Here is a 230,686-nt window from a genome sequence, read left to right as displayed (position 1 = left end):
CACCGGCGTCTTGGTCACCTTGGTGTCGGTGAAGTTGCCGGCCAGCGTGAAGTCGAAGTTGCCGGCGCCCGCCGTCTTCAGCGGCCAGTTCACCACCACGTCCACGCCCTGGGTGCGGGTATCGACGCCGTTGATGAAGAAGCGGCCGCCGCCGACGCCGGTGATGCCCTGCGAGATGATGTAGTTGCGGACGTTCGCCTGGGTCAGGTTCTCGGACAGGATGATGCGGTCCTCGATGTCGATGCGGTAGGCGTCGACCGTGATGCTGAAGGGGTCGAAGCGCATCACCGCGCCCAGCGAGGCATTCACCGACTTCTCCGCTTCCAGCGGCTTGGCGCCGAGCGCCACCGCCACGCGGTCGGTCGGACGGAAGGTGGTGATCTCGAAGGGCACGCCGTTGATGAAGTTGGTCGAGGTGGCGGTGAAGTTCTGCTGCTGCGGCGAGGGCGCGCGGAAGCCGTTCTGGATCGCGCCGCGCAGGGCGAAGGCCTTGCTGAAGTCGTAGCGGCCCGAGAGCTTGCCGGCCAGGCTGTTGCCGAAGTCCGTATAGTGCTCGCCGCGCACCGCGACCGAGGCCAGCAACTGGGGCGTGATGTTCGCTTCCAGGTCGACGAAGGCGCCGATCGCGCTGCGGTGGGCGTCGACCTCGTTGGTCGGACGGAAGCCCGGGAAGACCTGGGCGCCCGGCGCCGCCGGGACGCCGCTCGGCAGGATCTCGGGGCCGGCGCGCCAGGAGTCCGGCTCGCCCGCGAACAGCTGGTAGCCTTCGCGGCGTGCTTCCATGCCTACCGCGAGGTTCAGCGGCGAGGACAGGTTCGCCATGTCCAGCGAGCGCACGCCGGTCACGTTGAACACCAGCTGGTCATACGAATAGCCGCCGGCATAGAACTCACGCTTGCTGCTCGCGCCGATCGAGCGGTTCAGGGTGTTCTCGATGTCGTAGGCCATGCGGTTCACGCCGTAGCCGAGCGAAGCATCCATGTCCCAGCTGCCCGCGGTCCAGGTGACGCCGCCGGTGGCCGAGAAGTCGTTGACGCTCGGCGCGATGATCGGCAGGAAACCGTCCGGGTAGATCGACAGGATGTTGCGTGCATCCTGGGCCGGACGGAAGAAGCCGCCCGAGCGCGCGAAGCGGTTCTGGCCGCTTGCCCAGCCGTACAGCTTGACGCCGCCGCCGAGGTCGTAGCCGGCATTCGCGAACAGGGTGACCTGTTCCATCTCCGGCTCGCCGTACCAGGCGTTGAAGCGGTCGATGCTCAGCTCGCGCGGATCGAAGGCGCCGCCGGCCAGGCGCGGGTACTGCTGGCGCATGTCGTAGCCGCTGCGCTCGGTGCGCTCCTGCTTCTTGTATTCGGCGGCGACGGTGAGGTAGCCGGCTTCGCCCAGGGCCAGGCCCTTCCACAGGCTGACGGTGCCGGTCTGGCCGTCGGTGCGCTTGCGCGAGCCTGGTGCGGTCCAGGTGGCGCCGGCGGGGGCGACGTCGTTCCACAGATCGTATTCGGTCTTGCGCGCGCCGTAGGTGACGCTGGCCTCGCCGCCCGTGCGGTCGGTCCGCAGGCGCAGGTTGACCACGCCCGAGATGGCGTCCGACCCGTACTGGGCGGCGGCGCCGTCGCGCAGCACCTCGACGCTTTTGACGATCGCGGTCGGGATGGTGTTCATGTCCACCGCCGCCGAGCCGCGGCCGATCGAGCCGTTGACGTTGACCAGCGAGGACGCATGGCGGCGCTTGGAATTCACCAGCACCAGGGTCTGGTCAGGCGCCATGCCGCGCAGGGTGGCGGGACGGATGGTATCGGTGCCGTCGGTGATGGCCGGACGCGGGAAGTTCAGCGAGGGCAGCGCGATCGACAGCGCCTGGTTCATCTCGGTGCTGCCGGTGTTCTTGATGGTCTCGGCCGAGATGATGTCGACCGGTGCGGCGGTGTCGAGCGCGGTGCGGTTGGCCACGCGGGTGCCGGTGACCACGACCGTGGCGGAAGCTGCCGGGTCGGTCGACACGGTGTCCTGCGCATGCGCGCCGGAGAACAGCGAGGCGATGGCCAGGGCAAGGACCGTCTTTTCCGTAACATGTTTCTGCATCTGTGAATTCCTCTTGTTGTTGTTCCGCGCCGGGGCTGGTGCGGGCGCCAATCGATACTGCTGGGCACGATAGAAGATGTCAATTCGTAAAACTTGCATTTGAGCATATTTACAACAGTCTGATCCGCGTCAGGCTGGCGTAAGGCATGCACGGCGCGGGCTGTTACACTTTTGGACTCGATCGTCCTGGACCCCACCTATGCAAGAGAAGCTCTTTCCCGGTTTCCAAGCTGTACGCGCCGCGGGCGCCGACGGCGTCACCATTGCCGGCGTGATGGGCGGCGCCGGCCCGCCGCTGCTGCTGCTGCACGGCCACCCGCAGACCCACGCGATCTGGCATAAGGTGACGCCCACCTTGCAGCGGCATTTCACCGTGGTCGCGCTCGACCTGCGCGGCTACGGCGATTCGTCCAAGCCGCCGGGCGCGCCGGACCATGCCAACTACAGCAAACGGACCATGGCCGCCGACATGCTGGCGGCCATGCACAGCCTGGGCTTCGCGCGTTTCCGCGTGATGGCGCACGACCGCGGCGCGCGCGTGGCGCACCGCCTGCTGGCCGACCACCCGCAGGCGGTCGAGCGCGCGGTGCTGCTCGACATCGCACCGACGCTGGCCATGTACGAAGGCACGACCGAGGTCTTTGCGCGCGCCTACTGGCACTGGTTCTTCCTGATCCAGCCGGCGCCGCTGCCGGAACGCCTGATCGAGGCCGATCCCGCCGCCTACCTGCGCGACGTGATGGGACGCCGCAGCGCCGGCCTGGCGCCCTTCGACCCGCGTGCGCTGGCCGAGTACGCGCGCTGCCTCGCCCTGCCCGGCACCGCCCATGGGATCTGCGAGGATTACCGCGCCTCCGCCGGGATCGACCTGGAGCACGACCGTCTGGAGCGCGATGCCGGCCGCCTGGTCGACACGCCCCTGCTGGCGCTGTGGGGCGCACAGGGCGTGGTGCAGCGCTGCTTCGATCCGCTGCGTGAATGGCGCAAGGTGGCGGCGCGGGTCGAGGGCGAGTCCCTGCCCTGCGGCCACTACATCCCGGAGGAAGCGCCGGAAGCGCTGCTGGCACGCGCGCTGCCTTTCCTGCAGGGGTGAGAAACCGAGGATTTCTGCTCTCTGAAAGCTGCTATCTTTCCCGGCTGGGAAAACCTGAAAGAGAGAACAATGAAAAAACTCGTCATCGCCATCGCCATGGCAGCCGCCGTCGGCGTCCTTGCCAGCGGCTGCACCATCGTCGATACCGGCGAAGTGGGCCTGCGCGTCAACTTCGACAAGACCATCGAGCCGGAAGAGCGCGTCGCTGGCAGCTTCAACCAGACCCTGGTGGGCAAGATCCTCACCTTCCCGGTGAAGGACGTCAGCGTCGACGTGCAGAACCTGACCCCGCTCGCCGCCGACAACTCGACGATGAAGGAATTCGACATCAGCGTGATCTACAACATCACGCCCTCGTCGGTATCCGACCTGTACATCAACAAAAGCCGTTCCTTCCACAACGTGGACGACAGCGGCGACATCTACCTGATGCACTCCTACATCTACCAGACCGCGCGCAATGCCGTGTACAAGACCGCGCGCAAGTACGAGGCGCTGAACATGAACGACAACCGCGCCCAGATCGAGCAGGAGATCCAGCAGATCATGGCCGCGACCCTGAACGAGGAAAAGCTCAACGGCATCGTGATCTCGCAGGTACGCGTCGGCAGCATGGTGCCGAGCGACGCGGTCAAGGCCAGCGCCGACAACCTGGTGCGCGCCAAGAACGAAGAGAAGACCAAGGAAGTCGAGGTGCAGATCGCCAAGAAGGAAGCGGAGCGCATCGCGGCGCTGAATGCGAATGCGGGCGCGATCAGCTACATGCAGGCCCAGGCCCAGATGAAGATCGCGGAAGGCATTGCCGAAGGCAAGGTGCAAACGGTCGTGATTCCGTATGACTTCAAGGGCATGGTGAACGTCAGCGCCAAATAAACGACGATGTGGCGCGCGTTTCAGCCGCGCGCCACCCGCCACATCCCTTCCCTATAATTCCCGCCGCAGGCCCTGCCGCTATGCGGCGCGGCCCTGTTATCGATGCGCCACGGGCCGGCGTTCTCTTCGCCGGCAAAGTTTCCTCCATCACGTTGATCGGCACCATATGGACCGTAGCGATGAGGACTTGCCCGCGTCAACCGGCGACGGCACCGAGCCGCGCCGGCTGCTCGGCCTGCGCGAGGCCATCGCCCTCATCGTCGGCGTCGTGATCGGCGCCGGCATCTTCAAATCGCCCTCCATCGTCGCCGGACTCAGCGGCAGTGCCGACTGGATGTTTGCCATGTGGATCCTGGGCGGCGTGATTTCCCTGGTCGGCGCACTGTGCTATTCGGAACTGACGACCGCCTATCCCCATCCCGGCGGCGACTACCACTTCCTGCACCGCGCCTACGGCCGCGCTACCGCCTTCCTGTTCGGCTGGGCCCGCTTTGCGGTGATCACCACCGGTTCGATCGCCCTGCTGGCCTTCGTGTTCGGCGACTACATGCAGCAGGCGGTGCCGCTCAGCATGCTGCCCGAGGGCTGGGGCGCCGCCGCCTATGCCTGCGCCGTGATCCTGGTGCTGTCGGCCGTCAACCTGCAGGGCTTGCGCGCCGGCGCCGGGACGCAGATGTGGCTGACCCTGCTCGAGATCGGCGGCCTGGTCCTGCTGGCCGTCACGGCCGCGTTCTTCGCCGACGCGGCCCCGAGCGCCGCACCGGTCCAGGCCGCGGCGCCGCTGTCCTTCGGCATGGCCATGGTGTTCGTGCTGCTCACCTACGGCGGCTGGAACGAAGCCGCCTACATCAGTGCCGAGATCCGCGGCGGCGCCGCCAGCATGGTGCGGGCGCTGACCCTGTCGATCCTCATCATCACCGTGCTCTACCTGATGGTGACCTGGGCCTGCCTGCAGACCCTGGGCATGGCCGGCATGGCGCAGTCCGAGGCGCTGGCCGCGGACGTCATGGGACGCGCCTTCGGCCCTTCGGGCGAACGGGTCATTTCCGTGCTGGTGGCCGTCGCGGCCCTGACCTCGATCAATGCGACCATGATCGTCGGCGCCCGCACCGGCTTCGCCATGGGCCGCGACTGGCGTTCGCTGGGCAGGCTGGGCCAGTGGAACGGTGCCAGCAGCACCCCCGCCGTGGCCATGTCGGTCCAGTGCATCGCCGCCCTGCTGCTGGTCGGCATCGGGACCGCGTTCGGCAGCGGCTTCAAGGCCATGGTCGAGTTCACGGCGCCGGTGTTCTGGCTGTTCTTCCTGCTCAGCGGGGTGTCGCTGTTCGTGCTGCGCCGGCGCGAACCCGAGCAGCCGCGCCCCTTCCGCGTACCCCTGTATCCCCTGCTGCCGCTGCTGTTCTGCGCCAGCTGCGCCTATATGCTCTGGTCCAGCCTGTCTTACGTGTACAGCCAGTCGCTCGGCGGGCTGAACGCGGCCTGGATCGGGGTCGCCGTCCTCGCCAGCGGATCGCTGCTGCTGCTCTTCCTCGACCGGGAAGATGGCGACGTGCACGAATCCCTCCCGTAACCCACTCAAGGAGCGACCATGAATACTGACGAACGCCGCCGTACCCTGCTGCTGTCCGCCGCCGCCGTGGCGGGCGCGAGCCTGTTGCCCGCCGGCGCGCTGCTGGCCCAGGAAGTGGAGCCATCGCGCCTGGACGTCCCCTACGTGCCGACGCCGCAGGAAGTCGTGGAGCGGATGCTGGCGATGGCCCGGGTCGGCAAGAACGACGTGCTGTACGACCTCGGCTGCGGCGACGGCCGCATCGTGGTCACCGCCGCCAAGTCGCGCGGCGCGCGCGGCACCGGCATCGACCTGAATCCGGTGCGCATCGCCGAAGCGAAGGAAAACGCCAAGGCCGCCGGCGTGGCCGACCGCGTCAACTTCAAGGTGGGCGACCTGTTCGAGGCCGACGTCTCGCCGGCCACCGTGGTGACGCTCTACCTGCTGCCTTCGGTGAACGTGAAGCTGCGGCCACGGCTGTGGCAGCAGCTGAAGGTCGGCACCCGGGTGGTCTCCCACGCCTTCGACATGGGACCGGAATGGCCGCCCGAGAAGAAGGAAGACGTCGACGGCCGCACCATCTACTACTGGACCATTACCGAGGCCAACAAGCGGGCGCTGAAGGCCTGAAGCCTCAGGGTGCTGCCGGCGCCGCTTCGCGCGGCTGTGCGGTGCAGATGGAACAGAAAGTATCAAGGATCTGCACCGAAGATTTGCATAAACCTTCATTTGTGCAAATAGTATTTGCCTGGATCGAAATTCGTGCAAATTCTAGCCACCTTCCAATCAAGCCGCCCGCTTTCGCTCAACGCATTTTGTCATTTCCTAATTGTTGCCCAGGTTGTAAGCTAGCGGTCCCGGCGCAAGCGCCGGCGATGCCCGCGGCCCATCCGCGCCCGGGCGCTCCCGTCTGGCCACAAGCAGGACGTCTCGTGCGCATCCGCTGTCATTCTGCTACCGTATCGGGGTGGCGGCAGCGACACTTTCATTCATTCGGCCATTCATTTGGCGACTATTTGGCTAGACATATGACCCCTTCGACAGACACTGACACCGGTTTGCCCCTCGACATGATCATCTTCGGCGGCATGGGCGACCTGGCGATGCGCAAGCTCCTGCCGGCGCTCTACATGGCCTACCTGCACGGCAACCTGCCGGCGCAGACCCGCATCATCTCGACCGGGCGCCAGGAGTTCGACCGCGAAGCCTATCTCGCCCACGTCGAAGCGAACTCGCGCTCCTTCATCGCAAGCAACAACTTCAACGACAAGACCTGGGACGGCTTCCTGCAGCTGCTCGAGTACGTCAGGCTCGACGTCCAGGCCGCCGCCGACTTCGGCGCCCTGGCCCGCGCCGCCCATCCGGGCGCCCAGCGCGTGTTCTACCTGTCCACCGCGCCGGCCCTGTTCACCACCATCTGCGACAAGCTGGCCCAGGCCGGCCTGGTCGACGGCAAGGCCCGGGTCGTGCTGGAAAAGCCGCTCGGCAACGACCTCGAATCGGCCATCGAGATCAACGAAGCGGTCGGCAAGCACTTCGCCGAATCGCAGATCTACCGCATCGACCATTACCTCGGCAAGGAAACCGTGCAGAACCTGATGGTGCTGCGCTTCGGTAACTCGATCCTGGAACCGCTGTGGCGCGCCCCGAACATCTCGAGCGTGCAGATCACGGTGGCAGAGGAAGTCGGGGTCGGCAGCCGCGCCGGCTTCTACGACAGCACCGGCGCCATGCGCGACATGGTGCAGAACCACCTGCTGCAGCTGCTGTGCATCGTCGCCATGGAGCCGCCGACTTCGCTGTCGCCGGACGCGGTGCGCGACGAGAAGCTGAAAGTGATCCGCTCGCTGCGCCGCTTCGGCCTGGCCGACATCGCGCGCGACACCGTGCGCGGCCAGTACGTCCATGGCGTCAGCGGCAACCAGGAAGTCAACGGCTACCTCGAAGAGAAAAACGTCCCGCCCGAGAGCAAGACCGAGACCTTCGTCGCCCTGCGCGCCCACATCGACACCTGGCGCTGGTCGAAGGTCCCGTTCTACCTGCGCACCGGCAAGCGCATGGCGCGCCGTTCCTCGAAGATCGTGGTCGAGTTCGCCAACCCGCCCTTCCCGCTCTTCCCCGAGACGCCGGGCGGGGTCGCCAACCGCCTCGTGATCGAACTGCAGCCGGAAGAAGCGATCAAGCTGCAGATCATGGCCAAGCAGCCGGGCAGCGGCATGCAGATGCAGCAGGTCGCCCTGAACCTCGACCTGCAGTCGGCCTTCCAGCAGCGCCGCGCCGAAGCCTACGAGCGCCTGCTGATCGACGTCGTGCGCGGCCGCCTGACCCACTTCATGCGCCGCGACGAACTCGAGGCCGCCTGGGAATGGGCCGACCCGATCATCGAAGGCTGGAGCACGCTGGGCGAGAAGCCGCATCCCTACGCGGCCGGCTCCTGGGGACCGGCGGAAGCCTTCGCACTGCTGGCGCGCGACGGCTTCGCCTGGGTCGAGTGAGCCATAGGCTGGCCGGCCGTGCCGGCCACCCTCCGGCGGCGGACAATCCAGACATACAAGCCGGCATTGATGAGCAGCACCCCGGCCGCCAGCGCGATCTGCAGGCTGCGCGTCATCGCACCCGGATACACCAGCGGCAGCAGGTAGTGGTCGATGAAGCCGCCGCTGTAACCCGCGTCGCCCGCAAGCAGGCGCATGCGGTTCTCCACATGGGTGAGCGGGCAGATCGCCCCCAGCACTTCGATCGCGAAGCCCCAGGCCGCAGCGGCCAGGTGCAGGGGCAGCAGGCGGGGACGGCGCGCCACCAGCAGCGCGCCGAACACGACGAACAGGATGAAGCCGAGGTGCAGCAGCAGCACGGCGTCCGCAAGGAAACGATAGATCATGCAGGAAACGCTTGGCGAATTGGCTGATTCGCCAGTTTAATACGCCGCAAACGCTGCCGCCACGCGCGGCGTACAGTGGCTGGCTCACGAACCTGAAGAGAACACCATGCACGCATCGAACTCATCTTCATTTGTCATGCCTTCCTTCGCCGCCCTCGGCGCCATCGCACTCAAGAACATGGACCGCAGCCGCCAGGCGCGCGGCCAGCTGCTGGACCGGGCCGGCTACGGCCCGCAGGAAACACCTTTCAGCATACTCCACAGCGAACCGGGCCTGAGCCTGCGCCGCTTTGGCGAAGAACAGCCCGACGGCCCGGCCGTGTTGCTGGTGCCGGCACCCATCAAGCGCTCCTACATCTGGGACCTGGCGCCCGACACCAGCGTCGTGCGGCGCTGGATGGAACAGGGCTACCGCGTCTACCTGGCCGAGTGGACGCCCCTGCCCGACGACACCACCGAGGACTTCGGTCTCGACGATTACGGCGAGCGCCTGCTGTCCGCCTGCCAACGGGCCATCGAGGCCGACAGCGGCAGGACGAAACTCAGCATCGCCGGCCACTCGCTGGGCGGCATCCTGGCGGCGATGTACAGCTGCCTGCACCCGGACCGGGTCGAAGCGACCGTCCTGCTGGAATCGCCCCTGCACTTCGAAAAAGGCTCGTGCTGCTTCCGGCCCCTGGTCGATTCCACGCCGCACGCGCGCCAGATCGCGGACAACTTCCGCCAGGTCCCGGGCGTCTTCCTCAACCTGATGAGCGCCATCGCCGAGCCGCATGCCTTCCAGTATGAGCGCATGATGGACCGCTGGCTGTCCTTCGCCAACCCGCGCCTGCTCACCACCCACATGCGGGTCGAACGCTGGACCCATGACGAGTTCCCGCTGCCTGGCCGGCTGTTCACCGAGCTGGTCGAGCAGCTCTACCGCAACGACGAGTTCACGCGCGGCGAGCTGGCGGTCGGCAAGCGCCGCATCGGCCCGCAAGACTTGCGCGCGCCCCTGGTGAGTGTGCTCGACCCGCGCAGCAAGCTGATCCCGGAAGCCGCCAATTTGCCCTTCCACGACGCCGCCGCGAGCGAACGCAAGTGCCTGCTGCACTACGAAGGCGACGTCGGCGTCAACCTGCAGCATGTAGGTATCCTGGTCGGAACCAGCGCCCATGCGCGCATCTGGCCGGCGATCTTCGGCTGGCTCGCAGAAAACCGGGGCGAGTAAAAGCGCCTAACAAAACCCCGAGGGCAAGGCGCATCGTCGAAGACAGTACGCTAGTACGGCGAGACGATGCAACGCAGCCATCGGGGGGATTGTTAGACGCTCAAAGGCCTGCTCAGTGCTTGCTCAGGGGCTGCTCGGCCGCCGCCGCAAGGGATGCGTCCTGCTCCGGCGCCCGGAAGCAGGTGGACGGCCGGCCATCCGCGTTGTGCTGCATGATGCGCACTGGCCGCCCTTGCGCATCGAGCCACACCTGGCCGATGCCGGCGCCGTTCCAGACCCGCTCGCCCTGCTGGCGCCAGTCCGGCAGATAGGGCGTGAGCGCGAGATCGCGGCGCTGGGTGAACCAGTTCAGCGGCGAGCGCGGTGAATACAGCCAGCGATTCAGGCGATCGAGCCAGTCGAGCAGGCGGCGCGGGAATTCGTTCTTGATGCCGCTGCTGGTGATCTGCCAGATATGCTGCGGGCGCTCGGAGTCGCGCACCTCGACATCGTAGGCGAACGAATAGTGCACATCGCCCGACAGGACCACGTAATTACCCGGGGTGCGCGTATGGCGGAAGATATTGAGCATGCTGCTGGCCGCGCCGCGATGCGCCATCCAGTTCTCGGCGTCGACGGTCAAGGCCAGGCCGGCGAAGGTCGCGACCCTTTGCACCACCTCGATCAGCTTGACGCCGAACATGGGCGTCGGCGAGACGATGACGGCAGCCGTTTCGTCCAGCAGCTCGTGCTGCAGCTCGGTCAGCGATTCCCAATCCATCAGGCCCGAGGGATGGCCGGGGCGGCGCCGGTTGCGCCAGCGCCGGGTGCGGGTATCGAGCACGATGATCGTGGGCTTGGTGCGCACGACGAAATCCCACTGTCGGAACGACAGCAGCCGCCTGATCAGCGCGTCCTGCACCGGCGCATCCAGGCGGTCGTCGGCGGCGGCCGTGGCGGCCAGCCCCCCCAGTTCAACCAGCGCCGTCACGAACACATCCGGGCGGTTGCCCCAGCCCTGACACAGCATATAGGCGATCAGCGCATTGCCCACGATGCGGCGTGCGAACGGGTGCTCGTAGACCGTGGTTTCCCACTTGGCCGACAGGTTCCAGTCGTCGGTGATGTCGTGGTCATCGAAGATCATCAGGCTCTGCACGTGCGCCAGCAGGCGTGCAGCCTGCGGCAGGTCGCGGCGAAAGCCCGCCAGCGCCTTCGACTCGCGCCGCCAGCGCTCCGCATGCCTGGGTTTTAGCGCGGGCACCGGCGCATCCGCCACCAGCTGCCATGGCACGGGCGACCAGACCAGCAGGTACATGGCCATCACCTCGGCCAGGGTGACCAGGTGGTTGTGCGCATTGGCCGTCGTAAAGATCGGCTTCTCGCTGCCGCCGAAGAAGCGGTCGCGCAGCGCATCATTGGACCTGAACGCGGGCAGCAGCTCTTCGCGCCGGTAGTAGCTGGCCGGATGGCGGTACAGGGCCTCGCTGTCGGCCACCACCGCGCCAGTCAGGCATTCGGCATACAGGCCCAGGCGCCGGATCAGGGCGTGGATCGCCGCCAGCATCGGGCCCGCCACATCGTCGGCATACACCTGGTCGCCGCACAGCATGAGCATGGCGGGCCGCTCCTCGGCCTGCTCGAGGTGTTCGGCCAACAAGGCGTCGGCGCGCGCCAGGCCATCGCGCGCGGGATGGTGCGGCTTGCGGCAGGAGCCGTACAGGATATTGTCGCTGCGGCTGCGCAGCACCATGTTCGGCCGCGCCGCCCCGGCATGCAGCAGGTGCGGCGCCCAATGCGCGATGCCGGCCTCATTACCATCGTCGAGCGTGACGAGCAGGTCGTACTCAATGAGCGTGTCTTGCGGCAGCGGCTCGGGCAGCGCGACATCGATCAGGTGCACGCAGGCGTGGCGGCCGATGCGGATTACACGACAGTGGCGCGCATCCAGGGGCAGGCGCCGGGACGCGCCGGCCTTGGGTACCAGCACCAGGGTCAGGTCGAGCGCTGCGCTGCCGACCAGCCAGAGCACCAGGCGGCCCGGCTCGAGGCGGCGCAGGATTGGACCGGCAAGCACGGGCGGCAGGACATCGGTGACGGGAGTCTGGATCAATCGGGTGCACTTGCTGTTTCAATGAACGAAGCAGTGTAGCACCACGGACGACTCGGGCACCCGGACCGCGTGATCGATCCAGCGATTACGCGGCTGCTTTCAGCGCGTCATCCAACTCACCTGGATGGCAAGCCCGCTTTTTTTTCACGCAGCTCAGAACATCGAGTATCTGATCATACTGGACAGGTTTGAGCAGGAACCTGTCGAAGCCGGCGGTCCACGCATCTCGTGCGATGCCGTGATAGTAGTGGCCGGTCAGCGCAACAAGCAAGGCGTCTTTGGCGCCGGGCACCGCGCGGATTCGCTTGCCGAAATCGAGACCTGTCCCATCGTCCAGGAAGAGCTCAGTGAAAATCACGTCAGGTGGGCTTGCCTGTATCGAGGCAAGTGCTTCGTAGCAGTTTTTTGCAGTGTCGACCCGGCAACCAGTCAGCTCGAGCAAAGCCTTCAGGAGAAACCGCAAATCATCGTCAGGGTCTACCAGCATCAGCCGCAAACCGATTTTCGTGGACATAGTATTTGGACTCCGTAAGTTTTCATTCTTCGGAAGACAAAGCGACAGTCTTGGGCTGTCGTACTTTCACGCGACACTACTATTGCATATACGACAACCCCGATCTCTACCTATTAAGATGGATTGCGCGTTGACCAGTCCTGGGCATGTCATCCAACCCGGGGCCACAAACGCTGACTGTCGCCGGTGCTCAGCGGCATGTCCCCATCTGCGGTACCATGCCGGGCAAGCTCTCGCCCCCATCCCCCGATTCAAGGATTCACGTGTTCGCCGTACTCGCTCTCGACATGGGAGCCGCCATGAAAACCCTCGTGCTGACGCTCGACCTAGTCGGCACCTTCGTCTTCGCCCTCAGCGGCGCCACTGCCGGCGCCCGCCGCCGTCTCGACATCTTCGGCGTGCTGGTACTGTCCTTCGTCGCTGCCAACTCGGGCGGCATCGTCCGTGACGTCCTGATCGGCGCCACCCCGCCGGCGGCGATCAGCGACTGGCGCTACCTTGCCGTGTCGATCCTTGCCGGTCTGCTGATCTTCTTCTGGTATCCGCTCATCAACCGGCTGCGCAATGCGGTCGCGATCTTTGACGGCGCCGGTCTGGCCCTGTTCTGCGTGGCCGGCGCACAGAAGGCGCTGGTATTCGGACTGGAGCCCTGGGCGGCCGCCCTGCTCGGCATGCTGACCGGGATCGGCGGCGGCATCGCGCGCGACGTCCTGCTGAACGAAGTTCCCGCCGTATTCCGCTCGGACATCTATGCCGTCGCCGCCCTCGCGGGGGCCGCCATCGTGGTAGCCGGCGACGCCCTGCAACTGCCCACCACGGCCACCGCCTGCGCCGGCGCGGCCGTCTGCTTCGGGCTGCGCCTGGCCGCCATCCGCTATGGCTGGCACCTGCCCACCGCGCGCACGCCCGAGCACCTGGACGCCGCCGGCGACGACCAGAGCGGAAGAAACCAAGGACGCTAAGCCCTACTCCAGTGCGCGCCGGCGCGACTCCACGTCCACACACCCGATCGCGAACGCAGCGATCAGCAGGAAGCCCGCCAGCATCGCCAGCGCCAGCGTGAAGTGCGTCGCCATCACTGGCGCCACGATCGCCGGCGCGAACAGGCCGCCGAAACGTGCGACCGCACCGGCCATGCCCATGCCGCTGGCGCGCAGGTCGGTCGGGTAGACCTCGGGCGTGAAGGCATACAGCGCGCCCCAGGTGCCCAGCAGCGCAAAGCTCATCAGCAAGGTCGATCCCACCACCAGCCAGGTGGCATTCCCCAGGCTGTAGGCCATGCAGCCCACTGCGCTCAGCAGCAGGAAGCCGACCAGGGTCGGCTTGCGCCCCCAGCGCTCGACCCCGTAGGCCGACAGGGCGAAGCCCGGCAACTGCACCAGCGCCAGCACGATCAGGAACTCCTGGCCGCGCATGAAGCCGAAGCCCTCGGCACTCAGCTTCACGGGCAGGTAGACGAACACGCCGTAGTAGGCCACCGAGATCAGCATCCAGGCCACCAGCAGCGCGATGCTGCGCCGGCGCAACCGGCCGGCGAACAGCGACAGCAGCCCATGCCGCGGTGCGCTGTCCGGCTGCAGGGCCGGGATCGCGACCTGGCGGCCATTCGCCGCGGCCACCCGTTCCAGGACGGCGCGCGCCTGCTCGCCCTTGCCGCTGCGGTTCAGGTACATCGGCGACTCGGGCACGTACAGGCGCAACACCACGCCGATCAGGGCCGGCAGCCCGGTCACCAGGAAGATCACGCGCCAGGCATCGTCGCCCCAGCGCAGCGCCAGCAAGGCCAGTACCGCCAGCAGGATGGTGCCGACGGCCCAGAAGGATTCGAGCAGCACCAGCCAGCGCCCGCGGCGGTCGCTGGGCAGGAATTCGGCCATCATGGTGTAGTCGACCGGCAGGGTGCCGCCCACGCCGATGCCGGTCAGGAAACGCAGCGCCAGCAGCCAGGTCAAGTCCGGCGCGAAGGCGGAGGCCACCCCGAAGCAGGCGTCCAGCACAACTGCCGCCATCAGCACCGGCCGGCGCCCGATGCGGTCGGCCAGACGGCCGAAGACGAAGGCCCCGACCAGCATCCCGCTGAAGAAGAAGGTGCCGGTCTGGAGCGCCTGCGGCATGCCGACGCCGAAGGTCCTGGCGATGGAGGGCGCGCTGAAGCCGATCGACAGCACCTGCATGGCATCGGCCATCCAGACCAGGCCGAAGATGACGAACAGACGGTACTGGAACCTGCCGACGCCGGCCGCCTGGATGCCCTGTTCTACGGTCGCGCTCATGATGGACATCGGTGCTTCCTCCGTATTTCGCTCGGTATGAGGGCCAGTGTTCACCAGACAGCCGCAGCGGACGGTGCAATGGAAAACAGAGGCGCAAAAAAAGCCCGCCGAAGCGGGCTGATCTGAGCCGATACCCGGCTTACACACCGACCATCGAGACGGCCTTGGTGTTCAGGTAGGCTTCCAGCGCTTCCGGACCGCCTTCCGAACCGTAGCCGGAATCCTTGATGCCGCCGAAAGGCAGCTCGGCGCTCGGGGTGGCCGGCTGATTCAGCCACAGCATGCCGACTTCCATGCGGTTCATCAGCAGCTGGGCGTTCTTGATCGAACGGGTGAACGCGTAGCCGGCCAGGCCGTACGGCAGGCGATTGGCTTCGGCGATCGCCTCTTCCAGGCTGTCGAAACCGCGGATCGCCGCGACCGGACCGAAGGGCTCGTCATTGAAGACGCTGGCTTCCAGCGGCACGTCGGCCAGGATGGTCGGCGCGAAGAAGTTGCCGGCATCGCCGACGCGCTGGCCACCGAAGGCGACGGTGGCGCCCTTGGCCTGCGCATCCTCGACCACCTGCGCCATCGCCGTCAGGCGGCGCGCGTTGGCCAGGGGACCAAGGGTCGTGCCTTCCGCCAGGCCGTCGCCCAGCTTCAGCCCTTCGGCATGCTTGACGAAGGCGCGCGTGAATTCGTCCTTGATCGCGTTGTGCACCAGGAAGCGGGTCGGCGAGATGCAGACCTGGCCGGCATTGCGGAACTTGGCGGCGCCCGCGGCCTTGACTGCCAGCATCACGTCGGCGTCCTCGGCGATGATCACCGGCGCATGGCCTCCCAGTTCCATGGTGGCGCGCTTCATGTGGGCGCCGGCCAGGGCGGCCAGCTGCTTGCCGACCGGGGTCGAACCGGTGAAGGTGACCTTGCGGATGACCGGGTGTGGAATCAGGTAGGCGGAAATCTCGGCCGGGTCGCCGAACACCAGGCCGACCACGCCCGGCGGCACGCCGGCGTCGACGAAGCACTGGAACAGCGCCGCCGGCGAGGCCGGGGTCTCTTCGGGCGCCTTGCACAGGAAGGAGCAGCCGGTGGCCAGCGCCGCGGCCAGCTTGCGCACCACCTGGTTGATCGGGAAGTTCCAGGGCGTGAAGGCGGCGACCGGGCCGACCGGCTCCTTCAGCACCAGCTGCTGGGCCGCCGGATTGCGCGACGGGACGATGCGGCCGTAGACGCGCATGCCTTCGGCGGCGAACCAGTCGATGATTTCGGCGCCGGCCATGGCTTCCATCTTCGCTTCGGCCAGCGGCTTGCCCTGCTCCTGGGTCAGCAGGCGGGCGATGTCGCCGGCGCGCTCGCGCAGCAGGTTGGCGGCGCGGCGCATGGTGGCGGCGCGCTCGGCGGCGGTGACGGCGCGCCAGGTCTCGAAGCCCTTCTGGGCTGCGGCCAGGGCGCGGTCGAGGTCGGCGGTGGTGGCGTGGGCCACGGTGCCGATGGTCTGGCCGGTGGCCGGGTTCACAACCGGGATCGTCTTGCCGCCGGTCGCGTCCTGCCATTCGTTGGCGATGAGAAGTCGGGTGTCGGGATAGCTGGAAGTCGTCATGGGGCGTCGGTTCCTGTGTTGAATGAATCGTAAAGCGTGATGATAACCCGTGCGCGGGCAGCTTGCAGGGCACCGGCGCGCTTGCGCTTGCTGCCTGGAATCATCGATCCGCCCTAGCCCGGCCCGTCGCGGTCGCCGAAGCAGATCCCCAGTTCACGCGCCGTCCGCACCGTATCGCCATCGACCGGCACCCGCTTGCTGCGCCCGGCCACCTGCCCCAGCGGCACGCTGCCGATATCCTGGCCGCCGAGCGCCATCATCACGCCCGACTCCCCGCGTGCCAGCGCGCGCACCGCGGCTGCCCCGAAGCGCGCAGCCACTACGCGGTCGAAGGCGGACGGCGCCCCGCCGCGCAGCAGGTGGCCCAGCACCACGCTGCGGCACTCCTTGCCGGTGCGTTCGGCCAGCCTGGCCTCGACCCAGGCGCCGATGCCGCCCAGGCGCTCGGCATGGCCAGCGCCGGCGGCGGCCTGCACGGCGCGCTCGCGGCCGAGCGGCTGCGCCCCTTCGGCCGCCACCACGATCGTGTGGCCATGGCCGGCCGCATCGCGCCTGGCGACGGCATCGGCGACGACATCGACGTCGAAGGGAATTTCGGGGAGGAGGATCGCGTGGGCGCCGCCGGCCATGCCGGCATGCAGCGCGATCCAACCGGCGTAGCGTCCCATCACCTCGACCACCATGACGCGATGTTGGCTGTCCGCCGTGGTGTGCAGGCGGTCGATGCACTCGGTGGCGAAGCCGACCGCGGTATCGAAGCCGAAGGTCTGGAAGGTGCCGTCGAGGTCGTTGTCGATGGTCTTGGGCACGCCGATCACGCGCAGCCCCTTGCGGAACAAGGCCTCGGCGATCTCCATCGAACTGTCGCCGCCGACCATGACCAGGGCATCCAGGCCGCGCTGGCGGAACAGCTTGATCAGCTCATCGCTGCGGTCCTGTTCCGCAGGCCCGGGGCCGCCATGGCGGACCGGATAGCGCAGTGGATTGCCGCGGTTGGTGCTGCCGAGGATGGTGCCGCCCAGGTGAGCGATGCCGTGCACGCGCTCAGGCGTCAGGTGCAGGACCGGCTCGCCGCTGCAGGCGCCCGGTGCCAGCAGGCCGTTGAAGCCGTCGCGGATGCCGTGGCATTCCCAACCCTGCCCGGCGCCGGCGAGTACGACGGCGCGGATCACGGCGTTCAGGCCGGGGGCGTCGCCGCCGCCGGTGACGATGGCGATGCGTTGGATGTCGGTGTCCATGGGCCGCTCCTGTGCAGACTATAGCGCGAATACCGTGTGCGGCAAACCCGGCGTCTCGACCCTGAATGAGAACAGGCCGCCGGCCAGCGGCTGTTCCGCGCGCTGCGCCGAAGACAGGCCTTTCCACGCCGTGGTGACGTAGGCGGTGCGCAGGTCTTCGCCGCCAAAGGCGATCTTGGTGATGTTCGAGCAGGGAAAGCGCACACAGCCCGCCGGCTGCCCGGCCGCCGTAAAGCGTTCGATGCGGCCGCCGCCGAACAGGGCGATCCACAGCTGGCCCGCGCTGTCGACCGCCATGCCGTCCGGGCGGCTGCCTTCCGGCAGCTGGAGGAAGATCCGCTTGTTGGCCAGGCCACCGTCGGGGCGCAGGTCGAAGGCATACACGCGGCGCAGCGGCGTATCGGTGTGGTACAGGGTGCTGCCGTCGGGGCTGATGGCCGGACCGTTGGTGATGATGTAGCCGTCGTCGGCACGCGCCAGAATGCCGTCCCGGCCGAGCCGGTACAGGGCGCCGGTCGGCTCGGCCTGGGCATCGTCCATCGAGCCGAACCAGAGGTTGCCGCCGGCGTCCACGTAGCCGTCGTTGAAGCGGTTGCCCGGCAGCCCGTCCTCGATCTTGCGCAGTGGCGCGAAGGCGCCGCTCGCCTCGTCGAAGCGGTACAGGCCGTCCTCCATCGCGCACACCAGCCCGCCGCTTGAGGCGGGAACCACGAAACCGGGCTGGCCCGGCGCTTCCCAGGTGCTGCGCCCGCTGCCGTCCGCGGCGCAGCGGTGGATGCGGCGGCCTTTGATGTCGACGAAGTAGACCGAGCGCGTGGCAGCATGCCAGAGCGCGCCTTCGCCCAGGTGGGCGCCCGCATCCCAGATGCATTCGGGGTTCATGAGGATTCCGTTGTCGATAGCCATGTTCTCATTGTACGGTCGAACATGGCGACCGGCCGACTCAGTCGAGCGTCACCCCCATTAGCCCGATCACCACGTCATTTGCCAGGGTCCGCAATTCCAGGCTCTTCAGGGACTTGCTGCGGTCCAGCGTCATCTCGAGCACGGTGGCGGAACCGCCATCGATCTGCGCGCGCAGCTCCTGCGGCAGCGTTGCCGGATCCAGCACCCGCACCCGCGCCGTTTTCAGGTCCACCCGCACCGGCAGGCGCCCGCAATAAGGGAACTGGTAGTCGTCGATGAGGTAATCCTGCTCGATCGGCCACCAGCTGTCGGGATTGCGCAGGGCCAGCCGGGTGCGGCTGCCATCGGCGTAGCTGACGATCACCTCGCCGTTCTCGATCCGGCTCTGCATCGCGTTGCTCGAGCCTGCCATCAGCAGGAACATGCGCCCGGCCCTGCCCTGCAGCGGCACGGCGGCGCCCTTCGGATAGTTGTCCCACTGCGAGGTGAACAGGACGTTGGCCGCGCCCGCGGCCGCCGGAGTGGCGAAGCTCAGGCCGTTCGGCAGGCGCAGGCTGCCGCCCTGGGCGCGCAGGCCGGCATCGTCGATGACGGCCATGGCATTCACGTGCCCGGCCCAGGCGCCGATGCCTTGCGACGGCAGGGACAGGGACACGTAGGGCGAGCGCGGCGACAGGTATTTACCCGGCGTGAACAGCGCGCCGACGCGGTCGTTGAACCACGGGCCCAGGTCGACGTGGCGCGGCTTCACGGGCGCTCCCTTCAGCCAGGGCGCCGCTTCAGGCCCGCATGCCGCCGTGGCCCGCGGCGCAGGCGCCGCTTGCCACCAGCTGAAGGCTCCCTGACGCACACGCTGCAAGCCTCCCGCATCCGCCGGGCCGGCAAGCGCCGCCTCGTCACCGATCGGCTGCCCGCGCCAGCGGATCACGAGCTCGATCTTGCGGCCGAAGGGCAGCTCGACGCGCAGGCGCGGTGCGAAGGCTTCGTCGGTGCCCGCCTTCCAGCGCACCGGCTTGCCGTCGGCCAGCACCTCCGCCACCCCGTCGCTGGCGGCGGGCAGCTCGAGCACCAGGCGCTGGAAGGTGCTTGCGGGCTGCTCGACCGTCCAGCGCTCGATCCCGCCTTCGCGCCGGAACGCCAGCGTCACCCCCGGGTGCTTCAGGCGCGCATGCGCCCAGTCGCGCGGGAAGCCGGGACGCAGCAGCAGGGTTCCCGCCAGGGCGTCCGGCCGCACGCCGAACAGCCCTTCCACCAGGGTGCGCGCCATCACCCCCGAGCCGTCGGCGAAGTCGCGCTGGGCTTCCCGGCGGTAGACGTCGAGGTAATTCATGCTGCCGATGTTCCCCGGCGAGATGCCCATGTACAGGCTGGCCAGCAGCGCGCCCTTGGCCAGTTCGAAGGCGCTCTCATTGTGGCCCGCCTGCCAGGAAGCGAGGGCCGTATGCAGCACTTCGCCCATCACCACATTGTTGATGGACCAGGAGTACGGCATCCAGTCGGTGGTCGGCAACACCCGGTACCGACGGTCGGCCGGCACGCCCGGTCCCTCGATCGGGATCGCCCGGCGCCCGCGTTCGACGTCGAGCGCCATGCGTGCGGCGTCCAGGCGGCCGGGTACTTGCGAGTCGACCGCGTGGTAGTAGCTCCACAGGCCGTAGCTCGGGTGCAGGGCCTGCTTCCCCAGCAGGTCGCGGTATTCGCCGAAGGCGCCGCGCTCCGGCATCCACAGGTAGCTGCGCATGGCGCGCCGGATGCGGTCGGCCTCGAGCCGGTAGGGTGCCGGATCCTTCCCGAGCAGCGCCGCGATGCGCGCCGCCATCCCGTTGTGCCAGGCGTTGTAGGCCGAGGTGTGGGTGGCGCCGCCGCCGTTGTAGTACAGGTCGTCGCTGGCCCAGATCGCGGCATAGCCTTCGTACAGCGGCAGCCTGTCCGGACCGACTTCGCGCCGGAACAGGCGCCGCTCCCAGGCCAGGTGGCGCTCCAGCACCGGCCACACGGCTTTCGCGTAGGCGAGGTCGCCGGTCCATAACAGGTGGCGCAGCATCACGTCGATGAAGCCGATGTTCATGTCGTAGTGCGACTTGCTCATGTCGCCATTGCTGTGCAGCCCGGCCTCGTTGCGGGCCAGGTTCGTCGCCAGGTCGGCGGACGGCAGGCGGGCCGGCACCGGTGTGGTGTTCTGGCGTGCCGTCCAGACGTCGAGGTTGCGGCGTGCGCGCCCGTGCCAGCCCAGCGCGTCGAGCGCATACGGCCCGCGCCAGCCCAGCAGCTTGGTGCGCCAGGCGATCGCGCCATGCATGATGGCGCCCTGCTCCTCGTCCCAGACCGCATCGGCGGCGACGTTGAGCGCGCCCATGGCGGCATTCAGGTAGGGGTCGGGCGTGTCGATGCGCACCTGCCCGCGCAAAGCGGCGTAGTGGCCCAGGGCCTCGTCGAAGCGCTGCGCGAGTTCGGCCGGCTGGAAGGCGGGTGCGCGTGCGCTGCCGGATGCCGGGCGGGCGTCCAGGGTGCTGCCGGCCTCGCGGTACACGGCCAGTTCCGCTGCCCTTCTGCTGCTGGTGACCTGGAAGGCCAGGTCGACGGTCCGGTCATTCAGCGGCAGGCGCCCCACCGCGAGCTGGCCCGCGCCGCCGGCATCGGCTGCCAGCAGGCCCGCCAGGTCGTCCCAGCGAGCGGCATCGGCGCGGCCCAGGTTCAAGGCTTGCGCCACGGTGCCCGTGATGACCGCCCGCTCGTTCGCGACCCTGAAAGCCTGCGCCTGAAGATCGACGCTGCTGCCGCGCGCATGGGCCGGCGCGAACTGGAAATACTGGCTGATCGGCACCGACTCGGTCCCGATGTCGCCGCCGCGGCGTCCCTGGGCCCCATTGCCGGGGGCGAAGGCCACTACCAGCTCGCTCGCCGCCGGCAGCCCCACGCCGCGCACCTGGAGTCCGAGTCCCTCGACTGCCGCATAAGCCACCGCGGCCAGGTGAATGCGGCCGCCCTCGAACAGCGGGTCGGCGATCTCGTAGTGCAGCTCGCCCGGACGGTAGCGCGTGAGGATGCTGCGCGCCTGGTGCAGCCACAGGACGCCGGCCCGGGTCTTCAGGCCGAGCCGGACGTTGCCGCCGCGCCCGGGCAGGTACAGCGAGAACTCCGGACGGTCGCCGCCATCGACGCGAAAGCCGGTATTCCCTCCGTAGAGGGGCCGGTTGAAGAACTCGCCGCCGTTCTCGATCACGAAGTCCTCGCCCTCGGGACGATAGCGCAGCGGCCGCGCCACCTCCCCGGCCAGGTTCGGGCGCGCCACGTCGACGCCCGGTTTGTAGCTCTCGGCGCCGGCAGCCGCTGGCGGTAATCCGGGCGCCAGCAGCGCAACGGCGATCAGGTGAGACAGGTGGCGCTGACGCATATCCTTGTTCCTCAAGCGTTGTTGTGCCGGGTAATATAGATAAGACCCGCTCGCTGGGCGCGCCAAACGGGGAAATTCTCAGCTGCTTGAGTGAGTGAAAAATAATGCGCCGAATCTTGAGGAAAAATTTTTCGTGCTCGTCTTACCAAAGGGGGAAGCACGAACGGGCGAGGTATGGACACTGAAGTAGTTGACTGGCTGACAATTAATTTTCTGCCGCACGAGGCGGAATTGCGCAGGATGCTGCGCCGTGTCTGCAGCGGCCCGGCCGAAATCGACGACGTCGTGCAGGAGACCTGTTACCGGATCCTGTCGATGGCCAGCCTGGACGGGATACGCGATCCCAAGCCCTTTGTCTTCCGCACGGCCAAGAACCTGGTCCTCGACCGCATCAAGCGCGACGCGGTGGTCCGGATCGAAACCATGGCCAACCTCGAAGACCTGGACATCGCGGATGCGGCGCCCTCGCCCGAGCGCGTGGTCTTCGCGCGCTCCGAACTGAAATGGGTGATCGGCCTCGTATCCCAGCTGCCCGACCGCTGCAAGGCAGTGTTCCGGGCGCGCAGGATCCACGGCCTGTCGCAGCAGGAAACCGCGCAAAGCCTGGGCCTGACCGACGGCGTCGTCGAACACGAAATGATGAAAGGGATGCGCTTGATGTCGGAGATGATTGCCAGGCATGGCATGAACCAGGAAACCGGCGCCACCCCATCCACCGCAAGAAAACGCATAAGCAAGAAAAACAATGTCAACGATCGATAACGAAGCCTTCGAGTGGGTGGCGCGAAAGTACGCGCGCGGTTTGAGCGCCCCCGAGAGCGCCCAGTTCGACGCATGGTACGCCGCCGACCTGCGGCACCAGGGTGCCTATGCGCGCGCCATGGCGATCTACAATGCGATCAATCTGGCGACCGCCCCGCAATCGCTGTCGCCCGAACTCTCCATGCGGCGCGAACGGCGCAGCACGCGGCGCGGATGGTTCAAATACGGCGCCATGGCGGCCTGCCTGCTGGCCGCGGTGGGCACGGCGAGCCTGACGGCCCTGCGCGACGAGCAGGTCCTGACCACGGCCAAGGGCGAGTTCCGCAAGGTGCCCCTGCAGGACAAGTCGATCGCCACGATCAACAGCGGCAGCCAGATCGAAGTCGCCTTCACCGAGAAGCAGCGTACCGTCAACCTGCGCAAGGGCGAAGCCTGGTTCGAAGTGGCCAAGGATAAAGCCAAGCCTTTCGTGGTCGAAGCCGGCGACGCGCGCATCCGCGCGGTCGGCACCGCCTTCTCGGTGCGGCGTTTCACGAACGGCACCGAGGTGCTGGTCACCGAAGGCAAGGTCGAGGTTTGGGGCCAGGGACGTTCCGCCCAGCGGCGCCTGCTGCTCGAGGGCGACCGCGCCTTCCTGGCGCAGGACGCGGGCGCGATCAGCGTCAGCCGCCAGCCTGTCGAAGTCAACCGCAAACTGGCATGGAGAGAAGGCAAAGTGATCCTCAAGAACCAAACCCTGGACGACGCGGTGGCGGACTTCAACCGCTACAGCCCGAAGACGATCGTCATCGTCGACGCGGCGCTCCGGGAAAAGCGCCTGTTCGGCCAGTACAAGCTGGACGCGCCCGAATTGTTCGCCCGGGACGTCAGCACGGTGCTGGACGTGCCGGTCAACATTACCGCGGACACGATCTTCATCGGCCGCAAGGAAGTCGACGTCCCGGACGGAAGCTGAGTCCCATGCACGACCAGGGATCCGGACCCGCTCTCCACGAGCCTGTCCGGATTTTTTTTGGCGTTTCAGTCAGCTTGCTGAGTATTTCCACGACCGGACGCCGTCACTTGATTTTTCAGGGAGGATGCCGGTTCAGTCATATTTTTGAGTGATTGGTCAAACAAGGACCGCAGCATGAGGAAGACGCCTTCGCCGGCAGTCTTTACATACACGGAGCAGCATAGTTCCGACATAAACAGATTAAGGAGACGTGCATGAACCCCATGCACCCATACGCCAGCGCGGCCGGCATCATCCTGGCCGTCAGCATGGCTGCGCACGCGGGCACTTCGGTAGCCCAGGAATTGCCGCGGCCCTTCAATATTCCTGCAGGCCCTGCGACGGACTCGATTCCCGAGTTCGCGCGCCAGGCCGGCATCAACATATTGACGTCGGCGGACATCCTGGATGGCGTGAACACCGAGGAACTCAGTGGGAGCTTCGCCATCTCCGAGGCGGTAGATCGACTTCTCGCCTGCACTAATCTGGTCGGACGGGTCAGCTCCGGCGGCACCGTGGTGATCCTGGCGCGACCGCCAGGCTCACCCGGGAAAACCAATGACTCGAAAATATCGGACGATACGATGACCAAAAATACCCTCCCTGGCCGGCGCAAGGCGACTTGCGTCGCCGTCTCGGCTGCCGTGCTCATGATGGGCGCACCGCTGGCGAATGCGCAGGAGCAAGCGGCCGGTGCGCCGGTGCAGATCCCGGAGACGAAGGCCCAGCCATCCGGACAGGCGGCGACGGCCTCGACCCAGAAAGCCGACGACGGCGTGCAGCAAGTGAAGGTGGTCGCCACCCGCGCATCGCAGCAGTCGAGCATCGACCGCAAGAAGAATGCCGCCACCGCGATCGATTCGATCGTCGCCGAGGATGTCGGCAGCCTGCCGGACCGCAATGTGGGCGAGGCGATCTCGCGCATCGCCGGCATTGCACTCGACCGCGGCGACTTCGGCGAGGGCGTCACCGTCTCCGTGCGCGGCAACGGCCCGGACCTGACCCGCGTCGAACTGGACGGCCAGGCCGTGCAGTCCGCGGGCGGCAGCGACATGGCCGGCGGCGGCGACGGCCGTGCCGTCGAATTCCGCCAGCTGTCGGCGGACCTGATCAAGAGCGTCGACGTGGTGAAGGGGTCGACCGCCGACATGACCGAGGGTTCGCTGGGCGGCGGAATCCAGATCAAGACCCGTACCGGGCTCGATTTCAAGAAGCCCTTCGCTTCCCTGCGCGTAGCCGGCAGCCAGAACAGCCTGAACAAGAAGTGGCAGCCGGACGCCAACCTGATCCTGGCGAACAAGTACATGAAGGGGCGCCTGGGCCTGCTGCTGAATGCGTCCACCACCACGCTGGACAACGAAGGCCACAAGACCGAGGTGTCGGGCGGCGGCAACAATGGCTGGCAGGGTTACTACCGCCTGTACGACTTCGACAACTCGCCGGAGAAGACCTTCAGCTTCCAGCCGGGCACCGTCAACACGGCCGATGCCACCAGCACCACACCGCTGGCGCGCTCCGCATTGATCGGAGGCGGCTTCTTCGACGCGGCCACGCCGCTGGAACTGGTCACCCGTTCGGCCGGTGCAAAGAGCAAGGACGAATGCCGCGCGATCTTCGCGCCGATTCCGGCGGCCCAGCTGAACCAGATTTCGTCGTCGGCGCGTACCGGCGCGCAGAACCAGCGCACCAATGAGCTGAACACCTGCCTGAACCAGTGGAACGACTACAGCCCGTCCGGGCCCCGCTACGTGGTGCGGCGCGAGATCGACCGCCGCAAGAACCTCGACCTGCGCGCCGACTTCAAGGTGACCGACGAACTGACGGTCTACTCGAAAGGCAGCTACAACAAGCGCCACAACGACATCAATACCCTGGCCTACTCGCTGGGGAATTTCTCCGTGCAGAACGGCGTAGCCAACGTGCAGCCCGGTTCCGCCGTGGTCGACGCCAACCACCACCTGCTGTCCTACACCTTCAACAACACCAACAGCAATGGCGTGGCCAAGACCAACCAGAGCCACGGCATCGGCGAGACCACTGCCCGCTACCTGCAACTGGGCGGCAACTTCAAGCGCGGCGGCTTCAACGTCGACTTCTTCGTGGGCGATGCCCAGTCCGATTTCAGGAAGGGCGTCAAGGATCTGACGCTGAACGACTACTACGGCACCGGTTCGATGAGCGTTATGCCGAACGGCCTGTGGACCTACAGCTTCCCGAACGTCAATCCGATCACCGCCGCAGATTCCTCGCGCTTCGCCGCGCTGTTCCCGCGCGGCGCCAGCGGCGCCGTGGTGCCGTCGGTGTACACGACCAACTCCGCACCCGCCTACACGGCCGCCCAGCAGAATGCCGGCACCTCGTCGCCGAACCTGACCTGGGTGCCGACCGAGTTCCACACTTCCGAGCGCACCGCCAAGGTGGACGCGACCTGGAACACGCCGGACGCCATCCCCTTCTTCAAGCGCTTCAAGGGCGGCTACAACATGCGCGACACGCGCAACGACAACTGGAACCTGAACAACGGCGGCTACAACCTGCGCGACCCGCAAGGGACCTTCGGCACGGCGAGTTTCGTGGCGCCGATCGTGATGCCCTCGCCGACCCTGCGCAGCACCATGTATGGCTGCGCCGATACGCCGGGCTCACTGGCACCTGGCGGCAACAAGTGCGTGTATGGCTGGATCCCGAAGGGCGACATCCGCCAGTCGCTGGACGGCGCGATGGTCTACACGATCCCCCAGTTCGTCGACATGCTCAACCAGGTCATGACCCTGAAAGCCACGCCGACCCAGTTCTTCCACGGCGCCAAAGACCGTCCCGCCGGCCTGATCGACAACTGGACCCAGATCGACGTGGAAAAACTGTTCGCCATCTCCCAGGTCGGCAACACCAACTTCGATTGCGTGAAATTCTGCACGGCCAACGACGGCAAGGTCTACGCACAGCCGGCCAACCACCTGAAAGAGCGCACCGACGCCTTCTACCTGATGGGCGACTTCGGCCTCGACCACCTGCCGTTCACCAACCGTTCGCTGCCCTTCGGCCTGGAACTCGAGGGCAATGTGGGCGTCCGCTACGTGCGCACCAAGGTGCACGGCACCGGCATGATGAGCTTCACGGCCATCACCAAGACGCCCAGCTTCGACCCGAACTTCCCGGACGCGGTGGGCGGCACGAGCAGGATGAAGGTCCAGCAAGCCACGGCCATCAGTGCGAAGACGGACGATATCCTGCCGAGCCTGAACCTGGCGACCTGGCTGGTGCCGGACAAGCTGGTGTTGCGCTACAGCGCCGCCAAGACGGTGGCCCGGCCGCCGGTGTCGCGTCTGCTGGCGTCGGGTTCGTGCACCTATGACCAGGTGGCGGCCGAGCTGGGCGAAGATGGTCAATCGTGCTCGGGCACGGTCGGCAATCCGGAACTGGCCGCGCAGAAGAACTTCAACCAGAACCTGTCGATCGAGTGGTATCCGAACCGCGACACGATGCTGACGGCGACCGGCTTCCGCCAGGACGGCAAGATCGGCGGCGCGATCGCCCAAGGTGTGTCGCAGTCGCCGCTGTTCGCCAACTCGGACATGGTCAATCCTGCTACCGGTGAAACGCTGTCCAATGAGTTGTTCGACTACTCGACCTGGATGAACGGCGCCACGACCGGCCGCCGCGGCGTCGAGTTCAGCGGCAAGACGGCGTTCACCTTCCTGCCCTGGCTGCTCCGCTACACCGGTTTCGACGCCAACTTCTCCAGGATGCATTCGTCCACCTCGAAGGCGAACATCGTCGACCTGCTGACCGGCCAGCCGCTGCCGCCGCAGAACGAACCGGAGTACACCTACAACGCGGCCCTGTGGTACGACGACGGCAGGCTGTCGGCCCGTATCGCCCTGCAGGCCGTGGGCTCGTACTTCAACTGCATCGCGGCCTGCGGCAAGACCACCAGCATGTACAACTACCCGAACGTGGGCGGCGGCCGTACCAACACCACCTACAACCCGGGTTCGCCGAACTTCACGGACGCCACCCGCTTCATCGACGCCAAGATCTCGTACAAGTACTCGCCGATGATCGAGGTGTTCGTCGAAGGGCGCAATCTCGGCAACGCGACCGTCTCGCATAGCCAGGGCCCGTACGCGCCGTTCGCCGACGGCACGCCGAACATCCTGGACTTTGCGTATTCGGGACGCCGAATCATGTTCGGCGTGAACTTCCGTACCATGTAAGCGCCGGCAAGTAAAAACCGCCATGCCCGCTTCAGCGGGGATGGCGGTTTTTTTCATTGTAGGGTGGGCGGCTACACCCTGGAATGGGAATATACGCGGCTTGAACGCCGCCCGCGCGTTCAACTCCCTCTAGCGCAGATGGGACGGCTGTTCACAGTCTGTTTGAACGCGCGGACGGCACCGGCGCTGCTAGCTGATCGCATCGCCGGGTGGAGCCGTCCACCCTACGGGTCAGAGCGAGGGCAGGATGCCTTCGCTGCGGACCTTCCAGCCGGTTTTCGGGAAGCCGCGCGCCGCCCCCTTTTGCCCTTCCCACCCACCCGCCATCAGCGCGACCGCCAGCAGCAGGCCGCCGTTCGAAGGGAAATAGGTCTCGGCCGCACGCTGGTAGCCGGGGCCGTCGGGGCCGGCGCCTTGCTGGGCGCCCGCGCCAGTGGCGGTCGGGACGAAGTGGGCGGCATGGGCGTCCAGGTGCACGCGCGGTGTCATGCCGGTCTTGCCGAACTGGTTGTTCCTGGCATCGAAGAACAGCCAGTCCACCGCTTCCTCCGCTGCCCCCAGGCGCGCGGCGGTCATGGCCGCCATCGGGTAGTCCCAGCCCCAGGTCTGGCGCAGGTCCCAGTCGCGCTTCATGCGGTCGAGGGTGCGGCGCATGGTGGCGCGGTCGACGTCGCGGCCGGGCAGCCAGCCGAGCGGCATCAGGAAGGACATGTGGTCGCGGTTCTGGCAGCTGTCCTCGATCGCGTTGGCACGGCAGCTGGCGGCCGCCTTGTCCCAGAAATCCGGCACCGAGCGCACCGGCAGGTACAAGCCATCCTTCTGCGGCAGGTCCGGCCATTGCGCGAGTACGGCGTCCCAGTCGGCGCGGCGGCCCTTGCCCTCACGTTCGCGCCAGGCCTGGGCCGTCTCGATGCCCCAGCGGTAGTAGGCGACCTCGAACGCGGGATCGAAAGTACTCAGGGGCGCGAAATTCTCCTGGACCGGAATGATCGGCGGGCCGAGGCGCATCTTGCCGCTGGCCTCGTCGAAGCGCGGGAAGGAGGCCAGCAGCTCGGCGGTTTCTTCGACCAGTTCGCCGTAGGCCTGGAGGACGCGCTGGTTGCCACCCGCCCGGTACAGCAGCTCGCTCATGTAGATCGGATGCGGCTGCTGCCACATGATGAAGGGCGAGACCTTGGACGGGCTGTCGACGCCGTCCGGCCCGATCATCTTGGGCCACCAGGCGCCCTTGATCCCCTGCTCCGCCGCCCGTGCCTTCGCCTTCGGGAGGAAGCCGACGTACCAGCCGAGGCTGCGCTCGAGCAGTTGGGGACGACCCCAGAGGGCGAAGTGGGCCGCATGCCAGGGGTGCATCTCGAGGTGCGACTTGCCGTTCCAGCTGTTCGAGAACAGGCCCTCTTCCTGCGGCGCGAAGCTGCCGGCGGCGTTGACCGCCATCAGGTACTGCGACAGGATGACCCGGCGCTCCAGCTCCGGCGCGCGCGGGTCGGTCGAGCCGGAGAAGTCGACCATCCCGCCCTTGCTCCAGTAGTCGCGCCAGTGACGGGCCGTAAGCGACGCCCCGCTCGCAGGGCTCGGCAGCGGTGCACCCGCCTGCGGCGAGAACTGCAGCATGACGTTCAGCGTGCCGGCCTTGGTAGTTACCCGGTAGGCATGCGCGTCCGCCTGTTCGATGTTCGCGCCGGGCGCGCCAATGGCGGCGTGCACGGTCGTGCCGTCGATCTGGCGCTTCAGCCGCAGTTCCCCGCGCTTGCGCGACAGTTCGGCCGTGCTGTGCGCGCCGGGATTGCTCCAGTCCGAAGGGTCGGGATTCAGGGTTTTCGACACGCCCGGGAAGCGCACGGCGACAGCCAGGCGGCCCTGCGCCAGCAGCCTGGAACTGAGCTCGACCATGATGGTATCCTGGTCCGGCAGCACGCGCGTGATCACCTCTACCGGTTCGCCGTCGTAGACGAAGCGGCTGCTCAGGGTGCCGGTCCAGAGGTCGAGCGTCTGGCGGGTGTCGCGGACGTCCTCGAAACGCGCGGGCGTGCCGTCCCTGGCGCGCAGGTCGAGCGCCAGGCGGCCGAGGGAAAAGCGGTGGGGATTCTCGCGGATCCAGGCCACCGCGGGCTTCTTCGCCGCGTCGGCCCAGTCCTGGATGTAGCCGTAGCGGCGGGTATGGCCGCCCACCGCGATCTCGACCTGGGTGTCGCGCACCGTATGGCCATCGGGATTCGGGAAGCTGTGCCAGGCCCACTGCGCCTCGGTAAGGAGCGGTGCGATCTTGCTGTACGGTTCCGTGAACGTCTGCAGGCCGGTGATGTCGGCCGTGAAGCCGATGTTTCCGTTACCCAGCATGAGCGGTGCGTGCGGATCAATCCTGTTCAGCTGCGGGTTGTGGCGCGTGACCAGCGCCTTGCGGTCGATGCGGCCGGCCACGGATGCCGTGCCGGCGGCGGCGAGACCGGCCTGCGGCAAGGCCAGCGCCAGGCCGCCTGCGGCGCTGCCGAGCATCATCCGGCGGCGGGAAATGCGATGTAAACCCATGTCGGCCTTCCTTCCTTTTCGCGTATTTTGACGGGCAATTCAATCATGGGACAGCCGGACAGGTGAAGGTTTATCGGCCGCCGCCGCGGATTTAATCATCTGTTTGCGCATTTGCTTTTTTTCGCGCTTTTTTATGAGGAAAGCGCGCCGCCGGCAGTCTTATTCGGGAGGGGGAGCACGCAATCCCCACCATAACCAGATAACGGAGACAAGATGATGATTTCCAGAGGGATGGCCCTGATCGGCGCCGTATGTTTCGCGCTCGCCGCACCGGCCGACAGCGCCGTCATCGGCACCAATACCCCCGCGCTCGACGTGAGCATCGCGCGCCTGGCCGAACTGCCGGCCGCGCAGCGCGCGCTGTGGGCCGACTACATCGCACGCTCGCAGAAGCAGCACCAGTTCGACCGCGACACCCTGGCCGCCGAACTCAAGCCCGGCGAGACCGCGCCACCCGCTCCGGTGGCAGGCAGCGGCAAGATGCCGCTCGACAAACCGGCTGCCTGGTACGGCACGCCCGAGGCCCGCGCCATCGCCGATACCATCGTCAGCTTCCAGACCCCGTCCGGCGGCTGGAGCAAGAACCAGGACCGCACGAAGCCGCCACGCCTGCGCGGCCAGCACTATGCCAACAATGCCGAGACCATGGTGGTCGATCCCACCAATTTCGACGTCCCCAGGGACCGCTTCTGGACTTTCGTGGGCTCCCTCGACAACGGCGCGACCACCACCGAGATGCGCTTCCTCGGCCGCGTCCAGGCCCAGCTGCCCGGCAAGGAGGGCGAGCCTTACCGCGCCAGCATCGCCAAGGGCATCCGCTACCTCTTGATGGCGCAATACCCGAATGGCGGCTGGCCGCAGAACTACCCGCTCGAAGGCGGCTTCCACGACGGCATCACCTTCAACGACAACGCCGTGGCCGAAGCGGCCATGATCCTCGAGGACATCGCCGAAGGCCATGCGGACTTCGCCTTCGTGCCCAAGGACCTGCGCCAGCAGGCCGGCACCGCCAGCGCCCGCGCGGTCAAGCCCATCCTCGACGCCCAGGTCGTCGTCAATGGCAAAAAGACCGTGTGGCCGCAGCAGGCCGACGCCCTGACCCTGCAGCCGATCTCGGCGCGCAACTACGAGATGCGCTCGCTGGCCAGCGCCGAGAGCGCGGAAGTGTTGATGTTCCTGATGCGCCAGCCGGAGCAGACCCCGGAAATCCGCGCCGCCATCGAGGCCGGCATCGCCTGGCTCAAAGCCCACGCGATCTACGACAAGGCCTTCACCAAGGTCAATGAGGAAGAAGGCCGCAAGCTGGTCGACCGGCCGGGCGCGGGCCCGATCTGGTCGCGCAACTACGACATCCAGACCGGCAAGCCGATCTTCGGCGACCGCGACAAGTCGATCCACGACGACGTCAACTTCATCTCGAAGGGGCGCCGCAACGGCTATTCCTGGTATTCCAACGCACCACAGAAGGCGCTCAACGCCTATGTGGAGTATTCCCGCAAGGCTGGAACCCAGCAATGACTTTGCCCGTCCTACGCAACATCGCCCTGCTCGGGGCGCTCGCGACCCTGTCCGCCACGGCCGCCGAGGCGCCGGCCGGTCCGCACACCCAGGTGGCGGGCATCGAGGCCAGCTGGCTCACCCCGCCGGCCCGGCCGAACCTGGACTTTGCCGCCGACGGGCTGCCGGCGCGTGCCGCCGTGCTGCCGGCACTCGACTACGTCGCCGCCGCGCAGATTGCCGACATGAGCCGGCGCCCGATCCAGATGGCCACCGGCTCGAACCTGTCCGAGATCTCGTCCAACTGGGTGGCGGCGACCTTCTACGTCGGCGCCGCCCGGCTGGCGCGGGTGACGCAGAACCGCGACGTACTGCGCTTCCTCACCGCCACCGCCGAGCACTACAACTATTCCCTGCGCGGCGCGCGGGCCGAGCGCACGCTGTTGAACGCCGACGAAGTGGCGATCGGCGACCTCTACCAGGAACTCTACGCCAGGCGCGGCCAGCGCGGGGCGATCATGCCGCTGCAGCAGCGCCTCGACTTCATGCTGCCGCACCTGGAGCGTGAACAGGACACCGCGAGCCTGGTCTGGTGGTGGTGCGACGCGCTCTTCATGGCCCCGCCCGTGCTCGCCCGCCACACCAGCCTCACCGGCGATCCGCGCTACCTGCGGGCCATGGACCGGGAATGGCGGCGCACCGCCGCCCGCCTGTGGGTCGAGCAGGACCGCCTGTTCCTGCGCGACGAACGCTTCAAGGACAAGGACCACCTGGGCGCCGGCGGCAAGCCGGTCTACTGGGCGCGCGGCAATGGCTGGGTGATGGGCGGCCTGGCGCGCACGCTGGAATCCATGCCCGCCAGCTTCGAGGGCCGAGCCTTTTATACGGACATCTTCCGCAAGATGGCCAGCCGCGTGATCGAGCTGCAGCAGCACGATGGGCTGTGGCGCAGCGACCTGAACGACCCGAAAAACTTCCCGGAAGCAGAAACCTCGGGCTCGGGCTTCTTCGTCTACGCACTGGCCTGGGGCATCAACCATGGCCTGCTGGACCGCGCGACCTATCTGCCGGCCGTCACGCGCGGCTGGGCGGCGCTGAACCGCCACATCCTGCCGAACGGCTTGGTCGGCGCGGCCCAGAAGACCGGCGATCGTCCGGTGCCGACCCGGCCCGACGATGTCGGCCCCTATGCTACCGGCGCCTACCTGCTGGCCGGCCTGGAAGTGATGGACCTGCACGGGCCGGTGCAGGCCCTGCCGGAACCCGCGATCGCCCGCGACGACGATGCCACCATCCTCGCCACCACGCCGCAGCCGCCGCCACCGAAGACCGTGGTCGGCGAGGCCGAGAAGGCGCGCCGCGAACAGGAAATGCGCGCGACCCGGGCACTGGCCTACGATCCGGCCCAGCTCAACACCCCTGCAAGGAACAAGCAATGACGCAGAAGACTTCCCGCCGTACGGTACTGAAGGGGCTGTGGAGCGCCTCCGCCCTGCTCCCGCTGGCCATGTCGCAAGCCCAGGCGCAGGGCGCCGCCCCGGTCCACACCGGCCCGATTCCGAAAGACTGGATCGATCCGAAGACCGGCCGCCGCATCATCCGGGTGTCCGAGGAAGCCGGGTCGGGCGTGCTGTATTTCTACCGCCACGCGTATACCCCCGAGGGCGACCTGATGGTCATCAAGTCGCCCTCGGGCATCATGGGCGTGCGCCTGAAGGACTGGAAGACCGAGCTGCTGGTGCCGGGCAAGCAGAACGACCTGCTGTTCATGATGCGGACCACGCGCGAAGCGGTCTACTCCGTCACCGACCCGGGCCAGGGCGAAGCCGCCGACCGCCCGAAAACCATCTACGCCGTCAACGTCGATACGAAGAAAGTGCGCAAGCTGGCGCGCATCGCCGCCGGCGGGGTCACTGCCTCGAATGCCGACGACAGCCTGCTGCTGGGCCAGGTCGCCTACGGCGCCAAGCCGCTCCAGCCCAAGGACCCCGCCAGCCTCGCCAAGTTCGGCAACACCGAGTATGCGGCCCTCGGCCCGGACGGCAAGCCGCTCAACTTCGCCAAGGCCAAGGGCGTGCGCATGCTGGAGCGCTGGGCCGCGCGCGTCCCGGCCGAGCTGTTCACGATCGACCTCCGGACCGGCGCACGCAAGGTGCTCTACAAGACCGAGGAATGGATCGGCCACGCCCAGTTCTCTCCGACCGATCCGAACCTGATCCGCTTTTGCATGGAAGGGCCCTGGCACCGCGTCGACCGCATCAAGCTGATCCAGGCCGACGGCAGCGGTCTGCGCAGCGTGCATACCCGGACCATGAATTTCGAGATCTGGGGCCACGAGTTCTTCAGCCATGACGGAAAATGGCTGTGGTACGACCTGCAGACCCCGCGCGGCCAGGTCTATTGGGTGGCCGGACTGGAACTGGCCACCGGCCGGCGCGTCTGGAAGCGCCTCGAGGCGAACGAATGGGGTGTCCACTTCAACATCGCCCCGGACAACAAGACTTTCGCCAGCGACGGCGGCGACGCCGACATGGTGGCCCATGCGCCGGACGGCAAGTGGATCTCGCTGCTGCAGGCGGAAACCATCGTCGACGCCGACGTGGCGTCCTACGACGACAGCTTGACCACGATTGAAAAATTCAAGTCGACCCGGCTGGTCGACCTGTCGGCCCACGATTACCGGCTCGAGCCGAACCTGCGCTTCACGCCGGACGGCAAGTGGCTGATGTTCGCGTCCAATATGCACGGTGCCCAGCACGTGTATGCGGTCGACGCCGGCCTGCCCCGAAGCTGACGAACTGCGCCGAAGCGCGGTCTCCTTTGTGCGCCCCGCGGGGCGCACTTTTTTTGGAACAGCTCAGGCGCGCCAGCGCAGCTGCAGGTTGACGGCGTCTTCCGACTCCGGCACGAAGCCCAGTGCTGCGTACAGCCGGCGGGCGCCGGCCCTGTCCCTGCGCACCGCCAGTGTCAGGTCGCGCCCTTGCTGCGCTGCCTGGCGCTGGAGGCGGCGCAGCGCCTCGCCCGCCACCCCGCGCCCACGCATCGCGGGCAGGACGGCGATATCGACCACCCGCAGGGCGCCGGCCACGCTGGCCGTCACCAGGCGGCCGGCCGCGATGCCGTCGAGTTCCAACACCTGATAGAGGGCGTCGGGATAGCTGTCGCGGTAAGCGGCCACCTGCGCCTGCTGCTGCATGGCGATGATCCCGTCGATGTAGCGCGGATCGGCGAGCAGCGCCAGCAGGTCGTCGCGGGTGGAGCGGTACAGTTCGGCGAAAAAGGCCTGGTCGGCCGGCTCGGCTGGTCGAATATGGAGCGGGACAGTGGTCAAGGCAGGCGTGGCAGCTTCGTTGTACATCCCGGCAGTATAGCCGCGCGATCAGGCGGCACGGCGCGGGGGATGCTTGCGCGCGAAGTCCCGCAGCACCTCGCGCGCCGCGTTGTGGCCGGGCGCTCCGGTCACGCCGCCGCCGGGATGGGTGCCGGCGCCGCAGGTGTACAGGCCGGGGATGGGGCCGCGGTAATCCGCGTGGCCCAGCATGGGGCGGGCCGCGAACAACTGGTCGAGCCCGAGCGCGCCATGGAAGATGTCGCCCCCGACCAGGCCGAAGGTGCGCTCCAGGTCCAGCGGACTCATGATCTGCCTGCCCAGCACGGAACGCTTGAAATTCGGCGCATGGCGATTGACGGTATCGATCATCAGGTCGGCCACGTGCTCGCGGTGGCTGTCCCAGCTCGACCCGTCCGGCAGCTGCGGGGCCACGTGCTGGCAGAACAGGCTGGCCACGTGCTGGCCGGCGGGTGCAAGCGTCGGATCCAGGGTGGATGGAATCAGGAGCTCGACGATCGGCTCGCGCGACCAGCCATGGGTGCGCGCATCCATGTAGGCGCGCTCCATGTACTGCAGGCTGGGGGCGATGATGATGCCGCTGCCGTGGTGCTCGGCCGCCTCGGTGCCCGGAAGGCAGGTGAAGCTGGGCAGTTCCGACAGCGCCACGTTCATGCGGAAGGTGCCGGAGCCGCAGCGCCAGGCCTCGATCCGGCGCAGGAATTCGCCGGGAAGCGCGGCGGGATCGACCAGCCTGGTGTACAGCAGGCGCGGATTCAGGTTCGATACGAGCACGCGGGCATCGAGGCGTTCTCCCCTTGCGGTGACGACGCCGCTGGCGCGCCCTTTGTCCAGCAGAACCTCGTCCACCGCGCAGGCGGTGCGGATCTCCACGCCTTCGGCCTGGGCCGCCTTCGCCATCGCCTGGGTGATGGCGCCCATGCCGCCGATGGCGTGGCCCCAGGCGCCCTTCTTGCCGTTGACTTCGCCGAACACGTGATGCAGCAGTACGTAGGCCGACCCGGGCGTATAGGGGCTCGCATAATTCCCCACCACGCTGTCGAAGCCATAGGCCGCCTTGATCGGCGCGCTCTCGAACCAGCCGTCCAGGTAGTCGCCCGCCGACTTGGTGAACAAATCAAGCAGGTCGCGCTGCGCCGCCAGGGACAGGCTGCGCATCCGGTTGCCGAGCTTGCCGGCCTTGATGAGCTCCGGCAGCGCGGTGAGCCAGCTGCCCTGCACCAGGTTCGGCGGAGTCTGCAGCACCAGCTCGCGCAGCAGGTCGGCGGCGGCATCGAGCTGGCTGGCGTAAGCGTCGAGCCGGTCGGCGTCGCGCGGGGAGAACTTCGCCACCTCGGCCCGGGTCGTGCCGGCGCCGAGCTTCAGGTAACGGCTCTCGTCCAGCGGCAGGAAGTTGGACAGCGGCCGCTCGACCACGCGCAGGCCATGGCCGGCCAGGTTCATGTCCTGGATCACCTTGGGATTGAGGAGGGAAACCGTGTACGCGGCCACCGAGTTGCGAAAGCCGGGGTGGAATTCCTCGGTGACCGCCGCGCCGCCGACCACGCCGCGCTGCTCCAGGACCGTTACCTTCAATCCGGCGCGGGCCAGGTAAAAGGCGCATACCAGGCCGTTATGGCCGCCTCCGATGATGATTGCGTCGCGCATCCGGCTTCTCCTCGCTTGTCCTCAGATCACAGCAGCATTATGGCCCAAGCGGCGGCGGCGGCGCACCTGCCAGAACCGTGGGGATGCGCAGCTTTGGCGGGTATCTGTTGCGCGGATGCCGAATGATACAAATGCACACAAATCCGAGCGCTTAGCGCTTGCGCCGGCCCCGGTTTGGCAGGATGATGAATTGGCCGGCAACGCAGTTAACAAGCCGGCGTAAGGGAGCACACCATGCAAAGCTTCTTGTTCGCGACCGGGATCGAAGGCAGCTACCCGGTGGTCGCCGGACGTGACGGCGGCAGCCTGCGCGTCGACGAAATGGAAAAGACGGGTCACTACCGGCACTGGAAGGAAGACCTGGCCCTGGTCAGCGACCTCGGAATCGACGCCCTGCGCTACGGCCCTCCCTACTACCGGGTGCACCTGGGACCGGGGCGCTACGACTGGGACTTCACCGATGAGGTCTTCGCCGAGATCCGCCGCCGCGGCATCAAGCCGATCGTCGACCTGTGCCACTTCGGTGTTCCCGACTGGCTGGGCGATTTCCAGAACCCGGAGTTCGCGATCCACTTCACCGAGTACGCCGAGGCTTTCGCGCGCCGCTATCCCTGGGTCGACCTGTACACGCCGATCAACGAGATCTACATCACCGCCAAGTTCTCGGCCCATGAAGGAATCTGGAACGAGCGCCTGCGCTCGGACCGCGCCTTCGTCACCGCTATCCGCAACCTGGCGCGCGCCAACATCCTGGCCACGGAAGCGATCATGATGGTCAGGCCGAACGCCAAGTTCGTCCAGAGCGAATCCTCGGAGTACTTCCACCCCTCCGGTCCCGAAGCCACCGAAATCGCGCGGCACATGAACGAACTGCGTTTCCTGGCCCTCGACCTGACCTACGGCCACGATGTCAGCGGCAGGATGTACGAGTACCTGTTCGACCACGGCATGACGCGCAAGGATTACCACTTCTTCCTCAACCGCAGCGTCAAGCCGGTCTGCATCATGGGCAACGACTACTACGCCACCAACGAGCACGTGATCCATCCGGACGGCAGCTCCTCTTCCTGCGAGCTGTTCGGCTATTACGTGATCACCCAGCAGTACTACCACCGCTACCGCATTCCGGTGATGCACACCGAAACCAATAACCGCGACGCCGGCAACGGCGAAAAGGATGCCCGCGCCTGGCTCGAGAAGCAGTGGTCGAACCTGGTGCGCCTGAAGACCGACGGGGTCCCCATCATCGGCTTCACCTGGTACAGCCTGGTGGACCAGGTCGACTGGGACAGCGCGCTCACCGGCGATGCCGGCACGGTCAACCAGTACGGCCTGTGCGACCTTCAACGGCGCGTGCGGCCGGTCGGCGAAGCCTATCGCGACCTGATCCGGAGCTGGCGCCACCGGGTCGGCAATGAACACATCTGCCTGCACTAGCGAAGGACTGCCAACAGGGCCGGGAAAACACGTGGCATGCCCCGGCTGCAGCAGCCATGGCACCGCCGGTACGGAACAGCTGGCCCGTGCTACCATCGTGTGTACATACGATCATTCCAGTTCCAGCTGCGATCATGATTTCCAGCTCTGCCGCGGATCTTCAGCGCCGGCTCGACGACTTGCTCGATCATTTGCCGGCGGGTGTCGTCGTGCACGACGTCGACGGCCGCATCCTGCACGCCAACCGCCTCGCCTGCGAACTGATCGGCCGTAGCCTCGAGCAGCTACGCGGCAGTAAAGCGAGTGGCGGCGTGTGGTATCTGGTGGGCGCCGACGGCTCGCCCCTGCCAGAGAGGGAATTCCCGGTCAACGCGGTCATCCGCAGCGGCTGCAAGCTGACCCAGCTCGTCCTTGGGGTCTCGAACGGCGAGCCGGACGGGCTGCGCTGGGTGATCTGCAATGCCTACCCGGAATTCGACGACGGCGGCCGCCTGTGCCGCGTCGTCGTCTGCTTCACCGACTGCACGGCGCTGAAACAGGCCGAGCAAGACCTGCAAAAGTCGGAGGAGCGGATGCGCCTCGTCCTGCAGGGCTCGACCGATGCCCCCTGGGACTACGATCTCGTGAAGAACGAGGTCTATTATTCCGAGCGCTGGGGCGGAATGCTCGGCTACCAGCCCGGAGAGCTGCACTATGACAATGGCCTGTGGCTGGCGCTGATGCACCCGGAGGACAAGCCGCGCCTGACAGCCTATTGGAGCGATCTGCTTGCCGGCCGGGGCGAGACCTACAGCGTCGAGTGGCGCCTGCGCCATCGCGACGGGCATTACGTGCCGGTCCTGTCGCGCGGCTTCGTCACCCGCGACGCCGACGGCAGCGCCTTGCGCGTCTCGGGAACCAATACCGACCTTACCGAACGCAAGCTGACGGAGCAGCGCATCTACGAGCTGGCCAATTTCGACCACCTCACCGGCCTTCCGAACCGCCGCCTTCTGATCGAGGAGCTGGACAAGGCGCTGGCGCGCAGCCAGCGTTCGGGGCGCCACGGCGCCGTGGTCTTCCTCGACCTGGACAACTTCAAGCTGCTGAACGACACGATGGGCCATGACTTCGGCGACATGCTGTTGCGCCAGGTGGCCGGGCGCCTGCAGCATACGCTGCGCCACTGCGACCAGTTGGCGCGCCTGGGCGGCGACGAATTCGTGGCGGTGCTGGAAGACCTGGGCGACGATGTGCATGAAGCGGTGACCGAAGCCCAGCACGTGCTGGAAAAGCTGCAATCGGCCCTGGGGCAGCCCTATTACCTGGACGAGCGGCTGTTCCTGAGCACGCCGAGCATGGGGGTGGCGCTGTTCGACGGCGTGGTGACCGACATCGAGAGCCTCCTCAAGCAGGCCGATCTTGCCATGTACCGGGCCAAGTCGGAGGGACGCAACACCGCGCGCTTCTTCGACCCCGGCATGCAGGCCGAGGCCGAGCAGCAGGCGGCGCTCGAGCGCGCCCTGCGCGAGGGCGTGGCCGAGCACCAGTTCGTGCTGTTCTGCCAGCCGCAATTCTGCAGCGAGGGCCGCCTGGTCGGCGCCGAGGTCCTGGTGCGCTGGCGCCGCCCCGGCGGGGAACTGCTCGGCCCGGACGAGTTCATCGGCCTGGCGGAATCCTCGGGCCTGATCGTGCCGCTCGGCCAATACGTGCTCGAGGAGAGCTGCCGCGCACTGGCCCGCTGGCGCGGCGACCGCACGCTCGGAGAACTCGAGCTGGCGGTCAACATCAGCGCGCACCAGCTGCGTAGCGCCGACTTTGCCGCGACGCTTACCGATATTCTCCGCTACACGGGCGCGCCAGCGGCCAAGCTGTGTCTGGAGCTGACCGAAAGCGTGTTCGCCGAGAATGCCGCGGACGTGATCGGCGACATGCGCGTCCTGTGCGACCAGGGCGTGCATTTCTCGCTGGACGACTTCGGCACCGGTTACTCCTCCCTCTCTTACCTGCGGCGCCTGCCGCTGACGGCGCTGAAAATCGACCGCTCCTTCGTGCACGACGTGCACCTCGATCCGGATGCCGCCCCGGTCGTGGAAGCGATCATCGCGCTGGCGCGCAAGCTCAAGCTCGACATCGTCGCCGAAGGGGTCGAGCACGAGGCCCAGCGCAGCTTCCTGGTGGCCGGGGGCTGCGGCACGCTGCAGGGCTATTTGCTGGGGCGGCCCATGCCTATCTGGGAATTCGAGCAGGTGTACAGCAGCGCCGGAATCGGACATGCCTGAGCGGGGCCAGCAGGAGAATCGGCTGGAATTGCGGAGTTATAAGATCAGCGCATGACGGAGATCACGAACGACAATTGGATTTATGGATGGCGGCCCGGCATACTGCATCTGTCTCCACTATTCTCCTCCAAGAAAATAGTCTTCAAGCCCGCTCAAGCGGGCTTTTTTTTTTGCGGCGAGCGGCATGAAAAAGCCCCTGAGACAGGGGCTTCGCCATCTGCTACCGCATCACTTCCCCGATGCGGCCGCCCTGGCCCGCGCCGCATGCAGCTTCTTGTAGCTGTCGATCAGGCGGTGGTGCCTGTCGAGCCCTTCCAGTTTCATGCTGGTCGGCGTCAGGCCGTGGAAGCGCACACTGCCGTCCACCGAGCCCAGCGCCGCATCCATGCGCGCGTCGCCGTACATACGGCGGAAGTTGTGCACGTAATCGTCCAGTTCCAGCTCATCGTCGAGCACCACTTCGAGCACCACGTTCAGCGCCTGGTAGAACAGGCGGCGCTCGACGGTATTGTCGTTGTACTGCAGGAAGGCGCCCACCAGCTCGTGGGCTTCTTCGAATTGCTGCAGGGCGAGGTTGATGAGCAGGCGCAGCTCGAGGACCGTCAGCTGGCCCCAGTCCGTGTTCTCGTCGAACTCGATACCGATCAGGCTGGCGATGTCGGAATATTCGTCCAGCTCGTTGTTCTCCAGGCGGTCGAGCAGCGCGGCCAGGCTGTCATCGTCCAGGCGATGCAGGTTCAGGATGTCGGCGCGGAACAGCAGCGCCTTGTTGGTGTTGTCCCACACCAGGTCTTCGACCGGATAGATCTCGGAATAGCCGGGCACCAGGATGCGGCAGGCGATGGCGCCCAGCTGGTCGTATACCGCCGTGTAGACCTCCTTGCCCATCTCTTCGAGAATACCGAGCAGGGTCCCGGCTTCGTCGGCATTCGAGTTCTTGCCCTGGCCGGAAAAGTCCCATTCGACGAAATCGAAATCGGCCTTGGCGCTGAAGAAGCGCCAGGACACCACGCCGCTGGAATCGATGAAGTGCTCGACGAAGTTGTAGGGCTCGGTCACGGCGTTGCTGGCGAACGTGGGCTGGGGCAGATCGTTCAGGCCTTCGAAACTACGACCCTGCAGCAGTTCCGTCAGGCTGCGTTCCAGTGCCACCTCGAAGCTCGGGTGTGCGCCGAAGGAGGCAAACACGCCGCCGGTGCGCGGGTTCATCAGGGTGACGCACATGACCGGGTAGGTCCCGCCCAGCGAGGCATCCTTGACCAGCACCGGGAAACCCTGCTCTTCCAGGCCCTGGATCCCCGCCAGGATGGCCGGGTATTTCGCCAGCACCTCCGAAGGCACGTCGGGCAAGGCCAGTTCACCTTCCAGGATTTCGCGCTTGACGGCGCGCTCGAAAATCTCGGACAGGCATTGCACCTGCGCTTCGGCCAGCGTATTACCGGCGCTCATGCCGTTGCTGGCGTAGAGGTTTTCAACCAGGTTGGACGGGAAATAGACCACTTCGCCATCCGAATGCCGGGTGAACGGCAGGGAAACGATGCCGCGCTCCGCATTGCCGGAATTGGTGTCGACCAGGTGCGAGCCACGCAGCTCGCCGTCGGGATCGTAGATGCCCAGGCAGTACTCGTCGAGAATCCCGGCCGGCAGCGCGTCCTTGCGGCCGGGCTGGAACCAGCGCTCGTTCGGGTAATGCACGAACGGGGCATTGGCGATGTCCTCGCCCCAGAACACGCCGGCATAGAAGTGATTGTTGTTGAGGCGCTCGATGTACTCGCCCAGGGCCGACGCCAGGGCGCTTTCCTTGGTCGCTCCCTTGCCGTTGGTGAAACACATCGGCGAATGCGCATCGCGGATATGCAGCGACCAGACATTCGGCACGATATTGCGCCAGGACGCGATTTCGATCTTGATGCCCCAGGACGCCAGCATCCCGGACATGTTCGCGATCGTTTGCTCCAGGGGCAGGTCCTTGCCCGGAATATAGGTACGTGCTCCGGCATCGGGCTGCAGGGTCAGCAGGGCCTGGGCATCGGCATCCAGGTTGGCGACCTCTTCGATCACGAATTCCGGGCCGGCCTGCACCACTTTCTTGACGGTGCAACGGTCGATCGAGCGCAGGATACCCTGGCGGTCCTTCTCGGAGATGTCCGGCGGCAGCTCGACCTGGATCTTGAAGATCTGCTGGTAACGGTTTTCCGGGTCGACAATATTATTCTGGGACAGGCGAATATTCTCGGTTGGAATATTGCGGGTGTTGCAGTACAACTTCACGAAGTACGCGGCACACAAGGCCGACGAGGCCAGGAAGTAGTCGAAAGGACCAGGCGCGGAGCCGTCGCCCTTGTAGCGGATAGGCTGGTCGGCAATAACCGTGAAGTCGTCGAACTTGGCTTCCAGACGCAGTTTGTCGAGAAAGTTGACCTTAATTTCCATGGAGAATTCCAAATCTGAACTAAAAGTGGCATACCCGAATCTGCCATTGTTTCAGGCTTCGGGTAAGCCGTGCAAAATATAAAAGCCCTGTCAGGACAGGGCTTACAGGATCGGTTGACGATGTCGGTGGGGCAGATACGCACTAGTATAGCTCAGAGGCGGCGAGGCGCGCCTGCTGCGGCGGCAGGCACCGATTGACGCCGCGTCCCGGAAACCTCAGCGCGACTGCTGGTGTATCGCCGTATCCGCAACCGGAACGCCGAAGTCAGGCGTCCCATCGGCGCGCCACTGGATGCGCTGCGCACGCGTATGGCGGTTCGGGTCAAACAGGGAGTCCCCCTTGATCTCCTCATAGTTGCGCGCGTGGTAGACCAGGATATCCAGCTTGCCGTCCGGGCTTGTCGTGAAGGAATTGTGACCCGGGCCGTACTGGCTGGTCGCGGCGCTGCTGCGGAATACCGGTAGCGCCGACTTGGTCCAGGATGCCGCATCGAGCAGGTTGGCCGACGCCGGAGCGCTCAGCAAGCCCAGGCTGTAGCTGGCGTCGGTCGCGCTGGCGGAATAGGTCATGAACACCCGGCCATTCTTGACGAGGACCGCCGGTGCCTCGTTGACGTCGTGCTTCACTTTCTCCCACGGGTATTCGGGTGCGGTCAGCATCGTCGCGGGGCCGGTGATGGAGAGCGGCGTGTCCATTCTGGCGATGTAGACCGCCGTCATGTGCTTGGTCGCGGTGGGCGGGCGCTGGGTCCAGGCCAGGTAGCGCTGCCCGTTCAGTGCAAAGCTCGTCGCATCGAGGGCGAAGGATTCCCAGCCCGTCTTCAGCTGTCCGCGCTCAATCCACTGCCCTTCGAGCGGATTCGCGGATGCGTTCTCGAGCACGTAGAGGCGGATGTCGAAGGGGGCATCGTCCCGCCCCGCGGTGAAGTACAGGTACCACTTGCCATCGATGTGATGCAGTTCCGGCGCCCAGATGTGGCGGCTCATCGGTCCGCGGGCGTGCTTGCGCCAGACGACTTTGGCCTCGGCCTTGCCCAGCTCGTTCAGGGAACGGGTGCGGCGCAGTTCGATCCGGTCATACTCGGGAACCGTGGCCGTGTAGTAGTAATAGCCGTCCGCATGCAGGCTGACATGCGGGTCGGCGCGCTGCAGCACCAGGGGATTGGCGAATTCGGCGGCGGCCGCGAAGGCCGGCGCGCACAGCAGGGCGAGGGTGAAACGTGCGACTGTCAGCATGGGCGGACTCCTTTGATGTCAAAGGGCCGCGCATGCCGCCCTAGTAGATTTCGGACGCTGCCAGCCTCACCTGCCGCAGGAGCAGCTCGGCGCCCGGCGCCAGCAAATGATCCTGCTGGCGGATGATGCCGAAGGCATCCATCTTGCAGGGCAGCTCGATCGGCAGGATGCGCATGACGTTCAGCGACGCGTAGTACTGCGCCACCTCCAAGGGCATCACGTGCAGCGAATCGGTCTGCTGCAGCAGCGTGGTGATCAGCAGCAGCGCCGTGGTGTCGACCACGTTGCTTGGAGGCTGCAGGCCGGCGCGGCGGAACATCATGTCGAAGCGGTGGCGCAGGATGCTGCCGGGCGGCGGCAAGATCCAGGGCCGGTCGGCGATGTCTTCCAGGCGCAGGTCCTTCGCATCGAGCAGTGCATGGCCCGGGCGCACCACGGCGCAGGCGGGTTCCTCGGTCAGCTCCTCGTAGACCAGGCCGCCCGAGCCTTCCTTCTCCAGGATGCGGCCGATCATGAAGTCGAGCGTGCCGCGCTGCAGCTTGTCGAGCAAGACGTTGCTGGGCTCTAGGTGCACGCCGATCCGCAGCAGCGGCGCCTGTTCCTTGATGCGCGCGATCGCCCGCGGCAGCAGCGCCATCGCGGGCGACATGATGACGCCCACTTCGACCTGCCCCGACAGGCCGGCCTTCAGCGCCAGCAGGTCGTCGTGGGCCAGCGCCAGGCTGGTGAGGGCCATGCGCGCGTGGCGGATCATCGTCTCGCCGTAAATGGTCGGCTCCATCCCGCGCGGCAGGCGCTCGAACAGGCGCACGTCCAGCATCTCTTCGAGGTCCTTGATCTGCTTGGACGCCGCCGGCTGCGTCATGTGCAGCTCCTCGGCCGCACGGTGGATGTTGCGGTAGTCGTCCAGCGCGATCAGGAGCAGCAGCTGGCGCGTCTTGAGGCGCGCCTTCAAAAACCAGTTCGGGTTCGTTGTATCCATCAGAAAATAATATCATTTTGGATATCGAACCGGAAGAAATACTGCTGAGTCGTTATCACTTGCAAGCGGGCGACGGGTTGGCGGCCGGTCCCTCGGCAGTCTGCGCCACCGGCAGGATCTTCCCGTCCGGGGCGTAGCGCAGCTCCTCGACGGCCACGGAACGGCGGAATTCGCCACCGGTCGGCAGCTTGCCGTTGTGGTAGAAGATGTAGGACTTGCCGTTGAACTCGACGATGGCCTGGTGGATGGTGTTGACGTTGCTGTTCTTCTCCATGATCACGCCGCCGAAGGACCAGGGACCGGTGGCCGTGGGGCCGCTCATGACCACGGTCTCTTCCGGGAACTTGCGCGAGTACGAGAGGTAATAAGTGCCCTTGTGCTTGTGCAGGTAGGCCGCTTCGGTGAAGGAATCCAGGCCCACGGTGTGGATCGGGCCGTCGAGCTCGGTCATGTTCGGTTTGAGCTTCGCATACTTCATGACCGTGTTGCCCCAGTAGAGATAGGCCTGGCCGTCGTCGTCGATGAAGACGGCCGGGTCGATGTCGTCCCACAGGATGTCGGTTTCCTTCGTCATGTCGTTGGTGACGAGGGCCGTGCCGCGCGCGTCCACGAAGGGACCGGTCGGGCTATCCGAGACCGCGACGCCGATGGCCTTGCCCTTGATGGTGGCGTGGTCCACGGTCGAATAGAAGTAGTACTTGCCGTTGCGCTTGACGATATCCGACGCCCAGGCGTCGCGGCCGGCCCACTTGAAGGTGCTGACGCGCAGCGGAGAACCATGGTCGGTCCACTTCTTCATGTCGCAGCTCGAGTACACGCGCCACTCGTTCATGACGTAGTCCTTGCCGCCCACCGGCGCCTCGTCCTTGCCGACATAGAGATAGACGCGCCCCTTGTCCACCAGCGCGGCCGGGTCGGCCGTGAAGATGTCGGTGACGATCGGGTTGGCCGCCTGGGCCAGTGCCGACGCGGCGAGGCCCAGCGCGAGTACGGAAGCTTTAATCATGAGGTCTCCTTATATATCTTCTAGTATTTATTAGCTGTGCTTCTGGCGGAAGCCCATCAGGCGCTGCACCACGCAGAACACGAACAGCAAGGCCCCGATGACGATCTTGGTCCACCAGGAGCTGAGGGTGCCGTCGAAGGCGATCAGGGTCTGGATGGTGCCGAGCACCAGCACGCCCGACAGCGCCCCAAGCACGTAGCCGTAGCCGCCGGTGAGCAGGGTGCCGCCGATGACGACCGCCGCAATGGCATCCAGTTCGGTGCCCTGGGCGTGCAGGCCATACCCGGACAGCATGTAGAACGAGAACAGCAGGCCGCCCAGGGCCGCGCAGAAGCCGCTGAAGGCGTAGACCAGGACCTTGGTGCGACCCACGGCCAGGCCCATCATCGCGGCCGACTGCTCGTTGCCGCCCACGGCGTAGACGGCACGGCCGAAGGACGAGTAATGCGCCATCCACACGGCGAGCGCCAGCATGCCGATCGCCACCAGCGCGCCGGGCGACAGGAAGCCGCCGAGGAAGGGCAGCTGCGTCTGCGACATCGCGACGAACAGCGGGTCTTCGATGGTGATCGACTCGATGCTGATCAGGTAGCACAGGCCGCGCGCCAGGAACATGCCGGCCAGGGTCACGATGAAGGGCTGCAGGCGGAAGAAGTGGATGATCGCGCCCATCGCGCCGCCGAACAGCGCGCCGCCCAGCAGCACGGCGACGATGACCACCACGGGCGGCCACCCGGCGACCTGCAGCAGCCAGGCCGCGACCATGGTCGCCAATGCCAGCACCGCGCCCACCGACAGGTCGATGCCGCCGGAAAGGATCACGAAACCCATGCCGATGGCCAGCACCAGCAGGAAGGCATTGTCGATCAGGAGGTTGAGCATCACCTGCAGCGACAGGAAGCCGTCGTAGGCCTGGCCGCCGGCCAGCAGCATGGCCAGCAGCAGGACCACGGTTGCCGCCGAGGTGAACCAAGGCGCACTGGTCAGATTCTTCATGCCGCCCTCCTCTTCCACAGCGACTTGAACTGGTCGGATTGCGAGATGCAGACCAGGAAGACCACGACCGACTTGACGACCATGTTGACCTCGGGCGGGACGCCCAGCGAATAGATGGTATAGGTGAGCGTCTGGATGATCAGCGCCCCGATGATGCTCCCGACCAGCGAGAACTTGCCTCCCGCGAGCGAGGTGCCGCCCAGGGTCACCGCCAGGATGGCATCCAGTTCCAGCAGCAGGCCGGCGTTGTTCGCGTCGGCGCTTTTCACGTTGGAGCTGATCATCAGCCCGGCCATGCCGGCGCAGGCCGCACTGAACACGTAGACGAAGACGACCAGGGCCGCGGTGCGGATGCCGGCCAGGCGCGCCGCCACTGGATTGATGCCGACCGCCTGGATGAACAGGCCGAGGGCCGTGTGCCGCAGCAGCAGGCTGGTGACCGCGAACACGGCCACCACGACGAACAGCGCGAACGGCAGTCCCAATAGATAGCCGCTCCCCAGGAAGAAGAAGGGCTGGTAGTAGACGGTGACGATCTGGCCGTCGGTCAGCAGCTGGGCCAGGCCGCGCCCGGCGACCATCAGGATCAGGGTCGCGACGATCGGCTGCAGGCCGAGGCCCGCGACCAGGGCACCGTTCCACAGCCCGCACAGCAGGGCCGCGCCCATGGCGGCCAGCAGCGCCAGCGCCATCGGCGTCTGGGCCACGTACTCGGGCACGCCGTTGTTGATCACCATGGTGCCGCCGATGAGCATCGAGGCGACCGTGCCGGACAGCGCCACCACCGCGCCGACCGAGATGTCGATGCCGCGGGTGGCGATCACCAGGGTCATGCCGATCGCCGCCAGCATCAGGGGCGCGGCGCGGTTGACGATGTCGACCAGGCTGCCGTAAAGGTGGCCGTCCTTGATCTCGAGGCGGAAGAAGCCGGGGATGAGGGCGAAGTCGATCAGCAGCAGCAGGACCAGCGCGGCGATCGGCCGGAACAGCGCGTGCTGGAACACCGAGGGCCGGGCCGGTTGCGCGGGCTGGAGCACCGCTTCCTTCACTGCGGCGTTCATGCGCAGCCCTCCCCGGCGATCACGTGCAGCACCGAGCTGTCGTCCAGCTCACCGCGGCGGTATTCGCCGCAGGCCTTCCGGTCGCGCATGACCACGATGCGGTCGCTCACGCGCAGCACCTCGGGCAGTTCGGACGAGATGAACAGAATCGACATGCCCTTGCGGCACAAGGTGGTAACGTAATCCATGATTTCCTGCTTGGCGCGCACGTCGATGCCGCGCGTCGGTTCGTCGAGGATCATCAGCTTCGGCTCGGTGGCCAGCCAGCGCGCCAGCAAGACCTTCTGCTGGTTGCCGCCCGAGAGCGTGCCGATCGGCGTCTCGATGCTGGCGGTCTTGATCCCCAGTTGTTTTACGTAGTAAGCGGCGAGTTCCTGCTGGCGCCGCATCGGGATCGCACGCAACAGCCCCTGGCGCGCCTGCAGCGCCAGGATCAGGTTTTCACGCACGGACAGGGCCAGGATGGCGCCTTCGTGCTTGCGGTCTTCCGAGCAGAAGCCGATGCCCTCGGCGATCGCGTCGCGCGGGGTCGAGAAGCTGCGGCTGCGGCCGCCGATCTCGATGGCGCCGCTGTCGGCCTTGTCGGCGCCGAACAGCAGGCGGGCAGTCTCGGTGCGGCCGGAGCCAAGCAGGCCGGCCAGGCCGAGCAGTTCTCCCTTGCGGATCTCGAGGTCGACCGGGTTCAGGACGCCCTTGCGCGCCAATGCCTTCGTGCGCAAAAAGGTTTCATTCTGCTCAGCGGCTTGTGCGCACGCACTGCCGCTTTCTTCCTGGGCCTCCGCAGGCGCACCGATCATCTTGTTGACCAGGGCAAGGCGCGACAGCTCGCTGCACAGGTACTCGCCTTCGCGCTCGCCGTTGCGCATCACCGTGATGCGGTCCGAGATCGCGTAAGTCTGGTCAAGGAAGTGGGTGACGAACAGGATCGCCATGCCCTGCTCGCGCAGCGAACGCAGCACCGAGAACAGCAGCTGGACTTCGTTCTCGTCGAGGCTGGAGGTCGGCTCGTCGAGGATCAGGACCTTGGCCGAGATGTTCAGTGCGCGCGCGATCGCCACCATCTGCTGAATGGCGAGCGGATAGCTTGACAAGGGCTGGCTGACGTCGATATCGATCTGCAGGCGCTTCAGCAGTTCGGCGGCCTGGCGGCGCATGCCCCGCCAGTCGATCATGCCGAAGCGGCGCGGATAGCGTCCAATAAAGATGTTCTCGGCGACCGACAGGTTCGGGCACAGGTTCACTTCCTGGTACACCGTGCTGATGCCGAGTTCCTGTGCATCCTGGGTCGACGTTGGCGCGATGGCCCGGCCGTCCAGCATAATGCTGCCGCGCTCCGGGTGGTAGACGCCGGTCAGGACCTTGATCAGGGTCGACTTGCCGGCGCCGTTCTGGCCCATCAGCGTGTGGACTTCGCCGGGGAACAGGCGCAGACCCGCTTCCGACAGCGCCTTCACGCCCGGGAATTGCTTGTGGATGCCGGTCACTTCAAGGACCGGGGCCACCGTGGTCGAGGCGAGCATGGTCGCCTCAGTATTTACGGTTCGGGAATTCCTTGGCCGCGACTTCAGCTGGGAACACACCCTCGTTCACGGTAATCCGCTTCGGCACCGGCTTGCCTGCCTTGACCAGCTGCGCGGTCTGGATCAGCTGCGGCCCGAGCAGCGGGTTGCATTCGACCGTCACGTTGAGCTTACCCTGCAACATGGCCTCGAAAGCCCCGCGCACACCGTCGATCGACACCACCAGGATATCCTTGCCCGGCTTCAGGCCCGCTTCCTCGATGGCCTGGATCGCGCCTATGGCCATGTCGTCGTTGTGCGCATAGAGCACGTTGATGTTCTTGCCTTCGGATTTCAGGAAGGCTTCCATCACCTCTTTACCCTTGGCGCGGGTGAAGTCGCCGGTCTGGGAGCGGATGATCTTCAGCTTCGGGTTGTCCTTGATGACTTCCGCGAAGCCCGCCTTGCGGTCGATGGCCGGCGCCGATCCGACGGTGCCCTGCAGCTCGACGATGTTGTAACTGCGGTTCGGGTTCTTCTTCTGGTGCTCGACCAGCCAGCGCGCGGCGCGGCGGCCCTCTTCCACGAAATCGGAACCGATGAAGCTCACGTACAGCGAAGGATCGCTGACCTTGACGGCGCGGTCGGTTAGGATGACCGGGATCTTGGCGGCTTTCGCCTCGCGCAGCACGGTGTCCCAGCCGGATTCCACGACCGGCGAGAACGCGATCACATCGACACGCTGGGCGATGAAGGAACGGATGGCCTTGACCTGGTTTTCCTGGCGCTGCTGGGCGTCGGCGAACTTCAGGTTGACGCCGGCCTGCCTGGCGGCGCTCTTGATCGAGGCGGTGTTGGCGGTGCGCCATTCACTTTCGGCGCCGACCTGGGAGAAGCCGATGGTGAGCGGTTTGGCGGCGTGGGCGGGGATGGCGGCAGCCAGCGTCAGTGCGGCGGCCGTGCCCAGGAGGGTCCTGCGAGCGATGTTCATCACTATGTCTCCGGTATTGTTGTTTCACAATCGTAAGACAAAGCGAGATACTCAGCCAATCAATTTTTCGCCGATATCGATACCAAATTAGATATCACGACGATATGATTTTGACGTTGCGCGCTCGATGCGCTTTGTCCGGATCCAGATCAAAACTCACAGGCGTTCCTGCGGCGACTGCTGCTCCTTGATACTTGGATTCAACATCAGTCCAGTGGAAAAATAGTTCTTTGCCTTTAACTGGGGTTATAAAGCCGTAGCCTTTTAGTATGTCAAATGTCTTGACTTTCCCGTCATTCATAATAGCTCGCTAGTAGCCTTGTTGGTCGATACAAATCCATTTGCTCAGCAAGTTTTCTCGCCAATCCCCGGTGCGTGCGTCGGATGATATTAATTTTATGTTTGTACCGATAAAACTTCCGAGCATATCCCTCTTCAGATACCTTGTGCGGATGAGCCTTCGCATAATTTGCAAAGTTGCGACAGAGCCAACTAATTTTCTTCACTTTAGCTGGAGCATATATAGGCATCATTGTACGGAGCGCCGTTCTGTACACCAACGACTTAGCAGGATCTAACCTAGAATAGAGTGCCACTTGCCCCGAAGCTTTTCCAAAAGAAGCATGAAATTTTGGGTCAGTTCGATCTACCTCAGCATGCTTTGCTAACGAATATACCAATCCGCCGATTGCCTTGACCTTATTCTTGGGCAGCTTTACCTTTTTGTCCTCCACAAGCAGACCAGTAACAATCGTTTTTTCCCCATGTAACGCGGTGCTAGTAATCTTATACTTCCGCTTAGAGATCTTCAGCTTTTTCTCCGCCAAAAGGGCGGCAATACTATTAAAGACGAAGGTTCTGGTCGAGCCAGCGATATGCGTAAAAGAACTAACGGAGATATCGTCTACAAGTCGTGTGTACCTTAGACCTTTAGCCTCAAGCGTTTTGACTAACTTATACTCGCAGTCGTAAAAAACCAAATTCGCTAAATATGAACTTGTAGGAGCGCCCTGCGGGAGTCCGTCATTCAGCGTAGTAAGTCCAACGAGAATACGACAAACCTCCTCAGGGAAATTGAAGAGATATTTATAAATAGCCTTGATGAAATTAGGCCGAACAGAAGGAAAAAAAGAATCGATATCAAAGGCGATTACTTCTGCTGCATCAACATGATACTGAGCGTTGCGCACAAAATCCCTAGGGTTATGCTCGTCTTTGACTGAACCAAAAAGGTATGAGGGAAAACTACAATTACTAAAGATCCGGCGCACAATCCGCCGCTGTACTATTTTAAGGTCTTTGGCAGGGTCAGAAATTATTCTATTTCCACCGGACTTCTTCGGTATCTCTGTTAGGGAATAGTAGTCCGACGGATTAGCCGCGATGTTACGCAACAGCTTCTCGTCTACATTTAAGGCGTGAGCGAGCTTGGCAACAGAGCCAATCGGAGCACTGCAATACTTAATTTTCATAGAAAAGGTGACGAAGTGTTATGCAGTGAAAATGGTCAGAAGGGTATCCAGGACATCCCTGATCGCATCATTCAAGGCCCAACGAAAAAGCAGTTTAATCAGGCTTTCGCCTACTGCATTTTTAAGCCCCAACATAGCCTGCCACGCGACTTGTTTCGCTTCCGGCGAAACAGCGCGGTTAATACGATTACGTGCAAAGCGGATTACAAGAAACAGATTCATTGGACATTGTCCTTTCAGGTTAATGCCTGCCACAATTAGCAGGCCGTCTGGCCTAAAGTGAATCTATTTGACTATTGGTGAGTAGCAACTATGTTGGGGCTAACTCCGTCACTTTTATCGTCTTACTACAGTCGCAATAAGGGCCGGGCGTGTTTTGATCCGATGGGGCGCGAGCGATTCGCGGCCATTGGATCAAGGCACCCGGTAGAGATATCAAGTGATATCGTCGACCTGTTAAGTCGACGTGGACACCTAGTCATCTCGCACGAAACGTATGCTTTTAAAGAGCGAAAACACGGCAGCAAAGCTTTTTGCTTTGTATTCGAAACATTAATTTAATCAACCTTAGTTGTCAATGCGAAAATACCGATTATGTGGCTTGGATAGATTGGGGCACTTGAGTGATCACTCAGTCAGCGCAACAGGCGAAGCCCGTAGAGCCCACCGGCGACCGAGCCCGGCTTGGCCACGAAGCGCACCGAGACGATTGGCGGCTTCGCTTGCGCAACGGACGCCGGTAGCGGGTAATCGACCGTGTAGAACTCCTGAGCGGCATCGCCAGTGAGTGCCACTTCCGCGAGCAGCACGCCGTTCGCCTCGATATCGAAGCGGCGTCCGGCATCCGACTTGGCAAACGTCAGACGCAACAGCTTCGCCTCCCCTTTCGGGTCCTTCAACTCATAGCTGAACCATTTGCTCGCATGGCGCCAGTGCCGTCCGTCATTCACACCGGCGGCGATGCCCTCGCCCTTGAAGAAGTGGTCCGATTCCGGCTGCTGCTCGCCCGGCGCCACCTGGTCGATGGTGCGGGCGTCCAGCGCCAGCCGGTCCGCTTCACGCGCCGCGTTCTCGGCCTGCATGCGTTCCAGGTTGGCCGGCGTCGAATGCTGCCAGTACATCGTGTAGCGCGAGTCGTGCAGGCGGAAGAAGGGAATGAATTCGGTCGCGCTGCCGGCGGCGCCGTGCACGAGCCCCGGCGCGGTAAAGGTCAGCGCCTTGCCTTTCACTGGCCGGAAGCGGCGCAGGAAGTCCTTCGAATCGCTGACCAGCATCGGTGCCGCCTCCAGCGGACACACCGGCCCACCCGCGATATGTCCCATGCGCGAATCGTCGGCCAGGAAATTCAGCTTCTCGTCACCGAGCATACGGGTCTTCGCGGCCAGCACGACGGGACCATGCAGGACGGCGTAGTAGTTCGACTTGTCCGGCATCTGTTCCAGGCGCGTCGTCATCGGCAGCTGCACGTCGACCCGGTCGCCCTTGCGCCAGGCACGGGCCAGGCTCACATAGCCGCCCGGGGTAGCGTCATGCTTCACCGCCCTGCCATTCACCTTCACCACCATCTTCCCGGCCGCGACCCAGCCCGGATAGCGGATCTTCATCGAAAAGCTGCCGGGAGCGTCAACGGTCAGGCGCGTGCTGCCCTGATCCGGGAAGCGCGTCGCCTGCGTGATCCTCACGCCCTTCTCACGCCAGTGCAGCGTCGAGGGAATGAACAAGTTCACGAACAGCGCATCGCCCTCGTGCGCGTAGATGAATTCGCCGTACTTCGCGTGGCTCTCGATCCCCGAGCCCACGCAGCACCACATGCCCTTGTCGACCTGCGAATACACGCGGTAGTGATTCGGCCGCATCGGCGTGAAGTACACGAAGCCGCCGCCCGGGCGCTGCGAGGACAGGATGTGGTTGTAGAGCGCGCGCTCGTAATAGTCGCCGTAGCTGCCCTTCTGCTCGGACTGGAACAACATGCCGGTCAGCTTCAGCATATTGTAGGTGTTGCAAGTCTCCGGCCCTTCGACCTCGCCGATCATGGAGCCGAAGTTGTTCTCGTCATGGAAGTGCTCCTTGACGCTGTTGCCGCCGATCGCCACCGAGCGGCGGTCGACCACGGTCTGCCAGAAGAAGCGCGCTGCCTCGTCGAGGTCCTGCCTGCCCGTCATGTCGGCGATGCGCTTGAAACCGATCACCTTCGGGATCTGCGTATTCGCGTGCAGGCCGGTCAGCTTGTCCTGCCCTTGCGTCAGTGGCTGCAGCACGGCCTGGTGCGAGAAGCGCAGTGCCAGCTCGAGGTATTTGCGTTCGCCCGTCATCTGCGCCACGTCGGCGAAGATCTCGTTCATGCCGCCATGCTCGCTGCGCAGCATCTGCTGCATCTGCTCTTCGCTCAGGCGCGCCGTCAGGCCCTGCGCCCAATCGGACAAGGCGATCAGCATGCCGCGTGCATCCTCGTTGCCGGCATAGCGGTAGGCATCGCGCAGGCCCGCGTACACCTTGTGCAGGTTATACCAGGGCACCCACTTGCCGTTGACCGAGAAGTTGTCGGCCTCCAGCTTGCCGGCCGCGATGTCGCGCCAAGCCTGGCGTCCGCCGGGGATGCCGCCCAGGTAACCGTCGCCGTTGGCTGCCTGCGCCCGCTTGAGCTCCGCCACGAAATGGTTCAGGCGGCGCAGCACCTCGGCATCGCCGGTCGCGGCGTACATCAGCGCCAGCGCTGACAGGTAATGGCCGCCCATGTGGCCGTCCAGTCCCGTCGACTCCCAGTTGCCGTAGCCCGGCCGGCGCGGTTCCAATCCGGCTTCGCGCAGGAAGGGCGCCAGCAGCCGGTCCGGCTCCATCGCCATCATGTAATTCAGGTCGGTGGTCTGGGCGTCGAGGAAGGGGCCGGGCTTGAGGCGTACGTCGGCCAGCGGAAAGAGCTCGGCCGCCTGTGCCCAGGCACTCAGCACCAGCAGCGTCAGCGCGGCGAGCCGAGGCTTCATGGCAGCCGCACGCTCTGGTAGCGGTTCAGCTCCGCGGAATCGACCGTGGGCCAGCCCTCGCCGTCCCAGGCCATGGGCAGCACCTTCAGCTTCTGCTTGTACTTGTCGGCGGTCTCGTAGGCGTGCAGCACCATGTAGTCCTTGCCGTCGAAGGTGTAGGCGCTGTTGTGGCCCAGTCCGACCCAGTCGCGGTCGCCCTGGATGACGAGCGAGCCGCCGCCCTTGGCCATGTCCACGCCCTTGCGGTCGAGGTAAGGACCGGTCACAAGCTTCGCGCGCCCGACCACCACCTTGTAGGTGCTGTCCTTGCCCTTGCAGCACAGGTCCCAGGAGGCGAACAGGTAGTACCAGCCATTTTTCTTCATGATGAAGGGCGCTTCGATGGCGGCAGGGCCGCCGTGCAGGTCCGGCGTAAAGGCCGGGCGCTCGCGGCGCGCGATGGTGTGCCATTCCTGCGGTTCGGCCAGTTTCGTGCGGCTGGCATCCAGCTTGACCAGCTTGAGACCACTCCAGAAGGAACCGAAGGACATCCATGGCGTACCCTGCTCGTCGTCGATCACGTGCGAGTCGATCGCGTTCCACAGGTCGCGGCCGGGCACCGACTGCAGCACCATGCCCTGGTCTTCCCATTTGTAGTTGGGTGAACGCGGGTCGAGCGTGGTGTTGGTCGTGACGCCGATGCCGGAGGTGTTCAGGCCGAAACCGGATACGGAGTAGTACAGGTAGTACTTGCCCTTGTGCTGGTAAATGTCCGGCGCCCAGATGTGGTCATTGAAGGTCGGCGCCGCCTTTTTGGCCCATGCCGGCTCGCCGGGGAAGACGCGGCCCTCCGGCTTCCACGACTTCATGTCGCTCGAACTGTAGAAGGTGATGCCGGGGCCGGTGCTGAAGAGGTAATACTTGCTGCCCTCTTTCGCCATGACCGGGTCATGGACGTCGACCGGCGCGGCGCAGGCCGGCAGTGTGGTGGCGAGCGCCAGGACGCAGCCGGTGAAACGGGAGACTAAAGACATTGCGAACTCCTGAACAATCGTGATCCCAAGGGTGGGCGGCGGCGCCGCCCACCCTGCGCATTATGCGTCTACCGAGACCACCACGACCGACTTGGCCGGCACCTTGAGCGTCAGCTTGCCGTTGACCGCCTTGGCGCTGTATGGCGCCGGCTTGATCGCCTGCGGCTTGTCGAAGGTGTTGTGCGCGTCCATCGCCTCGGCGGTCAGGACCTGGCCGGTGGCGCCGGAGGCCGCCTGGCCCTTCAGGTCGACGGTCACGTCGCTGGCCTGGCGCGGGTTGGTGTTCACCAGGGCCACGTAGACCTTGCCGTCCTTGCCGCGCGCGCTCGATGCGCTGATGCCCGGGATGCTCTTGTTGTCCACCGAGTAGGCGACGTCGTTGTTGACGGCCGTCGGCAGCGAGGTCGCATCCTGGAACGGGATGTACATCTTGTAGGCGTGGTAGGTCGGCGTCAGCAGCATCTTGTCCTTGTCGGTGATGATCATGGCTTGCAGCACGTTGACCATCTGCGCGATGTTGGTCATGCGGACGCGCTCTGCGTGGGCATGGAAGATGTTGAAGTTCAGGGCCGCCACGACCGCGTCGCGCAGGGTGTTACGCTGGAACAGGAAGCCCGGGTTGGTGCCCGGCTCGACGTCGTACCAGGTGCCCCATTCGTCGACGTAGAAACCGATCTTCTTCTGCGGGTCGTTCTTGTCGAGGATGGCGACGTTGCGGCGGATGTGGCCATCCATGCGCAGGGTTTGCTGCATGGTCGAGAACCATTCCGCTTCCGGGAAGCCGGTCGCGGCGCCCTTTTTCTCCCAGACGCCGGTCGGCAGCGTGTAGAAGTGGAAGCTGATGCCGTCGGTGCCCTTGGCGACTTCCTTGCTCAGCACTTCCGTCCATTTGGTGTCGTCGTCGTTGCCGCCGCTGGCGACCATCTTCGGGCGCGCGTTCGGCGGGGTCTTGAGGAAGGTGGCGTAGTGGTTGTACAGCTGCGCGTAGTATTCCGGCTTCATGTTGCCGCCGCAGCCCCAGGCTTCGTTGCCGATGCCGAAATAGGCCACCTTGAACGGTTCCTTGCGGCCGTTCTTGCGGCGCTGCTCGGCCAGCGTCGACTTGGTGTCCGAGGTCATGTACTCGAGCCACTCGGCCATCTCCTGCGGGGTGCCGGAGCCGAGGTTGCCGTTGACGTAGGCTTCGGTGTCCAGGATGTCGACCAGGTCGAAGAATTCGTGGGTGCCGACCGCGTTGTCCTCGGCCACGCCGCCCCAGTGGGTATTGACCTTCACCGGGCGCTTGTTACGGTCGCCGATGCCGTCGCGCCAGTGGTATTCGTCGGCGAAGCAGCCGCCCGGCCAGCGCACCAGCGGCACCTTCAGCTCCTTCAGGGCGCCGACCACGTCGTTGCGCCAGCCGCGGGTGTTCGGGATCTTCGATTTCGGGCCGACCCACAGGCCTTCGTAGATGCCGGTGCCGAGGTGTTCGGCGAACTGGCCGTAGACGTTCTTGTTGATGACCGGACCGGGCTTGGTGGCGTCGATGGTGACGTTCACCTGGGCGAAGGCCGGGGCGGCAAGGATGCTGAGCGCGAGGATGGTCGGCTTGAATACGTTCACTGCTGTCTCCTGGTTGGATGGATTCTTATTTGAATACGGCGACGAAGCCGCCGTGTGCTTTGATACTGATCTGGTGCTTGCCGCCCTTGAATGAGGACTGGCTGAATTCGCGCTCGCCCTTGCCGTCGGTGATGAGCGTGCCCTCGCCTTGACCGATGAAGGACAGGTCGAGTTCGAGCGGCTTGTCGGCATCGTCGGCGTTCAGGCCGGCGACGTACCACGCCTTGCCGGCCCTGCGCGCGATCACGACGTGGCGTCCGGGATAGCCGTCGACGAAGCGGGTCTCGTCCCAGCTGCGCGGCAGCTCCTGCAGGAAGCCCTTCACGTAGGCGGGCGCGGTGGCCATGCCTTCCGGCGTCTCGGCGAAGTGCTGGATTCCGGAAAGGAACAGCACCGACTCGGCCAGCTCGAAGCCATTACGGGTCTTGCGCTGGATCTTGGGGATGTCGCCGAACACGGTGGGCGTGAAATCCATCGGGTCGAACAGGTTGCGGGTGAAGGGCAGCATGGCTGCGTGGCGTGGCACCGCATCCTGGTCGGCCTGGAAAAAGGTCGTGAACTCGAAGCCGCGCACCGCCTCGGCGCTCATCAGGTTGGGATAGGTGCGCGACCAGCCGCGCGGCAGCGTGGCGCCGTGGAAGTTCACCAGCAGGCCGGCCTTGGCGGCATCGTTCAGGATGTCGACGTAATAGGCGATCATCGACTGGCCATCACCGGCAAAGAAGTCGATCTTGACGCCCTTGATGCCCATCTCGCGCAGTTTCGCAAATTCCCGGACGCGCGCGTCGCGGGTCAGGAGCGCGCCTTTCGGGCTGTATTCGGTCTTGTTCCAGGCGCCGGATGAGTTGTACCAGACCAGGATGCCGACGTTCTTCCTGGCGCCGTACGCGACCAGCTCGCGCATTTTCGCGTCGCCGATCTTGCGGTCCCAGTCGGCGTCCACCAGCGTATAGTCCCAGCGCATGTCGGCGGCGTGGTCGACGAACTTCTTCTGCACGTCGAAGACCGTACCGTCGTCCTTCAGCAGCGCCCAGCTCCACGATGCGTGGCCGGGCTGCAGGCGCGTCTTGTCGAAGGCGATCGCCGGTGCGGCCAGGTCGGTGCCCAGGGTCGATTCGACGATGGTGCGCAGCGATCCCAGGGCAATGATGCGCCAGGGCGTCACCAGTTCTCCCTTCGCCTCGGCCAGCAGCGCGCCGCCGGTGAAGACTTCCGCTGCGGCCGGCGGGGCCAGGCGGTAGCGGCCGTCCGGTGACGCGGCGTCGAGGCGGGAGGCGTGGAAGCTGCCGTCCATGTTCGCCTCGGTCAGCGCGACCCAGGTGTCGCCGCTGCGGAACAGCGCCGGGAAGACCCAGCCCGCGGGTGTCGGTGCTTTCGTACCGACGGCGATTTCGCGCTGATAGTGCTCTTCGTAGGCCGGATTGGTATTCATCCAGCCGGTCTGGGCGACCGACATCGGCTGCAGCCAGGCCCTGGCGGATTTGTCGAAATTAAAACCAGTCAGCTCGGCGACGAAGCGCTTGCGCGGCAGCGAAGGCTCGCGGACCAGGTAACGGAAGGCGACACCGTCGTTCGATACCCGGAAAGCGATATCCATGGCCTGGCCCTGGGCGTTGCGGACGGTGTAAACCTGCTCGTTGGCGGCGTAGCTGATGTGGCGCTTCTTGCCGGCGGCGAGTTCGTAGCTGTCGCGAACAGGTCTTACCGGCGAGGTGCTTGCGATCGCAAGCTTGGTCACCAGGTCGGAGCCCTGCAGTTTCAGGCCAAGCGGGGACGGGAGGATGACGGGTGTGCCGTCGCGTGCGACGGAATAGCTGAGCGCACCGGATGGGGCGGCGGTGACGGTCACCGAAATGTGGCCGTCGGGGCTGGTCAGCGCGGCAGCATGCACCTGGGTGCTGAAGATGGCGGCGAGCGCCAGAGTCGTGCGAGTCAAGGCGGTCATAACAAATCCTGTTAGCTGTCGTAGCCGCCACTGGCGGCTACGACTTCCGGCGCAGGCCGGAACCCAAGTTCGTGGCGGACCAACGGACTTGGATCCCGGCCTGCGCCGGGATGACGTGCTCAAGTTGGAGGTGAAAAGAAACGTGGCGGCGTTCAGGAGCCGATGATCACGTCCAACCCGCGTCAACCACGAAATCCTGCGCCGTGCACATCTTGCTGTCCTCGGCGCCGAGGAACAGCACCATGGCCGCGATATCGTCCGGCATGAGCTTGCCCGGCAGGCACTGGGCCTTCTTGATCTCCGCTTCGGCCGCCTCGTCGACCCACAGGTCGATCTGGCGCTGGGTCATGACCCAGCCCGGGGTAACGGTGTTCACGCGCACGCCGAAGGGGCCGAGGTCGCGCGCCAGGCTGCGGGTCAGGCCGATCACGGCTGCCTTGGTGGTGGCATAGACCGGATAGCCGGCGCCCTTGGCATGCCAGGACATCGACGAGAAGTTGATGATGGAGCCGCCACCCTTCTTCTTCATGCCCGGCAGGACTGCCTGCGCGGTGAAGAACATCGGGCGCTGGTTGATGGCGATGCGTTCGTCCCAGTAGTCGAGCGAAACCTTCTCGATGTCGTGGCGCTGGTCGTTGGCCGCGTTATTGACCAGCACCTCGAAGTCGCCCAGCTGTTCCGCCAGCTCGGCCATCGTGCGCTGCAGCGCGGGGATGTCGGTGATGTCGCAGTAGCGGAACACCGGCGCCGCGTGCCCGGCATTGGCCAGGCTGGCGCACAGCGTCTCGCTGGCTTCCCTTGCAATATCGACAAAGGCCACCACCGCGCCCTGCTCCACGAATGCGCGCACGATCGCTTCACCGATGCCGGTGCCGCCGCCCGTCACGAATACCCGCCTGCCCTGCAGGCTGGGATACCTTGCCAACTTGTTCATACCTGTCTCCATCCGTTCTTATTGTGATGCCCGCTTATTCTTTGGTCAATGCACCGTCTTTGCGGCGCCAGATCCCAAGCGGATTCCCGTCGCGCAGGGCCGCGGGCAGGAGGCGCTGCGGCAGATTCTGGTAGCAGACCGGACGCAGGAAGCGTTCGATCGCAGCGGTGCCGACCGAAGTGCTGCGCCCGTCCGCCGTGGCCGGGAACGGGCCGCCGTGCACCATCGCACTCGACACCTCGACACCGGTCGGGAAGCCATTGGCCAGGATGCGGCCGACCTTGCGCTCCAGCGCCGGCAGCAGCAGCTCGGCCGCATCGTAGTCGGCCGGATCGATCTGCAGCGTGGCGGTGAGCTGTCCTTCCAGCAGTTCGGTCACCTGACGCAGCTCGCCCACGTCCTTGCACACCACCAGCACCGATGCGGGACCGAAGACCTCGGCATGCAGCTCATGGCGCGTCAGGAAGTGCTCGGCGCTGGTGCGGAACAAGGCCGCGCCGCCCTTGCCTTCCTCGTGCTCGATGCGGGCCAGGGTAGTGACCGTCTCGTGCCCGTGCAGGGTGTCGACGCTCTTGCGGTAGCTTTCCGCGATACCCTGGGTCAGCATGACGCCCGCCTGCGTTTCCGCCAGCGCCTGGCTGGCGGCCGCGCAGAATTGCTCCAGTCCCGGACCGTCCACCGCGAGCACCAGGCCGGGGTTGGTGCAGAACTGCCCCACGCCCATGGTCAGCGAGGCGGCAAAGCCCTTACCGATTTCAGTGGCGCGGGTGGCCAGGGCCTGCGGCATGATGAACAGCGGGTTAATGCTGCTCATTTCCGCATACACGGGAATCGGCTGCTTGCGCGCCGCGGCCACCGCCATCAGGGCGGTGCCGCCCGAACGCGAACCGGTGAAGCCGACCGCCTGGATGGCGGGATGCCCGACCAGGGCCTGGCCGATGCCGTTGCCGGTGCCGGTCAGCAGCGCGAACACGCCTGCCGGCAGGCCGCACAGCTGCACGGCCTTGACGACCGCGCGCGCCACCAGTTCCGAGGTGCCGGGATGCGCCGAGTGGGCTTTCAAGACCACCGGGCAGCCGGCTGCAAAGGCGGAGGCCGTGTCGCCACCCGCCACCGAGAAGGCCAGCGGGAAGTTCGAGGCGGCGAACACGGCCACCGGGCCGACGCCGATCAGCTTGTAGCGCAGGTCGGGACGCGGCGGGGTGCGTTCCGGCAGCGGCGTGTCCATGCGGGCGTCAACCCACGATCCTTCGCGCAGCAGCTCGGCGAACATGCGCAGCTGGCCGCAGGTGCGTCCGCGTTCGCCTTCCAGGCGTGCGCGCGGCAGGCCGGATTCGGCCATCGCGCGCTCGATCAGTTCATCGCCCAGCGCCAGGATCTGCTCGGCCACCGTGTCCAGGAACTGCGCGCGCTGCTGGTCGCTGGTCTTGCGGAAGATGTCGAAGGCTTCGCCCGCCAAGGTGCAGGCGCGGTCGATCTGGTCCGGGCTGACCATGTGGAAGCTGGGCTCCAGGTAGTCGCGCCGGGTCGGATCCCAGGCCTTGAAGGAGCCTGCGGCGCCGCGCTCGTGGACGCCGCCGATGATGGCTTCGCCGCTGATGTTCATAGTGCCTTCACCTGTGCGAACGGTGCGGCGTGAACGGCCAGGCGGTTGCGCAGGGCCGGACCGAACTGCGGCGACTCGACCTCGAAGGTCTCGCCGGCCTGGACCGATACGTTATCGGCAAAGCTCAGCGTGGCGGTGCCGAAGAAGTGGATGTGCACGTCGCCCGGGCGGTTGAACAGGCCGTACTTGAAGTGGTGGTATTCGAGGTTGCCGATGGTGTGCGACATGTTCTGCTCGCCGCTCACGAAGGCCTTCTCCCAGCGCACTTTGCCGTCCTGGTCGAGGATGCGCGAGACGCCGGCCACGTGGCTCGGCAGCTCGCCCACCAGCAGCGCCGGGCCGAGGCCGCAGTTGCGCAGCTTCGAGTGGGCCAGGTAGAGGTAGTTCTGGCGTTCGGTAACGTGGTCCGAGAACTCGTTGCCGATGGCGAAACCGAGGCGATAAGGCTGGCCGTCGTTGCCGATCACGTAGAGGCCGGCGATCTCCGGCTCTTCCCCGCCGTCGAGCGAGAATTCAGGCATGTCGATGTCCTGGCCGGTGGCGCGCACGGTCGAGCCGTCGCCCTTGTAGAACCATTCCGGCTGCACGCCGGCGGTTCCCGGAGCAGGCTTGCCGCCTTCGACGCCCATGCGGAACATCTTCATCGAGTCGCTCAAGGAGTCCACGTCGCCGCCGATCTTCTTGTGCATGGCATCGCGGGTGTCGGCGCTGCCCAGGTGGGTCAGGCCGGTGCCGGTGACGTAGCAGTGGGCGGCGTCCGGGTGGTCGAGCGGCGGCAGGATGCGGTCGGCCGCGGCGACGTCGTCATAGTTGTACTGTTCCTGGCTGGCGGCGCTGTCCGCCAGCTGGGCCAGGCCGGTGCCGGCAGCGATGGCGGCGCGGGCCAGGTCGAGCGTCGTGGCATAGCCGTTGACGACGCGGATGATGTTGTCGTGCAGGATGCCGATGCGGCGTTCCTGCGATTCGGTGATGAATTGTACGAGCAGCATGGCCCGGTCTCCCAATATTGGTGTTGTTGACGATGCAAGTGTTCGAGTAGTGGTTGAACGCGCGGACGGCAAAGCCGTCCACCCTACGTAGGGTGGGCGGGGGAAAACAGTCCAGTGGACTGTTTTCCCGCCCGCGCGTTCAACTCACAGCAGATCAGTGAGAATGCTTGGGAACGGCCGACCCACGGCAACCGACCAGGAAGTCGAAATCGCAGCCTTCGTCGGCCTGCAGCACGTGGTCCAGATAGAGGCGCTGGTAGCCGCTGTGCTGTACCGGCTTGCTCTTTTCGGCGCGGTCGGCCAGGCGCTTGCGGATCTCTTCGTCCGACAGCTCGAGGTTCAGGCCACCGCCAGCGCAGTCCAGCTGGATCCAGTCGCCATCCTGCACGATGCCGAGCGGGCCGCCGGCCATCGCTTCCGGCGCCACGTGCAGCACGACGGTGCCGTAGGCCGTGCCGCTCATGCGGGCGTCCGAGATGCGCACCATGTCGGTGATACCCTGGGCCAGCAGCTTGGGCGGCAGGCCCATGTTGCCGACTTCGGCCATGCCCGGGTAGCCCTTGGGGCCGCAGTTCTTCATCACCAGGATGGAATTCGCGTCCACGTCCAGGTCCGGATCGACGATGCGCTGCTTGTAGTGGTCGAAGTCTTCGAACACGACGGCGCGGCCGCGGTGCTGCATCAGGTGCGGAGAAGCCGCCGAGGGCTTGAGCACGGCGCCGCGCGGCGCCAGGTTGCCGCGCAGGATGCGGATGCCGCCGTCAGCGATCAGCGGGGTATCCAGCTGGCGGATCACTTCGTCGTTGTAGATCGGCGCGTCCTGGCAGTTCTCCCACAGGGTCTTGCCGTTGACGGTGAGCGCGTCCTTGTGCTTCAGCAGGCCGCCCTCGCCCAGGCGGCGGATCACGCCCGGCAGGCCGCCGGCATAGTAGAACTCCTCCATCAGGTATTTACCGGATGGGAGCAGGTCGACGATGGTCGGGGTGCCCTTGCCGATCGAGGTCCAGTCTTCCAGCTCGAGCGGCACGCCCATGCGCCCGGCGATCGCCTTCAGGTGGATCACGGCATTGGTCGAACCACCGATGGCGGCGTTCACGCGGATGGCGTTCTCGAAGTTCTCGCGCTTGAGGATTTTCGACAGCTTCAGGTCTTCATGCACCATCTCGACGATGCGGATGCCGGACATATGGGCCAGCACGTAGCGGCGCGCATCCACGGCCGGAATCGCCGCATTGTGCGGCAGCGAGGTGCCCAGCGACTCGGCCATGCAGGCCATCGTGGATGCAGTACCCATGGTGTTGCAGGTGCCGGCCGAGCGCGAGTGGCCGGCTTCGGCGGCCAAGAAATCGTGCATGGTGATCTGGCCACCCTTGGCCTGCTCGTGCAACTGCCAGACGGCGGTGCCGGAGCCGATGTCCTTGCCGTTCAGCTTACCGTTCAGCATCGGGCCGCCGGTGACGACGATGGTCGGCAGGTCGACGCTGGCCGCGCCCATCAAGAGGGCCGGGGTGGTCTTGTCGCAGCCCACCAGCAGGACCACCGCGTCCATCGGATTGCCGCGGATGGATTCTTCGACGTCCATGCTGGCCAGGTTACGGGTCAGCATCGCGGTCGGGCGCAGGTTCGATTCGCCGTTCGAGAACACCGGGAACTCGACCGGGAAGCCGCCGGCTTCCAGGATACCGCGCTTGACGTGTTCGGCCAGCTTGCGGAAGTGGGCGTTGCAGGGGGTCAGTTCGGACCAGGTGTTGCAGATGCCAATGATCGGCTTGCCCTGGAATTCATGGTCTGGGATACCCTGGTTCTTCATCCAGCTCCGGTACATGAAGCCGTTCTTGTCCTGGGTCCCGAACCACGCCGCAGAGCGCAGCGTGGTCTTTTTCTTCGTCTCGGACATCCAATCCTCCTCGTTATTTCCGCCACGGGGAGCTGTGCGCTCCCTCTCATGTCGTGTTGTTCAGCGATGAGGAAGTCTAGAATGCCGCCAGATATCTTTCCAATCAAATATTTCGCGATATCGATATCGAAAATGTTATCTGAGCACGCCCAGAAACCGGGATTCCGGCAGCCCGCGCACGTCGAGCGCCTGCTTGAACAGCGCGCCCGACAGCGGCGCCGCAGCGCGGTCGCCAGCCGTCATGCCGAGCCAGGCACTGGTCACATACAGAGTGGACAGGTCGGGCCCGGCGAACGCGGGGCAGCTCGGTTGCGGCGCAGCGAGCGCCAGTACCCGGTCCAGGCTTCCGTCCGGGGCGAAGCGCATCACCTGCCCTGCTCCCCAGCGCGTCGTCCACAGGTAGCCATCGGCGTCGCTGCAGGATCCATCCGGTTCGCCCGGCGCGGCATCGGCCGGCACGAACAGGTGCGAAGCCCCGACCGTGCCGCTGCAGGGGTTGTAGTCGCAATAGCGGATCTCGCGCGTGGCCGAATCGGCATAGTACATCCGGCGGCCGTCGGGACTGAAGCAGATGCTGTTGGCGATCGCCGCGTTCCCGATCGGCAGGCGCTCGAGCGTGAGGTCGAGGTTCAGGCGGTAGAAGCCGCCCAGGGCGCGTTTCGGGCTCTCTTCCTGGTTGAACATGCCGAATACGAAGCGCCCCTGGCGGTCGCAGCGTCCGTCGTTCAAACGGGTGGCCGGAATATCGGATTCGACCTCAAGGATGCGCTTCACCACCCCGGTCGAGAAGCTGAAGTAGGCCAGGCCGCTCGCAAGCCCCAGCAGCAGGCGATCGTCGCTGCCCGTCAGTGCGAAGGAACACAGGCGTTCGGGCATGCGCCAGCTCATGCTGCGGCCGCTGGACGGCGAATACGACCACAATTCCGCTGCCGGGATGTCGGTCCACAGCAGGCGGCCGGTGCGTTCGCACCACAGCACGCATTCGCCCAGCTCGTGCCGGTTGTCGAGTAAATGTTCCATCAGGCCTCCTGGACCGACAGGCGGAAACGCGATTCGGTCTCGTATACCTGTCCCGGACGCAGGATCACGTTCGGGAAGCGCGGCCGGTTCGGCGAATCCGGGAAGTGCTGCGGTTCCAGGCAGAAGCCGCTGCGGTGTCCGTAGCTCCGGCCTTTTCCCGAGAGCGAGCCGTCGAGGAAGTTCCCGCTGTAGAACTGCAGGCCGGGCTCCTCGGTGAACAGTTCCAGCACCCTGCCCGAGCCGGGGTCGACGACGTGGGCCGCGCGCGTCATCTCCTTGCCGTTCGGCTTGTTGAGGACGAAGTTGTGGTCGTAGCCGCGGCCGTGGCGCAGCTGCTTGTCCGGCTGGCCGACCCGCTCGCCGATGGGGCGCGGGGTGCGGAAATCAAAAGGCGTGCCGGTGACCGGCGACAGCGTCCCCAAGGGGATCGAGGCGGCATCGATGCCGACGAAGGTGTCGGCATCGATCGTCAGCTGATGGTTCAGGATGTCGCCCTCGCCCGCCAAATTGAAGTAGCTGTGCTGGGTCAGGTTGACCGGGGTCGGCTGGTCGGTCACGGCATGGAAGCGCAGCACCAGTTCATTCTCGTCATTCAGCAGGTAGCTCACGGTGACGTCGAGGTTGCCGGGATAGCCCTCTTCGCCGTCCACGCTGCGGTAAACCAGCTGCAGGCTGTCGCCTGCCACGCTGGCCTGCCACTTGCGCTTGTGGAAGCCGCCCGGCCCGCCGTGCAGGTGCTTGTCGCCGTCGTTCGCCGGCAGGACGTACTCACGGCCGTCCAGGGTGAAGCGGGCATTGGCGATGCGGTTGCCGTAGCGGCCGATCAGGGCGCCGAAATAAGGGTGATCGCCCTCATACGGTGCGAGCGTGTCGAAGCCCAGTACCACGTCGGCCAGGCGGCCGTCGCGGTCGGGCGCGTGCAGCTCGGTGATGATGCCGCCGAAATCGATGATCTTCGCCACCAGGCCGTTCGCATTGCTCAGCGTGAACTGGGTGATGGCGTCGCCGTTCGCCAGCTGGCCGAAGGGCGCTTGCGTGATGGGGTTTGGCACCGTGCTTCCTCAGTTGGTGGATGGCCGTCCGAACACCGGCATGCCCTTGTCGTCCCAGCGCAGCGTCTTCACGAAGGTGTGACGGTCCGGATTCCACAGTGGGTCGCCGACGATCTCGGTATAGGTGCGCGCGTGGTAGACCAGCATGACCGTGTCGCCGTCCTCGGCATAGGTGAAGCTGTTGTGGCCGGGACCGTAGATGCCGTGGTCGTAGCAGGTACGGAATACCGGCTCGGGCGACTTGGTCCAGGAGGCCGGGTCGAGCAGGTCGGCATCCTCGTCCGCCCACAGCAGGCCCATGGCGTAGTTCTCGTCGGTGGCGCTGGCCGAGTAGCTGATGAAGATGCGGCCGTTGCGACGCACCACCGAGGGGCCTTCGTTGACCCAGAAGCCGCGCGTCTCCCAGTCGAACTCCGGCTTGCTCAGCATGATCGGCTTGCCCTCGATCTGCCACGGGGTCTTCATCGGGGCGATGTAGAGGTTCGAATTGCCTTCGATCTCGTGGTCTTTCTGCGCCCACAGGTAGTAGAGCTGTCCCTTGTGGGTGAAGGTGGTGGCGTCCAGGCAGAAGCTGTCGATGCCGGTGTCGACCTGGCCCATGAACTCCCACTCGCCTTCGAGCGGATTGGCGTTCTGGTTGCGGATCGCGTACATGCGGTGCTGGAACAGCTTGTACTTGATCTCGCGGCTCGGGGCCGCGGCGAAATAGACGTACCAGGCGCCCTGGTTGAAATGGATTTCCGGCGCCCACACCAGTTCGCAGTAAGGGCCGGTGTCGGGCTTGGTCCACACGTCCACGGTTTCCGCCGTGGCCAGGCCGGCGATGGTGTTGGCGCGGCGCAGTTCGATGCGGTCGTATTGCGGCACCGAAGCCGTGAAGTAGTAATAGCCGTCGGTGTGCTTGTAGATGTAGGGGTCGGCGCGCTGTTCGATCAGGGGCTTGAGGACGGTGTCTATCATGGCTGGTTCTCGTTGGTTCATGGTGTACTCGCTTAGCTGGCCACGTAGCCTGCGGTGCGCATGTCGGCCTTGACGCTGTCGTAGTACTTGTCGCTGATGCGGTACTTGAACATCAACAGGCCCATCAGGAAGTGGAAGAAGCCCGGGATCACCGACAGCATCAGGGCGATGCCCTGCAGCGCCAGCGCCGACTGTTCCTGGTTCGGCTGGTACTGGAAGTAGTCGAGCAGGATGCCGACCATGCCGCCGGCGATCGCCATGCCGGCCTTCTGGCACACCGAGATGCCGCCGAAGGCGAAGCCCGAGACCCGCTTGCCGGTCTTGACCTGGCCGTAGTCGATGGTCTCGGCGATGGCCGACCAGAATACCGGCGCGTGCAGGTCCACCACCAGCGACAGGATGAAGTACAGGACGAAGGCCAGCAGGATGTCGCCCGGCTGCACCAGGAAGTAGATCAGCAGGCTGATGACGGCCACCATGATCTGGGTGTTGCGGAACAGCTTGACCTTGCAATAGAACTTGGTGGTCCAGGTGGACACCACCATCGCCAGGATCGCGGCCGCCACGCCCGTCGACAGGAAGGCAGACACGGTGGCGGTGTCGCCGCCCAGGTAGTACTTGGCGTAATAGATCGCCACCGAACCGCGAATCACATAGCCCACGGTGCCGGTCACGCACACGGCGCACAGGATCAGCCACTGGTCGTTCTGCAGCAGCACGCGCACCTGGTCCATCAGCGGCTGTTTTTCCACTTTGTGGATCACGCGCTCGGTGGTGGTGAAGAAGCACAGCAGGAACAGCAGCACGCCCATCGCGGCCATCACGGCCATCGCGGCCTGGTAGCCGGTGGCCGGGTTGCCGGCATCCCACCAGCTGGCCAGCATCGGCACGATGATGGTCACCATGAAGGCGCCGATCTTGGCGAAGAACAGGCGGTAGCCGTTGGCCGACAGCCGATCCTGGGGGTCGGAGGTCAGGCCGCTGATCAGGGAGATGTAGGGGATGCCGACGCCCGCCGTCATCACGGTCATCAGGATGTAGGTCGAGTAGGCCCAGATCAGCTTCGCGTCATAGGTCCAGTCGGGCGTGGTGAAGACCAGGAACACGCTGAGGCCATAGGGCACGGCCAGCAGCAGCAGCCAGGGCCGGTAGCGCCCCCAGCGCGTCAGGACGCCGTCGGTCACCTGCCCCATCACCAGGTCGGCGACCGCGCCGACCACCTTCACGGCCACGAACAGCATGGCCAGGTCGCTGGTCTTCAGTCCGTAGATGTCGGTATAGAAGAAGGTGATGATCAGCATCATCGACGAGATCACCACGTTGAGCGCCATGTCACCCGCGCCGAAACCCGCTTTTTCGAGGGTGGAGAGTTTTTGAGTGTGTTGTGTGTCCATAATGCCTTCCCATCAGAACGACCCGGGGGCACTGCCGGATACCTCCGTGCAGTGCCCCTGTTTTGCTGCGCTGCTGTCCCGTGCCGGGCTTACATCTTCCAGCGCAAGGCGACCGAGGCCGAACGTCCGACCTGGACCGTACCGAAATTGGTCAACTGCTGGTTACCCGCGTTACCGAAGTGGTAGTACTGTCGCTGCATTTCGTTGGTCAGGTTGATGGCGGCGATATCGACCGACATCCTGTCGTTGACCTTGTAGGAGATTTGCATGTCCACACTCTTCTCCGGATGACGCCAGATACCGATCGGATTTGCGAACAAGGCGGCTTCGTTGGCGGCCAGGAAGCCGGAACGCCAGACATAGGACAGGCGCGCGCTGACCGGGCCCTTTTCGTAAGCCAGGGTGGCGTTGTACGAGCGGTCGGACACCCCGAAGAACGGTGTCTCGAGCTGCGCGATGATCTCGCCGGCACTATTGGCCTCGGGAACGTTCTGCGACGAGCTGAGTCGGGTATAACTACCCTGGAAGCCCAGACCTTCCAGCGGGCCCGGCAGCCACTTCGGGAAGTAGATCAAGCCGAGCTCGACGCCTTTGATCGTGCCGTCGGAAGCGTTGACCGGTGAGTTGATGACGTAGTCATAGCCGTTCGTATGGTCGCCGCCCGAGGTCGAGTTGCGGAACGGGTCCTCCGCCGGATCGACGTGAATCTTGCGACGCAGGGGCACGACCAGGCCGTCGATCTTGCGCTTGAACACCGTGCCGTAGAGTGCGCTGTCTTTCTGGAAATACCACTCCCCCGTCAGATCGAAGTTCGTCGACTGCGTCGGTTTCAGGTCCGGATTGCCACCGGTGCCCGAGCCATAACCCACCCGCGACACGTCGTCACCGAGTTGCAGGACAGGATTCAGGTCACCGAAGTTCGGGCGGCGCAGGGTTTTACCGAAGTTGAAGCGCGTAACGACGTCCTTGGTCGGGTCGTAGGTCAGGGTCAGGCTCGGCAGGAACTTGCTGGTCGACTTGCTGGCGCCAGACGGCGTGACCGCCTTGGTGCTGGCATCGACCTTGTAGAAGGTCATGTCGGTATCGACCTTGGTGTAGCGCACGCCGACATTGGCGCGCAGGCGATTGCCGAACAGCTCGCTTTGGAAATTCCCCATCAGGTAGAGATTGCTCGTCTTTTCCTCGATCTCGAAGGTCTTCTGCAGGCGCAGTTTGTCCGTGGTCAGGAAGTTGCTGTTGACCGAGTTATAGAGCTTGCGCCACTCGTCGACATGGTCGCGGATGTAGTAGGCGTTCGGCTCCACCCACGAGCGCGGAACGTCCGAGATGTCCGTGCCGAAGTTCGAGTTGGTAATGGAATACTGCGGACCCAGCGAGGCAAGGTTGCGGCCCAGGAAGGCCGATTGCGTCCGGTTAGCCTCCGAGGCCTTGCGTACGTCGTGGCGCAGGCCGAATTGGAGGGTCTGCAGCGCACCCCAGTCGGCATCGAAGACGCCCGCCAGCGTGCCCGTCGCGGCGCTGCCCTTGTTGCGGTTGGCGTTATCGTAGAACTCCGCCACATTCCACTTGCTCGGGTCGGCCAGGTCGGCATTATTATTGAAACGGAAGGCCGTATCGCCGCCGGCATTGAAGTCGACGTCGATGGAAGGTGCAACGCGATCAATCCGGGTGGCTGTGAATTGCGTGTCGAATTCGCTGGTCTGGAAGGACAGATCACCGTCCAGCTTCAGGCGGTCGCCGAGATCCCATTTGCCGTTCAGGGCATAGACGTAGGAATCGGTTTTCGACGTGGTGTAGTCGCCGCTGTTGAAGCTGTAGACGTTATTGACTTTGCGGGACTTGATGACGTTCGTTCCCGGGAAGGTCGTAATCGTCCCCGCAGGGTTGCTGCCGAGATCGCCCCACCAGTCGGCGAAGCTGAACAGCAGCTGATTGAAGGCCTTGTCGCGATAACCGTTGTACATCGCCTCGAAGGTGTAGACCGAAGCGCTGTTCGGTTTCCATTGCAAGGCGAGATTGGCGGCAGGACGCTTCCGTTCACCCTGAACGTCGCTCTGGAAAACGGCGTCGCGCGCCAGGTAATAAGGATAGGCCTTGCCGTTGAAATTCAGCGTCGAACCCGCTGCCATCGGCAAGCCGGTACGGGTGCCGGGCGCCCAGATAGCGTTGTCGAAGATGCGCTGCAAAGGCGTGTAACCTGCCGGCACTTCGGCGGCATTGGGGCTGGTGAACGGCACCATGGCACCCGGCGTCACGCTTTCATTACGGTATTTCGTCTGGGTAGCCGCCAGATTGACCAGGGCACCGACTTCGCCGATACCGGTTTCCCAGCGGTTGCTGACCATGGCGCTGAGCTGCGGGTTCCACTTTTTCGCAGGATCCAGATAGGTCTCACGCGCCGTCAGCGACACTTGCGGACCCTTGAAATCGAAGGGTCGCAGCGACTTGACGTCGATTTGGCCTGCAATTCCGGTTTCCAACTGGCTGGCGTCGCGCGTCTTGTACACGTCGATCTGGCGGACCAGGGTCGAGGGGATGTCCTGAAGCGCGACCTGCGTGCCCGACGCGGTAAAGATATTGCGGCCGTTCCAGGTGGTCTGGACGTCGGGCAGACCACGGATGGACAAGGCGCCGACTTCGCCACCGGCGCGGTTGGTGACCTGGATGCCCGTCACGCGCTGCAGCGCTTCGACGACATTGTTATCGGGGAGCTTGCCGATGTCTTCGGCAACGACCGATTCCACGACCTGGTCGCTGATGCGCTTGATCGCCAGGCTCTTGATGAGCGATGCCTTGACGCCCGTGACGACCACGGTCTGCGCTTCACCCGGCTCCGTCTTTTCGGCGGCCGCGACGGGGGCGATTTCCTGGGCGCCGACCGTGGCGCTGCTGATCAGGCCCGCGCCGGCGAGCGCGGCGACCATGGCGTGGAGGGCGAAGGCGTGACGGGTGCTGGCCGTGGCGCGGCCGAATGAGGTGCGTTTCATACGTCTCCTGTGTCGTTTTCGTTATGGCCGCTGTATCGCGGCTTTGCTGTTATTACATGCTCGACATTGATGGTAGGCGTGGAGGTGAGATCATTCCAATCAATTTTTTGGCCATTCCGATATCAATTTGTGTATCGGGAATATTGTACTGCTGCACTGGATTGATGTGAAACGGGTAAAAACAACAAAAAAAGGCCACTGAAACATCAGTGGCCCGCATAAAGTAATTTTTTACTATCAACCGCCGATGTTCCTGAACGGGTCCAGCGCCAAGTCGATAAGGCGCCGCTCGCGCACGACGATCTCCGCCACGGCGGTCATCCCGTAGCGCAGTGGATACCGGGTCTCGCCTACCTGGTAATGGCTCTGTTCCAGCGACACCCTCCCCTCGTACACCGGCAGCTTGGACTGCAGCGAAGGTTTGGTTGCCGGCGAAATGTACTGCAGCGTGCCTCGTATCAGCCCATAGCGCTGGTAGGGAAAGGCATTGAATTTCAGCTGCACCGGCAAGCCCTCGCGCAGGAAGCCCCTGTCGTGCTCGGCGATCTCGATCTTGAGGATCATCTTGGCATTCCTGGGCGCGATGCCGCCCAGCGGCGCATTGGCCTGGATCTTGTCGCCCGGCTGGGTCGAGGTGACGTCGGTGATCACGCCATCCACCGGCGCGACGATGCGCAGGAAGTTTTCCTTGTCGATGTTCTCGAAGCGGATGCGCGCCGCAGCTTCGGCCACCAGGCGCGCGGTCTGCACCTGCAGGCGCAGCTTGTCCTCGGCATTCGCCACTTCCCTGGCCGCCGCTTCCGCCTGCAGCCGGAGCCGCTCCAGGTCCTGGCCGCTGGTTTCCAGTTCCGACCGGGCCTGGGTCGACTCCATGCCCTGCCGTGCCGCCAGTTCGGTGATCCGCGCCTGCGCCACCCGCATGGCGTTCTCCGCCGCCGCCAGCGCGTTCTTCTTGCTTTCGACCTGGAGCTGGGACACCCCGCCGCCGCCGGGCAAGGCGAACAGCCGCTCATATTTTTCGGCTTCCATCCTGGCGGCGTCGCGCGCGCGCCTGGCGTCCTCGAGGTTGGTGCGCGCTTCCTGCTGCTGCGCACCCTGGCCCTGCGCCAGCCGGCTGGTGCCCTCGAGCAGGCGCCGGCGGTGCTGGAGCTCTTCCACTGCGGTCGCTTCCTTCAGCGCGGCGGCATTACGTTCCATCAGCGCCTTCTTTTCGGGGAATTCCTTCCACTCGCGCTCGGCATCGTCGAGCTTCAGGCGCGCCTCCAGGGCGTTGCGGGCCGCCTCGATCGCACCGCGCGCATAGAGCCGGGCCACGACGTCGCCCTGCTTTACCGGCTGCCCCTCGGCGATGTAAATATTGCTTAATTCACCATCGATCGGGGCGTACAGCCGCCGCACATCGGACGCCGGCACCAAGTTCCCGCCCGCCGTCACCAGCACGTCGGCGTGGCCGAAGAAGGACCAGACCAGGGCCGCGACGACCAGCCCGACCATCGCGTACACCAAGGCCTGGGTGAAGCGCCAGGGATCCGCGGTGAGGATCGAGATCCCTTCCGCGCTATGCTCTTCGAGCGCCTCGCTGAGGGGCGTCAGCGAGGGCGGCTTGAGGAAGTCGCGCTTCATTGGCTGCTCCTTGCCAGCGCCAGCTTGCGCACGTCGCTGAGCGCATTGGCATAGGTGTCGCGGAAGGCGGGCACGTGGGCGGACATGGTCTCGAAGCCGCGCTGGTAGGCGTCGTCCCGCTCCTCCCACTGCTGGAGGAAGCCTGCGATGGTGGCGGCGTCCTGGGCGTCGCGGCTGGCTGCCTGGGCGCCGCCCCGGCTGGCCGCGAAGCGTTCCAGCGCGACCATCCAGTCGAGCTGGTCGAGCAGGGGCGCGAGCTCGGGGTTGTGGCGGGTGTACTGGCGCATGGCGGCCACCTCGCTTGCGGCGCGCCCGAACTGGCGCGCCTCGAGCGCGGCGATCCAGGCCGGCAGCCTGGCCTTGAGCAGCGCCTCCGTGCCCAGCGCCCTCAGGCGGCTGTTGTCGGGATCGTCCGCCAGCGCGTCAGCGGCCGTCACGGCCGCCTGCGCGTAGGCGCCCCGCGCCAGCAAGTCCTCGACCTCGCCCTCGGCGCCGCCGAAACGCGGCCATGCCAGTACCAGCAGGACGAGCAGGGCCAGCGCGGCCAAGCCCCACTGGCGCATGCGCCGGACCGCCAGCGTGCCCCGGCCGCCCAGCGCGGCGTACAGCCCCGACAGCATGGCAGCGGAGCGGCCCTGGGGCGGCCCTTCCCCCTTGTCCTGTGGATTCTGCCCGTCGCCATCGCCCAGGGCGGCATCCGGCGTATCGTCGCGGGCCGGATCGACACAGAAGATGTCCAGGAAAGAGTTGGCGGCCGCGACGAAGGTGGTCTTGTCGGCATCCGGCTCTGCCGGAGCCGGCGCTCCACCGACTGCGCCGATCCGTGTCAGGGTCGGGTCGCGTGCGGAGGCATCCCATTGCAGGCCGAGCCGGTAGACGAAATAGCGTCCGCCGAAGGCGAGCAGGTCACCCTCGTGCAGCGCCACGGCATGCTCGTCCAGGCGGACGCCGTTGACGAAGCTGCCGTTGGTGCTGCCCAGGTCTTCGAGCCAGGCCGCGCCGTTCTTGAGGAAGATATGTGCGTGGCGGCGCGACAGGTAGTTCACCTGGGCCGGCTCGCTGTCCTTGTAGCGCGCGAAGCTGTCGTCGGCCTTGCTGACCATGAAGGGGAACTCGCTGACCACGATCGGCTGCAGGCCGGCGCCGCCACCTTCCGGGCTCAGGCTCAGGCTCGCCAGCCTGGCATGTGGAGGCTGGCTCGCGGCGTGTTCCAGGTGTACGCGGTAGGTCAGCGCCTTGCCGATACCGAGCACGTCGCCGCTGTGCAGCGTGGTGATCGCCTGCTTCACCGGCACACCGTTGACGGTGCTGCCGTTCTTGCTGCCCAGCTCGGCGAAATAGACGGCGCCGTGTTCGCAGAAGATGCGCGCGTGGCGGCGCGACAGGTCGGCGGCCAGGCCGGCCGGATAAGCGTCGAAGGGTGCTTCCGTGCGGCCGATCGCAAACAGGTTCTCGTGAATGTGGATGGGCTGCAGTTCAGGGTGCGAAACCGGTTCGAGCACGATCAACAGCCGGCCTGCCGACGCGGGGCGCGGAGGAGCGAGCATCGCGTCGGCGGTCATCACGTGGCACCCGGTTCACTGTTGGGCCGCATTGCGCACCTCCACTGCCGGCCAGCCGCCGCCCAGCGCCTTGTAGAGCGTCACGGTATCGGACAGGATCTGCTGGTGGTTGGCCAGCAGCGCCAGTTGCGAGGCCAGCAGCGTGCGTTCGGCCTCGAACACCTCGAGCTGGGACACCATGCCCTCCTTCAGCTGGGCCTGCACCTGGGCCGCGACGATGCCAAGGCGCTCGGCTTGCTCCTGCAGTTCGACCCGCTGGCGCCGGTGGGCGTCGAGGTTGACCAGGGCGTTCTCCACTTCTTCGAAGGCCGCCATGACCACGCGCCGGTACTCCTGTTCGACCAGCTCGGTGCGCGCCTCGCTGGTTTTCAGGCGCGCCTTGACGCTCGGGTCGAAGATCGGGAAGTTGATGCTCGGGAGCAGGCCGAAGGTAAAGGACTTCAGCAGCGAGCCGAGGGCGAAACTGGAGCTGCCGCCGCGCCCTGTCAGGCTGATCGACGGCAGCTGGGCCAGCTTGGCCTGTCCCACCAGGTCGTAGGCCACCAGTACCCGGTATTCGGCGGCCACGACGTCGGGCCGGCGCTTGAGCAGCTGCGCCGGCAGGCCCTCGGGCACGGTGGGCAGTTGCACCCGTCCCTGCAGCTCGCCGGCGGGCACGGTGAACTCGCCTGCCGGGGTGCCGAGCAGGGTCGCCAGCGCATTGCCGGCCAGCGCACGCAGGCGCCCGAGCTCGATCAGGTCGCGGCTCAGCTGGTTGATCTCGGCGCGCTGCTGCAGCACCCGGGTCTGCGGTACCAGGCCCTGCCCCATCATCGCTTCCAGGCTGGCCAGGATCTCGCGGTTCTTCGCCAGGGTCTGCTGTTGCTGGCGCATCTGCTCGTCGAACTGCAGGATCTGGAAATAGGTCGTCGAAACGTCCGACACCAGGCTCAGGTAGCCGGCGCGCCAGTCGGCCTCGGTGGCATTGAACTCGGCGGTCTGGGCCTCGACGCCCTTGGCCACCTTGCCCCAGACGTCGATTTCCCAGTTGACCTGGGTGCCGAGGTTGAACTGCTTGCTGAACTTCTGCCCGGTGCTCTTTTCGAAACTCGCCCCGGCGCCCGCATCGAGGGTCGGCAAGGCGCCGGCGCGCGCTTCGCCGATTTCGGCGCCGGCCACCCGGATCCGCGCCGCCAGGGCCTTCAGGTCGAAGTTGGCGCCCAGGGCGCGCTCGACCAGCCCGTCCAGGTAGGGGTCGCGGAACTGCTTCCACCAGTCGGGCGCGATCATTTCGCTGGGTGTGACCGGCAAGCCCTTCTGGCTCGACCAGGCGCTCTTGACGGGGCTGTCGGGACGTGCGTAGGGTTTCATGCTGACGTCGGCGCAGGCGCCCAGCAGCGCGAGCGCCATGACGGCCGCGCCGGACCGGGTGTACTGTGGTCTCAGTGTCATGTGCATGCCTCCCCGGTGCCCGCCCTCATGCGCGGGCATGCGTCTCCCAGCTCTTTGAATCGACGAATACATTGAACAAGCTCGCGTCGAGGTGGCCCGCGCGACATTCCTCGGCGATCAGGTCGAGCGCGTGCTCGACCGGTACCGCCTGCTTGTAGGGACGGTCGCGCGCCGTCAGCGCATCGTAGATGTCGCTGATCGTCAGGATCCTGGTCTGCAGGCTGATCTGCCCTCCCCGCAGGCCCATCGGATAGCCCGATCCGTCCAGCTTCTCGTGGTGGCCATGGGCGATCGCCGGCACCCCGGCCAGTTCGCGGGTCCAGGGAATCAGGATCAGGAAGGAATAGGAATCGGCCACGTGGGCTTCGATCTGGCGCCGCTCGTCCGGCGTCAGGCAACCCTTACCGATGTTGAGTGCGGTGAACTCGTCTTCGCTGAGCAGGCGGAATGCCGGATCATCGGTGCCCGGGCAGTCGTGGCAGCGGATCGCGTCGAGCCCGGCCACCGGGCCGGTGGTGGAGATCGATGGTTCGTTGGCGCGCACGATGGTCTCGAGGAAGGCATCGAGCCGTGCGCCCTCCTCCTCCAGTTGCGCTTCGACGCGCTCGCATTCGCGGCGGAAGGCCGTCATGCCGAGCTCACCGGCCAGGTGTTGCTGCGTCAGCGTGCGCCAGGCCTGCCGTTCGAGGCAGGCGCGCGCGTAGCGGAAGCGCTGCTCGAGCAGGCGCATGTCGGCATGGTGCAGCTTCTTCTCCTTGCGCAGCACGTGTTCGCGCACGCCGACCTTGCCGAAATCGTGGAGCAGCGCCGCGTAGCGGATCTCGCGCATCTGGGCCGGGGTGAAGGCGGCCCGGCGCAGCACGGCATCGTCGGCGTGCTCGAGCGCCATGGCGAGGTTCTCGGCGTAGCCGGCGACGCGGAACGAGTGCCCCGCCGTGACCGGGTCGCGCTCTTCGATCGCCTGCACCGAGGCGCACACGAAGCCGTCGAGCAGGCCCTTGATGTCGGAATACAGCTGGAAGTTCTTCAGCGCCACCGCGGTCTCGGCGCAGACGCCGCTGAGGATTTCCAGGTCGGCTTCCTGGAAAGCGTAGGGGTCGGAAGACGTGTCCACCTGGATCAGGCCAAGTACATCGTCACCCAGGATCAGCGGCACGCACATGACGCTGAGGATGGCCTGGGCGACGATCGACTCGTGCCCGGCATAGTTGCGGTCGGCCAGGGTGTCGACCGACAACACCGCGCGCTTGTGCACCAGCACCTGGTCGACGATGGTGTGGGAGATCCGCACCTGCGACGGATCTTCCTCCGCCCCGCCGCGGCGCCGCGCGGCGACCGGGCGCGGCGGGTCCTGCTCGCTGCCGCGCAACATGATGAAGGCGCGCTCGGCCAGCGGAAACAGGTCAAAGATGAAGTTCATGATCTTTTCGATCAGCGTGGCCTGGTCGGTGACCGCGCCCAGGGCGATGCTGACCTGGGCCATCGCGTGCAGGCGGTGCACGGTCTTCTCGAGGTCGCTGCGACCGGCCTTGCTGGTGTCGACCGCAGGCGCGAAGCATGTGGCGTCGACCGAGCGCTTGATCACGGTGGCCGTGCTGCCGCGCTCGGGCAGCATCAGCGAATGGAACAGCAGCTGGGCCGAGGCCAGCGCCAGTTCGTCACCGTCGCGCAGCAGATGCCAGGCGCCGGGCGCGAGTCGCTCGCCGCACACGAAGGTGCCGTTGCGCGAATGGAGGTCTTCGACGAAGTAGTTGGCGCCGCGGCGCCGGATGCGGGCGTGGCGGCGGCTGATCGTCTGTTCCGGGATGCAAATGTATTTATCGGAGGCGAGCGCATCCTGGCGGTCGCGCCCCAGCACCACTTCGTCGTGCAGCGGGAACACCGCCGGCTTGGCCGACTCGGCCCCCATCCACTCGATATAGGCCCGGACCGGATCGATGGAAGCGGGAAATGCGGGCGAAAATGCCGGGTTCGGTTCCATGCTGGGTGTCCCTCGGGTGCACGGCTCACCTGACCGTGATCGTGATCCGCTTCGAGGTCACGGGCGGCACATGGGGGACGTGCTTGTCATCGCCCATGAGGAGCTGCAGCGTGTGTTTCCCGGGCGGCAGTTCGAGCATGGTCTCGGTCTCGCCGGCGCCGAAATGCAGGTGGTTGCGGTCGGACGGGATCACCTGTCCGGCGGGCGGCAGGCCGGTGTCGATCAGCAGGTGGTGGTGGCCGGTGTTCTTGAACACCACGCCCTTCGGCGCCACGCCCATGTTGCGCAGCCCGAACCACACGCGGAAGGGCTTGCCTGCCGCGACCACTGCGCCATCCGAGGGCCAGCCGATGTAGCAGTAGGCATTGGCGGGCGCTTCGGTGGGAACGGCCACCCCACTTGTTAGCGCAAGCAGCAGGGCGAGTGAGGCGAACTGTGTGCGCATGGTGTTCTCCGTTCAGCGCAGCGTTGGGATACTCAGCGGACCGTGATGGTGATTTTCTTCGAAACGACAGGCGGCTTGTGCGGCACGTGGTCCAGGTCCCCCAGCAGCAGTTGCAAGGTATGCTTGCCGGGCGGGAGTTCGATGCGGGCTTCGGTTTCGCCCGCCCCGAAATGCAGGTGGTTGCGGTCGTTCGGAATCGCCTCGGTCATCGACGGCAACTCGGTATCGACCAGGAGGTGATGGTGGCCGGTGTTGGCGACCGCGGTGCCCTTGGGCGCGACGCCCATGTTGCGCAGCCCCATCCGCACCCAGAACTTGCCGCCGGCAATCACTGCGCCCTCATGCGGCCAGATGAAATAAACCTGTGCGTTGGTGGGATTGGCGGCGGGGTTGGCGGCGGTCGATGGTACCGGCGTTGGCGGCTTCGGCGCCTGCGTCGTGGCGGGCTCGGCCGCAGTCTGGGGCGCCGTACCGGCGCTTGCCGCAGGAGTTTGCAACACTGCCACCAACAGAACAGCAAGGACCGTGGTATGGCGCATAATGGACACTCCTGGCGAGGTCGTACGGATGCGTGTGCCGAGGCCTTAAATCTGTCACACTCTCGGTCAGATCGCAAGTCAATTCCTATCAAACGCTGAATAAACGAGGAGCCGCTCATGTGGCACAAGCTCTTGATGGTTGGCGTACTGGCGAGCTCTGCCGGCGCGTGCTGCGCCCAGGCCCAAACCCGCATGCCCGACATGCAACTGGCGGGCGTTGTTCCGCGCAACAGTGCGGAACAGTTCGAACTGGCGTTCTGGGAATCGATCAAGGACAGCACCCACGTCAGCGATTACGAGGCTTACCTGAAGGCCTATCCGAAGGGCCGCTTCGCGGCGCTCGCGCAGGCCAGGATCGCCCGCCTGCGCGCCGCAGCCCCAGGCGCGGTCGCGGCACCTCCCAGGGTGAAGGAAGCGCCCGCGCGGCCGGCGCCCACGACGGCGACGGCCGCCGCACCCGCCGCCGTGCCGGCCCGGACAGCCCCGGCGAAAGCCGGCGCCGAGATCAAGGATTGCCCGGCCTGCCCGCTGCTGGTCTCGCTGCCAGCAGGCTCGTTCACCATGGGGAACAATGCCAGCGATCCCAGCGAGACGCCGGCGCACCCGGTCACGATCGGCGCACCCTTTGCGATCGGCAAGACCGAAGTCACCGTGCAACAATGGAACGCCTGTGTGACGGCGCGCGCCTGCCCGGCGGTCGCGCAGCCCGCCGGCACCACCGCCACCGCGCCGGTGCGCGACGTCAGCTGGGACGACGCGCAGCAGTACGTGAAATGGCTGGCCACGGCCAGCGGCAAGCCCTACCGCCTGCCCACCGAAGCGGAATGGGAATTCGCGGCACGGGGCGGCACCGCGACGGCCTATTGGTGGGGCGCACAGATGCAGACCGGGAAGGCCAACTGCAAGGAATGCGGCCAGCCCTGGTCCGACGCCGCACCGGCCAGCGTGGGAAGCTATCCCGCCAACCCCTACGGACTGCATGACACCAGCGGCAGCGTCTGGGAATGGGTCAGCGACTGCTGGCACAACAACTACAAGGACGCGCCCGCCGACGGCCGCGCATGGGACGGGCCTAACTGCAGGGTCCGGGTGATCCGCGGCGGCTCCTGGCGTGAAGGCAGCGCCTATATGGTCACGTCCACACGGTTCAAGTATGACGCCAGCGTGCGCCAGTTGCAGAACGGCTTCCGGGTGGCACGCAGTCTCAGGTAAGGCCGGCCGCTGTCCTCAGCGCCTGCGCGCCGTGGTGGTGATCGGCAGGAATTCGACCGCGATCCGGCCGCGACCGGCCTTGGCATCGATCTGCTCCAGCCGTTTCGCCAGCTCGGCGAGATAGACGGCAGCCGGCTCGGACACGGGGCGCGGAGCGTCGAACAGCGGCACCGGCGTGGTGACCAGCACCACGAACTCGGAACCGAAGGGCTTGCCGATCCCCCATTCGCCCATGCTGCCGATGGTCGCCGTATAGTTCGGCGGCGCCCGGTTGTCGCGTGCGCGCGGGTTGGGCAGCAAATGGGTCACGTTGCCGTCGAGCGAATACGAATCGACGTTGACATAGGATTCGCTGGCCGCCGTCGTCACGTCGACCATCAGCGAGTCGCCTTCGGTCAGCACCGGATTGGCGGCAGCGGCGGCGGCAGCGCCCGCGCCCGCAAGGCGCAGCGCGGCGCCGCCGCCCGACTGGCGGTGCGCGACCCAGTACGGCGCCAGGGCCGACATCACCCGGCAGTTGGCGGGATCGACCTGGCGCACGTCGAGCTTCACCGTCGACACGCCCGGGATCGCCATCAGGGTTTTCTCGACACCGGCCGTGCCTTCCGCCTTCGACACGAAACCGCGCACCTCCACCGTCCCGCCCTGTACGCCGGCGACCAGCGCCGAACAGGGAATCGGCGCCATCGCAACTGCCATGGCGGCTGCCGTCGGTGGCGCCATGGGCGCGGGAGGCGCGGGCGCCGGCTCAGTCACGCTTGCGGCTGGAGTGCTTGGCGCCTGTGCAGTGGTTTCCATGGCAGCATCCGGCGCGCCGGTCCCGGCAACAACGGGCTCCCGTCCCAGGTACCACCAGCCGGCCACCGCCAGCGCGCCGACCGCGAGGGCACCAGCTGCCGAGGCCGCCACGAGGCCGTAGCGCGCGCCCAGGCCGCTCGCGCCGAACTCGGCGAGGAAGCGCGCCACCGTGGGCGTGCGCGCTTCGCGCTCCAGCGCCAGCCCGCACTTGAGCGCCTGCCATTGTGCGCGTCCCAGCGTGGGCGGGCGCTGCGGCTTCATGCCGGCGCCGCGCGCCTGGGCCGACGACATGCGGTTGAACGGATGGTGCCCGGTCAGCAACTCGTAGGTGATGCAGGCCAGCGCATAGATGTCGTCGCGCGGATCGGGTTCGCGCCGCTCCAGCATCTCGGGACTGGCATAGGCCGGCGTCAGGGCGCCGAGACTGCCCGGGTCGAACACAGTGACGTCGACATCTTCCTCGGTCTTCTGGAACACGCGCGCGATCCCGAAATCGATCACCTTGACGACGCCCGCGTCGGTCAGGAACACATTGCCGGGCTTGAAGTCGCAATGGACGAAACCGCGTCCGTGCGCGTAGGACAGCGCATTGGCCATGCCGGTCACGATCGGCAGCACATCCGCATAGGACAAGCCGGCGAATCCCGGTGCGCGCAGCACCTGGCTCAGGGGTTTGCCCTGCAGGTATTCCATGGTGAGATACACCATCGGTCCGTCGCGGTCGAAATCGTAGACCGCGACGATATTCGGATGCGCCAGCGCCTGCGCCTTCCTGGCTTCGCGCTGCAGGGCGATCAGGGATTTCGGATGGCCGCGGAACTGGACGTTCAGCACCTTGATGGCGATATAGGGCTTGCGGTCGGATGCCTCGAGCTTGCGCAGGTCGAGCGCCTTGTAGACAGTGCCCATGCCGCCGAAGCCGATGCATTCTTCCAGCACGAAGCGGCCGTTCAGGGTTTCGCCGACGCCTTTCATGCGCTCCGCGTCGGCGCCGAAGGACTCGTCATCAAGGGGAGGTCCCGGCGGTGGCGGCACCGAAGCCGGCGGCGCCGAGGCCGCGGCGTGCGCACCGGGCCTGGTCTGGACGAAGGTGTCGTCTCCGCCCAGGCGCTGGCGCTCCGCGATCAGGCGCCCGATGCGTTGCTGCACTTCCCGGTAGACCTCGCCCGGCAAGGGCTTGCGCGCATGCTCTTCGCTCAGCAGCTCGAGCAGCCGGCCGGCGCTCTCGGGCGCGCTCTCGAGCACTTGGTCGAGCTGTGCAAAGAACGCGGGATGCCGCAAGGCGCCGCTTTGCAACTGATGGATCGCGTGCGCGAAACTTTCCATGATGGGGTTGTTTAAATCAAGGGCGCCATACTTGAGACTAGCATGAAGCGGCGGATTCTCAAGCCTTTGCGCCTACAAAATCTGGTCATCCTGAACACTGTGTCCGCCCAGGACCAACAGGTCTTCGACACCTGTTGGGGAAGTCCGTTCATCCAGCTACCCGCCAGTGCGCCGCGTGCGCCGGCGAGAGCGCCGCCGCGAGCTGCCAAGTCCTTTCAATTCAATGACTTATACCTCCAAACCGGCGTGCCCGCGGGACCTGGCACGGCTCCTGCTACATGTCTATCGAGCGCAAACCAAACTGCCTCACACCAAACCAACCTACACCTTCAGGAGAATCACCATGAAAACCTTGACCATCACCGACCTGGCCCGCACCGAACAACTGGACTCCAGCGCCATGGCTGCAGTCCGCGGCGGCTTCAAGTTCGCGTCCCCGCACTACTCGCTGGGCGACGTCAGCTATGCCCCCACTTTCGACTCGTCGATCAATGCGAGCCAGAACCTGGGCCAGATGCAGGAGGTGCTCACCGCGACCGCCAACGGCTCGGCTTTCGTGGAAGGCGTGCATGTCTCGAGCAATGTCTCGCAGCACGGCGAAAACAAGATCGTCCGCAACTGATTCATCCAGACACCATTCACTCATCTAAAGGATCACTACCATGAAAACCCTGACCATCACCGACCTGGCCCGTACCGAACAACTCGACCGCAGCGCCATGGCGGAAGTCCGCGGCGGCTGGAGCATGTACTCGCCGTCCTACTACGTCGGCGACGTGAGCTACGCCCCGAGCAGCGATTCGTCGATCAACGCGGCCCAGAACCTGCTCCAGCAGCAGAGTGTCGTGACCGCGACGGCCAACGGCTCGGCCTTCGTCGGCGGCGTGCATGTGAACAGCCATGTCTCGCAGGACGGCCAGAACAAGATCATCGGTTGATCGTGTTTGCATGCCCTGCCAAACTGACTAAACTATTTAGGACCACGCATATGTCTACCCTGACCATCAAGGACCTGGCCTGCACCGAACAACTGGACCGCCAGGCAATGTCGGCAGTCCACGGCGGCTTCGCCTTCGGCAAGGACGTCAACGTCAATGTCAACGTGAACCAGCAGATCGGGCAATTCCAGCAGATCGGCATCAACGTCCTCAACAACAACGGCGTGATCGGCGCCGGCTTCGTTGGACCGGACATCGATGTGGCCGCCGCACTCTGGGCGGAGAACAAGGTGGCGCTCTGAGCAGACCGGCCCGCAGTTCCACCCCTCCATCCCAGAAATGGGATGGAGTCCGTAAACATTTCAAGGAGAGACCATGGCTACCATCGTCATCAAGGATTTACCGGAAAGTACCGAGCTCGATCGCCAGGCGATGTTCGCCATCGCCGGCGGATCGCGCCAGCGCAGCGGCGGCGTGGGCCGTCTCGCTGTTCCCCGTACGGGCACGCGGCGGCTGCACCTGTTCGACCTCGCGCCCGGCGCCGCCGCAGGGACGGCGGCCAGGCAAGCCGCCAGGCCGCCATCGCGCTGAGAAGCGCGCTGCGTGCCAGGCCGTTCAGTGAAAACTGAACGGCTTTTTTTTCGTCCATTGGGTCCATCGTCCATGCTGTATTGCGAGGGTGTTGGGCCGGAACCGCCACCATCCCCACAAGCTGTTGCCTCCGTCCCGACGCTTTGCGCCCGATCGCGCCCGGATCCCTCATTTCCCCGGGCAGCGCCCCTTGTCTTCGCGCTGGCACGCCTCGTGCTGTATGGAGAGCGTGGGCAAACAAACGTCCCGCGACCTTTTCGAAACCAGCCATTCAAGGAGAAACATCATGAACGCTCATAAGCACATGGAAGCCATCTTCGTCGTCACCCTCGCCGTGCTCGGCGCCGGCAAGTTCGCACTCGACAGCGTGCCGCAGGCACAGGCGAGGCCGGCAGCGACGGGGGCGCTGTTGGAACGCAATATTGCGACGGGAAGCACCGCGGCCGTCGTCATCGTGCGCGCACCCCGACTGCCGCGTCATGGGTGAATGCAAGCGGACGGGCGCGCCCAAGGCGCGGCCGTCCGCATAGCCTGTCCAGGACTAATCCACGCAAGCGCATCACCTCCTCTCTCTTCCTCCGAATTCCTTCCGGCCCCAGACCTCAAGCGCAACGGCGACCAGCATGGCGCCAGTCTGTCTCCTTATCTCCCCCGCAACTTCGCTTTCTACAGCACCAGGCTGCCTGACCGCGCTTGCGTTGTGGCGGCTGCATTGCGCAAGCTCTCCTGTTCTTTCAGGGCTGCATGCCTGCCCGCGGCACCCGCTCGGATCGTCGCGAGCGGGCTGATTCGGCCTGACTGGACTACCTGTTGCATGGCGCCGAACAGGTTCTGAAATGTGTTGGTTATTCACCGCCATCCACCCAAGCGCGGCGCATTGGCAATCGGGCTACGGATTCCGCGAGCCAAACCAAAACCCCCATAAGAATCAATGTGTTAGCCAGCCACAGCATGATTCTCGAAGACCTGGCACGGCTCCTGCTACATGTCTATCGAGCGCAAACCAAACTGCCTCACACCAAACCAACCTACACCTTCAGGAGAATCTCCATGAAAACCTTGACCATCACCGACCTGGCCCGCACCGAACAACTGGACTCCAGCGCCATGGCTGCAGTCCGCGGCGGCTTCAAGTTCGCGTCCCCGCACTACTCGCTGGGCGACGTCAGCTATGCCCCGACTTTCGACTCGTCGATCAATGCGACCCAGAACCTGGGCCAGATGCAGGAGGTGCTCACCGCTACCGCCAACGGCTCGGCTTTCGTGGAAGGCGTGCATGTCTCGAGCAATGTCTCGCAGCACGGCGAAAACAAGATCGTCCGCAACTGATTCATCCAGACACCATTCACTCATCTAAAGGATCACTACCATGAAAACCCTGACCATCACCGACCTGGCCCGTACCGAACAACTCGACCGCAGCGCCATGGCGGAAGTCCGCGGCGGCTGGAGCATGTACTCGCCGTCCTACTACGTCGGCGACGTGAGCTACGCCCCGAGCAGCGATTCGTCGATCAACGCGGTCCAGAACCTGCTCCAGCAGCAGAGCGTCGTGACCGCGACGGCCAACGGCTCGGCCTTCGTTGGCGGCGTGCACGTGAACAGCCATGTCTCGCAGGACGGCCAGAACAAGATCATCGGCTGAAGACTGCCTTGCGCGGCGGACGGGTCCGCCGCGCGTCGCCCCTAGCATCAGGAGAAACATCATGTCATCCATCGTCATCCAGGACCTCGCCCGCAGCGCCGCGCTCGACAACCAGGCCATGTTGGCCGTGCGGGGCGGCCACGCCTTCGGCAAGGACGTCAACGTCAATGTCAACGTCAACCAGCAGATCGCCCAGTTCCAGCAGATCGGCGTCAATGTCCTCAACAACAATGGCGTAATCGGCGCCGGTTTCAGGGCCCCGGATGTCGACGTGGCCGCCGCGCTGTGGGCCAACAACCGCGCAGCCTTCTAAGCGCCGTCCCCAAAACCTTACTTTCAGGAGAACCGCCATGAAAACCTTGACCATCACCGACCTCGCCCGCAGCGAACAACTCGACCGCCCGACCATGGCCGCGCTGCGCGGCGGCTGGAAACTGGCGTCGCCTTCCTATACGCTGGGCGACGTGAGCTTCGCCGGGTCCACTGACTCCTCGATCAACGCCACGCAGAACCTGGGGCAGATGCAGGAAGTCCTGAGCGCCACCGCCAACGGCTCGGCCTTCGTCGACTGCACCAGCGTCTCCAGCAGCGTGTCGCAGGACGGCAACAACAAGATCGTCCGGCGCTGAACGCGTGGTTCGTCGAAATATCGCTGCCGATTCGTCCAAGCCGGTGCCACCTTGGCGCATTTGTCCTACACTGGGAATACCGGGTCCGGTTCTCCCAGTGTAGTCCTCCCCTTTTTTGTACGGAGACGCATCATGGCCAGTATCAGCATCAACGACCTGCCAGCGAGCACGGCGCTGGACCGCAAGGCGATGTCGGCCATCCGCGGTGCCGGCGCGCCCTGGGTGTTCGGCTGGATCCGGCCCTTCGTCGGCGGATCCCCGAACCAGCTCCCGGTCATTAACTTCTACCAGATCAATAATTTCGCCGACCAGATGATCAACCAGTTCCAGACGGTCTCGGTGAACAATTCCGGCGCCAACGCCACGCTGAACGTGACGGTGGATGAAAGCAGCGTCAACAATGCGCCGCTCCCACTCCAGAAGGGCTAACCAACCAGGACGATCCAATGGGCCTTGAGAGTGAGTTGCACTGGACATGCGCCGCGCGAACGGATGTCGGCCTGGTGCGCAGCCGCAACGAGGATGCGTATCTCGCGCAGCCCGAGCGCGGCCTGTGGGCGGTGGCGGACGGCATGGGCGGCCATGCCTACGGCGATTTCGCCAGCGCCGCCGTCGTCGATGCGCTTGCCGGCCTGCCGCCTTGCGCCAGCATGGCCGGCTGGATCGAGGCCGCGCGCGAACGGCTGAACGGGGTGAACCTGGCGCTGCGGGCCGAAGCGCGCACGCGTTGCGTCCCGGTGATCGGCACCACGCTCGTCGCCTTGATTGCCTGCGGCGTCGAGGTCGCCTGCCTGTGGGCCGGCGACAGCCGGATCTACCTGTACCGCCAGGGCCGGCTGCAACAGCTCACGCGCGACCACAGCCAGCTCGAAGCGCTCAGGGCCAGCGGCGTCGACATGGCAAGCGCCGCGGCCAGCCCCAACATGATCACGCGCGCGGTCGGCGCGACCGACACCATCGCCTTCGACGTGGAGGAACTGGCGGCGCACGACGGCGACCTGTTTCTGCTGTGCAGCGACGGCCTCAGCACCCCGGTCGGCGAACAGGCGATCGCGGCGGCGCTCGCCTGCGGCGATTGCGGCCGGGCGGCAGACGAGCTCATCGCGCTGGCGCTGGCCAATGGCGGACGCGACAACATCACCGTGATCGTGGTGCGGGTCGACGACCTGGCGGGCGACAAGACGGTGCTCAACCCCACGCTGTGACGCGCCAGGGGCGCTCAGTGGTGCTTGCGGAAGTCCTTCGAATGCAGGCCGTGCTTCTTGAGCAGTATCTGCAGGTGCGAGCGGTTCATGTCCCAGCGCCGCGCCAGCTCGGCGACCGTGCCCCCGACTTCCTGCAGTCCGCGTTCCAGGCAGCTGCGCTCCGCCTCGTCGCTGGCAGTGCGCTTTGCCTCCGCCAATGAGAGCGCGGCGGATGGCGCTCCGGGCACTGCCGCCGCGCCCGGCCCGGGCGTGCCCGCGGTCGCCATGCCGCCGGGCGCGACGGGACGGATGTCCTCGGGCAGGTGCGCCAGGTCGGCCGTTTCGCCGGCCAGGCAGGCGATGCGGTACATCAGGTTGCGCAATTCGCGGATATTGCCCGGGTAGGCGTAGCGCAACAGGAATTCGCGCAGGCGCGGGCTCAATGCCACCGGCCGCCGCTTGAGCGCCTCCGCCGCTTCGTCGCCGTAATACGCGATCAGGAGCGGGATCTCGTCCTTGCGTTCGCGCAGCGGCGGCAGGGTCACGTGGATCACGCTGAGCCGGTAGAACAGGTCTTCGCGAAAAGTTCCCTGCTCGATGAGCCGGCGCAGGTTCTTGTTGGTGGCGGCGACGATGCGCGCATCGACGATGATGGTTTCGTCCGAGCCGACGCGCTGGATCTCGTGCGACTGCAGCACGCGCAGCAGCTTGACCTGCCCCGGCAAGGGCAACTCGCCGATCTCGTCGAGGAAGATGGTGCCCTTGTGCGCGCTTTCAAACTTGCCCTTGCGGTCGGTGGCCGCGCCGGTGAAGGCGCCGCGCTTGTGGCCGAAGAGTTCCGATTCGAGCAGGTTCTCGGGAATCGCGCCGCAGTTGACCGAGATATACGGCTTGTCGGCGCGCGAGCCGTTGGCGTGGATGACCTTGGCCATCAGTTCCTTGCCGGTGCCGCTCTCGCCGTCGACCAGCACCGGCAGGTCGGTGGGCGCCGCCTTCTCGGCGATCTCGAGCGCGTCGAGCAGCTTGGGATTGTCGCCGAAGGTGCCTTCGAACACGAAACTGCGCGCAAGCAAGGCCTGGCGGCGCTCGCCGGTCGAGGGTTCGGGCGCCGGCTCGGCGGCGGTGCGGCGCTCGGGCTCGGTGCCGATGGCCTGGACGAAGCGCTCCTTGTGCGACAGCTGCATGACTTCGTCCCGCAGCGTGTTCGCCTGGCGTAACAGCTTCTCGACATCAGGCCGCTCGATCCGGGTCGCCCAGCGCAGCGTCGAGCGCATGATCTCGATCTTTTCCAGCAGGGCCGCGTAGGACATCGCCGAACCGCGCGCGCCACCCGGGTTGTACAGTTTCATGTCGACCCCAGCTGCTTCTGCACCAGCTCGAAGTACATGCCGCGCCGCGCCAGCAGCTCTTCGTGCCGGCCCTGCTCGACGATCTTGCCTTCGTATAGCACGACGATCTTGTCGGCCCGCATGATGGTGCTGAGCCTGTGCGCGATGATGACCGCCGTGCGCCCCTTCAGGATGACTTCCATATTGGCCATGATATTGCTCTCGGACTGGGTGTCGAGCGCCGAGGTCGCTTCGTCGAAGACCAGCAGGCGCGGATCGTGGTAGATGGCGCGCGCGATGCACAGACGCTGCACCTGGCCGCCCGACAAGCCGACCCCGCGCTCGCCCACCACCTGCTCATAGCCCAGCGGCATCTTGCTGATGAAGGCATGGGCGTCCGCCATCTTGGCCACTTCCTCGATGCGGCGCCGGTCCGGGCTCTCGTCGCCGCTGGCGATGTTCTCGGCGATGGTGCCGGAAAACAGCAGGTTGCTCTGCATAACATAGCCTACCTGGGCCCGGTAGTAATCCTTGTCGATCGCGCCCATTTCGTAGCCGTCGACGATGATCTTGCCCTCGCTGGGCGGATAGAAGCCTACCAGCAGTTTCGCCAGCGTGGTCTTGCCCGAGCCGCTGCGCCCGACGATCGCCACCAGCTCGCCGGGCTTGATGTCGATGCTGATGTCTTCCAGCACCCAGGGCGTGTCCTCGCCGCCGTAGCGGAAATACATGCGTTCGAGCTTGAGCTCGCCCTGCAGGTCGGGCAGCACCACGCGCGAGGGCAAATCGGCGGGCTTCTGCTCGGGCTCGATGTCGAGCACGTCGCCCAGGCGTTCCATCGCGACGGTGGCGTCGGCCATCCGGCTCCACAGGCCGACCAGGCCCATCAGCGGTCCCAGCACGCTGCCCATCAGGGCATTGAAGGCCATCAGCTGACCGATGCTCAACTCGCGGTTCAGCACCAGGGTGGCGCCGGCCCACAGGATCACGATGGTGGTGGCCGAGTTGAGCACCTGGCTTGCCAGCCCGACCAAGATGTTGAAGGATTGCGAGCGGTATTGCATCTCCAGCGCCTTGACGTACTTCTTTTCCCATTTCAGGCGCACCGGGCGCTCGCTGCCCATCCCCTTGATGGTCTCGATGCCGCCCAGCGCTTCCATCAGGAAGGACTGGGCGTCGGTCGAGGCGGCGAACACTTCGCGCGCATAGTCCTTGATCTTCGGCGTGACCAGCACGGTGAGCACGATGATTGGGATCACGAAGCCGATCAGGAGCAGGGTCAGCTTGACGTTGTAGAGAAACAGGATGGTGAAATAGATGAACACCATCAGCAGGTTCAGCAGGGTCGTCACCGTGGACTCGGTGAGGAAGGCGCGGATGGTCTGGTTTTCGGCGAAGCGCGCGAGGATGTCGCCGGTCTTGCGCTTGGCGAAAAACGAGTACGGCAGCGACATCGTATGCTTGAAGAACTGCGCCATCATCGAGAAATCGAGGTTGCGCACCATGTAGTTGGACAGGTAGGCGCGCACCGTGGTCATGACCTGGCTGAACACGGTGGAAATGACCAGGCCCATGATCAGCAGGTGCAGCAGCCCGATATTGTTGTGCACCAGCACGCCATCGAGGATGTTCTGGATGATCATCGGCGGCACGATGCCAAGCATCTGGATGACGAAGGTGGCCAGGAACAGCTGCAGCAGGATCTTCCTGTAGGGCTGCAGGTAGCCGATGAAACGCAGCCAGGGCGAGCGCGCCGCTTCCTGCTGCACCAGCTGCTGGCCGGGCGTGAACACCAGGCAGGTGCCGCTCCAGCCGCGCTCGAACTCCTCGACGCTCAGCTTGCGGAAACCCACGGCCGGGTCGGCCATCCACACATGGCTGGGCGACACCCCGTACACCACCACGTAGTGGTAACCCTCCCAGTGCACAATGAAGGGCAGCTCGAAGCCGAGCAAGGCGTCATAGGTGCATTGCACCCCGCGCGCCCCGAAGCCGAGGGATTCGCCGGCGCGCGCCAGGCTGTCCAGGGTCGCCCCTTGGGTAGTGACGTTCGCCAGTTCTCGCAATTTCCCCAACGTCATGTTAATGCCGTAATGACGGCACAGCATCGCCAGGCAGGCCGCGCCGCAGTCCATCTCCTCGGCCTGCTCGACCCAGGCGAAGCGCTTGATGATCTTCTCGCCGGATTTCGGCGTTGACGCGAGGTCGAGGACCACCGGACGCTTGCGCCGTTCGCTCAGGCGTTTCTGGCGCTGCAGTTCGCGTTCGAAGAAGCGCACACGGTCTTCGATCACTTCGCGGAACCTGGCATTGCGTTCAAGGATGAAGTGGGCGGATTTTTCGGGGATCACGAGCAGGGTCGCGTCGTCCACCGCCGATACCGAGGCCGGCTGCTCCTGGCGCATCAGGCAAGCCTTCTCGCCGAAGATCTCGCCCGGCCCCAGGGTGGCCAGCACGAACTCGTCGTCGCCATCGTGGTAGACGACGCGCACCTGTCCCTGGCGGACCACGTACAGCCGGCGGTCGTCGCGCGCCTCCTGCCTGAGGATCTCCTTGCCGGCGCCGATGCGCTTGACGCCGACGCTGCGCACGAACTCGTCCAGTTCCGGCTTGCTGACCTTGCCGCGCAGATCGAACAGGCGCACGACGAAGCCGCCGGCCGAACTGATCGCCACGTAATTGTTGATGGATTCGAGCGCTACGGGGTTGCGCGCGACCACCGGTTCGATCGCGCCGCGCGGGATGAACCACAGTTCCGTCTTCAGTGCGGCGCGCGCCGACAGCTCGTGGCGGTGGTTGCGCAGCATGGCGACCTCGGCGAACACTTCGCCCGCCTTGCGCACGCCCAGGCTGACTTCCTTGCCGTGCTCCTCGCTGAACACCCGCACCGATCCGGACTTGACGACATACAGGCCGTCGGCCGCTTCGCCGGCGCTGCAGATGGTGTCGCCGAAGGCGTACGAACGCTTCTCGATGGCTCCGGCCAGCTGTTCCAGCTCTGCGGCCGTGAAGCCGGAGAGGATGTCGACCGACGCCAGGAAATCGGCGGAAGCGTGCTCTTGTTGCGCTGGTATGTCCATGTCGGTGCCTGCCAGGCGTGCCGGTCAGCTTGCGTTGCAATCAGGCTAAAGCGCAGAAGTTGCTGCCGCCTCAGTGCGCGGGACTGGCTTCGATGATGTGTTCCTGGGCCCGCGCCGCCAGCCATTCCTCGCGCAACAGGCGGCGCACCTCGACCGCAGTCTCGTCGTCGAGCGTGGCCGGATGCCTGGCATTGACCGCGTAGATTTCGAACAGGGTCTTGTCGGGCGATGGAAACGGCCCCAGCAGCTCACCGGCGGCGGCGTTGAAGACGCGCGCCTCGAGGTCGGGCTTGAGGGAACCGCGCAGCACCTTGCCGATCCGCCCGCCGTTCTCGCGCGCCTCGCCGACCGAATGTTCGCTCACCATCTCGGCGAAACTGTCGGGATCGTCGCTCAGGGCCGACATCATCTCCTTGGCCTTGCCTTCCGAATCGAGCACGATATGGCTGATCTCGACGCTGTCGAAGCGGGGGGAATGCAACTTGAAATACTGTTCGACCGCCTTGTCGCTGCAGACCTGGGCCATCATTTTCTCGTGGTACAGGCCGTCGGTGATGAATTCTTCGAACTCGTCCAGGCTGACCCCGAGCGAATCGAGATAATGGTTCATGTCGGCCGCCCGGTGCAATCCCTGGATGCGGCGGAACTGGTCGGCACGCTCCTGGATTTCTTCAGGCGCTACGGGAAGCCCCAGCTTTTGGGCGGCCAGCACGGTCAGCTTCTCGCGCACCAGTTGCTCGACAAGTCCCTCGAACTGCCCGGTGAGCTTCAATGTCCTGATGAAGTAGTCGGTGTCGATGACCTCATCGTCGATGCGCACAATCCCAGCCATGGCTTCTCCTCGGTTCATCCGATCCGCTGCGGTCGATCCCACTACCAGTATGTGTTGTAGCAGACGGAGCGGCAGAATGCAACGCCGCCTCTGTCCATACTTGGGACTCCCGGGCTGAGGATTTGTTCCACACACCTGCTTCTGCCACAATACGCTTCTGACCGTCCCAGCCCGCACACCATGTATTCCGAACCGAACCGCGCCTCGATCGCCACCCTCGTCAATGATTTCTATACCGATATCCGCCGCGACAGCGTACTGGGGCCGGTGTTCGAAGGCGCCATCGGCGCCGACTGGGCGCCGCATCTGGAACGCATGGTCGACTTCTGGTGTTCGGTGATGCTGTCCAGCAGCGAATTCAAAGGCAATGTCTTCGGCAAGCATATGCAGCTGCAAGGCATCGGGGTCGAGCACTTCCAGCGCTGGCTGGGCCTGTTCGAGACCCACGCGCGGCGCCTGTTCCAGCCCGAGGTCGCCGAGGAATTCCTGGTGGTGGCCAAACGGATCGCCGCCAGCCTGCAATATGGATATTTCGGGCGCGTCGAAGTGGGCTGACAAGTACGAACGGGCCCGCCGAAGCGGGCTTCCCGGCTACACGACCTTGACGCCGATATCGCCCTTGAAGATGGCCATGTTCAGCTGAAAATCGTCGATGACGCCGCCGGGCCTGCCGTCGACCAGGACCGCGATGGCCCGGCCGCCTTGAACCTGTTCCAAGTCCTCATGCGCCAATTCCTGCTTGGCGGCCAGGTCTTTGATGACTAAGGTGTTCATGATGCTGCTCCTTGTGCAAATGAAGGGATAGGGAATGAGCTTCTTGTCTGCGCTCGCTCTTTCACTTGCATGGAACGTGCCAGGTGCGGGACGCTGCTTGTGGATGCGCCGGCATGGATGCCTGTCGTCTCAGGTGTCGTATTGAAACCAACAGGACATGGGTTTAGTTGGGTGGCGACAAACTACACAAGGATCATTATCTCCGCAACTCCGACATGATCTGTTCGGCCATGAAGTCGCAGGGCGGACGCCGCGACTTGCTGCTGCGCGCAAGGATGACCTCGAGCGCATCGACTTCCGGCAAGCCCTGCGCCTGTCCCAGCGAGTTCAAATGGGCCGGCACCGCGCAGCGCGCCAGCGGCGCGATCGCCAGGCCCGCCTCGACCATGCTGAGCAGCCCCATCAAACTCGGGCTTTCGTACGAAGTCCGGTAGGGAATGCCGGCGCGTTCGAGGCTGCGGATCGCATTCTCGCGCGCCACGCTGCCGGGCAGGAAAACGGCGATCGGCAGCGGGCGCTCGCGCCAGATCTCGTGCGCGCCCGGCGAAGCGGCCCACACCATCGGCTCGAAGCGGACGAACTCGCCCGACAGGCCTTTTACGCGCGTCGCGCAGACCAGGTCGACCGAGCCATCCTTGACCAGGGGCGCCAGCGCCACGCTCGGCAGCCCGACCACCTGGATCTCCACCTTCGGATAGCTGGCGGAGAACTTCTTGAGGATCGGCGGCAGCAAGGAGGACGCGTAATCGTCGGGGACGCCCAGGACCACGCGGCCGGTCACGTCGGGCCGCACCACGGCGGCCCAGGCTTCATCGCGCAGCGCCAGCATGCGCCGCGCGTAGCTCAGCAGCACCTCGCCGTCCTGGGTCGGGGTCACGCTGCGCGAGCGGCGCACGAACAGGGGCTTGCCGAGCGCCGTCTCGAGGGTCTTGATCTGCATGCTCACCGCCGACTGCGAACGATGCACCACTTCGGCCGCGCGGCTGATGTTGCCGGTGTCGGCGACCGCCACGATCATGCCCAAAACGTCCAGGTCGAGTGTTTTCAAAGGTATCAGATAATTTGATAGATGCCTTCAATATTATGCGATTTTCTTAATTATCGCCATCGTGCATAGTATTGGAAAAGGAGGCCCATCATGAACGCAGCAACCGACCCACGCATCTTCGCAGCGCCCGAACTGTGCTTCGCCGGCATTCCGTCCGGCGCGCGCATTCCCTACGTCGCCACCGGTTCCGGCGAGCCGCTGCTGTTCGTGCACGGCTCGCTGTGCGACTACCGCTACTGGAACAGCCAGCTTGACGTCCTGTCCCGGCACTTCCACTGCGTGTCGGTCAGCCTCAGTCACTACTGGCCGGGCGATGCGGCGGGATACGGCAGGTTCAGCTGGGAGAGCCACGTCGCGGAGCTGGCCGCCTTCATCGCCGCCATGCAGCTCGGGCCGGTGCATCTGGTCGGGCACTCGCGTGGTGCCTGCGTCGCATTCCAGCTGGCGCAGGCCTACCCGGCGCTGGTGAAGACCCTGACCCTGGCCGATCCCGCCGGCCCCGCGCCTGTCGATGGCCTTCCTGCGCCAGCCTTGCCGCCGGCGACCGAGGCCCTGCGCGGCAAGGTGGCCGCGCTGATCGATGATGGGGCGATCGAGGCCGGCCTGGAAATGTTCGTCGACTCGGTCAGCATGCCCGGCATCTGGCGCAAGAGTCCGGTCAGTTTCCGCACGATGGCAACTGATAATGCGGCGACCCTGCCCAAGCAGTTCCGCGATCCCTTGCCGGCCTACACCCGCGCCACCGCCAGCGGCCTGGCATGCCGAACCCTGCTGATCGCGGGAGAAAAAAGCCCGCGCATGTACCGCGACAACGTGGAAAAGCTGGCGGGATGGATCCCGCACGTGGACAAGCGCGCGATCGCAGGCGCCTCGCACGGGATGAACGTCACGCACGCGGCGGCCTTCAACCGGCTGCTGCGCGGATTCATCGGTCGAGCTTCTGACTAGGCCCGGCCTCTGCCGGCACCACATGCTTCACCAGCAGCTGGTCGATCCGGTAGTGATCGACGTCCAGGACTTCGAACTTGACGCCCTGGTATTCGACGCTGTCGGTCCGCTTGGGCACCTTGCGCAGCATGTACATCATGAAGCCGGCCGCGGTCTCGTAGTTTTCTTCTTCCGGCAGGCTCTCGAGCCCGACGGTGCGCTTCACGTCGCCGACCGGCGTGCTGCCGTCGATCAGCCATGAGCCATCCTCGCGCTGCATGATCTGTTCGTCCTGGTCGAGCGGACTGCCCCAGCTGCCCATGACGGTCAACATGATGTCGCTCAGGGTGATCACGCCCATGACCAGGGCATACTCGTTGATCACCACCGCGAAGGTCTCCTTGGTGGCGCGGAACTTGTCGAGCAGCTCCGCCAGGGTCAAGGTATCCGGGATGATCAGGACGGTGCGGATGCTCGATTCGTTCAGCTGGAACAGCGACTGCTTGTTCAGGAGCCGCACCAGGATGTCGCGCGTATCCACGTAGCCGATCACCCGGTCGATGGTGCCGTCGCAGACCGGGAATTTCGAATGCGTGGCGATCTTCTGGCGGATGCTCTCCTCGGTCTCGCTCAGGGTGAAGTACACGACGTTGTCGCGATTGCTCATGGCCGATGCGACCGAGCGCGACTCCAGTTCGAACACGTTCTCGATGAAATGCTGTTCCTGCTTCTGCAGCACGCCGGCCTGGGCGCCGGCTTCCAACGCGGCGGAAATCTCGTCGAAGGTGATGGCGTCTTCGCGCGTCATGTCGATCTTGAAGATGCGGAAGATCAGGTTCGCGATGAGGTTGAGCGCCCACGAGAAGGGCTTGCATACCCGAATGAAGATCTGTACCGGGCCGATCACCGCGACGGCGATGCGCTCGGGTGCGATCATGGCCAGGCGCTTCGGCATCAGGTCGGCGAACAGGATGAACAGGCAGGTCACGAACACGAAGGACAGGACGAAGCCAATGTTCTCGAGCGCCGGACCGTCGTAGACGGTCGAGATCCAGGCGATGAAGAAGGGCCGCAGGGCGCCCTCGCCCAGGATGCCGCCGAGGATGGCGATCGCGTTCAGGCCGATCTGCGAAGCGGCGAAGAACTCCGCAGACTGCATCTGCAGCGCCATGACCTTCAGGGCGCGCTCGTCACCGGCTTCCGCCAGCAGCTTGAGCTTGATCTTGCGGGCGCCGGCGAAGGCGATCTCCGTGAGCGACAGGAAACCGGCGGCAAGCACCAGGCAGATCATCAAGACAATATGTTGAAACAAGCTCACGGGATACCTGAATGGGTTAGCGGCGAAACGCCACGGCCACCAGTATATGTTTTGCAATTATTTGTAGCAACACAGCAGGCAGCTCAGGATCGGCTGAACACGACTTCCTTCCTTTGCCGCATGCTTTCGAGCCCGGCTTCCATCAGTTCGACCACCTCGGTCGCGGCACGCGGAGAGACGGGCAGCGGCGCGCCGTGCAGGATCGCGTCGCGCATCCGGGCGTAGTATTCCGCGTACGCGCCGGGACAGGTCGCATGGGGGCGCTCGACCGTTCCGGCCGCGCTGTCCAGCGTGAGCAGCCCGTCCTGGGGATCGGCTGCCCATCCGGGCGCAAGCACATCTCCCGTCTTCAGCACGGCCTCCTGCCGGTCCAGGCCTTCCTTGACGTAGCTGCCCTGGGTGCCGTGCACCGTGAAGCGTGGCGCCGGCCGCGCCGTGAGCGCACTCGCGTGCAGCACCGCGCGCATGCGGCCGTAGCGGAACACCGCGTGGAACCAGTCGTCGGCCTGCGCACCGTCGCGCTGGCTTTCCACGTCGAGCCAGACCGATTCGGGACGGCCGAACAGCTCCAGCATCTGGTCGACCAGGTGCGGGCCGAGGTCATACCAAAGCCCTGCCCCGGCCTGGCTCGACTCCCGCCACCGGTCCTGCACCGCCGGCCGGTAGCGGTCGAAATGCGATTCGAAGTGCGTGATCCGGCCGAGGGCGCCGTCGCCAAGCAGCTGCTTGACGGTGATGAAATCGCCATCCCAGCGGCGGTTGTGGAACACCGACAGGAGCAGGGAGCGGCGCTCTGCCAGCTCGAGCAGCTGGCGCGCTTCGGCCGTGTCCAGCACGAAGGGCTTGTCCAGCACCACGTGCCGGCCGCATTCGAGCGCTTCCCGGGCCAGCGGAAAATGGGTCTGGTTGGGCGTGGCGATCACCACCAGCTCGATATCCGCCTCCTGGAACATGGCGGAAGGGCTCGCGGCCACCCGCGCTTCCGGCACGGCCTGGCGCACCTTGTCAGGCGCACTGCTCGCGACCGCGGCAAGGCGCAGGCCGGGCGTCGCCCGGATCAGGGGCGCGTGGAAGGTGGCCGACGCGTAGCCGAATCCGACCAGGCCGACATTGATCGTTCGTTCCGACATTGGACGCTCCTCTCAGCGTACGCCGGCCACCGCCAGCGCCGTCATGTTGACGATGCGCCGCACCGTCGCGCTCGGGCTGAGGATGTGCACCGGCTTGGCGGCACCCAGCAGGATCGGGCCGACGGTGACGCCCTTCCCGGCCGTGACCTTCAGCACGTTGAACAGGATGTTGGCGGCATCGAGCGAAGGCATCACCAGCAGGTTGGCGCTGCCAGTGAAGCCGCCGGCCCCCTCGCCGGCCGGCTGATAGAGGCGCCGGATGTCCTCGGACAGCGCGGCGTCGCCGTGCACCTCGCCGATCAGGGCCAGTTCCGGCGCCGATTGTGCCAGCAGGTCGCGCGCCTCGCGCATCTTGCGCGCCGACGGCCGCTCGGACGACCCGAAGATCGAGTGCGACAGCAGCGCGGCGCGTGGTTCCAGTCCGAAGTGGCGCAGCTCGGTCGCGGCCAGGCGCGTGATGGCGGCCAGCTCTTCGGCCGAGGGATTGTCGTTGACGTAGGTGTCGGTGATGAACAGGGTCATCTTGTCCAGCACCAGGGCATTCATCGCCGCCAGCACCCCGGCGCCCGGCGCGCTGCCGATCACGTCGCGCACGTGCACCAGGTGGCTGTCGTAGCTGCCCTGCATGCCGCAGATCAGGGCGTCGACCGCGCCGGACTGCAGCAGGCGGGTACCCTGCAGGGTGCTGTCGCCACTGCCGTCCGGTTCGGCCAGCTCATAGTCGACGCCGCGCGTCAGGCGCAGGCCGGACTGCTTCACGGCCTGCTCGACCGCCGCCGCGCTGCCGAGCAGCACCGGCTTGGCCAGGCCCTCGTCGACCACGGTCTGCACCGCCCGCAAGACGCGCTGGTCGCTGCCTTCGGCATAGGCGACGCGGCGCTGATTGGCCTTGGCCTTGGCGAAGACGGGCTTCATGAAGAAACCGGTGTGGTAGATCATTTCACCGAGCCGCTCGCGGTAGGCATCCATGTCGGCGATCGGGCGCGCGGCCACGCCGGAGGCCGCGGCGGCGGCGGCGACGGCCGGCGCGATGGCGGCCATCAGGCGCGGGTCGAAGGGTTTGGGGATGATGTACTCGGGACCGAACGTGAGGTCCTGGCCAGCATAGGCTTCAGCCACGGTGTCGTTGGCCTCGGCTTCGGCCAGGCGCGCGATCGCACCCACGCAGGCCAGCTTCATCTCCTCGGTGATGCGGGTCGCGCCGCAATCGAGGGCGCCGCGGAAGATGTAGGGGAAGCACAGCACGTTGTTCACCTGGTTCGGATAGTCCGAACGGCCGGTGGCGATGATGCAGTCCGGCCGCGCGGCTTTCGCGACTTCCGGGCGGATTTCCGGCTCCGGGTTGGCCAGGGCCAGGATCACCGGGCGCGCGGCCATGGTCTTGACCATCTCGGCACTCAGCACGCCGGCGGTCGAGCAGCCGAGGAAGACGTCGGCGTCCTGCACGATGTCCGCCAGGCTGCGCGCATCGGTGGCTTGGGCGTAGCGCGCCTTGTTGGCTTCCATGTTGACCTCGCGGCCCTGCCAGATCACGCCCTTCGAGTCGGCCACGAAGACGTTCTCCTGGCGCACGCCCAGGCTCACCATCATGTCGAGGCAGGCGATCGCCGCCGCGCCGGCGCCGGAAGCGGCCAGCTTGACGCTGCCGATGTCCTTGCCGACCACCTTCAGGGCGTTCAGCAGGGCCGCACTGGAAATGATCGCGGTGCCGTGCTGGTCGTCATGGAAGACCGGGATGTTCATGCGCTCGCGCAGCTTCTTCTCGATGTAGAAGCATTCGGGCGCCTTGATGTCTTCGAGGTTGATGCCGCCGACGGTGGGCTCGAGCATGGCGATGGCGTCGACCAGCTTGTCCGGATCGTTTTCCGCCAGCTCCAGGTCGAACACGTCGACGCCGGCGAATTTCTTGAACAGGCAGCCCTTGCCTTCCATGACCGGCTTCGAGGCCAGCGGACCGATATTGCCCAGGCCGAGCACCGCGGTGCCGTTGCTGATCACGGCCACCAGGTTGCCGCGCGAAGTGTACTCGGCCGCCTTGCCGGGGTCGGCGGCGATTTCTTCGCAGGCATAGGCAACGCCCGGCGAGTAGGCCAGCGACAGGTCGCGCTGGTTGGACAAGGGCTTGGTCGCGACCACCTCGATCTTGCCGCGCACCGGGCTGCGGTGGTATTCGAGCGCATCCGCGCGCAATTGGCTGTCGTCGGTGTCGCTGTTCCTGGTCTCAGTGCTCATGTTGCTCCCTTATATAGTAGTGATACTGCAGCCGAAGCCCCCGGCGTTCTCTGGTTATCATAGCCGAGGTCAGCATGCTATGCTTCCCGCTCTTTATCCGGAGGGCTGGCGATGCATGCAAGAACAGGTGTGGCGATGCTGAGTTTGTCGATGCTGCTTCCAGCGGCGGCCCAGGACCGGCAGCAGCCGGATCCGGCCGCAACCGAAGTGTGGACACCGGAGCCCGCGCGCGTCGCTCCCGGTTCCGCGGCCGGCGCGCCTTCCGATGCCCTGGTGCTGTTCGACGGGAAGGACTTGCGCGAATGGGTCTCGGCCGCCTCGCCCGGCAAGCCCGCCGGGTGGTTCGTGGCGGACGGGATGCTGACCGTGCGCGGCGGCAGCGGCGACATCCAGACCAGGCGATCGTTCAGGGATTACCAGATCCACCTCGAGTGGCGCGCACCGGCATCACTGGCCGGAAGCGGCCAGGCCAGGGGCAACAGCGGCCTGTTCCTCGCTTCCACAGGCAATGGCAGCGGCTACGAAATCCAGATCCTCGACTGCGCCGACAACAAGACCTATGCCAACGGGCAGGCGGCGAGCATCTACAAGCAGCACATCCCGCTGGTGAACGCCTGCGCCCCGGCCGGCCAATGGCAGACCTACGACGTCATCTGGACCGCGCCGCGCTTTTCCGATGACGGCGCCCTGGCCTCACCCGCGTATGTGACCGCGCTGCACAACGGCATCGTGGTACAGAACCATGTCGCCCTGCATGGCGAGACCGTGTATGCGGGCAAACCGACTTACCGCAGGCACGGCCCCGCGCCGATCAAACTGCAGGACCACGGCGATCCCGTCAGCTTCCGCAACATTTGGATACGGCCGCTCTGAGCATGCTCATTCCCGCACCAGGCTAAAGTCGTCCAGGCTGAGCCAGTTGCCCTCCACCCCTTCCGAATACACGCCGATCTGCACACTGCCGGTACTCACCTGTATGCGCGGCAGCCTTATCTCGGTCCATTGCGCCATCGGCGCGTGCAAGGCCCGTGACAGCTCGGCGCCGCCATGCCCGGCCGCATACAGCCGGGCCACGCCTTGTCCGCCGCTGCTCTTCACCCATGCGTGCAGCGTGTAGACGCCATTCGGCAGGGCGACGTGCTGGACGGCACTGCCCATCGTCTGGCCCGGATGCCGCAGCGAGAGCGCCCATCTGCCGCTGCGGCCATCCAGGGTGTTCATGATCGGCGCGTCGCCTTTGAGGCTGGTCCAGCTGCTGACCCAGCCGGCGACACTGGTCTGGCGCACCCGATCCGCCTCGAAACCCGGGTTGAGCAGGTAGTTGTTGCCCTTGCCGACAGTCCAGGTGCCGCGAACGGCATCCAGGCGAAACTCGCTCAGCGAATTGAACACGGGCGCGTCGCCATCGAAGGACAGGGGAACCCAGATGTTGTAGCCATGGCCATTGCCGGCGAAATTGCTCCAGCGGTCACCGGCGTACAGGATCGTGGTGCCGGCACTGCCTTGCACCGGAATGAAGAAGCCGTTCTGGGAGACGTGCGAAAAGTCGGCCTCCGTCCCGCGGATCAGTTTCTCGGGGCTGTAGGGCCCGGTGATGCCGGGGGCGGTCATGCAATAGCTGCGCGAGGCGTTCCAGCCGTGCAGATCCGACGAGCAGAAGTAGTACAAGCCCTTGTACTTGAACATGGCATTGCCTTCCCTGCCGCCGCCCGGTGCGCTATGGACATTGGTGGCTGCCTCGACATGGAGAAAGTCTGCCTTCCGCAAAGGCGCCACGTACAACTGCCGCCGGTCGCCGTTGTTGCTGAAGATGAGATAGGCCTGTCCATCGTCGTCGATGAACACCGTCTGGTCTCCCGAGGTCGGCGAAGCGAGCTTGTCGATGCGCGTCTGCAGGCGGCTGAAGATGAAGGGTCCCGCGGGACTGTCTGCCGTGGCGAACAGGATGCCACCGCCCGTGGCTTTGCTGCTGTACTGGGTGACCAGCACGTACTTTCGGGTCGATTGGTTGTACGCCACGCCCATCCGGCCGAGCCAGGCATCCGGATCGAAGTGCTCGCCCAGGCCCTGCGGCGTGAGCACGTCGCCTTCGAAGGTCCAGTTCACCAAGTCGGTCGACGAGTAGGCGGTGACCGACTCGAAGTGCGGCTTATCGGTGAAGACCCCTGGGGCCCTGGCATAGCTGACCGCCTCGGCGTACTTCACGCCGTACCAGTAGTATTTGGCGCCGACCTTCAGCATGCCGCCGCCCTGTGAATAGATCGGCGTGCCGGAAGTGTCTTTCCAGAATACGCCATTGCGGATGGTCAGTTCGGCGGCGGGCACTGCGTGGACGACGCCGATTGCCAGGAGAATCGCAACACATGCACGCCGCAGGATAGCGGCAAACTTCGGATCCGAGCTCATAGATGGGGCGCCGTAGAAATCGCCATTATGCGATGGCCCGCCACCATCGACACGGCATCGCCCTCGGCATCGAGCAAATGCTCGTCAACTTGATTGGTCCGAGGCGAAACTTCACTCCTGCGACACTGCCTGTCGCGCGCTTCCCTACCCTGGCTTTCATCGGCTACCGAGCTTGTACCCACATGAAGAGACAGACACTGACCGATGCACGCTACCATACCATCGGCTACATCGACACTGCCGCCGACGGCAGGCAGACCGCCAAGGACGCGCGACGCGCAGCGCCATCTGGTCGGCAGGGGCAATCTGCTGGCTTCGTAGATTGCCGTTCGCTGAATGGGAGGCTACCATGTGCAAGGGCGAACAGCTGTATCACGTCGCGCGCCTGCCTGTCATGCTCCCTCTTCAGAACTGAACACCATGTCCGATCTCCGCTGGTATCTCCCGCTCGAACACTGCACCACCCTCGACGACGTCCGCAGCCGGTGGCAGGAACTGCTCGAACGCAGCCGGATGGCGCCCTTCCACAACGTGCCCCGTTATGAGGACGCCATGCTGTCCTTTCTCGGCACCAGTGCGCTGGCGCCGTGGCTCAAGCTGGCGGCCGTGCTGGCATGTGGTTCCGCATTCGATTTCGACTTCCGGCTCGCCGTCGGGCTGCTGAAGGAGCAGATCGACGAACTTGACGCGGCCTGGCCCGCAACGGTCGCCGCCGCCGTCGGCGACAACGGCCCGGCCTTGCCGATTGCAACATCCGATGCCTGGCTCGGGGCCTTCATCGCAGGCCGTCTGGCGGGCCTGCGCGAGACCTTCGGCCACGACGGCACCCGCGCGGACAACTGGCGCGCTGCTTTCTGGAACCGCTACCTGGAGATGGCCTGCCGTCACGCCGATGCCGAGGGCGTCGCACGCGCGCTCCGGCATGGCGCCGACCCGCGCGCCGATGGCCATGCGGCGATCCTGACGCCTGCCCGGGGCGTGCATCGGGGCTTCCTGCCCGAATCGGGTCATCTCACGCCCGGGCGCAGCAACGCCGACTACCAGAGCATCCTGCTTCAGTTGCTGGAAGGCGGCCTGCCGCGTACCGAGATGCTGGCGGCGGCGCTGCCGGCCGCCGCTGGCGCCGACAACACGGACATGCTCGACTTTCTCCTGGCGCAGGGGGCGGACATGCGCGCAGATGGCGCGCCTGCCCTGGCGGCGGCCGCCAGGAACATGGCGGTGGAGGCGCTCGCCTGGCTGCTGGCGCACGGCGCGGATGTGCATGCCGAGGATGGCGCCGCCCTGCTTGCCGGTGTGGCCTCGCTCCACGTCGGCACCGTCGAAATGCTGCTCGCGGCCGGCGCCGACCTGCAGGCCGCCAGCAGCCTCGCCTTCCGTACCGCGCTCACCTCACGCCCGCATGATTTTTACTCGGACGAGTCCGACCTGGTCGATGAGCGCGCCGACATGCTCGTCTTCCTGCTTGCTCAGGGCATGCGCCCGTCGGGCGCGGACGCGGTCGACGCCCTGAAGGCGGAGTTCTACGCAAGACGGGTGATCGACGCCGCCGCCGGCCACGAAGGCATCGCCCTCGCCGACGCCGAATTGCTGCGGGTACTGGCCGAGCGGGCCTGGGGGCCGGGAAGCGCAGCATGAGCTACGATTTCGCCGAGCACCTGCACGTCGGCGGCACGGTCTATGCTCTCTACGCCTTCCCACTCAACGACTACCTGTCGTCGCTGCCGGCGCGTCCGCGCTTTCGCAACTGGCCGGGATGCTCGAACGGCTACCGCGCGACCTGGGAGGTAGTGGAAGGCGGCACCGGCCCTGTCCTGTACCTCACCGGGCTCACGGCATCGGTGGAGGATCCGCTTACACAACTGTTCGGCCGGCGGGATGGTCCGGTGGCGGCGACCTGGTTCAGCGGGATGCTGCGGGGCACCCGCGGCGACCAGCGACGCACCGGCTACCCGCCGCGCACCTTCACCGACGATGAAATTTATCTGGAGATCGTGGCGGGCAGGGTCGTACGTGAATGGGTGCTCGATCTGCGCGCGGTGCCTGGGCAGACCGACGAAGAGTTGCGCCTCTCGCTGCCCCGCTTCCTTTGGGGGCCGCGGCTGCGCGGCGACACCACCGGCTGAAACGCCGCCCCATCTGAGCCGGAGTCCCTTATTCCTTGATCGCTTCCAGCGCGACATCGATGCGCACTTCGTCGCTGACGTTCGGCGCGTACTTGCCGGCGTTGAACTCCGAACGCTTGATGGTGGTGCTTGCATTGGCGCCGATGGCATCCTTCTTGAGCATCGGGTGCGGCATCGCCTGGAACGAGCTCACGGTGAGGGTGACCGGCCTGGTCACGCCCTTGATCGTCAGCTTGCCTTCGATCGTGGCCGGCTTGTCGCCCTTGAAGTTCACCTTGGTGGACTTGAACGTGGCGGTCGGGTACTTGGCGGTATCCAGGAAGTCTGCGGCCTGGATATGCTCGTTGAACAGCGGGACACCGGTGTTCACCGACTTCATGTCGATCTCGATCTCGACGCTGCCGGTTTTGGCAACCGGGTCGAACACGACCTTGCCGCTGGTCTTGTCGAAGCGCGACAGCTGGGTCGAGTAGCCGAAGTGGCTGTACGAGAAGCGCGCCACGGTATGTGCCGGATCGGTAAGGTAGGCCGCGGGTGCGGCCATGGCCGGTGCGGCGATGGCCAGGGCCAGCGCGCTTGCGAAAATCAGTTTGTTCAGTTGTTTCATGGTTTTCCTTGGTGGTGGTGTTTGCATGCTAACTATCCTGGCCTGCCTATTCGAACGCGTAGGCGTCCATTGCCAGGATGCCGTGTTCGACGCTGGCGTGCAGCAGCCTTGCCCTGGCGTCCGCTCCGGCCGCGCCCATCGCCACGAACAGGGGCAACAGGTGTTCCTCGGTCGGATGGTTCTGCGACGCGAATGGCGCGCCGCGCCGGTAGTCCAGCAGGGCCGTGCGATCGTTCGCCTCCAGCCGCGCTTTCATCCATTGCGCGAACTCGTCGACCCAGTGCGGCGCCGGCGCATCGAGGTCCTGTCCGCGGAACTCGTGGAGGTTGTGGGTCAGCGAGCCCGAACCGACCACCAGCACGCCCTCGCCGCGCAGCGCCGTCAGTGCGCGCCCGATGCGTTCATGTTCGGCAGGGTCGGCGCCGCGCACCACGGACAGCTGCGCCACCGGGATATCCGCATCCGGATACATCAGCGCCAGCGGCACCCAGGTGCCATGGTCGAGGCCACGCTGCGCGTTGCGGCCGACACGGATGCCGGCCGCTTCCAGCAGCCCGGCGGCGCGCTCGGCGGCCTCGGGCGCACCCGGCGCCGGATACCGCATCTCGAACAGCGCGCGCGGAAAGCCGCCGAAGTCGTGGATCGTTTCAGGCCGGGACGCCAGGCTCACGCCGGGTGCGCCCATGGTTTCCCAATGGGCCGAAACGGCGACGATCGCCCGCGGCCGGCCGAGCGAGCTGCCCAGGTCCTGGAGAAAGCGGCGCGCCGGGCTGTCCCGGAGCGCGAGCATGGGCGAGCCATGCGACAGGAAGATGGTGGGAAGCTGAGACATGTCGAATCCTCATGAGCGGCACACGCCGCGTTTACCTGTCCCTATCTTATTCTTCCAGTTTATAAAGATAAATAAGCCTACACGGGCAACACTGTCTCAGTTATCGAGACAATCCACACTAATCCCAGTCAGGATCTGCAAAGCGCTCCACAAGGAAATCGATCAGGAGCCGCACCTTGGGTGAGACGAATTTGCGCGAGGGATAGACCGCATACACGCCCAGTTCCACCGCGCGAAAGCCCGGCATGGTCTCGCGCAGCGTCCCCTGCGCCAGGTCGGGACCGACGATGAAGGTCGGCTGCAGGATGATGCCCTGGTGCCGCAGGGCAGCGGCGCGGCAGGTGTCGCCGCTGTTGGTGCGCAAGCGCGGCCTGACCTTGACGCTCACTTCGCCCTCCGGTCCGGTGAAGCTCCAGTTCTCGCCGCTGGAAAACAGGCTGTACGAGATGATGTCGTGCTCCAGCAGTGCGTCCGGATGGCCGGGGGCGCCGTGGCGCTCCAGGTATTCCGGCGAGGCGCACAAGGCAAGGCGGGTGGAGCCCAGCTTGCGACTGATCAGGGACGAGGCCGGCAACTGGCCGATGCGCACCCCAACGTCGAAACCCTCTTCGACCAGGTCGACCACGCGGTCCGACAAGGTTATGTCGAGCGCGAGCTTCGGGTGCTGCTCCAGGAATGCCGGCCACAGGGGCGCCAGATGCATCAGGCCGAAGCTCACCGGCACGTTCAGCTTCAGCAGGCCCGCCGCTTCGCCGCTGCGCGACGTGATCTCCGCCTCGGCTTCGTCCAGGTTGTCCAGCAGCTCGCGGCAGCGGGCGTGGAAGATCTCGCCTTCGGTGGTCGGCGACAGCTTGCGGGTGGTCCGGTGCAGCAGGCGTACGCCGAGGCGTTCTTCGAGCTCGGCGACATGGCGCGAGACGGCGGCCTTCGACATGTCGAGCAGGTTTGCCGCGCCAGTGAAGCTTCCCGCATCGACGACGCCGGCGAACACCTTCATTTCCTGGAACTTGTCCATTGTCTCCCCTAGCGGAACAGTTACCGCTATCCTAAGGGGATTATCTCTATAGATGCAAGCGCGCCCTTAGCCGTAGGCCCGGTACCTGAAACCGCGGAAGCGCACTTCACCCGCGCCGACCGCATACAGCGCCGGCTTCAGCGACATGAACCCGCCGCGCACGTTGTGGTGATAGCCCGAGACCTCATATCCGCGCGGTCCGCGCTTCCAGGTCTTGCCGTCCGCCGAGGTGTGGATGCTCACCACATGCTTGTGGTTGCGGATGCGCAGATGCAGCCGGCCTCCGTAAGGGTTGGCGAACTTGCCATGCTCGGTGCCGTAGCGATGCATCGTGAACTCCCGTGCGTCGAAGCCCAGCCCGCAGTACAGCTTGTGGTCGTAGAACAGCAGGAGCCCGCCGCGCGTATCGGGATCGACCTCGATCTCGCACTCGAACTCGTAGTCCTGGTCGGGCGCGACGAAGACCAGCGGGGAACTGTCGGACGGCTGGCTGCCGCTGGCCTTCAGGTGCAGGCTGCGGTCCTTGCGCGACATGCGCCCCATCTCACCCGGTGACGGGCTGAAGAAACTCCACTGCACGCCATATTTATCGGTCGAGAAGTCGTCCGACAAGGCCATCCCGTGCGGTCCGCCCTTGCCCCCTTTCGGCTTCGGGATCGGACGCGACAGGTCGCCGCCGCCGAACTCGGGCCAGCCATCCGCCGTCCAGGTAACGGGGGCCAGCAGGGTCTGCCGGCCCAGCGTCCAGTAGCCGTTCTCGTAGCCGTGGTAGACGCTCCACCAGTCGCCCGCAGGCCCTTGCACCAGGGTGGCATGGCCGCGCGACCACCAGCGCTCGTCCACGCTGGTGGTGCGCACCAGCGGATTGCGCGGGTGGTGCTCCCAGGGACCGTGAATCGAGCGGGAGCGCGCGGCAATCACCATGTGCCCGGTCGGCGGACCGGAAGTCCCGCCGACGGCCAGGATCAGGTAGTACCAGCCGTCCCGGCGCAGCACCTTCGGGCCCTCGGGCGAGAAAGCCTCGACTTCCCAGTCGTCCGGATAGCGCCAGGGCTCGTAGACGCGCTCGGGAGCGCCGATCGTGGACAGGCCGTCATCGGCCAGGCGCACGCGGTCCACGCCGGACAGGAACAGCCAGCGCGAACCGTCCTCGCCGACCGCGTGGCCGGGATCGATGTGGCGCGGCAGGTTCAGGTCGATCGGTTCGGACCAGGGTCCGCGAATCTGGTCGGCCCAGATCACCCAGGAGGTGGTCTTCGAGCCGGGAACCGAGGTTTTCTTGGTCGGGATGTAGAGGTAGTAGCGGCCCTTGTGCTTGCACAGCTCCGGCGCCCATACCGAACCGATATTTTTCTGGAGTGCCGCGACCAGCGGCTGCCAGTTGACCAGGTCGCGCGAATGCCAGATCACCAGGCCGGGATAGGCGTCGAAGGTCGAGAAGGTCATGTAGTAGTCCTCCCCGTCCTTGAGGATGGAGGGGTCGGGATGGTCGCCGGCGACGATCGGGTTCAGGAAGCTGCCGTTGCCCAGGTCGGCCTGGCGCTGTCCTTCCTGGCCGCGCTTCCATTCCGGCCAGGCGCCGGCGGCGGCAGGCGCGCTTGCTGCAGGACTGCCTGCACCCAGCAGCAGCGAGCCCAGGCCCGCAGACTTGATTGCGTTGCGTCGTGAAACCATGGCGTTTCCTTATGTGTTCGAAGTGTGGAGCAGATGCTGCGGCAGGCCCGGCGTCTCTACCCGGAAGCTGAACAGCGCGCCCGCCAGTGGCTGCAGCGCCAGCTCGCCTGGTGTCAGTCCCTTGCGCGCCGTGGTCGCATAGACCGTGCGCAGGTCCTCGCCGCCGAAGGCCAGCTTGGTGACGTTGGCGCAGGGGAAGCGCAGCTCGCCGAGCTTGCGTCCGGCCTGGTCGAAGCGGTCGATGCGCCAGCCGCCGAAGGTCGCCACCCAGACATGGCCGGCCGCGTCGACCGCCATCCCGTCCGGATAGCCGCCATCGGCGATCTCGACGAAGGGCCGCTTGTTCGACAGGCTGCCGTCGGCCGCCATGTCGAAGGCGTAGACGCGCTTGTCCAGCGTATCGGTGTGGTACAGGGTGAGTCCGTCCGGGCTGGCGGCGGGGCCGTTGGTGATGACGTAGCCGGCGTCCATGCGTTCGGCCCGTGCGCCGTCGAAGCGGTACAGGGCACCGCTGGGCTGGGCCTCGGCGTCGTCCATCGAGCCGAACCACAGGTGGCCGCGCGCATCGACATGCCCGTCATTGAAGCGGTTCCCGGGCTGGTCCGCTTCCACGCTGGCAAGCGGGATGAAGGCGCCGCTCGCCTCGACGAAACGGTACAAGCCATCCTCCAGCGCGCACACCATGCCGCCGTCCGCGGCCGGTACGATGAAGCTCACCTGTCCCGGCGCGTCCCAGCTGCGGCGCTCGCTGCCGTCGGCGGCGCAGCGATGGATGCGCCGGCCCTTGATGTCGACGAACCAGACCTGGCGCCGCGCGGCATCCCACAGCACGCCCTCACCCAGCGTGGCCCCGACTTCCCAGAGCGGTGTCGGCATGCTGCTCATGGCTGCAGGGAGAGACGGTAAACGGTGGTATGGCGGTAGACTTCGCCCGGACCCAGCAGCATGCCGGCGGCCCGCAAGCCATCCCGCTGGACCCGTGAGGCGCCCCCTTCGAGGCAGAATCCGGCGTGGCGTCCATACGGTGCGGCGCCGCGGCCCGCGAGGCCGTCCAGGCGGTTGCCGCTGTAGAAATGCAGGCCGGCTTCGGTGGTCGACACCTGCAGGCGCCGCCCGGAGCCGGGATCGTGGATCGTCGCCACCCGGCGCGGATTGCCGGCCGCGGTGCTGCCGCCGACCTGCCAGGCGTGGTCGAAGCCCTCGGCCACGCCGATCTGCTCGTGCGGCCAGCGCAGCCGGGTTCCGATCGGGGCCGGCCGGCGGAAGTCGAAGGGCGTACCGCTGACCTCCGTATCGCGCAGGGCACCGCCGGATTCGATCGCGAGGAAGCGGTCGGCATCGATCTGGAGAATATGGTCGCCCACGTCGGCCTGGCCACCGTTCAGGTTGAAGCAGGCATGCGTGCTGAGGTTGACCAGGGCCGGCGCGTCGGCCACGACGCGGTAGTCGATCGAAAGGCAGGCGTCTTCGTCCAACTCGTAGCGGACCTCGATCTCGGCCAAGCCGGCGCCCATGCCGTACGCGTCCGCGGGACGCAGGCGCAGGCTGGCCCCGCCCACGTCCAGCTCGCCGCGCCAATGTGTGGCGTGCAGGCGCGGCATACCGCCGTCGCGGTTGACCACCGCGCCCAGGCAGGCCTCGTTGCGCGCGTAATCGCCGTCTTCCGGATAACCGAGCAGGACGTCGGCCATCCGTCCATAGCGGTCCGGCGCCCACCAGGACACCATCGCCGCACCGTGCTCGCTGATCGTCACGCGCATGTTGCGCCCGTTCTGCAGCGTGAATAAGCGGGCCGGGCGACCAGCCGGCCACGAATGGATCATCATCTCGACAAGGTCTTTCTTGCGTTAATCGACAGGCGTGCAGGCCGCGCCGCTGGCGCTCAGCAGCCGTTCCTGATAACTGCGCGGGGAGCAGCCGAGCTCCCGCTTGAATACCGAATGCATGTACTGGCTCGAGGTGAACCCGCACTTGAGCGCCACCTCGGCCAGGTGGCAGTCGCCCTGCTTGAGGATATCGACCGCGGCGTTGAGCCGGAAACGCAGGATTTCGTCGTGCACGCTGTAGCCGAGCTCCTGCCGGAAGTGGCTCTCCAGCGAGGAGCGCGAAATGCCGACATAGCTCGCCACCTGGTCGGTCTTGATGCCCTGGCAGGCGTACTGGCGGATGAAGTGGCGCGCCCGCATAACATGGGGGTTCTTGGCCGGCTCGTGCTTGCTGGACGCCAGCACATTGATGCCTGCAGGCGGCACCAGGATGCGGGTATCAAGCAGCCGTACGCCGTGCAGCATCTGGTCGAGCAGGTGGGCCGCCGTGCGTCCCATCTCCTGCGCGCCCTGGATCACGGAGCTCATCGGGATCCGCGTGAGGATACGCGCCAGCGGGTCGTTGTCGATCCCGATCAGGGCCACCTGCTCGGGCACGGCGATGCCGGCCAGCGTACAGGCCTGCAGCAGCTGGCGTGCGCGCGCATCGGTCACCGCCACGATCCCGACCGGCTTGGGCAGCGAATGCAGCCAGGCGATCTGCTCGCGCACCGCTTCGTCCCAGGAGTGGGCTTGGGTGCTCTGGCCGCGGAACACGGCCGGCTCCATGCGGTCGCGCCGCATCAGGGCCGTGAAGGCCTTTTCGCGCTCCTGCGCCCAGCGGTTCTCGCGCGCCTCGGGCAGGCTGAACAGGGCGAAGTTGCGCAGGCCGGCCTCGATCAGGTGTTCGTAGGCCAGCTTGATGATCTTGAAGTTGTCGGTCGCGACATACGGCACCGAGGCCGGATAATCCGCCGGGTCCTCGTAGGAACCGCCTACCGCGACCAGGGGCACGCGGCTCGATGCCAGGGTCGCCGCCACGGTGGGGTCGTCGAAATCGGCGATGATGCCGTCGCCCTGCCACTGCTCGATGCCCGGCAGCCGCAGGCGGAAGTCCTCTTCGAGGAACAGGTCCCAGTGCGTGCGGGTACTCGACAGGTAATCGGCGATGCCGGTAATGACTTCGCGATCAAAAATCTTGTTCCCGTTGAACAGCAGCGCAATACGGCGCGTCTTCGGCATCAACATGCTTCGTCTCCTGTTGGCCGGTCTTCTGTCGGACTGGCCTGTTTCCCGCTATGTTGCGGGATCTTGTTATTCTGCGACCGCAAGGCGGACTGGACAATTGCGAAATTCACCAAGCTGACTAGCGATTCCTGTCAAACCACCCGTATACATTGGTCGGACCAATTAATGCGGTATCTTACATCGGGATACACGAACAGAACAAAAAAAGGCCCGGTGTCACCCGGGCCCATGTGGCTTGCGTGTGCTGCGCTTAACGTCGTCCGGTCCGCGTCGCCACGTCCAGCCAGACCGCCAGCGTCAGGATCCCGCCCTTGACGATCATCTGCCAGTAGGCGTCCACGTCCAGCATCGACATGCCGTTGTCCAGGCTGGCCATCACCAGGGCCCCGACCAGGGCGCCGTGCACGGTACCGGCGCCGCCGCGCATCGAGGTGCCGCCGATGAAGCAGGCGGCGATCACGTCCAGCTCTCCCGACATGCCGGCCGACGGCGAACCGGCCGCCAGGCGCGCGGTATTGATCAGGCCCGCCAGTGCGCACATCAGGCCCATCAGGCCGAAGATCCACAGCTTCACGGCGCGGACGTTGATGCCTGAGAGGCGGGTCGCCTCCATATTGCTGCCGACGGCGTAGATACGGCGGCCGAAGACGGTCTGGTGCGCGATGTAGCTGAATACGCCCAGCAGCACCAGCAGGATCAGCACCGGCAGCGGGATGCCTTCATAGCTGTTCAGGGTCGAGATGAAGCCGGCCAGCACCATGCCGATGATGGCCACGCGGCCGACGCTGCGCCACAGGGGCAGCACCGGCAGCTGGTGCCTGGCCTGGTTGACGCGCTGGCGCCAGGCCAGCACGGCGGCCAGCACGAACAGCAGCATGCCCAGGGCGATCCCGAAGCCGGGCGGCAGGTAGGCCTGGCCCAGCTGCTCGAACTCCGGCGAAATCGGGGCGATGGTGGCGCCGTCGGTGATGCCCAGCACGATGCCGCGGTAGGCCAGCATGCCCCCGAGGCCGACAATGAACGAGGGTATCCCCGCGTAGGCCGTCAGGTAGCCGTTCACGAAACCGAGCAGCAGGCCGCTGGCCAGCACGATCGCCATCGAGATCGGCAAGGGCAAACCGTGCACCACGTCGAGCACGGCCGCCATCCCGCCGAGAAGGCCGAGCAGCGAACCGACCGACAGGTCGATCTCGCCGGCGATGATGACGAACACCATGCCGCAGGCGAGGATGCCGGTGACCGACATCTGGCGCATCAGGTTGGAGATGTTGCGTGCCGAGGTGAAGCCGCCGTCGGTCTTCCAGCTGAAGAAGATCCAGATGAGGGCGATCGCGACCAGCAGGGCCAGGATCTTGTATTGGGTGAAGATCTGCTTGAAGCCGGGCGCAGTGCGCCCGGCGCCCGCACCCGCTGCCAGTACATTCATGTGTGCTTTATCCATGTTGATTTCCCTGTCCGATTGCAGCAGCCAGCACCATCTCCTGGGTCAGGCCTTGATTCTCGAAATTCCCGCGCAGCCTGCCCTCGCCCATCACCAGCACCCGGTCGGACACGCCCAGCACCTCGGCCAGCTCGGACGAGACCATGATGATGGCGATGCCCTGGGCGGCCAGCTCGAGCATCAGCTTGTAGATCTCGAACTTGGCACCGACGTCGACGCCGCGCGTGGGTTCGTCCAGGATCAGCACTTTCGGATTCGTCAGCAGCATCTTGGCGAGCACCGCCTTCTGCTGGTTGCCGCCCGAGAGCGCCGTGATCGGCAGCGCCGGGCTGGCGGTCTTGAGTCCCATGCGCCCGATCTGTGCCGATACCTCGCGCGCCTCCAGTCCCTCGTCGATGCGCGACAACGTCGCGAAGCGATCCAGCACCGACAGCGTGATGTTCTCGCCCACCGACAGGTCGCGCACGATGCCGTGCTGCTTGCGGTCTTCCGGCACCAGGGCAAAGCCGGCCGCGATCGCCTTGAGGGGCGTGGAGGTGTCGACGCGCTTGCCTTCCAGCCAGACCTCGCCCTCCCAGGCGCCGGGGTAGGAGCCGAAGATGGCGGTCACGAGCTCGGTGCGGCCCGCGCCCACCAGGCCGGCGATGCCGAGGATCTCGCCGCGCCGCAGCTGGAAGGAGACGTCGTCGACCTTCTTGCGCTGCGGCTGGTCCGGATCGCGGCAGGTGATGTGGCGCGCTTCCATCACCACCTCGCCCACCTCGTGCGGCAGGGATGGATACAGCTGGTTCATCTCGCGCCCGCACATCTGGGCGATGATGCGGTCCACGTTCATGTCGTGCATCGGGGTGGTTGCGATGTGCTTGCCGTCGCGGATAACCACGATCGTGTCGCAGATCGCCGCCACTTCTTCCAGCTTGTGCGAGATGTAGACGCAGGCCACGCCCTTGGCCTTCAGGTCGCGGACGATTTCGAGCAGCACGGCGATCTCGGACGCCGTCAGCGAGGCCGAGGGCTCGTCCAGGATCAGCAGGCGCGCCTTCTTGTTCAGGGCCTTGCCGATCTCGATCAGCTGCTGGTGGCCGCCGCCATAGTTCTTCACCGGCAGCACGACGTTCACGTCGGGCAGCTTCAGCTCGCGCAAAATATCCTCGGCGCGGCGGTTCATGGCCGGGTAATCCAGGCGCCCGCCCGGCAGGGTCGGCTCATTGCCGAGGAAGATGTTCTCGGCCACCGAGAGTTCAGGGACCAGCATCAGCTCCTGGTGGATGATGATGATGCCGGCGGCCTCGGTCTCGCGCACCGAGCGCGCGCGCAGCGGCTCGCCGTCGAGCAGGATTTCGCCGTCCCAGCTGCCGTGCGGGTAGACCGCCGACAGCACCTTCATCAGGGTGGACTTGCCGGCGCCGTTCTCGCCGCACAGCCCGATGCATTCGCCGGGCCGGATCGCGAGATCGATCCCGTCGAGCGCGGGGACACCGTCGAATCGCTTCGCGATGCCCCTCATTTGGAGGAGATAGGGTGACATTCAGGATTCGTTCAGGTGTGCCGTGCCGGAGGGCTTACTTGCCCGCCAGCTGGGTCTGCGTATAGAAGCCGTCCTTGACCAGCAGGTCGACGTTGGACTTGTTCAGCAGGATAGGCTTGAGCAGCAGGCTGTCGACCTGCTTGAATCCGTTGTGGAGCTGGGCGTTGTAGGCCGGCTTCTGGCCGCGCACCAGCTGCACCGCCACATTGGCGGCCGTGGCGGCGATCTGGCGCAAGGGCTTGTAGACGGTCATGGTCTGGGTGCCGGCGATCACACGGCGCACCGCCGCCAGGTCGGCGTCCTGGCCGGAGACCACGACCTTGCCGGCCAGCTTCTGGGTGGCCAGGGCCTGGATCGCGCCACCCGCCGTGGCGTCGTTGGAGGCGACCACCGCGTCGATCTTGTTGCCGTTGGCGGTCAGCGCGTTCTCGACGATCGCCATGGCCTCGGACGGGCTCCAGTCCTTGACCCACTGCTTGCCGACGATCTTGATGTCGCCCTTGTCGGCGAGCGGCTGCAGCACCTTCATCTGGCCTTCGCGCAGGATCTTGGCGTTGTTGTCGGTCGGGGCCCCGCCCAGCAGGTAGTAGTTGCCCTTCGGCTTCTGCGCGACCAGGGACTGCGCCTGCAGTTCGCCCACCGCCTTGTTATCGAAGGAGATGTAGGCGTCGACGTCCGCGTTCAGGATCAGGCGGTCGTAGGACACCACCTTGATTTTCGCCTTCTTCGCCTCGCGGATGGCGCTGTTGAGCACCGTCGAGTTGTAGGGCACGATCACCAGCACGTCCACGCCGCGCGAGATCAGGTTCTCGATCTGGGCGATCTGGCGCTGCTCGCTGGCATCGGCCGACTGCACGTAGACCTTGGCGCCCAGCTTCTCCGCGGCGGCCAGGAAGTAGTCGCGGTCACGCGCCCAGCGCTCCAGGCGCAGGTCGTCGATCGAGAAACCGATCTTCGGATTCTTGGCGTCCGCCAGGGCGGCACCGCTCGACATCATCATGGAACCGGCAAAGCAGACCAGTCCAATCGCCTTGATCATTTTTTTCATGTTGCGTCTCCAGTCAATTCTTATGTGTGTTTCAGTGGTTATGGCGCGGCATGTCATGGCCCACGCCGCGATACGGCAGGGCCAGCTCCATGCAGGCGCCGGTGTGCAGTTGGCCGACGCTGGCGCGGTAGATCTCCTGCCACGGCGTCTGGCTCGCCGGGATCGCCGGCGGCGCGTCCTGGCGGCGTGCCTCGAGCTCCGCACTAGGTACCAGCACGTCGCAACGTCCCTGGTTCAGGTCCACCCGTACGATATCACCGGTGCGCAGCAGCGCCAGGTTTCCGCCGGCCGCGCTCTCCGGCGACGCGTTCAGGATCGACGGGCTGTCCGAGGTGCCGGACTGGCGCCCGTCGCCCAGGGTCGGCAGCGCCAGGATGCCGCGCTTGATCAGGGCGTCGGGCGGCTGCATGTTGACGACTTCGGCCGAACCCGGCCAGCCGAGCGTGCCGGAACCGCGGATCACCAGCATGGTGCTTTCGTCGATGCCAAGCGCCGGATCGTTGATGCGGTGATGATAATCGCTCGAGCCCTCGAACACCACCACCCGGCATTCGAAGCAGTTCTCGGCGCCCGTCGTCGACAGGTAGCGTTCACGGAAAGCCGGCGAGATGACGCTGGTCTTCATGATCGCGAAGTCGAACAGGTTGCCCTTCAGGACCAGGAAGCCGGCGCGCTCCTTGAGCGGATCGTCGAAGGGGCGGATCATGTCGCGGTCGATGCTTTCCTTGCCCATCAGGTTCTCGGCCATGGTGAGGCCGGTCACCGTCGGACGCCTGGATCGCAGCAGGCCCTTTTGCTCCAGCTCCCACATGATGGCCGGCGTGCCGCCGGCGCGGTGGAAGCGCTCGCCCAGGTATTTACCGGCCGGCTGCATGTTCAGCAGCAGCGGCACCTCGTAGCCGTATTCCATCCAGTCCGCCGGGCTGATGTCGACGCCGGCGTGGCGCGCCATCGCCGTGATGTGCGGCTGAGCGTTGGTGGAGCCACCGATCGCCGCATTGACCACGATCGCGTCGAGGAAGGCATCGCGCGTCAGGATCTGCGAGGGGCGCAGGTCCGCGTGCGCCATCTCGACGATGCGGCGCCCGGTCTCGTAGGCCATCTGGCCGCGTTCGCGGTAAGGCGCGGGGATCGCCGAGCAGCCGGTCAGCGACATGCCGAGCGCCTCGGCCACCGCGTTCATGGTGGACGCGGTCCCCATGGTGTTGCAGTGCCCGCTCGACGGCGCCGAGGCGGCGGCGATCTGGATGAACTTTTCTTCATCGATCTCGCCCGCGGCCAGGCGCCGGCGGCCCTTCCAGATGGCCGCGCCGGATCCCACCAGCTCGCCCTCGAACCAGCCATCCAGCATCGGTCCGCCGGACAGCACGATGGCCGGCAGGTCGACGGTGGCCGCCGCCATCAGCTGGGCCGGCGTGGTCTTGTCGCAGCCGGTGGTCAGCACCACGGCATCGATCGGATAGCCGTGCAGGATCTCGACCAGGCCGAGGTAGGCCAGGTTGCGGTCCAACGCCGCGCTGGGGCGGCGGCAGTTTTCGAAGATCGGATGCAGCGGGAATTCCATCGGGATGCCACCGGCGTCGCGGATGCCGTCGCGCACCCGCTTGGCCAGCTCCAGGTGGATGCGGTTGCAGGGCGAGATGTCGCTGCCGCTCTGGGCGATGCCGATGATGGGCTTCCCGCAGCGCAGCTCTTCCGGGGTGATCCCGTAGTTCATGAAGCGCTCGAGATACAGCGCGGTCATGTCGATGCGCTCTTCGTTGTCGAACCAGTCCTGGGACCGGAAACGGCGTGTGTTCTGTATGTGCTTCATGCGCCGTACCATCCCGCGTCGACGAAGTATTCGCGGCCGCTGCAGCGGCGTCCGCTGCTGGAAGCCAGGAACAGGGCCAGCGCGGCCACGTCCTGCATCTCGACCCGGGCCGGGATGCACTGGCCGGCCAGGATCCGCGCCTCCTCTTCCGGCGTGTGCCACAGAGCCTGCTGGCGTGGCGTGCGCACCGCGCCCGGCACCACGGTGTTGGCGCGGATCCCGAACTTGCCGAGATCGCGCGCCATCCCGCGCGTCATGCCCTCGATGCCGGCCTTGGCGGTCATGTAGAGGTCGAGCTGGGACGACGCCAGGTGCCAGGAGATCGAGCCGAAATTCAGGATGACGCCACGCCCCTGGCGCTTCATGCCGGGGATGACGGCCTGGGCGCAGAAGAACTTCTGGCGCAGGTTCACCGCCATGCGGTCATCCCAGTAGGCCGGGGTCACGTCTTCGATCTCGTGGCGCTCGTCGTTGGCGGCATTGTTGAGCAGGATGTCGACCGCGCCGGCTTCGTCTTCGATGTCCTTGAACGCGGCCTGCAGGGCGGCGAGGTCGGTGAGGTCGCAGCCCAGGTAGCGCGGCGCATGGGCCGCGCCGCCCAGCGAGGCCGCCAGCGCGCGCGATTCCTCATCGGCGATGTCGAGGAACCAGACGCGGGCGCCCTGCCCCGCGAAGGCCGTGACCAGTTCGGCGCCGATGCCGCTGCCGCCGCCGGTGATGACCACGCGCTTGCCGGCCAGGTCGGGATAGGTCGGGTAGACCAGGGTTTCTTGGTTGGTGTCGAACATGAAGTTGGGTGATTCGTAGGTTTCCCGGTCAAGCGGCACGGTCGGCTCCAGGATTCAGGAGGCCGCGCTGCGCCAGGTTGCGGTAGAGGGCGCGCACGCCGAAGGTCCAGGGTGCGATCTGGTCGCTGCGGCGCACCGTATTGACCAGGGTGCCGAGGGATGGGGTCGAAATGCTGACCCGGTCCCCAGGATGGTGGGTGAAGCCGGCGCCGGCCGCGTCGCGGTCCTTGATCGGCGAGAACATCGTACCGAGGAAGAGCATGAAGCCGTCCGGATACTGGTGGTGGGCGCCGCAGGTCTGGCCGACCAGGTCCAGCGGGTCGCGGCTGATCTCGCGCATGCGGCTGCGGCCTTCCAGCATGAAGCCATCATCCACGCCCTCGATCAGCATGCCGACTTCCGCCTGGCGCAGGCTGTCCAGGGTGAAGCTGCCATCGAACAGGCGGATGAAGGGACCGATCGCGCAGGAGCCGTTGTTGTCCTTGGCCTTGCCCAGCAGGAGCGCGCTGCGCCCCTCGACGTCGCGCAGGTTGACGTCGTTGCCCAGGGTGCCGCCCACGACCTCGCCGCGGCTGTTCACCGCCAGCACGATCTCGGGCTCCGGATTATTCCACTGCGAAGACGGATGCAGCCCGACATCAAAGCCGTGGCCGACCGCCGACATCGGCTGCGACTTCGTAAATACTTCGGCATCCGGGCCGATGCCAACTTCCATGTACTGCGACCACAGGCCGTGGGCGGAAAGCTCGGCCTTCAGGCGCATGGCCGCATCCGAGCCCGGCTTGATCTCGGCCAGGTTGGTGCCGATCGATGCCTGCAGCTGCTGGCGCAGTTCCCCTGCGCGGCCAGGATCGCCCTTGGCCCGCTCCTCGATCACGCGCTCGAGCAGGCTCACCGCGAAGGTGACGCCGCAGGCCTTGATCGCCTGCAGGTCGCAGGGCGCCAGCAGCGCGATGCCGCCGGCAGCCGCCTCACCGGCAGCGGCGGCCGTCACCAGCTGCACCGCGCAGCCCAGGTCTTCGCCCTCGGCGGCGCGCACGATCTCGCGTGCATCCTCACGCTCGAACAGGTCGGCGACCGTGATCGCATGGGCGCTGATGTCGATCAGCCGACCGCGCCGCAGCGCGACCACGGCCGGGCCATTTACCGGCGCCGGACGCCAGACGCGGCCCACCAGCAAGGCCTCGTCGAGGTCCGCGGGAAGCAAATTCGCGTGATTATTTGTCATGATTTCCACTTTCGTCTTTCTCGCACTGCGCACACTGTTGTCGCGATTCTACGAGTCTAGGTGGCGGCCCAGGCAAGGTCAAATCGATAATGACCGACCCTCGTTATGAAATTTCGTCCCTCCCCAAAAACGGCTGTTCCGCTCTCGTGGAAGCACTTATTCTGTGTTGCGAACGAACGATGAATGGAGACAGGCATGTATCTGGGAATTGACCTCGGCACCTCGGAAGTCAAATTGCTCCTGATGGAAGAATCGGGCGAGGTCGCGGCAACGGCCGGCGCGGCCCTGACGGTGTCGCGGCCCCACCCGCAGTGGTCGGAACAGGACCCTGCCCAGTGGTGGTCCGCGACCATCACCGCAATGCAGCAGCTGCGCGCATCCCATGGCGAGGCCTTGGGCCGGGTGCGCGCGATCGGCCTGTCCGGGCAGATGCACGGGGCCGTGCTGCTCGATGCGCAGGACCGGGTGCTGCGGCCAGCGATCCTCTGGAACGACGGCCGCAGCCACCAGGAATGCGATGCGCTCACGGCACGAGAACCGCGCCTGCCCGCCATCACCGGCAACCTGGCCATGCCTGGCTTCACCGCGCCCAAGCTGGCCTGGGTCGCGCGGCACGAGCCGGAGATTTTCCGTCAGACCGCGACCGTCCTCCTGCCGAAGGACTACCTGCGCCTGATGCTCACCGGAGAAAAGGTGTCCGAGATGTCCGACGCGGCCGGCACCCTGTGGCTGGACGTCGCGCGGCGCGACTGGTCGGACGCGATGCTGGAGGCGACCGGCTTGAGGCGCAGCCACATGCCGCGCCTGGTCGAGGGCAGCGCCCCATCCGGCACCCTGCGCCGCGCCCTGGCCGACGAATGGGGCATGGCCCCGGAAGTCATCGTCGCCGGCGGCGGCGGCGACAACGCCGCCAGCGCGGTCGGCATCGGCGCGACGCGTCCCGGCGACGGTTTCGTCTCGCTCGGCACCTCCGGCGTGCTGTTCGTGGTCACCGACCGCCTGCGCGCCAACACGGGGTCGGCGGTCCACGCATTCTGCCATGCGCTGCCCGGGCGCTGGCACCAGATGTCGGTAATGCTGTCGGCAGCCAGCTGCCTGTCCTGGATCACCCGCGCCACCGGCGCGCAGAACGAAGCCGCGCTGCTGCCCGAAGCGCAAGCCCTGTCCAGCACTGAACGGCTGCGCGCACCCCTGTTCCTGCCCTACCTGTCCGGCGAACGGACCCCGCACAACGACCCGCATGCGCAAGGCGTGTTCGTCGGACTGGGCCACGATACCGGCCGCGGCGCCCTCGCCTATTCGGTGCTCGAGGGCGTGGCCTTCGGCATGCGCGATGGCCTGCTGGCGCTGCGCGCGGCCGGCACCGAGGCCGGCACGCTGTCGCTGGTGGGCGGCGGCGCCCGCAGCAGCGACTGGTCGCAGCTGCTGGCCGACACCCTGGACCTCCCCATCGTCACCCACAGCGAAGGCAGTGCCGGCGCGGCCCTGGGCGCGGCGCGGCTGGCTGCCCTGGCCGACGGCCAATCCGAGGAAAGCGCATGCACGCCGCTGGCGGCCGCGCAGCGCTTCGACCCGGACCCCGGGCACCACGGCGCCCTGATGCAGCGCTACGCCCGCTTCCGCGATATTTACGCGCGCCTGCAACCCGTATTCAAACAGTAAGCACACTTATCCGATCAAGGAGACATCATGCCGCAACACGACACAAAGAGCATCTTCGCCGACATCGCGCCGGTAGGCTTCGAAGGCACGGCCAGCGACAACCCGCTCGCCTTCCGCTACTACGATAAGGACCGCATCGTCCTCGGCAAACGCATGGAAGACCAGCTGCGCATCGCGGCCTGCTACTGGCACAACTTCTGCTGGACCGGCCTCGATCCGTTTGGCGGGCAGACCTTCATGCGCCCGTGGTTCGAGGGCGGCACGCCGCTGGAGATGGCCGAGCGCAAGGCCGTCGAGGCCTTCGAATTCCTGTCGCGCCTCGGCGTGCCCTACTACTGCTTCCACGACCGCGATGTGGCGCCGGAAGGCGCGACGCCGCGCGAAAGCCGCGAACACTTCCTGCACATGGCCGAGCGCCTGGCCGGTCACCAGGAACGCACCGGCCTCAAGCTGCTGTGGGGGACGGCCAACCTGTTCAGCCACCGCCGCTACATGTCGGGCGCGGGCAGCAATCCGGATCCGGAAATCTTCGCGCTGGCTGCCCTGCAGGTACGCGACGCGATGAACGCCACCCGCGAACTGGGCGGCGAGAACTACGTGCTGTGGGGCGGCCGCGAAGGCTACGAGACCCTGCTGAACACGAACATGGCGCAGGAACTGGACCAGCTGGGACGCTTCCTGACGCTGGCGGTCGAACACAAGCACAAGACCGGCTTCAAGGGCACCATCCTGATCGAACCGAAGCCGCGCGAGCCGAGCAAGCACCAGTACGATTTCGACACCGCGACGGTGTACGGCTTCCTGAAGCGCTACGGCCTGGAAAACGAAGTCAAGGTCAACATCGAAGCCAACCACGCGACCCTGTCCGGCCACAGCTTCGAGCACGAGATCGCCACCGCGGCGGCGCTCGGCATCTTCGGCAGCCTCGACATCAACCGCGGCGACCCGCAGCTGGGCTGGGACACCGACCAGTTCCCCAACAACGTGCCCGAGACGGCGATCGCGCTGTACCACGTGATGCAGGCCGGCGGCTTCACCACCGGCGGCTGCAACTTCGACGCCAAGGTGCGCCGCCAGTCGATCGATCCGGTCGACCTGCTGCACGGCCACGTCGGCGCCATGGACGTGCTGGCGCGCGGCCTGCTGGAGGCCGAAAAGCTGATCAAGGACGGCCGCCTCGCCAGCGAACTGGAACGCCGCTACAGCGGCTGGCAGGCGCCGCTGGGCCAGGACATCCTGGCCGGGCGCATCGACCTGGACGGCCTGGCCGACCGCGTCCTGGAGCGTAACCAGGACGTGGCGCCGGTCTCGGGTCGCCAGGAGTATCTGGAAAACCTGGTCAACCGCATTCTCTGATCCCTGAATTGTGAAAACCACCAAGGGGCGTAGCAATTCTTTTCAGAAGTGCAGCGAGCCTTGGCCAGACAAAAATCCTTCTGCTAATCTGCCTGCAACAAGAAACACCACAACAACGACATGGGCACAATGGAGACAAACAGCAGCATCGCCACGGCGCGCCATCCGGCGCATCCGGCCCTCGTGCCGGATCCGTGCGCGATCGATGCCGGCCCGCGCAAGGCAGGCCAGCGGCCTTACCAGCAGGTGGCCCAACGGGTCATCGACCTGGCCCTGCAATTGGCTATCGGCGCCGGCCAGCGCCTGCCTTCCGAACGGGAGCTGGCCACCGCCCTCGGCGTGAGCCGCGCGACGCTGCGCCAGGCCCTGACTTCGCTCGAGATGGGCGGCATCGTCGAGGTGCGCTCCTGTTCCGGTGTCTACCTGTGCGCGGCGCTGCAGTCCGCGCTCCCCGTGCCGCAGGACGTTCCCGGCCCCTTCGAACTGCTGTCGGCACGCCGCCTGCTCGAACCCGAACTGGCGGCCATGGCGGCCAGGGTGGCGACCGACAGCAGCATCGACGCGATCCTCGCCGCCGCCGACGAGATGGAGCGCCTGCAACGCGAGGCGCCGGACGACACGGCCGGCGGCGAGCTGGCCGACCGCCACTTCCACCTGACGCTCGCGCGCGCCACCGGCAACGGCGCGCTGGCGGGTATGCTCGAGCACCTGTGGGGCCAGCGCGGCGGCTTGTGGCCCACGCTGGCGCAGCTGTTCCAGACCGCCGAGCTGCGCCAGGAAACCCTGGCCGACTACCGGCGCATCGGCTGCGCCGTCGCCGTGCGCGATCCCGCAGCCGCACGCAGCGCGATGCGCGCGCACCTGGAGCGCTATACCCGGACGCTGTCACGCAAGTGAGGCCGGGCCCGCCTCCCCACGGCGTCCGCATCAACGATTACAGGAGACGACAGACATGAGCACCACATCCGCAGCGGCGGCAGCCCTGGCTGCGCTGTTCAGCTTTCACGCGGCTGCCGCATGCCCGGCCGCCGCAGCCTGGTGCGAGGACTTCGAACACGGCGCCGCGCACTGGCGCGTGGAAGGCGCCGGGACCGTCACGATCCATGAAGAGACCGGCAGCGCCAACCGGCTGCTGCTGGCGACACCGGGCGCCACCGTCCTGGCGGCCAGCCCGGCCGCGGGCGCGATCGCGGCCGGCGACCACTTCGTCGAAGCGCGCCTGCGCCCGGTCGCGGCGGCCGCTGATGGACCACGCCGGGCCATCCTCATGCTGCGCCATGCCGACCCGCGCAACTGGGTCGGCGCCGCCGTCAACATCATCCCGGGCAGGCCCAAGATGGGCGTCGAACTGGTCCAGATGCGCGATGGAGAACTGCTGCGGTTGCGCCAGATCAGCCGTGACGCCGCCCCCGCCGGCGGCTTCCAGACCCTGCGCGTCGAACTCGCGCGCGGCGAACTGAGCGCTTGGCTCGATGGCGAGCGTGTTTCTGCCAGGCCGGCGGCGCCGGTACCGGCGGCCGGCACCGCACTGCTGGCGCAGTCGGTGGCCTTCGAGTTCGACGACCTGCGCATGGGACCGGCCGGCGAACGCCCGGGACGCATCGCGCTGGCCCACCGCAGCCCCGCCATCGCCCTGCACGCCGGGGAAGTCCAGCGCTACCCGGTCAGCGCCCTGGCCGGCGACGGCACGACGCCACTCGCCATCCGGGCCTCGTCCAGCGATCCCTCGGTGGCGCAGGCGGCGGTGGATGGGGGCGAACTGGTCGTGACCGCGCGCCGCGCCGGCAGCGCCATCGTCACCGTGGCGAGTGCGGCCGACCGCAACGTGGCGAGCGCGCTCGCCTTGACGGTGGGACCCGCCTTCACGGCCCGCAGCGACGCGGACACCCTGCGCGGCCGGGTCCTGCCCGCGGCCGGCGCATCCGGCGTCCAGGCAGACACGCTCCTGCGCATCCGCTTCGACGCCAAGCCGGCGCTGGGCGCCAGCGGCTCGGTGCGCATCCACCGCCTCGCCGACCGCGCCCTCGTCGACGTGATCCGCCTCGGCGACGAAGTCGATGCGATCGGCTACCGCGAGCAGCCCTTCAAGCGCGTCGTGCGCTTCAGCCCGATCCGCATCGACGGGAACGACGCCGTGATCCAGCTCCACAGCGCCAGGCTGGATTACGGTACCGACTACCTGGTGACGGTCGATGCCGGCACGTTTGCACAAGCCACCATTGGCGGCCGTCCCTTCGAGGGCATCGGCGAGGCCGCCGGCTGGCGCTTCCGCACCCGGGCGCAGGCGCCGGCCGGGCGCCGCTTCACCGTGGACGATGACGGTCCGGCCGACTTCCGCACGGTGCAGGGGGCGCTGAACCATGTGATGCGCGCCGTGCCGCGCGCGGAGCCGGTGAGCATCCGCGTCGCCAACGGCCGCTACGAAGAGCTGCTCTACCTGCGCGGCAAGGACGGCGTGCGCCTGCACGGCGAAAGCCGCGACGGCGTCGTCATCGGCACCGTCAACAATGACGGCATCAATCCCGGCGCAGGAGCTGGTCAGCCCGCGCAGTCGCCGGCCGCCGGGGGTGGCCGCTCGGTCTTCCTGGCCGAGGATGCCGACCTCCTGAGCCTCGACCATCTCACCATCGTCAACAAGACGGTGCGCGCCGCCAGCTTCGGCGGCCAGGCCGAGGCCCTGCATTTCAGCAGCGACCGTGGCCGCCTGGCGGTGCGCGACGCCGCCTTTCTCAGCGAGCAGGACACGATCCTGGTGAAGGGCTATTCCTGGTTCTACCGCAGTCTGGTGGCTGGCAACGTCGATTTCATCTGGGGCGGCAACCGCGCCGCCCTGTTCGAGGAAAGCGAAATCCGCTCGCTGGGCGACAGCGCCCAGCCGAAGGGCGGCGGCTACATCGTGCAGGCGCGCACCGCCGACCCGGACGCGCCGGGCTTCGTGTTCCTGAACAGCCGGCTCACCCACGGCCCTGGACCGGCCGGCAACGACGTGCCGGCCGGGTCGACCTGGCTGGCGCGTCCGGGACCAAGCGGCGCCGGCGACAAGGTCGTGTACATCAACTGCCGGATGGACGCGCACATCGCGCCGGCCGGCTGGTCGCTGCCGAAGACCCCTGCAGCGGGCACCCAGCCTGGCGCCGGCTGGGCCGAATACGCCAGCACCGACCTGGCCGGCCGCCCGCTGGAACTGTCCAGCCGGGTCGGCGGACGGCTCCTCACGGCGGACGAGGCGGCACGCTACGCCAGCCGCGCCCGCGTATTCGCCGGTTTCGGCGACGGCCAGGGCTGGGATCCGGTCCCCGAGACCTCACAAGAACACCAACACTAATTTACATAACATCCATGCAATCCATGACGACTACCGCTTTCCACGCTCCTCGCCGGCTCGGCGCCGCCCTCCTCCTGTCCCTGCTCGCTTCCGCCTGCCACACCACGCCGCCGGCACAGCGCGTGGCCGCCAGCGAAGCCTGGGTCGCCGACCTGGGCAACGGCCGCTACCAGAACCCCATCCTGAACGCCGACTATTCGGACCCGGACGGCGTGCGCGTCGGCGACACCTACTACATGACCGCCTCGAGCTTCAACAGCGCCCCCGGCCTGCCCCTGCTGCAGTCGAAGGACCTGGTCAACTGGACGCTGGTGGGCCACGCCCTGCCGCGGCTCGTACCGGACCAGCACTTCTCCACGCCGCGCACCGGCGCCGGCGTGTGGGCGCCCTCGCTGCGCCACCACGACGGCAAGTTCTGGATCTTCTACCCGGACCCGGACCACGGCATCTACGTCATCACCGCCAAGGACTTCGCCGGCCCATGGAGCGAGCCGCACCTGCTGTTGCCGGGCAAGGGCATCATCGACCCGGCCCCGTTGTGGGACGATGACGGCAAGGCATGGCTGATCCACGCCTGGGCCAAGAGCCGTGCCGGCATCAACAACGTCCTGACCCTGCGCAGCATGTCCCCGGACGGCAAGCGCCTGCTGGACAACGAGGGCAAGGTCGTCATCGACGGTAACAAGCTGCCCGGCTACCGCACCCTGGAAGGCCCCAAGCTGTACAAGCACGAAGGCTGGTACTACGTGTTCGCGCCGGCCGGCGGCGTCGAGGAGGGCTGGCAATCGGTGTTCCGCTCGCGCGCCATCGGCGGCCCCTACGAAGACCGCATCGTCATGGAACAGGGCGAGACCGCGATCAACGGCCCGCACCAGGGCGCCTGGATGCGCGCGCAGGACGGCAAGGACTGGTTCATCCACTTCCAGGACCGCAAGGCCTACGGCCGCGTCACCCACCTGCAGCCGATGACATGGACCGAGGGCTGGCCACTGATCGGCCAGCCCGGCCCGAAGCCGGGCGTCGGCAATCCGGTCACCTCCTGGAGCAAGCCGGTGGCGGGCCAGGCGCTCGCAGTACCGCCGACCAGCGATGAATTCAGCGGCACCGCGCTGGGCCTGCAGTGGCAGTGGAACGCCAACCCGAAAGCCGCCTGGCACTCGCTGTCCGCCCGCCCGGGCCAGCTGCGCCTGCCGGTCATGGCTTTCCCCGAATCGAAGGATTTCGTGCGCGCCGCGCCGAACATCCTGACGCAGAAGCTGCCGGCGACGGCATTCACCGCAGAGACCCGTCTCGAACTGCACGGCGCCCGCGATGGCGACCGCGCCGGCCTGATCCTGAACGGCATGAGCTATGCGGCACTCGGCCTGCACCAGCGCGGCGGCGACCTGCAACTGGTGTACACCACCTGCACGCCCTTCAAACCGCGCTGCACCCAGAGCGAGACCATACTGCTGCCCAAGGCACCGAGCGCGATGACCCTGCGCATGGTGATGCGCGACGGCGCCCAGGCGCAGTTCCTGTACAGCGTCGACGGCAAGGAATTCACCCCGGCCGGCGCGCCCTTCGCAGCCACCAAGGGCCACTGGGTCGGTGCGCAGATGGGCCTGTACAGCGCCAGCGACGCCGGCCAGGCGTCCGGCGCCTATCTGGACGCCGACTACTTCCGCGTGAGCCGCTGAGATGAACAAGAGCATAGCGCTCCTGCTGGCCGCGCTGTTCGCGGCCGGCGGGGTGGCGAACACGCAGGCTGCGGGACCTTACCGGAACCCGGACAACAAGAACCTGTCCGATCCGCTCGAAGGGACCTATCCGGTGCCCTACAAGCTGCCAGTGGTCTCCGAGATCACCGCGCAGCTCGAGCGCGTGCGCGGCTTCATCGACCGCGCCACGCCCAGCCACATCGTCGACAAGACCACCGGCCAGCCGGTCACGGAGTTCGGCACGCCGGTCGCCGGCGCCGTCGTGGAGCCCTCGCCGAATGACTTCGGCATCATGAACTACGAGATGGGCGTGGTGCATGCCGGCCTGATGAACATGCGCGCCATCACCGGCGACGCCGGCTGGACCGCCCTCACCGAGCGCCACCTGGCCTTCTTCAAGGAACGCACGCCCTACTTCCGCGCCCAGGAAGAGCAGTTCAAGCTGGGCCGCGCCAACAGTTTCATCCGCTTCATCAAGCCGCATGCGCTGGACGACGCCGGTTCCATGACCGCCGCCATGATCCGCGCGCGCCTGGCCGGCATCGGCCCCGACATGTCGCAGCAGATCGCCGTCAGCGGCGACTGGGTGCACAAGCAGCAGGTGCGCCTCAAGGACGGCACCCTGGCGCGCAACCGCCCGCAAGCCTGGTCGGTGTGGGCCGACGACATGTACATGAGCATTCCCGCGCTGGCGGAACTGGGCCGCATGACCGGCGAGCGGCGCTACTTCGACGACGCCGTCAGGAATGCCCTGCAGATGTCCGGCTACCTGTTCAACAAAGAGCTGGGCCTGTACGCGCACGGCGTCCACCTGCACGACCTCGATGGGCCGCAGTTCTACTGGGGCCGCGCCAACGGCTGGGCGCTGCTGGCCGTCTCCGACCTGCTGGACGTGCTGCCGAAGAACCACCCCGGCCATGCGAAGCTGCTGGCGCAGCACCGGCGCGCGCTGCGCGGCATCGCCCGGCAGCAGTCGGGCGCGGGCCTGTGGCACCAGATGCTGGACCGCCACGACTCCTTCCTGGAGACCTCCGGCAGCGCCATGTTCGTGTATGCCATCGCGCACGCCATCAACCAGGGCTGGATCAGCCCAACCACCTACGGCAGCATCGCCCAGGCCGGATGGGCCGGCGTGTCCTCGCGCATCAACCCGCAGGGCGGCATCGAGGACGGCGTGGTGGCCACCACCCTGGCGGGCGACCACGTCTACTACTACAACCGCCCCGTGAGCGTGAACGCCATGGCGGGCTATGGCCCGGTGCTGCTGGCCGGCGCCGAGATGATCAAGCTGCTGAACAACCCGAAGCTCGTCATCACCGACAAGGTGAGGACCTACCACTACCGACCCAGGACACCATGAAGCGCGAGCCGACCCTTCCCTCGAACCCGCAACGCCGTTCGCTGCTCAAGGGCGCCGGCGCCGCCTCGGCCCTGCTGGCGGCGGCACCGTCGGCCTTCTCCGCCGCCGCCCCGGATCCATGGGCCCGCGCCGACCAGATCCGCGCGAAGTTCGCCAGCCCCCTGTCGTTTCCGAAGCGCGACTTCCCCATCACTGCCCACGGCGCCAGGCCCTGCAGGATGGCCACCGTGCAGGCCTACCTGGACAGTGACCAGGGCGTGAAAACCGAAGTACAGAGCCCCGCGCCCGGCGCGCCGGACGCCTATCCCGCCATCCGGGCGGCGATCGCCGCGGCCAGCAAGGCCGGTGGCGGACGTGTGCTGATCCCGGCCGGACACTGGTATTGCAAGGGCCCGATCGTACTGCTGTCGAACGTGCACGTCCACCTGGCCAAGGGCGCGCAAGTGCACTTCAGCGCCAATCCGGCCGACTATGCGAAGCACGGCGAGTACGACTGCGGCGCCAACGGCAGGCTGTCCCTGTCGCGCTGGCAGGGCAACGACTGCCTGAACTACACGCCCATGGTCTATGCGCGCAACCAGCGCAACATCGCGATCACGGGCGAAGACTGGACCAGCATCCTGAACGGCCAAGGCGGCGTGACTTTCGAGGACGGCAGCGGCGAACACTGGTGGGCATGGAGCGGCAAGACCGCGGTCAACGCCCATGCGCGCCAAGGCGTCACCAATCCGCGCAACCCGGAATCGCTGGCGGCGCTGGCGCCCGGCCTGGGCGCCGCGGAGCTGGCGCGCATCGAGGGCGCTGCCAACTGGCGCAGCGACGAGAAATTCCTGGTTGCGCTGTCCGAGGCGCGCGTGCCGCCCGAGAAGCGCGTGTTCGGCAAGGGCCATTATCTGCGTCCCTGCATGATCGAATTCATCGGCTGCACGGATGTACTGATGCAGGGCTACCAGGTGGTCGCCACGCCATTCTGGATCCACCATCCGGTCGACTGCCGCAAGGTCCACTTCGCGCGGGTCGCCATGGACAGCATGGGCCCGAACTCGGACGGATTCGACCCCGAGTCCTGCGACACCGTGCTGATGGACGGCTGCCAGTTCAATACCGGCGACGATTGCATCGCCATCAAGGCCGGCAAGGCCAACGACACTCAGTACGGCCCCACCCGTAACGTGGTGCTCCAGAACAGCATCATGAACTCCGGCCACGGCGCCATTACGCTGGGCAGCGAAATGGGCGGCGGTATCGAGCACGTGTATGCGGAAAAGCTGGAAGTGCGCAACATGCACTACAAGACCGACCCGCTGGGCACGGCCGTGCGCCTGAAGACCAATATGGCGCGCGGAGGCTATCTGCGCCACTTCTACGTGCGCGACCTGAACCTCCCGAACGGGGTGAAGCTCAAGCCGGGCTTCTACAAGCCGATGCCGGGCAGCCCAGTCCCGGCGCAACTCGCGTCCACCGGCGGCGGCGCAGTGATTACCTTCGATTGCGACTACGCGGCCGCTTTCGATGCGATCCGCGAGCGTCCGCCCCAGGTCTCGGACGTGCACATCTCGCGCATCAAGGTGTCGGACGTCGCGACAGCGGACGGCGCGTTCTCGTGCTACCAGGCCTTCGTGGTAATGGGCCCGGTGGCGCACAGCTACAACGGCAGCGAGGGCAAACCGGTTCTGCCGATCACCAATATCAGCATCAGCGACTGTGACTTCGGCACGCCGCGCAGTCTCGAGAAGCCCTGGTACGCCTACAACGTCAAAGGCCTCAGGCTGCGTAACGTCACAATTGCAGGCAAGACGGTCGACACCGACATCAACGCCTGATCTTAAGATCCCGTGCCATCCAGTCGGTTCCAAGCAGACTGAATAGGCACGGGACCTCGTAACAAAATCCCTTCGAGTCCTGCAACCTCATTCGCCGCGGCGCGTCCACGCCATACTGCGCCGTAAACGAGAAGAAGCCGGTCATCAGCCCAATGGGCCCGACGACCGGCTTCTCGTCCCTTATCAGGACGCTGCCGCCCTTACATCGTCCGGAAGTTCAGACCCACCATCAGGCGCCGTCCCGAATAGGCATAGTCCAGGATGTTGGGCGTGCCGGCAGTGAACGGCGTATAGCCGGCCTGGCTGTTGGTCGTGGTGGCATTGCCCAGGTTGCGGCCCTCGACGAAGATCTCCACGTTCGGCCTCAGCTTGTATGCGATCTTCGCATCGATGAAGCGGGTAGTGTCGCGGAAGTTCGGCGAGCCGGGATTGTAGGGGAAGCGGGTCAGCTGCACACCCACCGCCGGGTAGTTCTGGATCGCTCCCTGCTGGGTGCAGCCCGCGATGCAGTTGAAGAACGAGGCCACTGCCTGCACCGCCACCCGCGCCGTCAGGCGCCCGTCGTCATACCACAAGGCGTAGTTGTACGAATACTTCGACTCGCGCTGGGGTGGAAGCGGTACGCCGGTGAGCAGATCCACTGCGTTTTGCGTCGTGGTCAGCGAGCGCAGCTTCGTCGCATTGGCGTCCAGGCCGGTGAATCGCAGGCGCCACGGCAGGAAGGTGAACGCGGTCTTGGCGCCAAGCTCCAGGCCCTTGCGGGTGGTGGCTGCGCCATTCACCCACATCGAATAGTCGAAGGGCAGCGCTCCCACGTCGACGCCGGTCGCCGGATCGATCAGGCTCGAGCCCGCGAACAGGGGAATGCTGTTGACACCCTGGCTGATCCCGGGGCCGATCTTGCCCTGTTGACGGAACACGGCGACGGTCAGCATGGTGTCCCGGTTCGGGTAGTACTCGACGCTGACGTTCTGGTTGAAGTTCTTCTGCGCCTGGAGCGCCGGATTGCCCAGGGTACCCGAGCAACGCTGCGTCCCGGGCTGGTCGCCGTCGGCGGTGCGCTCGTCATAGGTACAGGTACCCGAGGGCAGCAGGTTGGCCGCCGGCGGGCGCGCCACCGTCTTGGCGCCGCTGTAGCGCAGCACCAGTTGGTCCGGCATCAGCCAGGCGGCCAGATTCAGGCTCGGCAGGATATCGTCCGCCTTGGCATTGACCTCCGTATTGCGCACATAGGTATTGGTCACCGTGCCGCCGACCGCGTTCGGATTGAGCGGATCGAAGTCGGCAGTCTTGGCGATCGAGACGAGCGTCATCATCCCGCTGCCGCTGACCTTGGTGCGCACGTAGCGCACGCCGATATTGCCGTCGATTTCCAGGCCAAAAGGCAGGGCCCGGTTGGTGAACGGGAAGCGGTCGATGGAGAAATCCCCCATCAGGTAGAAGGCATCGGAACGCTCCCGCAATTGCTGGCGGGGCTGCTCGTAGACCACGCCATCGTTGCCGACGCACTCTTTCACGCAATCGTAGTTGGTATTGGGCGCATTGATCAGCGAGAACAGCTTCTCGACATCCAGCTCGGTCCAGTTGTTCAGCAAGCCATCCGGGCGTCCCTTCGCCCCATTGAAGAAGCGGGTCGAGGTGGCCTGGCCGTTCAGTCCGGCCGCCACCAGGTCTTGCCACTGCTGAGGCGTCAGCAAGAGCGTGCCGTTGTTGGCCAGACGCGGGTCAGGATTGGTCGCATAGCCATAATCGCAGGCCTTGCCGCCCGGCCCCAGGGAGCCCGGCGTATTCTGGCAACCCTGTACGATCGTGCGGGCGATCGCGGTCGGGATGACGATCGGTGGCTGGTAGCCCGGCTGGCCGAAGGTTCCCACGGCCGCCTGGCGGACGATGCCGGCGCTGTTGCCGTCGCCGGGGTTCCAGTTATCCAGGCCGTTCTTGCGCAGGTTGAAGCCGGATTTGATGCGGGAGAAGAAGGGTACCGAGTCCGGCAGCGCATAGCTGAGGTCGAGCTTGGCGGTACTCTCGAAGGTCTCGCGGATCTGGGGGTTCCAGAACGCTTCGGTGCGCGGCGAGCTGGGCGTGAGCAGCGGCTGCTGGGCGATCGTATAGGCCGGTACGGCACGGGTATTGAAGGGGCCGAGCGCTACCGCGCTGCTGTTGGAGGCGGCCGGGTACAGGCGCGCATACTGCGACGCATCGGACTGGTCGAACTGGCTCGACGGCCCGAACGAGTAGCCCCACAGGCCGTTCGGCAGCACTTCCATCGTGGCCGGGCCGTAGAAGTTGGTGAAACTGATGCGCTTCTGGGCGCGGCGGAAGTCGGAACGGGCGTCCGCCAGGAAGAAGTCGGCGGTGAGTCCGTCGCGCTTGTAGGTGCCGCCCAGCTGCAGGTACTTCGCATTGACCTGGCCCTTGTCGCGCAGCTGGTCGGTGGTGGCGGCGCCATCGCTGATGGTGTATTTCGTCAGGTGATGGTTGGCATCGGTGACCACCGAGGCCGGATCGATGTTAATCGCCATGCCTGGATACGGATAGGCGCTGTTGCGTACGGTCGGGGTGTCATAGGTGTAGTAGCCCGACCCTGGCACCGCTTCACGCACGCCGCGCGTATTGTCGTCCACGAAGGCGCGGCCCACGTAGTTCGGGCTGATGACGATGCTCGGATTGGTCTGGATGTTACCCAGCGCATAGGTCAACTGATCCATGTCGATCTTGCGGCGGTTGTAGCTGCCCTTGGCGAAGACCGTCAATTCCCGGTTGACCTTGAAGTCGGCGCGCAAGTCCAGGTTCTGGCGCTCGTCCAGCTCGCGCTTGACGAAATAGCGCGGGCCGGATGGCGTGTAGTCGTTCCACTGGTTCAGGCAGGTGACCAGCTCGTTGCCGCGCTGGGTGTAGGCGTTGGCGCGGCCCGACGAGGCCATCGCACTGACCTGGGCGGCGGTGAGGGCCGGGAAGGCCGCGTAGCAGTCAGCCTTGGTCTGCGCTGCGGCCGAGCGGGTCAGTACTTCCAGCGGTGAAGCAAAATTGAAGGTGCCGCCGGCGCTCAGGGGCGTCTGCAGCATGGGCATATTCACGCTGGAATCCGCCATGTTCAGCGTACTTGGCATGAACGTGAAGGTCTTCTGCGGCGAGTGGTCGAAATCGGCCGTGCGGTAGTAACCCTGCAGCGCCGAGAAGGCTGTCTGCACCGAATGCGCTTCGTTTTGGACCGTGGTGCTCGATGCGTTCAGGAGCAGCCCGAGGCGTCCATCAAGGAACTTGTTGGCCAGGACGACGTTGGTGTCGGGCTTCCATTTCTTGTTGAGCGAACCTTGCGACGCGCCGACCCGCACCGATGCATAGGGCTTGGCGAAATCCAGGCCGCTGCGGGTCTTGATCACGATCCCGCCACCGAGCGAGCCCTCGGTCATGTCGGCGGTCGAACCCTTGACCACGTCAACGCTCTTGATCAGATCCGCCGACAGCTGGCGGAACTCCACGGCACGGCCGCTGGCGCCGCTGGTCGCGCCCATGTCGGCGCCGCCGGCCGACTGCACGCCCTGCCCGTCCAGTTCCACCCGGGTCAGGTCGGCCGAATTGCCGCGCACCGCCACGCTGACACCCTCGCCGTAGTCGCCACGATCGAGCGCGACGCCCGACATGCGCGAGATCGCTTCTCCGATATTTCGGTCGGGCAGCGAGCCGACGTCCTCGGCCACGATGGAATCCATCGCCGTGGCCGCGTTCTTCTTGCGGTCGATGCCGGATTGCTGGGATGCGCGGGTCGCTACGATCTTGACCGTCTGTACCTTGGCGTCCTCGGAAGCGGCGGTTTCCTTCCCCTCCGCAGGCCGCTCCTGCGCGATCGCCAGGTTGCTCGCTACCAGCGACGCCAGCGCAAGCGCGACCGCATAGCTCAAACGATTCGGCCGCAGCGGCCCTGCCGTGATATCTGTCATTGACTGTCTCCAAACGTTTATAATTTTTCCCGCCGATCGAATGGGCGATACCCAAAGGGGCGCGCGATCGTGGCGTTCGTGAAGCGGCTTGCACGGACCGCCTGCATCGGCAAGTCCATCCGTTCTCCCGCAGCTGGCATATGGAATGAATCGAGATAGCGGGTCAGCCTCGAAGCGATTGTGCGTCGTTATGCCATCCATCCGCAATTTCGAAAATAATCAATGCGACATCGTTTTTTCGTAAAGCCCTAGCAGGCACGACGCGCCGCCAAAATCGCACGCCCACTTGGCGAGTTTCGCAATTGCAGCCCCGCGTCCACTGCGGGCAGAATCCTTGTAGAGTGCGCCGAACCGAGCGCCCGCAAACGACAGGAGACCTATGCCTACCCCGGACGGCTTCACCAGCCATCACCAGCCTTGTTCATCCACTCTCCGGAAGAGACTGTTTGCATCGCTCGGCGCGCTCGCCCTGCTGCTCTCGCAGCCGGCAGCCGCCGAACGCATCATCGTCGTGTCCGCGGACGGCAGTGGCGACGTGCGTACCGTGCAGGAAGCCTTCGCAGCGGTGCCGGACAACAGCGCCGAGCGCACCATCATCCATATCAAGCCCGGCATCTACGACGGCCAGAAGATCCTGGCCAGGGAAAAGCACAAGGTCACGCTGCGGGGCGAGCATGCCGAGACCACCATCCTGACCTGGCACGTCAACACCAATGAAGAGCAGCCGCCAGGCACCCACCCGCGCCATAAGGGAACCGCGCTGGTGGTACTGGCCGACGACTTCAAGGCCGACAAGCTGACCTTCCAGAACAGCTCCGGCGACCACGGCCAGGCCCTGGCCCTGCGCATCGATGGTGACCGCGCCGTGGTCACCAACAGCCGCCTGCTCGGCTGGCAGGACACGGTCATGCTCAACAACGGCCGCCACTATTTCAGGGACACGTATATCGAAGGCCGCGTCGATTTCATCTACGGCAGCGCGACAGCGGTATTCGAACGCTGCGAAATCAGGAGCAAGAACGGTGGCTACGTGACCGCCGCGAGCACGCCCCCCGACCGACCCTACGGCTTCGTGTTCATCGACAGCCGCCTGACCGGCGATCCGGCACCCTGGATCGACCCCACCGGCAAGATCCCGGCGAAGGCCGTGACCCGCCCGCCATTGGCCTGGTTGGGGCGGCCATGGCGGCCGCATGGCAGCGTGGTGTTCATCAACACCGAGATGGGCGCGCACATCCAACCGGCCGGCTGGCACAATTGGGGCAAGCCGGCCAACGAACAAACCGCACGGTATGCGGAATACGGCAGCCGCGGACCGGGCGCCAACCCGGCCGCGCGGGTTGCCTGGTCACGGCAGTTGAGCGCAGGCGACGCCGCACAGCTGACCGCCGCAGGAATCCTGGGCGGAACCGACGGCTGGCATCCGCAATGAGCGACGACAAGCACCATTCACCTGCACCGATGTCCACCTCACTCATGCGCCTGCTGCTGCCGCTCATCCTGTCTCTGGCATCCCATCACGTCGCCGCCGCGCCGGTCGACGGCCGCGTCTTCGACGCGCGGACCCCGGTTCTCGAGGTCGACCTCGGCCAGCGCAGCGGCAGCGACAACCAGAGTATCGAACTGTGGCTGCGGCCGTCCGCACAGGCAGCGGAAGGCGCTGTCATCGTCGACAAGCTGACGCCCGGTACGGCCTACGGCCTCCGGCTGGAGATGGGCACGGCCGGCCGGGTGCGCGTGATCGCCAACGGCGCGCGCAGCCTCGAAACCAGCACGGCGCTGCCCATCGACCGGCCCACCCACCTCGTGGCCGCCTTCGACGCCCGCGAAAAAGTGCTTGCCCTGTACCTGAATGGCCGGCTGGACGCCAGCCTTCCCGTCGACCCCAAGCGCAAGATCGACATGGTGGGCGCCTATACGCCCTTGCGCGTGGGCGCGGGCCTGTCGGGCCAGTCCCGCTTCGCCGGCACCATCAGCTACCTGGCGGTGCATCCGCGCGCATTGACAGCCGGGGAAGTCGCGCGCCTGCCGGATGCCGCTGCCCCGGCGCCGGATGCGGTCGACGCCTGGCGCCTCGGGCCCGGAAGCGGAGAGCGCATTCCATCCGCGCTGGGGCGTACGGCCCTGGCAGTGCCGAGTGCCATTCACCCCTCCGCCGCTAAACCGGCCAATGACTTGACCCTGTGGTATCCGCGCCCGGCGCGCGAATGGCTCGAATCGCTTCCGTTCGGGAACGGCCGGCTGGGCGGCACCGTGTTCGGTGGCGTCGACCAGGAACGCATACAGCTCAACGAAGACACCATCTGGTCGGGCGGCCCCTACGATCCCGCCAACCCCGACGCGCCCGCTGCCATGAAGGAGATCCAGCAGCACCTGTTCGCCGGCCGCCAGAAGGAAGCGGAAGCGCTGACGCTCAAGTCCGCCATGGGCACGCCACTCAGGATGAGCAACTACCAGACCCTTGGCAGTGTCATGCTGGACTTCCCCGGCGCACGCGGCCCGGTCACCGGCTATCGCCGCTCGCTCGACCTGGAGACGGCGATCGCCACCACGGTGTACCGCCGCGATGGCGTCACGTATACCCGCGAAGTGTTCGCCAGCGCTCCCGATCAGGCGGTGGTGGTGCGACTGACTGCCGACCGTCCGGGCCGGATCTCCTTCGAAGCCTCGCTGGCGACGCCGTTCACCGACGCCGTCGTGCGGATGGAGGACGGCAAGCTGGCGCTGGCGGGCAGCGGCAGCCCGTTCAACGGCAAGCCTGGCGAGATCCGCTTCAAGTCACTGCTGTCGGTGCAGAGCGATGGCGGCAAGCTGCGCCATGAGACGGACGCGATGCGTGGCCCCCTGCTGGTGGTGGACAAGGCCGACTCGGTGACCCTGCTGGTGAGCGCCGGGACGAACTTCGTCAACTACCGGGACGTGAGCGGCGACGCCGATGCGCGCGCGCGGCGTGACCTCGACCACGCTGCGGCCCGGCCCTATCCTGAGCTGCGCCGGCGCCATGTGGCCGATTACCAGGCGCTGTTCAAGCGTGTGGCGCTCGACCTGGGCAGCACCGCCCAGGCCAGCCTGCCGACCGACCAGCGCATCCGCGATTTCGACGGCAGCGACACCGCGCTGGCGGCCATGTACTTCCAGTTCGGACGCTACCTGCTCATCTCATCATCCCGGCCAGGAACCCAGCCGGCCAACCTGCAGGGGATCTGGAACGACGCCTTGACCGCGGCCTGGGGCGGCAAGTACACCATCAACATCAACACCCAGGAAAACTACTGGCCCGCCGAGACCACCAACCTTGCAGAGTGCGCCGAACCGCTGTTCCAGCTGATCCGCGACATCTCCGTCACCGGACGGCGCACGGCGTCGGTCATGTACAAGGCGCGCGGCTGGGTTACCCATCACAACACGGACATCTGGCGCGCCACCGCACCGATCGACGCGGCCGTCGGGATGTGGCCAACGGGCGGCGCCTGGCTGACCTCGCACCTGTGGGAGCATTACCTGTTCTCGGGCGACCGCGCCTTCCTGGCCGAGATCTACCCGATCCTCAAGGGCGCATCCGAGTTCTTCATCGACACGCTGGTGGCGGAACCGCAGCGCGGCTGGCTGGTCACTGCGCCGTCGATGTCGCCGGAGCACGGCGGCCTGGTCGCCGGCCCGACGATGGACATGTCGATCCTGCGCGACCTGTTCGCCCAGACTGCCCGCGCCAGTGAAATCCTCGGGGTCGACGCCGGATTCCGGGCAAGCCTGCTGGCCACGCGCGCGCGCCTGGCCCCATTCCAGGTTGGCCGCCATGGCCAGCTGCAGGAATGGCTGGCGGACATCGACGGAGAGCACGACCGCCACAAGCACAATTCGCACCTGCACGGCCTCTATCCGAGCGCGCAGATCACGCCCGACACCGACCCGGCCATCTACGCCGCGGCCAGGCATTCACTGCTGACGCGCGGGACGGGCGGCACCGGCTGGTCGCTGGCATGGAAAGCCAACCTGTGGGCGCGCACCGGCGATGGCGAGCGTGCACACGGCATGCTGGCCACGCTGATCGGCACACCGAAGAACGGCAATGGCGGCACCTTCCCGAACATGTTCGATGCCCACCCGCCGCCATTCCAGATCGACGGCAACCTGGCCGGCACCGCCGCCTTCGCCGAAATGCTGCTGCAATCCCACCGCGGCTTCGTCGAACTCCTGCCCGCCCTGCCGAAGGGCTGGCCGAACGGCAGCGTCAAGGGCCTGCGCGCACGCGGCGGTTTCGAGGTCGATATCGCCTGGAAGGACGGCAAGCTGGTGTCCGCGCGTGTACGCTCGCTGCGCGGCGAGCCGCTGACGCTGCGTTATGCCGGGACGAGCCGGAGCATTACCCTGGCCGCCGGCCAGGCTGCCACCTGGAACACACAACAAGAAAGCTGGAGACTCCCATGAGCCGATCCCCCTTCCTGAACCGCAAGCGCCGCAGCCTGATGCTGGGGATGGGCGGCATGGCGGCGCTGCCGGCAATGCCCGCACTCGCCGCCCCCGGCCACGACCCGGTCCGGCATGCCGACCTGCTGTGGTACCGCCAGAGCGCGGCGCGCTGGGAAGAAGCCCTGCCGCTCGGAAACGGCCGCCTGGGCGCCATGGTGTTCGGCCGGGTGGCGCAGGAACGCCTGCAGCTGAATGAAGACACGCTGTGGGCCGGGTCGCCCTACACTCCCGACAACCCTGACGCGCTGGCAGCCCTGCCCAAGGCACGCGAGCTGCTTGCGCAAGGCAAGTACGTCGAGGCGACCGAGCTAGCCAATGCCAGCATGATGGCCAAGCCGGTCCGCCAGATGTCCTACGGTACCCTGGGCGACCTGCTGTTGACGATGACGGACGCGGAAGCCCCGAGCGAGTACGAACGCTCGCTCGACCTGGCCAGCGCGGTGGCGCAGACCCGCTACCGCACGGCGCAGGGCGCCTACCTTCGCGAGGGCTTCGTCTCGGCCCCGGACCAGGTGATCGTCCTGCGCCTGAAGGGCCCCGCCGGCAAGCTGGGCATCCAGATCGAATGGCGTGCACCGCGCAAGGTCAAGTACGTGGCGCCGAGCGACCCCGGCCTCGCTACCGACCTGGCCGGCGCCCCGCCTGTCGACTGGATGCAGCGCGAAGAAGCCGGCGCCCTGCCTGCCGACGCCAACATCGCCGCCGACGGGAGCAATGCGGTCCTGATCACGGGCCGCAACGAAGCCATGCACGGCGTCGCAGCGGGCCTGCGCTTCGCATTGCGCGTCCAGCTGATCAGCGATGGCCGCCTTTCCTACTCGGACGGCCGCCTCAGCCTGCAGGGCGCGAGCGAAGCGACACTGCTGATCGGCGCGGCAACCAGCTACGTCAACTACCGCGACGTCAGCGGCGATCCGGTCGCGATCGTGCGCGCGCAGATGGCGCGTGCCGCGGCCAAATCCTACGCTGCCCTCAAGCGCGATCACGTGCGCGAGCACCAGCGCCTGTTTTCGCGCCTGAAGATCGACCTGGGCAGCAGCGCCGCCGCCGCGCAGCCGACCGACCTGCGCATCGCCGCTGTCGGCAAGCAGTCCGACCCGTCGCTCGACGCGCTCTACCTGCAGTACGCTCGCTACTTGCTGATCTCGTCTTCGCGGCGCGGCAGCCAGCCGGCCAACCTGCAGGGCATCTGGAACGAGAGCACCAATCCGCCGTGGGGCGGCAAGTACACGATCAATATCAACACCCAGATGAACTACTGGCCCGCGGATCCGGCCGGCCTGGGCGAGTGTGTCGAACCACTCCTGCGCATGGTCGAGGATCTGTCCCAGACCGGGGCGCGGACCGCGCGCACGATGTATGGCGCGCGCGGCTGGGTCACCCACCACAATACCGACCTGTGGCGCGCCGCGGCACCCATCGACGGCGCCAAGTTCGGCCTGTGGCCTTGCGGCGGCGCCTGGCTGTGCAACACGGTGTGGGACCATTACGACTACAGCCGCGACCAGGACGTGCTGCGCCGCCTGTACCCGGTGATGCGCGGCGCCGCGCTGTTCTTCCTCGACACCCTGGTCGATGATCCCCAGGGACGCGGCCTGATCACCTCGCCCTCGCTGTCGCCGGAAAACAACCATGCCTTCGGGTCCTCGCTGGCTGCCGGGCCCGCCATGGACCGCCAGATCGTGCGTGACCTGTTCGCCCATACCCTGACTGCGGGCCGGCTGCTGCAACGGGACGCGGCACTGCTCACGCAGATCGCCGATGCGCAGGCGCGGCTCGCGCCGGATCGCGTCGGCGCACAAGGGCAGTTGCAGGAATGGCTGGAAGACTGGGACGCCGGTGCGCGCGATCCCCACCATCGTCATGTGTCCCACCTGTATGCGATCTACCCGAGCAGCCAGGTCAACGTCCGCGACACCCCGGCCCTGGCGCGCGCGGCGCGCACCTCGCTCACCCAGCGTGGCGACTTCGCCACCGGCTGGGGGACCGCCTGGCGCGTGTGCCTGTGGGCGCGCATGGGCGAAGGCGAGCGTGCCTATTCGGTGCTGAAGGGTTTGACGGGGCCGATGCGCACCTATCCCAACATGTTCGATGCCCATCCGCCCTTCCAGATCGACGGCAATTTCGGCGGCGCCGCGGGCATCATGGAAATGCTGCTGCAGTCCTGGGGCGGCGAGGTGCTGCTGCTGCCGGCACTGCCTTCCGCGTGGACGAGCGGCAGCGTCAAGGGCATTCGGGCGCGCGGCGCCTTGCTGGTGGACCTGGCCTGGCACGCGGGGCGGCTGACATCCCTGCGGATCAGCGGCAAGCCCGGCGCCAGCGTGCGCCTTCGCTACCGCGACAAGCTGGTCGCCGTCACGCTGGACCGCCACGGGAAGTTCGCCGACATTGGGCGCCTGACGGCCGCCACGGCATGAGCTGCCGGCCAGGCCGGCTGGTGCTGGTGCTGGCCCTCGCGGCCCCGTTTGCCGTCGAGGCTGGCGAGTGCGTGGAGCCCGCGGCCGATCCTGGCAACACTTATGACGCCGAGCGCACCTACCCGGGGCCGTGCGATGGGTGCGCGGACACGCGGCGCGCTACGGCATCGATCCGCAACGGATCGCGCTGGCGGGCGGATCGGCCGGTGCGCAGATCGCCGGCCTCGCCGGCCTGACCGCAAACCTGCATCCATTGGACGAGCATGCGAGGAGCGCTTCCGTGTCCAGCGCCGTACAGGCAATCATCAATGTGGACGGGACCGCCGACTTCACCACCGAAGAGTCGTTGCAGCGCGACAGGGAGCCTGGTTGGGCGGACGCTATGAGGAAGAGCCGAGGGTGTGGCATGAAGCCTCACCAATCAACTATGTCCGCCGCGGCATGCCCCCTATTCTCTTCATCGGCAGTGCCCAGGTGCGCTTCCAGGCCGGACGCGACGAGACGCTGGCCCGAATGGCAGAGCGTGGGGCCGTGGGACGGGTTGTACTCTTGCCGGATACACCGCACAGCTTCTGGCTATTCGACCCCTGGCTGCAGCCCACCGTCGATGCGGTGGTCGGCTTCCTCGACGAATACCTGCGCCTCCGGCAGGCTCAATAGCCGACCTTCTCCGCATAGGCCAGCAAGGGCGTGCCGTAACTTCCGCCCCACTGGTAGGTGTAGCGGCTTTCGGGACCGACTTTCATGATGTCGTACTGCTTGCCGACGCCGGGCGGATTGTCGGTCGGCAGGCGCCCGCTGAAGAACCCGTTATCGGTCGCGAGATCGTAGAAGCGGTACCAGGTCGTGGTGCCCGGGCTGTGCACGAAGGGCGAGCCATTCGCAGCGCGCGTCTGTCTCGGCTCGAATGCGGTGTCCTTCACCTGCACGCTGGCGCGCCGGTACCAGGCCAGGGCCGCCTTGACGGCCGCGGCGACTTCCGGGGTTTGCGGACGGGTCATCAGGAACTCCGTGATCAGGGCCGATTCCGCGCCGCTCTTGGAGGGCAATTCGAAGGACCTGCCCGTGACCGGTGCGTAGCTCAGCGCATCGTGCTGGGCGCACCAAACCGTCTTGATGCCGTCCTGGACGATCTGCGCCTTCAGGATGAAATCGACCGCCCGCTCCAGCGCCGGCTTGAAGCGCGCATGCTGCGCGGCGCTGAACAGGTCGCCGCCCAGCGGTGCCTCCCGGCGTGCCGCCGCGTCCAGCAACAGGAGCACGCGCACCATCGCATTGTCGTTGAAGGTGACGTGGTTCGAATAGCTCCCGGGTCCGCGTGACGGATACACCTGGGGGAAGCCGCCCGAGGGGTACTGCATGGTCAGCAGAAAATCCATCGCCCTGCGGGCGCTGTCGCGGTACACGGAATTGTTGGTGCGTCCATACACGTCGGCCAGCACCAGGATCTCCGACACGGTCGCGTCGTTGTCGATGGTGCCGAGCTCGACGCCGTTGCCGAGCCAGCCCGAGCGCGGCGCGCTGCCATCCCATTTCGCCGCGTACTTGGCCGGCAGCTTGTAGAAGCCGCCATGCGGCATCTGCCATGACACGATATTGTCGGCCAGGGTCCTGTCGGCGGCCAACGCGGCGGCGCCGTCGGCGTGCTGGCTGAGCCAGCGCTTATAGGCCTTCAGTTCCGCCTGCGCCGGATTACCCGCCTGGGAGAGCATCGGCGCCGCGGTGGCCGCGCGCGCGTCGCGCGCCGGCGGGGCCGCTGCGTCCCCAGCCTGTGCAGCGCCACATACCAAAGCCGCGATCACGGCCGCCATTGACGTTTTCTTCAACATACATTTCTCCTGGTTTGCGGGCGATCCTAAACGGAAGGGAGCGAGCGCGTAAAGCCATTCCTCGGCCTTGATCAATTTCGTAAACCTGGATGGCGATTCTCGCTATGCCCACCCGGCGTGCCCCCTGTACACTCGCTGGATCGACGCGCCACACATTTCTCCTTATGTTCAAGCACAGCATGCTCCCGATTTTTCAGCGCCCCGCTACGCGCCTTTCACTCGCTTTTGCGGGCCTCCTGCTTTGCCTGCCGGCGCTCGCAGCGCCGCAAGCACTGCGCTTCAACTTCACGAGCCAGCCTTCCCACGGCGCCATCCAGGTCAAGTGGAGCGAAGGGGGCGGCGCCCCCATGTTCGATGCCGCCACCGGCCATGGTTTCGTGGAGCGTACCGGCGCCCTTCCCCCGCGTCCGGTACATACGGCCGGCATCCGCAGTGACGGCAACGGTTTTGTGATCGCCGAACCGGTCTTCGAGGCCGAGAAGAACTTTGAGAAGGACCACTACAACCACTTCGGCATGGCCTTCCGCATCAAGGCCGCGCCGGGCGCCTATGCGATCCGGGTCAGGACCACCTCGAGCGTCGACGACAGTATCGTGTCGGTCACCGGCATGCAGACCAGCCGCCTCGCGCCGGGCGGGTTCTGGGACGCCGCCGGGCTGCTGCCGAACAAGACCACCGTGTCCTCGCAGGGCCAGGAATGGTCTTACCGCTATGTCAACGGGCGCGACTTCCTCGACATCGAGATCGAGCCGAAGCGGCCGAACACCCCGGTCGGGTTCGAGGAAATCAGCATCACGCCGATCGCTCCCCAGGCCAGGCCGGCCGGCGTGCTGCCGGCGATTTACACGCTCGGCGATTCCACCGTCAAAACCTACACCTTCGACGAAGCCCCGATGAGCGGCTGGGGCCAGGTGTTCGACAAGCTGTTCGACGCGCAAAAAGTGCGGGTGCTGAACTACGCCATGGGCGGACGGTCCTTCCGCAACGCCTATGCCGAAGGCAGGCTGAACGACCTCCTGCTGGCCGGCCACGTCGGCGACGTCGTCATGATCCAGTTCGGCCACAACGACGAAAGCGAAGACGAGACGCGTCGCTACGGGCGCGGTTCGACCGAAGCGATGTACGAAAGCTTCATCACCGAGTTCTACCTGCCGGCGATCCGGGCGCGCGGCATGGTCCCGGTCTTCGTCACGCCGATGTCACGCGTGAACGGCAATCTCCGCCCGGGCGAAGCCTATGTGAACTCGTTCAAGAAGCGGCACTTTCCCGATCTGATGAAAAAGCTGGGCGCGGCACACGGGGTCACGGTGGTCGACCTGAACGCGCGCAGCGTCGAGTTCTACAACCAGGCCGGCGTCCCCGCCATCACGGCGATGGTAATGGCGATCGAGGCCGGCGAAACACCCGGCAAGACCAATGACGGCAGCTATGCCAACGGCCACCCTGCCAACAAGATCGACGGCACCCACTTCCGCGAATCGCTGTCGAAGCAGTACGCACGGATCGTCGCCAGCGAACTGGCGCAGCTCGCGCAACAGGGCGACCGCGTCGCGGCCGGCATCGCGGCGACGCTCAGGAGCGAGGTGCGGGCCGCGATCGCCGCCCGCGACTGGTCGGCGATCCATCCCGAGATCGCGCGCGACATCGCCGCCGGCGACGGCGCCTACTACCGCGACCAGATCGAAAAGCTGCTGCAGCTGGGCGCCTTGCGCAAGGATGCCGAGGGCAACTTCAATCCGCAGCAGCCCATGCAGGTGCGCGAATTCGTCGCGGCTCTCGCCAGCGTGATGAAGCTGCCGGCCACCGCCCTGGCCCGCCATGCCAACGGTCCGCGAGACGCAGCCTTGGTGCGCGAGCTCATGGGCACGATCCTGCTCGACGCCTATCACGCCAAATTCAGCGCCAAACCGAAGTTCATGACCGACTACAACGGCAAGACGGTGGTGCCGGGTGCGGCCGGCTACGATCCCAACCTCGACAGCGGCGCCCAGGGCGCGATGTATTATCCGCTGGTCGGCTGGGACCGGCTGCTCGACACCGGGGACGTCTCCGCCCCCTATGCCGCCCGGCTCAGGGTAGCCTACGAACTCGGCTTGATGCGTTCGGAGGCGGGCATCGCGCGCGGCCGCATGGTGAATGGCCGCCTGCTGGAACCGAAGGCCACCGTCACCCGCGCCAAGGCGGCCAAGGCCCTGTACTTCATGTGGGTGCTGGCGCAGCCGCCGAAAGCCGAGAACGACCAGTAGGCCGGACAGCGGCTGCTTCGCCCAGGAGTCGACATGAAAAAACCGCCGAAAGGCGGTTTTTTCATTCGCTAGAACGGCTTCAGTACTTGCCGCCCGCTGACCCTCACCCTGGCCGCAGCACCAGCCGATGGTTTCGCGCCGCCCGGCTGGCCGCCGCCGATCCAGATATCCGCCGCGCCTGGCGGCACAATCCGCGTGCCACTGGCGTCAACAATGCTCAGCGCCTGGGCATCGAGCCTGAAGCTCAACTTGCGGGTCTCGCCGGCCTTCAGGTGCACGCGCTGGAAGTGCTTGAGCGAACGAATCGGGGCGCCATCGCCCTTGCGCGACACGTACAGCTGCACCACTTCGTCGCTGTCCCGGCTTCCGCTGTTGCGCACGTCGACCGTCAGCTCGACCGGCTCGCCCGCTTTGAACCTGGTCTTGTTCAGTTTCGGCTTGCCGTAGCTGAAGGAGGTGTAGCTCAGGCCATAGCCGAAGGGGTACAGCGGCTCGCCGCTGAAGTAACGGTAGGTGCGCCCCTTCATGCTGTAATCGGCGAACGGCGGCAACTGGTCGGCCGACTTGTAGAAGGTGACCGGCAGGCGACCCGCCGGGCTGTAGTCGCCGGCCAGCAGTTCGGCCACCGCCTGGCCGCCCTCGCCGCCCGGATACCAGGCTTCGACGATGGCCGGCAGCCTGGCGTCGGCCCAGTTCACGCTCATCGCACTGCCGTTCATCAGCACCAGCACCACAGGCTTGCCGGTCGCATGCAGGCGCTCCAGGAGCTTTTGCTGCGGCCCCGGCAGGTCAAGCGTAGTGCGGTCGCCGCCGTTGAAGCCTGGCGCCTTGACGCTCATCGCCTCGCCTTCGAAGCGGGCCGTCAGGCCGGCCACGAAGACCAGCACGTCGGCATCCTGCGCCGCCTTCAGTGCGAGCGCGTCGCTGGAACCAGGGGGGCTCCACTGCAGGCGATGGTCACCGCGGGTGCCCTTCTGCATCGCCTCGACCCTGACTTTGTAGACCTGGCCCGCAGTCAGCTGGACATCGGTGTCCGAGGTCGGCCAGGCGATGTCCCAGACATCCGCGACCAGCTTGTCGTCGACCCAGATGCGGTAACCGCTTTCGCCGGAGTAGCGGAAGTTGAAGGCGCCGCTATCGGTCGGACGGATGTAGCCGGTCCAACGCATGGCAGAGGAACGTTCCACGCGCGTCGGTGTGCCCCAGGCCACCCGGGCATTGGTTTCCTTTCGCAGCGCGACCGGCGTACCGGCCACCTTGATGCCCTTGAATTCCTCGGCCTGCAATCCCGGCTGGGTGCAGGCGGCGTCCAGGCACAGTGCCGCGTCCGGAACATCTTCCAGCGGCGGGCCGACCCAGCCGGTGCCTTCGACGAAGCTGACCTGCGAGTTAGCGAAGCGGGCCTTGATGCCGGCATACACGGTGATTGGCTGAGACGGCGTGCCGTTGTAATTACCCACCAGCGCATCGACGCTGTTCGCGTTCGGTCCGATGACGACGATGCGGCCCGGCGCTGTCTTGAACGGCAGCAGGCCATCGTTTTTCAACAAGACCATCGATTCACGCGCCGCCCTGGTCGACAGCGCGCGGTGCTCCGGCGTGTCGAAGTCTTTCGCGGTGATCGCAGAAAATGGCCCCTGGCCCGGCGCGTCCAGCAGGCCAAGGCGCACGCGCGCCACCATCAGACGCCGCACCGCTTCGTCCAGCTGGGCCTCCGAGACCAGGCCCTGCCTCACCGCATTGACGGTCACCGCCGGATCTGCCGTGTCCTTCGCGCCCGACGAGCAAAACAGGTCGGTGCCGGCCTTGATCGAGATGGCCGCGGCTTCTTCGGGCGTCTTGACGTAGCCGTGCTTGTTCGACATGTGGATGTCGGCGATTGCGGCGCAGTCAGAGACGACGTGGCCGTCGAATTTCCAGTCCTTGCGCAGGATGTCACGCAAGTAGTTCTCGTTGGCGCATGCCGGAATCCCGTCGACCGCGTTATAGGCGCACATCACCGCCTGGGCCTTGGCCTCGGTCACTGCGGTGTAAAAGGCCGGCAGGTAGGTGTCGACCACATCGTGCTGCGATGGATTGACGTTGAATTGGTGGCGCTCCGGCTCCGGGCCGCTGTGCACCGCGTAGTGTTTGACCGTCGCGACGGTCTTGGGATAATCGGGATTGTCGCCCTGGAGGCCGCGGATGAAGGCAGCCCCCATGTGCGCGGTCAGGTAGGGATCCTCGCCCCAGGTCTCCTGCCCCCGTCCCCAGCGCGGGTCGCGGAAGATGTTGACGTTGGGCGACCACACAGTGAGGCCCGGCCCCCCGGCGATGCTGCCGTCCGGCCGGCGCTTCGACAGGTATTTTGCGCGGAATTCAGTTGCGGTGGTATCCGCGATCTCGCGGATCAGGCGGGGGTTCCAGGTGGCCGCCATGCCGATCGCCTGCGGGAACACCGTGGCCTCACCGGCGCGCGCCACCCCGTGCAGGCCCTCGTTCCAGTAGTTATAGCCGGGGATGCCCAGGCGCGCGATCGCGGGCGCGCGGTGCTGGATCTGTGCCGCCTTCTCTTCCAATGTCATCTGCGACACCAGCCTGGCGGCGCGCTGCTCGGCGGACGCGGGGGCCTCTGCCTGTGCCGATACTGCCAAGGTCGCGAGCCCGTAGGCAAGGGTGCGGCGCCGTGCGCCGCTGGGGTGGAAGCTCATCGTCTTGTCTCCTGTTCTTGGCTGGCGTTCAGTTCGGCGAGATGCTAGCAGAGCCGTTCAGAGCCAAGAACAGGCGCCCGTCCATTTACGGGAAATTGATATGGGCCTTGGTGAATTTGATGTGGCGAAGTCCGCGAACGCCTGAGAATTCAGGCCTTCACCTGCTTGCCGTTGACGACCACGTTCTCCAGCCGCAGGTTGGCGACGTCCGCCGTGTCGAGCTTCTCCCGGTCCAGCCTGACGTCGAAGTCCTTCAGCAGGATGTCGCTGATCGTGGTCTGGCCGGGGTTCGGCTTGATCGTGCCGAAGGCCTTCAGGCGTCCGCGGATGCCGACCAGGCTGATGTTGCGCACGATCGATTGCGGCGGCGGCGCGCCCTTCAGGTCGAAGTACTGCGTCCAGGGCTGGATCGTCACGATCTGGCCGCCGGAAGAATCGACGCTGATGTTCCTGAAATGGATGTTCTCGTAGTGCTGCGGCGTATCGGGCCGCAGCTTGAACACGGCCAGGCTGTCCACCTTGCCGGTCACCCTGCAGTCCTCGATGAGGACGTCGCGCACCAGGGTCGCTTCGCTGCCGAGAGCCAGCATGTGGTGGCCGCGCTTGAACTCGCAATTGCGTACCCGTATGCCGATCACCGGCGGACTGTCCTTGTCCTCCATGGCGCGCGGCCCCTTCGACCCTTTGGCGGCGATGCAGTCGTCCGTCACCGAGAAATAGCAGCCTTCGACCAGCACGTTCTGGCAGCTGTCCAGGTCGATGCCGTCGCTGCTGGGGGCCTGGTGGTAGTCGTCGGGAACCTGGAAGCGGGCATTGCGCACCGTGACCTGCTGGCAGCGGTACAGGTGCAGGTTCCAGAATTGCGAGTCCTTGAAGGTGACGCCCTCGATCGTGACGTCGCGCGAGCGCTCGATCAGCGCCAGCCGCGCACGCGGGATGCCGATGTTCTTGAAATTGTGGGGGTCGGGCGCGGCATTGCGCAGCTTCCAGAACAGGTCCCAGATCGGCCGTCCGGCGCCGTCGAGGGTGCCTGCGCCGCTGATTTTCAAGCCGTCGCAGCCATTGGCATTGATCAGGGCCGGATTGAAGTTCTCGGCGAAGTGGCCTTCGATGCGGGTGCGGCCCGCCGGGAAGTGCTTCAGGTCCGTCGAGCAGCGCAAGACGGCGCCCTGCTCCAGGTGCAGGTTGACCTTCGGTTTCAGGAACAGCGCGCCGCTGACGAACACCCCGGCCGGCACGACCACGGTGCCGCCACCCTGGGCGGCCGCGTGCTCGATGGTCTTCTGGATGGCCGCGGTATTGACCGTGACGCCATCGGCGACGGCGCCGAAATGCGTGATGACGAATTGATTCGGCCCGGCCGCCAGCGCCTGCGACGGGCGCCCCCAGAGGGGGGCCGTCAGCATCGACAGCGTGATGGCGCGGCGGAGGAAAAATCGGTTTGGCATGCTGGTTTCCTGGGCTAGAGTTCGCGAATGATTATAGGTATAGACGAAAACCGCGCAGCAATCCCTGGCCGCGGGAAGGAAAATCACATTCTTGATTGTTTTGGGCCCTAATCCGCGGTGATCTTGCCGTCTACGATGACCTTGCCCCAGCGCGCCTGCTCCAGTGCCTGGAAAGCCTTGAACTGTTCGGGCGAATTGGCCACGATGTCGAATCCCTGCTCGAGCAGCTTGCCGCTGACCTCGGGCTCCTTCAGGGCGGCGACGATCGCGCCGTGCAGCTTCGCTTTCACGTCTTTCGGCAAGCCTTTCGGCGCGGCGAAGGCCTGCCACGAATAGACCTCGACGCCGGGCACGCCGGTCTCGCCCAGGGTCGGCACCTTGGGCAGGACCACGGATCGGCGCTCGCTGGTGACGGCGAGCGCCTTCAGCCTGCCGGACCGGATGTGGGGCAGCGCGGTATTAACGTTGACGAAGGAGGCGGAAGTCTGGCCACCCAGCAGGTCGGTGATGGCGGGCCCGCCGCCCTTGTAGGGCACGTGCAGGCCGCTGGTGCCGCTCTTTTGCCAGAACAGTTCGGCCGTCAGGTGGTCGGAACTGCCGTTGCCGGACGAAGCAAAGGCCAGCTTGCCCGGATGCTTCTTCAGGTGCGCGATCAGCTCCGGCACCGTATTGACGGGCAGCGCTGGATGCACGACCAGGACGTTCGGGGCCTGCACCGCCACCGTCAGCAGATCGAAATCCCTGGACGGGTCATAGGGCAGCTTCTTCTGCAGCCACTGGTTCATGGCATACACGCCGATCGAGGCGGCCAGCACGGTATAGCCGTCCGGCGCGGCGCGCTTGACCATTCCGGCCCCGATGGCGCCGGTCGCGCCCGGGCGGTTGTCGACGATCACGGGCTGTCCGAGGCGCGCGCTCATTTTCGCGCCGACGGCGCGGGCGATCGCGTCGGTCGACCCGCCTGCCGGGAAAGGCACGACGATGGTGATCGGCCGCTCCGGGTAGGCGGCCTGCACGCCCAGCACGACCGACATGCCCACGCACAGTCCCAGCAAGAGTCGCTTGGCTTTCATGTTCTGTCTCCTCAAGTTCGGATGATTAAACCATACCTCTGGCGCCGGGTTGAAAACACTCACTACATTGATCACATGAAGAAGACAGCCCGGGCGGCGCCGCGGCTAGGATATGCTACCAACACCGTTACGCCAGGCTTACATGACTGAATCGACACGCCGTGCCTTCCTGCAGCAGTCCATCCTGGCCGCCTCCGGCATGCTGGGTGTGAGCGCCTATGCCGCGACAGGACAGTCGCCGGTCGCGGCGACCCGCCACGGGCGCATCCGCGGCTACCTCGACGACGGGATCAAGGTATTCAAGGGCGTGCGCTATGGCGCCGATACCGCTGCAAGTCGCTTCATGGCGCCGGTGGCGCCACAAGCCTGGGGCGGGGTGCGCGACGCCCTCGAGCACGGCCCTTCGAGCCCCCAGTCCAGTCGCGAAGACGCGGTCAGCGAAGATTGCCTGTTCCTGAACGTCTACACCCCCGGCCTGCGCGACCGCGCCAAGCGCCCGGTCATGTTCTACATCCACGGCGGCGCCTACAACAACGGTTCGGGTTCGAGCCCGCTGTACGATGGGGTCCGCCTGTGCCGGCGCGGCGACGTCGTCGTGGTGACGGTCAATCATCGCCTGAACGCCTTCGGCTATTTGTACCTGGCCCGCCACGGCGGCGAATTCGGCGACTCGGGCAATGCCGGCCAGCTCGACCTGATCCTGGCGCTGCGCTGGGTGCGCGACAACATCGCGGAATTCGGTGGCGATCCGGACAACGTGACCGTGTTCGGCCAGTCCGGTGGCGGCGCCAAGATCGCCACCCTGATGGCCATGCCGCTCGCCGCCGGCCTGTTTCATCGCGCCGCCACCATGAGCGGCCAGCAGGTCACGGCCAGCGGCCCGCTGAACGCCACCCTGCGCGCCCGGGCCATCCTGGACGCCCTGAAGCTGCCGCCTGAGCGGGTCGGAGAGATCCGCAGCATGGCCTATCAACGCATTGTCGAGGTCCTGGGTACGCGCGACCCCGTGCTGCCCTTCGGCGGGGTCTCCTTCGCGCCGGTGCTGGACGAGCGCAACCTGCTGCGCCACCCCTTCTACCCCGACGCACCAGGCCAGTCCGCCCACATTCCGATGATGATCGGGAACACGCACGATGAAACGCGCGCCTTCCTGGGCGGCGATCCCGCCAACTTCACCCTGACCTGGGAGCAGCTACCGGCAAAGCTGGTGCCGAACATGCGCGTCGACATCCAGCCCGAGGCGGTGATCGCGGCCTACCGCCAGCTGTACCCGAGCCTGTCGCCGAGCGATCTGCTCTTCAAGATCACCACCGCGTCGCGCTCCTGGCGAGGCGCCATCATCGAAGCCGAAGAGCGCGCCAGGGCCGGCAGCCCGGCCTTCGTCTACCAGCTGAACTGGGCGACGCCGAAAGATGGCGGCAAGTTCGGTGCGCCGCATGCCTCCGACATCCAGCTGGTATTCGACAATATCGCCAAGCCCGGGGCCACGGCGATCGGCCCGCAGGCGCAAACCATGGCCGACATGATGAGCGAGGCCTTCATCGCCTTTGCCAAGACAGGCGCGCCAGGCGCCAGGCAGCTTCCGCGCTGGGAGCCCTATGAGCTGACGCGCCGCCAGACCATGATCTTCGATGTCCCGGCGCGCATGGAGGACGACCCGCGCGGCGCCGAACGGCGGCTGTTCGCCAAGGTGCCGTACATCCAGCCCGGAACCTGACAGCTTCATCATAAAAATCAAAAAAGGGAGACTTTGAATGCAATTTTCCATGCGCGTAGCGATGCTGACGATGGTGTGCCTGAGCCTGCACGCCGCCGCGGCCGAGCCCTTCACCGGATTGTCAGAGATGTCGCGCGCGGGCATCGACGTCAAAGGCTGGGCGGATACGAAGGGCGGTGCGGGCGGCAAGATCGTCCGGGTGACGAACCTGAACGCCTCCGGTGAAGGCTCGTTCGCCGCCGCAGTGATGGAGACCGGTCCGCGCATCGTGGTGTTCGAAGTGGGCGGGGTGATCGACCTGCAGGGTGCGGCCATCCGCATCCGCGAACCCTACCTGACCATCGCGGGCCAGACCGCGCCCAATCCCGGCATTAGCTTCATCCGCGGCGAATTCTCGGTCGCCACGCACGACGTGATCGTGCAGCACATCGCGGTGCGGCCGGGCGAATTCGGACACGCGAAGAAGAGCGGCTGGGAAGCCGACGGACTGTCCACCAGTGCGGCGGACAACGTCATCATCGACCATTGCAGCTTCAGTTGGGCCACGGACGAAAACCTGTCGGCCTCCGGTCCGCGCTTCATGGGCGCGACGGCCGAGGAATGGCGCCAGGCGACGTCGCGTCGCATCACCTTCAGCCACAACATCGTGGCCGAAGGGCTGCGTGACTCGACGCACAAGAAAGGCGAGCATTCGAAAGGCATGCTGGTCCACGATAACGCCAACCGGGTGCTCATCTTCGGCAATCTGTACAACGCCAACTACGAGCGCAATCCGCTCGTCAAGGGTGGCGCCCACGTCGCCGTCGTGAACAACCTGATTCATGATTTCGGCGCCAAGGCGGTTCACTACAACCTGGTATCGCACGAATGGGGCGCGCATCCCCCGCAGCCCGGCATCGTGACGCTGGTGGGCAATGTGGTGCGCGGCGGTGCCGATTCGCTGCCGGGCGTGCCGCTCTTCAGCCTTGGCGGTGCGGGCGACGTCCGCCTGTATGTGCGCGACAACGTGGCCGTCGATGCCAACGGCAAGCCCTTGCCGCAGACCGGCAGCTATACCGTGTCCGGCGCACGCATCGTCAAGGCCGAGACGCCCTACCTGCCCCCCGATCTCAAGCCGGTACCTAGCGCACGGCTGGAAACCGCCATCTACATGAGTGCGGGCATGCGGCCGTGGGCGCGCGATCCGATCGACTTCAAGATCATCTCCGACGTGGTCGAAGGGCGCGGCCGCATCGTCGATTCGGAAGCGCAATCGAGCGGCTACCCGGCCTATGCGCCGACCCGCCGCGCCTTCGAGCCGGCCGAGTGGAACCTGGCGGACATGTCGCCCAAGGCGGGGTGGGATTCGCTGTTTCGCTGACGGGGGCCGGCCGTAGACCGGGTCAAGGCGCCGCGTCCTGCAAAAGCAGGCCATGCCGGCGCGCCTGTCCGATCCACGCCGGATATTCCGTCATCAAGAGGTCGTACAGTGTCGAATCCGAGTGTTCGTCGGGACTCGCTACCGAGAAGAAGTCGGCGTTGTCGATCAGGCGCCCACTCAGCTCGTCGAGCTTTTCCAGGAAGGGGAAGTCGGAATCGGCGAAGTCGCTCAGGCGCTTGCTCTTCGACTTCTTCCCTTTTCCGATTCCCATGAACTGCCAGAAGATGGGTTCGCGGCTCGACCAGCGCAGCTGGCGTTCGGTCATGGGCTGGTCGGAAGTGCTGCCGTCGGTCACGAACATGACGTAGACCGGGACCGCCGCGGCATGCGGCGACTTCCGTTCACCGCCGGCGGCGTCCGGGAAATAGTAGCGGCGTACGGCCGCCATGGCCGCGCCGTAGCGGGTGTCACCCTCGAGCGGGTGCCTTTCGATGATCTTCTCGACGTAGCCCGTCCAGTTCGACAGCCCCATCGGCTCGGTCTGATGCACGTTCCTGCCGAACAGGAACACGTCGATGTCACCATCGTTATCGAAGCGGCAGCCCAGCGCCAGGATGCGCTCGGCGAAGCTCTGTACCAGGCCTTTGCGATACAGAGCGCTCATCGAGCCCGAGATGTCGAGCACGAGGCAGACCCTGGCACGGTGCCCCTGCAGCCCGGCCTTGGCCAGCGAGACGCCCGCCGATTTCACCAGGCTGACCAGTTGCGGCGCCTTGGCTTCCACGCGCTTCTCCAAGCTGATGCTGGGCGCCGCGGGCGCGGGTGTGGCATCGTGCGCGACATCGGCGCCGAAATGGCGCACCAGCGCGGGCAGCCCGCCGTTGAAACCCTGTCCGACCGCCATGAAGCGCCATCCGCCATCCCGGCGATAGAACTCGCCGAGCATGACCGCCTGCTCCTGCGCGAAGTCCTGGCCGGTGAAGGAGAAGCGCGCGAATTCCGTTCCCGCGCCATGCAGCCCCACCAGGCCATGGGCCAGCTGAGACAGGACGCCGCCGCCATCGATACTGGCGGTGATGACGACCCGCTCGACCTTCGGCGGCAGCACGGCGAGGCGGAAGACAAAACCATTGACCACGTCCCCCTGCCGCGTCAGCCCAACGCCGCCGCAGGGCGTCGCGGGCTGGTTGAAGAAAGTCATGTAACGGTCATCGACCAGCTTGCCGGCGGCATCGGTCGCGAAGCAGGCGAAATCGAGGGCCAGGCCCTGGATCGCCAGACTGACCCTAAGCTCGCTGTGCGTCAGGTCCTGGGCGAGCGCCAGCCGCGCGCCTCTCGAAAGTTCTTGCATATGCCTTCTCTCCTGTCAGTCCGCTGCGCAGCCGCCATCATAACTCGACAATTCCGGGCGGCTGTTGCGATGAAAGCAAACTGAAAGCTTGCAGTACGTATATTTACAAAAAAGCAGTTCTTAACGACGACAACAACGGAGACAGTATGAACAACACCACCCGATGGTTATCCCTTGCCGCGCGCAGCTTCGCATTCGGCACCGTACTCGCAAGCACTGCGCCGGTCATGGCGCAGGAACCCCTGGAACTGAAAATCCTCGCGCCGGCGGCGCCGGGCGGCGGCTGGGACGCCGCCTCGCGCTCGCTGCAGCAGGTGATGGTCTCCGCCGGCGCGGCCAAGAGCGTCCAGGTCATCAACGTCCCGGGTGCCGGCGGCACCGTCGGTCTCGCGCAGTTCGTCAACGGCGCCAAAGGCGATGGCAAGCAGATGATGACGATGGGGATCACCATGCTGGGCGCCGTACTGACCAACAAGTCGCCGGTCAGCCTGGACAGCGTCACCCCGATCGCCCGCCTGACGGCCGACCCGCTGGTCATCGTGGTCCCGGCCAACTCTCCGCACAAGACGCTCAAGGACCTGGCTGCCGCCATCAAGGCGGACACCGCCAAGGTGGTGTGGGCCGGCGGCTCGGCCGGCGGCGCGGACCACATCCTGGCCGGACTGGTCGCCAAGACCGCCGGCGGCGACGTGCGCAAACTGAACTACGTTCCCTTCTCCGGCGGCGGTGAAGCGCTGGCAGAGATGCTGGGCGGACGCGTGACCGCTGGCATTTCCGGCTACAACGAGTTCGAAAGCATGATCAAGGCAGGCAAGCTGCGTGCGCTGGCGATCTCCTCCGACCAACGCATGGCCGGCATCAACGTGCCGACCTTGAAAGAACAGGGACTCGACGCCGAGCTGGTGAACTGGCGCGGCATCGTCGCCGCTCCCGGCATCACGGCGCAGCAGCGCGCCGCCCTCTCGGCCGCGATCGACAAGACCGTCAAATCGCCTGAATGGGCAAAAATCCTCAAGGCGCGCGGCTGGGATTCCGCCTACCTGCCCTCCGACCAGTTCGCAGCATTCATGAAGGCCGACCAGGCGCGCGTGAAGGACATCCTCGTCTCGATCGGCCTGGCAAAATGACGCAAAGCATCAACCATACGGTGCCGGCCTCGCGATCGCCCTTGATCGTCGGCATCGCCTTGCTGATGCTCGGTGCGCTGACCCTGTTCGACGCCTTCCGGGTCGCCTCCGGGGTCGGGCCGGGTGTCGGCCCCTCGGCGGCGATGAAGCTGATCGCGCTGCTGCTGGCCGGGCTCGGCATCGCACACCTGGTCCAGGCGGCCCGCCTGGCCAGGCGCAGCGCCCTTCGCACGACCGCCGACAAGGTCAACCGGGTGTCGCTGGCCTGGGTACTCGGCGGCCTGGTGCTCCAGATCGCAATGCTGTCGCTGGGCGCGGGCTTCATCCTGTCGTCCACCGTCCTGTTCACCGCCACCGCCTGCGGCTTCGGCCGCTCGCTGCGCTCGTGGGGACCGGTGTATGGCCTGATCCTGAGCACCCTGGTGTACGTGTTCTTCACCAAAGCGCTTTCCCTGTCCTTGCCGATGGGACCGTTTGAACAGCTCATCGGCTAAGGAGATTCGATGGAAACGCTTGCACTCCTTGCTGACGGCATCTGGGTCGCGCTTCAGCCGGGAAACCTGCTGTTTGCCGGGATCGGTGTCCTGCTCGGCACCCTGGTCGGCATCCTGCCCGGCATCAGCCCCTCGCTGACGGTTGCCCTGCTGCTGCCGGTCACCTTCAAGCTGGATCCCACCGGGTCGATCATCATGTTCGCCGGCATCTATTTTGGCGGCATGTACGGTAGCTCGACGACGGCTATCCTGATCAACACGCCTGGCGAGGCGGCCTCGATCGCCACCGCCATCGAGGGCCACAAGATGGCGCTGGCCGGGCGCGCCGGACCGGCCCTGGCCACGGCCGCGATCGGCTCCTTCGTGGCGGGTTCGATCGCCACCGTCGCCCTTTCGCTGCTGGCGCCGTGGATCGTCGACCTGGCCGTCCAGTTCGGTCCATGGGATTACCTGGCGCTGATGGTGGTCGCCTTCGTCACCGTGTCCGCCACCTTCGGCAGTTCGGTCCTGCGCGGCCTCACCAGCCTGACGCTCGGACTGTTCCTCGGCCTGGTCGGCATCGACAAGCTGACCGGCCAGGCCCGCCTCACCTTCGAGATCCCGACGCTGATGGACGGGATCTCGATCACTACCCTGGCGGTCGGCCTGTTCGCGATGGGCGAAGCGCTGTACGTCGCATCGCGCTTCACCGGGGTGGCGGAAAAGGTCGAACGACTGCGTGGCTCGCTGTGGATGTCGCTCGATGACTGGAAACTGTCGTGGAAACCCTGGCTGCGTGGAACCATGCTCGGCTTCCCGATCGGGGCCCTGCCTGCGGGTGGCGCCGAGGTGCCGACCCTGCTGTCGTACACCCTCGAGCGCAAGCTTGCCAGGAATCCCGAACAGTTCGGCAAGGGCGCGATCGAAGGCGTGGCTGGCCCGGAAGCGGCGAACAATGCCTCGGCAACCGGTACCCTGGTGCCGCTGCTCGCCCTGGGACTGCCGACCTCGGCCACCGCGGCCATGATGCTGGCCGGCTTCCAGCAGTATGGACTGACCCCCGGCCCCCTGCTGTTTGTGACCAACACGGAGATGGTATGGGGCTTGATCGCCAGCTTCCTGGTCGGCAACCTGATGCTGCTCGTGCTGAACCTGCCGCTCGTCGGCCTGTGGGTCAAGCTGCTGGCGATTCCGCAAGCCTGGCTGTATGCCGGCATCCTGGTGTTCGCCGCCATGGGCACCCTGGCGGCCAATCCGTCGACGACGGAACTGACGATGCTGGTGGTGTTCGGCTTCACGGGCTACCTGATGCGCTGCTGGGATTACCCCGTCGCCCCCATGATCGTCGGCCTGATTCTTGGTCCGATGGCCGAAAGCCAGTTCCGCCGGGCCCTGCAGGTCAGCCTGGGCGATTACTGGATCTTCTTCAAGCACCCGGTGTCGGCCAGCCTGCTGGCGATCGCCGCCCTTGCGCTGCTGGCGCCGCTGCTGTTCAAGGGACTGCGCCGCTTCAGAGCCAGCGACGACTGAGCCTCCCAATGCCTGACCCGGCGCCGCGGCGGAGGCGCCGGGCAAAAAGACACATACCGCAATCAAATCTATAACAAAGGAAGACAATGAACAAACGTATGCTTGTGGCAGCGGTCGCTGCTGCCCTCAGTGGTTTCGCGAACGCCCAGACGAATGTGCAGGTGTATGGTCTGCTCGACCTGGGTGTCGAACATATCAGCAATGCGAACGCGAACGGCGGCGGTGTCACCCGCGTCACCTCCGGCGGTTCCAACAACTCGCGCTTCGGCTTCCGCGGCAGCGAAGACCTGGGCGGCGGCCTGAAGGCGGTCTTCAACCTGGAAGGCCAGCTCGATATGGACACCGGCGCCAGCGATGGGCCGCTGTTCCGCCGCCAGGCCAATGTGGGCCTGGAAGGACGCCTGGGCAAGCTGATCCTGGGCCGCTCCTACAGTACCGTGTACAACTTTGTCAGCCCCTTCGATCCGATGGGTTACGCGCCTGCCTATTCCTGGGTTCCAACCGGGAATGGCACGGGCGCCAATAAGTACGCGATGACGACAGCCTTCGACAATATGGTGAAATACGAAGGGAAATTCGGCGGACTCAAAGTTGGCGTGTCGTATGGCGCCGGCGAGGTGGCAGGCAGCGAAGCCGAAGGCAGGAAGATCGCGGCCGGCGCGGTGTACGAAACGGGACCGCTCAGTTTCGTCGTCACCGGCGAGCGCAATAACGGTATCCGCAACGCAGCCGGAGGACGTACTGTCTCCGAGGCCTATCACCTCGGCACGGCGTATGAAGTCACCGAGAAACTCAGCCTGAAGCTGGGCGTGCGCGACCTGCACCTGACCACTGCGGCAGGCAGGGAGGCACGTTCCAACACCTGGTGGGGCGGCGCCAATTACCAGCTCACGCCCGTCATCGGCCTGACCGGCGCCGTCTACTGGCAGAACGTGAAGACGGGAGTCACACCGCTGGATGCGGCGGCCGACCCGCTGATGCTGGTGGCGCGCGTGAAGTACATGCTGTCCAAGCGCACCGACCTGTACGCGACCGCCGCCCGCGCCAGGGCCAAGAATGGTGCGCCGGTGGGCCTGACGCGCGATGGCTCGGCGGATGGCGGCGTGACCGGCTTCGCCGACCGGGCAACTGGTGTGATCGTGGGTATGCAGCACCGCTTCTGATCGCGCTTGACAGCGGCCGGTTTGTTGTAGGGACATTCTTAGAAATACATTCAATGAAAAGTGATGGATAAGCTTTCAGCCCTACCGCCGGCCTACCTCGACCACGATGGCCAGGCACACCGCCTGGTCGATCTCCCTGCCCTGTTCGGCCAGCGCTTGCTGCGCCTTCCGGTCGTACTTCGCCTTCTGCTGGAAAACATCCTCCGTAACAGTCCTGAAGAAGAACGCCAGGCGGGTATCGACGCGGTCTTCGGATGGCTCGAGCATGGGACGAGCGATGCGGAGATCGCCTTCCAGCCGGGGCGCGTGCTGATGCACGACACCACCAGCACGCCGGCGCTGGTGGACATCGCGGCCATGCGCGATGCGCTCGATGAGGCCGGATGGGATCCTGCCCTGCTGAATCCCGCACTGCCGGTCGACATTTCGGTCGACCACTCGCTGGCCGTGGAATTCTTCGCGCAGCGCGACGCGCTCGAACGCAATCTGGAGATGGAAATGCGCCGCAACCGCGAGCGCTATGCGTTCCTGCGCTGGGCCTCCAAGGTCATGCAAGGCGTGCGCATCCACCCACCAGGCACGGGCATCATGCACACGATCAACCTGGAACAGCTGGCAAGCGTCGTCAGCACCGAACAGCGCGGTGGTGAACGCTGGGTGGTGCCGGATATGATGATCGGTACCGACAGCCATACTCCCATGATCAACGGCATTGGCGTGCTGGGCTGGGGTGTCGGCGGCCTGGAAGCCCAGACGGTGATGTTCGGCATGCCCACCATGCTGCGCCTGCCCGATGTCATCGGCGTACGCCTGATTGGTCGCCTGCAGGCCGGCGCGCTGGCGACCGACCTCGCGCTGACCGTCACCCAGCGCCTGCGCGCCATCGGCGTCTCGGGGGAATTCGTGGAATTCTTCGGCCCCGGCGTATCCACCCTGAACGCCGGCGAGCGCGCCGTGATCGCCAACATGGCGCCGGAATACGGCGCCACAACAGGTTTCTTCGCGATCGACCAGCACACGCTCGACTACCTCGAGCAGACCGGCCGGCCCGCCAGCCAGAGCAGCCTCGTCGAAGCCTATGCCCGCCGCAACGCCCTCTGGTTCGATCCAGCGGCGGAGCCGCGCTACACCCGGACGATCGAGATCGACCTGGATCGGGTAGCCATCCATGTCGCCGGGCCGAAGCGCCCGCAAGACCTGCTTGCCTATACCGAGACCGCAGCCGCGCTCGACAAGCTCGGCTTCCGGCCGGTCGCCGCCGGCGCCTCGCTGCCACGCCATCCGGTTGTCATCGCGGCCATCACCAGTTGCACCAATACCTCCGATCCGGCTCTGCTGGTGGCAGCCGGCCTGCTGGCGCGCCGCGCGCGCCGGCTCGGGCTCTCCGTGCCGGCCTGGGTCAAGACCTCGCTCGGACCGGGCTCGCCTGCCGCGGCCGCCTATCTCGAGCGCGCCGGACTGCTCGACGACCTGTCCGCCGTCGGCTTCGACATCGTCGGCTACGGCTGCACGACCTGCATCGGCAACTCCGGCGCGCTGACCAAGCCGGTACAGCGAGCCATGGCGCGCGGCGAGATCAAGCCGGTCGCCGTCCTCTCGGGTAATCGCAATTTCCCCGGACGGGTCCACCCCGACCTCGACCTCGGTTTCCTGATGTCCCCGCCACTCGTCATCGCCTTCGCCCTCGCCGGCAACGCAGAACTCGACCTCAGCCGCGATCCTGTCCAGGTGGGCGCGGACGGTCAAGCGGTGTACCTGCGGGACCTGTGGCCCGGCCGGGACGAAGTCGAGCAACTGGTCCGGCAGGGCCTGAATGCGGACGACTTTCCACAAGCCTTTGCGCGCGCCAGCCTGAACCCCGCCTGGCACGGCCTGAAGGTGCCGGATACCGCCTTGTTCCCGTGGGATCCCGCATCGACCGCGCTGCGCCGGCCGCCGTTTGCCTCGCTGTCGGAACGCAGCCAGCTCGGGCACTACACCGCCTACCCGCTTCTGGTGCTCGGCGACGACATCACGACCGACCACATCTCGCCGGCCAGCGCCATTCCGACAGACAGCTTCGTCGCAGACTTCCTGGTCGGACGGGGCGACGACCGCAATGACCTGAACGTCTTTGCTTCGCGGCGCGGCAACTGGGAGGTGATGGTGCGCGCGGCCTTCTACAGCAAGTCCCTGCGCAACCTGCTGCTGCCATCGACACCGGTCGGATATACCCTGCACGTGCCGAGCGGTGATGTCGCTCCCATCTACGAGGTGGCACAACGCTACCGCGAAGAGGGACTGCCTGTCGTGCTGGTCGCCGGCGAACGCTACGGCACAGGTTCGTCGCGCGACTGGGCCGCCAAGGGCCAGCGCCTGCTCGGCGTGCGCGCAGTACTGGCGCTGAGCTTCGAACGCATTCACCGTTCGAACCTGATCGGCATGGGCATCCTGCCGCTGCGCCTGCCTGTGGCGCTGCAACTCGCCCCTGGCGACCGCATCGAGATCGACGCCCTGCCCGATGCTATCCAGCCGCGCTGCCGCATTCCGGTGCGGGTCCACCGTGCCGGCGGCAATGTGGAGATGCTCGATGCCGTCGCCGCGGTGGAGACCCGGCTCGAGATCGACTTGCTGCGCCATGGCGGCGTGATCCCGTACATCCTGCAGAAGACGATCGCGGATCAAGGCAAGCCATGAAGCTGACTCCTGCCATCCATTCCGCCTTCACGCCAAGCGGCACGCTGCGCGCATCGATCAACCTGGGCAACCCGATCCTTGCCTACCGCGACGCAAGCGGAAAGGCTTGCGGCGTATCCGTCGACCTTGCGACCGAGTTCGCCAGATTGCTCGGTGCGGAACTGGAACTGGTGGTGGTGGATGCCGCCGGCAAATCCGTGGAGGTGGTGATCGGCGAACAGGCGGATATTGGCTTCTTCGCCATCGATCCGCTACGGGGCGAACATATCGCCTTCACGGCGCCTTACGTTCTGATCGAAGGCTGCTATCTGGTCAAGGACGCGTCGCCGATCCGCAGCAAGGAACAAGTCGACGATGCGGGCAACCGGGTGGTCGTCGGCAAGGGCAGTGCCTACGATCTTTACCTGAGCCGCAGCCTCCAGCATGCGCACATCCTGCGCTCGCCGACGTCGCCCACGGTCGTCGATACCTTCCTCGCCGAAGGCGCGGAAGTCGCGGCCGGTGTCAGGCAACAGCTCGAAGCGGACGCACGGCGGTTGGGAGGCATGCGCGTGCTGAACGGACGATTCATGGTGATCCAGCAGGCCATGGGGACACCCAGGAGCCGGGGTACGGAAGCCGCTTACTTCCTTGCGGCGTTTGTCGAGCGCATGAAGGAAAGCGGCTTTGTCGCCGCCGCGCTGGCACGACACAAGATCGAAGGCGCCTCGGTGGCGCCGGCTGCAGGCTGACACGGCCGATAGCATGCGCTGATGCAGCGCCACCAATTCTCTAGTACACTAGATACTTGATCGCTAGAGGACGTATGACAAAAGACCGCCGCCACATTGGCACCCAACTATCCTTCGCACTGTATGGCGCCGCGAACCGCATGGTACGCCAGCACAAGCCCTTCCTCGAGCCTCTGGGCCTGACCTTCCCGCAGTACCTGGTGGTCCTGGAACTGCTGGACGGTGCCCCGGTCTCCGTCGGGGTGCTCGGCGCCCGGCTCGGCATGGACACCGGCACGATCACGCCGCTGGTCAAGCGTCTCGAGGCATCCGGCATGGTGTCCCGGACGCGCGATCCCGTCGACGAACGGCGCGTGATGGTCGACCTCACCCCGCGTGGCCGGGCCCTGGAATCCGAGGTGCGCGGCATCACGGACAAGATCAAGACTGTTTGCCAGCTGACCGAAACCGACATGGACGAGCTGCGCCGCACGCTCGAGGCGCTGGCACATCCGCCGTCGGAGTAATTACTTAAGGAGTCATGTATGAAAATCGGTATTATTGGAGCGGGCAATATCGGCGCCACCCTGGCAGGAAAACTGGCCGCCAGCGGCCACGATGTCAAGCTGGCCAATTCCAGGGGACCGGACACGATCCGCGACCTCGCCCGTGAGCTGGGCGCCACCGCGGTCAGCCGGGAAGAAGCGGTGCAGGATGTCGACGTGGTCGTGCTGTCGCTCCCCTTCGCCGCATACAGCGCCCTGGCCGGTCTCTTCGACAAGGTTCCGGCCGGGGTCGTGGTCATCGACACCGCAAACTACTATCCCTTCCGCGACGGCGCGATCGGCGAAATCGAGGCCGGCAAGCCTGAAAGCGTATGGGTGAGCGAACGGATCGGCCGCCCCGTCATCAAGGCCTGGAACGCCGTGCTGTCCCACACGCTTGCGGAGAAAGGCCAGCCCGATGGCGCGGCCGGACGTATCGCCATCCCGGTGGCAGGTGACGATGCGCGAGCAAAAGAAACGGCCATGGGACTGGTGTGTGCAACCGGTTTCGACGCGCTCGACGCCGGTCCCCTCGCCGAATCATGGCGGCAGCAACCGGGAACGCCTGCCTACTGCACCGAGCTCGTGCTGGAGGAGTTGGCCTCTGCACTCGCGGCAGCCGACAAACACCGCGCTCCAGCGAACCGTGAAAGCCTCATCAAGGAATTCATGGCAGGCCATGGCAAGCTGACGCATGAGGACATCGTCATGCGAAATCGTGCGCTTACTGCAAGCATGGAGGGAAACGCATGAGGATCAGCGCAGTTGGCGGCGGCCGAACGCTCGCGCCTGCCCAAACGGCGCGACCTGATTGAAATGGAGCGCCCGCGCCTTTTTGCGCTGCCCGCATTCTGCGACGATTGCACGGGCTCTTACAAATGGTTTCGTTTGAAACGTTTACATGCTTTCGCGTGCGCGGCGCAGCAAGTAGTCTAATGGGCTCGGCAAAGCGGGCGCGCGTCGCGGCAAGTGCGCTGCCGATGCGCGGCCGCCGATTGCTATTTCTTCAAACGGAGTTTTCCTTGTCCGAATCAAAAGTTCCCCATCCGGAGACGGTTATCAAAATCATCGGTGTCGGTGGCGCCGGCGGCAACGCCGTCAACCATATGGCATCGTCCGCACCGCCCAGCTTCGAATTCATTTGCGCGAATACGGACGCGCAAGCCCTGTCGAATACCCATACCGAACAACGCATTCAGCTTGGCGAGAGCGGTCTTGGCGCCGGCAGCGACCCGATGGTCGGTCGCGAAAGCGCCATCCGTGAACGCAACCTCATCGCCGAGGCGCTCAAGGGCGCCGACATGGTATTCATTACCGCGGGCATGGGAGGCGGCACCGGCACAGGCGCCGCCCCCGTGGTCGCCGAAGTAGCGCGCGAGCTGGGCATCCTGACGCTCGGCGTGGTGTCGAAACCCTTCGAATTCGAAGGTCCGCGCCGCATGCGCGTGGCCGAGGAAGGAATCGCGACGCTGGCGCGATGCGTCGACTCGCTCATCATTGTCCTCAACAGCCGCCTCGAGGAAGTCCTCGGTGACGATGTCACGCAAAAACAGGCGTTTGCCGCCGCCGACGAGGTGTTGAGCAAGGCGGTGACCGGCATCGCGGACATTATCACCGTGCCGGGGATGATCAACGTCGATTTCGAGGACGTCCGCACCGTGATGCGCCAGACCGGCATGGCGATGATGGGCACTGCCCAACATGCCGGCGACGACCGTGCCGTCAAGGCGTCCGAGGAGGCAATCGCGTGTCCGCTGCTCGATGGCGCGAACCTGCGCGCCGCGCGCGGGGTGCTGGTCAACATCGCCGCATCCGAGGAAACGCTGAAACTGCGCGAAACCAAGCTCGTCATGAACACGATCTGCGCACAGACCAACGAAGACGCCGTCATCAAATTCGGCGCGGTCTTCGACGACACGCTGGGCGATGCCATGCGCGTGACAGTGGTCGCCACAGGCTTGAACCGGCCCAGCGAATTCGCGCTTGGTACGAGACGGTCGTCGATTTCGCGCCCAGGTGCCCAGCCACAGTCGGTCCTGCGTCAGACTGCGGTACACGCGCAAGTCCGCTCGCCGTCGGCCCAGCAGGGGATGCGGACTGTACCCATGTCGCGCCAGTCCGCTTCGGGCTCCGGCGAGGATTCCCAGTAACGCTGGCGAGCATGCTCAACAAAAACAGAGGCAGGGGTCAGGTCTGACGTTTGGACACGACCTCTTCCTTACTCAGCCCGAGGCAGGGGTCAGGTCTGACGTTTGGACACGACCTCTTCCTTACTCAGCCGACCTGACCTTGTCTTGTGCGGCCACCGCTCGGCTGACTGTCTTGGCCGATACACCGAAGGCAGATGCAATCTGCGCCAGCGTAAAAGCGGTTGATAAGTAAGCGCGAGCCATGGCATCGTCTCTGTTGGGAAACCGAGTCTGATAGTCCGGCAGGGAAAGCGCGGGATGCACGTCTCTCGGCCCTCACAATTTCTACAACATTTTCAGAGCGTTGCAACCGCTCGAATGCATGGTCGAGGTCGTGTCTGAACGTCAGACCTGACCCTCGGCATGAGTCATGGCGGTGACGGTACTTAATCATCAGTCATAGGCGCTGAGATAACGCAGCCGTCCACGCAGTAGCTCGAATGCATGGTTGAGGTCGTGTCTGAACGTCAGACCTGACCCTCGGCATCTCGGCATGTAGTTGAGGTCGTTTCTGAACGTCAGACCTGACCCTCGGCATGTATACCCGGCTAGAACGCGCAGGTATCAATCCAACGATACTAGTCAGCAACACATAAAGGAGTATTGCTTTTAAGGAAAAGTCAGCCGGCAGGGTCCGCCAGCAGTTCTTCTCTTTCCAGGAATTTAGGCTCGAAACGATACAACTCTTCCAGCAACGCCCGTACCTTTGCGCGATCGGCCGGGTCAGGCGACTGACGATGCCAGGTTGCGTAGAGCTTGTGGTACGCGGGCCAGATCTGCGGCCCGTCGCTGCGCATCAGAGTGCGCAGTCGTCCAAGGAATGCAGCGCGCTGCTGCAGTCGCTCCGCGTCCGCTTGCTCGGACACGCGGTTGCGGCCGCCGAATTCATCTCCCCCGCGGCGGAACAGGTAGGTGGACGCGATGTATGGGTGCCCGGGGTCGAGCTCGTATGCCTTGGTTAAATACGCCCAGGATGAAGCCGAATAGGGGTCGGCCTGCATGAAACCCGATGCCTTTCCGTTGCTCATCAGGATCACTGGAAGATATTGCATGCGAGCGTAGATGCGTGCAGCGGCGGACCTGTCGCCAGCCCGTATCGCCTCCGCGGCCGCGCCTTCGAGCGCTGTACGAAGGCTGTCGATCCGATGCTGGGCGAACCCGGACAGGTTCTCGTTGCGGCTGGTGTCGGAAAGTTCGTAGCGGACGCGATCGAACTCCTGCAAGTAGGGCTGGCGTTCCGGCCCCTGTTTCGGGTCGTGCCTGAGCACGACCCTCGCGTTCAGCCGCGACTCGCTTTTTACCGTGAAATCGATGCGGGCTGGAAAGTATCCCCGTTTCATCAGGGTAAATCCCACTTGCATCGCTGGCGGTCGCTGCCTGCCGTAACCCTCGATCGCTTCGTAGTCGATGACGGCCTTGGCCTTACCGCCGGCATCGCCCATCGGAGTCACCCGCAGCATCGGAACTACCGGGTGGAACCGTGTTGCGAACTCGAACGACGACTGATAACGGGACGTTATCCGCCATAGATCATCGCTGTTCAAGGCAAGCGGGTCGGCGGACGGCAGGACATAGCCCCAGACAGTCGCATGTGGAATCGGATTACCCTGCTCGTCGGCGATCAATAGCGTCACTTCAAGATTGGTCGACATAAAACCCCTGCTTATAGCCATCGTTGGGGGCAGGATCCCCAGCATCATCAGTACGGAACGACGTAGGTAGTTCATTTCTTTGCGGGATCAGCGAAAGGCTGGGTGATAATCGTCGACGTGCTGATGAAGTTGAGCGCATCTCGGAACTGTTGTGTGTTTGCGCACAGGTAGAAACTATGGTGATTTCCAGTATCCGTCAAGCCCGAGTGAGCATCGCCGGCCAAGCTGCCTCATGGGCCAACGCCCGCCATACCAATGTATCCAGAGGTTTTGGCTGTTGTTTAGGGGAAAAAAGAAATATTTCTAGTGAGATCGATGCAGCACCGTTGAGTGAGTCCGTCCGAGTCGGACTTAGCCCGCACCTCGCCCGAGGCTTTTGAGTTGCCGCCATCGCGTGCTCATCAGCCACTGAGTTGAGCAAACGACGGCCAAATGGGCAGCCAAGAATTTACGGATGGGTTCAAGTGAGAAGGCAGTGTCAGGTCCACCGATGAGCACGTCGGTGTAGAGGCCGCCTCGGTCGGTAAGCTTGCGTATGTCGTTGGACATGCGCGCACTTGTCCGCCGAGACAATAAAAAAACCGTTGATCATTACTCGAATGACCAACGGCTCTTTGGGTTCCAATTTAGAATCAACTAGTTAGACAATCCCACTCATTCCCACTCGATGATCAATGGCTGAGGTAAGCCTATGAATTACTTACCAATTTTAATGGCGCTCCCGGCCCAGTGCCATTCACGATACCATGCCGAGGTCATCGATCCTTGACACGGCAACAACGGGCATTACCTCGCATTTACCCTACTGCGGCCACCATCCCCCGCCGTTGAGTCATACGTGCATGGTATCGCGGACGATCTGCTGCCGGCCAGAGTCGAACTAACCGGCCGGCACAAAACCCGGGGCGGTTCACCGTGCAGTATTCGACACCTTCGCAGCAACCGGGTCTTTAGGCGCTGGCCGAGCAGGCGTTGGGTAGGTCGGATAAAGGATAGTCCCGGTCTAGTGGCGTCAGTGGGCACGACTCGCTCGAATAAGTGCGTTGTTTGCGGACCGCTTGCGGATCGGCGAACTGGTGTCCACGATCGACAATGAGCCAATCTAAAGTTATGTAGCGTCGCTACCTGCGTTGCCGCCACGGTGGCTGACGCCGTTTTCGCAGCGAGGCCATGTCGCGACGTGGACACGCTACCGAGGCATGCTGTATCTCACCGAGATCACATCGGCGGCGCACACCATGCCATGTGCGAATCGGGACGGCTCGGTTGTACGTGTGGTCGCGCCGCGGTAAGCACTCCGCTTGTCGTAGACGTCGGTGGCTGATCCGGCGGCCAGCACATCAAAATTCGCGAATAAAAAAGCTAGAACGTATTTTTAAACAAATCTTCTTGTTTGTTCTTCGCATCTAGATTATGATGTTTCCGTCATTAAATATTCACTAAGAACCTAGCAACGAAGGGCTAACGATGCAAAAAGAACATGACTACGAGCTAACGCGACGCCTGGAGCAAATTCTCACCGATGGCAGCACGTTCATCAGTTGGAACGAGTTGTACCTTTGGTATGGCGTACAGAAGATCGCAGCCGCGACCTATCGTGATCTTGCAAATCGTTGGGAAGAAATCAGCGACGGCTATACCGTAGGCAAGGCCCCTCTAGGCGAACTGCATTTCGTGCAAAGCCCAATGAAGATCTCGCCCGGCATGTATCTGTTCGGCGCCAACATGCCGCAGCGCGTTTCGAACGATTAATTCACTGCTGGACATTAGGAACTAGGCGATGAAGATTCAAGACCAGGACTGGCAATATGGCGCGGTATTGCACCAGATCGTAATGCATCCCGTCTTCACGACGATCAACAAGATCACGGAGAAGGCCGGGCTGTATCTGATCAATGAAGAAACCAAACTGCTGATTAAATGTTCGGGGGACGATGGGCCTGAATGGACATTTTCTTTCACCCCGGAAGATGTTGAGATCGCTACTGGCATGAACGGGGCTGTAGCGCTGAACTGTGGCAGTCAGTCGATTTGCCTCTTGCATCCGACCGAACTTGCTGCGGTTCTCGACGAGAAGGCAACTAAGTCCCAGCAAGTCCGGGTGCGCTTCGGCAACAACGAGAGTATGCGCGTGACGGGGCCCTTAGGGATGCTTGGCCACACCATTGCGCATAACGCCTTTCCTGGCGAGTTGCTCGGCCGCGTGCCACCGAAGCAAGAGCCGCATGCTTGGCCAGAATTAGGACGACTGAGTTTCTATCAAGCGCCGCCTGAGTTGGTATTCGAATCGTCGCACCGGCTACTCGACCTCGCGAGCCATCTGGGCTGGTCGATCAAGGGTGACGAGCCGATAACGGTCTACATGGGCGTGTCTAGTATCAGTCACAAGTGGCCCGAGTGGAACGAGGAGCGTCTGCGAAAAATCGAGGGACTGATCAAAGACGACTTTGCCGAAGACGGTTACAAGGTCCAGGTTCAGCGTCACACCCCGGCGGTCGATCCCCACACGAAGAAGAAGAACCGCCCCTGTTCGGACGAGTTTGTTTGGAAGCTCACGATCAAGGAGTGACTGACGCTCAGCACGACGGCGTGAGCCTTTAGCAGCCGGTTCTCTTACGATAATAGGAACCGTTGGAGTTTTTTAAAAGCTGCGCGCGGGGTATAGCCGTTTTTCCCTTGTAACAACCCTTTGCTGGAATATTGAGGAGCGGTTCGGATGATAATGATTGCTAGTCTTGGTCTATGCAAAGCATGCCGTACAGAGGAGGCGAAACTGGGAACCCGGGTCTGTCGCGAGTGCCAGCATAGCTTGGGACAGTTGTGTGCAAACTGTGCCTCTGCAGCGTGTCCGCACTGTGGCGGCAAACTGATGAAAGCCGATCAGGTGTTCCCGCAATCGCTCTTTCGAGCGATTGAACTCGGCGACTTAGCTGAGGCCCGCCGTCTTATGGGCGCCAGTAGGCAGGACATCAACGAAGTGCGAAACCAAGCTGGTCGATCGCCCTTGTCGGTTGCTGCCGGTATGTCTCGCATACCAGACACGCGCCGGGTCGAGACCGTGGAATGCCTGCTTTCGCTCGGCGCTCTGCCGCAAACATCCGATGTCAGCGACCGGACGCCACTTATGCACGCTGCCATGAACCGCACCCTGTCCCGAGCACTCGCTCAACTGCTGAAAGATTCCGTCGACTGCCAGGATTCAGAGGGTAGGACCGCACTCATGTATGCCGCGGCAGGACACAGCTCGGTGAACACCAGGGCGGGCAATCGCACCGTCACGAAGCACCTTCTCGACGTCGGTGCGGACCCAACGATTGAATGCAAGAGACGGCGGACCGCCCTGGGTTATGCCTTGCGGGCAAACGATCGCGGCACGAACGGTGAGATGGTCGATTACCTGAAGCAGGTGATGCGCCGTCAAGCGGCGCAACGCATCTTCGAAAGCGAATACCGAGCAAGCTTTGATACGAATGGCACGCTCCACGTCACACGCGTCGCCGCATCTCAGCCCTGAGTCGAGTTCAACCTGAATGCACTGATCGGCCCGGCTTTGCGTACACGACGATGAGCGCCCTCAGTGTGCGGCTTCTGGCGCGTCTGGCCGCTGAGTTTGCAACCAACCCGGTCTCGACAACGATCAGCCGCAGTCACCCAGGCGTCACGTGTTGCCAGAGCCCGAAGTACATTCACTTATCTATGGGAAGACATACCAGCACATGAGCGATAACCAGTCGGATACCTTGCTCTACCCATCCGTGGTGCTGTATGCGGTCGACTCAATCGGGACGCCAATCAAGGCCGAAGGTGGTCCGGTGCGCGTGCCGATAGCAGCACCTGGTCAAACGGACACACCCGATCTCGTCATTGTCACCGGCCCGCTGGGGCAGCCCGTCGCAAAAAAGCGCGCTCTACAGATTGCGAGACGCCAGACAGACCCGGTGTTGCGCGTGGCCGTCTGTGAGGTTGAAGTTGGAATGACCTCGCTAGACGACGCGCTCACCAGTGATTTGTATTCTTCTTTCGATGCGGTCCTGGCTGTTGATGAAGCGCGGCGCGAGCAGTTGATTCGTCGCTTGCTTCGAACGGTGACTGTGCTCGAGGCGCAGGAGCAGTGGATTGCATGTGATTGGAATGACGTCTGTGAGATTGCGAGGGCTTCCGGCGGAAGGCCTGTGTGTTACGGATGGGGCCACGCTGCAGGGCATGTGTCTGCTGCTCAGGCAGCGGCGGCAGCGATTGCGCACATTGAGACGCAAGGTTTCGGCCTACATATGGCGCGAGGTCTTTGCGTTGGCATTCACGGCGCCTCTAAGGCTGTTTACGGTCGTGAAGTCAAAGAGGTGCTGCAGCAACTCCGCGCGAAGATCGGTCCTTCCGCCAGGGTCACCTTGGCAGTCGGATGCGATTTCTCCTTGGCCGAAGATGCGATCGAAATCGACATGTTCGCCTTCGGCGAATGTGTCCCGACTAAGCCAATCGAGCGCGATTTTGCTGGCGCAAATGATGTGGAGCGTGCGGCTGAGGATGCGTGTCCAGCGCGGGACGGACACGACACGGCTCTCGATCCACTCTATGCGCGAGCACGCACGCTCGTTCTGAGCCACCAACGTGCCTCGATCTCGCTCGTCCAACGACATCTGCGCATCGGGTATGGTCGAGCTTCGCGACTGCTGGATGCCATGGAAGGCGATATCTTGTCGGCCAAAGATCAGGACGGCATACGCACAGTCGGGTTGCCTGCAGAGCTCTGATCACGAATGCGGCGCGCTCCGCACCGAGCAAACCAAGTGTGCCTGCGCTCGAGCACGGCGAAGGGACGGACGGGCGGTGCCAGGCTATTGCTGCCCGTGAGCGCTACGTTCACCGTTGACCACAGCGGCACCTCGGCGTTGGATCTGGCAGCGCAGGCGGAGCACCGCGACGTCGTCAAGCGAATGCCGCAGTACGCCGACATCCACCTCAAGGCATCAACACCGCTTCCGCTTGCGCACCTTATGGTCGCGCCGTTTGCCCGGATAGGCCATAGTGATCCACTGATCGCATGCTCTGCAGGCTACACGTAAGCGTACCCAAACACTCGCTCGCCCCGTCTGAGGGCTCAAGACCGCTGAGGTCCATTGTTGATCAGCGCGCAGGGAATGCCATCTACCGCCACGCCTTGGACCGGGTCGTCGTTCTCGCCTGGGCCACTAGGGGATGTGAGCAGACCGTGTGTGAACACAGTTTCCCCAGGGAAACCTCACTCCCATTCGATGATCAACAAGCGTGATAATGCATTGATTAATAGCGACATTTTCACCTTGACAGAACACGATGCCATCCAAGATGCCATGACCATTGTGCGCACAAAATGTTGGATGCCGATACCAGCAGCATTCGCCTTGACGTAGGCCAATAGCTACACCTTCGTAGCAGGGCAAATGATGCTTCCCGCGTCATGGCACCAGACGACTCCAACCCGGCAGTCAAAAAATGCAACATCAAGAGGCACTCGACCACGCCAGGAAGTGATCGCCGCGCCCCCCGGCTCGACCATGAACGGCCGTGCGAGCTGCTGTATTTCGACGAATCCGGGTTCAGTCCGAATCCTCCGGTGCAGTACAGGGAGCAAATCGGCCAGACCCGCGCTTTTGAAACGCTCGCACATCGGCGACTTGATTGGGGCATTGCGTCACAATGGCCGGTTGACCTGGACTACTCAGCAGCGACCGACGACACGTGACGATGTAATCGTGTTCTTCGACCAAGTCGCGGCTCAGCCGTAAGACTCCTCGAATCGTCTGGATCGATAACGCCGCCATACACAAGGGTGACCAAGTACACAGGAAACGGCGCAATGGGCGAAGCATGGGCTCGACGTGATCGTAGGCAAACAGGAGTTCACACGGCAGAACATGATTAAATTTTTAACTTTTTCTTGCGACAGACATATAGTCATGTTAATTTTAGAACCAAGATTCTGCTGCTCGTCCCGCCTTGAATACTAAGAATCATGAACCCACATGGATGGCTCTTATTGATCGTGTTGGCATGCGCCGGAAGTATGTCGTCCCACGCCCGCGCCGAAGAACCCAACGGTGGACTTCAGGCTGAAACGCGCGTCGCGCTCGTCATCGGCAATGCGAACTACGCCAAAGCGCTTCCCTTGAAGAATTCAGGTAACGATGCAACGGACATGTGCGTAGCGCTCAAGAAGCTCGGATTCGAAGTCATCTGTAAGCTCGATATCGCAACTAAGCGAGATTTCAAGGATGCCATCTTCGAATTCACCGGTAAGATCAACCAGCGCAGCGTTGCCCTTTTCTATTTTGCAGGGCATGGATTGCAGGTGGATGGGATCAACTATCTACTTCCCGTCAAGGCCGACCTGAGGACAAAGAGCGATATCGAAGACGAGAGCATCCAGATGAATTATCTGATGCGTGAGCTCGAAGCTCGTCAGGCAGCACTGAACATTTTTTTCCTTGACGCCTGCCGCAACAGTCCCTTCGACAATCCGATCCGCGGTTATGTACCGATGATGGGCCTTGCATCTCAATTGTTCGCGCCACGCAACAGCGTGATCGCCATGTCAACCGGCTCTGGGCAGCTTTCCCTCGACGGCGACGGACGCAACGGAACCTTTACCAAGAACCTACTTCAGAATATTGAAACGCCGCACCAGACGATCGAAGACATGCTCAAAACCGTCAGCAGCGGCACACGCGTGGATGCGAGTCGCGTCAGACGGCAGCAGGATCCGCAGATCACAATGTCGTTTACACAGAAATTCTGCATGGCGGGATGTACGGCGGCGCCCCTGCGTTCCGACGATTCCCTGCTTGCGTCCAAGGCGGCAGAGCTGAACCGCTTGCAAGCAACGATTGCCGAGACGAAAGCCAAACAGGCGGAACTGGATTCACAGCAGTCGCTATTGTTGAAGAAGCGTGCAGAACTGGACGCGCTGCGCAAGGGTCTCGAAAGTGTGGAGTCGAAAGAAGAAGAGCTGCAGCGCCGTCAGGCCGAGGTCGTCCAGCGCGAACGCGAACTGGAAAAGCTGAATGCCGACATCAAGGCGTCCACCGAAAAATTCAACGAGCTGGAAGCCGTAAGGCTGAGCTTGCAGAAAAAGCAGGAAGAAGTTGAACAAATGCGCAAGGCACTGGCCCTACAGCAGGCGAACATCGATGCCGCTAACCGGGAAATTGCCACCAGAGCCCTTAAACCGCCAGAAAAAAAAGCTCCACCCGTTACGGTTGTACCCGCTTTTTGACAATGTTCATTTCAAGGGGATGCATATGAGGGTAAGAAAAGCAGTTGCGGTTGCTCCGTTCGTCTTGAGTTTCATTGCCTGCTCGGTAGCGCAGGCGCAAACATCTTCTCCCACACGTTTCACCATCGGCGCCAAGGTCTGGCACGCATCCTGGCTATCTTATTTACCGGCAACGTTCGCCGGAGTAAGCCCGTCCGGCGCGCCCGTGATCGGGGATACCGTCAACGCGGTAGAGGGAACCGAGCGTACCAGCGTCCTGCCCCAGCTCGCAATCGGTCACGGCAAATTCTTCGTCTCGCTCAACCATGGCGAGTTCAAGAGCGATTTTCGCGTGAATACGAGCCCCTTGGTCACGCCGTCCGGACAAAACCTGATCACCTCGCGGACCGACCATTTCAAACGCAGGGAGAGCGACCTGACCGCCGGCTACATGGTGACGCCGGAAATCGGCATCGCCATCGGCTACAAGGATGCGACCGAAACCCGCGACACCAGTCTCGGGATCGCTCCACAGCGCACTCCACTCGTCAGGACCACCGCCAAAGGTCTTCTGCTGGGCGCTGTCGGCAGCTTTGCGGTCAGCGACAAGCTGCGCATGTATGTCCAGGCCGGCTATGGGCCGGCGAAGCTCAAGCTGCGTTTTGCCGATCCGGCGTTCGGTTCATCCGCCAAGACCGACGGCAGGTACATCATCGGTGAGGTCGGGCTCAGCTACCCGATCTATACCGGCGTTAACGGGACGAGCGCGGCAACCGCGGCGATCGGCTACCGTACGCAGACCGTCAAGACCGAAGGCTATGCGGATGCGTTCCAGGAAAACCGGGACTTGCGCGACGTGCGCGACGGCCTGGTGGTGACGCTGAATTTCACGATATAGGCCAGCCGATCGCCCTGTCCCGTCAGCCCGTCGGGACAGGGCTGACGCGGACTGTTGCCAGCCGGACGAACACCGCCCGATGTTCCCGCAAACGGATTGTAAAGGATCGGACATCCCGGGGCACGGTAACCGGGATGTCCCCGGACCCATGGAACTACCGTGTGGAGACAGCTTCTTCGCCCGCCGGTCCTGGCGCGTCCCTCTCGTTCCCAGCTTTGAGGCAAGGCAATGACGCTCTCGATCGCCGCGAAATTCAATATCGTCTTCCTGTCCATCTTCATCCTGGGCTTCGGGGCAGCCACTTACATTACCAATCACCTGGTGCAGCAGAACGCCCGCGAGGAAACACTGCAAAACGCGCGGGTGCTGATGCAGTCCGCGCTCGCGGCACGCGGCTATACGGTGGGCCAGATCGTGCCGCTACTCGAAACGCGACTGAAGTACGAGTTCATGCCGCAGTCCATCCCATCGTACGCCGCCACCGAACAACTCAGCCAGTTGCTCAAGCAGTATCCGGATTTTACCTACAAGGAAGCGACGCTCAACCCGACCAATCCGCGCGACCGTGCTGCCGACTGGGAGGCCGACCTGGTCAACACCTTCCGCGCCAAGCCGGACCTTACCGAACTGGTTGGCGAGCGCAATACCGCGACCGGGCCAGCTCTGTACGTAGCGCGGCCGCTACAGGTCAAGAATGTGGCCTGCCTGCGCTGCCACAGCGTACCGGACGCCGCACCCAGGGCCATGCTCGCCATCTATGGCCGTAACAATGGCTTCGGCTGGAAGCACATGGAGATCGTCGGTGCCCAGGTGGCCTCGGTGCCGATGGAAGTGCCCTTGCAGCGTGCCGGTGCGATGCTGCGCACCTACATGCTCTCGATGCTGGGCATCTTCGTACTCCTCTTCATCGCACTCAATGTGATGGTGCATGTGTTCATCACCCAGCGCATTACGCGCATGTCGCGCCTTGCCGACCAGGTGAGCCTGGGACAGTTCAACGATGAGGAGTTCGACGTCAAGGGTGGCGACGAGCTGTCGACGCTCGCGCGCTCCTTTGCCCGCATGCGCTCCAGCCTGGCCAGCGCCATGAAGATGCTGGACGAATGAACGAGGATGCGGCGCACATGATCAAGCAGCTCGGCAAGTACCGGATCGATGGCATCCTCGGCAAGGGTGCTATGGGCATCGTCTACAAGGCTTTCGATCCCGGCATCGAACGCGTGGTTGCGCTCAAGACCATGCGCAAGGAGAGCTACAGTGAAACCGAACAGTCCGACCTGATCCGGCGCTTCAAGAACGAGGCGCAGGCAGCCGGACGTCTCAGCCATCCGCATATCGTGACTGTCTACGACTACGGCGAAGATACCGACTCCGCCTATATCGCGATGGAGTACATCGAGGGCACAGCCTTGAACAGCCTGCTTGCCGAGCCGCATCCCACCGCTCTGGCGCGCGTACTGGCCTGGATGGGCGACCTGCTTGACGGCCTGGGCTATGCGCACGCGCGTGGCGTGGTCCACCGTGACGTCAAGCCGGCGAACCTCCTGGTCACCCGTAACAGCCAGATAAAAATCACCGACTTCGGCATTGCCCGGATCGATACATCGGAGTTGACCCAGGCAGGCGCGATGGTGGGTACGCCGAGCTATATGTCACCTGAACAATTCCGCGGCGATAGCATCGATGGCCGCACGGATATCTTTTCGGCCGGCATCGTGCTGTACCAGCTGCTGACGGGCAGCCGTCCCTTTTCCGGCTCGGCCTCGGTCGTGATGCAGCAAATCCTGAATCAGGATCCGGCGCCGCCATCGCGCTTGCTGCCCCCGCTCGGCACCGCCTTCGATCCGGTGCTGGCCCGCGCCATGGCCAAGCAGCCGGCCGAGCGCTACCCGTCCGCTCGCGACTTCCACGAAGCGCTGCTGGCTGCCTCACGCGGCGCCAGCGCCGACCCGGATGCCACCAGGCTGGTCGACAACGACCGCACTGTCCTGCTAGCTGCCACGCGTCTCGCGGCGGCATCCTTCGCCGGACGGCAGCCTGAGGGCGCGCTCGGCAGCGGCATCGATGCGATGGCGCAGTGGAAACAAGAAGCCTTGCCGGAAGTCGAATCGGCGCTAGCACGCCAGATCGGCCCGATGGCCCGGTTTCTGCTGAAGAGAGTGGCCGACAAGGCGGAAGGACTCGACCGGCTCCATGAGCTGCTGCTGCCCCATATTCCCTCGGAACAGGGACGAACCGAGTTCCAGCAAACACTGGTCCAGATAAGGAAGAGGCTCGATGCCGCTCGCACTGGAGGCGGCTCCACGCCCCCGGCCGTTCCGGCGAACCCGCTGGAGGGCGTTGACGATGCGTATGCCGACGCGACCGCGGACCGGCTAGTCTCGATCATCGGCCCCATCGGCCGGCTCATCGTCAAGCGCGCGATGAAGCAGACCGGCGACCGGCGCACCTTCCTCCATATACTGGCAGAACACATCGATAATCCCGGCGAACGCACCCGTTTCCTATCGGACGCGGGAACCGGTTCCACAACATAACCTGGGGCCAGCGATGACAACGCCGATTCCACTTTCCCCGTTGCGTATTCACCGTCTGCCGGGCATGCTGGTGGCTGGCGCCACCGATACCGGGACGGTACGCTCAAGCAACGAAGACAATTACCTGCTGAACGAAGCACTCGGCCTGGCCATGCTGGCTGACGGCATGGGAGGCCACGCTGCGGGCGAGGTAGCAAGCGCCGGCGTGCTCACGGAAATGCTTGGCTACCTGACCGACCACGCCCCCGGCCTGCCTGCCATCGGCCCCGGGCTCCAGGAGGAAGCCGACCCGGATGCGACCTGGTCCGACCCTGCGGCCGGCGCCATGCGTCTACTCCATGCCGCGGTGAATCACGCCAACCAGCGCCTGTATGCACAGAACTGCGCTCGCAATCGCGGCGATGGCGGCGGCATGGGGGCGACGCTGACCGGCTTCTGGCATCCGTCTGCGACCGCGCCGATGGTCAGCTTCCACGTCGGCGACAGCCGCTTGTACCGGCTGCGCGGTTGCGTGCTGGAGCAACTTACGCGGGACCAGACGCTTTATCAGCAGGCTTTGGAGGCCGGCATGCTGGACAGGCTTCCGGCGCGCAACCTGTTGTTGCAGGCAGTGGGGCCAGCGGCCACTGTCACAGCGGAGGTGCGCTCGCACATGGTGCTCGAGGGGGACGTGCTGATGCTGTGCAGCGATGGTTTGCATGGAAGCGTACCGCATAGTGAGATCGAGGAAGTGCTGGCGCAGGTGACGATCGATACACTGGAGCAGGCATGCGAGCGTTTGGTTGAGCTGGCCAGGGCGTATCAGGGGCGAGACAATATTACTGTGGCCGTGGCTTTATGTAGCTTGAATGAAATTCAATCAACTCTGGTAAATGATAAAGCTAGCCGCAAGTGCACCAAAGTTGAGTGACATCCCGTCGACGCATCACTTACAAGGAATGGAGCTTACGATGCCTAATATCAAACTGAATTTAATGCTTTCAACCGACAGAAACATGTCGGGATTACTGCAAGTTCAGCAGGAACTTGACGGAAGAGTGTTGGCCATCTTTGAAGCACTTGGGCGCGGGAGCAAAGGGGGCGGGGATACCCAGTTAATAGAAAAAGGTAATACGCCGACAGGACATTATTCCGTGACCAGAGTTGTGCCGACGGGAAGCTGGAATCAAACGTCGTATGGCCCACATGGGGCGCTCAGGCTGGAGCCCGCGAGCGGCAATGCCAAAATTGCAGGTGATGTGATTGGCAGAAAAGGATTGTTGGTTCATGGGGGCGATTTGGGAAAGAGTAATTATTGGCGAGGAAGTGGCGAACTCCGAGCGACACATGGTTGTGTCCGCCTATCCAACGACTCCATGAAACAGTTAATCGATCTTCTTTTTCAAGCAACTCTCGATCCTTCAGCAAATATGTCCCGCGACATTGAAGTCAGCTTGTCCATAACTGAAACCCCGGTGTCGTTCGTTCGTCCACATTAGCATGCCTCCAGCCGCGCTCTTCCCATCGGCCGTCGAGTAGTGAAACGAAGGCGGCGGCCGATGGCAAGCCCTGACAACAGGCCAGCGACGGCGCAATGTGCTGTGATCCACCAGACCACCACATACTCCTGCTCCCGCGTGAATTGGCATGCTCGGTCGAATCCTCAGCTGCGGGAATGGAACGCCCGCTCCTTGGCGGCTCGAAGACCAGTTTTTTCAACGCAGCATCGAAGCTGTCCATCTCAAGTCGTCCTTCGAGCGTGGCCAAGGCCAATTCTTCAAGCTGGGAAAACCACCCTTCACCATACGTCACGGCTTCGTCCACCGAAGGCACCCCTTCAACATGCATTGCCAGCACCAAGGGGAAACACCGTCCTGTTCGGTCATGACTTGGCAATATGACCCCCGCCCAGGCATATGCGCCAAACAACCCTGCTCCGGCCACGAATCGCCAAATTGGACTGCACAGCCATACCGGCAGCCATTCAGTGCCCAGCTCGTTCCTGGCCTGTAATAGTCCTTTCTGAATCCACTTATCCATGCGCTCACGTACGTCGGGCGGCAATCGACGCCCGATAAAATCACCGCGGCTGGGCAGCTTTCCAAAAAAACCCGGTACCAGGCAGGAGTCTTCCACGATATGGTCTACCAACCGGCCGGACAGTGGAAGCCCTCTAGCGTCTCGCGCCAGAACGGATTGATCACGCTGCTCGCCGTGAGCTGGTAGCTCATCCGGCGCCCATCCAGGTCGAAGCCGAGCATGAAGCGCTCGCCCTGCGCCCCTGGCTGCAGCACGCCCTTGTCGATCATGCGAAACCAGGCCCACGGCCCCTCGGTGCGCAACTCGCTGCGCAACGGCGGCGTGGTCTCGACATGCACACCGCCGGCCCCCTTCCCTGACGGAACGCTGATCGGTACCGGGCGCGTCGGCGTGCCGGCCGTGTATACCACCTGCTGGCCGTCGATGTCGAGCACTACCTTGGACAGGGCGAGGTCGCCCGCCTGGGGCGCGAGTTCGAAGCGCAGTGAAGGCAGGCGCCCGCCGACGAAGAACATGTCGCGCACCCGCGCGGCGCGCTGGAACTGGTTAAGCACGTCCTGGGGGATGCCGACCGGGGCGCTGCCCGTGTCGCGCCAGCGCCATTGGCTGCCGGACATGTTCACTTGTGCCGCTAGATGCTTGACGAAGAAGTCGTCCATGACGCCGCCCGGACCGAAGAACTTGCCGAAGTCCTCCGCCGTGGCGTCTCGAGAAGCGCCGCGCACCAAGGGGTAGCGGCCAGCGATGGCGTCGCGGCAGAAACGCGCGCCCTCGGCGTCCCACAGCGCGCGGATGCGTGCGCGTTCGCTGCCCAGCGTCAGGCTGGAACCGGCGCTGTCGACGGTTTGCAGCATGGCGCCGAGCGGCGCGGGCGTGCCTTCCGCGGCACGCTTGATTTTCTGCAGCGTCTCACCGCCGGGCGCCGGCGTGCCGGCACGCCGCGCCTGGTCCGCCGCGTCGAAGAACTGCGACGCATCCTTCAACAGAGCCAGTTGGGCGTCCAGCGCACCAGGCGCCTCGGCAGTGCCGACCAGCCTATGAAGGGCGGCGAAATGCTGGTCCACCGGATGGATGGACTCCGGCGCTGGCGCCGGCGCATCCTCGGCGCCGAGCGCCGCCTCGAGCTTCTTGCGTGCCTCCGACAGCTTGTTGCGCACCGCGGAGTCGAGTACCACCGCCGAAGTGCCGGTGATGGTGCCCAGCTTCGTCTCGCGCGCGGCCACGGTCAGGAAGGCCTTCAGCGGGGAGTCGGCGCCGGCCAGGGCATTAGTGATGCGCGCGCCTTGGTCGAGACTCGAGAACGGGGCGATCCGCACATCGCCCAGCAGCGCATCCCAGGCCCGGATGTACTCGGCATGGTAGAGCCGCAAGACCGCGGCGTTCATCTGGTCGCCGGTCAGCGCGCTCACCGCGCCTTCGGCCTCGCGCCGGTCCAGCACCCAGCTGTCCTTGGCGATGTCGGCGAGAGCGCCGGGCGCCTGCTTGAGCAGTTCACGGTAGCCGGCCACACTGTACAGGCCCGGTACCCCGCGGGTCAGCGGCGCGCCGCTCTTGCGCGCCAGGAGCGCTGAGACGTCGCGGCCGGCCGCCCGGTTGACGCTGGTTTCGGGCAGGCGCGCCTGCGCCACCTTGCGCTTGAGCCGGTTGTAGACGCGCTCGGGCAGCGGCATCATCGCCAGCGTCGAACGCACCGAACCGATCAGGCCGGCGTCCAGCGCCGGCGGAACGGCCGCTGCCCCACCCGCATCGAGCAGCGCGCCCACGTGCGCGGCCAGCTCGTCGCGCTGGACCACGCTGGCCTGCGGCAGGCTGCGACGCCAATCCAGGTCGAGCCAGGCCTGCACGGATTCCGGCTCCAGGTACTTCGGCTGGCCCAGCATCAGATAAACGCGCAGGGTCTCGTACAGCTGCTCCTGATTGTTGGCGTCGCCACGCCGCAGCACTTCCTCCAGCCGGTCCATCACCTGCGGCAGCAGGGCTGAGCGCAACAGGCGCTGGTAGGCCAGCTGCGCGCCCGCCCCCAGCTTGTCCCCCTGATTCAGCCCGAAGCGCCGCAGCAGAGGTGTCCCGGCCTCGCGTTCCGCATATCCACCTGGCAAAGTGCGTGCGGTGTTTAACATCGGCAGCGCATCCAGCACCGAGCCGCCGGGAGCGGCCGACACCATCCTGGCCAGTGCGTCGGCGCGCGCGTCGGCTTGCGCCACCACACCGGCGTTGCGCACATAGCTGGTGGCCAGGGCAGCGAAGAACAGCAGCAACGCGAGTGCCGCCCCCCCTCCTCCTGCCCAGCGCAGCTGGCGACGGCGGCGTTCGACGAGCGGATCCATTCCGGCCAGCCCGGCCTCCTTGAATATCAGGTCGCGCAACAGGCCGGTGATGAAATAGCTACGGCCGCTCACCGCGTTGGGCGGGAGCACCTTGCGGTCCAGCCCGAAGGTGGCGGCCAGCGCGCCCATCACGCGGTCGATCGGATTGCCTTCCTGGGTGCCGCTGGTGAAATAAACGCCACGTAGCTGGGCTCCTTGTTCGTAACGGGTCGGCTCGAACACCGCGTCGAGGAAGCCTTTAAGGACCTCGCCCAGGCCCGCGAACTGCTGCGGGAAGCGGTACAGGAGCGCGCGCCGCTGCAGGTCGCGTTCCTCCTGCATGCGGCCCAGGACACGCGCCTGCAGACGCTGCTCAAGTTCGAGGAAACGCGTCGGGAAGGATGCCAGCGCGCTGGCGGCGTCTTGACCGGCGCCTAGGGGGAAGGTGACGCCCCATACCTGGGCCCGCTCCTCCCGTCCGAGGGTGTCGAAATACTCCATGAAGCCGGCCAACAGGTCGCACTTGGTGACGGTGACGTAGATCGGGAAGCTGCTGCCGAGGCGCTCGTGCAGTTCCTTGATGCGAGCCCGGATCGCCATCGCCTGCGCCTGGCGTGCCGCTGGCCCCTGCTGCAGCAGGTCAGCCACGCTGAGGGCGACGATGATGCCGTTGACCGGCCGCCGCGGCCGGTGCTTCTTGAGCAGGCCGAGGAAGCCGTGCCAGCCGGCCTGGTCAACTTCGAGGTCGCTGTCCTGGGTCGTGTAGCGCCCGGCGGTGTCGAGCAGCACGGCGTCGTCCGTGAACCACCAGTCGCACTGGCGGGTCCCGCCGACGCCGCCGATCGCGCCCGGTCCCATCGCCTCCGCCAGCGGAAAACGTAGGCCGGAATGCAGGAGTGTCATGGTCTTGCCGCTGCCCGGTGCCCCGACGAACATGTACCAGGGCAGCTGGTACAGGTACTGGCTGCCCCACAGCTGCCTGCCGGGGGACGCCTTGCGCAAGACGTCGAGCGCCTGCTTCATACGCTGCTGCAACGCGGCCTGCTCCTGCAACGCCGCCGGCGCGCTCGCCGCCGCGCTGGCCGGGGGCGGAGCGCTGGCGGCCGCGAGGCTGGCCATCAGGCTCCGGTTGGCAAGGTGCGCTTTCAGGAGCTTCCATCCGTACCAGCCGGCCCAGGCGGCGAACATGAGGCCAATGACGGTCCAGCGCACGCCGCTGCCCGCGAACGGCTCCTTGCCGTCGAAGGCCAGCAGGGGCGCCTCGAACCAGAACACCAGCGACAGCAGGACCACGCCGATGAAGGCCAGGACCGGTCGCTTGAACAGCCAGGAAAACAGACGTTTCATGATTCTCCGCCGCGGCAGCAAGGATGGAAATGGGTCATGTCGGGTGCCTGCGCATCAGGAAGCGCTGGCCGGCGCCAGGACCACCACGTCGACACGCCGGTTGCGCCCTCGCGCCGCCGGACTGTCGTTCGGCACCAGCGGCTCGGTGTCGCCGCGCGCCTCCACGCTGTAGCGTCCGGTCGGGCCGGCGCGCTGCGCCAGCGCCGCCATCACGCTTTGCGCACGCGCCTTGGACAGGTCGTAGTTGGACGGGAAGCGCGCCGACAGGCCCGGGCGGGTATTGTCGGTATGCCCGACCACAATCACCTTGCCCGGCAGGGTCGCGAGCGCATCGCCGATGCGTCCCAGCAGCGCCGTCATGGCGGGGTTCACCTCGGCGCTGCCGGAGCCGAACATGCCTTCGCCACGCAAGGTAATGGTGGTGCGTCCCGCGGTCTCGGACACCGTCACCAGCCCTTGCGCAACTTCGGGAGCCAGGAAGCCCGCCACGCGGGACGGCCCGGCCGGTACCGACGCAATTGCCGGCGCGGCAGCCTGGCGCAGGGCCGACAACTTGGCGAACACCGGGTCCGAGGCGCGGTTGAGGGACGAGGAAGCGAACAGTTGCACGCCCAGCAACAGCACCAGCACGACCGCCGCGGCGACCCACACCGGCGTCTGGCTCAGGGAGGACACGGCCGGCGCCGCGTCGGAGCGCCAGTGCGGCGACAGGTCGGTCTCGACCGGCCCGCGGTGCTGCCGGATCAACTGCAGCAGGCGCTCGCGCAAGGCGGACAGCTGGGCCTGGCCCTGCTCGACCAGGCGAAAGCGCCCTTCCAGCCCGAGTGCCAGGCACAGGTACATCAGTTCGAGCAGGTCCAGGTGGCGCGCCGGATCCTGGCTCAGGCGCTGCAGTACGAGGAAGAATTTTTCGCCGCCGGATGCTTCGTTGTGGAAGGCCACCAGCAGGCTGCGCCCTCCCCACACCCCACTGCCCCAGGCGGTTCCGGAAATCGCTTCGTCCAGCAGGGTGCACAGCGCGTAACGCGCGGCCCCGATCGCGTCGACCGGCACGCCGGCATCGCGTGCCTCGGTTTCGAAGCGGCGGATAGCCTGGGCCAGGCGCTCGCGCAAGGCATTCAGGTCGGGCGCCTGGGCCATGTAGCGTAGCGGAACGACCAGGTCGAGCAGTGGATTGGCGGCATGTACCAGCGGATTCAATCCGCTGCCAGGCGGCGTCGCATGCACCGTGGCAGCGGCATCCACGCAGGCCGGCGCGGGCGCCGTCGCGCTTGCCGGGCCTTGCGCCGCCGGCCTGCGTCCACCGGGGTTCAGCACCAGCATGGTGGCGTCGGGGTCCGGCGCCGGCCGGTTGGGATCCTGCGTATTCATGGCAGTTTACCTCCTGATGGCCCAGAACTGCATCTGCAAGCCGGGGAAATCACCGGCCACGTGCATCGCGAAACCGGCCGATTGGTGCAGATGCTGGAAATACTCGCTGCCACTGTCGAGCTCGAAATACGTGTAGCCGGCATAGAAGGGCAGCTGGCGCGGCGCCACGGGAAGGGGGCGGAGGCCGATGCCGGGGAGCTGCAGGTTGACCAGGTCGCGGATCTTTTCCACCGAGCCGATCTTGACCTGGGCTGGAAAGGCGCCCCGCAAGGATTCCGGCGGCATGTGGGCATTCACGGCCAGCACGAAGGTGGCCGAGCGCAGCAGCTCGCGGTCGGGCACGACCGCCACCCGGATGCCGAACTGGCGCTCGTCGAGCGGGATCGGGACGGCCTGGGTATCCATCACGGTCGACAGGGCGCGGCGCAGGTCGGCAATCACCGGTGCGAAAGTTTCGGCCAAGGCCTCGTGCCGGTACACCGGGTAGGCCGCGGCGCGCTTGCCGGGATCGGTGAAGGTGGCCAGTTCGCCGGCCAGCGAGGCCAGGGTCGCGTACAGGGTCTCGGGATGCACGCCGCTGGCGCCGGCCAGGTGGGTGGCCACGGGTTCCACCCGGTTGATCAGCTGCAGCAGCAGAAAATCGCCGATCTCGGCGGCGCCGGCAGCGCCCGGCTGCGACAGGCGCGCCGCCAGCAGGTCGCCGCGCGCATGCAGCAACCCGACCAGTTCATCCGCGAAGGAGCCCAGCCGGGGGGCGGCGCGGAAATCCAGGCACGCGGGGCTGTAGTCGGGATCGAGCACCAGCCGGTCGTCGGCGCGGCGTTCCACGACCCGCGCCACGCCGAGGGTGGCGTAGGCATTCGCAACCTCCGGCGCCAGCGCCAGGCGCAGCCTCAGCTTGCCGACCTGGAGCAGCGCGCTGTTGTCGAGGCCATTGCTGTCCCAGACTTCGTAATCGACGCTGCAGTGTCGCGCAAAGCTGTCGCCGCCCTCGCCGTTCGCGACTTCGGCGATGCCATGCCGGCGCAAGGGAAGCGCCAGCACCACGAGCGCGTTACGGGCGTCGGGTGGGATGTCGATCGGCAGCGGCAGCTCGTCGTCCGCGGGCAGCATGAACGGCGTCCCGTCGGGCAGCACGCCATTGCAGGAGCGAAGGGCTAGCTTGCCGAGCGCAAGCTGATGTTCGTCGATCTTCAGCTCGGAGAAACCCCAGCTGTAAGGTCGCAGCGCGGCGACCCGGCTTTCGAGCTGGCTTTGCCAATAGCGATCGTGTTGCTGCAGGTGTTGAGGTTGCAGCAGCATGCCTTCCGACCAGACCACTTTGTTCTTCCACGCCATAGGAACCCTTCATGTCGTCGTGCCGCGCGTCTAGCGCTTCGTCTGGCGCAGGCGCGCTACCTGCTCCTCGTACGCTTCCGAAAATTTTTCACCGTACAGGCGCTGCAGGTCGTCATCGGCCTCGCGCGCGATCTCGCCGTACAGTTCCACCAGCCGGTCCCACATCTTCGCCTTGCGGCTGGACGAAAGCATCTTGTCCATCACCGTCGGCACGGCGAGGCGCTCCTCGATCCGGGCCGGGTCGAAGCGATGCAGCACTGCAGCCAGGGCCGCCCGCATGCCGGCGATCACCGCCAGTTCATGCGCGCGCAGGTCGTCGAACGCGCCCGACATGGCCTGCACCGGGTCCATGTAGCCGGGCATGGCCCCGACCAGCATCTGGGTCAGTGCGCCGTCGGCATTCGGGAAGAACTTGAGCGGGTTGTTCGCGTTCACCGAGAGCATCGTCATGTCGATCCGGCTCTCCTTCTTGGTCAGCGCGCGCGCCATCAGCACGTCGATCGTGCCTGCGGTGGCAACGCGCAGCATGGCGCCCACCATCTCGGCGACCTCGGCGGGAGGACGGCGCAGCTGCAGGTCGGGCAGGCCGAGGCCGCGCAACAGCGCCGCCATCACCGCGTCGCCATCGGGATCGCCAGACGCGGGCGGCCGGGCGGGAAGCGGGTTCGCATCCGCAAGGACGGCGGCCGCACCGGTGCGGGCATCCTCGGCCGCCTCGCGCTGGACCGGTCTCGGCGCCTGCACGGGATCTGGCCGGCACGGTGAAGGCTCAGGCGATGCCACGGGCGCCAGCGCCGCCGGTGGAGCAAAGAAATCTGCCAGCGGGTCATAGTCGTGCGGGATCGCGAAGCCCGCCGACACGCCGGCCGGACGGGGCGGCACGGCGAGGCTGGAAACGGGCGCGGCGCGCTGTATGGCTGCCAGCTCCGGGGATACATGATCGCTGTCGGCCGCGCGCGCCGGCCGCGCGGAGGGCGAACCGAACAGGTTGAGGCCGAGCGGATCGCTTGCCGCGTCCTGCGGTCCGGCGACGACGTCGAGGATGCCGGCGCCGGCAAAGGTGTCGAGCACGGTCGGAGCGCTCGCGGCGGGCATCGCGACCGGCGCCACCTCGGGCTCGAGCGGCGGCAACGGTGCCGGCGCGACCGGGGGCGGCGGCTCGAACAGGGGCAGCGCCGGGTCGTTCACCGGCGCCTGCGCCAGTAGCGGCGTAGCGGGCGAGGCATTCACCACCGCCTGCAGCAGGTAGTCGCCGATCAGAACACGGTCGCCATGGCCGAGCGCTACCTGTCTGCCCTTGCCGAGCGGCTGGTCGTTGACGACGCTCGCATTGCTGCCGAGATCCTCGAGCACGAAGCTGCCATTCCGTACCGTCACGCGCGCATGGATGCGCGAGATGTACTTGCTCGGATCGTCCAGCACCAGGGCATTGTCGCCGGAACGGCCGATGCTGCCGCCTTCGGCGCCGAAGCACACCGGCGGCGCCGGTGGCACCGGCTGGTTGCGGTAGGTCAGGATTCGAAAAGTCAGCTGCATTGTGTCCTGTCTGCTCCCTTGCACGCGGCTTGCCGCGTCCCTCAATTGATCTTCACCAGTGCGCCGCCGATCGTCATGACCGCGCCGGCCTTCAAGGTGGCGTTGGCATCGGCGGCTAGCTCGATTTCCGTCGACTTCATGGTGATCTTGGCCGCTTCGATCTTGATGCTGCTGCCTCCCACTTTCAGCTCGATGGAGGTGCCGGCCTCGATGACGATGGTGGTGGCCACCTTGACGTCCTGCTTGCCGTCGATCTTCACGGTCTGGTCATGCCCAACCTTGAGGGCCTGGTCGTTCTTGATGTCGATGGTCTGGTCGCCCTTTTCGGCGGTCTCGAAGCCGACCTTGAGGGCGTCGTTGTTCTTCACCACGCGCAGGAAGTCGCGTTCCGCGTGCATGTATACTTCTTCGCCACCCTTCTTGTCCTCGAAGCGGAGCTCGTTGAAGCCGCTGCCCTGCTTGGTGGAACGGCTCTTCACTGCGGACCGGGTCTGGTTGGCCGGCAGTTCGTAAGGCGGCATGGCGTCCGAGTTGTACAGGCAGCCGGTCACCAACGGGCAGTCCGGATCGCCCTCGAGGAAGCTGACGACCACTTCCATGCCGATGCGCGGCACCGTCATCGCCCCCCATCCCTTGCCGGCCCAGCCTTGCGCGACCCGTACCCAGCACGAACTGTTCTCGTCGCTCTGTCCGTATCGGTCCCAATGGAACTGCACCTTGATACGTCCGTACTTGTCGGTCCAGATCTCCTCGCCCGCCTTGCCGACTACCATGGCCGTCTGCGGTCCCTGTACCACGGGCCGCGCAATGGCGGACGAGGGCCGGTAGGGATGTTCCCTGCCGATGGCGCCGAGATGGCACTGAAAGTCGAAGCCGCCGCCGCCGCTGGCGTAGTCGTTGCCCCTTAGTTCGTAGCGCGCGGAGGTCACCAGGTAATCGCGGTTCTGGTCGTCGTGCGGGTGATCGACGAGCGTGAACAGGCCACCTGGATACAGGCCACGGGCGTTGGTGGACGCCAGTATCTGCTCGCACTGCCCGTGCAGGCGCTCGATGCGCGCACGCGCGAGCGCATTGCCATCGGCCGGCACGCTGTATTTGCCCGGGTAGTCGAACATCTCGTAGGCCGGCTGCTCGAAGCCGGCCGGGACGTTTGCCGAAGTCAGGAGCGCGCCGCTGACGCTGTTCGACGCCTTCTCGAAATCGAAATCGTTCAAGACCATCTTGCTGCTGGCCACTTCACCGCCGGTGGTCCAGGAAGATACGCTTTCCTCGCTCCATTCCCCCGTGCGCGCCGCGCGTGCGAACTTCAGTGATCCGTAACCCGGAATGGGCTGGTGCGCCGCGTAGGAGTCGGCCAAGACCATGGTGTGGCGCTCGGCCTCATGGGTGAAATAGAAATAGATGCCCGCTTCCTCGAGCAGGCGGCACACGAAATCGTGGTCGGTCTCGCGGTATTGCACGCAATAGGGCAAGGACGGATATTCGCCGGACAGCGAGGAAACCGACAGCGACGCCGCCCCTCCGTAGGCTTGGCACACCTGCTTGACGATAGCAACAACGTTCATGTCCTGGAAAATGCGGCAGTTGGATGCCCGCTTGAGCAGCCACAGCCAGGGATGGACGACCGCCTCGTAGCTGGCGTAGTCGCCGCTCCAGCCAGTGCTGCGGAAGCGGGTGACGATGCCGTTGAAGTAGCGGGTGTTGCCGTCCGCGCTGGTCGTCAGCTCAACCGTCATCGGCTTCCCCAGCACATCGGCGATCTTGACCCCGCCCCTGGTCGACAGCAGCCTTACCCGGAATTCCGGCAAACGGCCAAGTTCTTCCTCGCCGTCCATGCCGGCAAACAGCAAAATATCGTCCGCCAGAGCAGTCCTGACGATCGCTTCGCGGTTGACTTGGAGTGCATCCATGAGAGGTTCCGGTTGTTTGCTGAAATCAAGGGATCATGGTTTTCGCCGTGCCAGGCGTGCTGAAGCTAATCACACCACCCCAGTTGCACAAGCAATTCGAGACGTTGTCGAGCGCCGGCATACTGGCGATCAGCACGGTCGTGGCGCCGGCCACCCACGGTGCGCTGGTCGCCGGAACGCAGGGCATCGGCGTCAGCGTGCCCTGGGCCGCGGCGGTCGCGGCGGCCACGCTCGGGTTGGCCAGCGAGCGGCACACGCCAAACGGCATGATGTTCACCATAGGAACATGGTCCATGATGTTGGCGGCGGGCGGACCCTCGCACAGCACCTTGTTCTTCGGCAGCACGACCAGCGACGACGGCGCCGCACCGAAGCTGCAGGTCATCATTGCGCCCATGGAAACCTGGTTTGGCATGATCGCATTCCTCCCGATGCGCCGCGTCTAGCCGCGGATCCGGCCGCTATCGAAAACGCCGTGCCGGCACAGATGCGCCGACATCCAGGCGTCGACGCTCGCCATGGCCGCGCGGTCGGAATCGATCAGCAATGCTGGCGCCAGGGCGTCGACGATTGGCGCGCCGCCGATCGCGCCGTGGCTACCCAGGAACTTTGCTTTTTCCAGCTTGCAGGCCCCTTCCGCCCTGAGGCCGCAGTTCCCGAAATCGATGCTCTTTCCTTCGGGACTGTTGAGCGTCGTCGAGCGCATCACGATCTTCATCTTGTTGTCCTGTTCGACCAACTTCCTGGCAGCTTCGATAACTTTCTGGCACTTCCCGGGCAGCGGCGGCTTGGCAAGCAGGCTGTCGATCATCGCTTCCATCGAATTCGGCAGCCCCACGCATGTCGCCACCGCGTCGCGCGCCATCCGTGTGCCCTCGGTGTAGTAGGTCGACAGCGAAGGATCGCGCAAGGCGTGATAGCAGTAGCGCACGTTGGCGGGAATCGCCTGGGCGCTCCTGAAATTGACGGTACGGTCGACCGCGTCGAACAGGAACATGGCTTCGACCTCGACATTGCGTTTTTTGAGCGTCTGCGCGACGAAAATGGCCGCGGCGCCGCCCCGGCTATGCCCAGCCAGGAAGAGCTTCTCTTGCCCCTGCGACGAGTCTTTCCATGTCATGACAGCTTCGGTGACATACTCGGCAATGTCGGTCGTATGCCATCCCGACAAGGTAGGACCGCGCCAGTAGCGCCCCCGCGCCTTGTGCATGAGACGCTTGCAAAATCCCCCTGACATTTCTTTCGCGTATGCCGCATGATCGGCAACGCCGGTACCATCGATGATGAAAATCATGACCTCTCCTCTCAGCTGAAGCGGTACCGGAACTCGCTGTCCTCGACACCGACGTCGACACGTTCGACCGCGTTACCCTGCATCATCCGCGTCAGGAACTCACGGCTGATATCGGGCAGCATCGTGTTGGTCAGGATCGCATCGATCATCCGTCCGCCCGATTCGCTCTCGGTGCACCGCGATACCACCAGCTTGACCACCTCCTCCGCATACTCGAACGGAATCTTGTAGCGTTCCTCGACCCGTTTCTTGATGCGGTTCATCTGCAGGCGGACGATCTTGCCCAGCATCTCGTCCGACAGCGGATAGTAGGGAATCGTGACGAGCCGCCCCAGCAGGGCCGGCGGGAACACCTTCAGCAAGGGCTCGCGCAGGGCCTTGGCCATGCCCTCCGGATCGGGCATCAGGTCCGGATCCTTGCACAAGCCCGCGATCAGCTCGGTGCCGGCATTGGTGGTCAGGATGATGAGGGTGTTCTTGAAGTCGATGAAGCGTCCCTCCCCGTCTTCCATGAAGCCCTTGTCGAAGACCTGGAAGAAGATCTCGTGGACGTCCGGGTGCGCCTTCTCGACCTCGTCGAGCAAGACCACCGAGTACGGCTTGCGCCGCACCGCCTCGGTCAGCACGCCGCCCTCGCCATAGCCGACATAACCCGGCGGTGCGCCCTTCAGCGTCGAGACGGTATGCGCTTCCTGGTACTCGCTCATGTTGATGGTGATGAGGTTCTGCTCGCCACCGTACAGCGCTTCGGCCAACGCCAACGCGGTTTCGGTCTTGCCGACACCGGAAGTACCAGCAAGCATGAAGACGCCGACCGGCTTGCCTGGATTGTCGAGCCCGGCGCGCGAGGTCTGGATGCGCTTGGCGATCATCTCCATCGCATGGTCCTGGCCGACCACCCGCTCGGCCAGTGTCGAAGCGATGTTCAGGATGGTTTCCATCTCATTCTTCGCCATGCGCCCGACCGGGATACCGGTCCAGTCCCCGACCACGCTGGCCACGGCCTGGTAGTCGACGATCGGCAGGATCAGCGGATGTTCGCCCTGCAGCGCGGCAAGCGCGCCCTGGATTTCCCCGAGCCGGTCCAGCAGCGCGGTGCGTTCCTCCGCCGGCGCCTCCGTTTCCAGCCGGCTGCCAGTGCCCTCGACCGGATGGGCGCCGCCGCGCAGGCGGGCGCGTAGCGACAGCAGTTCATCGACCAGTTCGCGTTCTCGCGTCCAGCGCTGCTCGAGCGCGGCCAGGCGGTCGCGCTCGATCCCCAGAAGGTCTCCGGCGTCGCTCGCGCGCTTGCCGGCATCGATCCCGATCGCGTTCTCGCGCCCGATGATGGCAAGCTCGGTTTCCAGGGCCTCGATGCGCTTGCGCGAGTCGTCGACTTGCGCCGGGGTGGCATGCAGGCTCACGGCGACCCGTGCGCAGGCGGTATCGATCAGGCTCACCGCCTTGTCGGGCAGTTGGCGCGCCGGGATGTAGCGGTGGCTCAGCCTGACCGCGGCCTCGAGCGCCTCGTCGAGGATCTGCACCTGGTGGTGCTTTTCCATCGTCGAGGCAACGCCCCGCATCATCAGGATCGCCCGCTTCTCATCCGGCTCGTCCACCTGGATGCTCTGGAAACGGCGCGTGAGCGCCGGGTCTTTCTCAATGTGTTTCTTGTACTCGGCGAACGTGGTCGCGCCGATGGTGCGCAGGGTGCCGCGTGCCAGCGCCGGCTTGAGCAGGTTGGCGGCGTCCCCGGTCCCGGCCGCGCCGCCAGCGCCGACCAGCGTATGGGTTTCGTCGATGAACAGAATGATCGGCCGGCTGCTGGCCTGGACCTCATCGATGACCGAGCGCAGGCGCTGCTCGAACTCGCCCTTCATGCTGGCGCCGGCCTGCAGCAGGCCGACGTCGAGCGTGCGAAGTTCGACATCCTTCAACGAGGGCGGCACGTCACCGCGCGCGATGCGCTGGGCAAAGCCCTCGACGACGGCGGTCTTGCCGACGCCAGCCTCGCCGATCATGATCGGGTTGTTCTGGCGCCTGCGCATCAGGATATCGACCATCTGGCGGATTTCGTCGTCCCGGCCAACGATCGGATCCATCTTTCCGCTGCGTGCCTGTTCGGTCAGGTCGACCGTGAACTTCTTCAAGGCCTCCTGCTTCCCCATGGCGGCGGGCGCGATCGCGCCGCTGGCTTCCCCGGGCGCCGCCGCGCCGCCGGTGAAGCCGTCGGTTGCGGTCATGAGAGCTTCCGGCGAGGCTGCCAGCAAGCTGGCGAAATTGTCACCCAGGTGTTCGGCCTTGACTTTCTCGAACTGCCTGGAGATCGCGTATAGGGCGTTGCGCAGTCCGGGCGTCTTGAGCATGCCGATCACCAGGTGGCCGGAGCGGACCTGGGACTCGCCGAACATCAGGGTGGCGTATACCCAGGCGCGCTCGACCGATTCCTCGAGCTGGGACGACAGGTCCGTCACCGAAGTCGCCCCGCGCGGCAGCCGGTCGAGCGCCGCCGTCAGGTCGCGCGCCAGTGTGGACGCGTCGATGTCGTACTGTTTGACGATGCGGACCAGGTCCGAATCGGCCAGTTGCAGGATCTGCTGCAGCCAATGCACCACCTCGACATAGGGATTGCCGCGCAACTTGCAGAACACGGTGCTGCTTTCGATCGCGCGATAGCACAAGCTGTTCAACTTTCCAAACAGTGCGACACGACTGATGTCCGCCATGGTCCGTCCTCTTATGGTTGTGATTCGATACTGGTACGGTTGATGCACATCTGGTCCGGGTCGCGCCGCAGCGCGCCGCTCGCCAGCCAGGTGCTCCAGCCAAGCCGGGTGCAGCCACCGAGGCGCAGCGGCGGCACCTCGGCTTGTTTGAGGATGAGGCCCACCTCCCATTCGAGCGCAAGACCGCAATAGGTCCGGACCCAGGCCAGCATGCGCTTCAGACTGTCGCCGCCGGGCATGAAACGGCGGTAATCCTCGTGGCCGACAGGACCTACCACGATACGGAACTTGTTCTGGCAATCCCAGACCTTCCGGCCCAGCACCAGCGAGCTGCCCAGCCGGTTGCCGTTGCCGGCCGCGCCAATGCGGCTCAGGGTCTCCTCGGGCAGCACCATCCAGTGGCCGACGAATTGCTCGATACGCACCGGCAACCGGAAGTAGGCACGGAGGATGCTGGCCAGTCCCGATGCCGGACGGGTTCGGTTGGCAAGCAGTCCGGCAAAGTGCAGCTTGGCGAAGTCGCCGATCGCGTCGCGCTCGCGCAGTGCGGGTGCGCCGATGCCGAACATGCTGCCCACGAACCCCGAGAAGCGGTCACCATCATCGCGGTCGAGGCTGATTACCGGCTCCGCATTGGCCCGGGCCCGGTAGAACAGCGACAGCATGCGATGGTGGAAGACATCGAGGAAGGCCATCAGGGTCGAATCGCCGCCGTGCCGGAGGCGGTCGCGCACGTATTCGGTGATGTGGGTCGGCAGCGGACCGTTGGCCCCCAGCAGGCCGAAGAAGTTCACCGCCAGGCGCGCCCTTCCGGCAGGGCCGGTACGCATGTAGCCGGCCAGCGCGCCCTCGTGGAAGGACAGCGACGGCGCCTGGCCCAGGCGCACCGCATCGTCGCGCGCGCGCAGCGAACTGCCGATGCGCGGCAGTTCCGGATGGGCGTTCTCGATCAGGCGCAGCACCTGGAAGAAATCCATCCTGGCGGCCTGGCGTTCCAGGTCGGCATCGAGCGCTACAGGATCGCGCATGCGCCTCCCTTGGCCGGCCAGCGCATGATGGCGCCACGCGCCATCGTGCGGACGACAGTTTCGGCAAACGAATTGATCGACACGTACTCGGCGAAAAACTCGGCCAGCACCGCGCCCAGCAGGAAGGCGCTGGTGCCTTCGAAGGCCGCGTCGTCGAAGCTCAGGCTGACCTCGATCCCGCGACCGAAGGTGATCGGTCCCGGCGAAGGCATGCGGCGCGTGACCGGCCGTGCCGACACCGAACGCAGTCCCTCCACCTGGCGCTGGCCATGGGCGTCGCCGGGATGACAATACAGCGCCAGCATCTCGCGCAGGGCGACAGCGCCGCCTTCCGGGTCGGTGTCCACCAGCGACAGGTAGTTCAGCGACAGGTGATTCAGCAGGCGCCATGCGGTGCCGCCTTCGGCGAACGAAGGCAAGGGCTGGCTGGGGCCGGCAACGCAGCGTACGCTTGCCACCGGCGCCGCGACGTCGAGGACGAAGTCGGTCTTGCCTGCACCGATCGGCATCGACAGCGGGAGGTCGCGGTTGGTGCACCAGACCGACAGGCCAAGCTGGCGCAACTCGCGTCCATAGGGCGCGCGCGCGCCGTCGACGATCGACACGAAGGTCTCGCTGCCCACATAGCTCGAGCGTGGACCATCGCGCCGCTGGCGCTGCGACAGCACCCGCTGTTCGCGCCGGACCTGGTAGAAGGCGCCATCCTGGCCGGGGACGCCCAGGTCGCGCGCTTCATAGAACGGCCGGAAGGCCTGCTCCGTTCCCGGTCCGCTGCCGTAGCCGGTCACCGACGAGATCCGGTGCACCTCGTAGTCCATCGGACGGGTGCGGTCGACCAGGACATGGTATTCGAGCTGTTCGCCGGTAAGGTTGATGCGGTCCGCGCGCCGTTCGAACAGGTTCACCACCGGCGTGCAATGCAGGGCAAAATGGCTGGCGTCGAGCGTCTTTTCGAGCTGCGGGTCGCTCCGGTTCAGGAGGATCGTGATCTCGACCTCGCGCTCGGCACACTGGCACAGCGCTGCCTGCAGTCCGGTCAGGTCGACGAACTGGTAGCGCTGCGGAAAGGCGAAGTATTCCTGCAACAGGCGGTAGCCGGCGAAATTGCGCCCGCCTCCGGGCAGCAGGGCATCGTCGGCGGTGAAGCCGCGCGGATGAAGCGCCGTCCTCGGCAAGAGGCGATGCCATCCCGCGGGCCGCGTCGCCGGCGTGACCAGCACGCCTTCGACGGCGCCCAGAAGCATCTCGTAGAGACGCACCGGCAGCGCGTCGGCGCCGCGCAGGTGCAGGCACAGGCGGTCGAGTGCCAGGTCCCGGAATGCGGCCGCATGGGTGCGCAGGCGCAGCCGGATGCCGGCCTTGGCGCCAGCCGGATAGTGCATGCCGGCCTGGGCGCCGCCGAGCGTCACGAAGCGCGCCTCGACCAGTTCCACCGGCCACAGGGTCAGGTCATGGGCGCTGCGGTATTCGCAGGCGGTGTTGTCTTCCTTGCCCAGCACACTGCGCATCGTGCTGCCGCGCCGCACCAGGAATCCCTTCTGCAGCGCCGGATTGGACAGGTCCGGCTGCAGCTGCACGACCGCCATCGACGGCGTCGGCGCCAGGAACTCCGGATAGACCAGCTCCGACAGGTGCTGGGTGAAACGCGGGAATTCGGCGTCGATCTTCATCTGCACGCGGGCAGCCAGGAAGCTGAAGCCTTCGAGCAGCCGCTCGACGTAGGGATCGGCGCACTCGAAGCCGTCGAGTCCCAGGCGTCCGGCGATCTTGGGATAGTCCTGCGCGAACTCGCCTCCCATTTCGCGCAGGTGCTGCAGTTCCTGGCTGTAGTACCGCAGGAAGCGCGGATTCATGGCACGCTCCTGGCGCCGGCCTCGGCCAGCGTCACCGCGCCCCGTTCGAGGTCGAGTTCGGTGCGCAGGTAGAGGCGCTCGGGATAGGGCTGGGCCCACATGTCGGCCTCGATTTCGAACATCAGCTTGTTGTGGTCGCCGCTGGTGGCGGACAAGGCGCGCACGCTGACGGTGCTGCGGATCAGCCGGGGCTCGAAATCCCAGATGGCCTGGCGAATGGCGCGTTCGAGCCGCGTCGGGTTGAGATTGGCGATCGAGTTGCCGGACAAATCGGGCACCCCGTAGTTGAGGACCGAATTGGCCAGATGCGGCAGCCGGGGGGCGTCCAGCGAAGACAGCAGGCCCGTGGTATTGAACAACCAGGCCAGGTCGCGCAGCACACCCTCGCGCAGGATACGCAGCGACAGGACGCGCCGTTCGCGCGACTCGGCCTTCTGGTCCGGCTCTTCGTCGGTCAGGCGGTCGAGGAGCGATGGCTGCAGCCGGTCGCGCGGTGCGAGTTCAGCCATGGTTCACCAGATCGACATCCTGCGTCCCGCGCGCCGCGGCGGCGTCGGCGGCCGGCTCGAACACGATCTGGCGCGCGTTCATCAGGGGATGTTCGCCGGCGTCGCTGACCAGCATGCGCTGGCCGCGCACCTCGTCCCCGACCCATTCGGTGCGTCGCGCCAGCAGCAGACTGTCGTCGCTGCCGGCCACGGTGCCGGCGTAGCGGGTGGGCACCAGTCCGACGCCGGAAGCGCCATTCACCCAGGTGAAGGCGGCCGCCGTCCAGACGGTGTCGCGCAGGTCGGCAGGCGCTTCCAGTTCGAGCCGGCTGATGCGGAACAGCGGGATCCAGAAGTAGCGGCCGTTGACGATCGCTTCGAGTACCGGTCCGAGACGGCTGTCGGCATCGGCGAGCCAGGCAAAGGCGCTGCCGTCGATGCTGCCCGATGAAGCCGGTGCGGCCTCGAAAGCCTGGTCGCGGGCGGCGGCGGCGCGCATGGGATCGGAAGCATCGTGCCTGAGCGCCTCGATCAACTGTGCCAGCCAGGGAGTGGGTTCACCGAAGATCAGCGGCGCGCGCCGGCCCGCGAAGATATGGGCACGCAAGGCCTCGCACTGGATCGCGCTGCGGTAGGTCTGCACCATCGGCAGTGCGGCGGCGTCGAGCTCGCCGACCACGTTCAACTGCGTCAGCGCCCTGCTCCACTGTCCCATCACGGACAGCAGCTGGAACAGGAAGATGCGCAGCTTGACGTCGGCGACATCCTTGCGCACCGCATCCTGCAGCGCCGCAAGCGCAGCTCCGAGCTTCCCCTCACGAACGAGTTCTTCCGCAAGCATTGTTCTGCTCCCCACCGCAGAGCGGCATCTTGTTGGCATAGTCCATCCGGGCCCCGGTGCCCGCCGGCGCTGCTCGAAGCGGCGCCGGCGGGCGGTTCCGGGTCACGGCTCAGGCGACGTTGCCGTCGTTCTCCGCGATGTTCCAGGTGAAGGTCTTGTCGCCAGCCACCGTGCCCTTGCTGTCCTGCGGCGTGTAGGCGAAGCTGACCTTGGCGAAGTTGAGGGTCACGTTCTCGGTCAGGCGGTCCTCGCCACCGCTGCCACCGGTCGAGATCGAGGTCACCAGCACCTCTTCCATCTTGATCGCGATGTACTTCTGCTGCCCCTCGCCCGCCTTGCGCACCAGCAGGGTCGCGACTTCCAGGTGCGTGCCCTTGGCCAGCGCGTTCATGAGTGCGTTCGACGAGCTGTCGATGTACTTGGTGAACGACAGGTCCTGGAAATTGGCCTTGCCCGCACCACCTCCGCCGCCGGTGTGGGTGGTGCCGGACTGGCTCATTCCCCAGCTCCACGCAAGGATGTCGATCTTGTCCTTGTTTTCCTTGTCGCGCGATTCGCCCTTGATGGGCCCCATGTCGATGAACATATCCAATGCCATGTCACTCTCCGGTTATTGCCGGGCACTCCAGGCCCGGCGTGATTGACCATCCCCTGCGCGGGCGGCCCACCCGCCCGCGCGGTCCATACACAAGCACCAGCACCAACACCAGCAAACTTCGTTATGCCTTCGCGGACGGCAACTTGGACACCAGCCGCAGGGACACCGTCAGCCCCTCGAGCTGGTAATGCGGCCGCAGGAAGAACTTCGAGGTGTAGTAGCCCGGGTTCCCCGCGACTTCCTCGAGGACGACCTCGGCAGCGGCCAGGGGCTTCCTCGCCTTGGTGGATTCGCTGGAACTGGCAGGATCGCCGTCCACGTACTGCATGATCCACTTGGTCAGCCAGCGCTGCATCTCGTCCTTCTCCTTGAATGAGCCGAGCTTGTCGCGGACGATGCATTTCAGGTAGTGCGCGAACCGGGTCGTGGCGAACAGGTAAGGCAGGCGTGCCGCCAGGTTGGCGTTGGCCGTGGCGTCCGGGTCGTCGTACTCGGCCGGCTTGTGCATCGACTGCGCGCCGATGAAGGCCGCGAAATCGGTGTTTTTCTTGTGCACGAGTGGCATGAAGCCGTTCGCCGCGAGCTCGGTCTCGCGCCGGTCCGAGATCGCGATCTCGGTCGGACACTGCATGTCGACGCCGCCGTCGTCGGTCGGGAAGGTATGCACCGGCAGGCCTTCCACCGCGCCGCCCGATTCGATCCCGCGGATGCGCGAGCACCAGCCATACTCCTTGAACGAGCGATTGATGTTGACCGCCATCGCATACGCCGCGTTGGCCCAGGTGTAGTTCTTGCTGCCGGGTGCCGAGGTGTCTTCCTCGAAATCGAACTCCTCGACCGGGTCGGTCCTGCTGCCGTAAGGCTGGCGTGCCAGGAAACGCGGCATCGCCAGCGCGACATAGCGCGAATCCTCGGATTCGCGGAACGAACGCCAGGCGGCGTGTTCCGGGGTCTGGAAGATCTTGGTCAGGTCGCGCGGATTGGCCAGTTCCTGCCAGGACTCCATCAGCATCACCGAGGGCGATGCGGCGGCGATGAAGGGCGCATGGGCGGCGGCCGCCACTTTCGACATCGAACCCAGCATCTCGACATCCGGCGCGCTATTGTCGAAGTAGTAGTCCGCCACCAGCGCGCCATAAGGCTGGCCGCCGAACTGACCGTACTCCTCCTCGTACATCTTCTTGAAGATCGGGCTCTGGTCCCACGCGGTGCCCTTGAACTTCTTGAGCGTCTTGCCCAGCTCGTTCTTCGAAATGTTCAGCACCCGGATCTTCAGCATCTCGTCGGTCTCGGTATTGTTGACGAGGTAGTGCAGGCCGCGCCACGCACCTTCGAGCGCCTGAAATTCGGGCGTATGAAGGATCAGGTTGACTTGTTCGCTCAGCTTCCGGTCGAGGGCGGCGATCAGTCCCTCGATCGTCGCCAGCACGTCGCCCGACACCAGGGTGCTGCCCTGGAGGGCCTGCTCGGCGAGCGTGCGTACGGCGTTCTCGACCGACTCCTTGGCCTTGTCGGACTGCGGCTTGAATTCCTTCTGGAGCAGGCTGCCGAAGTCGCTCAGTTCAAGCGTGGCGCCATCCTGCTCGATGCGTTCCTGTAGTTCAGCCATTTCTTTCTCCCCGCTGTCAGTTCGTTGCTGGTGGCTTCGGCGCCGAGGTCAGCGCCTGCATCAGCGCCGGTTCCTCGAGCAGTTTGCCGATCAGTTCTTCGGCGCCGGTCTTGCCGTCCATGTAGGTCATCAGGTTGGACAGCTGGGTGCGCGCTTCGAGCAGCTTGTTGAGCGATCCCACCTTGCGCGCGACCGCGGCCGGCGTGAAGTCATCCATGCTCTCGAAGGTCATCTCGACGGCGAGGTTGCCTTCCCCGGTGAGCGTGTTCGGCACCTGCACGGCCACCCGCGGCTTCATGGCTTTCAGGCGCTCGTCGAAATTATCGACATCGATTTCCAGGAACTTGCGCTCCGCGACCGGCGCGAGCGGGTCCGCCGGTTGTCCTGACAGGTCCGCCATGACCCCCATGACGAAGGGCAGCTGGACTTTCTTTTCGGCGCCGTACACCTCGACGTCGTACTCGATCTGCACACGCGGCGCGCGGTTGCGTGCGATGAACTTCTGACTGCTCTCTTTGCCCACGATTGACACCCCCATGAATGAACGACACGTTTGGTTTCGGACTGATTGCCGACTGGCCTGCTGCTCAATATTCGCTGTCTTGCTTTGAACTGTCAGGGCCGCGGATCACGGCCATCTGGGCAACGCCGTCTGGCGCCAGGTCTTGCAGGATCTCGAGGAAATTCATCGGCACGAGGCGCCGGGCGCGCTCGAGCAGGATGGGAATGGGGCTGGATGGTTCGTTCTGGCGGTAGTACTGGACCAGGCGTTCGAGCGTGCGCAGCACGTCGTCGCGGCTGGCGATGTCGGCGCCGTTCGCACGCGCCGGGCGCGCGGAAGCACCCGGCGTATCGGGTGTGCCGGCCGGTGCCGCGGCGGGCGCCGCCTTCAGCTGGCGTGCGAGGAAGTCATGGGCCTTGCGCAGTGGGCGGGTCAAGGGGTCGAGATTCAAGGCCTGCGAACTCCCGACCTGGCGCACGAGGATGACTTCGATGTTGACCGCGGCGGCAAGCGCACGGCCAAGCGAATCGATCGCGGCCGCGAGCACGCTCGGATCGAGGTCGGCGATCGCGCTTTCGATCGATGCCAGCGCGAGCTTGTCATGGTCGGCCGGCGCGGGCTGTTCGCCGTTGGCGATCTCGATCAGCTTGATCGTCAACGGACCGAGCCCCGGCAACACCACGAGGGTGGCTTCTTTGAGCTCGCGCACCAGCGTGCCGGCATCGGACAGGATCGCGATCGAATTGATGCGCAGCGTGGGATCGTTATCGTCCTCGGCATCGAGCATGGGATGAACGGACTCCCAGCGCTGGTCAAGCAGGCGCTCGATCAGCACCAGGGCGTCGGCCATGCCGCCGATGCCGCTCAGCGCCAGGTTGGCGCGCAACAGATGCACGGCAAGGCGCAAGTCGCGACTACGCTCCAGCAGCTCGCCGGCCAGGCGACGCACGATTTTCCAGTCCGGAGGAACGGCAGGCGACACGGTGTCGCCATACTGTACTTCGGGTTTGCCGACGGCTTCCCGCTCCAGGGTCATGAATGCCGGGTCGTACTCCAGGTCCAACCCGCAAGGTGCAGTCGGATCGATTTCCAACAGCAAGGCTTCGACGTCGATGGTGCTCATCCGTACTCCAAAACATGCAGCGTTAGCGATACATGACTGAAACGGCCTGCTTGGCACGCGCCGGGACCAACATGGCGCCTGCTTCCTCGAACGGGTTGTCGATCCACTTTGAGAGTTAATCTATGGATCTTGCGTGCGACAAATAATATACTAACTGTCAATCAAAAATATAGAAATATTATCGGTCTGTCAGAAAAAATTTTGTCGTTTGAGCCACGTCGCGTTGCGTCCCGGTTCGCCATGTCCGGTTGCGCGGACGCACGCCGATACGCAGGCGTCATTGCATCGCCGCCGATGTGGAAGGACAGATCGGGGACCGCGCGGTGGCGTTCGGCGCTGGACGGTATTATCGTTTGCGGCCAGGCCGTACCTTGACCGAATAGTGCAGACTGGGCGTCAGACGGGGGTACGCGAGATCGTCACGGACGCACTCGCTATGCAAGAAGACATCGCTGGATTGGGCAGGCATTTCTCATCCCCGTCGAGTGCATGGTGGCGAGTGCGCTCATCAGGTTCGCGTCATCGCCACTCGTATCGAATAGCGTTCATTATCCTGAATATTGATCTCGTAAGTACAAGAGATATTCAAGAATTTGCAAATTTACAACGATTGCTGGATGCTTGGAAATACCAACGGTTACCAGCGGAGCCTGGCAGCGGATCCCGCCTCCGCCCCGTTCACCAGTTGAAGTCATGCAAAAAATATATGGCATGGTGTTGTTAGCTAGATCATAATATGTCCATCAGCCAGCTACCTCTCCCATGAGCACATCTCCTGAAGACGACCGTACTGTGCTTTCCTCCGGAATCCTGCAGGCGCAGTCCGACCAGCAGGTGCACGAGCGCAGTCATGCACTGCCCGTCGCGACCCGCCTGGGCGAGTTCGAGATTACCGGCATCCTGGGAGAAGGCGGTTTCGGCATTGTCTACCTCGCGTATGACAACTCGCTCGAACGCAAGGTCGCGCTCAAGGAATACATGCCTTCGTTCGCCTCGCGCTCTACGCAGGCACATGTCAGCGTCAGGTCTGCCGACAACGCCGAGAGCTTCGAAGCCGGTTTGCGAAGCTTCATCAATGAAGCACGCATGCTTGCACAGTTCGATCATCCCTCGCTGGTCAAGGTTTACCGGTTCTGGGAGGCGAACAACACGGCGTACATGGTCATGCCCTACTATCGGGGCGCTACGCTGAAGCAGACGCTCAGGGAACTCCCGGCGGCGCCGGACGAGGCTTGGCTCAAAGGGCTCCTGGCTCCCCTGCTCGACGCGCTCGACGTGATTCACCAGCATCACTGCTTCCACCGAGACATCGCCCCGGACAATATCTTGATGCTCGATGAAGGACGCCCGCTGCTGCTCGACTTTGGCGCGGCGCGGCGCGCGATCAGCGGAATGAACCAGGCGTTCACGGTCATCCTCAAGCAGAATTACGCGCCGATCGAGCAGTATGCGGAAATGCCGGGGATGACCCAGGGAGCGTGGACGGACCTGTATGCGCTGGCTTCGGTCGTTCATTTCGCGATCGCCGGTCAAGCTCCACCGCCAGCGGTCACCCGGATGATTGCCGATCCTTATGTACCGCTGGCCGAACGTTTTCATGATCGTTACAGCCACGAATTCCTGGCGGCGATCGACCGCGCCCTGTCCTTCAAACCCGATGACCGGCCGCAAAGCGTGGCAGCCATGCGGACCATGCTCGGCCTGGATCCGGTCGCGCCGCGCGAAGCGCCGCCCCCCGCGCCCGCAATGGCCAACGCAGACTCGCCGGTCGCGCCGCGGTCTCTCCCCGATGGACCGGGCAAGCTGCAGCGGCGCGGACGCGGCGTGATCCTCGCCAGCATCGGCGCGCTGGCCCTCGGCAGCGCCGGCTGGTGGGCTTTTTCGGGCACGGGGTCTTCCGCAACGGCGGTGGCGCCAGCTACGGAACGGATTCCTCCGCCGAATGTCGCCGCCGCGCCGCGCACGGGAGCATCCTTGCCGCCGGCACCGGGCTTGACGCCGGTCGCCGCCCTCGATGCAGTGCTGGCCGGCGCCGATCCGACGCGCGAGGTCAGCGTGCAGGTGGCAAGCCGGCGCCTCAGGATCGATCGCGACAAGATCCAGTTCTCGATCCAGTCCGCGCACGCCGGCCATGTCTATGTTTACATGGTGGGCACCCAGGGCAACGATTTCCATCTGCTGTTTCCCAATGCGATCGACGCGAACAATCGCATCGGCGCGGGCGAGACCCTGCAGCTGCCGCGCCCCGCCTGGCCGGTCACGGCGGTCGGGCCGCAGGGCACTGACCATTTTGTCGTGATGGTCTCCGACATGCCGCGCGATTTCGGCGTGGCGGGATTGCGCAAGGATGGCGATTTCGGCGCCTTCCCGATCGAGCGCGCCACTGAACTGCAGCGCACGCATACGGGAGCTTCTCCGCTGTACGCCGGCGTTCCGGTTTGTCCGGGAACCCCGTGTGCGGCCGCCTACGGCGCTGCGGCGTTCTCGGTCGAGGAAGTCGCAGAGTGAAGGATTGAAGGCCGGGACCGCCGACACCCGGCATAGGTCCGGCTGCCGGCTGCCGACCGCTGCTCAATGCGACAGGTTGACGATGGTCACCCGACGGTTTTCGGGAGCCTCCGGATTCGATTTGTTCATCAACTCCTGTGAACCCTTCCCAACGACATCCAGCCGCGACCTGTCGATCTGCATCTTGCTGACCAGGTAGTCGCGAACCGACTGCGCCCGCAGTTGCGACAGTTTCTGGTTGGTGGCGGCAACGCCGCGCGGATCCGCATGGCCTTCGATCGCGAAACGCGCGCCCGACAGCTTCTCGGACGCAAGCGCCTGACCGACGGTGTCGAGCGATTGCCGGGCACGTTGGGTGAGGTTGGCTGAATTGGTCTCGAACGTGATCAGAAGGTGTGCCTTGGCCGGTCCCGCGGCGACCGCCGGCGTGCCCACATCGTCGCGCAGAATGCGCAGGCTGCGCGTACGGACGGGCTCCTTGGGCGTGAGCGCATCGACGAGGGTGTTGACATCCACCTGCCCTTCCTTCAGAACCGGGCCGTCCTGGGCGATCGCGGGTAGCGCCGCACACAACGCGCACAACACAAGCAATAAACGGGCTTTCATTTCCTGCTCCTCTATAAAGTGGTGGTCACTCAGGATGTGCGGAAGTCAGCGGCGATCAGATGACGAGACTCAGCAGCCGGTCACGCCATTTCGGCCACAAGCGCATGACGAACGAATTCTGATCGGCCGACAGCACCGCCTTGACGTTGCGCGCCTGCCAGAGGCGATCGATTTCCGCCGACGCGATCATGTACTGATCGTCGTCGCCATTGGCTTTGACGCGCGCCTGGTCGGCGGCATGCTTGTACCAGATAGCGAGTTCGAGGCTCACCTGCTGCGCCGCCTCGACTGCTTCCGCACTGGCGCCGACGGCATGGTTGAGTATGTTGATCGGCCCCAGCAGCTTCGACACAAACGACCGTGCCCACCTGACATCGACGCCGGTGCGCTCCAGTTCTTCGGTGACCGACTTGGCCTCGGACAGGAATTCATTGAGCAAGGCGAGATTGTCGCGCATGCGCATGAACCGCTGAACCGACTTTTCGCGTGCATTCTCCGCAATTTCTTTCGGCGTCAACGGACGCGACGCCGTCAACGCGTCCATTTTCTTCCAAAACCACTTATACAATTCAGACTGTTCCGCCATCGTTTCCTCCAAAGATAACGACACACGAAAGGATTTGTGAACCCGGCTGCAACAACCGTGCAGCATATTCAAGACTACTTTCAAATTTATTGAATGGCAATCAGTTTTTGGAATAGCGTCGATTCCGCGTGCCTGATTCGCATGGCTATCTAGGAACCGCCATGGAACGTAAAGGAAAACGGGCCGCGGCGGCATCCTCCCACTTAAGACAGAGGTAGCAAAACATGGTTTTTGAAAGAATCGGTCGTGCCCATTCGAGTGTTTCCCGGCACTTAAACGAGGCAAGATGCAACAAATCGGTTTTCTCTGATTAATCCGCCTGCGCTGCGTTCGCGGGCATGCGCGTCGCGGCGCTGAGGGTAATTTATGACATGCTTCCTTTACGCATGGGAACTCGGAAGCAACTTCGGGCATGTAGGCGCGTTCAAGCCGGTGGCTGAGCGGCTACGGCAAGCCGGGCACGACGTGGCGCTTGCGGTACGCGAAACCCGCTCGTGCCAAGATTTGCTGGGCGAGGACTGGACATGGCTGCAGGCCCCGCGTTTCGACGGACCCGCCGATTCGTCCGCTCCGCTCACCTACGCGGACATGCTGGCCGGTGTCGGCTATTCCACGCCGCCGGTCCTGACGGGATTGGTGGTGGCCTGGCGTACGCTGATGCGCCTGGTGCGGCCCCGGCTCGTGTTTGCAGACCACGCGCCGACCGCTATTCTTGCAGCACGTTCGCTCGGTATCCCGGTGATGCTGTTCGGAACGAGTTTTACGCTGCCGCCGCGGCGCACGCCCTTCCCGGCCATGCGCCCGTGGGAGAGCGTGGATGAGAGCCTGCTCGCCAAGCACGAGGCGGCGGTGCTCGACACGGTCAACCTGGTGCTCGCCCGGTTCCATGCCCGTACGCTGGCAGCACTGTACGAGCTGTTCGATGTCGCCGAAGACGCCATGCTGGCCTTGCCCGAACTGGACCACTATGGCAGGCACGGGGCGGCCGCTTACTGGGGCTTGCTGACCATGCGCGATGGCGGATCGGGACGCACACAGGGCTGGCCTCCCGGCCAGGGTCCGCGCCTGTTCGCCTATCTTCGTGGCCAGGGCCCGGCGTCCGCCGCGGCGCTTGCCGCCATGCGCGCGTCGGGCAATCCCTGCATCGTGTATCTGCCCGACGCGGATCTCGCCACGGAAGCTGGGCCGAACCTATCCATCATCCGACAACCCGCCAGCCTGGAGCAGATGCTGGCTGAAGCGCACATCGTGGCCGTCAACGGAACAACCACTGCCGGCGCCTTCCTCATGGCAGGCAAGCCAGTGCTCGTGGTCGCCCGGCACCTGGAACAGTACCTGTTCGGCATGCGCGTTGCACAGATGGGAGCCGGGCTGGTCGTCCGCGCTGAGGGCGAGCCGGGCCAAGTTTCGCAAGCCTTGCGCCTGCTGTTGTCCAGCGTCTGTTTCGCCCAGCAGGCGCGTGCGTTTTCCGAGAAATATGCAGCCTTCGACCATGGTTCCGTCCTGAACGCTATTTGCAGACGAGCAATTACATTAGCGACAATTGAGTCAACAATCTAATTTCGAGTAATCAATATAAAGTTATTCCGAGAAACTGTTGTGGCTTTTTTGTTTTTGCGTTCAATAACATTGAAGTCGAAAATAAACGGTGCTACATTATAAAAACCAACTATAAACATAACATATTAACCGATGCTAATTAAGCTCCCCGAAGCCACCATTCGGGTGGAGTGGTTTTTTCCTGCGCACCGGTTTCGGATAAGCGCCCATGTCGGAAATAAGGGCCGCGCTTGCATAAAAGGATAAGCCTGAGAACCGCGCAATCGCGGATCAACGGGCGCTGGTTTTCGCAGTCATTGCGGGGAGAGCGGGGATGTCCTTCATATACCGGAACAGGGCCGGAATCCTGGTCGTGGCTATTCCACTGCTGCTCGCTTCTCCTTACGGCGGTGCGCAACATAATAATTCTCCCGCACCGTCCGCATTCGATGCGGCCCAAGTGCGCGTCAAGGATGTCGAGACCCTGAAATCCCTGCTGGACGAAGGACGCATCCTTTACGAGAAAGAACGCATCAAGCTCGACGGCGCCCAATATTGCGCCCAGGCCGTGGCATTGGCCGAGCGTGGCGAATTCCGCCAGAGCATACAGGCTGCCAGCAAGGCCCTGCTCCTCGCCCAGCAACAATCGAATGCCGACTTGGTTGCCTCGGCCAAGCGGGATCTTGCGATCACCTACAGCTACGCCGGTGATCTCGAACGCGGCGAACAATATGCGAAGGAAGCCTTGGCCAGCCAGGCGGTCCCGAGGCCGGTCGTTGCGGGGCCCGTCTTGAAAGTCTTGGGCGACATTGCCAGCCGCCGCACACGCTACGCCGACGCCATCGCCTTCTACCGCCAGGCGGAAACCGCGGCCAGCGAAAAATACCGTCCCCTGATCCAGATTTCGCTCGCCAATGCCTACCTTCATGACGGACAGTTAAAGCAGGCGCGCTCCCTGTACCAGCAGATCGGGCAGCCGCCCGATGCCCTCCGGCACGCGTTCAAGCGCGGGCTCGCCAATCTCTCTCTGGCGGAAGGCGAACACGCGCAAGCCCTGCGCTTGTTTACAGAGGTAGCCCAGGAGGCGGGCGGGTCCGATGCCGCCTACCATAGGCTGTGGGGCCAGGAGGGCATGGGCCGCACCCTGCTTCGCATGAATGACCGGGCCGGTGCGCGCCGGGCCTACCTCGACGCCGCCCGTAGCGCAGAAGGCATGCGCAATCGTTTCCGCAGCGAGGAATTCAAGAGCGGCCTGTTCGGCGACGTCCAGCAGATCTTCGACCGTGCCATCAAGCTTTCGGTCGAGATGGGCGACTTCGACAGTGCCTGGCTGCTGAGCGAGCAAAGCCGGTCGCGGGCGCTGCTGGACGTAGTGCGGGACCGCGTCGCGCCGGGTGCGCAGCCAAGCGCGGCATCCACAGCGCCGCTCACCCGGGCCGTGGTCGGCGCCGCGCTGCGCAAAGGGGAAGCCATCCTGGAATTCCATTCCTTGGACGATCGTCTCATTGCCTGGGTCATCCGGCCGGCCGGCATCGAAGGCCATGTCATCCCGGTTTCACGCACCGACCTGTCGGCAGCCGTTGACAGCTTCCGCCAGGCCATCTTCACGCGCAGTGCAAGCACCGGCACGCATGGCGCCGCCCTGCATGCGCTGCTGATCGAACCGCTGCGCATACTCCCTGCCGAGCAGCTGCTGATCGTTCCCCACGACTCGCTACATTACCTGCCCTTCCAGGCGTTGCAGCACAAAGGCAGCTACCTGATCGAGCGTAACGCGCTGGCGTTTTCTCCCTCCGCCAGCCTCGCACTCCAGCTGACCCAGCGTGGGAACGAGCAGAGCGGCAAGCTCGTTGCGTTCGGCAATCCAGGAACGGACGCTGCGCTGGCCCTTCCGAACGCGGAAGCCGAAGTGAAGTTGATCGGCGACCTGTTCCCCAACAAGGAAATCTTCATCAGGGAGGCGGCCTCGAAACGCCGCTTCCGTGATATCGCATCGAGCGCCAGCATCCTGCACGTCGCAGCCCACGCCGAGGTGGACCGGATCGATCCTTTGCAGTCGCGCATCCTGCTCGCGCCCGAGGAAAACGACGCCGGCTTCCTCGAAGCGCGTGAAATCTTCGGGCTGAACCTCAATTCGGTCTCGCTGGTGACCCTGAGTGCCTGCGAGAGCGGCCTCGGACGGATCGCCCGCGGCGACGAGATCATGGGCTTCACCCGCTCGTTCCTGAGTGCCGGCGCGTCCACCCTGCTGGTGTCGCTGTGGCCGGTAGCCGACGATTCGACCGAACTGCTCATGTCGACCGTCTACGCGGAACTGGCGAACGGATCGACGGCCATGGCCGCCATGCAGAAGGCGCAACTGACCGTCCTCAAGCAACCCAGGTATGCCCAGCCCTTCTTCTGGGCGCCATTCGACCTGGTCGGGGACTGGCGCATGCAGATCCGGAAGCCGGGCACCATCTAGCACAACTGTCGTTGACGGATCCCCGTCATCAGCGGACCAAGGAGCAAACAATGAGCTTATCGTTGGCGCCAGCCGGAGCGCGCAGTCGCTCGCCTGTCCTTCCCGGGATCTTGTCCGCATGCGCCCTCTTCGGTGCAGCCGGCCAGGCCTGTGCACAGGTGCCCGACGCCGGACGCGCCTTGCGGGAAGCGACGCCGCCGCTGCCGCCCCCGCGCCCTCCCGCGCCCACGCCGCTGCAGCTGCCCGCGGCCCCGCTTGCGCCGCCAGTACAGCAGGACGGCGCTTCCTTCGTGTTGCGCGGCGTGAGCTTTGTCGGCAACACCCGCTTCTCTTCGGAACACCTGCACACACTGATGGCGGACCAGCTGGGCCGCCAGGTGAACCTGGCGCAATTGCAGGTACTGGCCGAGCGCGTGAACACGCTGTACCGGGACGCCGACTATATCCTGACCCGCACCACCATCCCGGTGCAGGACGTGACCGGCGGCCAGGTCCAGTTCAGCGTACTCGAAGGGCGGCTGGGCAAGGTGCGCATCGAACGCATCGACGATGTCCGCGTCCACGAGCGCCAAATCGAAGCGATCGTCGCCAGCTTGCCGACCGACCGCCCGCTGACGCAACGCGAGCTCGAACGCGCCATGCTCATGCTGTCCGACATGCCAGGCATGTCGGTCCAGGCATCGATCGAGACCGGGGAGCAGGCCGGCAGCTTCGACCTGATCCTTGAGATCAAGTCGGTCCCGCGCTACAGCCTGAGCGTGGATGCCGACAACCATGGTTCGAAGGCGACCGGCGAGTACCGCGCCGGCGTCATGGCACGCCTGAATGGCCCGTTCGGCCGGGGCGACAATCTCGATGTTCGCCTCATGAGCTCGTTCGGCAAGGGACTGAACTTCGGGCGCGTATCGTATGAAGCGCCGCTCGGCCCGTCCGGCCTGCGCGCCGGTGTGGCCTACTCCCACGTCCGGTACGAACTTGGCGAGGAATTCTCCGCACTCGATGCCTATGGCACCGCCGATGTGCTCGAGTTTTCCGCCACCTACCCGGTGCTCCGTTCACGCCTGCGCAACCTGTTCGCCAAAGCGAGCCTGGAATACAAGCAGCTCGACGACAGGATCGGCGCCGTCGACATCGAATCCGACAAGCGTATCCAAAGTCTCGGCCTGGGCCTCGTCTACGAGCGGCGCGACCGGCTGTTCGGCGGCGGCTATAGCAGCGCGAGCATCACGCTGTTCGTGGGGAAGCTCGACCTGCGGTCCCCCGAAGACCTCGCCGCCGACCAGGATGCGCTTGGCTACCGCACCGACGGCCGCTTCGTACGCGCCAGCTATGTCGCGTCGCGCCTGCAGTCGATTACCCCCGCAATCAGCGCCTATGTCGCGGTCGCGGGGCAGTTTTCCAACAAGAACCTCGCCAGCGCTGACAAGATTGCGGTCGGCGGCCCGCGCGCTGTGCGCGCCTTTTCAAGCGCTTCCGGCATCGGCGACGAAGCCCATATCGCCAACATCGAATTGCGCTGGAGTGCGACACCCGACACCAGCCTGAGCGTCTTCTACGACATCGGACGCGTGCGCATCTACCACCGGCCGCGCGCGGGTGCCATGAATACCCAGACCCTGAGCGGCGCCGGTCTCGGCCTGTACTGGAACCTGGCGCAGGGCATGGCCCTGCGGGCCAGCCTGGCGTGGCAGAACCAGCACACCGGCGCCCCGGTCAACAGCGCGGAGCGCAACCCGCGCGCCTATGTCCAACTCATCAAGACGTTCTGACTGCAAGCCAACGACTGGAGGATGCGTCATGAAATTCCGTTCCACACCGCGGCTCGCCGGACCCTGCGACGCGCACTTCCCGGTCAAGCCGGTCGCACTGGCGGTGGCGCTTGCCCTGGCGAGCCCGCATGTCGCCCTGGCAGGACCGACCGACGCCAACGTCGTCAGCGGCCAGGCTCGCGTTACACGGCCCGATGCCAAGACCACCCTGATCAAACAGGACAGCGACAAGGCCATCATCAACTGGCGCAGCTTTTCGATCGGCGCCGGGCAGAGCGTCCGCTTCGAGCAACCCGGCAGCAACAGCGTCGCGCTCAACCGGGTGACTTCGGCGACACCGAGCGACATCCAGGGCAGCCTGAGCGCCAACGGCAAGATCTTCCTGATCAATCCATCCGGCATCCTGTTCGGCAAGAGTGCCTCGGTCGACGTCGGAGGGCTGGTCGCCTCGACCCTGGATATCCGCGACCAGGACTTCCTGTCCGGACGCTACAACTTTACCAGTAGCGGCGGCGCCGGTGTGGTGCGCAACCAGGGTCGCCTGTCAGCTGCCGAGCGCGGCACGATTGCCCTGCTGGGAGCCGAAGTCAGCAACGAAGGGACGATGAGCGCACGCCTCGGCACCGTGGGCATGGCGGCCGGCGGCAAGGTCTCGCTCGACTTCGCCGGCGACGGCCTGACCCGCATCGTGGTCGATGCGGCCAGCATCAATGCCCTGGTGGAGAACGGCGGCGCCGTGCTGACCGAAGGCGGCCAGGTGATCATGAGCGCGCATGCGCTGGGCGCCCTGGCCGGCACCGTGGTCAGGAATACCGGCGTAATCCAGGCGCGTTCGCTGGTCGAGCGTGATGGGCGCATCATGCTCGATGGCGGCAGCAGCGGCAAGGTCGAGCTGGCGGGAACCCTGGACGCCAACGGCGCCGAGCCCGGCCGGCACGGCGGCGCGGTCACCGTCACCGGCAAGGAGCTCCATATGCAAAGCGGCGCGGAGATCGACACGCGTGGCGCCACCGGCGGCGGTGCCGTGCTCGTCGGTGGCGGCGAGCGCGGCGCCGATCCGGCGATCCGGCACGCTTCGTCGGTCACGATGGATTCCGGCAGCGCCATCCATGCCGATGCGCTGGAAACCGGAGATGGCGGCAAGATCGTACTCTGGAGCGATGGCACGCTCGCTGCGACCGGGGCCCTGAGCGCCCGCGGCGGCGCGCAGGGCGGCAATGGCGGCTTCATCGAAACCTCGGGGAAGACTGTGGAGATCGCGGGGCTCCGTGCGAATGCGTCGGCGGCAAAGGGGATGGCGGGGACCTGGCTGCTGGACCCGGACGACCTGTATATCGGCACAGAGGAGGCGCAGACCATTTCGGACGTACTCACGACCGGGACCAATTCGAAATCGGTGGCGACCGGCAGCATCACGGTGGCTGCCGACATCATCAAGCGCGCGCCGGCTCCGGCGAACGGTCCGGCGCCCGAGCCAACGGACGCCACGCTGTATCTGGAAGCCGGCCAGGACATCATCATGTATGGGGGGCCGACGATTCGCTCCGATAGCGGTAAATTGCATGTCGATTTCAATGCCAATTCGACCGGCATAGTAAATCCGGTTTCCGATCAGAGCCGTGGGACAGGCGCCATCGTCATCGAGGCGAATTCACGCATTCAGACCAATGGCGGCGACATCTGGTTATATGGCCAGAGCGACCGCGCACATGGAAGTGCGATTGGAAGTACGTTCAACAGGGAAGGCATTTCGATCGACGGGGCCACGCTCAATGCATGCAGCTGCGTGACTGGTGGCGTCAACAGCGGACGTATCACAATGCGCGGGGCCGGACATGATTCCACAGGCGACTCGCCTTCCACGGGCGGTACCGGGATCTACCTGCGTCAGTCGGACCTGCTCGCCGCAACAGGGAGTATCAGTCTGGACGGTACTGGCGGTATGGGTAGCATTACGCTGTCCGACGGAACGATAGACCGCGGCCAGAGCGGCATCGGCGTCGAGGTGGATCTTGGCGACGGTGCAAATATCTCGACAACCAGCGGAAACATAACGATCTGGGGGAAGGATGGGGGGACTCGGACCTCGACCGCCCCCGGTACACGCGGTCTTCATTCTGCCGCATCCACGGGACTGCTGGTAGGCCTGAACGGCGGATCCATCTCATCTAATGAGGGCACGATTGAATTACGCGGCAATAGTGACGGAATGCCGGTAGAAGGAGGCGAAGGCATTGGAGCATCAATTACTTCGGATGAGGGATCGATCTCTACATCAAGCGGCGGCATCCGGATTTTCGGAGAATATGGCCGTCGTCGTAGCTCGATCGATAATGACGTGACAGGAGTGCATCCGGAACGCACGGCCGGATTAATTATCAACCTGCATAATGCATCGATCGCAACTTGGGGAGGCAAGATCGAGCTGAAGGGCGAAAACCTCAGAACGGTCGGCGCTGAAGCGCATGTTAGCGACGGCGCCTATATCATCTCCGAGGGTAGCATTTCAACTGGTGATGGGGACATCTCGATCGAGGGCACCAACAACATTGACGAAGGTTCGAAGTTGAAAAGCACAGGTGGATATCGTCCCGCTCGGTCGACAGGCCTTAACGTCACGGTCGAACTTGGCGCCATATCGACGTTCGACGGAAAAATTGAATTCAACGGGACCAATTACCGAACGGTCGGTGCGGAAGCTGACGAAAGTGTCGGAACGCGCTTGACGGTAGAGGATGGCAGTGTTTCTACCTCCAGTGGCGGTATCTCCGTAAAGGGCACAGCCGGCGTAAACCTGCGACCAGGCGACCTGCCTGGATCCCATCCCGAGCGATCGACCGGCCTGGACGTTCGAATGTATGCGGGGTCTGTTTCGACCAGCGACGGCGATATCGAGTTTGACGGCCTCGGCGTACGCACCATCGGGTCTGAGGCGAAAAGCAGCTTGGGGACCTCGCTACTCATGGATGTTTCGAGCTCCATTTCAACCGGTGCGGGCGCCATTGCGCTCAAGGGAGAGGACGGTCGGCTTGCTTCTTCGTCTGGCAAGATATCATCTGAACAGTTGATTTTTCTGTCTTCAACAGGTCTGGACATTTCTATAGGTGATAGCAGCATTACAACCGGCTCGGGAGAAGTGTCGCTGCACGGCCTTAGCGCCGGCACTGCGCTCGTCGGCTCATCCGATGGCACTGGACTCTCTCTCTTCATGTATGGAGGCGATATCCTGTCCGGCGGGCGGCTCGGTATCACCGGTATCGCGCACTCGGACGCCACGACCGGTTTAGTGGCCTATAACAACGGTAGCGCCAATAGCGCCAACCTGTCGGCAGGGGCAAACGGCCTATGGATGGCGGGACGTGGGACATCCAATGGCGGTCTGCAGCTTTTCAATGTGAAAGCGACTGCTACAGCAGGGGGATCGATTTCGGTGGCTGGCGAGTCTTCAGGTGCAGCCGGTATAACGTTCAACAACGTCACCCTCGGCGATCAGGAAATGTCGGGAGCAATTACTCTCCGAGCAAGCACGGGCGACGACTCACGACGGGTACTCGATTATGGAGAGGGCCCTTCACTTGTCAACCTGCGTACTTCCGGCCGAATCATGTTACTGCCCGGCGGCGTCCAGGAAAGCGGGATGGTGGTGGACCACGTCGATACCCCGATCCGCATGGTCGACGATGACGCAGGCACGACAGGCTTTACGTTGTCGTTAAAGAACCTAAGCATTGGCCAACACGGTCCTGCGCGTGTCGTGGTCGGCAGCATTGACCACAAGGGCGCGATTCACTTCGAAGACGGAAGGGATTTTACCGGCGACCTGACTCTGCAGAATGGCGGCGCCGGCAGCAAGGGCATCACGCTGCTTCAGGGCACAAACGTCTCGGGCCAGTTGACACTTTCGTCGGGCGGAAACGTGACGGTAGACGGTTCGGCCAACAGCGATATCTGGGGAATCACGGCATCCAGCCTGCTGTTGCACGGCACCCAGCCGGAGTCGAACTTCCAGCTTGCCGCGATACCGAACCAGGTCGGGAGCTTCTCAGCCCTGCTGAACAACCGTCCAGGAACGGCATCAACTGCCGGTGGTGACGTCAATTTCCGTAACCGTGGGCCCTTGCGCATCGATGCGCCAATCGGCCATGGCTATTCTCCGTCGAGTGGAACCTCGATGATCAGTGCTTCCAAAATGACGGTTGCCGGCGATTTGTTGCTCGATACCTCTGGGAACTTGACGCTTGGCACCGATGTGGAAACCCTGGATGGAAGCGCAACTTTGCTTACTGGTGGCATTTTACTTAACGCCGCCAACGGCCTACTGTCTGCCGGTGGGGGCTGGCGCGTGTTCGCCGATACCTGGGTCGGCGAAGTGCGCGGCCCGATCACGCCAACAAACCCGCGCCCGAACTTTTACGGTTGCGGTTACGGCAGCCCCTGCGCAGCGGAGCTCAGCGGGAACAGGTTCATTTACCGTCAACGTCCTACCTTGACCCTCAAGGGTAATGTCGTTGAACGCGAGTATGGTAGCGATTCCGCTCCAGGTTATACCGCCACCGGACTCGTCAATAACGATTCCCTGGAAGACGCCGCGGTGGGGCGCTACAGTAGCACCAGCCCGCGGCCCGCTGTCGGTACACATGCAACCACCGGTACGTTCATCTCTCCGGTAGGATACGAGATCACGGTACTGCCAGGCAGCTTGACCGTGACCCCGGCTACCCTGCTCGTACGGGTCGACGACAAGGAAAAGATCTACGGTGGCGCCGATCCTCTGCTCACCGCCTCGCTGTCCGGTTTCAAGTACGAGGATACGGCTGCCTTGGTCAGCGGTCTCACGTTCAGCACCGCCACCGGTGCGGCGGCCACGGCAGGCACGCACCCGATCACCGCTGCCAATGCGCAGGCAGCGAATTACCGTTTTGTCTATCAACCCGGCACGTTGACGGTCGACAGGGCGGCGCTGCAGGTCATCGTGGCCGACCAGAGCAAGACCTACGGCGGTGCCGAGCCGACGCTGTCGGCCAGCTTCTCGGGCCTGGTCTACGGCGACACGGCGGCAGTCGTGAGCGGCCTGAACTTGTCGACGGCAACAGGCGCGGCGGCTAGCGCCGGTAGCCATGCCATTGTCGGCAGCGGCGCCACGGCCGCGAACTACCGCCTCAGCTACCAGGACGGCGTCCTGACGGTGGACAAGGCGCCGCTTGAGGTCAACATCGCCGACAGGAGCAAGACCTATGGCGGTCCCGAACCGACACTGTCGGCGAGCTACGCTGGCTTCCTCTACGGCGACACGGATGCGGTCGTGAGCGGACTACGCCTATCGACCGCGACCGGCAAGGCGGCAACCGCCGGCACCCATGCGATCACCGGCGCCGATGCCACAGCCGCCAACTACCGCTTCGTGTACCGGAGCGGCGTGCTTACGGTCGACAAGGCAGCACTGCAGGTGTTCATCGACGACAAGGAAAAGACCTATGGCGATCCCGATCCGCAGCTGACGGCCAGCTTCAGCGGACTGCAGTACGACGATGGTGCGTCCGACATCACTGGGCTGAACCTGTCGACCGCGTCCGGCGCGGCAGCCACCGCAGGCACCCACACGATCACCGGCTCGGAAGGCAGCGCGGCGAACTACACAATGACGTTCCGGCCGGGAACGCTGACCGTGAACAAGGCGCCCTTGCTGGTCATTGCAGACGACAAGCAGAAAGTCTACGGCGACCCCGAACCGGCATTCACCGCCAGCGCCAGCGGGCTCAAATACAGCGATACCGCGGCCGTAGTCCGTGGACTGGCGTTCGCCGCTCCGGCAGGCGCCCTGGCCGGCGCCGGCCGGCATGCCATCGCGGTGTCGAACGGCAGCGCCGATAACTACACACTCAACTACCGACCGGGCACCCTGTTGGTCGCGAAGGCGCCGCTGACCATCACCGCCGATAACAAGGCGAAAGTGTATGGCGCCGCCGATCCGGCCCTGACTGCCACCATAAGCGGATTCAAATACGGCGACACAAGTGCCGTGGTGCAGGGTCTGGCCCTGAGCACGGCGACCGGGCAGCAGGCGGTCGCGGGAACCCATGCGATCGTCGCCGCGAACGCCAGCGCGAGCAACTACGATCCGGTCTACGTTCCCGGAACGCTTGCGGTCGACCAGGCGGTACTGACCTACGTTGCGACACCGGCTACTCAGTTCCAGGACGTACCTGCGCTACCCTTGTCGGGCACCGTGACCGGTTTTGCCTACGGAGAGACGCTCGACACTGCCACCACCGGCACACTCGTGTTCACGCCAGGCAGCTCGGCGACCTCCCTGCCGGGGAATTACGGATTGGAAGGCGGCGGCTTGAGCGCAGCCAACTACCGATTCGTTCAGTCCCCGGCGAACGGCACGGCACTCACCTTGGTGTCATCGCCCATCCTGGCCCGTCCGGCGATTCTGCGCAATGTGAGTTTTGAAAGCAGCAGTGTGTATGGAAAGAATTTCGGAACGCCGCGGCTCTGTGTCGGGATTGGGCCACTCGGCACGGGCACGGTTGGCGTCGACAGCAACGACCTTCTTGCACTGGAATGGTCGCGCGTCAGGGTCAGCCCCAACCTGAGCAATTGTCTGGGGCTGGGTCAGCGAAATAGCTGCTCGGATTTCTGAATGAGCGAGGACAGCCTGGCATATTAAGACTGCACCGGCATCAGTGTCGTGGAGCTCTGTTTTGCTGAAACAGTCGAGCCAGAGGATCGACTTGTTGGCCGACAGAACTGCTGGGCGACTGGCGGTACAGACGCCCTTGGTCTTGCTTGTTCAGGATTCATCCGCAGTAGTCCTCACCCAAAAGCAGCAGGCCATGTGGCTGATCTAAGATTCCTACTCTTACGAAAGGGGAAAATATGGCAGGAGAACCAATCTACCGGAGGCGCTTCCAAACTGATCCGTCACTCTTGAAGCTCGCTTCCAACGTAGCGCTTTATCCAAAACGGGATCGCACAGTGTTCTATGCAGACGACTTTGGGGCTCGGCTGGCATCAGGCTTCATCAAGAGCAACCCCGAATTCACCCGGTTGGATGAGCTTTTGAATATGACTCCCGACGGACGCACACTGTGGTCAAAGCTTATTAGTAGTAGCTGGAGCCATACCGAAGAGGTATGGTGGGAACTTTCGTGGCGGCTTGCCAGAGTTGCAGAGGGTACCGTGAATGTATTCGGACCGACGCGTTTCGTCAGAGATGAGCCAATCAGCGCATTTCGGCACAAGTACTCGACTGGTGCTTTCGCGAATACGGTATTTGAAAAGGTCGAATTACCAGAGCTGGAAGCGAATCCGCGAGTGACGCAGATCCTCTACAATGGGCAGCCGTTCGCCTGACCATATCTGAAAACCTGCTCCGGCCAGCGGGCTGCGGCGAACTGCTTTCAGAGTTCAGTCATCATTTTTCTTCCGGTGAGCGCATGACTTATAATCAGGCCAGTCGAACGCTTGGACGCCACGAAAGCACGGGTCTGTAAAAAGAAACAGGCTTAAAAGACCACGGGAACGCTGGCCGGGTGACGGCCCATCAGCCTGCGACTATGGCGGTTCTCTGGAGCAGGTTGGATTCGAATTGAAAGTTGACTGGAGTAAGTAACAGAAAAGCTGGACGCCAATACAGCACCCATCCTGAACCGTCGCTTCGGAAATTCGGCTTATGGTAGAAGGCAGAGTATTGGATGGGCGCGTCATCGTGAGCCCACGACGGAGGGGTGCAACCGCCCGGTGTTACAGGGGCCAATAACTCGGCAGTACTCGCTTTATTTGCAGAAAGCAAAAAAACAAAAAGCAAAAAGCCGTTGATGATTCATTCGAATCATCAACGGCTCTTAGGATTCCATTTTAGAATCAACTAGTTAGACAATCCCACTCACTCCCACTCGATCGTCGCCGGCGGCTTCCCCGAAATATCATAAACAACCCGGTTCAAGCCACGCACTTCATTGATGATCCGGTTCGACACCTTGCCCAGCAGCGAGTGCGGCAGGTGCGCCCATTGCGCCGTCATGAAGTCCAGGGTCTGCACGGCGCGCAGCGCCACCACGTACTCATAGGTGCGGCCGTCGCCCATCACGCCCACCGACTTCACCGGCAGGAACACGGCGAAGGCCTGGCTGGTCGCTTCATACCAGTTCACCGGCGCCTTGCCCGGATCGATGCCGGCCACGGCCGGCAGTTCGAACGGCGTATTGCGCAGCTCTTCGATGAAGATCGCATCCGCTTCGCGCAGCAGGTCGGCGTATTCCTTCTTCACTTCGCCCAGAATGCGCACGCCCAGGCCCGGACCCGGGAACGGGTGACGGTAGACCATGTCGTGCGGCAGGCCGAGCGCCACGCCGAGTTTACGCACCTCGTCCTTGAACAGCTCGCGCAGCGGCTCGAGCAGTTTCAGGTTCAGGGTTTCCGGCAGGCCGCCCACGTTGTGGTGGCTCTTGATGGTCTGGCCCTTCTTGCCCTTGCCCGCCGATTCGATCACGTCCGGGTAGATCGTGCCCTGCGCCAGCCACTTCGCATTGGTCAGCTTGCCGGCTTCGACCTGGAACACCTCGACGAACTCGCGGCCGATGATCTTGCGCTTCTGCTCAGGATCGGTGACGCCGGCCAGGTGGCCCATGAATTGGTCTTCGGCATCGATGCGCAGCACCTTGACGCCGAGGTTCTTCGAGAACATGTCCATCACCATCTTGCCCTCGTCCTTGCGCAGCAGGCCGTGGTCGACGAAGACGCAGGTCAGCTGGTCGCCGATGGCACGGTGGATCAGGGCCGCGGCCACGCTCGAGTCGACGCCGCCGGACAGGCCGAGGATGACTTCATCCGTCCCGACCTGCTCGCGGATCTTCTGGACCGCTTCGCCGATGTAGTCCGGCATGTTCCAGTCCGACTTGCAGCCGCAGATCTCGTGCACGAAGCGGCCGATGATGGCCTCGCCTTGCGTGGTGTGGGTGACTTCCGGGTGGAACTGCAGCGCGTAGAAGCGGCGGTCTTCGTCGGCCATGGCGGCGATCGGGCAGCTGTCGGTCGAACCCATCAGCTTGAAGCCCGGCGGCATGTCCAGCACCTTGTCGCCGTGGCTCATCCAGACGCGCAGCATGCCGTGGCCTTCGTCGGTGACGAAGTCGTTGATGCCCTTGAACAGCGCGGTATGGCCGCGGGCACGCACTTCGGCGTAGCCGAATTCGCGCACTTTGCCGTTCTCGACCTTGCCGCCCAGCTGGGCCGCCATGGTCTGCATGCCGTAGCAGATGCCCAGCACCGGCACGCCGGCTTCGAATGCGGCCTGCGGGGCGCGCGGCGAATCGCCTTCGAGCGTCGAGTTGTGGCTGCCCGACAGGATAATGCCGCTGGCGCCGTAGTTGCGCACGAACTCGTCGCTGACGTCATACGGATAGACTTCGGAAAACACGCCGGCATCGCGCACGCGGCGCGCGATCAGCTGGGTAACCTGGGAACCGAAATCGAGGATGAGGATTTTTGAATGCATGGGGAGGGCAAGGATAGTCGATGAATCGGGTAATGCAAAAACGCGGCCCTCGGGCCGCGTTTCCTGGATGTGTTACTCGGAACGGTAGTTCGGAGCTTCCTTGGTGATCTGCACGTCGTGCACGTGCGATTCGCGCATGCCGGCCGAGGTGATCTCGACGAACTCGGCTTTCTCGCGCAGTTCTTCGATGGTGGCGCAGCCGCAGTAGCCCATCGACTGGCGCACGCCGCCGACCAGCTGGAACAGGATCGCCAGCACACTGCCCTTGTAGGCGACGCGGCCTTCGATGCCTTCCGGGACGAACTTGTCGGCCTTGCTCGAGGCTTCCTGGAAGTAGCGGTCGGCCGAGCCTTCGGCCATCGCGCCCAGGCTGCCCATGCCGCGGTAGGACTTGTAGCTACGGCCCTGGTACAGGATGACTTCGCCCGGCGCTTCTTCGGTGCCGGCGAACATGCTGCCCATCATGACGGTATGCGCGCCTGCTGCCAGCGCCTTCGAGATGTCGCCCGAGAAGCGGATGCCGCCGTCGGCGATGCAGGGCACGCCGGTGCCTTCCAGCGCCTTGGCCACGTTGGAGATCGCGGTGATCTGCGGCACGCCCACGCCGGCCACGATGCGGGTGGTGCAGATCGAGCCAGGGCCGATGCCGACCTTGACCGCGTCCGCGCCGTATTCGACCAGCGCCTTGGCGGCTGCTGCGGTAGCGATGTTGCCACCGATGACGTCGACGTGCGGATAACGGTCCTTGATCCACTTCACGCGGTCGAGGATGCCCTGCGAGTGGCCGTGGGCGGTGTCGACCACCAGCACGTCCACGCCGGCCGCGACCAGCAGCTCGATACGCTCTTCGTCGCGTGCGCCCACGCCCACGGCCGCGCCCACGATCAGCTTGCCCTGGGAATCTTTCGAAGCCAGCGGGTGCTCGTGGGATTTCTGGATGTCCTTGACGGTGATGAGGCCGCGCAGTTCGAAGGCGTCGTTGACGACCAGCACGCGCTCGAGGCGGTGCTTGTTCATCAGGCGTTTGGCTTCGTTGGTGTCAGCGTCTTCATTGACGTAGACCAGCTTCTCGCGCGGGGTCATCTTGGCGCGTGCTTCCGCTTCCAGGTCTTCTTCGAAGCGCAGGTCGCGGTTGGTGATGATGCCGACCACCTGCTTGCCCTCGACCACCGGGAAGCCGCTGATGCCGTGCTGTTGCGACAGCGCGATCACTTCACGGATCTTCATGGTGGGAGGAATCGTGATCGGGTCGCGCAGGACGCCCGCTTCGAAACGCTTGACGCGTGCTACTTCACGGGCCTGGTCGGCCGGACGCAGGTTCTTGTGGATGATGCCGATGCCGCCCTCCTGAGCCATCGCGATCGCCAGACGTGCTTCGGTCACGGTGTCCATCGCAGCCGAGAGCAGCGGGATATTCAGCGTGATATTCCGGGTCAGTTTGGTGCGAAGGGAAGTTTCGGCCGGAAGAACATTGGAGTAGGCCGGGACGAGCAGCACATCATCGAACGTGAGTGCTTTTTGGAGTAGACGCATAGCATTTTCCTATAGGCGCAAAAGTGAATTATACAGAAAGTAGAAAAGACTGTCGCAGCCATGCCTAAAATTGCCCTTGAATCGCCTTTCGGAAGAGCCCGCGATTGACAGGGCGAAGGAAGCGTGGCGAAATCTGTTTGTTACCCAAGGAAAACATTTATGCCGCGTCCGACCTCTGCTCTCCGCCTGCTTGCCGCCTGCACCCTGCTGCTGGGCAGCAGCCTGGCCCATGCCCAATATTCGTGGATCGACGAGAAAGGCGTGCGCCAGTTCTCCGACCGCCCTCCTCCACCGTCGACGCCGGCGCACAAGATCTTGAAGGCGCCGGGCCGCGCCGCAACCCCGCCCGCACCCGCGCCGCAAGCGACCATGCCCGCGCCCGCGCAGGGACCGAAGACCCTGGCGCAGCGCGAAGAGGAATTCCGCGCACGCACGAAGATGCGCGAAGAACAGGACAAGAAGGATGCCGCCGAGGCGCAGCGCCGGCGCGACCTGGCCATGCACTGCAAGGACGCACGCGAAATGCGTGCGCAGATGCAGTCGGACATCCGTATCGTGAAGTTCGATGAGAAAGGCGAACGCAGCTACATGACGGACCAGGAACGGGCCGCCCAGCTGGCCCGCGTCAACCAGGCCCTGGCGCAGTGCCGCTGACTACCTCAGGGCCGCAGCCGGATGACCTTGGCGCCGCCTGAGCGCGGCCTGATGTCGGGCGTCGCTCTCGGCGCGCACTCTACCCGGTTGCGTCCGCCCGCCTTGGCGGCATACAGGGCTGCGTCGGCGCGGCCCATCAGGCCGGCAAAGTCTTCCCCCTTCTCCAGCATGGCCAGGCCGATACTGACGGTGTAGGCGGCGCCCGGTTTTCCCTGCGCGGGACGGTCGAGTGCGGCGCGCAGGCGTTCCGCGACGCTGCGGGCCGTCTCGAAGCTGGCGTCCGGCAACAGCACCCCGAACTCCTCGCCGCCGAGGCGGGCGTAATAGTCGACCTTGCGCACCACGCCCTGGATGCGCCTGACGATGTCGCGCAAGACCTCGTCACCGACGCCGTGGCCATGGGTGTCATTGATGCGCTTGAAGTGGTCGGCGTCGACCAGCAGCAATCCCAGTCCGCTGCCGTGCCGCCTGGCGCGCGCCAGCTCGCGTTCGGCGATGTCGTGGAAGGCACGGCGCGAAGGCGCGCCGGTCAGGTAATCATGCTCGGCGGCATATGCCGTGTCGGTGAGCACGCGCGCATTGGCCAGCATCACCGCGCCCAGGCTCAGGGCCGGCAAGGCCAGGGTGCCGATCGCGAAGAAGATCAGGTTGGCCAGGATCGGATCGAGCAGCGCGGCCGGCGCATAGGCATCGAGTGCATAGAAGGCGCCGCGGCCGGCATGGCCCAGGCCCAGCAGGAATGCCGTCGTCCGGGTGAAGGCGTTGGGATAGCGCAGGCGCCCGTCGGCGACCGTGGGCAGGCTGGCATAAATGCCGAAACAGATGGCCGCGTGGTAGGCCGACATCGCGACGACCCGCAGGGCCAGCGAATCGTGGACATAGTGAAAGACCACCACCCCGGCAAAGGCGGCCAGGCTGCCGGCCGCGAGGAGGCGCCAGGCAATGGGCAGGTCGAGGTAGCGCCGGAAGCCGGCATACATCAGGCTGGCGGTCAGCAGGAGCAATGCGTTGGCGACTTCGATGCTGATAAGGTCGGGCACCACGCCGCGCGCGGCGAACAGCAGCAGCGCGATCACGGCGATGCCATTGGCCATGCCCCAGTCCTGGATGCCCGCGACCTTGCTGCCGGCCAGCGAAGTCAGGACCAGCAACATGACCACGGACAAGGCGGTGGTGACCAACAACAGGCTTACGGTAATCAGCATGGGCAGGCAGACGATGAAGAAGGCCTCGAGCCAGAGGCGGCCCCATGATACCGCGAAGCGCGCCCTTAGATTTGCTTGGTCGGAATTTTACAACTGGGCAAACTGACAAGCACCGGCCTCAGGCGGCTGGTGGCGTGGCCCCTGCTTCTCGCTTGGCGGCCCGCTTGCGGCGCGAGTCCTTGGGGTCGGCAACCAGCGGGCGGTAGATTTCGATACGGTCGCGCTCGCGCAGCACGGTATCGAGCGTCTTCTTCTTGGCGTAGATGCCCACCGGCTGGGTCGTCAGGTTGATGTCCGGATAGGCTTCCAGCACGCCGCTCATCTCGATGGCCTGGCCGATCGTGGTGCCCGGCGCGACTTTCATCGGGCGCAGGAACTCGGCGTGCGCGCTGGCGTAGCAGACGACAACCTGCAACTCGGCCAAGGCCTCAGCCATACACCGCCTCGGCGCGCTTGCTGAAGGAATCGACCATGGTGTTGGCGATCATGCCGAATACCGGACCGATGATCTGTTCCAGGATGATGCTGGAGAACTCGTAATGCATGTCGAGGTCAACCTTGCAGGCGTCGGCGCGCAGGGGCTTGAAGGTCCAGGTGCCTTCCAGCAGCTTGAACGGGCCGTCGACCAGGTGCATCTTCATCTGGGTGGGGCGGAGGTTGTGGTTCGAGGTGGTGAAGCTCTGTTTCACGCCATGGAAATTGATCTGCAGGCTGGCCACCAGTTTGTCCTCGCTGCGCTCGAGGACTTTCACGCCGCCACACCAGGGCAGGAATTTGGGATAGTCCTCGACTTTGGCGACGAGATCGAACATCTGTTCGGTGCTATAGCCGAGAAAAACTGATTTGTGCACTACTGCCATTGGTCAACCGTTTGTTATGATGTTGGACGAGTTGTATTTTGCGCCACAGTGGCGCCACAGCATTAGTTTAACCGAGACGCGGATTTTCGCTATTTCATGAGCATTGTTGACAATAAAAAAGCTTTTTTCGACTACTTCATCGAGGACCGGTATGAGGCCGGCATCGTGCTGGAGGGGTGGGAGGTCAAGGCCATCCGCGAAGGCAAGGTCCAGATCAAGGAAGCCTATGTGGTCGTCCGCAGCGGCGAACTGTTCCTGTTCGGCGCCCACATCAGCGCACTGACGACGACGTCCTCCTTCAGCCACCCCGAGGCCCTGCGCACCCGCAAGCTGCTGCTGCACCGCGCCGAGGTAGACAAGCTGATCGGCAAGGTCGAGCGCGCCGGCTACACGCTGCTGCCGCTGAACCTGCACTTCAAGGGCGGCCGCGTGAAATGCGAGATCGGCCTGGCCAAGGGCAAGAAGCAGCACGACAAGCGGGCCACCGAGAAAGACCGCGACGCCAAGCGCGAAGTCGCTTCGGCGATGAAGCAGCACCGCCGCTGATCAGGGCAGTGCCGCCCGCCTCTCAGGCGGCCGGCGCCGCGAAGCGCCGACTGAGGCGCCACATCAGGAAGCTCAGCACGCAGCCGATCGCGGCGCCGCAGGCCAGCTTGAAGGCGCTGCCGAACAGCAGCGGCGCCACCAGTCCCGACACCAGGGCGAAAGACATCATCTGGATGAAGCCGACCATCGAGGCCGCCAGCCCGCGGTTGTGCGGGAACAGGCCCATGGCCGACAGCTGGATGCCCGGCATCGCCACCGCCAGGCCGAAAGTGAACACGGCCAGCGGCAGCACCGCCCACGGCACGCTGGCCTCGAACAGCGCGTTGTAACCCACGTTCAGTACCGAGGCCACGGCCATCACCGCGTAGCCGATCCACAGCAGGCGTCCGGGCGGCGCCTTGGCGGCGCGCTTGCCGCCCCAGGCCGAACCCACCACCATGCCGCCGATCAGCGGGATGAACATCCAGGCGAAGGCGGTCTCCGGCAGGCCCAGGATTTCCATTACAAAGTTGGCGGCCGAACCGATGTACAGCGACAGGCCGCCGAATACCAGGCCGAGCGCCAGCGACAGCATCACGAACTGCGGATTGCGCAGCACCATCAGGTAGTTGCGCGCAATGGTCACCGGATGGAAGACCTGGCGCTTTTCAGCAGGCAGGCTTTCCGGCAGCGTGCGCGTGACCAGCAGGATCATGGCTGCGCCGAACAGGGCCAGGAAGACGAAGGTCGAGCGCCAGCCGAAGCTGACGTGCAGCCAGCCGCCCAGCACCGGGGCGATGGCCGGCGCCAGGCCGAACACCATCATGATGTGCGACATCATCTTCTGGGCCTGGGCACCGGAGAAGCGGTCCTGCACGATGGCCTGGCCGATCACCGAGCCGGCGCCCGCCGCCAGGCCCTGGACGGCGCGGAAGAACAGCAGCCAGCCGAAGGTCGGCGCCCAGGCCGCGCCCAGCGAGGCCAGCGTGTATAGGGTCAAGGCGCCCAGGATCACCGGGCGGCGGCCGAAGGAATCCGACAGCGTCCCGTAGAACAGCATCATGAAGGCGAAGGTGAACAGGAAGACGCTGAGCGTCTGCTGCACCGCCACCGGCCCGACCGCGAATTCGACGCCGATCGCCGGCATCGACGGTAAATAGGTATCGATCGCCAGCGCCCCGATCATGCCGAGGCAGGCCAAAACAACAGTCAACAATCTTTGCATGCAGCTTGCCTTGAAAACAGTATTCCCGTGCGGCAGGATGCACGCGCCGGGGCCGGGATTTTACCGGCTTTCGCGCAAGTTCACCTGAGCCTGCCTTTCGCCGGGCGCAAGGCGCTGTGTCTTCGCGACCGCAAGATGGGTAGTGCTGTGTACCATTGATCAGATCTCAGGAGGAGTTGATTATGAGCACCTTTACCACTCGCCTGCCCCGTATGCTGGCCATGCTCGCGCTGACAGCCGCAGTCGCCGGATGCGCCACGCCACCCGCGGAGTCCTCGCTCTATCGCCTGCGCAATCTGGTGTCCGACGGCCCGGCCGTGCCCGCCGAACACACCGACCCGAACCTGGTCAACGGCTGGGGCGTGGCCTTCAATCCCTTCGGCGTGGTGTGGGTGTCGGACGAAGGCAGCGGCCTGTCGACCCTGTACGACGGCGACGGCGTTCCGCAGACCCTGGTGGTGCGGATTCCGCCGGCGGCCACAGGCCAGACCGGCAACCCGACCGGCATCGTGTTCTATGGCGGCCCCGCCTTCACGGTCAGCAACGGCGCCGTCACCGCGCCGAGCCGCTTCATCTTCGCCAGCCGCGACGGCAGCATCAGCGGCTGGGCACCGAGCGTGAACCTGAACAATGCGATCCGCGTGGTCGACAACAGCGCCTCCGGCGCCTTGTACACCGGGCTCGGTGGGTGTCGGCGGCAGCGGTCCGCTGCTGTACGCGGCCGACTTCCGTAACGCGAGGATCGACGTCTTCAACGGCAGGTTCGCGGCGGTCAGTTTGCCGGGCACGCCTTTCCGCGATCCCCGCATCCCGGCCGGCTACGCGCCCTATGGCCTGCAGGCCATCAACGGCGACATCTATGTGAGCTACGCCAGGCAGAACGCGACCCGCGACGCCGCCGACACCGGCCACGGCCTGGGCTACGTCAGCGTATTCGAGCCGAACGGCGTGTTCGTGCGGCGCTTCGCCTCGCGCGGGCCGCTGAACGCCCCGTGGGGACTGGCGCTCGCGCCTGAGAGCTTCGGGCAGCACGGCGGACGCCTGCTGGTCGGGAACGCCGGCGACGGCGAGATCAATGCCTACGACCCGGGCACCGGCCTCTGGGTCGGGAAGCTGCGCGGCCTGGACCGCAAGCCGATCCGCATCGACGGCTTGTGGGGGCTCCAGTTCGGCAATGGCCTGAGCAATCAGCCGACCAATACCCTGTTCTTCGCGGCCGGTCCGGAGGGCGGACGGCACGGACTGTACGGCCGTCTGGATGCCGTCAGGCCGAAGAATGCGGATGTGAAGTAAGGCGCTTCAGAGCGCTGGATCAGCGCAGGGACATGCCGAAGCGTTCCGTGCGCGGCATCCAGTTGCCCTGGTAGTCGGCCGAGACCAGGATGCGTTCGGCGCGGCCGATCAGGAGGTGGCGCGGCACGAAGCCGATGTAGCGCGAATCTGCGCTGTTGTCGCGGTTGTCGCCCAACATCAGGTAGGCGTCCTGGGGTACCGTCACCGGTCCGAAGTCGCGCACCACCAGGCGCTGGGGCAGGACCTGGATGCGGTGGCGGCGGCCGTCCACGACTTCATCCATGCGCAGCGCATCCATGCTGCCTTGCGGGGTCGATTCCCGCACCAGTTCTTCCACCGAATACTGCGATTCGACGCCGTTGATCACCAGGCGCTCGCTGCGCATCTCGACGCGGTCACCGGGCAGGGCCAGCACGCGCTTGATCAGGCGGGTGCCGTCCTGGGGCGAGGCGAAGGTGACGACGTCGCCGCGCTGCGGCTCGCCGGTGCGCGCGATGACCACGTCGGTCAGCGGGACCTTGAGGTTATAGGCCAGGCGATTGACGAAAACGACGTCGCCTTCCAGCAGGTTGGGCCGCATCGAACCCGAGGGGATCGGGTTCCAGTCGGCCACCGCGGTGCGGAAGACGCCGAACAAAAGCATGAACATCAGGAAACCCTTGTTGGCGCGCACGAACGCTTTCATCTGGCAGCTCTCCACTTGTTATGATAACGATGAGAACTTTATACGCGGTCAAGCTTTAGCCATGCTTAAAAGTCAACCCACAGCCCGCGTGTAACAACATTGTCATATTCACCAACTACACTGCCTGCGCCGACACTACGACGCAGAACATGGATATGAAACATAAGGCCCTGGATCCCGAGGCCAGGAGCACGCCCGAAGGCGGCGCCTTTCTGAACCGCGAGCTGTCGCTGCTCGAGTTCAACCGGCGCGTGCTGGCCCAGGCCGAGGATCAGTCCGTTCCGCTGCTCGAGCGCCTGCGCTTCCTGACCATCGTCTCTGGCAATCTCGACGAATTCTTCGAGGTGCGCGTGGCCAGCCTGCTGGCCCAGCACCAGATGGAGGCCGGCCACAACGGCATCCCGCACGCGCTGGCCAGCACCCTGGAGCGCGCCAGCGCCGAATGCCGCCGCCTGATCGAGCGCCAGTACAAGCTGTTCAACACCGATATCCTGCCGCGCCTGTCCGAGAACGGCATCCACATGCTGCGCCGGAGCGAGCGCAATGCCGCGCAGCGCGCGTGGGTGAAAAACTTCTTCGACAAGGAAGTCCGCCCGCTGCTGACGCCGATCGGACTCGATCCGGCCCACCCTTTCCCGCGGGTGGTCAACAAGAGCCTGAACTTCATCGTCGAACTGGCCGGCAAGGACGCCTTCGGGCGCGGCACCGGCATCGCCATCATGAAGGCGCCGCGCGTGCTGCCGCGCGTGATCCGGCTGCCGGACGAACTCTCGGACAAGAAAGGCGCGTCC

176 protein-coding genes and 1 pseudogene (2 of these 177 cut by a window edge) are annotated in these 230,686 nt (G+C 65.1%); 79 read left to right on the top strand and 98 right to left on the bottom strand.

All coding sequences use genetic code 11. From position 1 onward, the window contains the following. On the bottom strand, nt 1-2,082 hold the 5' portion of the coding sequence (locus ACSQ25_RS11610) for a TonB-dependent receptor plug domain-containing protein (protein ID WP_436105841.1). 408 nt of this gene lie to the left of the window's left edge; only the first 2,082 of its 2,490 coding nucleotides appear in the window; it begins with the start codon at nt 2,080-2,082; its stop codon lies beyond the left edge, outside the window. A 199-nt stretch (nt 2,083-2,281) separates the two neighbouring features. On the opposite strand from ACSQ25_RS11610, the gene ACSQ25_RS11605 reads away from it, so the two are divergent. From ACSQ25_RS11605 to zwf, 5 genes are all read left to right on the top strand, one after another. Further along, on the top strand, nt 2,282-3,175 hold the full coding sequence (locus ACSQ25_RS11605; protein WP_436105840.1) for an alpha/beta fold hydrolase: 894 nt from the start codon (nt 2,282-2,284) through the stop codon (nt 3,173-3,175). Nucleotides 3,176-3,244: 69 nt separating this feature from the next. Further along, nucleotides 3,245-4,048, top strand: a complete 804-nt coding sequence (locus ACSQ25_RS11600; protein WP_436105839.1) for an SPFH domain-containing protein — start codon at nt 3,245-3,247, stop codon at nt 4,046-4,048. 166 nt (nt 4,049-4,214) lie between these two features. Beyond that, nucleotides 4,215-5,618 carry an APC family permease gene (locus ACSQ25_RS11595; protein ID WP_436105838.1) on the top strand — a complete coding sequence of 468 codons (1,404 nt, stop codon included), beginning with the start codon at nt 4,215-4,217 and terminating at the stop codon, nt 5,616-5,618. Between the two features lie 18 nt (nt 5,619-5,636). Beyond that, a complete protein-coding gene (locus ACSQ25_RS11590) occupies nt 5,637-6,227 on the top strand; it encodes an SAM-dependent methyltransferase (protein ID WP_436105837.1) in 591 nt (196 codons plus the stop codon). A 398-nt stretch (nt 6,228-6,625) separates the two neighbouring features. Next, nucleotides 6,626-8,092 carry a glucose-6-phosphate dehydrogenase gene (gene zwf, locus ACSQ25_RS11585; protein ID WP_436105836.1) on the top strand — a complete coding sequence of 489 codons (1,467 nt, stop codon included), beginning with the start codon at nt 6,626-6,628 and terminating at the stop codon, nt 8,090-8,092. Here the strand turns inward: zwf and ACSQ25_RS11580 are convergent. Next, entirely contained in the window at nt 8,017-8,478 is a 462-nt protein-coding gene (locus ACSQ25_RS11580) for a DUF2784 domain-containing protein (protein ID WP_436105835.1), read from the bottom strand. The two genes, zwf and ACSQ25_RS11580, sit on opposite strands and share 76 nt — an antisense overlap. Nucleotides 8,479-8,584: 106 nt before the next feature. On the opposite strand from ACSQ25_RS11580, the gene ACSQ25_RS11575 reads away from it, so the two are divergent. Continuing rightward, entirely contained in the window at nt 8,585-9,691 is a 1,107-nt protein-coding gene (locus ACSQ25_RS11575) for an alpha/beta fold hydrolase (protein WP_436105834.1), read from the top strand. A gap of 112 nt (nt 9,692-9,803) precedes the next feature. Here ACSQ25_RS11575 and ACSQ25_RS11570 read toward each other — a convergent pair whose 3' ends face one another. Next, a complete protein-coding gene (locus ACSQ25_RS11570) occupies nt 9,804-11,747 on the bottom strand; it encodes an alkaline phosphatase D family protein (protein WP_436108060.1) in 1,944 nt (647 codons plus the stop codon). 121 nt (nt 11,748-11,868) lie between these two features. Beyond that, complete coding sequence (locus ACSQ25_RS11565) at nt 11,869-12,297, bottom strand: response regulator (protein ID WP_436105833.1); 429 nt, start codon at nt 12,295-12,297, stop codon at nt 11,869-11,871. A 299-nt stretch (nt 12,298-12,596) separates the two neighbouring features. Here ACSQ25_RS11565 and ACSQ25_RS11560 point away from each other — a divergent pair, with 299 nt between their 5' ends. Continuing rightward, a complete protein-coding gene (locus ACSQ25_RS11560) occupies nt 12,597-13,259 on the top strand; it encodes a trimeric intracellular cation channel family protein (protein ID WP_436105832.1) in 663 nt (220 codons plus the stop codon). A gap of 3 nt (nt 13,260-13,262) precedes the next feature. Here ACSQ25_RS11560 and ACSQ25_RS11555 read toward each other — a convergent pair whose 3' ends face one another. The 5 genes from ACSQ25_RS11555 to ACSQ25_RS11535 form a co-directional block, all read right to left on the bottom strand. Next, complete coding sequence (locus ACSQ25_RS11555; protein WP_436105831.1) at nt 13,263-14,579, bottom strand: MFS transporter; 1,317 nt, start codon at nt 14,577-14,579, stop codon at nt 13,263-13,265. A 130-nt stretch (nt 14,580-14,709) separates the two neighbouring features. After that, on the bottom strand, nt 14,710-16,155 hold the full coding sequence (locus tag ACSQ25_RS11550; RefSeq protein ID WP_436105830.1) for an NAD-dependent succinate-semialdehyde dehydrogenase: 1,446 nt from the start codon (nt 16,153-16,155) through the stop codon (nt 14,710-14,712). A 113-nt stretch (nt 16,156-16,268) separates the two neighbouring features. Continuing rightward, complete coding sequence (locus ACSQ25_RS11545) at nt 16,269-17,393, bottom strand: 6-phosphofructokinase (RefSeq protein ID WP_436105829.1); 1,125 nt, start codon at nt 17,391-17,393, stop codon at nt 16,269-16,271. An 18-nt stretch (nt 17,394-17,411) separates the two neighbouring features. Continuing rightward, entirely contained in the window at nt 17,412-18,299 is an 888-nt protein-coding gene (locus ACSQ25_RS11540; RefSeq protein WP_436105828.1) for an SMP-30/gluconolactonase/LRE family protein, read from the bottom strand. 37 nt (nt 18,300-18,336) lie between these two features. Further along, nucleotides 18,337-21,693 carry a DUF4450 domain-containing protein gene (locus ACSQ25_RS11535; RefSeq protein WP_436105827.1) on the bottom strand — a complete coding sequence of 1,119 codons (3,357 nt, stop codon included), beginning with the start codon at nt 21,691-21,693 and terminating at the stop codon, nt 18,337-18,339. A 174-nt stretch (nt 21,694-21,867) separates the two neighbouring features. On the opposite strand from ACSQ25_RS11535, the gene ACSQ25_RS11530 reads away from it, so the two are divergent. The 3 genes from ACSQ25_RS11530 to ACSQ25_RS11520 all read left to right on the top strand — a co-directional run bounded on the left by ACSQ25_RS11530 (nt 21,868) and on the right by ACSQ25_RS11520 (nt 27,666). Further along, a complete protein-coding gene (locus tag ACSQ25_RS11530) occupies nt 21,868-22,455 on the top strand; it encodes an RNA polymerase sigma factor (RefSeq protein ID WP_436105826.1) in 588 nt (195 codons plus the stop codon). Next, nucleotides 22,439-23,410 (top strand): FecR family protein, encoded by a 972-nt coding sequence (locus ACSQ25_RS11525; protein ID WP_436105825.1) that lies wholly within the window; start codon nt 22,439-22,441, stop codon nt 23,408-23,410. The genes ACSQ25_RS11530 and ACSQ25_RS11525 overlap by 17 nt, the downstream gene beginning before the upstream one ends. A gap of 254 nt (nt 23,411-23,664) precedes the next feature. Beyond that, entirely contained in the window at nt 23,665-27,666 is a 4,002-nt protein-coding gene (locus ACSQ25_RS11520; RefSeq protein ID WP_436105824.1) for a TonB-dependent receptor, read from the top strand. 231 nt (nt 27,667-27,897) lie between these two features. On the opposite strand, the gene ACSQ25_RS11515 is transcribed toward ACSQ25_RS11520, so the two are convergent. Next, nucleotides 27,898-30,195, bottom strand: coding sequence for a hypothetical protein (locus ACSQ25_RS11515; RefSeq protein ID WP_436105823.1), 2,298 nt, complete (start codon nt 30,193-30,195; stop codon nt 27,898-27,900). Between the two features lie 213 nt (nt 30,196-30,408). On the opposite strand from ACSQ25_RS11515, the gene pelA (ACSQ25_RS11510) reads away from it, so the two are divergent. Genes pelA (ACSQ25_RS11510) through ACSQ25_RS11500 form a run of 3 tightly spaced genes read left to right on the top strand, consistent with a single transcriptional unit; the run spans nt 30,409 to nt 34,486 of the window. Continuing rightward, a complete protein-coding gene (pelA, locus tag ACSQ25_RS11510) occupies nt 30,409-31,713 on the top strand; it encodes a pectate lyase (RefSeq protein ID WP_436105822.1) in 1,305 nt (434 codons plus the stop codon). Continuing rightward, a complete protein-coding gene (locus ACSQ25_RS11505) occupies nt 31,710-33,131 on the top strand; it encodes a glycoside hydrolase family 88/105 protein (protein ID WP_436105821.1) in 1,422 nt (473 codons plus the stop codon). The genes pelA (ACSQ25_RS11510) and ACSQ25_RS11505 overlap by 4 nt, the downstream gene beginning before the upstream one ends. Next, nucleotides 33,128-34,486, top strand: a complete 1,359-nt coding sequence (locus tag ACSQ25_RS11500) for an oligogalacturonate lyase family protein (RefSeq protein ID WP_436105820.1) — start codon at nt 33,128-33,130, stop codon at nt 34,484-34,486. Before ACSQ25_RS11505 ends, ACSQ25_RS11500 begins: the two co-directional genes overlap by 4 nt. 63 nt (nt 34,487-34,549) lie before the next feature. Here the strand turns inward: ACSQ25_RS11500 and ACSQ25_RS11495 are convergent, their stop codons facing one another. After that, the gene (locus ACSQ25_RS11495) at nt 34,550-35,050 is read right to left on the bottom strand and encodes a GNAT family N-acetyltransferase (RefSeq protein WP_436105819.1); all 501 of its coding nucleotides are present in this window, start codon (nt 35,048-35,050) and stop codon (nt 34,550-34,552) included. 21 nt (nt 35,051-35,071) lie between these two features. Then, a complete protein-coding gene (locus ACSQ25_RS11490; RefSeq protein ID WP_436105818.1) occupies nt 35,072-36,688 on the bottom strand; it encodes a phytoene desaturase family protein in 1,617 nt (538 codons plus the stop codon). A gap of 234 nt (nt 36,689-36,922) precedes the next feature. Between ACSQ25_RS11490 and ACSQ25_RS11485 the strand changes: the two genes are divergently transcribed. Both ACSQ25_RS11485 and ACSQ25_RS11480 read left to right on the top strand, forming a co-directional pair. Beyond that, nucleotides 36,923-38,125, top strand: a complete 1,203-nt coding sequence (locus ACSQ25_RS11485; RefSeq protein WP_436105817.1) for a family 1 glycosylhydrolase — start codon at nt 36,923-36,925, stop codon at nt 38,123-38,125. Nucleotides 38,126-38,259: 134 nt separating this feature from the next. Beyond that, complete coding sequence (locus tag ACSQ25_RS11480) at nt 38,260-40,386, top strand: EAL domain-containing protein (RefSeq protein WP_436105816.1); 2,127 nt, start codon at nt 38,260-38,262, stop codon at nt 40,384-40,386. A 228-nt stretch (nt 40,387-40,614) separates the two neighbouring features. Here the strand turns inward: ACSQ25_RS11480 and ACSQ25_RS11475 are convergent, their stop codons facing one another. The 30 genes from ACSQ25_RS11475 to ACSQ25_RS11330 form a co-directional block, all read right to left on the bottom strand. Beyond that, nucleotides 40,615-42,819, bottom strand: coding sequence for an OsmC domain/YcaO domain-containing protein (locus ACSQ25_RS11475; protein ID WP_436105815.1), 2,205 nt, complete (start codon nt 42,817-42,819; stop codon nt 40,615-40,617). Between the two features lie 216 nt (nt 42,820-43,035). Continuing rightward, the gene (locus ACSQ25_RS11470) at nt 43,036-44,055 is read right to left on the bottom strand and encodes a glycoside hydrolase family 43 protein (protein WP_436105814.1); all 1,020 of its coding nucleotides are present in this window, start codon (nt 44,053-44,055) and stop codon (nt 43,036-43,038) included. A 40-nt stretch (nt 44,056-44,095) separates the two neighbouring features. Then, nucleotides 44,096-45,037, bottom strand: coding sequence for a LysR family transcriptional regulator (locus ACSQ25_RS11465; protein ID WP_436105813.1), 942 nt, complete (start codon nt 45,035-45,037; stop codon nt 44,096-44,098). Between the two features lie 55 nt (nt 45,038-45,092). Then, complete coding sequence (locus ACSQ25_RS11460; RefSeq protein ID WP_436105812.1) at nt 45,093-46,043, bottom strand: glycoside hydrolase family 43 protein; 951 nt, start codon at nt 46,041-46,043, stop codon at nt 45,093-45,095. Between the two features lie 30 nt (nt 46,044-46,073). After that, nucleotides 46,074-47,039, bottom strand: a complete 966-nt coding sequence (yjfF, locus tag ACSQ25_RS11455; RefSeq protein WP_436105811.1) for a galactofuranose ABC transporter, permease protein YjfF — start codon at nt 47,037-47,039, stop codon at nt 46,074-46,076. Next, the gene (locus ACSQ25_RS11450; RefSeq protein ID WP_436105810.1) at nt 47,036-48,100 is read right to left on the bottom strand and encodes an ABC transporter permease; all 1,065 of its coding nucleotides are present in this window, start codon (nt 48,098-48,100) and stop codon (nt 47,036-47,038) included. Before ACSQ25_RS11450 ends, yjfF begins: the two co-directional genes overlap by 4 nt. Beyond that, nucleotides 48,097-49,620 carry a sugar ABC transporter ATP-binding protein gene (locus tag ACSQ25_RS11445; RefSeq protein ID WP_436105809.1) on the bottom strand — a complete coding sequence of 508 codons (1,524 nt, stop codon included), beginning with the start codon at nt 49,618-49,620 and terminating at the stop codon, nt 48,097-48,099. The genes ACSQ25_RS11450 and ACSQ25_RS11445 overlap by 4 nt, the downstream gene beginning before the upstream one ends. 7 nt (nt 49,621-49,627) lie before the next feature. Continuing rightward, entirely contained in the window at nt 49,628-50,590 is a 963-nt protein-coding gene (locus tag ACSQ25_RS11440; protein ID WP_436105808.1) for an ABC transporter substrate-binding protein, read from the bottom strand. A 94-nt stretch (nt 50,591-50,684) separates the two neighbouring features. Further along, a complete protein-coding gene (locus ACSQ25_RS11435; protein ID WP_436105807.1) occupies nt 50,685-50,891 on the bottom strand; it encodes a cold-shock protein in 207 nt (68 codons plus the stop codon). Beyond that, nucleotides 50,884-51,984 (bottom strand): reverse transcriptase family protein, encoded by a 1,101-nt coding sequence (locus tag ACSQ25_RS11430; protein ID WP_436105806.1) that lies wholly within the window; start codon nt 51,982-51,984, stop codon nt 50,884-50,886. Before ACSQ25_RS11430 ends, ACSQ25_RS11435 begins: the two co-directional genes overlap by 8 nt. Before the next feature lie 96 nt (nt 51,985-52,080). Then, a complete protein-coding gene (locus tag ACSQ25_RS11425) occupies nt 52,081-52,284 on the bottom strand; it encodes a hypothetical protein (RefSeq protein ID WP_436105805.1) in 204 nt (67 codons plus the stop codon). Between the two features lie 413 nt (nt 52,285-52,697). Further along, nucleotides 52,698-55,043: a beta-L-arabinofuranosidase domain-containing protein gene (locus tag ACSQ25_RS11420; RefSeq protein ID WP_436105804.1), complete on the bottom strand. Its 2,346-nt coding sequence runs from the start codon at nt 55,041-55,043 to the stop codon at nt 52,698-52,700. Then, nucleotides 55,040-56,056 carry an arabinan endo-1,5-alpha-L-arabinosidase gene (locus ACSQ25_RS11415; RefSeq protein WP_436105803.1) on the bottom strand — a complete coding sequence of 339 codons (1,017 nt, stop codon included), beginning with the start codon at nt 56,054-56,056 and terminating at the stop codon, nt 55,040-55,042. The genes ACSQ25_RS11420 and ACSQ25_RS11415 overlap by 4 nt, the downstream gene beginning before the upstream one ends. A 60-nt stretch (nt 56,057-56,116) precedes the next feature. Next, entirely contained in the window at nt 56,117-57,658 is a 1,542-nt protein-coding gene (locus tag ACSQ25_RS11410; RefSeq protein ID WP_436105802.1) for an alpha-N-arabinofuranosidase, read from the bottom strand. A 25-nt stretch (nt 57,659-57,683) separates the two neighbouring features. Further along, a complete protein-coding gene (locus tag ACSQ25_RS11405) occupies nt 57,684-59,603 on the bottom strand; it encodes a glycoside hydrolase family 97 catalytic domain-containing protein (protein ID WP_436105801.1) in 1,920 nt (639 codons plus the stop codon). A 166-nt stretch (nt 59,604-59,769) separates the two neighbouring features. Next, nucleotides 59,770-60,537 carry an SDR family NAD(P)-dependent oxidoreductase gene (locus ACSQ25_RS11400; RefSeq protein WP_436105800.1) on the bottom strand — a complete coding sequence of 256 codons (768 nt, stop codon included), beginning with the start codon at nt 60,535-60,537 and terminating at the stop codon, nt 59,770-59,772. Between the two features lie 34 nt (nt 60,538-60,571). Next, the gene (locus tag ACSQ25_RS11395; protein ID WP_436105799.1) at nt 60,572-62,143 is read right to left on the bottom strand and encodes an aldehyde dehydrogenase (NADP(+)); all 1,572 of its coding nucleotides are present in this window, start codon (nt 62,141-62,143) and stop codon (nt 60,572-60,574) included. Continuing rightward, complete coding sequence (gene araD1 / locus ACSQ25_RS11390) at nt 62,140-63,132, bottom strand: AraD1 family protein (protein ID WP_436105798.1); 993 nt, start codon at nt 63,130-63,132, stop codon at nt 62,140-62,142. Before araD1 ends, ACSQ25_RS11395 begins: the two co-directional genes overlap by 4 nt. 154 nt (nt 63,133-63,286) lie before the next feature. After that, the gene (locus tag ACSQ25_RS11385; protein WP_436105797.1) at nt 63,287-65,029 is read right to left on the bottom strand and encodes an IlvD/Edd family dehydratase; all 1,743 of its coding nucleotides are present in this window, start codon (nt 65,027-65,029) and stop codon (nt 63,287-63,289) included. A 135-nt stretch (nt 65,030-65,164) separates the two neighbouring features. Next, nucleotides 65,165-66,052 carry an SMP-30/gluconolactonase/LRE family protein gene (locus ACSQ25_RS11380; RefSeq protein WP_436108059.1) on the bottom strand — a complete coding sequence of 296 codons (888 nt, stop codon included), beginning with the start codon at nt 66,050-66,052 and terminating at the stop codon, nt 65,165-65,167. After that, nucleotides 66,049-67,101, bottom strand: a complete 1,053-nt coding sequence (locus ACSQ25_RS11375) for an aldose epimerase family protein (RefSeq protein WP_436105796.1) — start codon at nt 67,099-67,101, stop codon at nt 66,049-66,051. Before ACSQ25_RS11375 ends, ACSQ25_RS11380 begins: the two co-directional genes overlap by 4 nt. 9 nt (nt 67,102-67,110) lie before the next feature. Then, on the bottom strand, nt 67,111-68,061 hold the full coding sequence (locus ACSQ25_RS11370) for a glycoside hydrolase family 43 protein (RefSeq protein ID WP_436105795.1): 951 nt from the start codon (nt 68,059-68,061) through the stop codon (nt 67,111-67,113). A 32-nt stretch (nt 68,062-68,093) separates the two neighbouring features. Continuing rightward, complete coding sequence (locus ACSQ25_RS11365) at nt 68,094-69,455, bottom strand: MFS transporter (protein WP_436105794.1); 1,362 nt, start codon at nt 69,453-69,455, stop codon at nt 68,094-68,096. An 89-nt stretch (nt 69,456-69,544) separates the two neighbouring features. Next, nucleotides 69,545-72,442 (bottom strand): TonB-dependent receptor, encoded by a 2,898-nt coding sequence (locus ACSQ25_RS11360; RefSeq protein WP_436105793.1) that lies wholly within the window; start codon nt 72,440-72,442, stop codon nt 69,545-69,547. A gap of 237 nt (nt 72,443-72,679) precedes the next feature. Then, entirely contained in the window at nt 72,680-74,065 is a 1,386-nt protein-coding gene (locus tag ACSQ25_RS11355) for an HlyD family efflux transporter periplasmic adaptor subunit (RefSeq protein WP_436105792.1), read from the bottom strand. Further along, nucleotides 74,062-75,627, bottom strand: coding sequence for an FHA domain-containing protein (locus tag ACSQ25_RS11350; protein WP_436108058.1), 1,566 nt, complete (start codon nt 75,625-75,627; stop codon nt 74,062-74,064). Before ACSQ25_RS11350 ends, ACSQ25_RS11355 begins: the two co-directional genes overlap by 4 nt. Before the next feature lie 15 nt (nt 75,628-75,642). Further along, on the bottom strand, nt 75,643-77,058 hold the full coding sequence (locus ACSQ25_RS11345; protein WP_436105791.1) for an efflux transporter outer membrane subunit: 1,416 nt from the start codon (nt 77,056-77,058) through the stop codon (nt 75,643-75,645). Between the two features lie 25 nt (nt 77,059-77,083). After that, nucleotides 77,084-79,039 (bottom strand): HD domain-containing phosphohydrolase, encoded by a 1,956-nt coding sequence (locus tag ACSQ25_RS11340; protein ID WP_436105790.1) that lies wholly within the window; start codon nt 79,037-79,039, stop codon nt 77,084-77,086. 25 nt (nt 79,040-79,064) lie between these two features. Next, complete coding sequence (locus tag ACSQ25_RS11335; protein WP_436105789.1) at nt 79,065-79,484, bottom strand: DUF4399 domain-containing protein; 420 nt, start codon at nt 79,482-79,484, stop codon at nt 79,065-79,067. A gap of 32 nt (nt 79,485-79,516) precedes the next feature. Continuing rightward, nucleotides 79,517-80,026, bottom strand: a complete 510-nt coding sequence (locus tag ACSQ25_RS11330; RefSeq protein WP_436108057.1) for a DUF4399 domain-containing protein — start codon at nt 80,024-80,026, stop codon at nt 79,517-79,519. A gap of 114 nt (nt 80,027-80,140) precedes the next feature. Between ACSQ25_RS11330 and ACSQ25_RS11325 the strand changes: the two genes are divergently transcribed. Beyond that, nucleotides 80,141-81,235, top strand: coding sequence for a formylglycine-generating enzyme family protein (locus ACSQ25_RS11325; RefSeq protein ID WP_436105788.1), 1,095 nt, complete (start codon nt 80,141-80,143; stop codon nt 81,233-81,235). 15 nt (nt 81,236-81,250) lie between these two features. Here ACSQ25_RS11325 and ACSQ25_RS11320 read toward each other — a convergent pair whose 3' ends face one another. Then, on the bottom strand, nt 81,251-83,359 hold the full coding sequence (locus ACSQ25_RS11320; protein WP_436105787.1) for a protein kinase domain-containing protein: 2,109 nt from the start codon (nt 83,357-83,359) through the stop codon (nt 81,251-81,253). Between the two features lie 343 nt (nt 83,360-83,702). On the opposite strand from ACSQ25_RS11320, the gene ACSQ25_RS11315 reads away from it, so the two are divergent. From ACSQ25_RS11315 to ACSQ25_RS11265, 11 genes are all read left to right on the top strand, one after another. Beyond that, a complete protein-coding gene (locus ACSQ25_RS11315) occupies nt 83,703-83,981 on the top strand; it encodes a hypothetical protein (protein ID WP_436105786.1) in 279 nt (92 codons plus the stop codon). 40 nt (nt 83,982-84,021) lie between these two features. Next, a complete protein-coding gene (locus ACSQ25_RS11310; protein ID WP_436105785.1) occupies nt 84,022-84,297 on the top strand; it encodes a hypothetical protein in 276 nt (91 codons plus the stop codon). A 50-nt stretch (nt 84,298-84,347) separates the two neighbouring features. Continuing rightward, nucleotides 84,348-84,599: a hypothetical protein gene (locus ACSQ25_RS11305; RefSeq protein ID WP_436105784.1), complete on the top strand. Its 252-nt coding sequence runs from the start codon at nt 84,348-84,350 to the stop codon at nt 84,597-84,599. Nucleotides 84,600-84,672: 73 nt separating this feature from the next. Continuing rightward, complete coding sequence (locus ACSQ25_RS11300; RefSeq protein WP_436105783.1) at nt 84,673-84,888, top strand: hypothetical protein; 216 nt, start codon at nt 84,673-84,675, stop codon at nt 84,886-84,888. 286 nt (nt 84,889-85,174) lie between these two features. Continuing rightward, the gene (locus ACSQ25_RS11295; RefSeq protein ID WP_436105782.1) at nt 85,175-85,375 is read left to right on the top strand and encodes a hypothetical protein; all 201 of its coding nucleotides are present in this window, start codon (nt 85,175-85,177) and stop codon (nt 85,373-85,375) included. Between the two features lie 563 nt (nt 85,376-85,938). Then, entirely contained in the window at nt 85,939-86,217 is a 279-nt protein-coding gene (locus tag ACSQ25_RS11290; RefSeq protein ID WP_436105781.1) for a hypothetical protein, read from the top strand. A 40-nt stretch (nt 86,218-86,257) separates the two neighbouring features. Further along, nucleotides 86,258-86,533 (top strand): hypothetical protein, encoded by a 276-nt coding sequence (locus ACSQ25_RS11285; RefSeq protein WP_436105780.1) that lies wholly within the window; start codon nt 86,258-86,260, stop codon nt 86,531-86,533. Between the two features lie 61 nt (nt 86,534-86,594). Further along, complete coding sequence (locus tag ACSQ25_RS11280; RefSeq protein ID WP_436105779.1) at nt 86,595-86,846, top strand: hypothetical protein; 252 nt, start codon at nt 86,595-86,597, stop codon at nt 86,844-86,846. 37 nt (nt 86,847-86,883) lie between these two features. Beyond that, complete coding sequence (locus tag ACSQ25_RS11275; RefSeq protein WP_436105778.1) at nt 86,884-87,162, top strand: hypothetical protein; 279 nt, start codon at nt 86,884-86,886, stop codon at nt 87,160-87,162. A gap of 132 nt (nt 87,163-87,294) precedes the next feature. After that, nucleotides 87,295-87,591 carry a hypothetical protein gene (locus ACSQ25_RS11270; protein ID WP_436105777.1) on the top strand — a complete coding sequence of 99 codons (297 nt, stop codon included), beginning with the start codon at nt 87,295-87,297 and terminating at the stop codon, nt 87,589-87,591. A gap of 17 nt (nt 87,592-87,608) precedes the next feature. Next, a complete protein-coding gene (locus ACSQ25_RS11265) occupies nt 87,609-88,367 on the top strand; it encodes a PP2C family protein-serine/threonine phosphatase (RefSeq protein WP_436105776.1) in 759 nt (252 codons plus the stop codon). A 14-nt stretch (nt 88,368-88,381) separates the two neighbouring features. Here the strand turns inward: ACSQ25_RS11265 and ACSQ25_RS11260 are convergent, their stop codons facing one another. The 3 genes from ACSQ25_RS11260 to ACSQ25_RS11250 all read right to left on the bottom strand — a co-directional run bounded on the left by ACSQ25_RS11260 (nt 88,382) and on the right by ACSQ25_RS11250 (nt 93,586). Beyond that, the gene (locus ACSQ25_RS11260; RefSeq protein ID WP_436105775.1) at nt 88,382-89,695 is read right to left on the bottom strand and encodes a sigma-54 interaction domain-containing protein; all 1,314 of its coding nucleotides are present in this window, start codon (nt 89,693-89,695) and stop codon (nt 88,382-88,384) included. Next, complete coding sequence (locus tag ACSQ25_RS11255; RefSeq protein WP_436105774.1) at nt 89,692-92,754, bottom strand: peptidase domain-containing ABC transporter; 3,063 nt, start codon at nt 92,752-92,754, stop codon at nt 89,692-89,694. Before ACSQ25_RS11255 ends, ACSQ25_RS11260 begins: the two co-directional genes overlap by 4 nt. 70 nt (nt 92,755-92,824) lie before the next feature. After that, nucleotides 92,825-93,586, bottom strand: coding sequence for a peptidylprolyl isomerase (locus ACSQ25_RS11250; protein WP_436105773.1), 762 nt, complete (start codon nt 93,584-93,586; stop codon nt 92,825-92,827). Nucleotides 93,587-93,766: 180 nt separating this feature from the next. Between ACSQ25_RS11250 and ACSQ25_RS11245 the strand changes: the two genes are divergently transcribed. Next, nucleotides 93,767-94,141, top strand: a complete 375-nt coding sequence (locus tag ACSQ25_RS11245; RefSeq protein WP_436105772.1) for a group III truncated hemoglobin — start codon at nt 93,767-93,769, stop codon at nt 94,139-94,141. A gap of 36 nt (nt 94,142-94,177) precedes the next feature. Here the strand turns inward: ACSQ25_RS11245 and ACSQ25_RS11240 are convergent, their stop codons facing one another. Continuing rightward, nucleotides 94,178-94,360, bottom strand: coding sequence for a hypothetical protein (locus ACSQ25_RS11240; protein ID WP_436105771.1), 183 nt, complete (start codon nt 94,358-94,360; stop codon nt 94,178-94,180). A 196-nt stretch (nt 94,361-94,556) separates the two neighbouring features. Continuing rightward, nucleotides 94,557-95,408: a LysR substrate-binding domain-containing protein gene (locus ACSQ25_RS11235; RefSeq protein ID WP_436105770.1), complete on the bottom strand. Its 852-nt coding sequence runs from the start codon at nt 95,406-95,408 to the stop codon at nt 94,557-94,559. A 90-nt stretch (nt 95,409-95,498) separates the two neighbouring features. Here ACSQ25_RS11235 and ACSQ25_RS11230 point away from each other — a divergent pair, with 90 nt between their 5' ends. After that, nucleotides 95,499-96,356, top strand: coding sequence for an alpha/beta fold hydrolase (locus tag ACSQ25_RS11230; protein WP_436105769.1), 858 nt, complete (start codon nt 95,499-95,501; stop codon nt 96,354-96,356). On the opposite strand, the gene ACSQ25_RS11225 is transcribed toward ACSQ25_RS11230, so the two are convergent. From ACSQ25_RS11225 to ACSQ25_RS11215, 3 genes are all read right to left on the bottom strand, one after another. Beyond that, the gene (locus ACSQ25_RS11225; RefSeq protein ID WP_436108056.1) at nt 96,334-97,626 is read right to left on the bottom strand and encodes a hemolysin family protein; all 1,293 of its coding nucleotides are present in this window, start codon (nt 97,624-97,626) and stop codon (nt 96,334-96,336) included. The two genes, ACSQ25_RS11230 and ACSQ25_RS11225, sit on opposite strands and share 23 nt — an antisense overlap. A gap of 110 nt (nt 97,627-97,736) precedes the next feature. Continuing rightward, a complete protein-coding gene (locus ACSQ25_RS11220; RefSeq protein WP_436105768.1) occupies nt 97,737-98,783 on the bottom strand; it encodes an oxidoreductase in 1,047 nt (348 codons plus the stop codon). A 12-nt stretch (nt 98,784-98,795) separates the two neighbouring features. After that, a complete protein-coding gene (locus tag ACSQ25_RS11215) occupies nt 98,796-101,015 on the bottom strand; it encodes an NADP-dependent malic enzyme (RefSeq protein ID WP_436105767.1) in 2,220 nt (739 codons plus the stop codon). Nucleotides 101,016-101,165: 150 nt separating this feature from the next. On the opposite strand from ACSQ25_RS11215, the gene ACSQ25_RS11210 reads away from it, so the two are divergent. Continuing rightward, entirely contained in the window at nt 101,166-101,888 is a 723-nt protein-coding gene (locus ACSQ25_RS11210) for a 3-keto-disaccharide hydrolase (RefSeq protein ID WP_436105766.1), read from the top strand. A gap of 6 nt (nt 101,889-101,894) precedes the next feature. Here ACSQ25_RS11210 and ACSQ25_RS11205 read toward each other — a convergent pair whose 3' ends face one another. Beyond that, the gene (locus tag ACSQ25_RS11205) at nt 101,895-103,421 is read right to left on the bottom strand and encodes a family 43 glycosylhydrolase (RefSeq protein WP_436105765.1); all 1,527 of its coding nucleotides are present in this window, start codon (nt 103,419-103,421) and stop codon (nt 101,895-101,897) included. Nucleotides 103,422-103,841: 420 nt separating this feature from the next. Between ACSQ25_RS11205 and ACSQ25_RS11200 the strand changes: the two genes are divergently transcribed. Both ACSQ25_RS11200 and ACSQ25_RS11195 read left to right on the top strand, forming a co-directional pair. Next, entirely contained in the window at nt 103,842-105,059 is a 1,218-nt protein-coding gene (locus ACSQ25_RS11200; RefSeq protein WP_436105764.1) for an ankyrin repeat domain-containing protein, read from the top strand. Further along, complete coding sequence (locus ACSQ25_RS11195; protein ID WP_436105763.1) at nt 105,056-105,547, top strand: hypothetical protein; 492 nt, start codon at nt 105,056-105,058, stop codon at nt 105,545-105,547. Before ACSQ25_RS11200 ends, ACSQ25_RS11195 begins: the two co-directional genes overlap by 4 nt. A gap of 28 nt (nt 105,548-105,575) precedes the next feature. On the opposite strand, the gene ACSQ25_RS11190 is transcribed toward ACSQ25_RS11195, so the two are convergent. The 13 genes from ACSQ25_RS11190 to ACSQ25_RS11130 all read right to left on the bottom strand — a co-directional run bounded on the left by ACSQ25_RS11190 (nt 105,576) and on the right by ACSQ25_RS11130 (nt 120,574). Next, entirely contained in the window at nt 105,576-106,154 is a 579-nt protein-coding gene (locus ACSQ25_RS11190) for a YceI family protein (RefSeq protein WP_436105762.1), read from the bottom strand. 46 nt (nt 106,155-106,200) lie between these two features. Further along, the gene (locus ACSQ25_RS11185; protein ID WP_436105761.1) at nt 106,201-106,986 is read right to left on the bottom strand and encodes a dioxygenase family protein; all 786 of its coding nucleotides are present in this window, start codon (nt 106,984-106,986) and stop codon (nt 106,201-106,203) included. 118 nt (nt 106,987-107,104) lie between these two features. Next, the gene (locus ACSQ25_RS11180; protein WP_436105760.1) at nt 107,105-108,001 is read right to left on the bottom strand and encodes a LysR family transcriptional regulator; all 897 of its coding nucleotides are present in this window, start codon (nt 107,999-108,001) and stop codon (nt 107,105-107,107) included. Between the two features lie 66 nt (nt 108,002-108,067). Next, the gene (locus tag ACSQ25_RS11175) at nt 108,068-109,675 is read right to left on the bottom strand and encodes a family 43 glycosylhydrolase (protein ID WP_436105759.1); all 1,608 of its coding nucleotides are present in this window, start codon (nt 109,673-109,675) and stop codon (nt 108,068-108,070) included. Between the two features lie 9 nt (nt 109,676-109,684). After that, nucleotides 109,685-110,551 (bottom strand): SMP-30/gluconolactonase/LRE family protein, encoded by an 867-nt coding sequence (locus ACSQ25_RS11170; RefSeq protein ID WP_436105758.1) that lies wholly within the window; start codon nt 110,549-110,551, stop codon nt 109,685-109,687. A 5-nt stretch (nt 110,552-110,556) separates the two neighbouring features. Continuing rightward, nucleotides 110,557-111,501 (bottom strand): galactose-1-epimerase, encoded by a 945-nt coding sequence (locus ACSQ25_RS11165; protein WP_436105757.1) that lies wholly within the window; start codon nt 111,499-111,501, stop codon nt 110,557-110,559. A gap of 21 nt (nt 111,502-111,522) precedes the next feature. Then, nucleotides 111,523-112,728: a XylR family transcriptional regulator gene (locus tag ACSQ25_RS11160; protein ID WP_436105756.1), complete on the bottom strand. Its 1,206-nt coding sequence runs from the start codon at nt 112,726-112,728 to the stop codon at nt 111,523-111,525. A 250-nt stretch (nt 112,729-112,978) separates the two neighbouring features. Further along, nucleotides 112,979-114,154, bottom strand: coding sequence for a sugar ABC transporter permease (locus tag ACSQ25_RS11155; RefSeq protein ID WP_436108055.1), 1,176 nt, complete (start codon nt 114,152-114,154; stop codon nt 112,979-112,981). A gap of 7 nt (nt 114,155-114,161) precedes the next feature. After that, a complete protein-coding gene (gene xylG, locus ACSQ25_RS11150) occupies nt 114,162-115,697 on the bottom strand; it encodes a D-xylose ABC transporter ATP-binding protein (protein ID WP_436105755.1) in 1,536 nt (511 codons plus the stop codon). 34 nt (nt 115,698-115,731) lie between these two features. Continuing rightward, nucleotides 115,732-116,736, bottom strand: a complete 1,005-nt coding sequence (gene xylF / locus ACSQ25_RS11145) for a D-xylose ABC transporter substrate-binding protein (RefSeq protein ID WP_436108054.1) — start codon at nt 116,734-116,736, stop codon at nt 115,732-115,734. 40 nt (nt 116,737-116,776) lie between these two features. Further along, nucleotides 116,777-118,558 (bottom strand): IlvD/Edd family dehydratase, encoded by a 1,782-nt coding sequence (locus ACSQ25_RS11140; protein WP_436105754.1) that lies wholly within the window; start codon nt 118,556-118,558, stop codon nt 116,777-116,779. Then, nucleotides 118,555-119,346, bottom strand: a complete 792-nt coding sequence (locus ACSQ25_RS11135; protein WP_436108053.1) for an SDR family NAD(P)-dependent oxidoreductase — start codon at nt 119,344-119,346, stop codon at nt 118,555-118,557. The genes ACSQ25_RS11140 and ACSQ25_RS11135 overlap by 4 nt, the downstream gene beginning before the upstream one ends. Before the next feature lie 28 nt (nt 119,347-119,374). Beyond that, a complete protein-coding gene (locus tag ACSQ25_RS11130; RefSeq protein ID WP_436105753.1) occupies nt 119,375-120,574 on the bottom strand; it encodes a fumarylacetoacetate hydrolase family protein in 1,200 nt (399 codons plus the stop codon). 195 nt (nt 120,575-120,769) lie between these two features. On the opposite strand from ACSQ25_RS11130, the gene xylB reads away from it, so the two are divergent. The 7 genes from xylB (at nt 120,770) to ACSQ25_RS11095 (ending at nt 131,800) form a co-directional block, all read left to right on the top strand. Continuing rightward, on the top strand, nt 120,770-122,236 hold the full coding sequence (gene xylB / locus ACSQ25_RS11125) for a xylulokinase (protein WP_436105752.1): 1,467 nt from the start codon (nt 120,770-120,772) through the stop codon (nt 122,234-122,236). 27 nt (nt 122,237-122,263) lie between these two features. After that, nucleotides 122,264-123,592 carry a xylose isomerase gene (gene xylA / locus ACSQ25_RS11120; protein WP_436105751.1) on the top strand — a complete coding sequence of 443 codons (1,329 nt, stop codon included), beginning with the start codon at nt 122,264-122,266 and terminating at the stop codon, nt 123,590-123,592. Nucleotides 123,593-123,721: 129 nt separating this feature from the next. Beyond that, on the top strand, nt 123,722-124,489 hold the full coding sequence (locus tag ACSQ25_RS11115; RefSeq protein WP_436105750.1) for a FadR/GntR family transcriptional regulator: 768 nt from the start codon (nt 123,722-123,724) through the stop codon (nt 124,487-124,489). A 55-nt stretch (nt 124,490-124,544) separates the two neighbouring features. Further along, on the top strand, nt 124,545-126,917 hold the full coding sequence (locus tag ACSQ25_RS11110; protein WP_436105749.1) for a pectinesterase family protein: 2,373 nt from the start codon (nt 124,545-124,547) through the stop codon (nt 126,915-126,917). Between the two features lie 23 nt (nt 126,918-126,940). Beyond that, complete coding sequence (locus ACSQ25_RS11105; protein ID WP_436105748.1) at nt 126,941-128,596, top strand: glycoside hydrolase family 43 protein; 1,656 nt, start codon at nt 126,941-126,943, stop codon at nt 128,594-128,596. Between the two features lies 1 nt (nt 128,597). Next, entirely contained in the window at nt 128,598-129,977 is a 1,380-nt protein-coding gene (locus tag ACSQ25_RS11100) for a glycoside hydrolase family 88/105 protein (protein WP_436105747.1), read from the top strand. Beyond that, entirely contained in the window at nt 129,974-131,800 is a 1,827-nt protein-coding gene (locus ACSQ25_RS11095) for a glycoside hydrolase family 28 protein (RefSeq protein ID WP_436105746.1), read from the top strand. The genes ACSQ25_RS11100 and ACSQ25_RS11095 overlap by 4 nt, the downstream gene beginning before the upstream one ends. 200 nt (nt 131,801-132,000) lie before the next feature. Here the strand turns inward: ACSQ25_RS11095 and ACSQ25_RS11090 are convergent, their stop codons facing one another. Continuing rightward, nucleotides 132,001-135,741 (bottom strand): TonB-dependent receptor, encoded by a 3,741-nt coding sequence (locus ACSQ25_RS11090; protein WP_436105745.1) that lies wholly within the window; start codon nt 135,739-135,741, stop codon nt 132,001-132,003. 379 nt (nt 135,742-136,120) lie between these two features. Here ACSQ25_RS11090 and ACSQ25_RS11085 point away from each other — a divergent pair, with 379 nt between their 5' ends. The 5 genes and pseudogenes from ACSQ25_RS11085 (at nt 136,121) to ACSQ25_RS11065 (ending at nt 143,288) form a co-directional block, all read left to right on the top strand. Then, nucleotides 136,121-137,173, top strand: coding sequence for a pectinesterase family protein (locus tag ACSQ25_RS11085; protein ID WP_436105744.1), 1,053 nt, complete (start codon nt 136,121-136,123; stop codon nt 137,171-137,173). Continuing rightward, nucleotides 137,170-140,169, top strand: coding sequence for a glycosyl hydrolase family 95 catalytic domain-containing protein (locus ACSQ25_RS11080; RefSeq protein ID WP_436105743.1), 3,000 nt, complete (start codon nt 137,170-137,172; stop codon nt 140,167-140,169). The genes ACSQ25_RS11085 and ACSQ25_RS11080 overlap by 4 nt, the downstream gene beginning before the upstream one ends. Then, nucleotides 140,166-142,628, top strand: a complete 2,463-nt coding sequence (locus ACSQ25_RS11075; protein ID WP_436105742.1) for a glycoside hydrolase family 95 protein — start codon at nt 140,166-140,168, stop codon at nt 142,626-142,628. The genes ACSQ25_RS11080 and ACSQ25_RS11075 overlap by 4 nt, the downstream gene beginning before the upstream one ends. 130 nt (nt 142,629-142,758) lie before the next feature. Continuing rightward, a pseudogene (locus ACSQ25_RS11070) lies at nt 142,759-143,025 on the top strand (alpha/beta hydrolase fold domain-containing protein); the annotation flags it as partial. 2 nt (nt 143,026-143,027) lie between these two features. Next, nucleotides 143,028-143,288 (top strand): hypothetical protein, encoded by a 261-nt coding sequence (locus ACSQ25_RS11065; RefSeq protein ID WP_436108127.1) that lies wholly within the window; start codon nt 143,028-143,030, stop codon nt 143,286-143,288. Here ACSQ25_RS11065 and pelA (ACSQ25_RS11060) read toward each other — a convergent pair. Further along, complete coding sequence (gene pelA / locus ACSQ25_RS11060) at nt 143,282-144,457, bottom strand: pectate lyase (protein ID WP_436105741.1); 1,176 nt, start codon at nt 144,455-144,457, stop codon at nt 143,282-143,284. The genes ACSQ25_RS11065 and pelA (ACSQ25_RS11060) overlap by 7 nt on opposite strands. Before the next feature lie 179 nt (nt 144,458-144,636). Between pelA (ACSQ25_RS11060) and ACSQ25_RS11055 the strand changes: the two genes are divergently transcribed. After that, nucleotides 144,637-146,703 carry a GDSL-type esterase/lipase family protein gene (locus tag ACSQ25_RS11055; protein WP_436105740.1) on the top strand — a complete coding sequence of 689 codons (2,067 nt, stop codon included), beginning with the start codon at nt 144,637-144,639 and terminating at the stop codon, nt 146,701-146,703. A gap of 68 nt (nt 146,704-146,771) precedes the next feature. On the opposite strand, the gene ACSQ25_RS11050 is transcribed toward ACSQ25_RS11055, so the two are convergent. From ACSQ25_RS11050 to ACSQ25_RS11040, 3 genes are all read right to left on the bottom strand, one after another. Beyond that, a complete protein-coding gene (locus ACSQ25_RS11050; protein WP_436105739.1) occupies nt 146,772-149,393 on the bottom strand; it encodes a glycoside hydrolase family 3 C-terminal domain-containing protein in 2,622 nt (873 codons plus the stop codon). A gap of 149 nt (nt 149,394-149,542) precedes the next feature. Next, nucleotides 149,543-150,841: a glycoside hydrolase family 28 protein gene (locus ACSQ25_RS11045; protein ID WP_436105738.1), complete on the bottom strand. Its 1,299-nt coding sequence runs from the start codon at nt 150,839-150,841 to the stop codon at nt 149,543-149,545. 107 nt (nt 150,842-150,948) lie between these two features. Then, nucleotides 150,949-151,914: a Bug family tripartite tricarboxylate transporter substrate binding protein gene (locus ACSQ25_RS11040; protein ID WP_436105737.1), complete on the bottom strand. Its 966-nt coding sequence runs from the start codon at nt 151,912-151,914 to the stop codon at nt 150,949-150,951. A gap of 142 nt (nt 151,915-152,056) precedes the next feature. Here ACSQ25_RS11040 and ACSQ25_RS11035 point away from each other — a divergent pair, with 142 nt between their 5' ends. Both ACSQ25_RS11035 and ACSQ25_RS11030 read left to right on the top strand, forming a co-directional pair. After that, nucleotides 152,057-153,631, top strand: a complete 1,575-nt coding sequence (locus ACSQ25_RS11035) for a carboxylesterase/lipase family protein (protein WP_436105736.1) — start codon at nt 152,057-152,059, stop codon at nt 153,629-153,631. 37 nt (nt 153,632-153,668) lie between these two features. Further along, nucleotides 153,669-154,991 (top strand): pectate lyase family protein, encoded by a 1,323-nt coding sequence (locus ACSQ25_RS11030; RefSeq protein ID WP_436105735.1) that lies wholly within the window; start codon nt 153,669-153,671, stop codon nt 154,989-154,991. 22 nt (nt 154,992-155,013) lie between these two features. On the opposite strand, the gene ACSQ25_RS11025 is transcribed toward ACSQ25_RS11030, so the two are convergent. Then, the gene (locus ACSQ25_RS11025; protein ID WP_436105734.1) at nt 155,014-156,342 is read right to left on the bottom strand and encodes a VWA domain-containing protein; all 1,329 of its coding nucleotides are present in this window, start codon (nt 156,340-156,342) and stop codon (nt 155,014-155,016) included. 146 nt (nt 156,343-156,488) lie between these two features. Between ACSQ25_RS11025 and ACSQ25_RS11020 the strand changes: the two genes are divergently transcribed. The 9 genes from ACSQ25_RS11020 to ftsZ all read left to right on the top strand — a co-directional run bounded on the left by ACSQ25_RS11020 (nt 156,489) and on the right by ftsZ (nt 166,716). Then, complete coding sequence (locus ACSQ25_RS11020) at nt 156,489-157,469, top strand: tripartite tricarboxylate transporter substrate binding protein (RefSeq protein WP_436105733.1); 981 nt, start codon at nt 156,489-156,491, stop codon at nt 157,467-157,469. Beyond that, complete coding sequence (locus ACSQ25_RS11015) at nt 157,466-157,963, top strand: tripartite tricarboxylate transporter TctB family protein (RefSeq protein ID WP_436105732.1); 498 nt, start codon at nt 157,466-157,468, stop codon at nt 157,961-157,963. Before ACSQ25_RS11020 ends, ACSQ25_RS11015 begins: the two co-directional genes overlap by 4 nt. A 9-nt stretch (nt 157,964-157,972) precedes the next feature. Continuing rightward, nucleotides 157,973-159,472: a tripartite tricarboxylate transporter permease gene (locus ACSQ25_RS11010; RefSeq protein WP_436105731.1), complete on the top strand. Its 1,500-nt coding sequence runs from the start codon at nt 157,973-157,975 to the stop codon at nt 159,470-159,472. Nucleotides 159,473-159,558: 86 nt separating this feature from the next. Beyond that, nucleotides 159,559-160,635, top strand: coding sequence for a porin (locus ACSQ25_RS11005; RefSeq protein ID WP_436105730.1), 1,077 nt, complete (start codon nt 159,559-159,561; stop codon nt 160,633-160,635). A 63-nt stretch (nt 160,636-160,698) separates the two neighbouring features. Then, nucleotides 160,699-163,311 (top strand): aconitate hydratase AcnA, encoded by a 2,613-nt coding sequence (acnA, locus tag ACSQ25_RS11000; RefSeq protein ID WP_436105729.1) that lies wholly within the window; start codon nt 160,699-160,701, stop codon nt 163,309-163,311. Beyond that, on the top strand, nt 163,308-164,042 hold the full coding sequence (locus ACSQ25_RS10995) for an ABC transporter substrate-binding protein (protein WP_436105728.1): 735 nt from the start codon (nt 163,308-163,310) through the stop codon (nt 164,040-164,042). Before acnA ends, ACSQ25_RS10995 begins: the two co-directional genes overlap by 4 nt. A 74-nt stretch (nt 164,043-164,116) precedes the next feature. Then, the gene (locus ACSQ25_RS10990) at nt 164,117-164,548 is read left to right on the top strand and encodes a MarR family winged helix-turn-helix transcriptional regulator (protein ID WP_436105727.1); all 432 of its coding nucleotides are present in this window, start codon (nt 164,117-164,119) and stop codon (nt 164,546-164,548) included. Between the two features lie 18 nt (nt 164,549-164,566). Next, complete coding sequence (locus ACSQ25_RS10985) at nt 164,567-165,319, top strand: NADPH-dependent F420 reductase (protein ID WP_436105726.1); 753 nt, start codon at nt 164,567-164,569, stop codon at nt 165,317-165,319. Nucleotides 165,320-165,546: 227 nt separating this feature from the next. Then, entirely contained in the window at nt 165,547-166,716 is a 1,170-nt protein-coding gene (gene ftsZ, locus ACSQ25_RS10980) for a cell division protein FtsZ (protein ID WP_436108052.1), read from the top strand. A 659-nt stretch (nt 166,717-167,375) separates the two neighbouring features. Here the strand turns inward: ftsZ and ACSQ25_RS10975 are convergent. After that, nucleotides 167,376-168,407 carry a hypothetical protein gene (locus ACSQ25_RS10975; protein WP_436105725.1) on the bottom strand — a complete coding sequence of 344 codons (1,032 nt, stop codon included), beginning with the start codon at nt 168,405-168,407 and terminating at the stop codon, nt 167,376-167,378. A gap of 1,467 nt (nt 168,408-169,874) precedes the next feature. Between ACSQ25_RS10975 and ACSQ25_RS10970 the strand changes: the two genes are divergently transcribed. The 12 genes from ACSQ25_RS10970 (at nt 169,875) to ACSQ25_RS10915 (ending at nt 180,551) form a co-directional block, all read left to right on the top strand. Further along, a complete protein-coding gene (locus ACSQ25_RS10970; RefSeq protein WP_436105724.1) occupies nt 169,875-170,159 on the top strand; it encodes a hypothetical protein in 285 nt (94 codons plus the stop codon). Between the two features lie 28 nt (nt 170,160-170,187). Further along, nucleotides 170,188-170,976: a hypothetical protein gene (locus tag ACSQ25_RS10965; protein ID WP_436105723.1), complete on the top strand. Its 789-nt coding sequence runs from the start codon at nt 170,188-170,190 to the stop codon at nt 170,974-170,976. Nucleotides 170,977-171,276: 300 nt separating this feature from the next. Further along, entirely contained in the window at nt 171,277-171,921 is a 645-nt protein-coding gene (locus ACSQ25_RS10960) for an ankyrin repeat domain-containing protein (RefSeq protein ID WP_436105722.1), read from the top strand. A gap of 202 nt (nt 171,922-172,123) precedes the next feature. Continuing rightward, a complete protein-coding gene (locus tag ACSQ25_RS10955) occupies nt 172,124-173,158 on the top strand; it encodes a DNA translocase FtsK (protein ID WP_436105721.1) in 1,035 nt (344 codons plus the stop codon). 96 nt (nt 173,159-173,254) lie between these two features. Further along, nucleotides 173,255-173,470 (top strand): hypothetical protein, encoded by a 216-nt coding sequence (locus ACSQ25_RS10950; RefSeq protein ID WP_436105720.1) that lies wholly within the window; start codon nt 173,255-173,257, stop codon nt 173,468-173,470. 374 nt (nt 173,471-173,844) lie between these two features. Continuing rightward, on the top strand, nt 173,845-174,129 hold the full coding sequence (locus tag ACSQ25_RS10945; protein WP_436105719.1) for a hypothetical protein: 285 nt from the start codon (nt 173,845-173,847) through the stop codon (nt 174,127-174,129). Nucleotides 174,130-174,450: 321 nt separating this feature from the next. After that, the gene (locus tag ACSQ25_RS10940; RefSeq protein ID WP_436105718.1) at nt 174,451-175,659 is read left to right on the top strand and encodes a caspase family protein; all 1,209 of its coding nucleotides are present in this window, start codon (nt 174,451-174,453) and stop codon (nt 175,657-175,659) included. 25 nt (nt 175,660-175,684) lie between these two features. Then, nucleotides 175,685-176,536, top strand: coding sequence for a hypothetical protein (locus ACSQ25_RS10935; RefSeq protein WP_436105717.1), 852 nt, complete (start codon nt 175,685-175,687; stop codon nt 176,534-176,536). A 228-nt stretch (nt 176,537-176,764) separates the two neighbouring features. Then, on the top strand, nt 176,765-177,643 hold the full coding sequence (locus tag ACSQ25_RS10930) for a c-type heme family protein (protein ID WP_436105716.1): 879 nt from the start codon (nt 176,765-176,767) through the stop codon (nt 177,641-177,643). Between the two features lie 17 nt (nt 177,644-177,660). Continuing rightward, nucleotides 177,661-179,073: a serine/threonine-protein kinase gene (locus tag ACSQ25_RS10925; protein WP_436105715.1), complete on the top strand. Its 1,413-nt coding sequence runs from the start codon at nt 177,661-177,663 to the stop codon at nt 179,071-179,073. A gap of 13 nt (nt 179,074-179,086) precedes the next feature. Then, a complete protein-coding gene (locus ACSQ25_RS10920) occupies nt 179,087-179,983 on the top strand; it encodes a PP2C family protein-serine/threonine phosphatase (RefSeq protein ID WP_436105714.1) in 897 nt (298 codons plus the stop codon). Between the two features lie 40 nt (nt 179,984-180,023). Continuing rightward, nucleotides 180,024-180,551 (top strand): L,D-transpeptidase, encoded by a 528-nt coding sequence (locus tag ACSQ25_RS10915; protein WP_436105713.1) that lies wholly within the window; start codon nt 180,024-180,026, stop codon nt 180,549-180,551. Here the strand turns inward: ACSQ25_RS10915 and tagF are convergent. The 17 genes from tagF to tssA all read right to left on the bottom strand — a co-directional run bounded on the left by tagF (nt 180,502) and on the right by tssA (nt 202,941). After that, nucleotides 180,502-181,188 (bottom strand): type VI secretion system-associated protein TagF, encoded by a 687-nt coding sequence (gene tagF / locus ACSQ25_RS10910; RefSeq protein WP_436105712.1) that lies wholly within the window; start codon nt 181,186-181,188, stop codon nt 180,502-180,504. The two genes, ACSQ25_RS10915 and tagF, sit on opposite strands and share 50 nt — an antisense overlap. Before the next feature lie 8 nt (nt 181,189-181,196). Then, entirely contained in the window at nt 181,197-184,745 is a 3,549-nt protein-coding gene (gene tssM, locus ACSQ25_RS10905) for a type VI secretion system membrane subunit TssM (RefSeq protein ID WP_436105711.1), read from the bottom strand. A gap of 54 nt (nt 184,746-184,799) precedes the next feature. Beyond that, entirely contained in the window at nt 184,800-186,116 is a 1,317-nt protein-coding gene (gene icmH / locus ACSQ25_RS10900) for a type IVB secretion system protein IcmH/DotU (RefSeq protein WP_436105710.1), read from the bottom strand. A 6-nt stretch (nt 186,117-186,122) separates the two neighbouring features. Beyond that, a complete protein-coding gene (gene tssK, locus ACSQ25_RS10895) occupies nt 186,123-187,454 on the bottom strand; it encodes a type VI secretion system baseplate subunit TssK (RefSeq protein WP_436105709.1) in 1,332 nt (443 codons plus the stop codon). A 30-nt stretch (nt 187,455-187,484) separates the two neighbouring features. Further along, nucleotides 187,485-188,990: a type VI secretion system-associated FHA domain protein TagH gene (tagH, locus tag ACSQ25_RS10890; protein ID WP_436105708.1), complete on the bottom strand. Its 1,506-nt coding sequence runs from the start codon at nt 188,988-188,990 to the stop codon at nt 187,485-187,487. A 41-nt stretch (nt 188,991-189,031) separates the two neighbouring features. Continuing rightward, nucleotides 189,032-190,900, bottom strand: coding sequence for a type VI secretion system Vgr family protein (locus ACSQ25_RS10885; RefSeq protein WP_436105707.1), 1,869 nt, complete (start codon nt 190,898-190,900; stop codon nt 189,032-189,034). Between the two features lie 25 nt (nt 190,901-190,925). Further along, complete coding sequence (locus tag ACSQ25_RS10880; RefSeq protein ID WP_436105706.1) at nt 190,926-191,315, bottom strand: DUF4280 domain-containing protein; 390 nt, start codon at nt 191,313-191,315, stop codon at nt 190,926-190,928. Nucleotides 191,316-191,342: 27 nt separating this feature from the next. After that, on the bottom strand, nt 191,343-192,194 hold the full coding sequence (locus ACSQ25_RS10875) for a hypothetical protein (RefSeq protein WP_436105705.1): 852 nt from the start codon (nt 192,192-192,194) through the stop codon (nt 191,343-191,345). 11 nt (nt 192,195-192,205) lie between these two features. Then, nucleotides 192,206-194,899 carry a type VI secretion system ATPase TssH gene (gene tssH, locus ACSQ25_RS10870; protein WP_436105704.1) on the bottom strand — a complete coding sequence of 898 codons (2,694 nt, stop codon included), beginning with the start codon at nt 194,897-194,899 and terminating at the stop codon, nt 192,206-192,208. 11 nt (nt 194,900-194,910) lie between these two features. Next, nucleotides 194,911-195,927: a type VI secretion system baseplate subunit TssG gene (gene tssG / locus ACSQ25_RS10865; protein WP_436105703.1), complete on the bottom strand. Its 1,017-nt coding sequence runs from the start codon at nt 195,925-195,927 to the stop codon at nt 194,911-194,913. Next, nucleotides 195,912-197,780 carry a type VI secretion system baseplate subunit TssF gene (gene tssF, locus ACSQ25_RS10860; RefSeq protein WP_436105702.1) on the bottom strand — a complete coding sequence of 623 codons (1,869 nt, stop codon included), beginning with the start codon at nt 197,778-197,780 and terminating at the stop codon, nt 195,912-195,914. The genes tssG and tssF overlap by 16 nt, the downstream gene beginning before the upstream one ends. Continuing rightward, a complete protein-coding gene (gene tssE, locus ACSQ25_RS10855) occupies nt 197,777-198,289 on the bottom strand; it encodes a type VI secretion system baseplate subunit TssE (RefSeq protein WP_436105701.1) in 513 nt (170 codons plus the stop codon). The genes tssF and tssE overlap by 4 nt, the downstream gene beginning before the upstream one ends. Further along, nucleotides 198,282-199,109 carry a type VI secretion system accessory protein TagJ gene (locus tag ACSQ25_RS10850; RefSeq protein WP_436105700.1) on the bottom strand — a complete coding sequence of 276 codons (828 nt, stop codon included), beginning with the start codon at nt 199,107-199,109 and terminating at the stop codon, nt 198,282-198,284. The genes tssE and ACSQ25_RS10850 overlap by 8 nt, the downstream gene beginning before the upstream one ends. A 109-nt stretch (nt 199,110-199,218) precedes the next feature. After that, nucleotides 199,219-199,707, bottom strand: coding sequence for an Hcp family type VI secretion system effector (locus ACSQ25_RS10845; protein WP_436105699.1), 489 nt, complete (start codon nt 199,705-199,707; stop codon nt 199,219-199,221). 121 nt (nt 199,708-199,828) lie between these two features. Further along, nucleotides 199,829-201,316 (bottom strand): type VI secretion system contractile sheath large subunit, encoded by a 1,488-nt coding sequence (gene tssC / locus ACSQ25_RS10840; RefSeq protein WP_436105698.1) that lies wholly within the window; start codon nt 201,314-201,316, stop codon nt 199,829-199,831. Between the two features lie 16 nt (nt 201,317-201,332). Next, entirely contained in the window at nt 201,333-201,839 is a 507-nt protein-coding gene (gene tssB / locus ACSQ25_RS10835) for a type VI secretion system contractile sheath small subunit (protein WP_436105697.1), read from the bottom strand. 64 nt (nt 201,840-201,903) lie between these two features. Then, nucleotides 201,904-202,941: a type VI secretion system protein TssA gene (gene tssA, locus ACSQ25_RS10830; protein ID WP_436105696.1), complete on the bottom strand. Its 1,038-nt coding sequence runs from the start codon at nt 202,939-202,941 to the stop codon at nt 201,904-201,906. 762 nt (nt 202,942-203,703) lie between these two features. On the opposite strand from tssA, the gene ACSQ25_RS10825 reads away from it, so the two are divergent. Then, nucleotides 203,704-205,449 (top strand): protein kinase domain-containing protein, encoded by a 1,746-nt coding sequence (locus ACSQ25_RS10825; protein WP_436105695.1) that lies wholly within the window; start codon nt 203,704-203,706, stop codon nt 205,447-205,449. 63 nt (nt 205,450-205,512) lie between these two features. Here ACSQ25_RS10825 and ACSQ25_RS10820 read toward each other — a convergent pair whose 3' ends face one another. Next, complete coding sequence (locus tag ACSQ25_RS10820; RefSeq protein WP_436105694.1) at nt 205,513-206,055, bottom strand: OmpA family protein; 543 nt, start codon at nt 206,053-206,055, stop codon at nt 205,513-205,515. Between the two features lie 55 nt (nt 206,056-206,110). Further along, on the bottom strand, nt 206,111-206,641 hold the full coding sequence (locus ACSQ25_RS10815) for a hypothetical protein (RefSeq protein ID WP_436105693.1): 531 nt from the start codon (nt 206,639-206,641) through the stop codon (nt 206,111-206,113). 366 nt (nt 206,642-207,007) lie between these two features. Here ACSQ25_RS10815 and ACSQ25_RS10810 point away from each other — a divergent pair, with 366 nt between their 5' ends. The 5 genes from ACSQ25_RS10810 to ACSQ25_RS10790 all read left to right on the top strand — a co-directional run bounded on the left by ACSQ25_RS10810 (nt 207,008) and on the right by ACSQ25_RS10790 (nt 219,772). Further along, complete coding sequence (locus ACSQ25_RS10810; protein ID WP_436105692.1) at nt 207,008-208,201, top strand: glycosyltransferase; 1,194 nt, start codon at nt 207,008-207,010, stop codon at nt 208,199-208,201. Between the two features lie 352 nt (nt 208,202-208,553). Then, nucleotides 208,554-210,644 carry a CHAT domain-containing protein gene (locus ACSQ25_RS10805; RefSeq protein ID WP_436105691.1) on the top strand — a complete coding sequence of 697 codons (2,091 nt, stop codon included), beginning with the start codon at nt 208,554-208,556 and terminating at the stop codon, nt 210,642-210,644. A 50-nt stretch (nt 210,645-210,694) separates the two neighbouring features. Further along, the gene (locus ACSQ25_RS10800; RefSeq protein ID WP_436105690.1) at nt 210,695-212,413 is read left to right on the top strand and encodes a ShlB/FhaC/HecB family hemolysin secretion/activation protein; all 1,719 of its coding nucleotides are present in this window, start codon (nt 210,695-210,697) and stop codon (nt 212,411-212,413) included. Between the two features lie 28 nt (nt 212,414-212,441). Next, nucleotides 212,442-219,059 carry an MBG domain-containing protein gene (locus ACSQ25_RS10795; RefSeq protein ID WP_436105689.1) on the top strand — a complete coding sequence of 2,206 codons (6,618 nt, stop codon included), beginning with the start codon at nt 212,442-212,444 and terminating at the stop codon, nt 219,057-219,059. Between the two features lie 236 nt (nt 219,060-219,295). Then, complete coding sequence (locus ACSQ25_RS10790; protein ID WP_436105688.1) at nt 219,296-219,772, top strand: hypothetical protein; 477 nt, start codon at nt 219,296-219,298, stop codon at nt 219,770-219,772. A 532-nt stretch (nt 219,773-220,304) separates the two neighbouring features. On the opposite strand, the gene guaA is transcribed toward ACSQ25_RS10790, so the two are convergent. Together guaA and guaB are read right to left on the bottom strand one after the other, a co-directional pair. Continuing rightward, nucleotides 220,305-221,915 (bottom strand): glutamine-hydrolyzing GMP synthase, encoded by a 1,611-nt coding sequence (gene guaA, locus ACSQ25_RS10785; protein ID WP_436105687.1) that lies wholly within the window; start codon nt 221,913-221,915, stop codon nt 220,305-220,307. 72 nt (nt 221,916-221,987) lie between these two features. Further along, entirely contained in the window at nt 221,988-223,448 is a 1,461-nt protein-coding gene (gene guaB / locus ACSQ25_RS10780) for an IMP dehydrogenase (RefSeq protein WP_436105686.1), read from the bottom strand. Nucleotides 223,449-223,607: 159 nt separating this feature from the next. Between guaB and ACSQ25_RS10775 the strand changes: the two genes are divergently transcribed. Further along, nucleotides 223,608-224,102: a DUF4124 domain-containing protein gene (locus ACSQ25_RS10775; RefSeq protein WP_436105685.1), complete on the top strand. Its 495-nt coding sequence runs from the start codon at nt 223,608-223,610 to the stop codon at nt 224,100-224,102. A gap of 5 nt (nt 224,103-224,107) precedes the next feature. On the opposite strand, the gene ACSQ25_RS10770 is transcribed toward ACSQ25_RS10775, so the two are convergent. The 3 genes from ACSQ25_RS10770 to ACSQ25_RS10760 form a co-directional block, all read right to left on the bottom strand. Then, entirely contained in the window at nt 224,108-225,307 is a 1,200-nt protein-coding gene (locus ACSQ25_RS10770; protein WP_436105684.1) for a diguanylate cyclase domain-containing protein, read from the bottom strand. Nucleotides 225,308-225,425: 118 nt separating this feature from the next. Beyond that, nucleotides 225,426-225,743 carry an RnfH family protein gene (locus tag ACSQ25_RS10765; protein WP_436105683.1) on the bottom strand — a complete coding sequence of 106 codons (318 nt, stop codon included), beginning with the start codon at nt 225,741-225,743 and terminating at the stop codon, nt 225,426-225,428. After that, a complete protein-coding gene (locus ACSQ25_RS10760; RefSeq protein ID WP_436105682.1) occupies nt 225,736-226,167 on the bottom strand; it encodes a type II toxin-antitoxin system RatA family toxin in 432 nt (143 codons plus the stop codon). Before ACSQ25_RS10760 ends, ACSQ25_RS10765 begins: the two co-directional genes overlap by 8 nt. Nucleotides 226,168-226,263: 96 nt before the next feature. Between ACSQ25_RS10760 and smpB the strand changes: the two genes are divergently transcribed. After that, nucleotides 226,264-226,713 (top strand): SsrA-binding protein SmpB, encoded by a 450-nt coding sequence (gene smpB / locus ACSQ25_RS10755; RefSeq protein ID WP_436105681.1) that lies wholly within the window; start codon nt 226,264-226,266, stop codon nt 226,711-226,713. A gap of 22 nt (nt 226,714-226,735) precedes the next feature. On the opposite strand, the gene ACSQ25_RS10750 is transcribed toward smpB, so the two are convergent. Next, nucleotides 226,736-227,917 (bottom strand): multidrug effflux MFS transporter, encoded by a 1,182-nt coding sequence (locus tag ACSQ25_RS10750; protein ID WP_436105680.1) that lies wholly within the window; start codon nt 227,915-227,917, stop codon nt 226,736-226,738. A 182-nt stretch (nt 227,918-228,099) separates the two neighbouring features. Here ACSQ25_RS10750 and ACSQ25_RS10745 point away from each other — a divergent pair, with 182 nt between their 5' ends. Together ACSQ25_RS10745 and ACSQ25_RS10740 are read left to right on the top strand one after the other, a co-directional pair. Beyond that, on the top strand, nt 228,100-228,651 hold the full coding sequence (locus ACSQ25_RS10745; RefSeq protein WP_436105679.1) for a TIGR03118 family protein: 552 nt from the start codon (nt 228,100-228,102) through the stop codon (nt 228,649-228,651). Next, nucleotides 228,602-229,210: a TIGR03118 family protein gene (locus tag ACSQ25_RS10740; RefSeq protein ID WP_436105678.1), complete on the top strand. Its 609-nt coding sequence runs from the start codon at nt 228,602-228,604 to the stop codon at nt 229,208-229,210. Before ACSQ25_RS10745 ends, ACSQ25_RS10740 begins: the two co-directional genes overlap by 50 nt. A 19-nt stretch (nt 229,211-229,229) precedes the next feature. Here the strand turns inward: ACSQ25_RS10740 and lepB are convergent, their stop codons facing one another. Beyond that, complete coding sequence (gene lepB / locus ACSQ25_RS10735; RefSeq protein WP_436105677.1) at nt 229,230-229,895, bottom strand: signal peptidase I; 666 nt, start codon at nt 229,893-229,895, stop codon at nt 229,230-229,232. Nucleotides 229,896-230,044: 149 nt separating this feature from the next. On the opposite strand from lepB, the gene ppk1 reads away from it, so the two are divergent. Further along, a protein-coding gene (ppk1, locus tag ACSQ25_RS10730; protein ID WP_436105676.1) for a polyphosphate kinase 1 crosses the window boundary here: on the top strand, nt 230,045-230,686 show its 5' portion. It continues 1,515 nt past the right edge of the window; the window shows 642 of its 2,157 coding nt (coding positions 1-642); the start codon lies at nt 230,045-230,047; the stop codon falls past the right edge of the window.

Source organism: Massilia sp. LjRoot122 (genome assembly GCF_964252725.1).
Taxonomy (GTDB): domain Bacteria; phylum Pseudomonadota; class Gammaproteobacteria; order Burkholderiales; family Burkholderiaceae_D; genus Telluria.
The sequence above is the reverse complement of the archived record's forward strand: the minus strand, read 5'-3'. Positions and strand labels throughout refer to the sequence as shown.

Excerpts from the sequence above, each read along its gene's own strand:
- ACSQ25_RS11605 (WP_436105840.1), top strand. The coding sequence starts at position 2,282 with ATGCAAGAGAAGCTCTTTCCCGGTTTCCAAGCTGTACGCGCCGCGGGC.
- ACSQ25_RS11600 (WP_436105839.1), top strand. The coding sequence starts at position 3,245 with ATGAAAAAACTCGTCATCGCCATCGCCATGGCAGCCGCCGTCGGCGTC.
- ACSQ25_RS11595 (WP_436105838.1), top strand. The coding sequence starts at position 4,215 with ATGGACCGTAGCGATGAGGACTTGCCCGCGTCAACCGGCGACGGCACC.
- ACSQ25_RS11590 (WP_436105837.1), top strand. The coding sequence starts at position 5,637 with ATGAATACTGACGAACGCCGCCGTACCCTGCTGCTGTCCGCCGCCGCC.
- zwf (WP_436105836.1), top strand. The coding sequence starts at position 6,626 with ATGACCCCTTCGACAGACACTGACACCGGTTTGCCCCTCGACATGATC.
- ACSQ25_RS11580 (WP_436105835.1), bottom strand. The coding sequence starts at position 8,478 with ATGATCTATCGTTTCCTTGCGGACGCCGTGCTGCTGCTGCACCTCGGC.
- ACSQ25_RS11575 (WP_436105834.1), top strand. The coding sequence starts at position 8,585 with ATGCACGCATCGAACTCATCTTCATTTGTCATGCCTTCCTTCGCCGCC.
- ACSQ25_RS11565 (WP_436105833.1), bottom strand. The coding sequence starts at position 12,297 with ATGTCCACGAAAATCGGTTTGCGGCTGATGCTGGTAGACCCTGACGAT.
- ACSQ25_RS11560 (WP_436105832.1), top strand. The coding sequence starts at position 12,597 with ATGAAAACCCTCGTGCTGACGCTCGACCTAGTCGGCACCTTCGTCTTC.
- ACSQ25_RS11555 (WP_436105831.1), bottom strand. The coding sequence starts at position 14,579 with ATGTCCATCATGAGCGCGACCGTAGAACAGGGCATCCAGGCGGCCGGC.
- ACSQ25_RS11550 (WP_436105830.1), bottom strand. The coding sequence starts at position 16,155 with ATGACGACTTCCAGCTATCCCGACACCCGACTTCTCATCGCCAACGAA.
- ACSQ25_RS11545 (WP_436105829.1), bottom strand. The coding sequence starts at position 17,393 with ATGGACACCGACATCCAACGCATCGCCATCGTCACCGGCGGCGGCGAC.
- ACSQ25_RS11540 (WP_436105828.1), bottom strand. The coding sequence starts at position 18,299 with ATGGCTATCGACAACGGAATCCTCATGAACCCCGAATGCATCTGGGAT.
- ACSQ25_RS11535 (WP_436105827.1), bottom strand. The coding sequence starts at position 21,693 with ATGCGTCAGCGCCACCTGTCTCACCTGATCGCCGTTGCGCTGCTGGCG.
- ACSQ25_RS11530 (WP_436105826.1), top strand. The coding sequence starts at position 21,868 with ATGGACACTGAAGTAGTTGACTGGCTGACAATTAATTTTCTGCCGCAC.
- ACSQ25_RS11525 (WP_436105825.1), top strand. The coding sequence starts at position 22,439 with ATGTCAACGATCGATAACGAAGCCTTCGAGTGGGTGGCGCGAAAGTAC.
- ACSQ25_RS11520 (WP_436105824.1), top strand. The coding sequence starts at position 23,665 with ATGAACCCCATGCACCCATACGCCAGCGCGGCCGGCATCATCCTGGCC.
- ACSQ25_RS11515 (WP_436105823.1), bottom strand. The coding sequence starts at position 30,195 with ATGGGTTTACATCGCATTTCCCGCCGCCGGATGATGCTCGGCAGCGCC.
- pelA (WP_436105822.1), top strand. The coding sequence starts at position 30,409 with ATGATGATTTCCAGAGGGATGGCCCTGATCGGCGCCGTATGTTTCGCG.
- ACSQ25_RS11505 (WP_436105821.1), top strand. The coding sequence starts at position 31,710 with ATGACTTTGCCCGTCCTACGCAACATCGCCCTGCTCGGGGCGCTCGCG.
- ACSQ25_RS11500 (WP_436105820.1), top strand. The coding sequence starts at position 33,128 with ATGACGCAGAAGACTTCCCGCCGTACGGTACTGAAGGGGCTGTGGAGC.
- ACSQ25_RS11495 (WP_436105819.1), bottom strand. The coding sequence starts at position 35,050 with ATGTACAACGAAGCTGCCACGCCTGCCTTGACCACTGTCCCGCTCCAT.
- ACSQ25_RS11490 (WP_436105818.1), bottom strand. The coding sequence starts at position 36,688 with ATGCGCGACGCAATCATCATCGGAGGCGGCCATAACGGCCTGGTATGC.
- ACSQ25_RS11485 (WP_436105817.1), top strand. The coding sequence starts at position 36,923 with ATGCAAAGCTTCTTGTTCGCGACCGGGATCGAAGGCAGCTACCCGGTG.
- ACSQ25_RS11480 (WP_436105816.1), top strand. The coding sequence starts at position 38,260 with ATGATTTCCAGCTCTGCCGCGGATCTTCAGCGCCGGCTCGACGACTTG.
- ACSQ25_RS11475 (WP_436105815.1), bottom strand. The coding sequence starts at position 42,819 with ATGGAAATTAAGGTCAACTTTCTCGACAAACTGCGTCTGGAAGCCAAG.
- ACSQ25_RS11470 (WP_436105814.1), bottom strand. The coding sequence starts at position 44,055 with ATGCTGACAGTCGCACGTTTCACCCTCGCCCTGCTGTGCGCGCCGGCC.
- ACSQ25_RS11465 (WP_436105813.1), bottom strand. The coding sequence starts at position 45,037 with ATGGATACAACGAACCCGAACTGGTTTTTGAAGGCGCGCCTCAAGACG.
- ACSQ25_RS11460 (WP_436105812.1), bottom strand. The coding sequence starts at position 46,043 with ATGATTAAAGCTTCCGTACTCGCGCTGGGCCTCGCCGCGTCGGCACTG.
- yjfF (WP_436105811.1), bottom strand. The coding sequence starts at position 47,039 with ATGAAGAATCTGACCAGTGCGCCTTGGTTCACCTCGGCGGCAACCGTG.
- ACSQ25_RS11450 (WP_436105810.1), bottom strand. The coding sequence starts at position 48,100 with ATGAACGCCGCAGTGAAGGAAGCGGTGCTCCAGCCCGCGCAACCGGCC.
- ACSQ25_RS11445 (WP_436105809.1), bottom strand. The coding sequence starts at position 49,620 with ATGCTCGCCTCGACCACGGTGGCCCCGGTCCTTGAAGTGACCGGCATC.
- ACSQ25_RS11440 (WP_436105808.1), bottom strand. The coding sequence starts at position 50,590 with ATGAACATCGCTCGCAGGACCCTCCTGGGCACGGCCGCCGCACTGACG.
- ACSQ25_RS11435 (WP_436105807.1), bottom strand. The coding sequence starts at position 50,891 with ATGAATGACGGGAAAGTCAAGACATTTGACATACTAAAAGGCTACGGC.
- ACSQ25_RS11425 (WP_436105805.1), bottom strand. The coding sequence starts at position 52,284 with ATGAATCTGTTTCTTGTAATCCGCTTTGCACGTAATCGTATTAACCGC.
- ACSQ25_RS11420 (WP_436105804.1), bottom strand. The coding sequence starts at position 55,043 with ATGAAGCCTCGGCTCGCCGCGCTGACGCTGCTGGTGCTGAGTGCCTGG.
- ACSQ25_RS11415 (WP_436105803.1), bottom strand. The coding sequence starts at position 56,056 with ATGTCTTTAGTCTCCCGTTTCACCGGCTGCGTCCTGGCGCTCGCCACC.
- ACSQ25_RS11405 (WP_436105801.1), bottom strand. The coding sequence starts at position 59,603 with ATGACCGCCTTGACTCGCACGACTCTGGCGCTCGCCGCCATCTTCAGC.
- ACSQ25_RS11400 (WP_436105800.1), bottom strand. The coding sequence starts at position 60,537 with ATGAACAAGTTGGCAAGGTATCCCAGCCTGCAGGGCAGGCGGGTATTC.
- ACSQ25_RS11395 (WP_436105799.1), bottom strand. The coding sequence starts at position 62,143 with ATGAACATCAGCGGCGAAGCCATCATCGGCGGCGTCCACGAGCGCGGC.
- araD1 (WP_436105798.1), bottom strand. The coding sequence starts at position 63,132 with ATGCTGCTCGTACAATTCATCACCGAATCGCAGGAACGCCGCATCGGC.
- ACSQ25_RS11385 (WP_436105797.1), bottom strand. The coding sequence starts at position 65,029 with ATGTCCGAGACGAAGAAAAAGACCACGCTGCGCTCTGCGGCGTGGTTC.
- ACSQ25_RS11370 (WP_436105795.1), bottom strand. The coding sequence starts at position 68,061 with ATGATAGACACCGTCCTCAAGCCCCTGATCGAACAGCGCGCCGACCCC.
- ACSQ25_RS11365 (WP_436105794.1), bottom strand. The coding sequence starts at position 69,455 with ATGGACACACAACACACTCAAAAACTCTCCACCCTCGAAAAAGCGGGT.
- ACSQ25_RS11360 (WP_436105793.1), bottom strand. The coding sequence starts at position 72,442 with ATGAAACGCACCTCATTCGGCCGCGCCACGGCCAGCACCCGTCACGCC.
- ACSQ25_RS11355 (WP_436105792.1), bottom strand. The coding sequence starts at position 74,065 with ATGAAGCGCGACTTCCTCAAGCCGCCCTCGCTGACGCCCCTCAGCGAG.
- ACSQ25_RS11350 (WP_436108058.1), bottom strand. The coding sequence starts at position 75,627 with ATGACCGCCGACGCGATGCTCGCTCCTCCGCGCCCCGCGTCGGCAGGC.
- ACSQ25_RS11345 (WP_436105791.1), bottom strand. The coding sequence starts at position 77,058 with ATGACACTGAGACCACAGTACACCCGGTCCGGCGCGGCCGTCATGGCG.
- ACSQ25_RS11340 (WP_436105790.1), bottom strand. The coding sequence starts at position 79,039 with ATGGAACCGAACCCGGCATTTTCGCCCGCATTTCCCGCTTCCATCGAT.
- ACSQ25_RS11335 (WP_436105789.1), bottom strand. The coding sequence starts at position 79,484 with ATGCGCACACAGTTCGCCTCACTCGCCCTGCTGCTTGCGCTAACAAGT.
- ACSQ25_RS11325 (WP_436105788.1), top strand. The coding sequence starts at position 80,141 with ATGTGGCACAAGCTCTTGATGGTTGGCGTACTGGCGAGCTCTGCCGGC.
- ACSQ25_RS11320 (WP_436105787.1), bottom strand. The coding sequence starts at position 83,359 with ATGGAAAGTTTCGCGCACGCGATCCATCAGTTGCAAAGCGGCGCCTTG.
- ACSQ25_RS11315 (WP_436105786.1), top strand. The coding sequence starts at position 83,703 with ATGAAAACCTTGACCATCACCGACCTGGCCCGCACCGAACAACTGGAC.
- ACSQ25_RS11310 (WP_436105785.1), top strand. The coding sequence starts at position 84,022 with ATGAAAACCCTGACCATCACCGACCTGGCCCGTACCGAACAACTCGAC.
- ACSQ25_RS11305 (WP_436105784.1), top strand. The coding sequence starts at position 84,348 with ATGTCTACCCTGACCATCAAGGACCTGGCCTGCACCGAACAACTGGAC.
- ACSQ25_RS11300 (WP_436105783.1), top strand. The coding sequence starts at position 84,673 with ATGGCTACCATCGTCATCAAGGATTTACCGGAAAGTACCGAGCTCGAT.
- ACSQ25_RS11295 (WP_436105782.1), top strand. The coding sequence starts at position 85,175 with ATGAACGCTCATAAGCACATGGAAGCCATCTTCGTCGTCACCCTCGCC.
- ACSQ25_RS11290 (WP_436105781.1), top strand. The coding sequence starts at position 85,939 with ATGAAAACCTTGACCATCACCGACCTGGCCCGCACCGAACAACTGGAC.
- ACSQ25_RS11285 (WP_436105780.1), top strand. The coding sequence starts at position 86,258 with ATGAAAACCCTGACCATCACCGACCTGGCCCGTACCGAACAACTCGAC.
- ACSQ25_RS11280 (WP_436105779.1), top strand. The coding sequence starts at position 86,595 with ATGTCATCCATCGTCATCCAGGACCTCGCCCGCAGCGCCGCGCTCGAC.
- ACSQ25_RS11275 (WP_436105778.1), top strand. The coding sequence starts at position 86,884 with ATGAAAACCTTGACCATCACCGACCTCGCCCGCAGCGAACAACTCGAC.
- ACSQ25_RS11270 (WP_436105777.1), top strand. The coding sequence starts at position 87,295 with ATGGCCAGTATCAGCATCAACGACCTGCCAGCGAGCACGGCGCTGGAC.
- ACSQ25_RS11265 (WP_436105776.1), top strand. The coding sequence starts at position 87,609 with ATGGGCCTTGAGAGTGAGTTGCACTGGACATGCGCCGCGCGAACGGAT.
- ACSQ25_RS11260 (WP_436105775.1), bottom strand. The coding sequence starts at position 89,695 with ATGAAACTGTACAACCCGGGTGGCGCGCGCGGTTCGGCGATGTCCTAC.
- ACSQ25_RS11255 (WP_436105774.1), bottom strand. The coding sequence starts at position 92,754 with ATGGACATACCAGCGCAACAAGAGCACGCTTCCGCCGATTTCCTGGCG.
- ACSQ25_RS11250 (WP_436105773.1), bottom strand. The coding sequence starts at position 93,586 with ATGGCTGGGATTGTGCGCATCGACGATGAGGTCATCGACACCGACTAC.
- ACSQ25_RS11245 (WP_436105772.1), top strand. The coding sequence starts at position 93,767 with ATGTATTCCGAACCGAACCGCGCCTCGATCGCCACCCTCGTCAATGAT.
- ACSQ25_RS11240 (WP_436105771.1), bottom strand. The coding sequence starts at position 94,360 with ATGAACACCTTAGTCATCAAAGACCTGGCCGCCAAGCAGGAATTGGCG.
- ACSQ25_RS11230 (WP_436105769.1), top strand. The coding sequence starts at position 95,499 with ATGAACGCAGCAACCGACCCACGCATCTTCGCAGCGCCCGAACTGTGC.
- ACSQ25_RS11225 (WP_436108056.1), bottom strand. The coding sequence starts at position 97,626 with ATGATCTGCCTGGTGCTTGCCGCCGGTTTCCTGTCGCTCACGGAGATC.
- ACSQ25_RS11220 (WP_436105768.1), bottom strand. The coding sequence starts at position 98,783 with ATGTCGGAACGAACGATCAATGTCGGCCTGGTCGGATTCGGCTACGCG.
- ACSQ25_RS11215 (WP_436105767.1), bottom strand. The coding sequence starts at position 101,015 with ATGAGCACTGAGACCAGGAACAGCGACACCGACGACAGCCAATTGCGC.
- ACSQ25_RS11210 (WP_436105766.1), top strand. The coding sequence starts at position 101,166 with ATGCTGCTTCCAGCGGCGGCCCAGGACCGGCAGCAGCCGGATCCGGCC.
- ACSQ25_RS11205 (WP_436105765.1), bottom strand. The coding sequence starts at position 103,421 with ATGAGCTCGGATCCGAAGTTTGCCGCTATCCTGCGGCGTGCATGTGTT.
- ACSQ25_RS11200 (WP_436105764.1), top strand. The coding sequence starts at position 103,842 with ATGTCCGATCTCCGCTGGTATCTCCCGCTCGAACACTGCACCACCCTC.
- ACSQ25_RS11195 (WP_436105763.1), top strand. The coding sequence starts at position 105,056 with ATGAGCTACGATTTCGCCGAGCACCTGCACGTCGGCGGCACGGTCTAT.
- ACSQ25_RS11190 (WP_436105762.1), bottom strand. The coding sequence starts at position 106,154 with ATGAAACAACTGAACAAACTGATTTTCGCAAGCGCGCTGGCCCTGGCC.
- ACSQ25_RS11185 (WP_436105761.1), bottom strand. The coding sequence starts at position 106,986 with ATGTCTCAGCTTCCCACCATCTTCCTGTCGCATGGCTCGCCCATGCTC.
- ACSQ25_RS11180 (WP_436105760.1), bottom strand. The coding sequence starts at position 108,001 with ATGGACAAGTTCCAGGAAATGAAGGTGTTCGCCGGCGTCGTCGATGCG.
- ACSQ25_RS11175 (WP_436105759.1), bottom strand. The coding sequence starts at position 109,675 with ATGGTTTCACGACGCAACGCAATCAAGTCTGCGGGCCTGGGCTCGCTG.
- ACSQ25_RS11170 (WP_436105758.1), bottom strand. The coding sequence starts at position 110,551 with ATGCCGACACCGCTCTGGGAAGTCGGGGCCACGCTGGGTGAGGGCGTG.
- ACSQ25_RS11165 (WP_436105757.1), bottom strand. The coding sequence starts at position 111,501 with ATGATGATCCATTCGTGGCCGGCTGGTCGCCCGGCCCGCTTATTCACG.
- ACSQ25_RS11160 (WP_436105756.1), bottom strand. The coding sequence starts at position 112,728 with ATGTTGATGCCGAAGACGCGCCGTATTGCGCTGCTGTTCAACGGGAAC.
- ACSQ25_RS11155 (WP_436108055.1), bottom strand. The coding sequence starts at position 114,154 with ATGAATGTACTGGCAGCGGGTGCGGGCGCCGGGCGCACTGCGCCCGGC.
- xylG (WP_436105755.1), bottom strand. The coding sequence starts at position 115,697 with ATGTCACCCTATCTCCTCCAAATGAGGGGCATCGCGAAGCGATTCGAC.
- xylF (WP_436108054.1), bottom strand. The coding sequence starts at position 116,736 with ATGATCAAGGCGATTGGACTGGTCTGCTTTGCCGGTTCCATGATGATG.
- ACSQ25_RS11140 (WP_436105754.1), bottom strand. The coding sequence starts at position 118,558 with ATGAAGCACATACAGAACACACGCCGTTTCCGGTCCCAGGACTGGTTC.
- ACSQ25_RS11135 (WP_436108053.1), bottom strand. The coding sequence starts at position 119,346 with ATGTTCGACACCAACCAAGAAACCCTGGTCTACCCGACCTATCCCGAC.
- ACSQ25_RS11130 (WP_436105753.1), bottom strand. The coding sequence starts at position 120,574 with ATGACAAATAATCACGCGAATTTGCTTCCCGCGGACCTCGACGAGGCC.
- xylB (WP_436105752.1), top strand. The coding sequence starts at position 120,770 with ATGTATCTGGGAATTGACCTCGGCACCTCGGAAGTCAAATTGCTCCTG.
- xylA (WP_436105751.1), top strand. The coding sequence starts at position 122,264 with ATGCCGCAACACGACACAAAGAGCATCTTCGCCGACATCGCGCCGGTA.
- ACSQ25_RS11115 (WP_436105750.1), top strand. The coding sequence starts at position 123,722 with ATGGAGACAAACAGCAGCATCGCCACGGCGCGCCATCCGGCGCATCCG.
- ACSQ25_RS11110 (WP_436105749.1), top strand. The coding sequence starts at position 124,545 with ATGAGCACCACATCCGCAGCGGCGGCAGCCCTGGCTGCGCTGTTCAGC.
- ACSQ25_RS11105 (WP_436105748.1), top strand. The coding sequence starts at position 126,941 with ATGACGACTACCGCTTTCCACGCTCCTCGCCGGCTCGGCGCCGCCCTC.
- ACSQ25_RS11100 (WP_436105747.1), top strand. The coding sequence starts at position 128,598 with ATGAACAAGAGCATAGCGCTCCTGCTGGCCGCGCTGTTCGCGGCCGGC.
- ACSQ25_RS11095 (WP_436105746.1), top strand. The coding sequence starts at position 129,974 with ATGAAGCGCGAGCCGACCCTTCCCTCGAACCCGCAACGCCGTTCGCTG.
- ACSQ25_RS11090 (WP_436105745.1), bottom strand. The coding sequence starts at position 135,741 with ATGACAGATATCACGGCAGGGCCGCTGCGGCCGAATCGTTTGAGCTAT.
- ACSQ25_RS11085 (WP_436105744.1), top strand. The coding sequence starts at position 136,121 with ATGCCTACCCCGGACGGCTTCACCAGCCATCACCAGCCTTGTTCATCC.
- ACSQ25_RS11080 (WP_436105743.1), top strand. The coding sequence starts at position 137,170 with ATGAGCGACGACAAGCACCATTCACCTGCACCGATGTCCACCTCACTC.
- ACSQ25_RS11075 (WP_436105742.1), top strand. The coding sequence starts at position 140,166 with ATGAGCCGATCCCCCTTCCTGAACCGCAAGCGCCGCAGCCTGATGCTG.
- pelA (WP_436105741.1), bottom strand. The coding sequence starts at position 144,457 with ATGTTGAAGAAAACGTCAATGGCGGCCGTGATCGCGGCTTTGGTATGT.
- ACSQ25_RS11055 (WP_436105740.1), top strand. The coding sequence starts at position 144,637 with ATGCTCCCGATTTTTCAGCGCCCCGCTACGCGCCTTTCACTCGCTTTT.
- ACSQ25_RS11050 (WP_436105739.1), bottom strand. The coding sequence starts at position 149,393 with ATGAGCTTCCACCCCAGCGGCGCACGGCGCCGCACCCTTGCCTACGGG.
- ACSQ25_RS11045 (WP_436105738.1), bottom strand. The coding sequence starts at position 150,841 with ATGCCAAACCGATTTTTCCTCCGCCGCGCCATCACGCTGTCGATGCTG.
- ACSQ25_RS11040 (WP_436105737.1), bottom strand. The coding sequence starts at position 151,914 with ATGAAAGCCAAGCGACTCTTGCTGGGACTGTGCGTGGGCATGTCGGTC.
- ACSQ25_RS11035 (WP_436105736.1), top strand. The coding sequence starts at position 152,057 with ATGACTGAATCGACACGCCGTGCCTTCCTGCAGCAGTCCATCCTGGCC.
- ACSQ25_RS11030 (WP_436105735.1), top strand. The coding sequence starts at position 153,669 with ATGCAATTTTCCATGCGCGTAGCGATGCTGACGATGGTGTGCCTGAGC.
- ACSQ25_RS11025 (WP_436105734.1), bottom strand. The coding sequence starts at position 156,342 with ATGCAAGAACTTTCGAGAGGCGCGCGGCTGGCGCTCGCCCAGGACCTG.
- ACSQ25_RS11020 (WP_436105733.1), top strand. The coding sequence starts at position 156,489 with ATGAACAACACCACCCGATGGTTATCCCTTGCCGCGCGCAGCTTCGCA.
- ACSQ25_RS11015 (WP_436105732.1), top strand. The coding sequence starts at position 157,466 with ATGACGCAAAGCATCAACCATACGGTGCCGGCCTCGCGATCGCCCTTG.
- ACSQ25_RS11010 (WP_436105731.1), top strand. The coding sequence starts at position 157,973 with ATGGAAACGCTTGCACTCCTTGCTGACGGCATCTGGGTCGCGCTTCAG.
- ACSQ25_RS11005 (WP_436105730.1), top strand. The coding sequence starts at position 159,559 with ATGAACAAACGTATGCTTGTGGCAGCGGTCGCTGCTGCCCTCAGTGGT.
- acnA (WP_436105729.1), top strand. The coding sequence starts at position 160,699 with ATGGATAAGCTTTCAGCCCTACCGCCGGCCTACCTCGACCACGATGGC.
- ACSQ25_RS10995 (WP_436105728.1), top strand. The coding sequence starts at position 163,308 with ATGAAGCTGACTCCTGCCATCCATTCCGCCTTCACGCCAAGCGGCACG.
- ACSQ25_RS10990 (WP_436105727.1), top strand. The coding sequence starts at position 164,117 with ATGACAAAAGACCGCCGCCACATTGGCACCCAACTATCCTTCGCACTG.
- ACSQ25_RS10985 (WP_436105726.1), top strand. The coding sequence starts at position 164,567 with ATGAAAATCGGTATTATTGGAGCGGGCAATATCGGCGCCACCCTGGCA.
- ftsZ (WP_436108052.1), top strand. The coding sequence starts at position 165,547 with ATGCGCGGCCGCCGATTGCTATTTCTTCAAACGGAGTTTTCCTTGTCC.
- ACSQ25_RS10975 (WP_436105725.1), bottom strand. The coding sequence starts at position 168,407 with ATGTCGACCAATCTTGAAGTGACGCTATTGATCGCCGACGAGCAGGGT.
- ACSQ25_RS10970 (WP_436105724.1), top strand. The coding sequence starts at position 169,875 with ATGCAAAAAGAACATGACTACGAGCTAACGCGACGCCTGGAGCAAATT.
- ACSQ25_RS10965 (WP_436105723.1), top strand. The coding sequence starts at position 170,188 with ATGAAGATTCAAGACCAGGACTGGCAATATGGCGCGGTATTGCACCAG.
- ACSQ25_RS10960 (WP_436105722.1), top strand. The coding sequence starts at position 171,277 with ATGAAAGCCGATCAGGTGTTCCCGCAATCGCTCTTTCGAGCGATTGAA.
- ACSQ25_RS10955 (WP_436105721.1), top strand. The coding sequence starts at position 172,124 with ATGAGCGATAACCAGTCGGATACCTTGCTCTACCCATCCGTGGTGCTG.
- ACSQ25_RS10945 (WP_436105719.1), top strand. The coding sequence starts at position 173,845 with ATGGCACCAGACGACTCCAACCCGGCAGTCAAAAAATGCAACATCAAG.
- ACSQ25_RS10940 (WP_436105718.1), top strand. The coding sequence starts at position 174,451 with ATGTCGTCCCACGCCCGCGCCGAAGAACCCAACGGTGGACTTCAGGCT.
- ACSQ25_RS10935 (WP_436105717.1), top strand. The coding sequence starts at position 175,685 with ATGAGGGTAAGAAAAGCAGTTGCGGTTGCTCCGTTCGTCTTGAGTTTC.
- ACSQ25_RS10930 (WP_436105716.1), top strand. The coding sequence starts at position 176,765 with ATGACGCTCTCGATCGCCGCGAAATTCAATATCGTCTTCCTGTCCATC.
- ACSQ25_RS10925 (WP_436105715.1), top strand. The coding sequence starts at position 177,661 with ATGATCAAGCAGCTCGGCAAGTACCGGATCGATGGCATCCTCGGCAAG.
- ACSQ25_RS10920 (WP_436105714.1), top strand. The coding sequence starts at position 179,087 with ATGACAACGCCGATTCCACTTTCCCCGTTGCGTATTCACCGTCTGCCG.
- ACSQ25_RS10915 (WP_436105713.1), top strand. The coding sequence starts at position 180,024 with ATGCCTAATATCAAACTGAATTTAATGCTTTCAACCGACAGAAACATG.
- tssM (WP_436105711.1), bottom strand. The coding sequence starts at position 184,745 with ATGAAACGTCTGTTTTCCTGGCTGTTCAAGCGACCGGTCCTGGCCTTC.
- icmH (WP_436105710.1), bottom strand. The coding sequence starts at position 186,116 with ATGAATACGCAGGATCCCAACCGGCCGGCGCCGGACCCCGACGCCACC.
- tssK (WP_436105709.1), bottom strand. The coding sequence starts at position 187,454 with ATGGCGTGGAAGAACAAAGTGGTCTGGTCGGAAGGCATGCTGCTGCAA.
- tagH (WP_436105708.1), bottom strand. The coding sequence starts at position 188,990 with ATGCAGCTGACTTTTCGAATCCTGACCTACCGCAACCAGCCGGTGCCA.
- ACSQ25_RS10885 (WP_436105707.1), bottom strand. The coding sequence starts at position 190,900 with ATGGATGCACTCCAAGTCAACCGCGAAGCGATCGTCAGGACTGCTCTG.
- ACSQ25_RS10880 (WP_436105706.1), bottom strand. The coding sequence starts at position 191,315 with ATGCCAAACCAGGTTTCCATGGGCGCAATGATGACCTGCAGCTTCGGT.
- ACSQ25_RS10875 (WP_436105705.1), bottom strand. The coding sequence starts at position 192,194 with ATGATTTTCATCATCGATGGTACCGGCGTTGCCGATCATGCGGCATAC.
- tssH (WP_436105704.1), bottom strand. The coding sequence starts at position 194,899 with ATGGCGGACATCAGTCGTGTCGCACTGTTTGGAAAGTTGAACAGCTTG.
- tssG (WP_436105703.1), bottom strand. The coding sequence starts at position 195,927 with ATGCGCGATCCTGTAGCGCTCGATGCCGACCTGGAACGCCAGGCCGCC.
- tssF (WP_436105702.1), bottom strand. The coding sequence starts at position 197,780 with ATGAATCCGCGCTTCCTGCGGTACTACAGCCAGGAACTGCAGCACCTG.
- tssE (WP_436105701.1), bottom strand. The coding sequence starts at position 198,289 with ATGGCTGAACTCGCACCGCGCGACCGGCTGCAGCCATCGCTCCTCGAC.
- ACSQ25_RS10850 (WP_436105700.1), bottom strand. The coding sequence starts at position 199,109 with ATGCTTGCGGAAGAACTCGTTCGTGAGGGGAAGCTCGGAGCTGCGCTT.
- ACSQ25_RS10845 (WP_436105699.1), bottom strand. The coding sequence starts at position 199,707 with ATGGCATTGGATATGTTCATCGACATGGGGCCCATCAAGGGCGAATCG.
- tssC (WP_436105698.1), bottom strand. The coding sequence starts at position 201,316 with ATGGCTGAACTACAGGAACGCATCGAGCAGGATGGCGCCACGCTTGAA.
- tssA (WP_436105696.1), bottom strand. The coding sequence starts at position 202,941 with ATGAGCACCATCGACGTCGAAGCCTTGCTGTTGGAAATCGATCCGACT.
- ACSQ25_RS10825 (WP_436105695.1), top strand. The coding sequence starts at position 203,704 with ATGAGCACATCTCCTGAAGACGACCGTACTGTGCTTTCCTCCGGAATC.
- ACSQ25_RS10820 (WP_436105694.1), bottom strand. The coding sequence starts at position 206,055 with ATGAAAGCCCGTTTATTGCTTGTGTTGTGCGCGTTGTGTGCGGCGCTA.
- ACSQ25_RS10815 (WP_436105693.1), bottom strand. The coding sequence starts at position 206,641 with ATGGCGGAACAGTCTGAATTGTATAAGTGGTTTTGGAAGAAAATGGAC.
- ACSQ25_RS10810 (WP_436105692.1), top strand. The coding sequence starts at position 207,008 with ATGACATGCTTCCTTTACGCATGGGAACTCGGAAGCAACTTCGGGCAT.
- ACSQ25_RS10800 (WP_436105690.1), top strand. The coding sequence starts at position 210,695 with ATGAGCTTATCGTTGGCGCCAGCCGGAGCGCGCAGTCGCTCGCCTGTC.
- ACSQ25_RS10795 (WP_436105689.1), top strand. The coding sequence starts at position 212,442 with ATGAAATTCCGTTCCACACCGCGGCTCGCCGGACCCTGCGACGCGCAC.
- ACSQ25_RS10790 (WP_436105688.1), top strand. The coding sequence starts at position 219,296 with ATGGCAGGAGAACCAATCTACCGGAGGCGCTTCCAAACTGATCCGTCA.
- guaA (WP_436105687.1), bottom strand. The coding sequence starts at position 221,915 with ATGCATTCAAAAATCCTCATCCTCGATTTCGGTTCCCAGGTTACCCAG.
- guaB (WP_436105686.1), bottom strand. The coding sequence starts at position 223,448 with ATGCGTCTACTCCAAAAAGCACTCACGTTCGATGATGTGCTGCTCGTC.
- ACSQ25_RS10775 (WP_436105685.1), top strand. The coding sequence starts at position 223,608 with ATGCCGCGTCCGACCTCTGCTCTCCGCCTGCTTGCCGCCTGCACCCTG.
- ACSQ25_RS10770 (WP_436105684.1), bottom strand. The coding sequence starts at position 225,307 with ATGCTGATTACCGTAAGCCTGTTGTTGGTCACCACCGCCTTGTCCGTG.
- ACSQ25_RS10765 (WP_436105683.1), bottom strand. The coding sequence starts at position 225,743 with ATGGCTGAGGCCTTGGCCGAGTTGCAGGTTGTCGTCTGCTACGCCAGC.
- ACSQ25_RS10760 (WP_436105682.1), bottom strand. The coding sequence starts at position 226,167 with ATGGCAGTAGTGCACAAATCAGTTTTTCTCGGCTATAGCACCGAACAG.
- smpB (WP_436105681.1), top strand. The coding sequence starts at position 226,264 with ATGAGCATTGTTGACAATAAAAAAGCTTTTTTCGACTACTTCATCGAG.
- ACSQ25_RS10750 (WP_436105680.1), bottom strand. The coding sequence starts at position 227,917 with ATGCAAAGATTGTTGACTGTTGTTTTGGCCTGCCTCGGCATGATCGGG.
- ACSQ25_RS10745 (WP_436105679.1), top strand. The coding sequence starts at position 228,100 with ATGAGCACCTTTACCACTCGCCTGCCCCGTATGCTGGCCATGCTCGCG.
- lepB (WP_436105677.1), bottom strand. The coding sequence starts at position 229,895 with ATGAAAGCGTTCGTGCGCGCCAACAAGGGTTTCCTGATGTTCATGCTT.